The sequence below is a fragment of the Haloferax sulfurifontis ATCC BAA-897 genome, assembly GCF_000337835.1.
GTDB classification, from domain to species: domain Archaea; phylum Halobacteriota; class Halobacteria; order Halobacteriales; family Haloferacaceae; genus Haloferax; species Haloferax denitrificans.
In genome coordinates this window covers 1-230686 of record NZ_AOLM01000008.1, presented here as the reverse complement: position 1 = coordinate 230686, position 230686 = coordinate 1, and the positions used below count along the sequence as shown (strand labels likewise).

The 230686-nt window shown below is 66.0% G+C and carries 202 protein-coding genes and 2 pseudogenes (1 of these 204 cut by a window edge); 107 read left to right on the top strand and 97 right to left on the bottom strand.

Going from position 1 to position 230686, the window contains the following annotated elements:
- A protein-coding gene (locus tag C441_RS05595; RefSeq protein ID WP_083874900.1) for a sulfatase family protein crosses the window boundary here: on the bottom strand, positions 1-728 show its 5' portion. 700 nt of this gene lie to the left of the window's left edge; only the first 728 of its 1428 coding nucleotides appear in the window; it begins with the start codon at positions 726-728; its stop codon lies off the left edge, out of view.
- 56 nt (positions 729-784) lie between these two features.
- On the opposite strand from C441_RS05595, the gene C441_RS05590 reads away from it, so the two are divergent.
- Positions 785-2401, top strand: coding sequence for a glycosyl hydrolase family 28 protein (locus C441_RS05590; RefSeq protein WP_007274232.1), 1617 nt, complete (start codon positions 785-787; stop codon positions 2399-2401).
- Positions 2402-2570: 169 nt separating this feature from the next.
- Positions 2571-2987, top strand: a complete 417-nt coding sequence (locus C441_RS05585; RefSeq protein WP_004972082.1) for a GlcG/HbpS family heme-binding protein — start codon at positions 2571-2573, stop codon at positions 2985-2987.
- Positions 2988-3071: 84 nt separating this feature from the next.
- On the opposite strand, the gene C441_RS05580 is transcribed toward C441_RS05585, so the two are convergent.
- Entirely contained in the window at positions 3072-3935 is an 864-nt protein-coding gene (locus C441_RS05580; protein WP_007274231.1) for an SMP-30/gluconolactonase/LRE family protein, read from the bottom strand.
- A gap of 760 nt (positions 3936-4695) precedes the next feature.
- Here C441_RS05580 and C441_RS05575 point away from each other — a divergent pair.
- The 10 genes from C441_RS05575 to C441_RS05530 all read left to right on the top strand — a co-directional run bounded on the left by C441_RS05575 (position 4696) and on the right by C441_RS05530 (position 16101).
- Positions 4696-6441, top strand: a complete 1746-nt coding sequence (locus tag C441_RS05575) for an ABC transporter substrate-binding protein (RefSeq protein WP_007274230.1) — start codon at positions 4696-4698, stop codon at positions 6439-6441.
- Positions 6438-7469, top strand: a complete 1032-nt coding sequence (locus C441_RS05570; protein WP_007274229.1) for an ABC transporter permease — start codon at positions 6438-6440, stop codon at positions 7467-7469. The genes C441_RS05575 and C441_RS05570 overlap by 4 nt, the downstream gene beginning before the upstream one ends.
- Positions 7466-8365: an ABC transporter permease gene (locus C441_RS05565; protein WP_007274228.1), complete on the top strand. Its 900-nt coding sequence runs from the start codon at positions 7466-7468 to the stop codon at positions 8363-8365. The genes C441_RS05570 and C441_RS05565 overlap by 4 nt, the downstream gene beginning before the upstream one ends.
- Complete coding sequence (locus tag C441_RS05560; protein WP_007274227.1) at positions 8362-9474, top strand: ABC transporter ATP-binding protein; 1113 nt, start codon at positions 8362-8364, stop codon at positions 9472-9474. Before C441_RS05565 ends, C441_RS05560 begins: the two co-directional genes overlap by 4 nt.
- Positions 9467-10540, top strand: coding sequence for an ABC transporter ATP-binding protein (locus C441_RS05555; protein WP_007274226.1), 1074 nt, complete (start codon positions 9467-9469; stop codon positions 10538-10540). Before C441_RS05560 ends, C441_RS05555 begins: the two co-directional genes overlap by 8 nt.
- A complete protein-coding gene (locus tag C441_RS05550) occupies positions 10537-11628 on the top strand; it encodes a DUF917 domain-containing protein (RefSeq protein ID WP_004972097.1) in 1092 nt (363 codons plus the stop codon). Before C441_RS05555 ends, C441_RS05550 begins: the two co-directional genes overlap by 4 nt.
- Positions 11621-13165: a hydantoinase/oxoprolinase N-terminal domain-containing protein gene (locus tag C441_RS05545; RefSeq protein WP_007274225.1), complete on the top strand. Its 1545-nt coding sequence runs from the start codon at positions 11621-11623 to the stop codon at positions 13163-13165. The genes C441_RS05550 and C441_RS05545 overlap by 8 nt, the downstream gene beginning before the upstream one ends.
- Complete coding sequence (locus C441_RS05540; protein WP_007274224.1) at positions 13165-14253, top strand: DUF917 domain-containing protein; 1089 nt, start codon at positions 13165-13167, stop codon at positions 14251-14253. Before C441_RS05545 ends, C441_RS05540 begins: the two co-directional genes overlap by 1 nt.
- A complete protein-coding gene (locus C441_RS05535) occupies positions 14250-15365 on the top strand; it encodes a DUF917 domain-containing protein (protein ID WP_007274223.1) in 1116 nt (371 codons plus the stop codon). Before C441_RS05540 ends, C441_RS05535 begins: the two co-directional genes overlap by 4 nt.
- 205 nt (positions 15366-15570) lie before the next feature.
- Positions 15571-16101 carry an Lrp/AsnC family transcriptional regulator gene (locus C441_RS05530; protein ID WP_007274222.1) on the top strand — a complete coding sequence of 177 codons (531 nt, stop codon included), beginning with the start codon at positions 15571-15573 and terminating at the stop codon, positions 16099-16101.
- 33 nt (positions 16102-16134) lie between these two features.
- Here C441_RS05530 and C441_RS05525 read toward each other — a convergent pair whose 3' ends face one another.
- A complete protein-coding gene (locus tag C441_RS05525) occupies positions 16135-17445 on the bottom strand; it encodes an aspartate aminotransferase family protein (RefSeq protein ID WP_049920460.1) in 1311 nt (436 codons plus the stop codon).
- A gap of 259 nt (positions 17446-17704) precedes the next feature.
- Here C441_RS05525 and C441_RS05520 point away from each other — a divergent pair, with 259 nt between their 5' ends.
- Both C441_RS05520 and C441_RS05515 read left to right on the top strand, forming a co-directional pair.
- Complete coding sequence (locus C441_RS05520; protein WP_007274220.1) at positions 17705-19084, top strand: NAD-dependent succinate-semialdehyde dehydrogenase; 1380 nt, start codon at positions 17705-17707, stop codon at positions 19082-19084.
- A gap of 250 nt (positions 19085-19334) precedes the next feature.
- Complete coding sequence (locus C441_RS05515) at positions 19335-20747, top strand: APC family permease (RefSeq protein ID WP_049920459.1); 1413 nt, start codon at positions 19335-19337, stop codon at positions 20745-20747.
- Positions 20748-20775: 28 nt separating this feature from the next.
- Here the strand turns inward: C441_RS05515 and C441_RS05510 are convergent, their stop codons facing one another.
- The 4 genes from C441_RS05510 to C441_RS05495 form a co-directional block, all read right to left on the bottom strand.
- The gene (locus tag C441_RS05510) at positions 20776-21270 is read right to left on the bottom strand and encodes an Lrp/AsnC family transcriptional regulator (RefSeq protein ID WP_007274218.1); all 495 of its coding nucleotides are present in this window, start codon (positions 21268-21270) and stop codon (positions 20776-20778) included.
- A gap of 125 nt (positions 21271-21395) precedes the next feature.
- Positions 21396-21737, bottom strand: coding sequence for a (2Fe-2S) ferredoxin domain-containing protein (locus tag C441_RS05505; protein WP_007274217.1), 342 nt, complete (start codon positions 21735-21737; stop codon positions 21396-21398).
- Positions 21737-22591, bottom strand: coding sequence for a CbtA family protein (locus C441_RS05500; RefSeq protein WP_007274216.1), 855 nt, complete (start codon positions 22589-22591; stop codon positions 21737-21739). The genes C441_RS05505 and C441_RS05500 overlap by 1 nt, the downstream gene beginning before the upstream one ends.
- A gap of 2 nt (positions 22592-22593) precedes the next feature.
- Complete coding sequence (locus C441_RS05495) at positions 22594-22779, bottom strand: CbtB domain-containing protein (protein WP_004972120.1); 186 nt, start codon at positions 22777-22779, stop codon at positions 22594-22596.
- A 170-nt stretch (positions 22780-22949) separates the two neighbouring features.
- Between C441_RS05495 and cbiT the strand changes: the two genes are divergently transcribed.
- Genes cbiT through C441_RS05440 form a run of 11 tightly spaced genes read left to right on the top strand, consistent with a single transcriptional unit; the run spans position 22950 to position 31664 of the window.
- On the top strand, positions 22950-23504 hold the full coding sequence (gene cbiT, locus C441_RS05490) for a precorrin-6Y C5,15-methyltransferase (decarboxylating) subunit CbiT (RefSeq protein ID WP_007274215.1): 555 nt from the start codon (positions 22950-22952) through the stop codon (positions 23502-23504).
- Positions 23501-24208, top strand: coding sequence for a cobalt-factor II C(20)-methyltransferase (locus tag C441_RS05485; RefSeq protein WP_004972123.1), 708 nt, complete (start codon positions 23501-23503; stop codon positions 24206-24208). The genes cbiT and C441_RS05485 overlap by 4 nt, the downstream gene beginning before the upstream one ends.
- Positions 24205-25041: a precorrin-4 C(11)-methyltransferase gene (gene cobM, locus C441_RS05480; RefSeq protein ID WP_007274214.1), complete on the top strand. Its 837-nt coding sequence runs from the start codon at positions 24205-24207 to the stop codon at positions 25039-25041. The genes C441_RS05485 and cobM overlap by 4 nt, the downstream gene beginning before the upstream one ends.
- Complete coding sequence (gene cbiG / locus C441_RS05475) at positions 25038-26006, top strand: cobalt-precorrin 5A hydrolase (protein WP_007274213.1); 969 nt, start codon at positions 25038-25040, stop codon at positions 26004-26006. The genes cobM and cbiG overlap by 4 nt, the downstream gene beginning before the upstream one ends.
- Positions 26003-26869, top strand: a complete 867-nt coding sequence (locus C441_RS05470) for a precorrin-3B C(17)-methyltransferase (RefSeq protein WP_007274212.1) — start codon at positions 26003-26005, stop codon at positions 26867-26869. Before cbiG ends, C441_RS05470 begins: the two co-directional genes overlap by 4 nt.
- Before the next feature lie 3 nt (positions 26870-26872).
- Positions 26873-27874, top strand: coding sequence for a precorrin-3B C(17)-methyltransferase (gene cobJ / locus C441_RS05465; RefSeq protein ID WP_007274211.1), 1002 nt, complete (start codon positions 26873-26875; stop codon positions 27872-27874).
- A gap of 1 nt (position 27875) precedes the next feature.
- Positions 27876-28130: a ferredoxin gene (locus C441_RS05460; protein ID WP_007274210.1), complete on the top strand. Its 255-nt coding sequence runs from the start codon at positions 27876-27878 to the stop codon at positions 28128-28130.
- The gene (locus C441_RS05455; RefSeq protein WP_007274209.1) at positions 28127-28798 is read left to right on the top strand and encodes a hypothetical protein; all 672 of its coding nucleotides are present in this window, start codon (positions 28127-28129) and stop codon (positions 28796-28798) included. The genes C441_RS05460 and C441_RS05455 overlap by 4 nt, the downstream gene beginning before the upstream one ends.
- Positions 28795-30015, top strand: a complete 1221-nt coding sequence (locus C441_RS05450) for a CbiX/SirB N-terminal domain-containing protein (RefSeq protein WP_007274208.1) — start codon at positions 28795-28797, stop codon at positions 30013-30015. The genes C441_RS05455 and C441_RS05450 overlap by 4 nt, the downstream gene beginning before the upstream one ends.
- Before the next feature lie 2 nt (positions 30016-30017).
- Positions 30018-30401 (top strand): DUF3209 family protein, encoded by a 384-nt coding sequence (locus tag C441_RS05445; protein WP_007274207.1) that lies wholly within the window; start codon positions 30018-30020, stop codon positions 30399-30401.
- A gap of 6 nt (positions 30402-30407) precedes the next feature.
- Positions 30408-31664 carry a PQQ-binding-like beta-propeller repeat protein gene (locus C441_RS05440; RefSeq protein ID WP_007274206.1) on the top strand — a complete coding sequence of 419 codons (1257 nt, stop codon included), beginning with the start codon at positions 30408-30410 and terminating at the stop codon, positions 31662-31664.
- A gap of 36 nt (positions 31665-31700) precedes the next feature.
- Here the strand turns inward: C441_RS05440 and C441_RS05435 are convergent, their stop codons facing one another.
- The gene (locus C441_RS05435; RefSeq protein ID WP_007274205.1) at positions 31701-33890 is read right to left on the bottom strand and encodes an ATP-binding protein; all 2190 of its coding nucleotides are present in this window, start codon (positions 33888-33890) and stop codon (positions 31701-31703) included.
- A 44-nt stretch (positions 33891-33934) separates the two neighbouring features.
- On the opposite strand from C441_RS05435, the gene cobN reads away from it, so the two are divergent.
- The 11 genes from cobN (at position 33935) to xacR (ending at position 50894) form a co-directional block, all read left to right on the top strand.
- On the top strand, positions 33935-37801 hold the full coding sequence (cobN, locus tag C441_RS05430; protein WP_007274204.1) for a cobaltochelatase subunit CobN: 3867 nt from the start codon (positions 33935-33937) through the stop codon (positions 37799-37801).
- Positions 37794-38474: a precorrin-8X methylmutase gene (locus C441_RS05425; protein WP_007274203.1), complete on the top strand. Its 681-nt coding sequence runs from the start codon at positions 37794-37796 to the stop codon at positions 38472-38474. The genes cobN and C441_RS05425 overlap by 8 nt, the downstream gene beginning before the upstream one ends.
- Positions 38467-39297, top strand: a complete 831-nt coding sequence (locus tag C441_RS05420) for a cobalt-precorrin-7 (C(5))-methyltransferase (protein WP_007274202.1) — start codon at positions 38467-38469, stop codon at positions 39295-39297. Before C441_RS05425 ends, C441_RS05420 begins: the two co-directional genes overlap by 8 nt.
- An 86-nt stretch (positions 39298-39383) precedes the next feature.
- The gene (locus C441_RS05415; RefSeq protein WP_007274201.1) at positions 39384-40595 is read left to right on the top strand and encodes an ABC transporter substrate-binding protein; all 1212 of its coding nucleotides are present in this window, start codon (positions 39384-39386) and stop codon (positions 40593-40595) included.
- Positions 40596-40996: 401 nt separating this feature from the next.
- Positions 40997-42427 carry a diaminobutyrate--2-oxoglutarate transaminase gene (locus C441_RS05410; RefSeq protein WP_083874899.1) on the top strand — a complete coding sequence of 477 codons (1431 nt, stop codon included), beginning with the start codon at positions 40997-40999 and terminating at the stop codon, positions 42425-42427.
- The gene (locus C441_RS05405) at positions 42424-43980 is read left to right on the top strand and encodes a pyridoxal phosphate-dependent decarboxylase family protein (RefSeq protein WP_007274199.1); all 1557 of its coding nucleotides are present in this window, start codon (positions 42424-42426) and stop codon (positions 43978-43980) included. Before C441_RS05410 ends, C441_RS05405 begins: the two co-directional genes overlap by 4 nt.
- On the top strand, positions 43977-45758 hold the full coding sequence (locus tag C441_RS05400) for an IucA/IucC family protein (protein WP_007274198.1): 1782 nt from the start codon (positions 43977-43979) through the stop codon (positions 45756-45758). Before C441_RS05405 ends, C441_RS05400 begins: the two co-directional genes overlap by 4 nt.
- Complete coding sequence (locus tag C441_RS05395; protein WP_007274197.1) at positions 45755-46396, top strand: GNAT family N-acetyltransferase; 642 nt, start codon at positions 45755-45757, stop codon at positions 46394-46396. Before C441_RS05400 ends, C441_RS05395 begins: the two co-directional genes overlap by 4 nt.
- Complete coding sequence (locus C441_RS05390) at positions 46393-47760, top strand: lysine N(6)-hydroxylase/L-ornithine N(5)-oxygenase family protein (protein ID WP_007274196.1); 1368 nt, start codon at positions 46393-46395, stop codon at positions 47758-47760. Before C441_RS05395 ends, C441_RS05390 begins: the two co-directional genes overlap by 4 nt.
- Positions 47761-47768: 8 nt before the next feature.
- Positions 47769-49607, top strand: a complete 1839-nt coding sequence (locus C441_RS05385; protein WP_007274195.1) for an IucA/IucC family protein — start codon at positions 47769-47771, stop codon at positions 49605-49607.
- 531 nt (positions 49608-50138) lie between these two features.
- Complete coding sequence (xacR, locus tag C441_RS05380; protein ID WP_004968482.1) at positions 50139-50894, top strand: HTH-type transcriptional regulator XacR; 756 nt, start codon at positions 50139-50141, stop codon at positions 50892-50894.
- 311 nt (positions 50895-51205) lie between these two features.
- Here xacR and xacF read toward each other — a convergent pair whose 3' ends face one another.
- The gene (gene xacF / locus C441_RS05375) at positions 51206-52654 is read right to left on the bottom strand and encodes a 2,5-dioxovalerate dehydrogenase (RefSeq protein ID WP_007274194.1); all 1449 of its coding nucleotides are present in this window, start codon (positions 52652-52654) and stop codon (positions 51206-51208) included.
- A gap of 155 nt (positions 52655-52809) precedes the next feature.
- Here xacF and C441_RS05370 point away from each other — a divergent pair, with 155 nt between their 5' ends.
- Positions 52810-54048, top strand: a complete 1239-nt coding sequence (locus C441_RS05370; protein WP_007274193.1) for a xylonate dehydratase — start codon at positions 52810-52812, stop codon at positions 54046-54048.
- 257 nt (positions 54049-54305) lie between these two features.
- Here C441_RS05370 and xacK read toward each other — a convergent pair whose 3' ends face one another.
- From xacK to C441_RS05340, 7 genes are read right to left on the bottom strand one after another with little or no spacing between them, the layout of a single operon-like run.
- The gene (gene xacK / locus C441_RS05365) at positions 54306-55457 is read right to left on the bottom strand and encodes a xylose/arabinose ABC transporter ATP-binding protein XacK (protein WP_049920458.1); all 1152 of its coding nucleotides are present in this window, start codon (positions 55455-55457) and stop codon (positions 54306-54308) included.
- 2 nt (positions 55458-55459) lie between these two features.
- Complete coding sequence (gene xacJ, locus C441_RS05360) at positions 55460-56623, bottom strand: xylose/arabinose ABC transporter ATP-binding protein XacJ (protein ID WP_007274191.1); 1164 nt, start codon at positions 56621-56623, stop codon at positions 55460-55462.
- A gap of 3 nt (positions 56624-56626) precedes the next feature.
- Positions 56627-57556: a xylose/arabinose ABC transporter permease XacI gene (xacI, locus tag C441_RS05355; RefSeq protein ID WP_049920457.1), complete on the bottom strand. Its 930-nt coding sequence runs from the start codon at positions 57554-57556 to the stop codon at positions 56627-56629.
- A gap of 2 nt (positions 57557-57558) precedes the next feature.
- Positions 57559-58512, bottom strand: a complete 954-nt coding sequence (gene xacH, locus C441_RS05350; protein WP_007274189.1) for a xylose/arabinose ABC transporter permease XacH — start codon at positions 58510-58512, stop codon at positions 57559-57561.
- Positions 58513-58566: 54 nt separating this feature from the next.
- Entirely contained in the window at positions 58567-59883 is a 1317-nt protein-coding gene (locus tag C441_RS05345; protein WP_004968475.1) for an ABC transporter substrate-binding protein, read from the bottom strand.
- A 29-nt stretch (positions 59884-59912) separates the two neighbouring features.
- Complete coding sequence (locus C441_RS19495) at positions 59913-60164, bottom strand: hypothetical protein (protein WP_152420711.1); 252 nt, start codon at positions 60162-60164, stop codon at positions 59913-59915.
- 44 nt (positions 60165-60208) lie between these two features.
- Complete coding sequence (locus C441_RS05340) at positions 60209-60973, bottom strand: NAD-dependent epimerase/dehydratase family protein (RefSeq protein ID WP_007274188.1); 765 nt, start codon at positions 60971-60973, stop codon at positions 60209-60211.
- Positions 60974-61094: 121 nt separating this feature from the next.
- On the opposite strand from C441_RS05340, the gene C441_RS05335 reads away from it, so the two are divergent.
- Together C441_RS05335 and xacC are read left to right on the top strand one after the other, a co-directional pair.
- A complete protein-coding gene (locus tag C441_RS05335) occupies positions 61095-61835 on the top strand; it encodes an SDR family oxidoreductase (protein ID WP_007274187.1) in 741 nt (246 codons plus the stop codon).
- A gap of 73 nt (positions 61836-61908) precedes the next feature.
- A complete protein-coding gene (xacC, locus tag C441_RS05330; RefSeq protein WP_007274186.1) occupies positions 61909-62763 on the top strand; it encodes a pentonolactonase XacC in 855 nt (284 codons plus the stop codon).
- 25 nt (positions 62764-62788) lie between these two features.
- On the opposite strand, the gene C441_RS05325 is transcribed toward xacC, so the two are convergent.
- The 4 genes from C441_RS05325 to C441_RS05310 form a co-directional block, all read right to left on the bottom strand.
- A complete protein-coding gene (locus tag C441_RS05325) occupies positions 62789-63766 on the bottom strand; it encodes a D-xylose 1-dehydrogenase (protein WP_007274185.1) in 978 nt (325 codons plus the stop codon).
- Positions 63767-63826: 60 nt separating this feature from the next.
- Positions 63827-64945 carry a D-xylose 1-dehydrogenase Gfo6 gene (gene gfo6, locus C441_RS05320; RefSeq protein ID WP_007274184.1) on the bottom strand — a complete coding sequence of 373 codons (1119 nt, stop codon included), beginning with the start codon at positions 64943-64945 and terminating at the stop codon, positions 63827-63829.
- On the bottom strand, positions 64942-65811 hold the full coding sequence (locus tag C441_RS05315) for a fumarylacetoacetate hydrolase family protein (RefSeq protein WP_049920456.1): 870 nt from the start codon (positions 65809-65811) through the stop codon (positions 64942-64944). Before C441_RS05315 ends, gfo6 begins: the two co-directional genes overlap by 4 nt.
- A gap of 694 nt (positions 65812-66505) precedes the next feature.
- Positions 66506-67279 (bottom strand): SDR family NAD(P)-dependent oxidoreductase, encoded by a 774-nt coding sequence (locus tag C441_RS05310; protein WP_007274182.1) that lies wholly within the window; start codon positions 67277-67279, stop codon positions 66506-66508.
- A 98-nt stretch (positions 67280-67377) separates the two neighbouring features.
- Here C441_RS05310 and C441_RS05305 point away from each other — a divergent pair, with 98 nt between their 5' ends.
- The gene (locus C441_RS05305; protein ID WP_007274181.1) at positions 67378-68418 is read left to right on the top strand and encodes a zinc-dependent alcohol dehydrogenase; all 1041 of its coding nucleotides are present in this window, start codon (positions 67378-67380) and stop codon (positions 68416-68418) included.
- Positions 68419-68801: 383 nt separating this feature from the next.
- Here the strand turns inward: C441_RS05305 and C441_RS05300 are convergent, their stop codons facing one another.
- The 6 genes from C441_RS05300 to C441_RS05275 all read right to left on the bottom strand — a co-directional run bounded on the left by C441_RS05300 (position 68802) and on the right by C441_RS05275 (position 77101).
- Complete coding sequence (locus C441_RS05300) at positions 68802-70919, bottom strand: dipeptide ABC transporter ATP-binding protein (protein WP_007274180.1); 2118 nt, start codon at positions 70917-70919, stop codon at positions 68802-68804.
- Positions 70916-71836, bottom strand: coding sequence for an ABC transporter permease (locus tag C441_RS05295; protein ID WP_007274179.1), 921 nt, complete (start codon positions 71834-71836; stop codon positions 70916-70918). The genes C441_RS05300 and C441_RS05295 overlap by 4 nt, the downstream gene beginning before the upstream one ends.
- A complete protein-coding gene (locus C441_RS05290; RefSeq protein WP_007274178.1) occupies positions 71833-72828 on the bottom strand; it encodes an ABC transporter permease in 996 nt (331 codons plus the stop codon). Before C441_RS05290 ends, C441_RS05295 begins: the two co-directional genes overlap by 4 nt.
- 51 nt (positions 72829-72879) lie before the next feature.
- On the bottom strand, positions 72880-74748 hold the full coding sequence (locus C441_RS05285; protein WP_007274177.1) for an ABC transporter substrate-binding protein: 1869 nt from the start codon (positions 74746-74748) through the stop codon (positions 72880-72882).
- Between the two features lie 183 nt (positions 74749-74931).
- Positions 74932-75585 carry a helix-turn-helix domain-containing protein gene (locus C441_RS05280; RefSeq protein ID WP_004972231.1) on the bottom strand — a complete coding sequence of 218 codons (654 nt, stop codon included), beginning with the start codon at positions 75583-75585 and terminating at the stop codon, positions 74932-74934.
- Between the two features lie 145 nt (positions 75586-75730).
- Entirely contained in the window at positions 75731-77101 is a 1371-nt protein-coding gene (locus C441_RS05275; RefSeq protein WP_007274176.1) for an SLC13 family permease, read from the bottom strand.
- Positions 77102-77363: 262 nt separating this feature from the next.
- Here C441_RS05275 and C441_RS05270 point away from each other — a divergent pair, with 262 nt between their 5' ends.
- Both C441_RS05270 and C441_RS05265 read left to right on the top strand, forming a co-directional pair.
- Positions 77364-78227: a ParA family protein gene (locus tag C441_RS05270; protein ID WP_007274175.1), complete on the top strand. Its 864-nt coding sequence runs from the start codon at positions 77364-77366 to the stop codon at positions 78225-78227.
- Positions 78224-78634, top strand: a complete 411-nt coding sequence (locus tag C441_RS05265) for a hypothetical protein (protein WP_004972237.1) — start codon at positions 78224-78226, stop codon at positions 78632-78634. Before C441_RS05270 ends, C441_RS05265 begins: the two co-directional genes overlap by 4 nt.
- 152 nt (positions 78635-78786) lie before the next feature.
- Here C441_RS05265 and C441_RS05260 read toward each other — a convergent pair whose 3' ends face one another.
- From C441_RS05260 to solA, 4 genes are all read right to left on the bottom strand, one after another.
- Positions 78787-81300: a GcvT family protein gene (locus tag C441_RS05260; protein WP_007274174.1), complete on the bottom strand. Its 2514-nt coding sequence runs from the start codon at positions 81298-81300 to the stop codon at positions 78787-78789.
- Positions 81301-81491: 191 nt separating this feature from the next.
- The gene (locus C441_RS19845) at positions 81492-81650 is read right to left on the bottom strand and encodes a hypothetical protein (protein ID WP_004968455.1); all 159 of its coding nucleotides are present in this window, start codon (positions 81648-81650) and stop codon (positions 81492-81494) included.
- A gap of 35 nt (positions 81651-81685) precedes the next feature.
- Positions 81686-83440 carry a BCCT family transporter gene (locus tag C441_RS05255; RefSeq protein ID WP_007274172.1) on the bottom strand — a complete coding sequence of 585 codons (1755 nt, stop codon included), beginning with the start codon at positions 83438-83440 and terminating at the stop codon, positions 81686-81688.
- Positions 83441-83729: 289 nt separating this feature from the next.
- On the bottom strand, positions 83730-84872 hold the full coding sequence (gene solA / locus C441_RS05250; RefSeq protein ID WP_007274171.1) for an N-methyl-L-tryptophan oxidase: 1143 nt from the start codon (positions 84870-84872) through the stop codon (positions 83730-83732).
- A 199-nt stretch (positions 84873-85071) separates the two neighbouring features.
- Here solA and C441_RS05245 point away from each other — a divergent pair, with 199 nt between their 5' ends.
- A complete protein-coding gene (locus C441_RS05245; protein ID WP_049920454.1) occupies positions 85072-86214 on the top strand; it encodes an aromatic ring-hydroxylating oxygenase subunit alpha in 1143 nt (380 codons plus the stop codon).
- Positions 86207-86581 (top strand): hypothetical protein, encoded by a 375-nt coding sequence (locus C441_RS05240; RefSeq protein ID WP_007274169.1) that lies wholly within the window; start codon positions 86207-86209, stop codon positions 86579-86581. The genes C441_RS05245 and C441_RS05240 overlap by 8 nt, the downstream gene beginning before the upstream one ends.
- A gap of 22 nt (positions 86582-86603) precedes the next feature.
- Here C441_RS05240 and C441_RS05235 read toward each other — a convergent pair whose 3' ends face one another.
- The gene (locus C441_RS05235) at positions 86604-87254 is read right to left on the bottom strand and encodes a helix-turn-helix domain-containing protein (RefSeq protein WP_007274168.1); all 651 of its coding nucleotides are present in this window, start codon (positions 87252-87254) and stop codon (positions 86604-86606) included.
- A gap of 242 nt (positions 87255-87496) precedes the next feature.
- On the opposite strand from C441_RS05235, the gene C441_RS05230 reads away from it, so the two are divergent.
- On the top strand, positions 87497-88366 hold the full coding sequence (locus C441_RS05230; protein ID WP_007274167.1) for a hypothetical protein: 870 nt from the start codon (positions 87497-87499) through the stop codon (positions 88364-88366).
- A gap of 176 nt (positions 88367-88542) precedes the next feature.
- On the opposite strand, the gene ilvA (C441_RS05225) is transcribed toward C441_RS05230, so the two are convergent.
- The gene (gene ilvA, locus C441_RS05225; RefSeq protein WP_007274166.1) at positions 88543-89784 is read right to left on the bottom strand and encodes a threonine ammonia-lyase; all 1242 of its coding nucleotides are present in this window, start codon (positions 89782-89784) and stop codon (positions 88543-88545) included.
- A 369-nt stretch (positions 89785-90153) separates the two neighbouring features.
- Here ilvA (C441_RS05225) and glyA point away from each other — a divergent pair, with 369 nt between their 5' ends.
- Together glyA and C441_RS05215 are read left to right on the top strand one after the other, a co-directional pair.
- The gene (glyA, locus tag C441_RS05220; protein ID WP_007274165.1) at positions 90154-91401 is read left to right on the top strand and encodes a serine hydroxymethyltransferase; all 1248 of its coding nucleotides are present in this window, start codon (positions 90154-90156) and stop codon (positions 91399-91401) included.
- A gap of 221 nt (positions 91402-91622) precedes the next feature.
- Positions 91623-92042, top strand: a complete 420-nt coding sequence (locus C441_RS05215; RefSeq protein WP_007274164.1) for a GlcG/HbpS family heme-binding protein — start codon at positions 91623-91625, stop codon at positions 92040-92042.
- 60 nt (positions 92043-92102) lie between these two features.
- Here C441_RS05215 and C441_RS05210 read toward each other — a convergent pair whose 3' ends face one another.
- From C441_RS05210 to C441_RS05200, 3 genes are all read right to left on the bottom strand, one after another.
- A complete protein-coding gene (locus tag C441_RS05210; protein WP_007274163.1) occupies positions 92103-93260 on the bottom strand; it encodes a M20 family metallopeptidase in 1158 nt (385 codons plus the stop codon).
- A 122-nt stretch (positions 93261-93382) separates the two neighbouring features.
- Positions 93383-94615, bottom strand: a complete 1233-nt coding sequence (locus C441_RS05205; RefSeq protein WP_007274162.1) for a Cdc6/Cdc18 family protein — start codon at positions 94613-94615, stop codon at positions 93383-93385.
- A gap of 853 nt (positions 94616-95468) precedes the next feature.
- Positions 95469-96035, bottom strand: a complete 567-nt coding sequence (locus C441_RS05200; protein ID WP_007274161.1) for a TATA-box-binding protein — start codon at positions 96033-96035, stop codon at positions 95469-95471.
- A 212-nt stretch (positions 96036-96247) separates the two neighbouring features.
- Between C441_RS05200 and tenA the strand changes: the two genes are divergently transcribed.
- Genes tenA through C441_RS05185 form a run of 3 tightly spaced genes read left to right on the top strand, consistent with a single transcriptional unit; the run spans position 96248 to position 99257 of the window.
- On the top strand, positions 96248-96913 hold the full coding sequence (gene tenA, locus C441_RS05195) for a thiaminase II (protein WP_007274160.1): 666 nt from the start codon (positions 96248-96250) through the stop codon (positions 96911-96913).
- Positions 96910-97734, top strand: coding sequence for a TenA family protein (locus tag C441_RS05190; RefSeq protein WP_007274159.1), 825 nt, complete (start codon positions 96910-96912; stop codon positions 97732-97734). Before tenA ends, C441_RS05190 begins: the two co-directional genes overlap by 4 nt.
- Positions 97728-99257, top strand: coding sequence for a sodium:solute symporter family transporter (locus tag C441_RS05185; RefSeq protein WP_007274158.1), 1530 nt, complete (start codon positions 97728-97730; stop codon positions 99255-99257). Before C441_RS05190 ends, C441_RS05185 begins: the two co-directional genes overlap by 7 nt.
- Before the next feature lie 43 nt (positions 99258-99300).
- Here C441_RS05185 and C441_RS05180 read toward each other — a convergent pair whose 3' ends face one another.
- Positions 99301-99693, bottom strand: a complete 393-nt coding sequence (locus tag C441_RS05180) for a pyridoxamine 5'-phosphate oxidase family protein (protein WP_007274157.1) — start codon at positions 99691-99693, stop codon at positions 99301-99303.
- A 260-nt stretch (positions 99694-99953) separates the two neighbouring features.
- Here C441_RS05180 and C441_RS05175 point away from each other — a divergent pair, with 260 nt between their 5' ends.
- The gene (locus C441_RS05175) at positions 99954-100973 is read left to right on the top strand and encodes a lipid II:glycine glycyltransferase FemX (RefSeq protein ID WP_007274156.1); all 1020 of its coding nucleotides are present in this window, start codon (positions 99954-99956) and stop codon (positions 100971-100973) included.
- Between the two features lie 18 nt (positions 100974-100991).
- Here C441_RS05175 and C441_RS05170 read toward each other — a convergent pair whose 3' ends face one another.
- Together C441_RS05170 and C441_RS19840 are read right to left on the bottom strand one after the other, a co-directional pair.
- Entirely contained in the window at positions 100992-102002 is a 1011-nt protein-coding gene (locus C441_RS05170) for an aldo/keto reductase (protein WP_007274155.1), read from the bottom strand.
- Between the two features lie 368 nt (positions 102003-102370).
- On the bottom strand, positions 102371-102586 hold the full coding sequence (locus tag C441_RS19840) for a hypothetical protein (RefSeq protein WP_049920453.1): 216 nt from the start codon (positions 102584-102586) through the stop codon (positions 102371-102373).
- A 296-nt stretch (positions 102587-102882) separates the two neighbouring features.
- On the opposite strand from C441_RS19840, the gene C441_RS05160 reads away from it, so the two are divergent.
- From C441_RS05160 to C441_RS05145, 4 genes are all read left to right on the top strand, one after another.
- A complete protein-coding gene (locus C441_RS05160; RefSeq protein WP_007274153.1) occupies positions 102883-103137 on the top strand; it encodes a hypothetical protein in 255 nt (84 codons plus the stop codon).
- A gap of 183 nt (positions 103138-103320) precedes the next feature.
- Positions 103321-104811 (top strand): aldehyde dehydrogenase family protein, encoded by a 1491-nt coding sequence (locus tag C441_RS05155; RefSeq protein WP_007274152.1) that lies wholly within the window; start codon positions 103321-103323, stop codon positions 104809-104811.
- A 189-nt stretch (positions 104812-105000) separates the two neighbouring features.
- Positions 105001-105366 carry a hypothetical protein gene (locus C441_RS05150; RefSeq protein WP_007274151.1) on the top strand — a complete coding sequence of 122 codons (366 nt, stop codon included), beginning with the start codon at positions 105001-105003 and terminating at the stop codon, positions 105364-105366.
- On the top strand, positions 105366-105938 hold the full coding sequence (locus C441_RS05145; RefSeq protein ID WP_007274150.1) for a hypothetical protein: 573 nt from the start codon (positions 105366-105368) through the stop codon (positions 105936-105938). The genes C441_RS05150 and C441_RS05145 overlap by 1 nt, the downstream gene beginning before the upstream one ends.
- On the opposite strand, the gene C441_RS05140 is transcribed toward C441_RS05145, so the two are convergent.
- The 11 genes from C441_RS05140 to C441_RS05090 all read right to left on the bottom strand — a co-directional run bounded on the left by C441_RS05140 (position 105939) and on the right by C441_RS05090 (position 115804).
- Positions 105939-106364, bottom strand: coding sequence for a MaoC family dehydratase (locus tag C441_RS05140; RefSeq protein WP_007274149.1), 426 nt, complete (start codon positions 106362-106364; stop codon positions 105939-105941).
- 75 nt (positions 106365-106439) lie between these two features.
- A complete protein-coding gene (locus tag C441_RS05135; protein WP_007274148.1) occupies positions 106440-107249 on the bottom strand; it encodes a molybdate ABC transporter permease subunit in 810 nt (269 codons plus the stop codon).
- Positions 107230-108144, bottom strand: a complete 915-nt coding sequence (locus tag C441_RS05130) for an extracellular solute-binding protein (RefSeq protein ID WP_007274147.1) — start codon at positions 108142-108144, stop codon at positions 107230-107232. The genes C441_RS05135 and C441_RS05130 overlap by 20 nt, the downstream gene beginning before the upstream one ends.
- The gene (gene mobA / locus C441_RS05125; RefSeq protein WP_007274146.1) at positions 108141-108938 is read right to left on the bottom strand and encodes a molybdenum cofactor guanylyltransferase; all 798 of its coding nucleotides are present in this window, start codon (positions 108936-108938) and stop codon (positions 108141-108143) included. Before mobA ends, C441_RS05130 begins: the two co-directional genes overlap by 4 nt.
- A gap of 4 nt (positions 108939-108942) precedes the next feature.
- A complete protein-coding gene (locus C441_RS05120) occupies positions 108943-109416 on the bottom strand; it encodes a molybdopterin-dependent oxidoreductase (protein ID WP_007274145.1) in 474 nt (157 codons plus the stop codon).
- A gap of 152 nt (positions 109417-109568) precedes the next feature.
- The gene (locus C441_RS05115; protein WP_007274144.1) at positions 109569-110144 is read right to left on the bottom strand and encodes a TorD/DmsD family molecular chaperone; all 576 of its coding nucleotides are present in this window, start codon (positions 110142-110144) and stop codon (positions 109569-109571) included.
- Positions 110141-111454 (bottom strand): NrfD/PsrC family molybdoenzyme membrane anchor subunit, encoded by a 1314-nt coding sequence (nrfD, locus tag C441_RS05110; protein ID WP_007274143.1) that lies wholly within the window; start codon positions 111452-111454, stop codon positions 110141-110143. Before nrfD ends, C441_RS05115 begins: the two co-directional genes overlap by 4 nt.
- On the bottom strand, positions 111454-112275 hold the full coding sequence (gene dsrO / locus C441_RS05105) for a sulfate reduction electron transfer complex DsrMKJOP subunit DsrO (RefSeq protein WP_007274142.1): 822 nt from the start codon (positions 112273-112275) through the stop codon (positions 111454-111456). The genes nrfD and dsrO overlap by 1 nt, the downstream gene beginning before the upstream one ends.
- Before the next feature lie 2 nt (positions 112276-112277).
- A complete protein-coding gene (locus tag C441_RS05100) occupies positions 112278-114797 on the bottom strand; it encodes a molybdopterin-containing oxidoreductase family protein (protein WP_007274141.1) in 2520 nt (839 codons plus the stop codon).
- A complete protein-coding gene (locus C441_RS05095) occupies positions 114790-115029 on the bottom strand; it encodes a 4Fe-4S ferredoxin N-terminal domain-containing protein (protein ID WP_007274140.1) in 240 nt (79 codons plus the stop codon). The genes C441_RS05100 and C441_RS05095 overlap by 8 nt, the downstream gene beginning before the upstream one ends.
- Before the next feature lie 133 nt (positions 115030-115162).
- Positions 115163-115804 (bottom strand): helix-turn-helix domain-containing protein, encoded by a 642-nt coding sequence (locus C441_RS05090; RefSeq protein WP_007274139.1) that lies wholly within the window; start codon positions 115802-115804, stop codon positions 115163-115165.
- A 160-nt stretch (positions 115805-115964) separates the two neighbouring features.
- On the opposite strand from C441_RS05090, the gene C441_RS05085 reads away from it, so the two are divergent.
- From C441_RS05085 to C441_RS05045, 9 genes are all read left to right on the top strand, one after another.
- Positions 115965-117227, top strand: a complete 1263-nt coding sequence (locus C441_RS05085; protein ID WP_007274138.1) for a glycosyltransferase family 2 protein — start codon at positions 115965-115967, stop codon at positions 117225-117227.
- Between the two features lie 250 nt (positions 117228-117477).
- Entirely contained in the window at positions 117478-118641 is a 1164-nt protein-coding gene (locus C441_RS05080) for an aspartate-alanine antiporter-like transporter (RefSeq protein ID WP_007274137.1), read from the top strand.
- A gap of 187 nt (positions 118642-118828) precedes the next feature.
- Positions 118829-119419, top strand: a complete 591-nt coding sequence (locus tag C441_RS05075; protein ID WP_239640811.1) for a hypothetical protein — start codon at positions 118829-118831, stop codon at positions 119417-119419.
- Between the two features lie 94 nt (positions 119420-119513).
- Entirely contained in the window at positions 119514-120239 is a 726-nt protein-coding gene (locus tag C441_RS05070; protein WP_007274135.1) for a hypothetical protein, read from the top strand.
- 57 nt (positions 120240-120296) lie between these two features.
- Positions 120297-122114, top strand: a complete 1818-nt coding sequence (locus C441_RS05065; RefSeq protein ID WP_007274134.1) for a spermidine synthase — start codon at positions 120297-120299, stop codon at positions 122112-122114.
- Positions 122115-122120: 6 nt separating this feature from the next.
- Entirely contained in the window at positions 122121-122669 is a 549-nt protein-coding gene (locus C441_RS05060) for a DUF2617 family protein (protein WP_007274133.1), read from the top strand.
- Between the two features lie 22 nt (positions 122670-122691).
- On the top strand, positions 122692-123645 hold the full coding sequence (locus tag C441_RS05055) for a hypothetical protein (RefSeq protein WP_007274132.1): 954 nt from the start codon (positions 122692-122694) through the stop codon (positions 123643-123645).
- A gap of 219 nt (positions 123646-123864) precedes the next feature.
- Positions 123865-126168, top strand: coding sequence for a pentapeptide repeat-containing protein (locus tag C441_RS05050; protein ID WP_049920452.1), 2304 nt, complete (start codon positions 123865-123867; stop codon positions 126166-126168).
- A gap of 325 nt (positions 126169-126493) precedes the next feature.
- Positions 126494-126886 (top strand): putative toxin-antitoxin system toxin component, PIN family, encoded by a 393-nt coding sequence (locus C441_RS05045; protein ID WP_007274130.1) that lies wholly within the window; start codon positions 126494-126496, stop codon positions 126884-126886.
- A gap of 322 nt (positions 126887-127208) precedes the next feature.
- Here C441_RS05045 and C441_RS05040 read toward each other — a convergent pair whose 3' ends face one another.
- From C441_RS05040 to C441_RS19485, 5 genes are all read right to left on the bottom strand, one after another.
- Positions 127209-127484, bottom strand: a complete 276-nt coding sequence (locus C441_RS05040) for a hypothetical protein (protein WP_007274129.1) — start codon at positions 127482-127484, stop codon at positions 127209-127211.
- The gene (locus C441_RS19490) at positions 127481-127663 is read right to left on the bottom strand and encodes a hypothetical protein (RefSeq protein WP_007274128.1); all 183 of its coding nucleotides are present in this window, start codon (positions 127661-127663) and stop codon (positions 127481-127483) included. Before C441_RS19490 ends, C441_RS05040 begins: the two co-directional genes overlap by 4 nt.
- Positions 127664-127888: 225 nt before the next feature.
- On the bottom strand, positions 127889-128059 hold the full coding sequence (locus C441_RS19710; RefSeq protein ID WP_161618819.1) for a hypothetical protein: 171 nt from the start codon (positions 128057-128059) through the stop codon (positions 127889-127891).
- Complete coding sequence (locus C441_RS05035; protein ID WP_007274127.1) at positions 128056-128481, bottom strand: hypothetical protein; 426 nt, start codon at positions 128479-128481, stop codon at positions 128056-128058. Before C441_RS05035 ends, C441_RS19710 begins: the two co-directional genes overlap by 4 nt.
- Positions 128478-128771 (bottom strand): hypothetical protein, encoded by a 294-nt coding sequence (locus C441_RS19485; protein ID WP_152420710.1) that lies wholly within the window; start codon positions 128769-128771, stop codon positions 128478-128480. Before C441_RS19485 ends, C441_RS05035 begins: the two co-directional genes overlap by 4 nt.
- A gap of 95 nt (positions 128772-128866) precedes the next feature.
- On the opposite strand from C441_RS19485, the gene C441_RS05030 reads away from it, so the two are divergent.
- Both C441_RS05030 and C441_RS05025 read left to right on the top strand, forming a co-directional pair.
- Entirely contained in the window at positions 128867-129112 is a 246-nt protein-coding gene (locus C441_RS05030; RefSeq protein ID WP_161618818.1) for a hypothetical protein, read from the top strand.
- 63 nt (positions 129113-129175) lie between these two features.
- On the top strand, positions 129176-131005 hold the full coding sequence (locus C441_RS05025; protein ID WP_007274125.1) for a transposase: 1830 nt from the start codon (positions 129176-129178) through the stop codon (positions 131003-131005).
- Positions 131006-131276: 271 nt separating this feature from the next.
- Here C441_RS05025 and C441_RS05020 read toward each other — a convergent pair whose 3' ends face one another.
- Positions 131277-132692, bottom strand: a complete 1416-nt coding sequence (locus C441_RS05020; RefSeq protein ID WP_049920450.1) for an ABC transporter substrate-binding protein — start codon at positions 132690-132692, stop codon at positions 131277-131279.
- A gap of 313 nt (positions 132693-133005) precedes the next feature.
- On the opposite strand from C441_RS05020, the gene C441_RS05015 reads away from it, so the two are divergent.
- The 3 genes from C441_RS05015 to C441_RS05005 all read left to right on the top strand — a co-directional run bounded on the left by C441_RS05015 (position 133006) and on the right by C441_RS05005 (position 136509).
- Positions 133006-135150, top strand: a complete 2145-nt coding sequence (locus C441_RS05015; protein ID WP_007274123.1) for a beta-glucosidase family protein — start codon at positions 133006-133008, stop codon at positions 135148-135150.
- Positions 135151-135355: 205 nt separating this feature from the next.
- The gene (locus tag C441_RS05010; protein WP_007274122.1) at positions 135356-135988 is read left to right on the top strand and encodes a phage tail protein; all 633 of its coding nucleotides are present in this window, start codon (positions 135356-135358) and stop codon (positions 135986-135988) included.
- Positions 135985-136509 (top strand): phage tail protein, encoded by a 525-nt coding sequence (locus C441_RS05005; protein ID WP_007274121.1) that lies wholly within the window; start codon positions 135985-135987, stop codon positions 136507-136509. Before C441_RS05010 ends, C441_RS05005 begins: the two co-directional genes overlap by 4 nt.
- Before the next feature lie 47 nt (positions 136510-136556).
- Here C441_RS05005 and C441_RS19835 read toward each other — a convergent pair whose 3' ends face one another.
- Positions 136557-136730: a hypothetical protein gene (locus C441_RS19835; protein WP_007274120.1), complete on the bottom strand. Its 174-nt coding sequence runs from the start codon at positions 136728-136730 to the stop codon at positions 136557-136559.
- A gap of 150 nt (positions 136731-136880) precedes the next feature.
- On the opposite strand from C441_RS19835, the gene C441_RS05000 reads away from it, so the two are divergent.
- Together C441_RS05000 and C441_RS04995 are read left to right on the top strand one after the other, a co-directional pair.
- Positions 136881-137378 carry a TRAM domain-containing protein gene (locus tag C441_RS05000; protein ID WP_007274119.1) on the top strand — a complete coding sequence of 166 codons (498 nt, stop codon included), beginning with the start codon at positions 136881-136883 and terminating at the stop codon, positions 137376-137378.
- 96 nt (positions 137379-137474) lie between these two features.
- Positions 137475-137927: a hypothetical protein gene (locus C441_RS04995; RefSeq protein WP_007274118.1), complete on the top strand. Its 453-nt coding sequence runs from the start codon at positions 137475-137477 to the stop codon at positions 137925-137927.
- A 102-nt stretch (positions 137928-138029) separates the two neighbouring features.
- On the opposite strand, the gene C441_RS04990 is transcribed toward C441_RS04995, so the two are convergent.
- From C441_RS04990 to C441_RS04975, 4 genes are all read right to left on the bottom strand, one after another.
- Positions 138030-139064 carry a transcription initiation factor IIB gene (locus C441_RS04990; RefSeq protein ID WP_007274117.1) on the bottom strand — a complete coding sequence of 345 codons (1035 nt, stop codon included), beginning with the start codon at positions 139062-139064 and terminating at the stop codon, positions 138030-138032.
- A gap of 172 nt (positions 139065-139236) precedes the next feature.
- A complete protein-coding gene (gene yciH / locus C441_RS04985) occupies positions 139237-139539 on the bottom strand; it encodes a stress response translation initiation inhibitor YciH (protein WP_007274116.1) in 303 nt (100 codons plus the stop codon).
- 99 nt (positions 139540-139638) lie between these two features.
- A complete protein-coding gene (locus C441_RS04980) occupies positions 139639-140412 on the bottom strand; it encodes a helix-turn-helix domain-containing protein (RefSeq protein WP_007274115.1) in 774 nt (257 codons plus the stop codon).
- A 108-nt stretch (positions 140413-140520) separates the two neighbouring features.
- Complete coding sequence (locus C441_RS04975; protein ID WP_007274114.1) at positions 140521-142092, bottom strand: helix-turn-helix transcriptional regulator; 1572 nt, start codon at positions 142090-142092, stop codon at positions 140521-140523.
- 442 nt (positions 142093-142534) lie between these two features.
- On the opposite strand from C441_RS04975, the gene C441_RS04970 reads away from it, so the two are divergent.
- The 3 genes from C441_RS04970 to C441_RS19830 all read left to right on the top strand — a co-directional run bounded on the left by C441_RS04970 (position 142535) and on the right by C441_RS19830 (position 144138).
- The gene (locus C441_RS04970; protein ID WP_007274113.1) at positions 142535-142951 is read left to right on the top strand and encodes a hypothetical protein; all 417 of its coding nucleotides are present in this window, start codon (positions 142535-142537) and stop codon (positions 142949-142951) included.
- A gap of 340 nt (positions 142952-143291) precedes the next feature.
- Positions 143292-143909 carry a class I SAM-dependent methyltransferase gene (locus tag C441_RS04965; protein WP_007274112.1) on the top strand — a complete coding sequence of 206 codons (618 nt, stop codon included), beginning with the start codon at positions 143292-143294 and terminating at the stop codon, positions 143907-143909.
- A 67-nt stretch (positions 143910-143976) separates the two neighbouring features.
- Positions 143977-144138, top strand: coding sequence for a hypothetical protein (locus C441_RS19830; RefSeq protein WP_004968349.1), 162 nt, complete (start codon positions 143977-143979; stop codon positions 144136-144138).
- A gap of 103 nt (positions 144139-144241) precedes the next feature.
- On the opposite strand, the gene C441_RS04960 is transcribed toward C441_RS19830, so the two are convergent.
- Together C441_RS04960 and C441_RS04955 are read right to left on the bottom strand one after the other, a co-directional pair.
- The gene (locus C441_RS04960; protein WP_007274111.1) at positions 144242-145243 is read right to left on the bottom strand and encodes an outer membrane protein assembly factor BamB family protein; all 1002 of its coding nucleotides are present in this window, start codon (positions 145241-145243) and stop codon (positions 144242-144244) included.
- Positions 145244-145493: 250 nt separating this feature from the next.
- Positions 145494-146282, bottom strand: coding sequence for a helix-turn-helix transcriptional regulator (locus C441_RS04955; protein WP_007274110.1), 789 nt, complete (start codon positions 146280-146282; stop codon positions 145494-145496).
- Between the two features lie 196 nt (positions 146283-146478).
- Here C441_RS04955 and C441_RS04950 point away from each other — a divergent pair, with 196 nt between their 5' ends.
- Positions 146479-147453 carry a DMT family transporter gene (locus C441_RS04950; RefSeq protein WP_007274109.1) on the top strand — a complete coding sequence of 325 codons (975 nt, stop codon included), beginning with the start codon at positions 146479-146481 and terminating at the stop codon, positions 147451-147453.
- A gap of 258 nt (positions 147454-147711) precedes the next feature.
- Here C441_RS04950 and C441_RS04945 read toward each other — a convergent pair whose 3' ends face one another.
- From C441_RS04945 to C441_RS04935, 3 genes are read right to left on the bottom strand one after another with little or no spacing between them, the layout of a single operon-like run.
- Positions 147712-148110, bottom strand: coding sequence for a hypothetical protein (locus C441_RS04945; protein WP_007274108.1), 399 nt, complete (start codon positions 148108-148110; stop codon positions 147712-147714).
- Positions 148107-148472 (bottom strand): hypothetical protein, encoded by a 366-nt coding sequence (locus C441_RS04940; RefSeq protein ID WP_007274107.1) that lies wholly within the window; start codon positions 148470-148472, stop codon positions 148107-148109. Before C441_RS04940 ends, C441_RS04945 begins: the two co-directional genes overlap by 4 nt.
- A gap of 58 nt (positions 148473-148530) precedes the next feature.
- Positions 148531-150237, bottom strand: coding sequence for a sensor histidine kinase (locus C441_RS04935; RefSeq protein WP_007274106.1), 1707 nt, complete (start codon positions 150235-150237; stop codon positions 148531-148533).
- A 199-nt stretch (positions 150238-150436) separates the two neighbouring features.
- Between C441_RS04935 and C441_RS04930 the strand changes: the two genes are divergently transcribed.
- The 5 genes from C441_RS04930 (at position 150437) to C441_RS04910 (ending at position 157823) form a co-directional block, all read left to right on the top strand.
- Positions 150437-152431, top strand: coding sequence for a helix-turn-helix domain-containing protein (locus tag C441_RS04930; protein ID WP_007274105.1), 1995 nt, complete (start codon positions 150437-150439; stop codon positions 152429-152431).
- Positions 152432-152639: 208 nt separating this feature from the next.
- Positions 152640-153263, top strand: a complete 624-nt coding sequence (locus C441_RS04925) for a TasA family protein (RefSeq protein WP_007274104.1) — start codon at positions 152640-152642, stop codon at positions 153261-153263.
- Positions 153264-153415: 152 nt separating this feature from the next.
- Positions 153416-155116 (top strand): TasA family protein, encoded by a 1701-nt coding sequence (locus C441_RS04920; RefSeq protein WP_007274103.1) that lies wholly within the window; start codon positions 153416-153418, stop codon positions 155114-155116.
- A gap of 3 nt (positions 155117-155119) precedes the next feature.
- The gene (locus tag C441_RS04915) at positions 155120-155947 is read left to right on the top strand and encodes a signal peptidase I (protein WP_007274102.1); all 828 of its coding nucleotides are present in this window, start codon (positions 155120-155122) and stop codon (positions 155945-155947) included.
- Between the two features lie 7 nt (positions 155948-155954).
- The gene (locus C441_RS04910) at positions 155955-157823 is read left to right on the top strand and encodes a hypothetical protein (RefSeq protein WP_007274101.1); all 1869 of its coding nucleotides are present in this window, start codon (positions 155955-155957) and stop codon (positions 157821-157823) included.
- Positions 157824-157850: 27 nt separating this feature from the next.
- On the opposite strand, the gene C441_RS04905 is transcribed toward C441_RS04910, so the two are convergent.
- On the bottom strand, positions 157851-158207 hold the full coding sequence (locus tag C441_RS04905) for a hypothetical protein (protein WP_007274100.1): 357 nt from the start codon (positions 158205-158207) through the stop codon (positions 157851-157853).
- Between the two features lie 67 nt (positions 158208-158274).
- The gene (locus C441_RS04900; protein ID WP_007274099.1) at positions 158275-159297 is read right to left on the bottom strand and encodes an LLM class flavin-dependent oxidoreductase; all 1023 of its coding nucleotides are present in this window, start codon (positions 159295-159297) and stop codon (positions 158275-158277) included.
- 344 nt (positions 159298-159641) lie between these two features.
- Between C441_RS04900 and C441_RS04895 the strand changes: the two genes are divergently transcribed.
- Together C441_RS04895 and gdhB are read left to right on the top strand one after the other, a co-directional pair.
- Complete coding sequence (locus C441_RS04895) at positions 159642-160820, top strand: M24 family metallopeptidase (protein ID WP_049920449.1); 1179 nt, start codon at positions 159642-159644, stop codon at positions 160818-160820.
- Positions 160821-160849: 29 nt separating this feature from the next.
- Positions 160850-162154: a glutamate dehydrogenase GdhB gene (gene gdhB / locus C441_RS04890; RefSeq protein ID WP_007274097.1), complete on the top strand. Its 1305-nt coding sequence runs from the start codon at positions 160850-160852 to the stop codon at positions 162152-162154.
- A gap of 57 nt (positions 162155-162211) precedes the next feature.
- Here gdhB and C441_RS04885 read toward each other — a convergent pair whose 3' ends face one another.
- On the bottom strand, positions 162212-165358 hold the full coding sequence (locus C441_RS04885) for an FAD-binding and (Fe-S)-binding domain-containing protein (RefSeq protein ID WP_007274096.1): 3147 nt from the start codon (positions 165356-165358) through the stop codon (positions 162212-162214).
- Between the two features lie 6 nt (positions 165359-165364).
- A complete protein-coding gene (locus tag C441_RS04880) occupies positions 165365-166333 on the bottom strand; it encodes a D-2-hydroxyacid dehydrogenase (RefSeq protein ID WP_007274095.1) in 969 nt (322 codons plus the stop codon).
- 129 nt (positions 166334-166462) lie between these two features.
- On the opposite strand from C441_RS04880, the gene C441_RS04875 reads away from it, so the two are divergent.
- Both C441_RS04875 and ilvA (C441_RS04870) read left to right on the top strand, forming a co-directional pair.
- A complete protein-coding gene (locus tag C441_RS04875; protein ID WP_007274094.1) occupies positions 166463-167770 on the top strand; it encodes an amidohydrolase in 1308 nt (435 codons plus the stop codon).
- A complete protein-coding gene (gene ilvA / locus C441_RS04870) occupies positions 167767-169065 on the top strand; it encodes a threonine ammonia-lyase (protein ID WP_007274093.1) in 1299 nt (432 codons plus the stop codon). The genes C441_RS04875 and ilvA (C441_RS04870) overlap by 4 nt, the downstream gene beginning before the upstream one ends.
- 75 nt (positions 169066-169140) lie before the next feature.
- Here the strand turns inward: ilvA (C441_RS04870) and C441_RS04865 are convergent, their stop codons facing one another.
- Together C441_RS04865 and C441_RS04860 are read right to left on the bottom strand one after the other, a co-directional pair.
- A complete protein-coding gene (locus C441_RS04865) occupies positions 169141-170499 on the bottom strand; it encodes an aminotransferase class III-fold pyridoxal phosphate-dependent enzyme (protein WP_007274092.1) in 1359 nt (452 codons plus the stop codon).
- Positions 170500-170697: 198 nt separating this feature from the next.
- Positions 170698-172332 carry a BCCT family transporter gene (locus C441_RS04860; RefSeq protein ID WP_007274091.1) on the bottom strand — a complete coding sequence of 545 codons (1635 nt, stop codon included), beginning with the start codon at positions 172330-172332 and terminating at the stop codon, positions 170698-170700.
- A 457-nt stretch (positions 172333-172789) separates the two neighbouring features.
- On the opposite strand from C441_RS04860, the gene C441_RS04855 reads away from it, so the two are divergent.
- Positions 172790-173443, top strand: coding sequence for a hypothetical protein (locus C441_RS04855; RefSeq protein WP_007274090.1), 654 nt, complete (start codon positions 172790-172792; stop codon positions 173441-173443).
- Positions 173444-173506: 63 nt separating this feature from the next.
- Here the strand turns inward: C441_RS04855 and C441_RS04850 are convergent, their stop codons facing one another.
- Complete coding sequence (locus C441_RS04850) at positions 173507-173893, bottom strand: Rid family detoxifying hydrolase (RefSeq protein ID WP_007274089.1); 387 nt, start codon at positions 173891-173893, stop codon at positions 173507-173509.
- Positions 173894-173938: 45 nt separating this feature from the next.
- On the bottom strand, positions 173939-175318 hold the full coding sequence (locus tag C441_RS04845; protein WP_007274088.1) for an aspartate aminotransferase family protein: 1380 nt from the start codon (positions 175316-175318) through the stop codon (positions 173939-173941).
- Between the two features lie 158 nt (positions 175319-175476).
- Here C441_RS04845 and C441_RS04840 point away from each other — a divergent pair, with 158 nt between their 5' ends.
- Entirely contained in the window at positions 175477-177144 is a 1668-nt protein-coding gene (locus C441_RS04840; RefSeq protein WP_007274087.1) for an aldehyde ferredoxin oxidoreductase family protein, read from the top strand.
- Between the two features lie 55 nt (positions 177145-177199).
- Here the strand turns inward: C441_RS04840 and C441_RS04835 are convergent, their stop codons facing one another.
- The 8 genes from C441_RS04835 to C441_RS04800 all read right to left on the bottom strand — a co-directional run bounded on the left by C441_RS04835 (position 177200) and on the right by C441_RS04800 (position 187783).
- Positions 177200-177997, bottom strand: coding sequence for an IclR family transcriptional regulator (locus tag C441_RS04835; RefSeq protein WP_049920448.1), 798 nt, complete (start codon positions 177995-177997; stop codon positions 177200-177202).
- A gap of 683 nt (positions 177998-178680) precedes the next feature.
- Entirely contained in the window at positions 178681-179484 is an 804-nt protein-coding gene (locus C441_RS04830) for an inositol monophosphatase family protein (RefSeq protein WP_007274085.1), read from the bottom strand.
- 238 nt (positions 179485-179722) lie between these two features.
- Complete coding sequence (locus C441_RS04825; RefSeq protein WP_007274084.1) at positions 179723-180028, bottom strand: hypothetical protein; 306 nt, start codon at positions 180026-180028, stop codon at positions 179723-179725.
- Positions 180029-180446: 418 nt separating this feature from the next.
- Positions 180447-181799 (bottom strand): sulfatase, encoded by a 1353-nt coding sequence (locus C441_RS04820; protein ID WP_007274083.1) that lies wholly within the window; start codon positions 181797-181799, stop codon positions 180447-180449.
- Positions 181796-184498 carry a GtrA family protein gene (locus tag C441_RS04815; RefSeq protein ID WP_007274082.1) on the bottom strand — a complete coding sequence of 901 codons (2703 nt, stop codon included), beginning with the start codon at positions 184496-184498 and terminating at the stop codon, positions 181796-181798. Before C441_RS04815 ends, C441_RS04820 begins: the two co-directional genes overlap by 4 nt.
- The gene (locus tag C441_RS04810; protein WP_007274081.1) at positions 184495-185616 is read right to left on the bottom strand and encodes a glycosyltransferase family 4 protein; all 1122 of its coding nucleotides are present in this window, start codon (positions 185614-185616) and stop codon (positions 184495-184497) included. Before C441_RS04810 ends, C441_RS04815 begins: the two co-directional genes overlap by 4 nt.
- Entirely contained in the window at positions 185613-186314 is a 702-nt protein-coding gene (locus C441_RS04805) for a polyprenol monophosphomannose synthase (protein WP_007274080.1), read from the bottom strand. The genes C441_RS04810 and C441_RS04805 overlap by 4 nt, the downstream gene beginning before the upstream one ends.
- Before the next feature lie 455 nt (positions 186315-186769).
- Positions 186770-187783: a sensor histidine kinase gene (locus C441_RS04800; protein WP_007274079.1), complete on the bottom strand. Its 1014-nt coding sequence runs from the start codon at positions 187781-187783 to the stop codon at positions 186770-186772.
- Between the two features lie 179 nt (positions 187784-187962).
- On the opposite strand from C441_RS04800, the gene C441_RS04795 reads away from it, so the two are divergent.
- Positions 187963-188223, top strand: coding sequence for a ubiquitin-like small modifier protein 1 (locus tag C441_RS04795; protein WP_007274078.1), 261 nt, complete (start codon positions 187963-187965; stop codon positions 188221-188223).
- Here C441_RS04795 and C441_RS04790 read toward each other — a convergent pair whose 3' ends face one another.
- The 3 genes from C441_RS04790 to C441_RS04780 all read right to left on the bottom strand — a co-directional run bounded on the left by C441_RS04790 (position 188224) and on the right by C441_RS04780 (position 194845).
- A complete protein-coding gene (locus C441_RS04790; RefSeq protein WP_007274077.1) occupies positions 188224-189528 on the bottom strand; it encodes an acetamidase/formamidase family protein in 1305 nt (434 codons plus the stop codon).
- Positions 189529-190426: 898 nt separating this feature from the next.
- Complete coding sequence (locus C441_RS20240) at positions 190427-192124, bottom strand: hypothetical protein (protein WP_239640809.1); 1698 nt, start codon at positions 192122-192124, stop codon at positions 190427-190429.
- Between the two features lie 1305 nt (positions 192125-193429).
- Positions 193430-194845 carry an SLC13 family permease gene (locus C441_RS04780; protein WP_007274075.1) on the bottom strand — a complete coding sequence of 472 codons (1416 nt, stop codon included), beginning with the start codon at positions 194843-194845 and terminating at the stop codon, positions 193430-193432.
- Positions 194846-194960: 115 nt separating this feature from the next.
- On the opposite strand from C441_RS04780, the gene C441_RS04775 reads away from it, so the two are divergent.
- The 5 genes from C441_RS04775 to C441_RS04755 all read left to right on the top strand — a co-directional run bounded on the left by C441_RS04775 (position 194961) and on the right by C441_RS04755 (position 201037).
- Entirely contained in the window at positions 194961-196034 is a 1074-nt protein-coding gene (locus tag C441_RS04775) for a cupin domain-containing protein (protein WP_049920446.1), read from the top strand.
- 118 nt (positions 196035-196152) lie between these two features.
- Positions 196153-196332 (top strand): hypothetical protein, encoded by a 180-nt coding sequence (locus C441_RS04770; protein WP_007274073.1) that lies wholly within the window; start codon positions 196153-196155, stop codon positions 196330-196332.
- Positions 196325-199399 (top strand): FAD-binding and (Fe-S)-binding domain-containing protein, encoded by a 3075-nt coding sequence (locus tag C441_RS04765; RefSeq protein ID WP_007274072.1) that lies wholly within the window; start codon positions 196325-196327, stop codon positions 199397-199399. The genes C441_RS04770 and C441_RS04765 overlap by 8 nt, the downstream gene beginning before the upstream one ends.
- Positions 199400-199516: 117 nt before the next feature.
- Positions 199517-200386, top strand: coding sequence for a fumarylacetoacetate hydrolase family protein (locus C441_RS04760; RefSeq protein ID WP_007274071.1), 870 nt, complete (start codon positions 199517-199519; stop codon positions 200384-200386).
- 258 nt (positions 200387-200644) lie between these two features.
- Entirely contained in the window at positions 200645-201037 is a 393-nt protein-coding gene (locus C441_RS04755; RefSeq protein WP_007274070.1) for a universal stress protein, read from the top strand.
- A 68-nt stretch (positions 201038-201105) separates the two neighbouring features.
- On the opposite strand, the gene C441_RS04750 is transcribed toward C441_RS04755, so the two are convergent.
- On the bottom strand, positions 201106-202566 hold the full coding sequence (locus C441_RS04750) for a YjiH family protein (RefSeq protein ID WP_007274069.1): 1461 nt from the start codon (positions 202564-202566) through the stop codon (positions 201106-201108).
- A 408-nt stretch (positions 202567-202974) separates the two neighbouring features.
- On the opposite strand from C441_RS04750, the gene C441_RS04745 reads away from it, so the two are divergent.
- From C441_RS04745 to C441_RS04735, 3 genes are all read left to right on the top strand, one after another.
- The gene (locus tag C441_RS04745) at positions 202975-203988 is read left to right on the top strand and encodes an amidohydrolase family protein (RefSeq protein WP_239640808.1); all 1014 of its coding nucleotides are present in this window, start codon (positions 202975-202977) and stop codon (positions 203986-203988) included.
- Positions 203989-203994: 6 nt separating this feature from the next.
- Positions 203995-204372: a Rieske (2Fe-2S) protein gene (locus C441_RS04740; protein ID WP_007274067.1), complete on the top strand. Its 378-nt coding sequence runs from the start codon at positions 203995-203997 to the stop codon at positions 204370-204372.
- Between the two features lie 394 nt (positions 204373-204766).
- Positions 204767-205534 carry an IclR family transcriptional regulator gene (locus C441_RS04735; RefSeq protein ID WP_007274066.1) on the top strand — a complete coding sequence of 256 codons (768 nt, stop codon included), beginning with the start codon at positions 204767-204769 and terminating at the stop codon, positions 205532-205534.
- A gap of 60 nt (positions 205535-205594) precedes the next feature.
- Here the strand turns inward: C441_RS04735 and C441_RS18970 are convergent, their stop codons facing one another.
- Positions 205595-206086, bottom strand: coding sequence for a DoxX family protein (locus C441_RS18970; protein ID WP_007274065.1), 492 nt, complete (start codon positions 206084-206086; stop codon positions 205595-205597).
- Positions 206083-206724: an SDR family NAD(P)-dependent oxidoreductase gene (locus C441_RS04730; protein WP_204365678.1), complete on the bottom strand. Its 642-nt coding sequence runs from the start codon at positions 206722-206724 to the stop codon at positions 206083-206085. The genes C441_RS18970 and C441_RS04730 overlap by 4 nt, the downstream gene beginning before the upstream one ends.
- A gap of 121 nt (positions 206725-206845) precedes the next feature.
- Between C441_RS04730 and C441_RS04725 the strand changes: the two genes are divergently transcribed.
- Together C441_RS04725 and C441_RS04720 are read left to right on the top strand one after the other, a co-directional pair.
- Entirely contained in the window at positions 206846-207199 is a 354-nt protein-coding gene (locus C441_RS04725; protein WP_007274063.1) for a winged helix-turn-helix transcriptional regulator, read from the top strand.
- Between the two features lie 961 nt (positions 207200-208160).
- Positions 208161-208774: pseudogene (locus C441_RS04720) on the top strand (bifunctional 4-hydroxy-2-oxoglutarate aldolase/2-dehydro-3-deoxy-phosphogluconate aldolase).
- A gap of 411 nt (positions 208775-209185) precedes the next feature.
- On the opposite strand, the pseudogene C441_RS04715 reads toward C441_RS04720, so the two are convergent.
- The 3 genes and pseudogenes from C441_RS04715 to C441_RS19705 all read right to left on the bottom strand — a co-directional run.
- Positions 209186-209338, bottom strand: a pseudogene (locus C441_RS04715) (nucleoside deaminase); the annotation flags it as partial.
- Positions 209339-210100: 762 nt separating this feature from the next.
- Positions 210101-211666 (bottom strand): PAS domain-containing sensor histidine kinase, encoded by a 1566-nt coding sequence (locus C441_RS04710; protein WP_049920444.1) that lies wholly within the window; start codon positions 211664-211666, stop codon positions 210101-210103.
- A gap of 87 nt (positions 211667-211753) precedes the next feature.
- On the bottom strand, positions 211754-211954 hold the full coding sequence (locus C441_RS19705; RefSeq protein ID WP_161618817.1) for a hypothetical protein: 201 nt from the start codon (positions 211952-211954) through the stop codon (positions 211754-211756).
- Between the two features lie 449 nt (positions 211955-212403).
- Here C441_RS19705 and C441_RS04705 point away from each other — a divergent pair, with 449 nt between their 5' ends.
- The 3 genes from C441_RS04705 to C441_RS04695 all read left to right on the top strand — a co-directional run bounded on the left by C441_RS04705 (position 212404) and on the right by C441_RS04695 (position 214625).
- Positions 212404-213600, top strand: coding sequence for a LolA family protein (locus C441_RS04705; protein ID WP_049920443.1), 1197 nt, complete (start codon positions 212404-212406; stop codon positions 213598-213600).
- Between the two features lie 340 nt (positions 213601-213940).
- The gene (locus C441_RS04700; RefSeq protein ID WP_007274057.1) at positions 213941-214312 is read left to right on the top strand and encodes an ArsR/SmtB family transcription factor; all 372 of its coding nucleotides are present in this window, start codon (positions 213941-213943) and stop codon (positions 214310-214312) included.
- 1 nt (position 214313) lies between these two features.
- A complete protein-coding gene (locus C441_RS04695; protein WP_007274056.1) occupies positions 214314-214625 on the top strand; it encodes a DUF7521 family protein in 312 nt (103 codons plus the stop codon).
- 113 nt (positions 214626-214738) lie between these two features.
- Here the strand turns inward: C441_RS04695 and C441_RS04690 are convergent, their stop codons facing one another.
- On the bottom strand, positions 214739-216169 hold the full coding sequence (locus C441_RS04690) for a DUF6498-containing protein (protein WP_007274055.1): 1431 nt from the start codon (positions 216167-216169) through the stop codon (positions 214739-214741).
- 361 nt (positions 216170-216530) lie between these two features.
- Between C441_RS04690 and C441_RS04685 the strand changes: the two genes are divergently transcribed.
- Entirely contained in the window at positions 216531-217775 is a 1245-nt protein-coding gene (locus C441_RS04685) for a DUF6498-containing protein (protein ID WP_239640807.1), read from the top strand.
- Between the two features lie 49 nt (positions 217776-217824).
- On the opposite strand, the gene C441_RS04680 is transcribed toward C441_RS04685, so the two are convergent.
- The 6 genes from C441_RS04680 to C441_RS04655 all read right to left on the bottom strand — a co-directional run bounded on the left by C441_RS04680 (position 217825) and on the right by C441_RS04655 (position 223159).
- Positions 217825-218565 (bottom strand): ABC transporter ATP-binding protein, encoded by a 741-nt coding sequence (locus C441_RS04680; protein WP_007274053.1) that lies wholly within the window; start codon positions 218563-218565, stop codon positions 217825-217827.
- On the bottom strand, positions 218565-219446 hold the full coding sequence (locus C441_RS04675) for an ABC transporter permease (protein WP_007274052.1): 882 nt from the start codon (positions 219444-219446) through the stop codon (positions 218565-218567). The genes C441_RS04680 and C441_RS04675 overlap by 1 nt, the downstream gene beginning before the upstream one ends.
- On the bottom strand, positions 219443-220378 hold the full coding sequence (locus C441_RS04670; RefSeq protein WP_007274051.1) for an ABC transporter permease: 936 nt from the start codon (positions 220376-220378) through the stop codon (positions 219443-219445). The genes C441_RS04675 and C441_RS04670 overlap by 4 nt, the downstream gene beginning before the upstream one ends.
- Positions 220379-220380: 2 nt before the next feature.
- The gene (locus C441_RS04665; protein ID WP_007274050.1) at positions 220381-221484 is read right to left on the bottom strand and encodes an extracellular solute-binding protein; all 1104 of its coding nucleotides are present in this window, start codon (positions 221482-221484) and stop codon (positions 220381-220383) included.
- A gap of 161 nt (positions 221485-221645) precedes the next feature.
- Entirely contained in the window at positions 221646-222620 is a 975-nt protein-coding gene (locus tag C441_RS04660; RefSeq protein ID WP_004971841.1) for a deoxyhypusine synthase, read from the bottom strand.
- A 95-nt stretch (positions 222621-222715) separates the two neighbouring features.
- Positions 222716-223159: a DoxX family protein gene (locus tag C441_RS04655; protein ID WP_007274049.1), complete on the bottom strand. Its 444-nt coding sequence runs from the start codon at positions 223157-223159 to the stop codon at positions 222716-222718.
- An 812-nt stretch (positions 223160-223971) separates the two neighbouring features.
- On the opposite strand from C441_RS04655, the gene C441_RS04650 reads away from it, so the two are divergent.
- From C441_RS04650 to C441_RS04625, 6 genes are all read left to right on the top strand, one after another.
- On the top strand, positions 223972-224709 hold the full coding sequence (locus C441_RS04650; RefSeq protein WP_049920441.1) for a 2-phosphosulfolactate phosphatase: 738 nt from the start codon (positions 223972-223974) through the stop codon (positions 224707-224709).
- Positions 224702-225499 carry a sugar phosphate isomerase/epimerase family protein gene (locus tag C441_RS04645; protein WP_007274047.1) on the top strand — a complete coding sequence of 266 codons (798 nt, stop codon included), beginning with the start codon at positions 224702-224704 and terminating at the stop codon, positions 225497-225499. Before C441_RS04650 ends, C441_RS04645 begins: the two co-directional genes overlap by 8 nt.
- Before the next feature lie 231 nt (positions 225500-225730).
- Positions 225731-226594: a hypothetical protein gene (locus C441_RS04640; protein ID WP_229722641.1), complete on the top strand. Its 864-nt coding sequence runs from the start codon at positions 225731-225733 to the stop codon at positions 226592-226594.
- 19 nt (positions 226595-226613) lie between these two features.
- On the top strand, positions 226614-228437 hold the full coding sequence (locus tag C441_RS04635) for an ABC transporter ATP-binding protein (RefSeq protein WP_007274045.1): 1824 nt from the start codon (positions 226614-226616) through the stop codon (positions 228435-228437).
- Entirely contained in the window at positions 228434-229393 is a 960-nt protein-coding gene (locus C441_RS04630; RefSeq protein WP_007274044.1) for an energy-coupling factor transporter transmembrane component T family protein, read from the top strand. Before C441_RS04635 ends, C441_RS04630 begins: the two co-directional genes overlap by 4 nt.
- A gap of 194 nt (positions 229394-229587) precedes the next feature.
- The coding region (locus C441_RS04625; RefSeq protein WP_007274043.1) for a sensor histidine kinase at positions 229588-230686 on the top strand (1099 nt) is incomplete at its 3' end.

The window sequence follows — 230686 nt, the reverse complement described above, 5'->3', positions numbered from 1 at the left end:
GTGTCGTCGATGCCGCCCTCGCGGGTCGTCCAGAAGTGGTGGTTCTGGGCGGGTATCTTCTCGTCCATGTGGTCGGTTTCGATGCCGCCTTTCACCGGGTTTCCGAGCCGCTCGGGGTCGTACATCCGGTCGAAGGGCGGCGACGGCGCGAACGGCGGGTGCGGCGGTTCGTACGAGACGAGGCCGAAGAACGGCTCGTCGGTGTCGCGGCCGACGAGGTCGACCGCGCGGTCGGTCATCCACGCCTCGTAGTTGTCGTCCGGCGGGAGTCGGTTCTGTTGGGGGAGGTGGACCATCGCGCCCTGCCGGGCGGTCGTCTTGACCTCGTGGCCGGTCTCCTCGCGGAACGCCTCGAAGCTCAGGTGGTGGTCGTAGCCGAGGTCGATGTCGCGGGGGTGGGCGTGGTACTTCCCGACGAGGAACGTCCGGTAGCCACGCTCGCGCATGCTCCGAGCGAGGAAGGGGCCGCACCGGTCTTCGAGATGTCGCGCGTCGCGCTTTTCGTTCCCGAGGTAGCCCGTCGAGACGGCCTCACAGCCGGTTCGAATCGTGTGTCGCGCCGGGATACAGATGGGGTCGGGCGAGTAGGCGTTGGTGAAGGAGACGCCGCGGTCGACCAGTCGGTCGATGTTCGGGGTGTGGATTCGACTGTTTCCGAGCGCCCGAATCGTGTCCGACCGTTGCTGGTCAGTCATCACGAACAGGACGTTTGGGCGAGCATCACTCACGGCCGAACTCCGACCACCAGTAGTATAAAGATAGGCCACCGCGACGGTACGCGTACATGCCGCCCACAGCGAGTGCCTTCGACGTGACAGCCTACGCCGACGAGACGGACGACCTCCAGACCGAGGCGTTCCAGACCGCCATCGACGACTGCACGGAGTCCGACGGCGGAACCGTTACCGTCCCCAGCGGGACGTACACCGTCGGAACCGTCCATCTCCGAAGTAACGTGACGCTCTATCTGGAAGCCGGCGCGGTCGTCAGCCCCGCGAAAGACGAAGCCGAGTACACGGACAAGTTCATCGGCCCCGACAACGAGCGCATCTTCTTCCTCGCCGAGGACGTAGAGAACGTCACCATCGCCGGCGAGGGCGAGTTCGACGGCCTCGGAACCGAGTTCATGCGGATGGACACGCCCATTCAGGGCCACTCCAACGAGAGCGCGTCGCACCCGCTCATCTCGAACGGCCCCCACGAGGCTCGACAGGGCGACGCCTACCTCTCGCGGACGAAGGGGACCGAGGGCTGGCCCGTCGCGAAGCCCGACTTCCGCCCCGGTCCGATGTTCCGGTTCAACAACTGTACGAACGTCCGCATCCGCGACGTGACCATCCGCGACATGCCCGCGTGGACGCTGTCGTTCCACGGGACCGAGGAGGTCGACATCCGCGGGGTCGACATCCTCAACCACCTGCTCATCCCGAACTGCGACGGCATCGCGCTCGGCGACACGAAGAACGTCCACATCTCCGACTGCACCATCCAGTCGTGCGACGACAGCATCACCTTCGGCGCGCGACCCGACGAGCCGGTGACCTGCGAGGGCATCGTCGTGACGAACTGCACGCTCCGGTCGAGCGCCTGCGCAATCAAGTTCGGCTCGGGCACCGACGACACGATTCGCGACTGCCTGTTCCAGAACATCGTCGTCCAGGAGTCGAACCGCGGCCTCGGCATCCAGCACCGCGACTCGGGCGTCGTCGAGAACGTGCTTTTCACCGACATCGTCGTCAACTCCAACATGCTCCCCGGCCCGTGGTGGGGCAAGGGCGAACCCATCTACGTCACGTCGGTCCCGCGGGACGACGACACCGACCTCGGCGGGATTCGGAACGTGCGCTTTTCGAACATCGTCGCGCGCAGCGAGAACGGGGCGCTCGTCTACGGCTCCGAGGACTCCGACATCGAGACCGTGGAGTTCGACAACGTCCGCATCGAACTCACCGGGAGCGAGCACGCCGACGAGGTGGGCGGCAACTTCGACCTCCAGCCGAGTTCGGTCGTCACGCCCATCTTCGCCAACGACATCGCCGGCGTCCACGTCGAGAACGCCCGTGACGTGACAATGCGCGACGTGACCGTCGAGTGGGACGACAGCGACGACCTGCCAGACTACTACCGGAGCGGGCTGGCCTGCGAGGACGTTGACGGCCTGCTCGTCGACGGCTTCGTCGGTAGACAGGCCCACCGCGACGACGACGCGGCGGCGATTTCGCTCGTCGACACGACGGACATCACGGTTCGGAACTCCCGGGCGGCAGAGGGGACGGGGACGTTCCTCTCGCTTTCGAACACGGACGGCGAACGCCTGTTCGTGAACAACGACCTCATCGACGCCGCCGACGCCGGCGACGTGGAGTCGTTCGAGCGGTCGGGGAACGCCCTCCCGCGGTAACCCGTACGTTCAAGCCGACGCGACAACGACGGACGAACGCGAAAACGCGCAGTCGAGCGCGCGGCGTTCGATTCGGTTCGGATAGCCGTATCGCCGGCTATGTCCGCTAAGACGGCCGTTCTCCCCGTGAACGGTGGTTTTTTCTCCCGAGCGGTCGACGGTCGAGTCGATGGTTCAAGAGCTAACGCTAGCCGAAGCCAAGACGATTCTCGACGCGGCGGAGGAGAAAGCCGAAGAACTCGGCGTCCCGCTGAACCTCGCGGTGACGAACAGCGAGGGGAACCTCCTCGGGTTCCGCCGGATGGACGGCGCGAAGCTCGTCGCGAGCAACATCGCACAGAACAAGGCCTACACCGCGGCCGCGGTCAAGAAGCCGACCCACGAACTGAAGGAAGGAGCCGAACCCGGCGGCGACGTGTACGGCCTCCACACCACCGACAACGGTCGCGTCGTCGTCTTCGGCGGCGGGTTCCCGGTCGAACACGACGGCGTCGTCGTCGGCGCGGTCGGCGCGAGCGGCGGCGCGGTGTCCGAGGACATGGAAGCGTCCCAGGCGGGGCTCGAGGCGTTCGAACCGCTCCGCTGAGACGCCCGCGTCGGAGTCGCCGAGTTCGGGTTCGGTTCCGACGACACCCAATCCAGCGTATCTGTCCTCACGGTCCCTTTTCGGTCAGAAGCGGACGTACGCCGAGCGGTCGGTCTCGGCCGCGTAGAGGCACCCCGTCATGTCCGCGACGTAGAGCGTCGAGCCGTCCGGCCCGCCGAGCGTGCAGTTCGTCGGGCGGTTCTCGGGGAACGGGTGGCGTTCCAGCACCTCGCCCGACGGGGAGAAGACGTAAATCGACGGCCCCGGTCCGCCCTTTTCCCACCCGGCGCAGGCGACGATTTCGCCCGACTCCGTGAGCGTCATGCCGTCGATGCCGCGGTGGTCGCCGAAGTCGTGCAGTATCTCGCGGGGGCCGAGCGACCCGTCGTCCCGAATCGGGTAGGCTCGCAAATCGGTGTCTTGGTCCGGGCCGTAGGTGCACTCGGCGACGTAGAGCCGCGATTCGTCCGGCGAGAGGAGGATGCCGTTCGGCCGGTCCATCTCGTCGGTGAGCTGGACGAGTCGCCAGTCGTCTCTCGGGTCCGCTCGCTCGGCCCGGAAGACGGAGGTGTGGCCGAGCAGTCCCCGGTCCTTGTCGTCCGGGTCGGTGAACCAGATATCCCCGTCGCGGTCGATTTCGAGGTCGTTCGGCCCGTTGAGCGCCGTCCCCTCGAACTCGTCGACGACGACCGTCGCGGGTTCGTCCGGGGTGAGCGCGGCGATGCGGTGGCCCTCGGCCTCACAGGCGTACAGCTCGCCGTCGAGGCCCTCGTGAAGCCCGACCGCGCCGGCGGTCGAGTCGATGTAGACGCCGGTCTCCCCCGTCTCGGGGTCGTATTCGAGGACCCGATGCTCCGTTATCTCCGTGAATCGAACCGCGTCGCCGGTCCAAATCGGGCCCTCAGTCGCCCGGAACGGACCCGCGACTCGCTCGAACTCCCATGCCATCGAGTGGTCGTTCTTTCCACGGGGACTTAAACGTCGTCCGACGGGCTCGGAGTCGGTCGCTCGGTCGTGAGATTCCGTTTTGTCAATCATAATTCCGATTTTAGAAACAAGATAGAGAGGGATGTTGTCCAACGGAAGCGACACAGCACTGTCCGAATTACGGACTCGGCACAGAACAGAATCCGAGAAGAAGTATAAAATTATTTTGATAGTTTGAGTAAGCAACGTTAGAAATGACATATTGAGTTTCCGAGAAGAATATATTTTAGAATACTTTGCTCAAATATATATATATATATATACCCTAATTGAACAATTTTGTCTACATTAAGGCAGACTTAGATTCTAAATGTACTGTTTTTCGGAGAATTGTTCTAGTTCAGGTATATCTCGTTTAGAAATATCAACTAGGATTTTTATATACTATTTTGGTAAATCTTCGTGAGAAACCAACCGATAACGGTATCCCCGGGAATCGCGACTCGTCGCGGAGACAAACGATGAGTCGCGGATGCGCGCGTGAGAGAGCAGTCGACGGCGGAGAAACCGGCCCCGGTCGTTACCCGCGACAGGACGTGGTTCCGTAGAGGAGGGCGGTGTCGGTCGATTACCACCGCAAACCGAGTGGTGTGCTAGAAGACACACAACCACGTTGTTCCATATTGTTCATACAGCATTCCACTTTGAACCGAGAATATTGTTTTAGGTTACTATACGGTATCTTTATGTGCCATTGCAACTCTGTGAGAATGAGTAACGTATGTCGAGAAAAGACATCACACAGACGCGGTCGCAGGTGGGGTCGAAATCGGAGTCAATCCGCGCTCGGTTCGGAGACGCGGCGAGTCGTCGGAACTTCCTCAAGGTCCTCGGGACGGCCGGCATCGCCGGTCTCGCCGGCTGTTCCGGCGGCGGTGAGAGCTACAACGGTGAAGAGCAGACGACGGCCTCGGGCGGCGACGGCGAGGGGACGGAGACGGAGACGTCGTCCGGCGGCGACTCCGGGAGTTCGACGCTCCGCATGAGCGCGACCCAGCGCTTCGGGACGGTCGACCCCGCGAAGGGGACGGACTACACGCAGGTGCTCGCGCTGGTCAACCTCTACGACCCGCTCGTGTTCCCCGACACGGAGGGGAACCTACAGGGACACCTCGCCGAGGACTGGACCGTCTCGGACGACAACCAGACCTACACGTTCACGCTCCGCGAGGGCGCGACGTTCCACAGCGGCAACCCCGTCACGGCGGAGGACGTGCAGTTCTCGGCCGAGCGCTTCCTCGATATCAATCAGGGCTACTCGTCGCTACTCGGGAACGTGCTCTCGAAGGAGAACGTGACCGTCGAGGACGAGCGGACGGTGTCGTTCACGCTCGACCGCGTCCACTCGCCGTTCCTCGCGACGCTCGTGTTACTGTTCGTCGTCGACAAACAGCAGGTCCTCGACAACGCCGAGGACGGCGACTTCGGCGACCGCGGCGACTACGGCCAGTCGTTCCTCAACGACAACGACGCCGGCTCCGGGCCGTACGAACTCGCGGGCTTCGAGCGGCAGGCGCAGATTTCGTTCAGCCGCTACGCCGACTACTGGGGCTCGTTCAAAGACGGCGCGTACGACAACGTCACCGTCCAAATCATCACCAACGACCCGACGGTTCGCTCGCTGATGAAGACGGGCGAACTCGACATGTCGAGCCAGTACCAAAGCGAGGAGACCTACGAGGCGCTCGCGGCCGAAGACGACATCCGCGTCGAGTCGGTCCCGACGGTGACGACGTTCTACTTCAAAATCAACACCCAGAAGGCCCCGACCGACGACCCCGCCGTCCGCGAGGCGATGGCCTACGGCTTCGACTACGAGACGGCGCGCAACGAAATCGCGCCGGGGTCGCTCCCCGCGCAGGGGCCGCTCCCGACCTCGTTCGGCGTCCACAACGACGACATCGTCCAGCCGACCTACGACCCCGAGAAGGCGCGGCAGATTCTCGCCGACGCCGGCTACGAGGAGGGCGACATCACCGTCCAGAACACCTACGTGAAAGATTACGGCCTCGAAGAGAAGATGGGGCTTCTGTTCCAGCAGAACATGGACGAAATCGGCATCGACGTCGAGTTGAACCCCCAGACGTGGGGGACGATGACCGAACTCGCCACGAGCGTCGAGGACACGCCGCACATCAATCAGGTGTTCTACGGCCCGGTGTACCCCTCGCCCGACACGGTGTTCTACAACCAGTACCACTCTGAAGCCGCCTCGACGTGGATGAGCATGGAACACCTCGAAGACGAGGCGGTCGACTCCCTCATCGACGAGGCGCGCTCGACGGTCGACGCCGACGCTCGCGCCGAACTGTACGCCGAGGTGCAGGAACGCATCGCGAACCAGTACCCCGACCTGTTCATCTTCGTCCAGTCGAAGAAACACGCCTTCGCCGACGACGTGCGGGGCTACACCTTCCGCCCGTCGATGAGTTTCGACTACTGGTTCCCCGACTTCTACCAAGAATGAAGTACTGGCAGTACCTCGTGCGCCGGCTCGCGGGCATCCTCGTGAGTCTCATCGGCCTGTCGATAATCATCTTCACCACGTCACGAGTGCTCCCCGGGAACCCCGCGCGGATGGCCCTCGGCGCGCTCGCGTCGGAAGAACAGGTGCAGGCGCTCGCGGCCGAGATGGGCCTGAACGAGCCGATTCCCCTGCAGTACCTCGACTACATGCGGGGCCTGCTCGTCGGCGACCTCGGCACGAGCCTCGAGACGAAGCGCGCGGTCAGCACCGACATCGTCTACTACCTGCCGGCGACGCTCGAACTCATCACGGTGTCGATGTTCCTCACCGTCGTCATCGGAATTCCGCTCGGCGTCGTCGCCGCGCAGAACAAAGACGGCCTCGCCGACAACGCGACCCGGCTCGTCGCGTTCTTCAGCGTGAGCGTGCCCGGCTTCTTCATCGCAATCATGTTCCAGCTGATATTCGGCTACCTGCTCGAATGGCTCCCCATCACGGGGCGACTCGGCTCGGAGTTCGGCTCGGGCGTCTCGCGGTTCACGGGCTTCCTGCTCGTGGACACCCTGCTGTCGGGGAACCTCGCGGCCCACGTCGACGCGTGGGCGCACATCATCCTCCCGGCGCTCGCGCTCTCGCTCGCCGGCATCGGACAGGTGATGCGCATCACCCGGTCGAGCATGATCGACGTGAAAGACCAGGACTACGTCGAGGCCGAACGCGGCTTCGGCCTCCCCTCGTGGCTCGTCACGTACAAGTACACGCTCAAGAACGCGTTCATCCCGACGCTCACGATTCTGGGGCTGTTGTACGCCTCGCTTCTGGGCAACGCGTTCCTCATCGAACTCGTCTACTCGTGGCCCGGCCTCGCGTCCTACGGCGTCACCGCGGTGCTGAACAACGACTTCAACGCCGTCGTCGGCGTCACGATGACCATCGGGGTCGCGTTCGTGAGCATCAACTTCCTCGTCGACGTGCTGTTGGGTCGCGTCGACCCGCGCATCAGACTGGCGATGGAGGAGGCGACATGAGCGCCGAACCGGCGAGCGTCCTCGACCGGGTCGTCTCGGCCGAGCGCCGCGAACTCTGGCAACGGTCGTGGAAGCGCTTTACCAGCAGGCCGATGAGCGTCATCGGTCTCGGCATCATCGTCGCCATCGTCCTGCTCGCCGTCTTCGCGCCCGTCGTCGCGCCGTACCCCGAACACGCCGGGAAGTTCACCGACTTCTCGAACACGCTCCAGCCGCCGAGCGTCGACCACCCGCTGGGGACCGACCACGTCGGCCGCGACGTGCTCTCGCGCATCCTCTTCGGCTACCGGCTGTCGCTCATGCTCGTGGGCGTCGTCCTCGGCTTCGGCGTCCCCGTGGGCGTGCTCCTCGGCCTCGTCGCCGGCTACTACGGCGGCTGGACCGAGACGATTATCATGCGGGCGACCGACACGGCGCTCGCCTTACCGCCGCTCGTGATGGCGTTGGCAATCACGTCGGCCCTAGAGCCGACGCTGACGAACGCGATGATAGCCATCGCGGCGCTGTGGTGGACGTGGCACGCCCGCCTCGTCCAGAGCATCGTCGCCAGCGAGCGAAGCGAGGAGTACGTGCAGGCCGCGAAGCTCGCCGGCGCGAGCACGCCGCACATCCTCTTCCGGGAGATTCTCCCGAACACGCTGTCGCCGATTCTGGTCAAGGTGACCCTCGACGCGGGCTTCGTCATCCTCATCGGCGCGGGCCTGTCGTTCATCGGCGTCGGCGTCCAGCCGCCCCAGCCCGGCCTCGGCACGATGGTCAGCCAAGGAACGTCCTACCTGCCCGACTCGTGGTGGGTGAGCGTCTTCGCCGGGCTCGCAATCTTCGTCCTCGTGATGGGGTTCAACATGCTCGGCGACGGCCTGCGTGACCTCTTCGACGTGGAGGTGAACCGATGAGACTCGACGAGCCGGTCGCCGAGAACCCGCTTTTGACCGTCGAAGACCTCGAAGTCGGCTTCGAGTCGTTCGACGGCCTCGCGGAGGTCATCGACGGCGTCAACCTCTCTATCGGTAAAGGCGAGGTCGTCACCATCGCCGGCGAGACCGGCTGTGGCAAGTCGGTGACGATGAAGTCCATCCTCCGCTTGCTCAATCAGCCGCCGGCCCGCGTCAGCGGCGAAATCACGTTCGACGGGACGGAACTGCTGTCGCTTTCGGACCGCGAGTTCGAGCGCGTCAAGGGCCAGCGGATGAGCCTCGTCTTCCAGGACCCGATGTCGAGTCTGAACCCGACGTTCACCATCGGCGAACAGCTCACCGACACCGCGCAGTTCGGCGGCGACAGCGACACGGGCGTCGTGGAGTTCTTCCGCCGCCGCTTCAGCGGCGAGCGCGACGAGGCCCGCCAGCGCGTCTTGGAGATGCTCCGCGAGGTCCAGATGCCGGACCCCGAGAACATCATGGACTCGTACCCGTCGCAACTGTCCGGCGGGATGCGCCAGCGCGCGCTCATCGCGCAGGCCCTGCTGAACGAGCCGGACCTGCTCATCGCCGACGAGATCGGCACCGCGCTGGACGTGACGATTCACGACCAGATTCTCGACCTGCTGAAGGACCTCATCGAGAACCACGACCTGAGCGTCCTGATGATCACCCACAACCTCGGCGTCGCCCGACAGGTGAGCGACCGCGTGTACGTCATGTACGGCGGCCGCATCGTCGAGACCGCGCCGACAGACGAGCTGTTCGAGAACCCGAAACACCCCTACACGCAGGGGCTCATCGCGTCCATTCCGCGCCTGACGGGCGACGAGATGGCGACCGGCATCGACGGCTCGATTCCCGAGTACCTCGACCCGCCGCCGGGCTGTCGGTTCGCGCCGCGGTGTCCCTACGCCACCGCCGAGTGCGAGCAGGCCCGCCCGGAGATGTACGAGCGCGGCCCGCAGACCGGCGTCGAGTGCGTCCTCTACGACGAGGCCGTCCCGGCGTCCGAGCGGCCGACCGTCGAGGAGACCCGGAGCCACATGACCCGGCGGCCGGGCAAGCAGACGGGGGGTGACTGACGTGTCCGAACCCCTGCTCGAAGTCGACGACCTGAAGAAGTACTTCCCCGTCAAAAGCGGCATCATCAAGCGCACGTCCGACCACGTGAAAGCGGTCGACGGCGTCTCGTTCGACATCGACCGCGGCGAGACCCTCGCGCTCATCGGCGAGTCCGGCAGTGGGAAAAGCACCGTCGCGCGGACGATTATCGGCCTGACCGGCGCGACCGGCGGGACCGTCAGGTTCGACGGCGAGGACATCACGAACGCGACCGACGAGCAACTGGCTCGCCTCCGGTCGCGCGTCCAGATGGTGTTTCAGGACCCCACGTCGAGTCTGAACCCACGGCGGACCATCGGCAAGTCGCTCGCGGTCCCGCTGAAGGCCCGCGGCGTGCCGAAGTCCGACCTCCGGGAGCGCGTGGTCGACCTGCTCGAACGCGTCGAGTTGAACGACGAGTACTGGAACAAGTACCCCCACGAGCTCTCCGGCGGGCAGAAACAGCGGGTGAACATCGCCCGCGCGCTCGCCGTCGAGCCGGAACTGCTGTTGCTCGACGAGCCGACGAGCGCCCTCGACGTGAGCGTGCAGGCGAAGATTATCGCGCTCCTCGAGGACTTACAGGCGGAGTTCGGCCTCACCTACCTGTTTATCACCCACGACCTCTCTCTGGTCCGCAACTTCGCCGACGAGACGGCCGTGATGTACCTCGGCGAGATTCAGGAACGCGGCCCCACGCAGGAGGTCTTCCAGCGGCCGCGACACCCCTACTCGCGGGCGCTTCTCTCCGCGATTCCCGTCACGACCGACGAGGAAGAGGCGTACAAGCCGCGGCACGAACCGCTCCGGGGCGAAATTCCGAGCCCGCGGGACGTGCCCGCGGGCTGTCGGTTCCACACGCGGTGTCCCTACGCGACGGACGCGTGTTCGACCGACGAACCGCAGTTCGTCGCGGTCGACGCCGGCCCCAGCGTCCGGTGTCACATCTACGACGAGGCGTACGCCGACGCGTTCGACGACGTGCCCGAGGTGGCCGTCGCGGCGGTCGCCGACGAGACAGTCGCACCGAACACCCACGAACCATGAAGATAACCACAGACAACATCGACGACTTCGCCACCGGCGCGACCGTCCTCGGGACCGGCGGCGGGGGCGACCCCTACATCGGGAAGCTGATGGCACAGCAGGCAATCGAAGAGCACGGTCCCGTCGACCTCATCGACCCGCGCGACGTGCCCGACGACGCGCTCGTCATCCCGAGCGCGATGCTCGGCGCGCCGACCGTGATGGTCGAGAAGATGCCGAAGGGAACCGAGGCGCTTTCCGCCTTCGAGGCGCTCGAAACGCACCTCGGACAGGAGGCCTACGCGACGATGAGCATCGAGGCGGGCGGGCTGAACAGCACCGTCCCCATCGCCGTCGCCGCCGCGCTCGGACTCCCTCTCGTGGACGCCGACGGCATGGGCCGGGCGTTCCCCGAGGTGCAGATGGTGACGCTCACGATGGGCGGCGTCAGCGCCACCCCGATGAGCATCGCCGACGAGAAGGGCAACTCGCTTCTCGTGAACACCGTCAGCAACGAGTACGCCGAGGCGTTCGCCCGCGTGACGAGCATCGAGATGGGCGGCGCGTGCATGATAGGCACCTACGCGCTCTCCGGCTCGGAGGTCCGCGAGCACGCGATTCTCGACTCGATGTCCCTCGCCCACGACATCGGCGAGTCGATTCGCACCGCCAAGCACCGCTCGCAGGACCCCGTCGAGGCGGTTCTCGACCTCACCGACGGCTACGAGCTGTTCGCGGGGAAGATAACCGACGTGGAGCGCCGAACCGAAGGCGGCTTCGCGGTCGGCGAGGCGACCCTCGACGGCATCGACGACTGCGAGGGCCGGACGTTCACCCTCGACTTCCAGAACGAGAACCTCGTCGCCCGCGACTCGGAGCGCGGCGTCGTGGCGAGCACCCCCGACCTGATTACCGTCCTGGACGCCGAGACGGGCGACCCCGTCACCACCGAGCGACTCGCCTACGGCCACCGGGTGCGGGTCATCGGGATGCCGTGTTCGCCGAAGTGGCGAACCGACGAGGGACTCGACCTCGTCGGGCCGGGGTACTTCGACTACAGCATCGACTACGAACCAATCGAAACTCTCCAGCAACCCAAACATGACTGACTACCGAATCGGAATCGACGTCGGCGGCACCAACACGGACGCCGTCGTCATGGACGGCGACGACAACCTCCTCGCGAAGACGAAGACCCCCACCACGGAAGACATCACGTCGGGCATCCTCAACGCCCTCGACGTGGTCCTCGACGACAGCGGCGTCTCCGAGGACGAACTCGACTACGTGATGCTCGGCACCACCCACGCGACGAACGCCATCACGGAGCGCCGCGGCCTCAACGAGGTCGGCGTCATCCGAATCGGCGCGCCCGCGACCCAGAGCATCCGCCCGCTTCTCGAGTGGCCCGACGACCTCGCCGAGGCGATCGGCAACAACGTCGCCATCCTCGACGGCGGCCACGAGTTCGACGGCCGGCTCCTCAACGACCTCGACGAGGAGCAGGTCAGAGCGCAGGTTCGCGAGTTCGCCGACGTGGACGCCTTCGCCGTGACGAGCGTCTTCTCGCCCGTCCGCGACGACCACGAGACGCGGGTCGCCGAACTCATCCGCGAGGAGGTCGGCGACGACGTGCCCATCTCCGTCTCGAACGAAATCGGGAGCGTCGGCCTGCTCGAACGCGAGAACGCGACGGCGCTCAACGCCGCGCTCACGAGCGTCGCCTCGGAGGCCGCGAACGCCTTCGTCGAGGCGATGGACGAACGCGGCATCGACGCGAACCTCTACTTCGGCCAGAACGACGGGACGCTGATGAGCGTCGACTACGCCATCCGCTACCCCATCTTCACGGTCGCCAGCGGCCCCTCGAACTCGGTCCGCGGCGCGGCGTACCTCTCGGCGGTCGAAAACGGTATCATCGTCGACGTCGGCGGCACGACGACCGACGTGGGCGCGGTCACCGAGGGCTTCCCCCGCGAGAGCAGTGTCGCCGTCGAAATCGGCGAGGTGAAGACCAACTTCCGCATGCCCGACATCATCGCCATCGGCATCGGCGGCGGCTCCATCGTCTCGACCGACGGCGGCGTCACCGTCGGCCCCCAGAGCGTCGGCTACAAGCTGACCGAGGAGGCGAAGTGTTTCGGCGGGGAGACGCTGACCGCGACCGACCTCGAAGTCGCCGCGGGCACCATCGACATCGGCTCCGAGACGCCGGACGTCGACGGTGAAATCGTCGAGGCCGCCCGCGAGTACGTCAGAGAGCGCGTCGAGCGCGAGGTCGACCGAATGAAGACGAGCGCCGAGCCGGTCCCCGTGGTCATCGTCGGCGGCGGGAGCATCCTCGTCCCCGACGACATCGCGGGCGCGAGCGAGGTCCACAAGCCCGACCACTACGAGGTCGCGAACGCCGTCGGCGTCGCCATCGCGCAGGTCTCCGGCGAGGTCGACCGCATCTACAGCCTCGACGAGATGGACCGCGAGGAGGCCATCCAGCACGCGAAAGACGAGGCCACCGACAACGCGCTTGCGGCCGGCGCGGACCCCGAAAGCGTTGACATCGTCGACGTCGAGGAGGTCCCGCTTTCGTACCTGCCCGGCAACGCGGTGCGAATCAAGGTGAAGGCCGCCGGGGCGCTCGACCACTGATGACGGTCGAAATCGGCGTCGAGGAGATAGAGGACATCGCGCTCGGCGCGACCGTCCTCGGGACCGGCGGCGGGGGCGACCCCCACGTCGGCAAGCTCGTGGCGAAACAGGCCATCGAGGAGTTCGGCCCCGTCGAACTTCTCCCCCCGGACGAACTGGACGCGGACGACTTCGTCATCCCGACCGCCCAGATGGGCGCACCGACCGTCTCGGTCGAGAAGCTCCCCAGCGGGCGGGAAGCCGTCACTTCGATGGAGCGAATCGAGCGCGAACTCGGGAAGACCGCCGACGCGACGATGCCGATCGAGTGCGGCGGCATCAACTCGACGTTCCCCTTCGCCGTCGCGGCCCGCCGCGGGCTTCCCGTGGTGGACGCCGACGGCATGGGCCGAGCGTTCCCCGAACTCCAACACGAGACGTTCAACATCTACGGCGTCAGCGGGACGCCCGCGGCCGTCAGCGACGAGCAGGGGAGCACCTGCCTCATCGAGACCGAGGACAACGACCAGTTGGAGTGGCTGGCCCGCGGCGTCACCGTCAGAATGGGCGGCGTCGCCTACGTCTCGGACTACCCGATGACCGGGACGCAGGTCAAAGAGACCGCCATCCCCGGCACGATGTCGCTCGCGAAGAACCTCGGCCGCGCGCTCCGACTCGCCGAGGACGACGCGATGAGCGCCATCCGCGAGGTGACCCGCGAGTCGATTTACGGCGAGGCGCGGTCGCTGTTCGAGGGGAAAATCGTGGACGTCCAGCGCCGCACCGAGCGCGGGTTCGTCTTCGGCCACGTCGATATCGACGGCCTCGACGGCGACGAGGGCTCGACGATGCGCATCGAGTTCCAAAACGAGAACCTCGGCGCGGCGGTCGACGGGAGCTACGTGGCGACCGTCCCCGACCTCATCACCGTCCTCGACCGCGAGACGGGCGGTCCGATTCCGACCGAGAGCCTCCGGTACGGGGCGCGGGTCCGCGTGCTTGGCATCCGGACGCCCGAGATAATGCGGACGCCCGCCGCGCTCGACGTGTGGGGGCCGGCGTCGTTCGGCCTCGAAGCGACCTACGAACCACTCGCGGACCACCCATGAGTTTCGACATCCCACACCTGACGGAGATAACGCTCGACGACCTCGAGGCGCTCGGCACCGGCGCGGGCATCCTCGGCACCGGCGGGGGCGGCAACCCCCGCCTCGGCCGCCTGCGACTCCAGACGCTCCTCGAAGACGACGCCTACCCCGACTCGGTCGAACTGGTCGACCCGCGGGACCTGTCGGCGGACGCCACCGTGGCGAGCGTCGGCGGGATGGGCGCGCCCACCATCAGCGTCGAGAAGTTCGCCGGCGGCGACGAGGAAGTGCAGTCGCTTCGGGCCATCGAGGACCTCTCCGGCGAGACGGTCGACGCGCTCATCCCCGGCGAAATCGGCGGCGCGAACAGCATGGCCCCGCTGTGCGTGGGGGCGATGACCGACCTCCCCGTGGTCGACGCCGACGGCATGGGCCGGGCGTTCCCCGAACTCCAGATGGACACGTTCTTCATCTACGGGACGCCCGTGAACTACGCGGCGACGACCGACGAGCGCGGCAATCAGGTCGTCTACCGGGACATCGACTCGGCCAAGCGCCTCGAAGACCTCGCGCGGGCCATCACCGTTCAGATGGGCGGCCGCTCGGGCTACGCCTTCCCGCTCATGACCGGCGAGTTCGTCTCGGAGTACGCGGTCCCCCACACCGTCTCGCTCGCCACCGAACTCGGGCGGGCGGTCGAACGCGCCCGCGACGCCGGCACCGACCCCGTCGACGCCGGCCGCGAACTCCTCGGCGGCGAGGAGCTGTTCGCCGGCAAAATCGTGGACGTACACCGGCGCAACCGAGACGGCTTCGCCCTCGGGAGCGTCACGCTCGCCGGGTTGGACGAGGACGCGACTCTCGAAATCGAGTTCCAAAACGAGTTCCTCGTCGCGCGGGACGACGACGGCGAGCTTCTCACGACCGTCCCCGACCTCATCTGCCTCGTCGACACCGACACCGGCGCGCCGGTCATGACCGACGCGCTACGGTACGGCCAGCGCGTCCGCGTCCTCGGCGTTCCCGCGCCCGAACTGCTCACGACGCCCGAGGCGCTCGACGTCATCGGCCCCGAAGCGTTCGGCTACGACATCCCCTACGACCCGCTTTCGCGGGACGAGACGGGATGGTGACGCCGCGGTCGCCGCGGTCCCACCGCCGTCCTAACCGCTGAATCGCCCTCGACGCCGCGTTTCGCGCGGCGTCCCGCGACCGAACCAACTCGTACCACCACCCCGCCCCGACGCGTTGACTAGCCAATTCGGCACAACTCACGTGTCGTTTTGATTCGTTTACGCCACCAGCAGTTTCAAATCGAACCCCCGAATACATCCGACCATGGAAAACCCCGACCTCACGTCCGCCGACGCCCCGTCCGACCCGAACACGCCGGAGGCGGTCCTCGAAAACTACCTCGACGAGCACGACTACGAGATATTCCGCGCGCTCAACGAGAACGGCCGCATCTCAGACACGGAGCTCGCCGAGCGCGTCGGTCTCTCCCGGACCGCGGTTCGTCGCCGCCGCGAGAAGCTTCAGGAGAGCGACGTGCTCGAAATCCTCGCGGTCATCGTCCTCCAGGAGGCCGACCTCGCCGACGCGCAGGTGCTCGTCTCGTTCAATCAGCACGTCTCTTCCGACGTGCGGACCGAGTTCATCACGATGCTCATCGACGAGGGACTCGTCTACAACACGAGTTCCTGTCTCGGCGAGTACGACCTCGTCTTCAGCGCGTGGCACACCGACCTGAACGCGCTGAAGGAGTACGTCTGGGACCTCTTCGACGGCGAGGAAATCGTCGACGACTACACCATCATCCCGCTTCTGAAGACGTGGAAGGCGTGGGACAAAGAGCTGGACCGCCCCTGAATCGGTCGAGTGCGCGGTAAGGAGGACTCCTGTTCAGGCCAGGTCGTCCAGCGCGGCGCGGAGCGCGTCGACGGCCTCGCCGAGTTGCGCCTGCGAAATCGTCAGCGGCGGCTGGAAGCGCATGACGTTCTTGTAGTAGCCGCCGACGCCCATGACGACGTTGGACTCCTCGCGGAGGTGCTCGCCGACCGCGGCCGCGAGGTCCTTGTCCGGGGCGGGCGCGACGTGTTGCGGGCCGGTCGTCTCCGGGTCGACGAGTTCGATGCCCTGCATCAGCCCGAGGCCGCGGGCCTCGCCGACCACGTCGTAGTCGGATTCGAGCGTGGCGAGTTCGGCCGAGAGCCACTCGCCGTTCTCGCGGGCGTTGTCGATGATGCCGTTCTGGAGTTCCTCGATGGTCGCCAGCGCGGCGGCGCAGGCGACGGGGTTGCCGCCGAACGTCGAGAGGTGGTCGCCGGAGCCGAACGCGTCGGCGATTTCCGCGGGGGCCGTGAACGCGCCGAGGGGCAGGCCGTTTGCGATGCCCTTCGCCTGCGTCAGGATGTCCGGTTCGACGCCGAAGTGCTCTGTGGCGAACAGTTCGCCGGTGCGGCCGTAGCCGGTCTGGACCTCGTCGGCGATGAGGAGCGCGCCGTGGTCGTGGGCGATGTCCCGCACGCGCTTGAGCCACGCCTCCGAGGGGACGACGATGCCGGCCTCGCCCATGACGGGTTCGACGACGACCGCCGCGAGGTCGCCGCTGGTGTGCGAGCCGATGACCCGTTCGAGCGCGTCGGCGCAGTCCGCGCCGCAGGTGTCGCCATCACAGCGGGGACACCGGTAGGCGTACGGCGGCGCTGTGTGAGCCACGTCGTTAATCGTCGGGGCCATGTCCTGCTTGTAGGCCCTGTTGCCGGTGAGCGCGAGGCTTCCGAGGGTGCGGCCGTGGAAGCCCATCTCCAGCGAGATGACCTCCTTGGAGCCGGTGTACTTCCGGGCGAGCTTGATGGCCCCCTCGACCGCCTCGGTGCCGGAGTTACAGAAGAAGGACTTCTGGAGGACGCCCGGCGTCACCTCGGCGATGGTCTCCGCGAGGTCGGCCACCGGCCGGTTGGGGTGGACGTACGAACAGCCGTGGACGAACTCCTCTAACTGCTCGGTCGCGGCCTCGACGACGGCCTCGTTGTTGTGTCCGACGTTCGTCACCGAGATGCCGGAGAACACGTCGAGGTACTCGTTGCCGTCGAAGTCTTCGAGGGTACAGCCGGACGCCCGCTCGACCGGGACGTTCAGCGATTTCCAAATCGGCATGAGGTAGTCGTCGTACGCCGCCTCGACCGACGAGTTCGTCGTCCGTTCTCTCATGAACACAAGTTCTAAACTGAATCCTAATAAATTATACTGTGTAGGACAAAGTTCGAATTCAGCCATCATCTTCGGTCGCAAGACGGTCGCACGGAACTCGAACGTGGCTGGATACCTCGTACTCGACTCCGTTCGCCACCGATGGCTCGTTGAACACAGTCCAAATAATCTCACTCTACTGGAACATTTATCAACATCTGGGACGACAGTCGGGGCAAGCGGGAGTCGCGAGCGACCGCCGCGCTCCCGAGAGCCGACCATGAAATCCATCAACCCCGCAACCGAGGAAGTCATCGAGACGCACGAGGAACACGACGAGGCGACGGTCGACGCGCGCTTGGACGCCGCGTGGGACCGGTTCGAATCGTGGCGCGAGACCCCGATTTCGCGGCGCGAGAAGTTGCTCGCGTCCGCGGCCGACGTGCTGCGCGAGCACAGCGAGGAGTACGCGAGCCTGATGACAGAAGAGATGGGCAAGCCCATAGAGCAGGCGGTCTCCGAGGTCGAAAAGTGCGCGTGGGTCTGCGACTACTACGCCGAACACGCCGCCGAGTTCCTGCAGGACGAGCACATCGGCACCGTGCCGGGGTCGAAGACGTACGTCTCCTACGAGCCCATCGGCCCGGTGCTCGCGGTGATGCCGTGGAACTTCCCGTTCTGGCAGGTGTTCCGGTTCGCGGCCCCGCACATCACCGCCGGCAACGTCGCCGTGCTCAAGCACGCGCCGAACGTCTTCGGCTGTGCCGACGCCATCGCCTCCGTCTTCGAGCGGGCGGGCTATCCCGACGACGTGTTCACCTCGCTGCAGATTCCCGCCGAGCGCGTCGCCGGCGTCATCGAAGACGACCGGGTTCGGGGCGTGAGTCTGACCGGAAGCACCCGCGCTGGACGGGCCGTCGCGGAGACGAGCGGCCGCGAACTCAAGCCGACGGTGCTCGAACTCGGCGGGAGCGACCCGTTCATCGTCCTCGACGACGCGCCGCTCGAAGCGACCGCGAAGCAGGCCGCGCGGGCGCGAACGCAGAACAACGGCCAGTCCTGCATCGCCGCGAAGCGCTTTCTCGTCCACGAGGGAGTCTACGACGAGTTCGTCGAACGCTTCACCGAGGAGATGCGCGCGCTGACCGTCGGCGACCCGACGGACCCCGGAACTGACGTGGGGCCACAGGCGCGGGCGGACCTCATGGAGACGCTCCACGAGCAGGTCACGGCGTCCGTCGAGGCCGGCGCGACGCTCCGACTCGGCGGCGAACCGCTCGACCGACCCGGCCACTACTACCCGCCGACGGTGCTGACCGACGTGCCCGACGACGCGCCCGCGAGGACCGAGGAACTGTTCGGTCCCGTCGCTACCGTCATCGAAGTCGAAGACGAGACGGAGGCGATTCGCGTGGCGAACGACACGCCCTACGGCCTCGGCGCGAGCGTCTGGACCGCCGACTCGGAACGCGGCGAGGCGCTCACGACGAAGCTCACCGCGGGTAACGTCGCCGTCAACCACATCGTCGCGTCGGACCCGCGAGTCCCCTTCAGCGGGACGAAAGACTCGGGCTACGGGACCGAACTCTCCCGACACGGGATTCGAGAGTTCGTCAACACGAAGACGGTCTGGGTCGAGGACGCGCCCGCCGACGAGTAACCGAACCGGAACCCGGCGCGACGGCCGCGACGGCACCCGCGGCGACGCCCGGAAGGCGAATCGAACGCGGACGCTTTTTTTCGGTTCTGCGAGTTGACTACCGTTCGAACCGCCGGCCGTTTGGCGATTTTCCGGTGAATCGTCGGCCAGTTTGTCGTCCCAGACCATGATTCTCTATTGAACTGTATTCCTTATTTCCTCTAAAAATTGAACACAGTAAGATATATAGTGGGTAAGTTAGAATGTGGTGATGTCAATCATAACCATGACAGGAGAACTCTCACGCGTCCTCTCGAAGCGCGACGTGTTCGTGCTCGCGCTCGGCGCGATGATCGGATGGGGTTGGATCGTACAGACGGGGTACTTCATCGACCAGAGCGGGGTCACCGGCGCGATTTCGGCGTTCATCCTCGGCGGGTTCATGGTGTCCGTCGTCTCGCTCATCTACGGCGAACTCGCCTCGGCGATGCCCTTCGTCGGCGGCGAACACGTCTACAGCATGCGGGCGTTGGGGCCGGCCGGCTCGTTCGTCTGCACGTGGGCGATAATCTTCGGCTACATCAGCGTCGTCGCGTTCGAGGCGGTTGCGCTCCCGAGCGCCCTCGCGTACATCGTCCCCGGCTTCAACGTGTTCGAACTCTGGACGGTCGCCGGCCAGCCGGTCTACGGCACGTGGGTGGCGACGGGCGTCATCGGCTCCGTGGTCATCACGTACCTCAATTACCGGGGGGTCCGCCCGGCCGCGCAGTTCCAGGCGATTCTCGCGCTCGTCATCACGCTGTCCGGCCTGACGCTCCTCCTCGGCGCGCTGTTCAACGGCACCTCGCCGTCGTCGCCGCCGCTCGCGGGAGCCGGCATCGGCGGCGTGTTCACGGTCGCCATCATGACGCCGTTCATGTTCGTGGGCTTCGACGTGATTCCGCAGGCCGCGGGCGAGGCCGACGTGTCGCCGAAGGTCCTCGGCGGACTCATCGGGCTCTCGGTCGCCTGCGCCGCCGCGTTCTACATCGCCGTCATCTGGGCGGCCGGACAGGTCGCCACGGGCGCGACGCTCGTCGAGAGCTCGCTCCCCGCGGCGACGGCGATGGAAATCGCGTTCGACAGCGTGACCATCGGCCGCATCATGGCGCTGGCCGGCCTCGCGGGCATCCTCACGAGTTGGAACGGCTTCGTCCTCGGAGCCAGCCGCGCCATCTACGCCATGGCCGACTCGAACATGCTCCCCGAGACGCTCGCGACGATCCACGACGACCACGACACGCCGTCGACCGCAATCGTGCTCGTCGGCGGGCTGGCGGCGCTCGCCCCCCTGTTCGGCGAGCAGATGCTCGTGTGGGTCGTCAACGCCGGCGGCCTCGGCATGGTGACGGCGTGGCTCCTCGTCGTCGTCTCGTTCCTCGTGCTCCGGTACCGCGACCCCGACTTCGACCGGCCGTTCAAGCTCCCCGCGGGCTACGCTGTCGGCGCGCTCGGCCTGCTGTTGACGGTGTTCTTCGTCGGGCTCTACCTCCCCGGCTCGCCCTCGGCGCTGGCGTGGCCCTACGAGTGGGCGATGGTCGGCGGCTGGTGTCTGCTCGGCGTCGTCCTGCTCGCCGTCGCCGGCGGGCTTCCGACCCGGACGGAGGCCAAGGCGCACCTGAGCGCCCAGCGACTCGAAGACTAATCCGTTCGCGGACCCGACGAGAACCGCGTTACGACACGTCGGGAAGCAGCGCGTCTTTCAGTTCTTCGAGTTCGTAGTCGTTCAGCGGGTTCGGCTCGTCTTTGATGGTCGTGATGACGAACGTCGAACTCGTCCGCGAAATCTCGTCTATCTCCTCGAACTCCGAGATGAGGTCTTCGACCATCGCTCGCGAGGCGAGGTGCGAAATCAGGACGAAGTCGGTGTCGCCGAGCGTGAAGTACACCTCGTTGACGCCGGGCACCTCGCCGAGTTTGTCGCCGACCTCCTTGTGGTACTCCGAGCCGTACTCCGCCCAGACCTCGGTGATGAGCGTGAGGTTCAGCCCGGCCTTCTCGAAGTCGATGTCGAAGATGTCGTTCTTGATGATGCCCTGTTCTTGGAGCCGTTCGAGGCGGTAGTGAACGGTCGACTTCGGGATGCCCGTCTCCTCGGTTATCCGGTCGGGGCTCCCCGATTCGAGCGTCCCGATGGCCTTGAGGATTCGAAGGTCCTTCTCGTCCATGAACCGTAATCAGAAGTGCAACGATATTATTGTTCTGCGTCCAATCCCCGCTTCGTCACGGAGATAGCGGCAAGACGGCGGTGAGAAGGGCGCGGCGCAGACGCCGGAGGTCGTCGCCGAGGCGGTCAGCGGTCGGGTCGAACGCCGAGGTTCGACGCGTCGGGACCGAACTCGTCGGCCAACAGCGCCGGTACGTCGTCCGGACGAACGTCCGAGTACCACCGGTTTCGCGGGTGGATGGCGACCGCGGCCCCCTCGGCGCTACAGAGTCCGAGACAGCTCGTTTCGGCGACGTGGACCCGCGACCAGAAGACGCCACGGTCGCGCAACCACGAGGTCACCGCGTCGTACACCGCCGGGCCGTCGGCCTCGGCGCAGTCGGCGTAGTCGGACTCTCGGCTGTTCGTACAGACCAACACGTGGTCGGTAAAGCCGTGCTCGCGGACCTCGTCGGTTCGGTCGCGCATCAGTCGGCCGCGGGAGCCGAGTCCCGGCCCGCAATCGGGGTCGCCGACTCGGACTCACTCGACGACCGGAGCCGCGCGTGCGCCGCCGCGAGAACCAGCCACAGGAGGACCTGTCCGAACGCGAACAGGCCGGTGAGCCCGGTTTCGAGCGTCGGCGACAGCGCCCCGTGAACCGCGTTTTCGGGGGCGACGACGGCGACGGCCGCGAGCAGACCGAACGGAACGGCCGCACCGACGACGGCCGCGACGAGGCCGCTCGACTCGCGCAGGCGGGCGTAGGCGTAGCCGGCCGAGAGACAGGCGAGCGCCCCGGCGAGCATCATCCCGGCGTAGAGCGGGAGCCGCGTCGCCACCGAAAGCGACTGCTCCGCGCCCGGCGCGGCCGGCGGGAGGACCAGCCACGGCGCGCCCGAGACGGTGACGAATCCCGCGAGCCCCATCAGGTAGCTCTTCGCGGCGTCGGGACCGGGAATCGCCGGTTCGAGGAAGAAGAACGCGACCCCGAAGAACGCGCCGCCGAGCACGACGCCCCACAGCCCGCCGGCCGCGACGCTCACGGCCTTCGTGACCGCCATCGACACCGCGGTGTCGTGATGGCCGTCGCCTTCGCCGGCGTGCGAGTCACCGGAGTCGTGGCTGTGAGCGCCGTCGGTCTCGTGGCTGTGAGCCCCCTCCGAATCGTGGCTGTGGGCGCTCTCCGCCTCGTGGCCGTGACCGCTCTCCTCGACGGCGGCGTGGTTCAGTTCGTCCGCGTAGGCGACGAGGGGGTTGGCGACGACGGCCATGAACAGGCCGAACACCAGTCCGGCGACCAGCCCCGCCTTCACTCCCCGCGTCAGGTACTCGGCGAACATCGTCAGTGGCAGGCGATGCCGGCCGCGTGGCGGAAGTTATGGAGCGAGTCGTGGACGAGCGGGTCCTGCACGAACAGGAGCGTAAAGCCCAGCGCGGCGATGAAGAGGGCTCCCGCGGCCATCTGCGTGGGAGCCAGTTCGGTTCGGGCGCGTTCGATTCGACCGTTGACGGTGTTCGCCGTAGCCATGGTAAACTCAGATTGAGGAAAACCAAGCAAGATTGTAAAACTTTCGAGAACAAGCGAGATTGTGTTTCGACAATTTCGATTTAATAACTCGATGGGGCTATTTTATGAAAGTTGAGTTGCTATACTCCAAGCAAAATTGTTTTCAAACAGCGCCGGGATTGTCAGGTCGAATGTCACAGGTAACGCTCCCGCACGACGCCAAGGCGGGACCCACGAAACCGGAGGTGAGAGCGGTCACGCTCGACAAACTCGGCTTGCGGTCGACGGACCACTTCGTCGACGTCGGCTCCTGTACCGGCTCGGTCACCATCGAGGCGGCCCGGCGGGTCGAGCGCGTGACCGCCGTCGAACGGAAACCGAAGCGGCTGGACGTGACGCGGAAGAACCTCGGGGCGAACGACTACGACGCCGACGTGACGCTCCGCGAGGCGGAGGCCCCCGAGGGGCTTCCGGCCGACGCCGACGCGATGTTCGTCGGCGGGAGCCGGAACTTCGAGGCCGTCCTCGACCACGCCGTCGAGACCGGCGTGGACCGAGTCGTGATGAACGTCTCGCGGGTCGAACCAGCCGGCGACGCCATCGAGGCGTTCCGCGAGCGCGACCTGCTCTCGGAGGTCGTCCAGTTGCAGGTGAGCCACGGCTACGAACTCGCCGGCGCGACGAGTTTCCGGTCGAACAACCCGGTCTACGTCGTCGTCGGTCGGCGGGGCGCGGAGGGGCTATGACCGTCTACGGCATCGGCCTCGGCCCCGGCGACGCCGACCTCGTGACCGTCAAGGGGAAACGCCTGCTCGAATCGGCGGCGGTGGTCTACTCGCCCGGCCGACTCTCGCGGACGGTCGCGCTGAACCACGTCCCCGAGGAGCGCATCGGCGACCTCGACTTCCCGATGACGCGCGACCCCGACGAACTCCGCCGCGCGTGGAAGGAAGCCGCCGCCGAGGTGGCCGCCCGCGCCGACACGGAGGACGTTGCGTTCGTGACCCTCGGCGACCCCAACGTCTACTCGACGTTCGGACACCTCCGCCGCACCCTCGACGCGTTCCACCCCGAGGTCGACCTCGAAGTCGTCCCCGGCGTGAGCGCGATGACGGCCTTCACGACCGCGCTCGGCGTCGAAATCGAATCCGGAACCGGGCTCGCGCTCCGCGAGGCCGCGAACGGCTCCGCGCCGACCGGCCCCGACCGCATGGTGCTGTTCAAGGTCACCGACGCGCCGGCGACCCACGAGAAACTGACCGAGGCGGGCTACGACGTTCGGTTCGGCCGCCGCCTGTTCATGGAGCAGGGCGAGACGGTCGTCACCGACGACCCCGACGAACTCGCGGAGCGCGACTACTACACGCTGGCCTACGCGGAACGCGAGGGCGTCGAGCGCGACGTGGCGACCGCCGCGTTCGACGGCGTCGAATCGGGGGGGTCGGCGTGAGCGTCGACGGCGACGCGGACACCGGCTTCACCGACGAGGATGGAATCCCCTTCGTCGGCGCGGGGCCGGGCGACCCGGACCTGCTCACCGTCGCCGGAAGAAAGCTCGTCGAGGACGCCGAGCTCGTGGTTCACGCGGGGTCGCTCGTCAACAGCGAGCTCTTAGACGAGTTCTGCGCCGACGCCGAGCGAGTCAACAGCGTCGGCAAGGACCTCGAAGAGCTGATTCCGCTGATGGCCGACGCCTACGAGTCGGGCCGAACCGTCGTCCGACTCCACAGCGGCGACCCGGCGATTTACGGGGCCGCCTTGGAGCAGATGGACGCGCTGGCCGAGGCGGGCGTTCCGACGTATCTCGTCCCCGGCGTCACCTCGGCGTTCGCCGCGAGCGCGACGCTCCGAACCCAGTTGACGCTGAACGAGGTCTCGAACCACGTCGTCTTCACTCGACCGCAGGGTCGGACGCTCTCGCCCGAGGAGGACCACATCGGCGACTTCGTGGGCTTCGGCGACACCACGGTCTGCATCTACCTCGGGACCCACGCCGTCGCCGAGACGATGGACCGACTACTGGACGAGGGTCACGACCCCGACACGCCCGTCGCGGTCGTCTACCACGCCTCGTGGCCTGACGAAGACGTCATCGAGGGAACCATCGAGACCATCGGCCAGCGGGTCGAAGACGCGGGCTACCGCGCCTCCGCGCTCGTCATCATCGGCGAGGCGGTGACCGGCTCGGACTACGAGCGGTCGTTCCTCTACGGCGACTGGGCCCGCGGCGGCGACGCGCCGAACGACGAACCGGATTCTGAAACAGAGGGGCAGACACAATGAGCGACAACTCGGCAGACTCCGGAAGCGGCCACTGTAGCACTCCCGACAGCGACGGCGAGGTCGCCGACGAAATCGCCATCGTCAGCTTCGAGCGAAAGCTCGACACGGCGGAGGAAATCAAGCGGGACCTCGCGGACGACTACGACCGGATAGACGTCCTCACGTACCACGGCGACGTGTTCGCCGACCACTGGGGCGAGTACGACTGCTTCGTCGGCCTGATGGCCAGCGGCATCGCCATGCGGAAGACCGCGGGCCTCCTCGACGACAAGTGGGAAGACCCGGCGGTCGTCGTCGTCGACGAGGAACTGACGTGGGCGATTCCGCTCACCGGCGGCCACCACGGCGCGAATCAGGTCGCCCACGACCTCTCGAAACTCGGGGCCGTCCCGGCGATGACGACCGCCTCGGAGGCCGCGGGCAAGCAGGGCGTCGAGAGCAAGGCGAAGGCGCTCGACTCCCACGTCGTCAACGGCGATTCGACCGTGGCGACGAACCTCGCCGTCCTCAACGACGAACTCGGTCCCGTCGCTCGCCTCGACGGTCCGAAGGCGGTGCTCGTCGGCGACGACGTGACGGTCCTGAAGCGAAACGGCGACGACGGCGTCGTCCTCGGGACCGGGAGCGTCTCCGGCGCGAAGAAAGCGCAGTTCCTGACGGCGTGGGAACGGGCGCTCGACGACGCCGACCGCGACTGGGACGACGTGGAGTTCGTCGCCACCGGCACGCGAAAGGCGGACGAACCCGGCATGCTCGACGCCGCCGAGGAAATCGGCGCGGGCGTCGTCTACTTCGAAAAGGAGACGCTTTCGGAGTTCGAGGGACCGACGCCCTCGCGGTCGAAGGAACTCATCGGCTGGCCCGGTATCGCCGAGGCGAGCGCCATCGCCGGCGGCCGCGACCACGAACTGGTCGTCGAAAAGCGGCGCTACGACGACGCCGTGACCGTGGCGGTGGGACGATGAGTGACGGCGACGAGCCGACCGAACCGGCGGTCGGCTCCGGCGACCGCGACGAGGTGCCCGACGACTACGGGACGCTCTACGTCGTCGGCATCGGCCCCGGTCTCCCGGACCACATGACGAAGCGGGCGAAGGAACTCGTCTCGACGTCGGACTGCGTCGTCGCGTCGAACCTCTATCAGGAGTTCCTCCGCGACGACGGAACGCTCCCGCCCGAAGAAAGCGACGACGGACCGGAGGTCGTCCGCTCGTCGATGGGAAAGCAGGTCGAACTGACCCGCGAGGCGTTCGAGCGCGTCCGAAACGGCGAGGACGTGGTCCACGTCTCGGGCGGCGACCCGAACGTCTACGGGAAGTCCGACCTCGTGTTCACGATGGCGAAAGGCGACGAGGCGACCGACGTGCCGATCGAAATCGTCCCCGGCGTCACCGCGGCGCTCGGCGGCGCGGCCATGATGGGCGCGCCGCTGTCGAACGACTTCTGTACGGTCTCGCTGTCCGACAAGTGGCGCGGCTGGGACGAGATCGAGGAGAAACTGCGCGCGGCCGCCATCAGCGGCTTCGTCATCGTCCTGTACAACTGCTGGCGGAACTACGAACGCGCCATCGACGTGGTCCGCGAGGAGCGGGCCGACGACGTGCCGGTCGGCATCTTCAACGACGCCGGCCGCGGCGAGGCCGGCCGGAATCTGGACGACGAGACGTTCTCGGTGACGACCCTCGGCGACGCGAAAGCCCACGACGACGACGTGGGTGGGATGGGAACCTCGATTCTCATCGGCACCCACGAGACCGAACCCTGGAGCAACGACTACGAAACGTACCTGGTCACGCCCCGCGGCGGGCGCGACGTCGACGACTTCTAACGCATGAGCAAATCAGACACGGAATCCGAATCGAACTGCGGCGGAGCGAAGACCGAGACCGAGACGACGACAAAAGCGGACACGAAGGCCGAGGACACGCCCTCGAAGTGCGGCGCGTCGTCCTCGAAGGCCGACGGCGAGTCATCCTCGAAGTGCGGCGGCGGGTCGGGCGGGTCGAAGAGGGAACAGACCGCGGAGAAGGTCGAAGCCACCATCGAGGACTTCGACGGCGAACCGGGCCAACTCGTCGCCGTCGGCCTCGGACCCGGTCGCGCGAGCGAGATGACCACGCTGGCGAAAGACACCCTCCGCGAGGCCGACCACATCGTGGGCTACACGACCTACATCGAACTCCTCCCCGACGACGTCGTCGAGGGCGCGGACGACATCTACTCGACGCCGATGTGCGGCGAGGTCTCCCGGACCGAGGAGGCGGTCGACCGAACGCTCGCCGGCAACGACGTGGCAATCGTCGGAAGCGGCGACCCCAACGTGTACGCGCTGGCCGGCCTCGCGCTCGAAATCCTCGAATCGAAGGGCGCGACCGCGAGCGTGGTCGACTTCGACGTGGTCGCGGGCGTCCCGGCGGCGCAGTCCTGCGCGGCCCGGCTGGGCGCGCCGCTCGTCAACGACACCGTGACCATCAGCCTCTCGGACCACCTGACCTCGATGCCGACCATCGAGTCGCGCCTCCACGCGGCCGCCAAGGAGGGGTTCACCATCGCCATCTACAACCCGTGGAGCCGCAAGCGCCGGTCGAACTACGAGAAGTGTTGCGAGATTCTCCTCGAACACCGCGCGCCCGACACGCCGGTCGGCATCGTCCACGGCGCGGGCCGCGACGACGAGGAAGTCGAAATCGTCGAACTCCGCGAACTCCCCGACCTCGGCGAGACCGACCTCGTGGACATGACGACGACGCTACTGGTCGGCAACGAGGAGACGTACGTCTGGGACGACCGGATGGTGACGCCGCGGGGCTACGAGCAGAAATACGAGTACTGAGATGTTCGAAATCGCAATCGACCGAGACGCCTGCGACGGCATCTTCGCCTGTCTCGCCCGCGACGGGCGGTTCGTCGAGGACGACGACGGCCTCGCCACAATCGACCCCGACGCGGCCGGCGTCGTGAGCGTCGAGCGCACCGACGAGCGCGTCATCGCCCTCCTCGAAGGCGACGCGGAGGCGGACGACGACGCGACGCTCGCGGCCCGAGCCTGTCCGCCCGGCGCGATTTCGGTCCGGGAGGTGGACGCGTGAGCGACGTCGGCGTCGACCCCGCGGACGACCTCCTGAAGAGCGCGCCCGAGACGGCCTACCTGTGGGGCCACGTCGCCGGCGGCGGCCGCGTCGAGCCGGGGCAGTTCACGGCGCTGACGAACGACGAGACCTGCGCGAACCGCCTCGCGGCCATCGCCGGCGGCGGCGAAATCGACCGCCGGGAGACGGAACGAGAATACGCGCACAACACCGCCGTCACCCGCGTCAAAGACGAGTACCACGTCATGGTCGAAGGCGACGTGGTCAGAAGCGCGAGCGCCGCGTTCGGCCTCCCCGTCGGCGACGACGCCGGCGGCTACCGCTTCGACGTGTTCGAAGACCGGCGAAAACAGCTCCTTCGGGGGCTCCTCGAATCCTGCGGGACGGTCTGTTTCAAGTCCTCGGCGGGGACGGTCGGCATCTCGTTCGTCCACGACGACCGGGCGCTCCTCGACACCGTGAACCGACTGCTCGACGCCTGCCCCGCTGACGCGCCGACCGGCCCGATTCAGGAGACCTCGTCGGGCGGCCACTGGTTCGGTATCGACGACGACGCGGCCGCCGGCTTCGGCGAGTGGGTCTACGAGGGAAGCGACGGGACGAGCCTGTTCGCGCCGACGCGGCGGCGAAAGCTCGTCCGCAGTCTCGAAGAGGCCGAGAACGCATGAGCCTCGAACGGCCCGACCCGGCGCTCGACGACGACGCGGTGCTCCTCGTCGGCCACGGCTCGCGCCGCGAGGCGTCCAACGAGCAGGTGCGGACGCTCGCCGCGAAGTTGGAGTCGCGGCTGTCGGTTCCGGTCGACGCGGCGTACATCGAACTCGCCGAGCCGTCGATAGACGACGCAATCGAGTCGCTGGCACCGACCTGCCGGACGATGACCGTCGTCCCCCTCTCGCTTTTCGCCGCGAGCCACGTGAAAAACGACGTGCCGCTGGCGGTCCAGCGGGCCCGCGCGACCCACGACGACACCGAGTTCCGGTTCGGGTCGCACCTCGGCATCCACCCCTCGCTCGTGGACCTGCTGGACGAGCGGGCGCGGGCGGTCGAGTCCGACCTCGGCGTCGACCGCGAGGACGACGACGTGGCGGTCGTGCTCTGCGCCCGCGGGTCGAGCGACCCCGACTCGAACGGCGACGTGCACAAACTGGCGCGCCTGCTGTACGAGGGCCGCGGGTTCACCCGCGTCGAATCGGCGTTCATCGGCGTCACCACGCCCCGGTTGGAGGAGACGCTTCACACCGTCGCCAAGGACCGCCCGGACGCGGTCGTCGTCCTCCCGTACATGCTCGGCGACGGCGTGCTGACGGGGCGAATCGTGGACACGGCCGAGACGTTCGACGAGGAGTACCCCTACGTCGACGCCGGCGCGTCGGGACCGCTCGGCGCGGACGACCGGGTGGTCGAGACGCTCGCCGACCGGTATCGAGAGGCCCGCACCGGGAGCGTCGAGATGTCCTGCGACACCTGCAAGTACAAGGTCGAACTCGCCGGCTACGAGGACGACGAGGGCGGCGCGCGCGCGATGCTCCGCTCGCTCGTCCATCAGGCCGAACACGCCGACCGAACCGACGTGGACGACGACCCGCACGTCCACGACGCCCCCGAGAAACACGTCGCGGTCTGCACGAACCAGACCTGCGCCGCCAGCGGCGCGGCGACCGTCCTCGAAGAGCTCAGACAGGGCGTGCGCGACGCCGATGACTGCGACGTGCACGTCTCTCGTAGCTCGTGTCTCGGCCAGTGCGGTGACGGCCCGATCGTCGCCGTCTACCCCGACAGCGTCTGGTACGGCGGCGTGACGCCCGACGACACCGACCGCATCGTCTCGTCCCACCTCGAACGGGACCGCATCGTCTCGAACCTCGTCCACCAATCACTCTAACCATGGCCTGCGCAGAACTCGAAGCGCTCCGACTGGCGCTGTTGAACATCACCGGAACGACCGACGAACACGCGAAGCGACACGCCGAAGCCGAACTCGAAGACTACCTCGGCGACGCCGACCCCGGCCCGATTCAGGCGCTCGCGAACGCGACCACCCTCGACGAGGCCCAGCGGCATCTCGACGCCGCGCTCGTCGACCTCGAAGAGGAGGCGACGCGAATCGACGAGGACGACCCGCAATCGGGCTACCTTCGGGGACGGCTCGTCGCCGTCCGCGACGCCGAGCGGTCGCTTCGCCGCATCCGCGAGGGAGCCGATGCGTTCCTCGACGACCTCGGAGAGACGCACCACACGCTCCACGACGCCTTCCCCGTCGAGGACTGAGTCCCGATGGCACCGTCCCCACTCACGGCCCGCCGCGACCTCGGCGAAGTCGACCCCGCGAGCAGTCGCCACAACTGGGCGCGCTCCGCGGTCGAAGCGACCGCCGACGCCGTCTTCGTCGGGACCGCGGACGGCCGCGTCGTCGCGCTGGAGACTGCTACCGACGCGACCAGTGCCTCCGACGCCGCGCCCGACGCCGGCGAGCGCTGGCGGGCGCGCGGTGAGCACTCCGTCGTGTCGATGACCGCGACAGACGGCGCCCTCGTCGTCGGCGAGCGCGGCGGCGACGGGCTGGTTCGCGTCCTCGACGCCGAAACGGGCGTCGCCCGCTGGACGTACGCGACGGCCGACGACGTGGGCACGGCGACGAAGGACTCGCTTTTCTTCCGCCCCTACGTCGTCGACCTCGCGGTGACGGGCGACAGGGTCGTCGTCGCCGCCCGGCGCTACGAGCGGGACGGCGAGGACAGGGCCTGGCGGAGCGTCGTCCTCGGGTTCGACCGAGACGGGCGGCTCGCGTGGCGCAGACACGTCCACGCGTCGCCCATCGCGGTCGCCGCCGAGGGGGACCGCGTCGCCGTCGCGTACAACCGCTGTCCGAACCCCGAACAGGACGGTCTCGTTCTCCTCGACGCACACTCCGGGGCGCGGGTCGCGTCGTGGGACCCCGACACCGACGGGGACCGACGCGTCGGCGACGTGGCCTTCGCGGGCGACGCCGTCGCCGTCGCCAGCCACGGCGACAAACGCGGCTACCTCATCGATTTCGACGGGGAGACGCGGTGGCGACTCGACCTCGCGACCGAGCGCCGCGTCGGCGACGAGACCGTCTACGCATACCCGACCCACGTCTGCGTCGCCGACGGAACCGCCGTCTTCGTCACGGGGAACACGTTCGCCGAGTCGACCCGCGACCCGGACGCGCGACACCCCGACGAACACACCGCAGTCGGCGTCTCGGTCGACGAGGGCGAGCGCCTGTGGACCCGCGACACCGGCGGGTTCGCACGGGCGGCCGTCGCCACCGGCTCGCGGGCGTTCGTGCCGTCCGCCCAGCACTTCAGGGAGCGAGAGGCCGAGCGCCACGGCGTCCACGTTTTCGCCCCCGACGCGGGGCACGTCGAAACGGAGGGACTCCCCGGTATTCCGACCGCCGTCGCCGCGGGCGGGGGCGTCCTCGCGGTGGTCGAAGAGCCGGTCGAGTACCACGACGAGGGCGTCACTCGCGGGGCGTACCGGCTCCGCACGCGACCGGTTCGATAGGGTCACACCATGCCAAAAGAGACGACCGAGTCCCGGCTACTGCCCGTCCGCCGAGCGCGCGGCCTCGGCGACCCGCTCGGCCGACAGGTCGGACAGGGGAATGCGCCGCGCGCCCGTCTCGGAGACGAGGATGTCGGTCACGCCGATACCGTCGTCGCCGGCGTCGACGACGACGACCGAGGCGTCGGCGGTGGCGAGGTGCCGCGCCGCCGACCGGGTCTGTCCGGTGGGACTGCCGTCCGCGACGTTGGCCCGGCCGTCGGTGACGACGACCACGAGCGCGGCGTCGGCGTCCGAGCGGTCGATGACCCGACGGGCGGCGTCCAGCCCGGACGGAAGCGGCGTCCTGTCGCCCGTCGGGAGCACCTTCAGGTGCCGCGCCGCCAGCGTCACGCTGTCGGTCGGCGGGAGCAACACCTCGGCGTCGTCGCCGGCGACGGCGACGAACGCGACCTCGTCGCGCTGTTCGTAGGCGTCTTCGAGGAGCGACAGCACGGTGCCTTTCGCCCGCCGCATCGCGGCGCGCATCGACGCGCTCGCGTCCACGACGAACACGACGAGCGTCTCGGCGGACCCGCGGGCGACCGCGGTTCTGAGGTCCGACCGGGTGACGCGGGACCGACCGGCCGAGGCGGCGGCCCGGACCGACGCCGGCACGTCGATGTCGTCGGTCTCGGTCGCCGGTTCGGTCCGCACCCGCGAGCCTCGGCCCTGCCGCGACTCCCGAACTGCGGCGCGGCTCCCGTCACCGGGCGTCTCCGCGTCGAGGGTCGCCTCTTCGACCGGCGGGCGCTCGGCGTCGCCGACGGCGGCCCGGCGCTGGCCGGGGAGAAGCGGCGTCGCCTCGTCGGGGTCGTCGTCTTCGAGGCCGTCATCTCCGGAGTCGTCGGTATCGCCGTCTCCGGGACTTCCGTCTTCCGAATCGCCGTCTTCGGGTCCGCTCTCGTCGGCTCCGCCGACCGCTCCACCTCGGTCGTCGCCGCCGGCATCGTCCCCGTCAGCGTCGTCCCCGGCATCGGAATCAGAAGAATCTCCCGCGGCGTCGGAACCGGCTTCCTCGCCACCGTCGTCGTTGCGGCCGTCGCCTCCACCGTCGTCGTCTCTATCGCCACCATCGCCGTCGTCTCCCCCGTCACTATCGCCGTCGCCACCGGCACCTTCGCTCCCGTCACCGCTACCATCCTCCTCGGCGTCACCGTCGTCCCGGTCGTCTTCCCCGTCGAAGTGGTCGTCGAGCACGTCGTCGACGTCCGGGTCGTCGTCGAACGGGCGGCTCCGAAGTCGGTGCGGGAGCGCGAGCGCGGCCGCCTCGCGCACGTCGCCTTCGAGCACCTTCGTCCGGCCGTCGAGCGCCGCGAGGGTGCGGGCCGCCCGGGCGATGGCGATGTCGGCGCGGTGGCCCTCGACGCCGGCGTCGACGCAGAGTTCGGCGATGTCGCGCTTGAACTCGGCCGGGAGCGCGACCGAGTCGAGGCGGTCCGTCGCCTCGCGGAGCGCGGCTTCGAGCGCCGCGGTCGCCTCGCGGCGGTCGTCGCCGGCCGCTTCGGTGTCGTCGCCGTCCCCCAGCGCCCGGTCGATAATCTCCACGCGGTCGTCGATGTCGCGGCTCCCGACGACGGTCGCTTGGAGTGCGAAGCGGTCCCGGAGCTGGGGCCGGAGGTCGCCCTCCTCGGGGTTCATCGTCCCGACGAGGGTGAACTCGGCGGGGTGTTCGACGCTCACGCCGTCGCGCTCGACGCGGTTGACGCCGCTCGCGGCCGCGTCCAAAAGCAGGTCGACGAGGTGGTCGTCGAGGAGGTTCACCTCGTCCACGTAGAGGATGCCGCGGTTCGCGCGGGCCAAGAGCCCGGGGTCGAACGACGCCTCGCCGTCGAGGGCGTCGGCGACGGAGAGCGTGCCCGCGACCCGGTCGCGGGTCGCGCCGAGCGGGAGCGTCACGAGCGGGACCGACCGGCGCTCGACCGCGGGGTCGTCGCGGGCGCGACACGAGTCGCACTGGCGGGCCGGGTCGTCCGGGTCCGGCGGACAGCCGTACGGACAGTCCGCGACGACCTTCTGTTCGGGCAGGAGGCCGGCGAGCGCGCGGACCGCGGTCGACTTCGCGGTGCCCTTCTCGCCGCGGACGAGGAGGCCGTCGAGGTCGCCGTTGGCCCCGACGGCCAACAGCGCCCGTTTCAGTTCGTCTTGCCCGACGATAGCGGAGAACGGAAGCGTCTGAGTCGTCATCGAATACGAAATTGTAGTTGCAGTAAGACAATAACACTTTATCAATGACACCGACAATCGGACTGTACACAGCGACCGAAAACGAGTTGGGCGCGGTCCAGCGGGCCGCGCGCCGACTCGACGGAATCGACCTCGTCGTCCGCTCCGCGAGCGATTTGGACGACGTGACCGACGCGGACGCCTTCGTCGACGAGTTGGAGTCGGCGACGGCGGCCGTCTTCTGGCTCCACGGGGCCGAAGACAGCATGCCCGGCTACGACCACGCGGTCGAACGGCTCGAAGCCGCGGGCGTGCCGCTCGTCGTCAAGGCCACCGGCGACGCCTTCGCGCGGCGGGACACGACCGTCGCCGACGCGGACCGCGGGCGCGTCTGCGACTACCTCGACCGCGGCGGCGCGGTGAACGTCGAGAACCTCTGTCGGTTCCTCGCCGCCGAGTACGCCGGCATCGAGACCGAAGTCGACGACCCGGTCGAACTCCCGACCGAGGGCGTCTACCACCCGGACTACCCCGGCGTCGAGTACGACGAACTGCTCGACACTCACGATCCCGACAAGCCGACCATCGGCGTCTGGTTCTACGAGTCCCACTGGACGCACGCGAACACCCGGTACGTGGACGCGCTCGTGGAGCGGCTCGAATCGCTCGGCGCGAACGTCCTGCCGGCGTTCTGCAACCCCGCGACCGACGAGGAGAGACAGGAGAACGCCGAGTGGGTCGCCCGGAACTGGTTTTCGGACGACGACGGCCCCGTCGTGGACGCCGTCGTCAGCTCCTTCATGTTCTCGCTGTCGATGAGCGAGCGCGGCCGCGACGCCGACGACGAGGGCGCTGACGCCGAGGACGTGTTCCTCGCCGAACTCGGCGTTCCCGTCTTACAGGCCGTCACGACCATGCGCTCCCGAAGCCGGTACGAGTCGAGCGACACGGGCGTGATGGGCTTCGAACTCGCGCTGTCGGTCGCGCTCCCCGAGTTCGACGGCAACGTCATCACCCACCCGATAAGCGGGAAAGAGCGGATGGAAGACGAGGCCGGCGTCGGGAGCGCGCCGAAACAGCACTTCCCCATCGAGGACCGCGTGGACCACGTCGCCCGACTCGCGGTCAACTGGGCGCGGCTCCGCCACCTGCCGAACGACGAGAAGCGCGTCGCGGTCGTCCTCCACAACTACCCGCCGAGCGACGACGGCATCGGAACGGCCTTCGGGATGGACAGCCCCGAGAGCACGGTCAATCTCCTGTCGGAACTCCGAGAGCGAGGCTACGCCGTCGGCGACCTCCCCGCGGACGGGCAGGCGCTCATCGACGACCTCACCTCGCAGTTGACCCTCGACGACCGCTGGGTCGCCCCCGAAGACGTGCGGGACCTGAGCGTCGACGTGGTGTCTCCGAACCAGTACGCCGACTGGTTCGCCGACGCCGACGACCGCTTCCGCGACAACGTCGTCGAGGAGTGGGGCGACCCGCCCGAGCGACCATTCGCGATTCCGGGCGTCGAGTTCGAGAACGTTCTCGTGACCGTCCAGCCCCCCCGCGGCTTCGGGATGGACCCCTCGAAGGTGTACCACGATTCGGACCTCCAGCCGCCGCACGACTACGTGGCGTTCTACGCGTGGCTCCGCGAGGAGTTCGACGCCGACGCCGTGGTCCACCTCGGCACCCACGGGAGCCTCGAATGGCTCCCCGGCAAGACCGTCGGCCTGAACGGCGAGAGCGCGCCGGACCAGTTGGTCGGCGACCTCCCGAACGTCTACCCGTACATCATCAACAACCCCGGCGAGGGGACGCAGGCCAAGCGCCGGTCGTACGCGGCCATCGTGGACTACCTCACGCCGGTCATGCGCACGGCGGGAACCTACGACGACCTCGCGGACCTCGAAGAACTCGCCCGCGAGTACCGCGAGGCGGGCATGGACGAGGCCCGCCCCGAGCGCGGCGACCAACTCCGCGAACTCCTCGTTGCGGCGGTCGACGACCTCGACCTCGCGGTCGAACTCGGGTTCGACGACGCCGACGCGGTCGGTGACGCCATCGGCGGCGCGGATTCCGGTTCCGGCGTCGATGCCGACGCCGTCGACTTCGACGAACTGGTCGAGCGCGTCCACGAGTACCTGACCGACGTGAAGACGACGCAGATTCGGATGGGCCTCCACACGATGGGCGAACCGCCCGAGCGCGACCGGCTCGTGGAGTACCTCGTCGCGCTCACTCGGCTCCCGAACGCCGACACGCCGAGTCTCCGCGAGAGCGTCGCGGGCGTCATGGGCGTCGACTACGACCGGATGCGGGACGAACCGGGGACGTACGACGACGACCTCGGGATGTACCTCTCGGAGGCCGCGGACCGCGTCTACGACCAGTGCGTCGAACTGGTCTCCGCACTCGCCGACCGCGGCTTCGACGTGCCCGAGTCGGAGGTCGACGCCGGCCCCGACGACGAGGTGAACATGAACCTGCTCGTGGTCGATATCGACCAACTCGGCGACGCGAAAGCCAAGCGGGGCGCGCACGACGACCTGCGCGAGGTGCTGGCGTTCATCTGCGACGAGGCGGCCCCGCGAGTCGCGGCCGCGGAAGCCGAGATTCCTCAGACTGCGGACGCGCTGGCCGGCGAGTACGTCCGGCCCGGCGGTTCCGGTGCGCCGACCCGCGGCGGCGTGGACCTGCTCCCGACCGGGCGGAACTTCTACACGCTCGACCCGCGGAAAGTCCCGGCCAAGCCGGCGTGGAGCGTCGGCGAGCGCGTCGCCGAGGGCGTTCTGGACCGCCACTACGACGGCCACGGCGAGTACCCCGAGGAGTTCGGGGTCGTCGCGTGGGGGACGCCGACGGTCCGGACCCGCGGCGAGACCATCGCGCAGGTGCTCGCGTTCATGGGCGTCGAACCGGTGTGGACCGACGCGGGCCGCGTCGACGACGTGGAGCCGATTCCGCTGGACGAACTCGACCGCCCGCGAATCGACGTGACCACCCGCGTCTCGGGGCTGTTCCGCGACGCGTTCCCGCAGGCCGCGAGCGTCGTCAACGACGCCGTCGACGCGGTGGTCGAACTCGACGAACCCCACGAGCTGAACTACGTGAAAAAGCACGTCGAGGAGGACGCCGCCGAGTTCGAATCGGAGGGCGTCGACGCCGACGAGGCCGAGACACTGGCCAAACACCGCGTGTTCACGACGACGCCCGGCGGTTACGGCGCGGGGACGAACAAGGCCGTCGACGAGGGCGAGTGGGACGACCGGAGCGACCTCGCGGACGTGTTCGTCCAGTGGGGCGGCTACGCCCTCGGGAGTCGCGGCAAGGTGACCGAGGCCCACGAAGCCTTCGAGCGCCGCCTGAGCGGCGTCGAGGCCACGGTGAAAATCGAGGACACCGCAGAGCAGGACGAGTTCGACTCCTCGGACTGGTACGCCTTCCACGGTGGGTTCGTCTCCGCCGTCGGCGAGATTTCGGGGAGCGACCCGGCCTCGTACGTCGGCGACTCCAGCGACCCCGACAACGTCAGCGTCTACACGAACGAGGAGAAAGTCCGCAAGGCGATGCGGGCGCGCGTCCTCAACCCCGACTGGCTCGACAGCATGGAGGACCACGGCTACAAGGGCGCGGGCGACCTCTCGACCACGGTCGACGTCGCGCTCGGCTGGGACGCGACCACGGGCGTCGTCAGCGACACGCTCTGGGAGAGTCTCGCCGACGCCTACGCCTTCGACGAGGACCGACAGGAGTGGATGCGCGACGTGAACCCGTGGGCGCTCGAAAGCATCACCGCGACGTTCCTCGAAGCCATCGACCGCGACCTGTGGGACGCCGACGACGACGTGCGAGAGCGGTTGCAGGACATCAACCTCTCCGTGGAGGGCGACCTCGAAGCGAGCACGACGAACGCCATGACGCAGACCCAATCCGATGACTGAACGAGACGTCTACGCCGACCTCGGCGCGACGACGCAGGAAGCGATGGACATCGCGGAGACGAGCATGGACATCGTCCGGACGTTCGTCCCCGACGAGACGCTGACCGACCGACTGCGGCAGAAGGCGGTCCACTCGACCGGCGACATCGAGTTCCAGCACCTCATCCGGTGCCAGAACGAACCGGTCGTCGCGGGCGCGAGAGCCGTCCTCGACGAGCGACCCATCGTGACCGACATCACGATGGCGAAAGCCGGCGTCACGGGCCGCGGCCACGACTGCCCGGTGCGGAAGGCAATCGGCAACGGAGCCGAACTCGCCGCCGAGACGGGCATGACCCGGACCGCGGCCGCGGTGCTCGAACTCGACAAGGAAGGCGTCTACGACGGCGCAATCGCGGTCGTCGGCAACGCGCCGACCGCCGCGTTAGCGCTGTGCGACTGCATCGAGAACGGGACCCGACCGGCGGCCGTCGTGGCGACGCCCGTCGGCTTCGTGAAGGCCGAAGAGAGCCGGAAGCGCGTCCGCGAAATCGCCGACGAGTACGACGTGCCCGCGGTGACGAACGTCGGGAAACGCGGCGGGAGCGGTCTCGCGGCCGCGCTCACGAACGAACTGATTCACGTCGCGAGCGACGTTCGCAACGGCGACGTAGACCTCGCAGATCATGAGTGAGGACGAGAACGACCCGTACGACCTCGATTCGGGGCCGGACCCGGCGGCGTTCGCCGCGGCCGCGCCCGAACCGAGCATCGACGGAATCGACGGGAGCGGTGAGGACGCCGAGGGCTCCGCGGTCGCCGACGCGCCGGTCTACGCGGTCGGAATCGGCCCCGGCAACCCGGAGTATCTGACGCCTCGCGGGCGGCGAGCGATTCGGGAGGCAGACGTGGTCGTCGGCTTCGAGACGGTCGTCGACTTCGTGGCCGACGAGACCGACGCCGACCTGCTCACCTGCGGCTACGCCGACGAAGCAGAGGCGCTGTCCGAGTTCGGGAGGCGCGTCGCGGCCGGCGAGCGCGGGACGGCGGTCCTCATGGGCGACCCGAACCACTCGGGCTACCAGTTCCTCGGGAAAGTCCAGCGGGCCGTCGAGCGACCGGTGCGGGTGATTCCGGGCATCTCGTCGCTCCAGATAGCCGCGAGTCGCGCCCGGACGCCGATGGAGGACACGCGGTTCGTCACGCTCCACAAAAGCGGGTCGCTCGACGCCGATCTCGACCGACTGGCCGAGGCGGTCGGCGAGCGCCACCTGCTCGTCCTGCCGCGGCCGTTCGACTGGATGCCGGGCGACATCGCGGAGTTCCTCGTCGATTCGGGCGCTGACCCCTCGCTGGACGCGCTCGTGCTCGAACGGCTGACCCACGACGACGAGCGAATCACTCGGACCACGCTCGGCGACCTGCGCGAGTCGGCCGGCGGGAGCGGTCCCGACTCGACGCCGTACTCGGATCTCTCGGTCCTCGCCGTCAGAGCGCCCGTCGACGCGACGGACTGAGCCGCCCCCTTTCCCCGTCCCCGCAGGGTGATTAGGCTCGCCTAAATTCCGAAGACGTTTTAACCATTTAGGTAAGCCTAAAAGACATGGCAAACGACGGACGCGGCGGTCGAGAATCGACGCGGCGCGAGTATCTGCAGTACGGCGGGGCGGTCGTCGCGGGCGGCCTGCTCGCCGGCTGTACCGGCGGCGGCGGGTCGGAAACGACGACAGAGTCTGAGGATGAGACGACCGCGGCCGCGACGACAGAGGCGGCGGCGGAGACCGAGACCGCGAACGAGACCGAGTCGACGACCGAGGCGTCGGAGTCCTACTCGGTGTCGATAGAGCCGGTCGGCGAGGTCACGTTCGACTCGGTCCCGGAGACGTGGGTCGCGAACAACGGCAGTTGGGCGGACATGGGCGTCGCGCTCGGCCTCGACGCGCCGATGGGCGTCTGGCTCCCCGGCCGGTACCACACGCAGTACTACGACGAGATTCCGGACGTGAGCGTCGACAAGTCGTCCATCCGCCAGCTGTGGGGCGACAGCGGCGTCGGCAAAGAGCAGTTCTACGAGCTGAACGCTGACGTGCACGTCGCCGACCCGAACTTCCTCCTGAACCGCGGCCAGTGGTCGGAAGCCGACATCGAGGAGATCAGCACGCAGGTCGGTCCGTTCTTCGGCAACAGCATCTTCTCGCGCGGCTACGCGTGGCACGATGACTACCGTTACTACGACCTCTACGAGGCGTTCGAGAAGCTCGCGCAGGTGTTTCAGCGCGAGGACCGCTTCGAGGCGTTCGAACAGGTCCACGAGGGGTTCCAAGCGAACCTCGCGCCGGTCGTCCCCGCGCAGGGCGAGCGGCCCTCGGCCGCCGTCGTCTGGGGCGGCGGCGACGAACCCGAGGAGTTCTACCCCTACATCATCGACGAGGGAACGAGCTTCAAGCATCTCAACGACCTGAAAGTCAACGACGCGCTCGCGGCGACCGACGTGCGGGACTTCTACAGCAACCGCGGCGCAGTCGACTTCGAGACGCTTCTGGAGGTCGACCCCGAAGTGCTCCTCGTGCGCGGACAGGAAGCGAAGACCCGCGAGGAGTTCCGGAACACGGTCGTCTCGTTCATGGAGAGTCACGAGGTGGCGAGCGAGCTCACCGCCGTCCAGAACGGCGACGTCTACCGCGCCGGCGGGCTCTATCAGGGTCCCATCACGAACCTCGTCGTGACGGACCGACTCGCGCGGACGCTGTACGACGCCGACGAGCGCCTGTTCGACGCCCAGCGCGTCGCGGACATCGTCAACGGCGACCTGTAGTTCGGTCCCGCTTCGCGGCCCCGCTTTTCCCGTTTCGCTCCGCCGTCGAGCGGCGCGTTCCGCCAGAACGCTTATGAAGTTTTAGGCCAGCCTAAAAATATGGCAGTGGGACGAGGTATGGGCGGGCCTCCGGCGGCCACCGCGCCGCGGTCCGGCGAGGGTGAACCCCCGCTCATGGAGGTGTTCGGCCGAGCGGAAGCGGGGTAAGTCCGCGGCGGATCGGAGCGGACCTCGGCACGCGTCCGACTGGAGGCCGCGCCCGCGAGAGAGCGCCCCGCTGGACCGTGGGACCGGTCGCCGCGAACCGGTCGCGGCGGCCAATGAGCGGCCGCGCTGTCCTAATATTTTCACTAAAATATTGATTGCAGTAAACCTTTTGTGTTTTTAGGCTCGCCTAAACAATGCATGCTCGACAGCGACAGACCGACGACGAACCGACGGAGGAAAGGGCGATGACCGACCCGACGGCCGGCAACGAGGCGTTACTCGAACAGCAGGCCGCCCGCGAGTCGAGCGCGCGGACCTACCCCCGGCACCTCCCGCACGCGATACGGGAGGCCTCGGGCGTCACCGTCACCGACATGGACGGCGAGGAGTACTACGACTGCCTCGCGGGGGCCGGCACGCTCGCCCTCGGGCACAACCACCCGAGGGTGGTCGAGTCGATGGAGCGCGTCCTCGCGGAGGACCGCCCGCTCCACACCCTCGACATCACGACGCCCGTCAAGGAGCGGTTCGTCGACACGCTGTTCGACAGCCTCCCCGACGAGTTCGCCGACAACGCGCGGGTGCAGTTCTGTAGCCCCGCCGGGACCGACGCCGTCGAGGCCGCGCTCAAGCTCGTCAAGACCGCGACGGGCAACCGGAGCGTCCTCGGGTTTCAGGGCGGCTACCACGGCATGACCAACGGCGCGCTGAGCCTGATGGGCGACACGGACCCGAAGGAGGACGTGCCGGGACTGATGCCCGACGTACACCACCTGCCGTATCCGTACGAGTATCGGTGTCCGTTCGGCGTCGGCGGCGAGGAGTGTCACGAACTCGCCGCCCGGTACGTCGAACGCACCCTCGACGACCCCGAAAGCGGCATCACCGAGCCCGCGGGGATGGTGGTCGAACTCGTGCAGGGCGAGGGCGGCGCGATTCCCGCGCCCGACGACTGGACCCGAGAGATGCGGCGGGTGACCCGCGAGCGCGACATCCCGCTCGTCGTCGACGAGATTCAGACCGGCCTCGGCCGGACCGGCGAGCTGTACGCCTTCGAGCACGCCGACATCGTCCCCGACGCGGTCACGCTCTCGAAGGCGATCGGCGGGTCGCTCCCGCTTTCGGTCGTCGTCTACGACGAGTCGCTCGACGTCTGGGAACCGGGCGCGCACGCCGGGACCTTCCGGGGGAACCAACTCGCGATGGCCGCCGGCATCGCCACCATCGAACACGTGCTCGAACACGACCTCGACGACCACGCCGCGCGCATGGGCGACCGACTCCGCGGCCACCTCGACGCGACGAAACGCGCCCACGACGCCGTCGGCGACGTTCGCGGTCGCGGGCTGATGCTCGGCGTCGAGCTCGTCGACCCCGCGGGAGAACCCGACGCCTGCGGGCGCTTCCCGGCGCATCCGGACCTCGCCGACGCCGTCCGCGCGGCGTGTTTCGACCGCGGGCTCATCGTCGAACTCGGCGGCCGCCACGGGAGCGTCGTCCGGTTCCTCCCGCCGCTCGTCGTCACCCCGAACGACGTGGACGCCATCGGGAGCATCTTCGCGGACGCCGTCGAGGCCGCAATCGAGGCGGTCGACGCCGACGGCCGCCGGGAGGTCGCCGCATGAACGACGTCGGCGGCGTCGACGGCGTCGGCGAGCGGCGCGACCCGCGGCCGGACGCCGCGAAGTGGTTCCTGAGCGGCGGCGACGACGACCGAGCGCGCTACCGAGACGCGATTGGCCGGGCGTGCGACCTCGTCCTCGACGAGTTCGCCGACGAGGCGACGCCGTACTCGGGGGCGACGCCCGAGGAGCTCGACGACGCGCTCGCCCGGTTCGAGATGTTGCCCCACGAGGGCGACGGCGTGGCCGCGGCGCTCGACCGCACCGAGCCGGTTCTGCGAAACTCCGTCGGCGTCTCGGACCCGGCCTGCGTCGCGCACCTCCAGTGCCCGCCGACGATTCCGGCGCTCGCGGCCGAGGTGCTCCTGACGGCGACGAACCAGTCGATGGACTCGTGGGACCAGAGCCCCGCCGCGACGCAACTCGAACGGCGGTTCGTCGGGGAACTGTGCGACCTGTTCGGCTACGAAAACGGCGACGGCGTGTTCACGAGCGGCGGCACGCAGTCGAACTTCGTCGGCCTGCTCCTCGCGCGCAACAGGGTCGTCCTTGAGGAGTACGGCGTCGATGTCCAACAGGCGGGCCTCCCGCCGGAAGCGCGGGACCTGCGAATCCTCTGTTCGGCCGACGCCCATTTCACCGCCACGCAGGCCGCCTCGCACCTCGGCCTCGGCGAGAACGCCGTCGTCACCGTCCCGACCGACGACGACCGCCGCCTGTCGATGGCGGCGTTCGACGAGGCGGTGGCGGACCTCCGCGAGCGCGGGAAACGCCCGTTCGCAATCGTCGCGACCGCCGGGACGACCGACTTCGGGAGCATCGACCCGTTAGGCCCGCTGGCCGACCGTGCGGCCGAACTCGACTGCTGGTACCACGTCGACGCCGCGTGGGGCGGCGCGCTCGCCCTGAGCGGCGACCACGCCGACAAGCTCGCCGGCATCGAGGCCGCGGACTCAGTCGCGGTCGACTTCCACAAGCTGTTCTACCAGCCGATTAGCTGCGGCGCGGTCCTCGTCCGCGACGAGTCGGCGTACGACCTCATCGACCGCAACGCGGCCTACCTGAACCCCGAGCGCGACGACGACGCGGGCGTGCCGAACCTCGTCTCGAAGTCGGTCCAGACGACCCGGCGGTTCGACGCGCTCAAGCCCTTCGTCACGATGCAGGCGCTCGGCCGCGAGGGGCTGGCGTCGATGGTCGAATACACCATCGACCTCGCCGACGACGCCGCGAGGCTCGTCGAGGCCGACCCCGACCTCCGGCTCGTCCACGACTCCGAGCTGAACGTCGTCGTCTTCCGGTACGTCTCCGACCGGGAGAAGGAAGACGACCCGGCCGACGGCCCGAGCGCCGCCGACCTGAACGAGGCCATCCGCGACTCGCTCCTCGACGACGGCGAGGCCGTGGTGGCCCGGACCACCGTCGACGGCGAGACGTGCCTGAAGCTGACGCTCCTGAACCCCCGAACGACGCGCGAGGACCTCCGAGAACTCCTGCGCGAGGTTTCGACCCGCGGCACCGCACTCGAAACGACGACCGACGACCGACACGCATGAATCCGAACGACACGGCCGAGTCAGCGACGATACACAGCTTCCTGAACTGCTACCTCCGGGAGACCGGCGACTACGCCGTCGTCCCAGCCGGGGACGCGCCGGTCGAGACGGACGCCGACGAAGTCGTCCACGCACCGCTTTCCCGGCAGGGCGTGGACCTCTACGTCCCGCTTTCGTACCGGTCGCCGACGGACCGCCACCTGTTCGACCTGCCCGGGGTCTACCGGCTCCCCCACGGCGAGACGCTCCCGCTGGAGTACACGACGCTCGTGACGCTCGTCACGACCGAACTCAGACTCGACCGCGACGACACCGGCGCGGCCGACGAACTCCTCTTGCGAGTCGTCAAGAGCTGTCGGAACATCGATCGGTTCGTCGAGGCCCGCCGCGGCGACGAGGAGCGACTGTACGGCTTCGACACCACCTTCCGCGACGCCGAACAGTCGCTCGTCTTCGGCCACCCGCTTCACCCGACGCCGAAGAGCAGACAGGGCATCCCGGCCCACGAGTCGCGGACCTACGCGCCCGAACTCCGCGGGTCGTTCCCGCTGGCGTACTTCAGCGCCGACCCCTCGCTCGTCTCGCAGGACTCCGCGCGCGACGACTCGGCGGCCGAGTGGGTCGCGTCGGCGCTCCGAGCGGACGAGTCGGTCCCCGAGTCGTTCGTCGCCGAACGCGTCGACGCCGACGAGGTGCTGGTTCCCGTCCACCCGTGGCAGGCCGACTACCTCCGCGCGCAACCCGAAGTGCAGGCGCACCTCGGCGACGGCCTCGAATACGTCGGCCAAGTCGGTCGGGATTTCTATCCGACCTCGTCGGTGCGGACCCTGTACGCCCCCGACTCGCCGTTCATGGTCAAGGCGTCGCTGAACGTCAAAATCACCAACTCCGAGCGGACGAACAAACTCCCAGAACTGGAGCGCGGCGTCGCCGTCACCGAACTGCTGGACACCGAACTCGGCGACGACCTCGAAGAGCGGTTCCCGGCGTTCGACGTCGTCCGCGACCCGGCGTACCTGACGGTCGACCTCGGAAACGGCGAATCCGGCTTCGAGACCGTCCTCCGCGAGAACCCCTTCCGCGGCAACGCGGCGGCGAACGCGACGCCCGTGGTCGGCCTCTGTCAGGACCACCTCGGCGACGGGTCGTCGCGGCTGGCGACGCTCGTCGAGGGAATCGCCGAGCACGAGGGCAGACCGACCGACGCGGTGGCTGAAGACTGGTTCCGCCAGTACCTCGAACTGTCGGTTCGGCCGGTGCTGTGGCTCTATCTCGAACGCGGACTGGGCGTCGAAGCCCACCAGCAAAACAGCGTGCTGACGCTCGACGGCGGCTATCCCGAGACGTTCCGCTACCGCGACAATCAGGGCTACTACCTCCCCGAGTCGATGTACGACGAGGTGGACGCGCTCCTGCCGGGCATCGGCGAGCGCGCCGACACCGTCTGCCCGGACGCCGTCGCCGACGAACGCATCCGGTACTACGTCGTCATCAACAACGCCCTCGGCCTCGTCAACGCCTTCGGCACGGCCGGACTGGTCGACGAGCGACGCCTCTTGGGCGTCCTCCGCGAGGAGCTCGAATCGCTCCGCCGGTACGACCGGCCGTCGTCGTCGCTTCTCGACGACCTCCTCACGAAAGCGACGATTCCCTGCAAGGCGAACCTGCTCACGCGGTTCCACGACATGGACGAACTGGAGGGGTCGCTGGCGAACCAGTCGGTGTACGCCGACATCGACAACCCGCTCGTCACGGAACTGGAGGTGCCCGCGTCGTGACCGACGCGTCGGCAAACGCCGCGGCGGGCTCGGCGACCGACGACGCGGGCCGCGAGTACGCCTACCGCGTCCGCGACGAGCCCATCGACCGGACCATCGCCTTCGCGGAAGTCGACCCGGCGCTGGACTTCGACCGGCTTCACGCGTGGCTCGGCTCCGACCACGTGAAGCCGTACTGGCAACTCGACCTCCCGGAACCGGCGTTTCGAGAACGGCTCGACGAGAAACTGTCCGACGACCATCTCACGCCGTACGTCGGCCTGCTCGACCACACGCCGATGAGCTACTGGGAGGCGTACCGCGCGGCCGACGACGTCGTCGCCGAGTGCTACGACGCCGCCCCCGAAGACCGGGGCGTCCACCTGCTCATCGGGCCGCCGGAGTATCTCGGGCACGGCTACTCGATACCGCTCTTGCGGGCGATGACGGCGTTTCAGTTCCGCGCGACCGACGCGACCCGCGTCGTCAGCGAACCGGACGTGCGAAACGAGCGGGTCATCCACGTTTTCGAGCGGTGCGGCTACGAGGCGCAGAAACGTATCGATCTCCCCGACAAGGAGGCCGTGTTGATGCACTGCGAGCGCGACAGATTCTTCGACACGGTGGCCGAGAACGCGGAGGCGGAGGTGAGCCGATGAGCGAGTCGCACGTCCGCGACGTGGTCGGAATCGGTCTCGGCCCGTTCAACCTCGGACTGGCCGCCCTGCTCGACGGCGCGCCCGAGGACGTGGACGCGGCGTTCCTCGAACGGGACGCCGAGTTCGCGTGGCACGAGGGGATGCTCATCGAGGGGACGACGCTGGAGGTCCCGTTCCTCGCGGACCTCGTGACGCTCGCCGACCCGACGAGTCCCCACAGCTACCTCAACTACCTGCGGGAGACGGGCCGCATCTACGAGTTCTACTTCTACGAGACGTTCCAGATTCCCCGGCGGGAGTACAACGACTACCTCCGATGGGTGGTCGGCCGACTCGACGCCTGCCGGTTCAGCCGCGAGGTCACCGACGTTCGCTGGGACGAACGCGAGGAGTGCTACGCGGTCACCGCGCGGAACCCGGAGACCGGCGAGCGCTCCGAGTACCGCGCCGAGAACCTCGCGCTCGGAATCGGCTCTCGGCCGCACATCCCCGAACACCTCCGCGGACACCCGACCGAAGACGTGTTCCACACGGCGCGGTATCGGCACAACCGCGAGCGCGTCGTGGACGCGGACACAGTCACCGTCGTCGGGTCCGGACAGAGCGCCGCCGAGGTGTTCCAAGACCTCTTGGACCGCCAGCCCGACCACGGCTACCGACTGGATTGGCTGACTCGCTCGGACGGCTTTTTCCCCATGGAGTACTCGAAGCTCGGCCTCCAGCACTTCACGCCCGAGTACGAGCGGTACGTCTACGACCTCCCGCAGGCGGTGAAAGACGACCTCATCCCGAATCAGGACCTGCTGGGCATCGACCCGGAGACGAGCGCCGAGATATACGACCTGCTCTACCGGCGCTCCATCGGTGGCAACGACCCGGACGTCGGCCTCTTCGCGATGACGGAGGTCCGAGACATCGCGGCCGCCGGCGACGCGTACGCCCTCGACTGTCACCAGTGGCAGGCCGAGGAGTCGTTCGTCCACGAAAGCGAGGTCGTGATTCTCGGCACGGGCTACGAGCGGCCGATTCCCGAGTTCCTCGAACCGATGGAAGACGCCATCGAGTGGGACGAGAAGGGTCGGTTCGAAGTGACCGAGGACCACCGACTCGCGGTCGGCGTGCCGGGAGACGTGTTTCTCCAGAACGCCGAGGTCCACACCCACGGCGTCGGGGTTCCGGACCTCGGCCTCGGGTGCTACCGGAACGCGAAGTTCGTCAACCGACTCGTCGGGCGCGAGGTCTACCCCGACGACGGCGACACGGTCTTTCAGGACTTCTCGGTGGCGCAGTTCCTCGAACGCGCACCGAACGCGACCCGCGCGGGCGGAAGCGAAACGCGACTCACGCCGACGCAGAACGACTGACGATACCCATGAATCCGAACGACACCACGCTACGGGACGCACTGGACGCAGACGTCTGGGAGACGGTCGAACGCCGCCTCCTGACGAAGATGCTCGAAGAGTTCGCCTACGAGGAAATCGTCGAGCCGCGGAAGATAGACGCCGGCGACGACCGCCACGGCTACCGGTTCGACCTCGGCGAGACGAGCTACCGGTTCGAGGCCGCCGACCGACTGATGGACAGCCTTCACGTCTACGGCGACACGGTCGAGCGCCGAACCGACGGGGCGTGGAAGCCGCTCGGCGACCCGCTTCGACTACTGCGCGACCTCGGCGAGACGACCGACCTCGACGGGCTCACCGAGGGGAACCTCGTCCGCGAGTACAAGCGAACGCTACTCGCGGACGCCCACATCGAGTCGCGAAAGCGGGGCCGGGAGGGGTTCGACCCGACGGCGCTCGATTACGCCCGTCTCGAAGGCGAGATGGAGGGCCACCCCTGGATTACGTACAACAAGGGACGGCTCGGCTGGGGGTACGACGATTACAAGCAGTACGCACCGGAGCGCAAAGAGCCGGTGACGCTCTCGTGGGCGGCCGTCCGCAAGGAACACGCGACGTTCGTCGGGACCGGGGAGGTCGACCACGACTCGCTCGTCCGCGGCGAACTCGGCGACTACTACGAACGCTTCCGAAGTCGCCTCGACGCGAAGGGATACGACCCGGACGCCTACTTCTTCATGCCGGTCCACGACTGGCAGTGGGAACACAGCGTCGTCCCGCTGTTTCCCGACCACATCGCGGCCGGCGACATCGTCCCGCTCGGCGAGGGACCGGACGAGTACCTCCCGCAACAGTCGGTCCGGACCTTCGTCAACGTCGACGACGCGGAGAAACACCACGTGAAGGTTCCGATGCGGATTCTCAACACGCTGGTCTGGCGGGGGCTTCCCGGCGAGCGGACCGAACTCGCGCCGACGGTCACCGACTACATCAAAGGCATCTACGAGCGGGACGACTTCCTGCAGGAACAGGGGTTGATTCTCCCCGGCGAGATTGCGGGTCTCAACTACGACCACGCGGACTTCACCGACATCGACGGCTCGCCGTACCAGTACCACGAACTGCTTGGCGCGGTCTGGCGGGAGTCCATCTACACGTTCCTCGAAGACGACGAGCGAGCGATTACGCTCTCGTCGCTGATGCACGTCGACGGCGCGGGCGAACCCTTCGTCTCGCGGCTGGTCGAACAGTCGGGACTCGCGCTCGACGAGTGGCTGGCCGAGTTCTTCGACACCGTCCTGCCGCCGCTGTTGCACTTCCTCTACCGCTACGGAACCGTGTTCTCCCCGCACGGCCAGAACACCATCCTCGTCGTCGAAGACGGCGTTCCCACCCGACTCGCGGTCAAGGACTTCGCGGACGACGTGAACGTGAGCGACCAGTCGCTCCCGGAGTTGGAGGCGCTTCCCGACGAGGTGCACGACGTGCTCCGAAAGGAACCGCCTGAAGGCCTCTGTCAGTTCATCTTCTCCGGGCTGTTCGTCTGCGTCCTCCGGTACGTCGCCGACGTGCTCGAAGAACACGAAGACTACTCCGAACGGGAGTTCTGGGCGCACGCACGACGCGCGGTGCTCGACTATCAGGCGCAGTTCCCCGAACTCCAAGCGCGGTTCGACCTGTTCGACATGCTCCGACCGGAGTTCACGAAGCTCAGTCTCAACCGGAACCGCATCTTCGACTACGGCTACGACGACTCCCCCGGTCGTCCGCACGCCGCCGAACACGGAACGGTGTCGAACGCCCTCGCCGAAGTCGCGGGCGACAGAGCTGACGACGCGAGTCAGGTGGGGACGGCGGACGACTGAACCGAGAGACGGGAGGCCGGACCGTGGGCTCCGCCGGCGGTTCGTCACCGACGCCGGCCGCTGTGGACCTCCCCGTTCGTCCCACGCCGTGAGACACGACGAGTGCGAACCGTGGGACTGAGCCGCGAGGAAACGGGATCCATATTGTACACATCGAACAACTATCCGAAGAAGACGGGGGCGTCGGCGTCCGCCAGTCACGACCGGTCGTCGAGACGAAAACAGCGGCCACAGAGACGAGCGAGATTGACGAGTTTCTGGACGCCTCGGAAGCGTTAACAAAAAATCCCAAGTTAGAGAAACCGAACACAACGTCGTTTCGGGCGAGAGGTAGAGAACGGACGACGAGTACGTAAGATAGGGAAAACCGAAGGACCACCGCACATAGTATTGCTCGATAGCAGAACAGCAGCCGGAAAGCAGAACAGTCGCTTGACAGACGGGGGAGTCCCGCGGAAACGACGTTCCACGTTCACGGCCCACCGTTCTCCCGACCAGAACACTTATTCAGATACTTGATAACGAATAATCATGGACGCCAAACATCCGGTCCGGACCACGGAAAAGACGCTGGCGCTCGTCGAGGAACTGATGGAGAAAGGACCCTGTGGGGTCACGGAGTTAGCCAGCGACCTCCAGATGGGAAAGAGCGCGGTGCACAACCACCTGACGACGCTCCAGAAACACGGGTACGTCCTCAAGGACGGCGACGACTACCGGGTCGGCTTGAAGTTCCTCGAAGTCGGCGGCCACAGTCGGAAGTCGATGGAGGTGTATCAAATCGCCGAACCCGAGGTCAAGTCGCTCGCCGCCGACACGGGCGAACTCGCCAACCTCCTCGTCGAAGAACAGGGGATGGGCGTCTACCTGATGCGGGCGAAAGGCGACGACGCCGTGGACCTCGACACCTACGCGGGTCTGCGGACGAACCTGCACACGACGGCGCTCGGGAAGGCGATTCTCGCGAACCTCCCGGAGTCTCGGGTCGACGAGATAATCGAGCGCCACGGGCTCGAACAGAAGACGCCGAAGAGCATCGGCACGCGGCAGGAGCTGTTCGAGGTGCTCGAAGCGGTCCGCGAGCGCGGCTACGCCATCGACGACGGCGAGCGTCTCGAAGGCCTGCGCTGTATCGCCGCACCCATCAAATCGTCGTCCGGTGAGGTGCTCGGGGCCATCAGCGTCTCCGCGCCCGCCAGCCGAGTCAGTGACGAAGACCTCCACGGAGCGCTCCCCGAGCGCGTCCTGAGCGCGGCGAACGTCGTCGAACTGAACATCAACTACTGACCCTCTCGTTCGCTATCTCGGAACAGGGCGCGAGCCCCTCGAATTCTCGATGCGGGGCCGTGTTAACATAGCTCTCGTCATGTGACTACGGCCGTAAGTTACACAGCTATGGGTGTAATCTTGATTGCAGTCGTCTACGGAATGTCGTTCTGGTATAGAGAATTATACGCGAGGTAGCTGAGACGACAGTGTCGGCAGGGTGAGAGCGCGGGTGACGGGGGATAGGTGATGGTGACGGGAGACAGATGAGGAGAGGAAAGAAAAGAACGAGACGATGGCAGACGGTCGCCGTCGGCGACCGGGTGGGAGGCTCAGTAGTTGTCGTAGACGGTCTTCTCGATGGTGTAGAAGTCGAGGCCGGCGTCGCCCTGCTCGCGCCACGTCTCCGACGAGGAACGCTTGAACCCGCCGAAGGGGACGTGGAGTTCGAGGCCGGTCGTCTTGTCGTTGACCTTCACCACGCCGGCTTCGACCTCGTCGACGAAGCGGTTCGCCTCGGTGTGGTCGTCGGTGACGACGCTGGCCGACAGGCCGTAGTCGACGTCGTTCGCGACCGCAAGCCCCTCGTCGAAGTCGCTCACTTCGATGACGGCGATGACCGGCCCGAAGACCTCCTCCTGTGCGATGCGCATGTCGGGGTCGACGTCGGTGAACACCGTCGGCTCCACGAAGTGACCCGTCTCGACTTCCTCGCCCTCGGGGACGCCGCCGCCCGCGACGAGAGTCGCGCCCTCGCCCTCGGCGATGTCGATGTATTCGAGCGTCGAGGAGAGCTCGGACTCGCTGACCTGCGGGCCCATCTCGTGGTCGGTGCCGGGACCGACGTCGAGGGACTTCGCGCGGTCGACGAGCTCGGCGACGAAGTCGTCGTACACGTCCTCGTGGACGATGGCGCGGGAGCAGGCCGTACACGACTGGCCGGTGGTTCCGAACCCGCCGTTAGCGACGATGTCGGCGGCTTCGGCGGGGTCCGCGGAGTCGGCGACGAGCGTCGGGTTCTTCCCGCCGAGTTCGGTCTGGACGCGCTTGCCGGCGTCTGTGGCCTGCTCGTACACCATCTCGCCGACCTGACTGCTCCCGGTGAAGGAGACGAGGTCCGTGCCCTCGTTGGCGATGAACTCGCTACCGACCGAGCTACCGGGGCCGGTGACGACGTTGAGGACGCCGTCCGGGAGGCCGGCCTCGTCGAGCGCGCGGGCGATTTCGACGACGACGCCGGGCGCGATGGAGGCGGGCTTGAGGACGACGGTGTTGCCGGCGGCGAGCGCCGGAGCGAGCTTCCACGCCGGGATGGCGATGGGGTAGTTCCACGGCGTGATGAGCGCCGCGACGCCCACCGGCTCCTGCCGCGTGTAGAGGTTCGTGTTCGGCCCGCTCGCACCCTTCCTCGCGCCGCCGAGGTCGGCGGCCTTCGTCGAGAAGTAGTGGAAGATGTCGATTGCGCGCTGTACCTCGCCCGCCGCCTCGGGGCGCGCCTTCCCCTCCTCGGCGATGAGGATGTCGGTCAGTTCGTCCTTGCGCTGGGCGAGGAGCGTCCCCGCTTCGCGGAGGATGCGTCCGCGCTCGGGACCGGGCGTGTTTCGCCACTCGTCTTCGGCCGCGACGGCGGCGTCGACGGCCGCGGCGGCGTCGTTCTCGTTGGATTTCTGATATGTCGCGACCACTTCGCTCGGGTTCGCGGGGTTCGTCACCTCGGCCGTCTCGCCGGTCTCCGAGGTCACCCACTCACCGTTGACGTAGTTTTTACTGGGGTCCGTCATCGAGTGCATGTTTCGTCTTCCGACATACAATTCTTCCGAAGCTGTCACTATTTGTTGGCTGTCGTCGACGGGGGAGTTCGGGAGCGTGCATCGGGGTGAGCGACGAACTACCAACCCACACACTTTTGTAGTGGCTTTCGAGATATACGTGCGCAATGGTTGAGCAAGCGAAGCTTAGCGACCCGAACGCGGAGTACACGATGCGCGACCTGTCCGCGGAGACGATGGATATCACGAATCCGCGAGGCGGCGTCCGCGACGCCGAAATCACGGACGTACAGACGACGATGGTCGACGGGAACTACCCGTGGATTCTCGTCCGCGTCTACACCGACGCGGGCGTCGTCGGCACCGGCGAGGCCTACTGGGGCGGCGGCGACACCGCCATCATCGAGCGGATGAAACCGTTCCTCGTCGGCGAGAACCCCCTCGACATCGACCGCCTGTACGAGCACCTCGTCCAGAAGATGTCCGGCGAGGGCTCGGTCTCGGGCAAGGTCATCTCCGCCATCTCGGGCATCGAAATCGCGCTTCACGACGTCGCCGGGAAGCTCCTCGACGTGCCCGCCTACCAGCTCGTCGGCGGGAAGTACCGCGACGAGGTGCGCGTCTACTGCGACCTCCACACCGAAGACGAGGCCAACCCGCAGGCCTGCGCCGAGGAGGGCGTCCGCGTGGTCGAGGAGCTCGGCTACGACGCCATCAAGTTCGACCTCGACGTGCCCTCGGGCCACGAGAAGGACCGCGCGAACCGCCACCTCCGCAACCCCGAAATCGACCACAAGGTCGAAATCGTCGAGGCCGTCACCGAGGCCGTCGGCGACCGCGCCGACGTCGCGTTCGACTGCCACTGGTCCTTTACCGGCGGGAGCGCAAAGCGCCTCGCCGCCGAGCTGGAAGACTACGACGTGTGGTGGCTCGAAGACCCCGTCCCGCCGGAGAACCACGACGTACAGAAGCTCGTGACCCAGTCCACGACGACGCCCATCGCGGTCGGCGAGAACGTCTACCGGAAGTTCGGCCAGCGGACACTGCTCGAACCGCAGGCGGTGGACATCATCGCGCCGGACCTGCCCCGCGTCGGCGGCATGCGCGAGACGCGGAAGATAGCCGACCTCGCGGACATGTACTACATCCCCGTGGCGATGCACAACGTCTCGTCGCCCATCGGGACGATGGCCTCCGCGCAGGTCGCCGCGGCCATCCCGAACTCGCTTGCCCTCGAATACCACTCCTACCAGCTCGGCTGGTGGGAGGACCTCGTCGAGGAGGACGACCTGATTCAGAACGGTCGCATGGAGATTCCCGAAAAGCCCGGCCTCGGGCTGACGCTCGACCTCGACGCCGTCGGAGAACACATGGTCGAAGGGGAGACGCTCTTCGACGAGGAGTAAGCCGCCACCGAGAGCGAGACTGTCCCACAGCGGCCGCGACCGCCTGACATGCACCCATAACCCGGACGCACCACCGCGAGCGAGAAACGCGAACGTCTCTCGGCACGCGGCGCGTCCCCCGCGGCCGCTTTTTCACTCGCTGAAGTTCGATACCGGAGCGACGCGACTCGCGGTTGCAGTCGCTACGCTGACGCAGATAGCTCGACGGCTGAGCGCGGCACGCAAACCGCGAACGAGAAGCAGAAAGCAGTGACCGGTCAGTTCGAGACGAACGCGTCGATGGCGCGGTTCGACGGGAGTTCTCGGTTCTTCAGCGCGTCGCCGGTCTCCCCGTCGAACAGGTGAATCGCGTCTTCGGAGAACGAGACGGTCGTTCGGTCGCCCGCTTCGACTCTCGACCGCCCGGTGGTGGTCGCGGTGAACTGGGGCCCCTCGTCCCCGTCGGCGAACCGCAGGTGGACGGTGTTCTCGTTCCCCTGCGGCTCGACGACGACGACTTCGGCGTCGAAGGTCCGCTCGCCGGAGCGCCGCTCGCCGACCGCGACGTCCTCGGGTCGGATGCCGAGCGTGAGGGCGCTCGCGTCGCCGAGCTGGTCTCTGGTCGCGTCCGAAAGCGGGTAGTCGAAGCCGTCGCCGCTGAAGGTGTCGCCCGAAAGCGACCCGGGGAAGAAGTTCATCGACGGCTCGCCGATGAAGCCGGCGACGAACAGGTTGCTCGGCCGGTGGTAGCAGTCCAGCGGCGTCCCGACCTGCTGGAGTTCGCCGTCGTCGAGGACGGCGACGCGGTCGCCCATCGTCATCGCTTCCGTCTGGTCGTGGGTGACGTAGACGGTCGTGACGCCGAGTTCCTCCTGCAGTCGCTGGAGTTCGGTGCGCATCTCCGCCCGGAGCTTGGCGTCCAGGTTGGACAGCGGCTCGTCCATCAGGAACACCTCGGGGTCGCGCACGATTGCGCGCCCGAGGGCGACCCGCTGTTGCTGACCGCCCGAAAGCTGTCCGGGCTTGCGGTCGAGTAGGTCGGAGATACCGAGCATGTCGGTCGTCTCTTCGACCTGCTGGCGTATCTCGTCGTCCGGGAGGTCGGTCGACTCTTCGAGGCCGAACGACATGTTCCCGCGGACGCTCTTGTGCGGGTACAGCGCGTACGACTGGAACACCATCGCGATGTCCCGGTCCTGCGCGGACACGTCGTTGAGAACGCGCTCTTCGAGTCGGAGTTCGCCCTCCGTGACGGTTTCGAGCCCCGCCATCATCCGGAGCGTCGTCGATTTGCCACACCCCGAGGGACCGACGAGCACGAGGAACTCCCCGTCGTCGATGTCGAGCGATATCTCTTCGACGGCGACGATGTCGTCGCCGCCGTCGTCGGTGTACACCTTCGTTACGTCGTCGAGTGTCAATCGTGCCATGGCTACTGTTCGAGTTGCGTGCGGTCGGCTTCCTGGTCGTGGCGGCGGTTGTGCACCGCGGTTCCGGTCTCCGCGTCGAACACGTGAATCTTGTCCGGCGGAATCGTCACCGTGACGCGGTCGCCCCGCGTGACGAGGTGCATCCCCTCCGTGACAGCCTGTAAGGCGTCGTCGGCGGAGGGTTGGTCCGGGTGCGAGAGGTGGAGGACGTTCTGGTCGCCGTGGGGCTCCACGACGGTCACGTCCATCCGGAGTTCGTGGTCGCCGAGCGCGGCGTCGGCGGCGGTGTCGTCGGTCGTCGCGTCGACGACCTCGATGTCTTCGGGGCGAATCCCCAAGACGAGGTCCTCGCGGTCGCCGACGGACTCCATCACGTCCGCGTCGAGCGGGTACGAGAAGTGCTCGCCGACGAACGTCGTCTCCGAGCGCGTCCCGCGGACGAGGTTTATCATCGGCTCGCCGATGAACTCCGCGACGAACAGGTTGTTCGGCTCGTGGTAGCACTCGAAGGGAGAGGCGACCTGCTGGAGTTCGCCGTCGTCCATGACGGCGATACGGTCGGCCATCGTCATCGCCTCCGTCTGGTTGTGGGTGACGTAGACGGTCGTGACGGCGAGTTGGTCCTGCAGGTTCTGGAGTTCGGTGCGCATCTCCGCCCGGAGCTTGGCGTCCAGGTTGGACAGCGGCTCGTCCATCAGGAACACTTCGGGGTCACGCACGATGGCGCGACCGAGGGCGACACGCTGTTGCTGGCCGCCGGAGAGTTCGTCGGGTTTCCGGTCGAGCAGGTCCGAGATGCCGAGCGTCTCGGCGACCTCGACGACGCGTTCGTCGCGCTCTTCAGACGTGTATCCTTCCTCTTCTTCCAGCCCGAACCGGATGTTCTGCCGGACGGTCATGTGAGGGTACAGCGCGTAGTCCTGGAACACCATCGCGATGTCGCGGTTCTGCGGGACGCGGTAGTTCATGTGGTCCCCGCCGATGTAGATGTCCCCGCTGGTCGGGGTCTCCAGGCCGGCGAGCATCCGGAGCGTCGTCGACTTCCCACAGCCCGACGGGCCGACGAGCACGAGGAACTCCTCGTCGGCGATGTCGAGCGAGAGGTCGTCGACGGCGACCGTGTCGCCGAAGCGCTTCGTCAGGTCGGTGAGTTGAATCTGTCCCATAGCTTAGGCCTCCGTGCGAAGTCCCTTGGCGAACTGCTCGGCGAACGCGACGTACAGGATGAGCGTCGGAACCGCGGCGAGGAACGCCGCGGACATCCTGATACCGAAGTCGATACCGGAGGTCGACGCCCCGATTGCGGGCAGCACCAGCGTGACCGGCGCCGCGGGCGCGTCGGACCCGGTGACGAGCGTGAACGCGAAGAGGAACTCGTTGTAAATCTGCGTGAACTGGTAGATGAACACGACGCCGAACATCGGCTTCGAGATGGGCAGGATGATGCGCCGGTAAATCTTCGTGATGCTCGCGCCGTCGATTTTCCCGGCCTCGACGAGCGAGTTCGGGAGGCTCTGGTAGTACGACCGGAACAGTATCGTACAGATGGGAATCCCGTAGGCGATGTGGGTGATGACGAGCGGCACGAGTTCGGCGTGGTACCCCTGGAAGAAGGGTATCGACGCCACCATCGGCTCTAGCATCCGCGCGAGCGGGAAGATGTTGTTCCAGAAGCGCGCGAGCGGGACCAACACGGCCTGATAGGGGACGAAGACGCCGACGACGAACAGCATCAGCATGCCCATCTGCGCCCGCCAGTTGACCATCGTGAGGCCGTAGGCGGCCATACTCCCGAACAGGACGCTCCCGACGGTCGCCGGAATCGACATGATGAGCGAGTTGAAGAACGACCCCGAGAGCTGTTCGAGGGCGAACTGGATGTTCCCGAGGGTGAAGCCCTCGCCGACCGGCGGCGCGAAGGGGAGCGAGCGCGCGACCGACTCGTTCGTCTTGATGGCGGTCATGATTCCCGTCTCTAGCGGGACGAGGAAGAAGCCGAGGAAGAACACGACGAGCGCGTACTGGGCGACGCGCCGGAGGTTCACGTCCTCGACGAGCGATGCGACGTCGAAACTGCCTGTGGATGACGACTGTGACATGGTCAGAGACTCCCCTGTTTGTACTGGTAGTAGAGGTACGGTCCGATGACGCCGAGCGCCATGATGAGGAGCATGGTCGCGATGGCGGCCGAGTAGGCCCACTCACCGAACTTGAACGCGCGGCGCACCATGAGCGTCGCCAGGATGTCCGTCCCGTTCGGCGGGCGGTAGCGGCCGACGAGAGCGTACAGGAAGGTGAAGGCCTTCAGCGCGAACACCATCAGCACGACGGCCGCGCTGACGGACGCTTCCTTCAGTTGCGGGACGATGATGCGGAGGTAGGTCCGAGTGATGCTCGCGCCGTCGACGCGGGCCGCCTCGAACTGGTCGTCGGGAATCGACTGGAGCCCCGCGAGGTAGACGACCATCGTGTACCCGCTGAACTGCCAGATGAGGGCGAATATCACCGCGCCGAGCGCGATTGATGGGTTCCCCAGCCAGTCCACGGGATTGAACCCGAGGGTCGTCACGACGAGGTTGAGGATGCCGCTTTCGACGTTGAACATCCAGAGCCACAGTTGCGCGGTGACGACGAACGAGAGGCTCATCGGAAGGAGATAGACCGTCTGGAACTTCTCGGAAAACCTGATGCCGTGGTCCAACAGGACCGCGAGGAACAGGCCGAGTACCAGACAGATAGTCGTGAAGCCGACGAGGAGAACCAGATTGTTCTGCGCGGCGGAGATGAACGCGTCGCTCGACAGCGCCTGTGTGTACATCTCCAAGTCGAGCGTGGAGTAATCGGGGGTCCCGAGGCCCTCGTAGTCCGTAAACGAGATGGCGAAGTTGTAGCCGATGCCACCGTAGACGGCGATGCTCATGAGGACGAACGGGATTCCCCAGTACGGCGCGGAGCGAACGAAGTCGCTGTTGAGGAAATACCGGAGCTTCGACTCCCACCCGACCGCCTCGTCGGTCGTGTCGGCGACCTGCTCCGTGTTATCGTGTGTAGCCATCGATATACCTATATTTTATTTGTGTATGATAAAGGTGTAGTTTCGACCGAAGCGTTACTCGGAGACCGCTTCGACGAGCGCGTCGGCGGTGGCTTCGACCTTGAACGGCCCCATGAAGTTATCGCCGAAGGCGGTCTTACACGCGCCCATCGTCTTGGGCGTGACGGCGAGACCGTGGGCGATGGTCGGCGGGTACGCCTCCGAGTCGGTGAGGTCCTCGTAGGTCATCGCGAGGAAGTCGGTCAGTTCGCTCGGATCGATGTCCGTACGAAGCGGGACCGACCCCTTGGGATTGTTGAAGGCGATTTGGGCCTTCTTCGTGCCGACGAACTTCTGCCACGCGATAGTCTCCTCGCGGCTTGGGTTGTTGCTCGGCGCGACGATGGAGTCCACGTGGTAGAAGTAGATGCCTTCCGTGCCCGGGAACGGTATCCAGTCCCACTGCTCTTTGTAGTTGAAGCTGTCGTCGGCGCGGAACATCCCGTACACCCAGTTCCCCTGATGGATGGTCGCCGCGTTGCCCGAGATGACCTTCTGCCCCGCCGTCGTGAAGCTGATGGACGAGGCGTCGGCGGTGATGTAGTTCTCGTTGATGGTCTTCAGCGCTTCGAGCGCCTCGACGACGGCCGCCCTGTCGGGGTTGCCCTCGATGAAGTTCGTGTACGCCTCGACGCCGCTCTGGCTCGTCAGAATCTGCGCCCAGAGTTGGAGGTTCGTCCACGGCGCGACCATCGCCTGCGCCATCGGCGTCACGTCCGTGTTCTGGTCGATGGCTTCGAGCGCGTCGAGGAGCGCGTCGACGCTGTCGAGGCTCGACGCGTCGATGCCGGCCTCCTCGAACACGGCGGTGTTGTAAAACAGGTTGTTCATCCGGTGGGAGCCGATCGGGACCGCCGGCATCTTGTCGTTGAACTTACACAGTTCGACCGCGCGGGACTGCATGGTGTCTTTGAATCCTTCGGCGTCCCACACGTCGGCTTCGAGGTCCATCAGCGCGCCCGAGTACCGTTCGAGGTTCTTCCCCGGCCAGTTGGCGAACGAACTCATCGGGTTGTTGTTCGCCAGTCGTCGGAGAATCGTCGCGTTGAGGTTCACGTTCGCGCTCGCGCCGACCGCTTGGAAGTTCGTATCCATCTCTGGATACTCCTCCTCGAACGCCTCGATGAGCGCGGTGACCGCCGCCTCGCCGTCGCCGCCGGCCCAGCCGTGAAGCACTTCGAGTTGCGAGTCCCACGTACTGCCCGAACTGCTTCCGCCGGTCTCGGTGTCGTCGCCGGAACTGCCAGAACTGTCCCCGCTTCCGCTCTCGGTGCCCTCCGTCTCGGCTCCGCCACCGCCGGTACACCCCGCGATGCCAGCGGCCGCACCCACGGTCAGGGCCTTCAGATACTTTCGACGGTTCACACTTTCATCGCTACTATCATGCTCGACCATGCAGTATCTATGTTAGCCACCCACATATATAGGTTGTGAATGACAGATGGTGATATAAAAGCGGCGGGGGTCTCGTCAACGCGCTTTGCGATGGTTTCGCCCCGGAGTCCACCGAGCGAGAATCTGACTACGCTTTCGAGAGACGAACTAGACACCGTTCGGAGTCGCTCGTCGCCGCCCGCGACACCGTCCGTCTCGCAGTCGCAGTACGTCGGCATCGACGGACGTCACCCCGCGGTCGCTCAGCCGACGCCCCTGTCGCTCACTCCACGGCGGTCGCCGAGTTGTCTCGCGGGCGATAGTCGATGGTTCGCATCGTCTCTGTGAGCGAGAGATACCGGTCGTCGTTCGCCGAGACGAGGTTGACAGCGAGCGGTGAGTCGGGAAGCGGAGCCTCGACGGCCCGCCGCATCCCCTGCTCGCAGTCGCGGGGACTAAGCCACATCGCGCGGACGTAGCGCGCGACGGACTCCTCTTCGTCCACCTTCTCGCGGAGTTCGTCGACCGTCAGGAGCCACCCGATGCGGAGATTGAGCACTTCCAACCCGTGTCGGTCCGCGTAGTAGTTGCCCAGCGCCTCGCCGAACACCTTGCTCACACCGTAGTACGAGTCGGGGCGCGGCGGGTCAGACACCCGAACCGCCTCGGCGTCGGCGGCCAGCGTCTCCGGCCGGGTCGCGTCCGCGATGTTGTACATCTGGTGGACGTGGTTCGTGCTGGCGAAGACGAGTCGGTCGATATCGGCCCCCAGCGCCGCCTCGTAGACGTTGTACGTGCCGCCGATGTTGACCTCGTAGACGCTGTCCCACGCCGCGTCGGGGTTCGGGTTGGCCGCGAGATGGACGACGATGTCGTGGCCCTCGAACGCCTCCGTCAGCGCGTCTTCGTCGCGCACGTCGAGGATGACGCTGTCGAGCCCCTCGCGCTCGCGGTGCGTGATGGGCGTCACGTCGTGGTCCGAAGCCAGCGCTTCGACCGTGACTCTCCCGACGTTGCCAGCCGCTCCGGTGACCGCAATGCGTGCCATACGATGACAATCGACGGGAGTCTAATAAACGTGTTCCAAGCTCCCGCCGCCGGATTGCCACGGGGAAAACACGTATGAAACAGGGTCACAATCACGGCGTATGGTCGACCGACCAACCGCCATGGAAGACCCACTCGACGGACGGACGGCGCTCGTCACGGGTGCGAGTTCGGGAATCGGCGCGGCGACGGCGCGCGTGCTCGCCGAGGACGGCGCGGACGTCTGTCTCGCCGCCCGCAGAGTCGAACAACTGGAATCGCTCGCGGACGAGATTCGCGAGGCAACGGACGCCGCCGTGAGCGTCGTGCCGACGGACGTGACCGACCCCGACGCGGTCCGGGCGCTCGTCGACGCGACCGTCGAGCGGTTCGGCTCGCTCGACATCGTCGTCTGCAACGCCGGCCTCGGCATCGACAAGTCGGTCGCGGAGTTGACCGACGAGGAGTACCGTCTGATGACGGGCGTCAACGTCGACGGGATGTTCTACACGGCCAGAGAGTCGATTCCACATCTCGTGGAGTCCGAGGGGAACCTCGTCTTCCTCGGGAGCATGTCCGGGAACCACCCGCGACCGCACAACCCGGTGTACGCCGCGACGAAGTGGTGGGTCCGCGGGTTCGCGTCGAGCCTGCAGGGGTCCATCGGCGAGGAGAACGTCGGCGTGACCTGCGTCAACCCGACCGAGGTTCGGACCGAGTTCGGCTCCGAGAGCGGCGAGACGCTCGAAGAGTCGTTCGAGGAGGGCGAAGTGACGGAGGCGATAGAGGTCGCCGACGCCATCGCCTACGCGGTCCGCCAGCGGTCGCCGAACACGGTGCTGTCGCTCGACCTCTACCGGCGCGACAAGCTCTCGCACTTCTGAGCGGCCGCGGGCGCGACGGTACTCCCAACAATCGAGGGAAGCGTATTTTGCGGTCGGTTCCGAACGGACGCCCATGACCGTCACGAGAGTGGTCCACACGTCGTGCCGACTCGGCGAGGGGCCGGTCTGGCACCCCGACGAAAAGCGGCTGTACTGGGTAGACATCGAATCCGGGCGACTCCATCGCTACGACCCCGAGACGGGGGCGCACGACTGTCCGGTCGAAACGTCGGTCATCGCCGGGGTGACGATTCAGCGCGACGGGTCGCTCCTGGCGTTTATGGACCGCGGCCGCGTCGGGCGCGTCGTCGACGGCGAACTCGGGGAAGTCACGCGAATCGTCGACTCGCCGACCCGGTTCAACGACGTCATCGCCGACCCCGCCGGGCGGGTGTTCTGCGGGACGATGCCCGCCGAGTCCGCGGGCGGGCGGCTGTTCCGCCTCGACACGGACGGGACGGTGACGACGGTCGAGACCGGCGTCGGAATCCCGAACGGGATGGGGTTCACCCGCGACCGCGAGCGGTTCTACTTCACGGAGACCGAGGCGCACACCATCTATCGGTACGACTACGACGAGGAGACGGGAGCCGTCTCGGACCGCGAGCGGTTCGTCGAATCGCCGGAGACGCCTGGACTGCCGGACGGGATGACGGTCGATTCGGCGGGTCACATCTGGTCGGCCCGCTGGGAGGGGGGCCGCGTGGTCAAGTACGACGCCGACGGAACCGAACTCGACCGGTTCGAGGTGCCGACGGAGAAGGTGACGAGCGTCGCCTTCGGCGGGCCCGACCTCGATTCGCTCTACGTGACGACCGCCGGCGGCGACGGGGACGGCGGAGCAGACGACGATGCGGGCGCGCTGTTCCGCCTCGACGTGGCGGCGACCGGGCGGCCCGAGTTCCGCTCGGACGTTCGGCTGGGGTGAGTCGAAACGGACAGCGACCGAGCGGTCAGTTCAACTCGACCGCGCGCCCGGTGTCGGCGCTCTCGTAAATCGCGTCGATAGTCCGCATGACTTCCACGGATTCCTCGCGGTCGACGCGCGGCGTCTCGCCGGTCTCGACGGCGCGGGCGAACGCCTCGACCTCGCGGCGGTAGCTGTCGGTCGGGTCGAACGTCTCCGTGACGACGCGGCCGTCGGTGGCGTAGGTGAGTTCGGCCGAGGCCGTCGACCCGACGTTGAACGCGGGCGTCGCCTCCAGCCAGCCGTCGGTGGTCTGGACGCGGTAGTACTGGGTCTCGGGCGTGTCGAACGACGACTCGACGCGGGCGGTCGCGCCGTCGTCGTACTCCAAGACGCCCGACATCCGCGTGTCGACGCCGCAGTCGCGCGTGTCGGTCGTGGTCGCGTACACCCGGTCGGGCGTCCCGAGGAAGAGCCGCGCCGCGCTGACGGCGTAACAGCCCACGTCCATGACGCTCCCGCCGGCGAGGTCGGGGTCGATGCGGATGTCCTCGGCCCCGTCGGGCAGACGGAACGAGAAGTTCGACGTGACCGAGACGACCTCGCCGAGCTCCGACGCGACGAGCTCCGCGGCCCGCTCGGTCCGCGGGTGGAACCGGTACATGAACGCCTCCATCAGCGTGACGCCAGCGTCCTCGCAGTAGTCGAAGAGGGCGGCGGTCTCGTCGGCGCTGGCGGTCAGCGGCTTCTCGCAGAGCACGTGGAGACCGCGGTCGGCGGCCGCCCGGACCCAGTCGGCGTGGAGGCCGTTGGGGAGCGGGACGTACACCGCGTCGAGGGAGTCGTCGGCCAGAAGCGCCTCGTAACTGCCGTAGGCGGTGGGGATGCCGAGCTCGTCGGCGACCGCGCTCGCCCGCGCCTCGTCGCGGGACGCGATGGCGGCCGCCGTGTGCTCGCTCGCCTGCACCGCGGGGATGACCGATTTGACGCCGATGCCTGCCGTACTGAGGATGCCGAACTGCATGCGGGGAACTGCGGCGACCCGGCAGATAAAACTGCGGGCGACGGTGCGCCGAATCGGTTCCTACGTCCCGTCGGCATCGGCGTCGGCGTCGACGTCAACAGCGACGTCGGTGCCGCGCTCCGCCGCGGCGTAAATCGCGTCCATCGCGCGCATGTCCACGAGCGCGTGCTGGCCGTCGGGCGCGGGGTCGGTCCCCGTCAGGAGCCGGGACGCGAAGTAGTCGAACTCCTCTGTCATCTGGTTCACCTGCTCGAAGTCGTAGTCGGCGGACTGGTCTCCCCACGACAGCCGGAAGCCGCGTTTCTGGCGGTTGTAGAATGCGGGCTCGATTTCGAGTTCCCCCTCGGTGCCGGTCACCCGGAGGTGGCTCGACTGGTAGGCCGACTGGCTGGCGGTGCAGACCGCGAGCGTGCCGTCGTCGAAATCGACGCCGAAACTGACGTGCTCGTCGCCGACGGCCTCGAACGCCTCGTCGTCGACGCGGGCGGTCGCCCTGACGCGGACGGGGTCGGCGTCGAGGACGAACCGCGCGGTGTTCAGCGGGTAGAGTCCGATGTCCATGACGGTCGCGCCGCCGGAGAGTTCGGGGTCGAGCCGCCACTGGTCGGGGTCGGGGACGACCTCGTCGAGCAGGCGCTGGGACATGTGGCCGTGGACGAACACCGGGTCGCCGATGACGCCGGCTTCGACGAGTTCGCGGGCGCGTCGGACGGCCGGCTCGGTCTGCATCCGATAGGCGACCATCAGGGGCACGTCGGCGCGGTCGCAGGCGGCGACGAGCTTCTCGGCCCGCTCGACCGACGCTTCGAGCGGTTTCTCGCAGAGAACCGCCTTCCCCAACTCGGCGGCGGTCTCGACGTACGGGAGGTGTAACCCGTTCGGCGTGACGACGTACACCGCGTCGTAGGCGTCGGCGGCGACCCCCTCGTGGAACTCGTCGTAGGTGAGCCCGTGGGTTATCGAGTCGGCCAACGCCGTCGCGCCCTCGGCTTTCTCCTTCGAACTGCTGACGACGACCGTGGTCTCGCAGAACTCGGACGCCTCGACGGCGGGAATCGCCTCGTCGCGGGTCCACCAGCCGAGGCCGATCATGGCGACCCTGACGGTGCCCGCCACGTCCTCGCCCTGCCAGTCGCGGCGCGTGAAGTCTTCGACGACGTCGGTGGGTGTGGAACTCATACGGTGGTGACGGAGTTCGAGAGGGTGCCGATTCCCTCGATGGTGATATCGACGCGGTCGCCCTCTTGAAGGTCGAAGGGGTGGTCAGGCACGAGCGAGGTGCCCGTGAGGATGACTGCCAGTTCGGGCACTGTGTTATGGCGCGTGAAGTACGACACGAGTTCGTCACAACTGCGAACCATCTCGCTGGTGTTCGTGGCGTCGTCGTAGACGACCTCGCCGTCGCGTTCGATGGTCATGCTCATCTCTAACTCGTGGGGGTCATCGACGTCTTCGGGCGTGACCACGCACGGGCCGATAGAACAACAGCGGTCGTACACTTTCGCCTGCGGGAGGTACAGCGGGTTTTCGCCCTCTATCGACCGACTGCTCACGTCGTTGCCGACGGTGTAGCCGACGATTTCGCCGCGACGGAGAACGATACCGAGTTCGGGTTCGGGCACGTCCCACTCGGAATCGTCTCTGACGCCGATGGCGTCGCCCGGTTCGACGGTCCGAGACGGCGTGGCCTTGAAGAAGATTTCCGGCCGGTCGGCGTCGTAGACGTCGAAATACATGTCCGGCATCGAACTCTCCTCTTCGCGGGCCTGCTCGCTGATTTGGTAGGTGACGCCGGCGGCCCAGACCTCCTCGGCGTCGACGGGGACGGTCGCGTGCTGGTCGACGAGGGCGTCGTCGACCACGTCGGCGTCTTCGGTGAGTTCGGAGGCGAGTCGGTCGACGGAGGTCCGGGCGATACTGGCCACCCGGGCCAAATCGCCGAAGGTCCGAAGGTCCGCGTCGGCGCTCGTCAGGTCGTAGGTCGTGGAGTCGTGCCTCACCGTGAGGCGGCGCTCTCCCGACACCTCAAGCTGGTGGTAATGCATTCAGTATTCTCATTACCATCGATTGTTATAAAAGTACGTCCCGACCCGAACGAGGTGCCGCGGGGTGAGACACAAAACCGCGAGACTGCGGCGGGGCCGGCCTCAAACCGCCGAGCGGGGGAAGTCAGCCGTCGACCGGCGACGAACCCCGATGGTCGCGAGACGGCGGTGCCGGACCGCAAGCGCGGCACGGACGGGGCGTGGACGGTGCCGCCGACGTAACACGGAACCACCGTGCTGGAGGGCGACATAGACATTCTGAGTAACAGAACACTCCGAGTCGGCGAGTCGAATCGAACGAGCGAGGGAGATGCGGTCGCTTCAGCGTATTTCAACGAGAACGGACGCCCGAGTTCGTCGATATCGACCCGCCAAGTAGAAGCAGTTCGACAGCTTTGACGCGCCTCCGGCGACGTTCGGGAACAGCCGAGTTCAGACGTTTATCAACCGATTATGTTTCCTATTACAGAACGGAGTCGGACAGATATCGAAGGACGAGCACGGCGACGGCTCGCTCGATTCGTGGCGATTCGACGCTGTATTACACGCGTACGCTTGTAATTTAGAACGCCCGACACCGAGGGATAGAGGCGAGACTGCCGAGTTCTCGGGACGAAGAACGGAGACAGGTGGTCGAGAGTTCGGTCCCGGAGTTTCGTTCCCTATTACAGAATCGTCGCTCGGTGGTGCCGGGTTAGAACGCGCTGTCCGCGAACCCTCCGTCGACGGTGACGACCTCGCCCGTCACGAACGAGGCGGCGTCGCTCGCGAGGAAGACCGCCGCGCCGACGATTTCCTCTCGCTCCGCGACCCGGCCGAGCGGCGTTCTCTCGTCGATTCGCTCGCGCTTTTCGGTCCCCTCGGCGTAGGTGTCGGCGTTCTGTGGCGTGATGACGAAGCCCGGAGCGATGGCGTTGACGCGTATCTCGGGCGCGAGTTCCTTCGCGGACGCGCGGGTGAACGCCTCGACGCCGCCCTTCGCCGCCGAGTAGGCGGGGAGGTTCGCCATCGAGAGCCGCGCGGCCAGAGAGGAGATGTTGATAATCGACCCGCCGTCGGCGACGGCCGGTGCCAACTCCTGCGTCACGCGCCGGACGCCCCCGAGCGCGATGTCGGTGACGTGGTTCCACGCGTCGTCGTCGATGCCGAGGACCGACTCGCGGGAAATCGCACCCTGCGAGGCGACGACCACGTCGATGCCGCCGAACTCCTCGACGGCGCGCTCGCGGACGCGTTCGAGCGAGGCCGGGTCGGTCACGTCGCAGGTCACCCGAACCGCGTTCGCTCCCAGTTCCTCGATTTCGTCGGCCGTCTCGTCGACCGCCGACTCGCGTCGGCTGGTTGCGAGGACGTCCGCGCCCTCGCTGGCGAATCCGAGGGCGATTGCCTGTCCGATACCGCTCGTCCCGCCGACGACGACGACGCGCTTGTCACTGACGGAGACTGGCGTGTGCTCGTATGCGACCATGGTTGGAGTCCACACGGTACCGACATGATAGTTGCGGAACGCGCGATGGAAGTGCCGCATGCAGTACGTTTTTACGGGCACGTCTCACATGTGCTGTCATGCGAGGACTTGCCAAAGTGGAGCGTAGCTCCGGCGCTATGGAGTTCGTCGAGCGACCGAAACCGGAGCCGGGCGCGGGAGAGGTGCTGGTGGAGGTCGACTACGCCGGTCTCTGCGGGAGCGACGCGGGAATCTACGAGTTCGAATCCGCCTTCGAGCGGATGGAACTCCCGACGGTCATCGGCCACGAGTACGCCGGTCGGGTGGTCGAAGTCGGCGACGGCGTGACCGAGTTCGGCGTCGGCGACCGCGTGGTCGAACGGCCGATTCGGGGCTGCGGCGAGTGCTATCAGTGTCGCATCGGCGAGGAGAACGTCTGTCAGGACGCGGTCATCACCGGCGTCGACCACGACGGCGCTTACGAGCGGTTCATCGCCGTCCCGGAACGCGCCCTCCATCCGATTCCGGACGACGTGGAACAGCGGCACGCCGCGGTCGCGGAGCCGACGAGCATCGCCGCGCGCGCCGTCATCGAGAACTCCCGGGTCGGCGCGGGCGACCGCGTGCTGGTCGAAGGACCCGGCCCCATCGGTCTGCTCACGGCCCAAATCGCGGCCGCGCAGGGCGGCACCGTCGTCGTCTCCGGCGTGGGACAGGACGCCGACTATCGGCTCCCGCTCGCGGAGGAACTCGGCTTCGAGACCGTCAACGTCGCCGACGACGACACCGAGGCGCGCCGCGAGCGCCACACCGGCGGCGTCGGCTACGACGTGGTGTTCGACACGACCGGCCACCCCTCGGGGCTCACGACGGCCGTCGACGAGGTCCGCAAGGGCGGCCAAATCGTCCTCGTCGGTCAGACCGGCGAGACCTCGATGCCCTACTCCCCGCTCGTCCGGGCCGAAATCGACCTGCAGTGCTCGTACGCCTCGATGTACGAGGACTTCGAGCGCTCGTTCCGGCTGATTCGCGACGGCGACGTGGACTGCGAGACGTTCGTCGACACCCGGTTTTCGCTGTTCGAGGCCGACGAGGCCTTCGAGACGTTCATCGAGGGCGGGACGTGCAAGCCGGTGTTCGATATCTCGGAGTTGGCGTAAGGGGAGTTTCGGACGAGAGCAGTTCAACCCGGCAGTAGTAAATCAAATTTGAAGCAATACTGTGGACAGGAAAAGACGTCGATTCAACCAGTAAACAACGTCTACGTCACAGAATACGCATTTAAATTCATTCTTAGAGAGTAGAAAGCATATATTCCTCATATTCTACGAATAAATGACAGTTGTCCGGGTTTGAAAGCTCATAATAAGAGTTTATATAGGATATTAACCCAATAATTCAAAACTGTTCGGGAATTTTACTCAGCAGAAGTTCCTATTTTAGACAATACTAATGCGTCGGGTCGAACCTCGAATCCGAATCGGGACGCGGCGCTACCGAGAGGTCGCCGAAGAGACGAAGCGAGGAGAGTCGAAGGGCGGCGTCAGTCGCTGGCCGAATCGCCGCTGGCCGGCGACGAGAACTCGGAGTCTCCGTACGTAGAGTCCGAGCGGTCGTCGGCGAGGCCGTCCGCGCCGGGAGTTTCGCCGTCCGGGAAGTAGCAAGCGGCGCGGTGTTCGCCGTCACGGACGGTGTCGAGTCCGGGTTCGCTCTCCCGGCACTCGTCTTCGGCTTTCGGGCACCGGGGGGCGAAGACGCACCCGGACGGGAGATTCACCGGGTTCGGTGGCTCGCCGTCGAGCAGGACGCGGTCGCGGTCGACCGTCGGGTCCTTCTCGGGGGCGGCCGCGAGGAGCGAGGTGGTGTACGGGTGTTTCGGCTCGGCCGCGATGGACTCGACGTCCCCCTCCTCGATGACCCGCCCGAGGTACATAATCGCGAGACGGTCCGACACCTGCACCAGACTGGCGAGGTCGTGAGAGATGTAGACGATGCCGATGTCCTCGGTGTCCGCGAGCTCTCGCAGGAGGTTCAGCAGGTTCACCTTCAGCGACACGTCGAGCATCGACGCCGGCTCGTCGCAGATGAGGAAGTCGGGATCGAGGACGAGCGCCTTCGCCACCGCGACGCGCTGGCGTTGGCCCCCCGAGAGCTGGTGCGGGTACTGGTCGAGGAACTTCCGCGCGGGCGTGAGCCCGACTTTCTCCAGCGTCTCGACGACGGCCCGTTCGCGCTCGTCGGTCCGGTAGTCGTGGATGGTGAGCGGTTCGCCGACCAACTGCCGAACCGTCTGTCTCGGGTTGAGCGAGTCGAAGGGGTCCTGGAATATTATCTGAACCTTCCGGCGGAACTCGCGCATGTTCCCGTCCGCGTAGTGCTCGTAGGGCTCGCCGTCGAAGACGAACTCGCCGCCGGTCGGCTGTTTCAGGAGTGCGATGGTCTCGCCGAGCGTCGACTTTCCACAGCCGGACTCGCCGGCGATGCCGAGGATTTCGGACCGCCGGACGCGCAGGGAGACGCCGTCGACGGCGCGGACGTAGTTCGGGTCGTTCCCCCTGAGTTGCTCCAAGAGCGGCTGGCTCTGCTCGTAGTACTTCTCGAGACCGTCGGTTTCGAGGAGCACCTCGCCGCGGTCCGATTCGTCGTGGCTGTCGGGGATGCCCCACGTCTCCGGGTCGGTGGCGTCGCGCCGCATCTGGGCGGCTTTGGTGACGTGGTGGCACGCCGAGCGGTGGTTTCGGTTCGGCAGGTCGACGAGGTCCGGATGGGACGCCTCGCACTCCTCGGTCGCGAAGGGACACCGGTCCTTGAAGACGCACGCGCCGGGTGCCTCGCTCAGGTTCGGCGGCGACCCCGGAATCGAGACGGGGTCCTGGTCGCCCTCCTCTATCTCCGGGAAGGAGTTCTTCAACCCCATCGTGTACGGGTTCGTGGGGTTCACGAGGACGTTGTCGACGCTCCCCTGTTCCATGGCTTTCCCGCCGTAGAGTATCGAAAGCTCGTCGCACGTCTCGGCGATGACGCCGATTTCGTGAGTGATGAGAAGCAACGAGCTGTCCATCCGGTCCTGTATCTCCAGAATCTTGTCGATAATCTTGTCCTGAACGATGACGTCGAGCCCCGTGGTCGGCTCGTCGGCGATGATGAGGTCGGGTTCGAGCGCGAGCGCCATGGCGATGGTCACGCGCTGGCGCATCCCCCCGGAAAACTCGTGGGGGTAGTCGTCGATGCGGTCGGGGTCGAGCCCGACGATTTCGAACAGCTCTCGGACCCGCGAACGCGCCTTGTCGTCGGTGACGTTCCGGTGGGTCTGAATCGCCTGCCGAATCTGCGCGCCGGTGGACATCACCGGGTCGAGCGAGTCCATCGCGCTCTGGGGGATGTACGCGATGTCCTCCCAGAGCACGTCGCGGCGCTCGCGCTCGCTGAGGGCCGTCAGGTCGCGGCCGTTGAATTCGATGCTACCGGATTCGACGGAGCCGTTGCCCGGAAGGAGACCGAGAACGGCCTCGGCCAGCGTCGATTTCCCCGAGCCGGACTCGCCGGCGAGGCCGTAGTTGACGCCCTCGTCGATGCTGAACGACACGTCGTTGACGGCGTGGACGGTTCCGCTGTCGGTCGAGTACGTGACCGTGAGGTCTGTGATATCGAGGAGGCTCATTGTTCGGTCTGAATCTCCGGGTTGATGACTTCTTCGTAGGCGCGGCCGATGAGGAACACCGAGGTGGTGATGGCCGCGATGCCGAGCGCGGGCGGGAGCACCCACCACCAAGCGACGCGCATGTTGCCCGATTCGAACACCTGTCGGAGCATCCGGCCCCAACTCGTGACGGTCGGGTCGCCGAACCCGAGGAACGCCAGGCTGGCCTGCGCGGCGATGGCCCACGCGATGCCGTAGGCCGTGTAGAGAAAGCCGATGGGGAGCACGTTCGGCGCGACGTGGTAGAGCATCGTCCGCAGGTCGCTCGCGCCGCTGGCGCGCGCCGACTTCACGAAGGTGCGCTCCCTGACGGAGAGGACTTCGGAACGGACGACGCGCGCGGGCATCTTCCAGAGGAACGCGACGATGATGCCCGTCATGAGCCAGACGCTCGGCGTCACGAACGTCAGGAGTAACAGCGCCATCGGCGTGAACGGCAGGGAGAACGTGAGGTCCGTGATACGCATGAGAACCTCGTCGACCCAGCCGCCGTAGTACCCGCTGACGAGTCCCACGAGAAAGCCGAGCGCACCGGTCCCGATGCCGCCGAACAGTCCGACGATGAACGTCGGTTGCGCGCCGGCGAGGAACTGGCTCAGTACGTCTTTGCCGTAGGCGGTCGTCCCGAACGGAGCCGCGCCGGTCGGTTCGGACAGCCGCAGCATCGAGCCGGCGTCGTCGCGGACGGTGTGCTCGATGGGGTCGTGCGGGGCGAGCGCGGGGCCGAGGAGACCGAGGAAGACGAACGCGGCGACGATGAGGACGCCGGCGAACGCGAGGCGGTCGCGGCGCAGGAACGTGAACTGGTCGCGGAGCGTCTCCGCGATCCCCTCGACGCGCTTTTTCAGTTCGGCTTCGGGCTTCGTCTCGGTGCTCACGCGGCACCACCTCCGCTGGTCGAGACGGTCGGGTCGAAGTAGGCGTACAGCACGTCGGCGACGAGGTTCGCCACGATGACCGCGAGCGCCATGATGAACACGGCCGCCTGCACCAGCGGGTAGTCCTGCTGTTGGATGGCGAGCACGAGTTCGCGGCCGATGCCGGGCCAGCCGAAGACGACTTCGAGCAGGATGAGCCCCTGGAATATCATCCCGAGACGGAGCGCGAAGTAGGTCAGAATCGGAAGCATGGAGTTCCGACCCGCCCGCGCGAGCTGTTGCATCTCGGAGAGCCCCTTGGCGCGGTGGAGCTTGAGGAACTCAGAGCCCCGCTTTTCGACGACGCCGTTGCGCGCCAAAAGCAGGAAGTCGCCGCTGTAGTACAGCACCGACACGGTAAACGGCAGGACGTAGTGGTGCAGGAAGTCGAGCGAGGCGAACGTCTCGACGTAGCCCTCCGGCGAGGCGCTGATAGAGCGCATCCCGAAGGCGGGCACCAGTTCGAGGTTGTACGCGAAGACGATGACGAACAGGATGCCCGTGATGAACACCGGCGTCGACCGGAGGAAGGTCGTGGTGATGATGCTGAGCTTCTCCAGTTTGCTTCCGCGGTTCCAGCCGACGTACATCCCGAGGAGGGAACTCAGGACCGCCGTCGTCACTAACGCGGGGACGAGCAGGATGAGCGTGTTGACGAGCCGCGGGGCCAGTACCCCCCAGACGGGCTGGCTCCGCAGGATGGAGTAGCCGAACTGGAACAGCAGGATGCTCTGGAGGTAGCTGAGGTACTGCCGCCACATCGGCTGGTCGAGGCCGTACATCGCTCGAATCTCGGTGATTTGCTGCTGGCTCAGGTTGCCCGCGGTGACGAGAGATTCGAACGGACTCCCCGGAAGCAGCCGCAGGACGACGAAGATGACCGAGACGGCCACGAGGGTGAGCACGATGGAGATGGCGAGCCGCTTTGCGAGAAACCGCTGGAACTCGCTCATGGCCGGACCCCCCAACGCCACGAGTGGATAGTGTTCGACATGCGTGTCACCTCACGAGAAGTCCGCCTGTCCGAGTTCGTCGCGGCGCTTGTGCATGTTCCCGGGCTGGATGCGCTCGACGAAGGCGGCCCACGCGTCCCCGTTGGGGAACCGGAGGTTGCCGTCGCCGTCCCGCGTGTAGCCGGCCTGTTCGAGGAGCGATTTCGCCCCGTCGATGTCGAACTCGTAGTGAGTCGTGTCCGACGTGTGCCACGGCGTGAGGTCCGAAATCGGGTTCTCCCCGCTCGGAACGGTCGCGCGGTCCTGCAGCACGTCGGCGGCGAAGCCCTCGGTGTCGACCGACTTGGCGAGGGCGACGCGGAACTCCTTGTCGCGGACGAGCGGACAGGAGAACATCAGCTTCGTGTCGAGCGGCGCGAAGTTGCCCGAGGTCATCTTTTCGACGCCGGCGGTGCTCGCGGCGCGGTCGGCCTGCGAGTTCGAGAGCGTCGTGCCGATGGCGTCGATTTCGCCGCCCTGCAGCGAGCCGATCATGGAGTCGATGTTGCCGACGTTTATCCAGATGACGCGGTCGACGCCCTCGCCGGTCGTGGCCTGGTCGCCGAGCACGTCTGCCCGCCAGTCGTCGTCGAACATCCAGTGGCCCTCGTTTTTCGAGACCTCGAAGCGGGTTCCCTGCTCCCAGTTCTCGTACGTGAACGGCCCCGTGCCAACGGGCGACTCGGGGTTGTGCTGGGACGGGTTCTCCACGTCCTCCCACTTGTGCTTGGGGATGATGACGCTGCGAACGACGCGCTGGGTCATGAACGCCGCGTCGGGGCCCTTCAGATTGAACCGAACCTCGTGGTCGCCGAGCACCTCGACCGACTCGACCGGCTCGTAGAACGGCGTCTGACTGGTCGAGGAGTGTTCCTTGTACAGTTCGACGGTGAACTTCACGTCCTCCGCGGTGAACGGCTCGCCGTCGTGCCACTCGACGCCCTCGCGAAGAGTGAGTTCGACGGTGGTGTCGTCGACGAACCCGCCGCCGGTCGCCAGCGCGGGGACGACTTCGAGGTCCGGCGTGGCGTCGAAGAGGCCGTCGTAGATGAACGTCAGCCGCTTCGCCTCCGCGCCGCCGGCGGCCCACGGGAGGTTCAGCGAGTTCATAGAGGTGGTCACGCCCTTGATGTAGGTCCGGTCGTCGGTCTGGGGTTGCAGGTTCACCTCCGACCAGACGAACGAGTCCTTCGTCGGCCCGTTGCCCGGCGTCTGGACGTAGCCGCTCCAGCGCTCCGTGTTGACCGCGGTGATGATATCGGGGAACAGCGTGATGAGCGCGCCCACGTCCTCGCTGAAGATGCGCTGGGCCTCGGCGACGAGCTCCTCGCGCTCGGTGCGGTCGGTCGTCTGACTCTGTTCCGTCAGCACCTCCTGCAGGTCGGGGTGGTAGTAGTTGTCGTAGTTCGAGAGACTCGTCTCGCTCCGCCGCATCAAAAGCGGGTTCGGGTCCAGCCCGCGTTGCGGGTCCGGACCGTGGGTGCTCATCGAGATGATTGCTTCGAGCCCCTTCGTGTCCCAACTCTGGGCGTACAGTTGGTTCAGCGGTCGGTCGTTGAGTTGCGTCCCGACGCCGAGGGCGTCAAGCCCGCGCTGGACCATGAGCGCGTGTTCCCGCATCCACGGGTCGTCCTCGCTCGAAAATTCGACCGGGACGGGGTCCAACACCGCGCCGGCGGTCGCGCTGTAGTCGAGCGGCGGTTCGTCGGCGTCGATGGTCTCCCACTCGCGCCAGTACTTCGTCTCGACCGTCTCCGGGGTTCCGGACGGGACCTCGGGGGTGAGACTCGACCCGCCGTCGCTCCCGCCGCTCCCGTTGCCGCCGCCACCGGAACACCCCGCGAGTCCGGTCACGCCGAGGGCGGTCGCCGTCGCCGCCACGTAGTCGCGTCGCGTAAGGCCAGTTCCACGTTCGACACCCGAACTATCACGATTTTTCTCCGACATTGCGACAGCCTGTTATGGAGTATCTTCCATGGTGCTGTTCCCGATACGGCCCGATATCTATCGTTCTTTATATACTCGGTCGGCGGGATGCGGCAATATTCTCCAACAAGCAGTGAGCTACTCCTGTCGCGGACCGTAGATGAGTTCGAGCAGATTTCGCTCCGCGGTCCGGAGTCGTTCGCTCAGCGTGGACTGCGCGATACCCAGTTCCTCGGCGAGTTCGGTCTCAGAGGTCTCCCGCGGAATGTGGAAGTAGCCGTGGTTGAATGCCGTCTCCAGAACCGCGAGTTGGTCGTCGGTCAGCTTGGAGATTAACACCTCCTTTAATCGGCCGCTGTCGAGCGGTTCACCCGGGGCTTCGTCCTGCGTGACGGAGCGGAGTTCGAACTCCCCGAGCGTCTCCTGAATCTCGTCGGCGAGTTCCCTGAAGTGGTCCCAGTCCTGGGCGGTGGCGACGACCTCGAAGACGCCGTCTTGGAGGACGATGCGGTTCGGAATCGTCTCCTGTCTGAGAACCAGTCCGAGGATGAACGGGTACGACTCGTTGGCGAGAATCGTCACTCGACGTATCTGCACGTCGGTCGAGGCGGTCGGAATCTCCTCGTCGTAGAAGACGGTCACGCCCGAGATGTCGGCGAGGAGGGACTCCACGTCGAAGGGGCCGTTCGAGGCGATGGTGAGCGACTCGATCCACGTCCCGTCCTCGACGTAAAACGCGTTGTCCAACTCGATGCTCCGGGCGTCTCGCAGGCGGCGATCTATCTTCGACATGACGCCGGTCGGAGCCGTCGTAAACTCAACACGTAAGATGCGAACTCACCCGTACCGGGCAGATACCGTTCACCTACAAATAGACCGGTGGTTACCGCAACGGGCGATGACACCGGCCCGAGTTCGCGACGCCCTCGTCAACGTTTCAGGCGACGAGCGGCCAGTAGAAGAGCCACGAGAGGGTCACGACGACGAAAGACAGGCCCATCGTCACGAACCCGAACAGCGTCACGTCCCGGTTCGTCAGCGGTCCGCGGTCTAGCGAGACGAGGACGGCGGTCGTGTTGAACGGGAGAATCGTGGTCGACCCCACCACGAGCAGGACCGCGAGTCCGAGATAGAGTTGCGTCACGCCGAACGTCTCCGCGAATCGCAGCACGATGGGGAGAATCACCACGATGGCGGCCGACCCGGTCGAAAACAGCACGCGAACGACGACCGCGAACCCGAGGAGCAGTCCGACGAGTTGCCAGTGGCTGAACGCCGCAAACGGGACGAACCGCGCGAGGAGGTCGACGACGAGCGTGATGGTCCGAGTCGCCTCCAACGCGTCTAGAATCGACAGCGTCGCGCCGATGAGAAAGAGGACGCCCCAACTGAGTCCCTTGACGTCGTCGGCGTCGATAACGTCGACTCCCGGAAGCGCGAGGACGGTGACCGCGACGACCGCCGGGAGAATCTCGGGGAGTCCGACGAACGACCCGACGACCCACGCGAGGACGGTACCGGCCATCACCGCCGCGACGAGTCCCTGTTCGCGGGTCAACTCGCCGTCGGGGGGCGCGTCCGCAATCCCCGGCTCGCCGGGGTCGACAGTCGAGTCGGCGTCGACGGCGTTGAGGAGACCGGCGGCCGCGGCGGCGAGCGCGTAGAGAACCACTGTCGGCGGAATCATCAAGACCGCCCACTCGACCCACGAGAGCGGTCGAACGCTCGTCGCGAGGATGCCCGAGGTGACGAGCGCCATCCCGCCGCCGGTCATGAGCGCCATCGACGCGATGGGGTTGATGTGGCCCAAGAGGAGATACGTCGCGCGCTCGAACCCGCTTCCCGACGGGAGGTCGAACTCCGCCGTCACCTCCTCGACGATGGGGATGAACGCGACCGCACGGGCCATCGCCGACGGCATGAACAGCGCCAGCACGAGGACGTTCCGCGCGATGGAGCGAAACGTCCCGAGAGGCGTGCTGTCCGGGGACAGCAGTCGGTTCGCTAACCGGGTGTCCAACCCCACCGACCGGACCGCGTTGCCGAGGAGTAACAACACGAGGAGGAAGTACACGAGCGAGGAGGTGAAGCCACTGACCGCGGCCTCGAAGGAGTCCACGACGCCGAGGGCGTACAACAGCGAGACGCAGGCCAGACTCGAAATCGCGTACGGAACCGGCTTCGTCAGCCAGAGCAGGAGCGCGACGACGAAAACCGAAAGCGCGTACTGCGACCGGACCGGAAGAACGGAGACGGGGTGGAGGCCGACGACCGCGAGGAGCAAGGCGGCGGCGACCGCGAGCGTCACCGTCTGCGGCGAGAGTTCGGGGGCGCGTAGCCCTCGGTCGGGCAACCAATCTGTCACGAATTTACCTGCACACAACGGCCCCAAATAGCTACTGCCGGCGACAATTCGGGCCGCCAGTCGAAGGAGAGAGCGCGAATCGAGTTGACACGACCCGAATAGAAACTATTAGAATTACTTGGATTATTTGAGTTTCCCAAAGAGCGGAGGTAACCATAATTATTTCAACTACGGCGAGAATCTCGCTAGCACGGATATCCCCATCATGTCACGTGCAGTCAGCGTCTGTCTCCTCAAAGGCGGTATCGGCAAGTCGACGACCTCCATCAACCTCGCCCGCGAACTCGCACACCGGGGAAGCGACGTCCTGCTCGTGGACCTCGACCCGAACGGCCACACCACGACGGGCCTCGGGTTCGGCGAGGAGTTCTACTCGGAAGCGCACCTCGGCGACGTGCTCCTCGACGACGCCGAGTTGGAGCCGCGGGAGCTCATTCTGGAGACCGGGTTCGAAATCGACCTCCTCCCGTCGAACGACCGCATCGAACAGGTCGAGTCGGACCTCGGCGGCGTGATGATGGGGTCGGCGCGGCTCAAACAGCGCGTCATCGACCCGCTTCTCGGCGACGACTACGACTACGTCGTCGTGGACTGCCCCGCGGCGCGCGGGAAACTCAACGACAACGCGCTGTACGCCACGCAGAACCTCGTCTTGCCGATGCGCCCCGAGTCGGGCGCGCTCTCGGGGCTCGAAAAGACGGTCAAGCGGCTTATCACGCCCGCGCGGGAGCACTTCGACCTCGAAATCCTCGCCGTCGTACCGACCGACCTCCGGGACCGAATCGACCACGACCGCCCGACGAGACGGCTCGTGGAGGCGCTCGTCTCGAAGCCGAACATCGCCTCGAAGCTCCCGAACTTCGCGTACACCGACCCGGAGGTGTTCGAGGCCATCGACGACGGCGAGTGGGACGGCGACCTGCCGAAGCCGGGGATTCGGCACCGCTCGGCCATCGACGCGTCGATTCGCGAGCACATGCCCCTGCGGGACTACGACAGCACCTGCGACCAGTTGGCGTGCTACGACGAACTCGCGCAAATCGTCGAAGAGGGCGAGGTGGCCCGATGAGCGAAGACCCCTTCGGCGACCTCGACGCCGCGATGGGAGGCGGGGAGTCCGCGTCGGAACCCGAATCCGAACCGGAGCCCGAGGGCGCTGACGCCACCGACGCGGCCGAATCCGAACCGGAGCCAGAACCGGAACCGCTCGACGAAATCGACCCCCGAGAGCGCCCCGCGTTCGAGTTCGACGAGACCGTTCACAAGGCGCTCTACGTGCTCGAATCGGTCGCCGACGAGTTCGACGACATCATCACCTACGACGTGGAGCGCGAACTGACCCGCGACCACGGGCTCAAGGGCGTCACGAAGAGCGAACTCCACAACGCCGCGCTCGACGTGGCCACCGAACACCCCGAAGAAATCGTCGAGCGCGTCCTCGAACAGCGCGGCGTCGACGACGAGAACTCTGAATAATTCGGATAATCCGACTCTGCTGAACTCCGTAGAGCCGGACGGGATTTCGCGAGACGGACAGCGAGTGAAGTCAGCAACGGAGACGGCCCTACCGAGTGGGTAGGAAGCGGGATGTGGGAGACCGGAGGCGGTGACGCACCGGCAATCGTCCCTCACCGGATTAGCTTGTCGCGGCCGGGGTCGAAGAGCGGCCCTGACCGGACCGTTGCGGGGTAGGCGTCACCTTCGTACCGGATTTCGACTTCCTGTCCCGCGCTGGCGTACTGTTCGGGGAGGTAGGCGTACGCGATGCCGGCGTCGATAGTGTAGCCGTAATCCGCCCGACAGCAGTAACCGACGACGTCGCCGTCGGCGAACACCGGATGGCCCGCGTCGACGACGGTGCCCTCCTCGTCGAGGGTTATCGGGACGATTCGGTCGCTCGGGCTGTCGTCGGCTTTGGCTTCCACGAGCGCTTCCTTCCCGACGAAGTCGGTGTCGAGGTCGACCGCGAAGCCGATGCCGGCCTCGTACGGGTTGTATTCGGGCGTGAGGTCCGTTCCCCAGAGGCGGAAGCCCTTCTCCATGCTCGTCGAGTCGAGCGCGGCCCAGCCGACGGGCGCGATGTCGTACTCCTCGCCGGCCTCCCGAATCGCGTCCCAGAGCTGGCTCCCGTACTCGGTCGGAGCGTAGATTTCCCAGCCGAGTTCGCCAGCGTACGAGAGTCGGAGCATCGTCACGGGGATGCTTCCGAGGTAGGTCTCCTGTGCGGAGTAGAACGGGAACTCGTCGTTCGAGAGGTCGGCCTCGACGAGGTCCGAAAGCACCTTCCGTGAGTCGGGTCCGAAGACGCCGATGCCGGTCCGACTGGAGACGTGCGCGGTCACGTCGACGGAGCCGTCGTCGGGCGCGTGCTCTGTGACCCACCGCGAGTGGAGCGTCGCCGAGCTTCCGCCCCCGGTGAACAGCACGAACCGTTCGTCTCCGAGGCGAGCGACCGTCAGGTCGGCGAGCACGCCGCCGTCTTCGTTGAGCATCGCGGAGTAGCGCATCCGGCCCGGCGTGACGTCCACGTCGTTCGTCAGGAGACCCTGCAGGAACTCCAACGCACCCGGTCCCGTCACTTCGATGGGGGTGAACGTCGTCATATCGACCATGCCGACCTTCTCGCGGAGGTGCTGGTGCTCCGCGCCGTGGACCTTCGACCAGTTCTGCGAGAGCCAGTCCGGCCGGTCGGGAACGTCGTACGTTTCGAGGAGCGTCTCGTTGGACTCGTACCACTGTGGGACCTCCCAGCCGTCGCTGTCGTAGAACTCCGCGCCGAGGTCGGCCTGCCGGTCGTAAAACGGGCTCCGGCGGAGGGCCCGCTGTCCGTCCGGCTGTTCGCGCGGGTGGATGAGCTGGTACACCTCGCGGTACTGCTGTGCGCCGCGCCCGTAGGTGTACTCTCGACTGCCCGTGTGCGATTGGAACCGGGAGACGTGCGCGCCGGAGGCATCGACGCGGGAGCCGTCGAGCCGCGGCGTCCCGTCTTCCATCCAGCTGGCGACGATGTCGCCCGCGCCGCCGGACTGCGTGACCCAAATGGCGAGCGCCCACCAGAGTCCCTCGGTGTCCTCGTCCGGCCCGAGGATGGGCATGCCGTCGGGCGTGAACGAGAACATGCCGTTGATGGCGGAAGTCCACTCGCAGTCCTCGAAGCTGGGGACGAGTTCGCTCGCGGCGTCGAACGCCGACCGGTCGTGGTCCGGGTGGGTGTTCTCGTAGAAGTGCTCTTCCGTGAACTCGCGGAGCGACGGGTATTCGAGTCCGAGGTCGTCGAGCTTGTCGGGACCGTAGATATCCGCCGGGTCGACGAGAAGCGACTCGTGGTTGTACGAGCCGATACCGTAGCGCTCGCCGTGCTGGCGGTAGTACAGCGAGTGGTCCTGATGCCGGAGGAGCGGCTGTTCGATTTCGCGCTCTGCGCCGTCGAGTTCGTCCAGTTCGTCGGAGACGAGATACTGGTGCGCGCAGGGAACGAGCGGGATGTCCGTGCCGACCATCTCGCCGAACAGCGGCCCCCAGATGTTCGTGGCGACGAGCACCTCGTCGGCCTCGATGCGGCCGTGTTCGGTGTCGACGGCGTCGATACTGCCGCCAGAGATGTCGATGTCCGTGACCTCGGTGTGGCCGTAGAACTCGACGCCGGCCTCGCGCGCCTCCTCCGCCATCGACTCGGCGGCGCTGACGGCGTCAGCCTTCCCGTCCGACGGGACGTAGTACCCGCCGTAGATGACGTCGGAGTTTATCTGCGGGACGCGCGCTTCGACCTCCTCGGGCGTGAGGAGTTCGCCCTCGTCGATGCCGTAGGACTGTCCCCACTCGCGCTTGCGCTTGAGGAAGTCCCAGCGCGCTTCGGAGTAGGCGACTTCGATGCCGCCGCACGTCCGGAAGTCGCCGAACCCGTCGTAGAGGTCGCGCGTGTACGACGCCATCTCCGTCATCAGCTTGTTCCCGGCCGTCTGGAACACGAGTCCGGGAGCGTGAGACGTCGACCCCCCGGTCTCGAACAGCGGTCCGCGGTCGAGGACGACGACGTCTTCGCGGCCCGACTCGGCGAGGTGATACGCCGCGCTACAGCCGACACAGCCGGCCCCGACGACGACCGTTCCGGCGCGTTCGGGAAACGTAGACCATGTGTTCATGTACCAAACAGTAGTGACTGCGGCCCCCGGATATCTCTCCGGGTCCATTATCTGAGGTGTATACGTACTGGGGGGTGACGAGAGCCGGGTCTCGTCGGGGACGAACGTCGGTCTCGGCAAGAGTTGTGCGCCAGCGAGAATTGCGCGCCGATGAGAATCGCGTGACGGCGAGTCGCGTTCGCCGGCGCACGTCAGTCGCCGACGAGGTACTTCTCTCTGAGGTAGATGACGAGGCTGGCGCTCAGGAACGCGAGCCCCGCGCCCCGTAGCTCACCGACGGTCATCGCAAACAGCGCAACGACGAAAAGAGAGACCGCGAACGCCGCCGAACCGACAGCGAGCGCGTTCATCGAGAGCGTCGAGTCATCGTTCGGTGATTCGGTCGTCAATCGTCCGTCGTACCGGGATTTTCCCGGACGTTTGTCACGACCGACGTCCGAGACCGACCGACGTCGATGTCGATGTCCTCGTCCGCCAAGTCCTCGATTCGCTCGGCGAACTCCTCGGACTGCAGGAGTTCGTACTCCTTGTCGAGACCGAGATACACCGTGTAGCACATGACGACGAGGACGACGGCGAACGGGAACCCCGTGGCGATGGCCGCCGTCTGGAGCGCGCCGAGGCCGCCGCCGTAGAGGAGAAGCGACGCGACGAGGCCCTCGGTGACCGCCCAGAAGATGCGTTGGGTCCGCGGCACGTTGTGCTTGCCGCCGGACGTGAGGTGGTCGACGACGAGCGACCCCGAATCGGAGGAGGTCACGAAGAACGTCACCACGAGCGTCACGGCGAGCAGTCCCGAGACGGCGCTGAACGGGAACTGTTGGAGAAGCGCGAACATCGCCACCGTCTGTCCGGCCTCGCCGTAGGTGGCGAGGACCGCGCCGTTACCCTGAAGCGAGTTGAACAGCGCGCTCCCGCCGAACGCCGAGAGCCAGAGCGTCGAGAACAGCGACGGAAGGACGAACACGCCGAGGACGAACTCGCGGACCGTCCGCCCCTTCGAGATGCGCGCGACGAACATACCGACGAACGGCGACCAGGCGATCCACCACGCCCAGTAGAACACCGTCCAGCCGTTGACCGTGGACGCGCCGTCGCCGAGCGTTCCGGTGAAGAACGCGAGCGAGAGGAAGTCGCTGAAGTAGTTCCCGAGGCCCTGCACCCACGCGCCGAAGATGCTCATCGTCGAGCCGGCGACGAGCACGAACGCCAACAGGAGGAACATCAAACTGACGTTCACCGTGCTCAGACGCCGGATACCGTCTTCGAGGCCGGCCGCGACGGAGGCGGTGGCGATGAGGGTAATCGCGGCGATGAGCGCGATTTGCACCCCGGTGTTGTTCGGAACGCTCACGAGACCGAGCATGCTCTCGCCGAGGATGTACGACAGGCCCGTGTTTATCTGTGCGACGCCGAGGCCGAGCGACGTGGCGAGGCCGAACAGCGTCGCGAACACCGACACGAGGTCGATGAGGTGGCCCGGCCAGCCGTAGATTCGCTCGCCGAGGAGCGGCCAGAAAATCGACCGGAACGTGAGCGGGAGCCCCCTGTTGAACGAGAAGAACGCGAGCCCCAGTCCGACGAGGCCGTAGATGGCCCACGGGTGGAACCCCCAGTGGAAGAACGTCTGCGTCATCGCGGCGATGCCCGCGCCACCGGTCCCGGCCTCGGCGTCGAAGAAGCCGGGGACGTTAGTGAAGTAGTACAGCGGCTCCGAGACGCTGTAGAACATGAGGCCGATGCCCATGCCCGCGCTGAACAGCATCGCCATCCACGAGAAGTCGCTGAACTCCGTTTCGGCCTCGACGCCGCCGAGGGTTATCTCGCCGTACTTACTCAGCGCGAAGTACGCCAAGACGACGATAAAGAGATTCACCGACAGGAGATAGAACCACCCGAAGTTGCCCTCGAAAAAGCCCCTGACGGCCGAGTAGACGCTCGCCGCCTGCTCGCCGAGAACGAGCGTCGCCGCGACGAAGACGCCGATTATCAAGAGCGCGACCGGGAAGACGACGGGATGGATGTCGAACCCCCACCGCTGGATGTTCCCGTCACCGGGTTCGCGCTCCGTCTCGGGGTAGAACACGTCCGCCTGTAGGTCGCTCGTCGATTGGTCGGCCGAGTCGTTGCTATTCGCCATACGATACACCCTCCGTGGATGACCGCCACTGGAATTCGTGTACGTTCATGTCGTTGTCCCCGCTTCGGGGCCACCCGTCGTCACCGCCGAGGACGGCCGATATCGACTTCGACGCGGCCATCCGTCCCGTGACACGAGCCCACACCCCTCACGATTCAACCAACCCATTGGGATTACACATCTTAACGAGTGGTCTTCGATAATAGTGGCATTTATACGCAAATGAAGAGAACTTACGAAAGTTATATCGCCAAATCAGTTGACGAGCGACAAGCTCGACCGCCCGTCGTCACTCGAACCTGTCGAGCGAGAACATGTCGAGCGGCAGGTCGCTTTCGCCGTCGACGACGAGGTCGGCGAGGATTTCGCCGATGACGCTGGCGAACTTGAAGCCGTGTCCCGAAAAGCCGGCCCCGACGGCGACCTGCGGGTGGTCGGGGAGCGTGTCGAGGATGAAGTGTTCGTCCGGCGAGTTCGTGAACATGCACGTCGCGAGCGACATCGTCGGCCCCGCGGCCTCCGGGAAGTACTTCTCCGTGACGTCCCGGAGTATCGCCTCGTCGGCGCGGTTCGGCTCGCGGTCGAAGTCGTCGGGGTCGACCTCCTCGTCGCGGTGGTGGTACTTGCCGAGTTTGAATCCCGGCACGTCGTGGACCGGGAACCCGTAGAACCGCCCCTCGGGGACGCTGAGGTTCCAGACTGGGAACTCCTCGGGCGCGAACGTCGCCGGCGACTCGGGCTGGAACCACGCGAGCGCCTGTCGCTCGGGGACCGCGAGGCCGTCCAGCGCGTCGGCGAGTTTGTAGTTCCACGCGCCCGCGGCGAGCACGAGCGCGTCCGCGACGTACACGCCCCGGTCGGTGCGGACGCGCACGCCGCCGTCGTTCGTCTCCGCCCAGTCTTCGACTCGCTCGCGGGCGCGAATCTCGGCACCCCGAGCCTGTGCGGCCTCGGTGTGGGCGATAATCGCCTGCTCGGGGACGACGAAGCCGCCGTCTTCCTGGTAGACCGCGCGGTAATCCTCGGGGAGTTCGTAGCCGGGGAACCGCTCGTTGACCTCCGCGCCGGTCAGCACCTCGTGGGGGATGTCGTGTTCCTCACAGGAGCGTTTCGAGCCGGCGAACACGTCGTTATCCTCCGGGCCGGCGTCGATAGAGCCGGTTCGGTGGATGACCCCGCGGCCGGTCTCGTCGGCGAGGTCGTCCCAGAGGTCGTACGCCCGTTCGATGAGCGGGACGTACGAGGGGTGTTCGTAGTACGCGCGCCGGATAATGCGCGTGATACCGTGAGACGACCCCTGCGAGTGGGGGATATCGTATCGTTCGAGACCGACGACGTCGAGGCCGCGGTCGGCGAGGTGGTACGCGGTCGCGCTTCCCATCCCGCCGACCCCGACGACGGCGACGTCGTATCGGTTGTCACGGACACTCATGGTGTCCGGCGGTTCGGAACGTCCCCCCTTCACTCTTGACCTGTATCACGGAGCCCCTTTTTCAGGGAGACGGCTCCCGTTCGGCCGACGGCGGCGGTCACGGGCGGCCGTCGTCCTCGCGGCCGACTATCCACTGCCACTTATACGGGTCCACTATTTCCGACGAATCCTTTTCCTCGGATGTGTGTTTCTTTCTCCCATGACACGGTGGAACAACGGTCGTGACGAAATCGGTGCGGTAAGTGCCGACATCACCGCGGAAACGAACGCGTTACCGGCGAAGTACTTCACGGACCCCGAAGTCCACGAGATGGAAAAGGAGAAAGTGTTCGGTCAGTACTGGGTCTACGCGGGTCACGAGACCCACATCCCGGACGCGGGCGACTACTTCACGCGAACCATCGGCGGCAAGCAGATAATCGTCACCCGCGACGGCGACGGCGACGTGCGGGCGTTCTACAACGTCTGTGCCCACCGCGGGTCGAAGATGCTCGACGAGACGCCGATGACCGACCCCGGAAGCCTCAGTCGAATCACCTGCCCGTACCACCTCTGGGCGTACGAACTCGACGGGTCGCTCCAGAGCACTCCGAAGAGCTTCGAGGAGGCGAGTCTGAACCCCGACCTCGACGACGACGCCGTCAGCGAACTCGACCCCGAAGAGAACGGCCTCATGGAGGTCCACACGGACGCTATCGGGCCGCTCGTGTTCGTCAACTTCGAGGACAAACCGAGCCTCTCGCTGGCCGAACAGGCCGGGTCGATGAAGACGGAGCTCGAAGACCTGCCGCTCGGCGAGTACGAACACGCCCGCCGCTACGTCTCCGAAGTCGAGTGCAACTGGAAGACGTTCAGCGGGAACTACTCGGAGTGCGACCACTGTCAGGCGAACCACCAAGACTGGGTCCGGGGACTCGAACTCATGGACTCCGAACTCGAAGTCAACGACTACCACTGGGTGCTCCACTACAAGCACAGAGAGGACGTCGACGACGAGATGCGCATCCACCCCGAACACGAGGCCAAGTTCTACTACTTCTGGCCGAACTTCACGGTCAACATGTACGGCACCGCCGACGGCTACGGCACGTACATCATCGACCCCATCGACGAGGGGCGCTTCCAGCTCATCGCGGACTACTACTTCCGCGATGCCGACCTCTCCGAGGAAGAAGAGAAGTTCGTCCAGACGAGCCGACAGCTCCAAGAGGAGGACTTCGAACTCGTCGAACGGCAGTACGAGGGCCTCAAGTCCGGCGCGCTCGGACAGGCACAGCTCGGTCCGAACGAACACACCGTCCACAAGCTCCACCGGCTCGCGCAGGACGCCTACAATGCCTGACGACGGGGACGCCGAACTGGCCAAAAAGCCCCGCGCGGGGGTCGTCACCTGTCCGTCGTGCGACCTCCACGTCGCCGTCGCGGAGCCGAACGACGCCGTCGAACTGTACCGGCGACACGCGAACGTCACCGGCCACGACGTCGAGTGGGAACGCGTCGCGTTCGGCGCCGAGGCCGAGAGCGACGACGTGAAAGAGGCGCTCATCGAACTCGGCGAGGACCACCCCGACGGGGTCGAACTCGGGCGACTCGCCGCGGCGCTCACAGACAACGGCGTCGCCATCGGCGAAACGCTCGACGCCGTCCGAGACCTGCGGATGAGCGGCGAAATCTACGAACCGCGGGACGACCACGTGCTCGCGGTCTGACTCCCGTACCCCCTTTTGGCGGTCACTCCTCGACGAGAATCGATTCGACCAGCTCCGAGGTCCCTCTCCTGATACGCCCGCTGACCGCCGTCGGCGAGATTCCCAGCACGTCCGAGAGGTCGTCTAGCGCCGCCTCTCGCGGCTCCTCGAAGTAGCCGTGCTCGTAGGCGGCCACGAGCGCGTCGCGCTGTGCGTCAGTCAGCTTACTCGGCTCGCCGTTCATCCAGCCGTCCTGCTGGAACATCCGATTCAGGTCGAAGGAGATGTCGTTCGCCTCGCAGTACTCCCAGAGCTCCGAGAGCGCCTCGCGGTCCGACAGCTGGAGACGGACCCGCCACCCGGACATCTCGTTACTGCACGCGTCGAGCATGAGTCCGCCGAGTTCCGTGACCATCGGCGACAGCAGTATCGCGTCGTTCGTGTGGCCGATGCGATAAACCACGGAGTCCTCCCGCTCGGAGACGAGCCACCAGTCGCGGACCGTGTGGTCGGCTTCCAACGCCTCTTCGAACGCGGCGACGTCCGCGTTCTTCACGGCGAAGAAGAACTGGCCCGTCTCGGGGTCAGTTCCGGACTGAGAGACGACGTCTATCTCGCTCGCGGCTTCCGACTGAATCGTCGGCGTCAGCGCGAGGTCGTCGTGCGCGATGTCGGCGACAGTTATCAAACTCATTGTGACTTCACCTCGTGGTCCGGTGGATTCGACACCGGCCAAACCAGAGTGTCGAATCGGTTGAAGTACGCGAAGTCGTATCGACGTTCGCGGTAGAAACGTGACTCATGGGCACGTTATAGTAGTTTGAACAGCAGATTCTCGTTTATAGTTTTCGCCGCATATTCTGTGGGGCTATATAAACCGACTCAGTATTCCACACCACTCTTCAGGGAGTCTCGGCGCGTCCGCAGAACCGTACAATGAGCGTGGGCACATCGCTTCGGCGACTGGGGGAATTCCTCGAAGAGTGCGAACGGACGGGAGCCGCGACCGTCCGGGACTCGTCAGTGGCGGTCGCGGAGATGAGGGCGTCGGCGGACGTCGAGTTCGCACTCTCGCCGAGCGACGAAGCCGGGTCGCCCGTGCGGGCCCAGGAGACCGCAATCGAGTCCGACGGGACCATCGGGCTCACGGTCGAAATCGACGACGTCGTTCCGAGCGACCACGAACACGTCGACGTCGACGCGGCCGAAGTCTCGCTCGACGCCGAGCCGACGGTCGTCGTGACCGTCGCGGCCGACGCGTCCCCGGCGGGTAGTTCCGCCGAGAACGACGACGCCGAGTCGCTCGAAAGCGTGCGGAGTCCGAACGTGCCGGCGTTCGAGGACACGCCGTACCTCGAAGCGGTGTACGCCAAGTACGAGACGTTCGAACGGATGGCCGCGGCGTTCGAGATGGACGTGTCGGACGAGACGGTCCGCAGGTACATGATCGCACAGGGCGTCCACGAACCGGACTCATACGAGACGTCGCTCGCCGACGAGTCGCCGGTGGAAACTCCGGGACCGGCGGCCGCGGGCGACACAGGCGGGTCGCCCGAGGCGCTCGCCGACGGAATCGGCCTGCCCGAGTCCGTGACGATAGACCGCCTCGCCGACGCCGCCAACGACGCGAAGACGATTCGCGAGTTCGGGAAAGCCATCGACCTCGACCGAACCGAGGCGCTCGAACTGCTCCAGACCCTCGACTTGCTGGAGTTCGTGATGGGACGCCTCACGACCGACGACGACCCCGATGTGAGTCGTGACGACGTCGTCGCGCGAATCAGACAGTCGGCCAGCGAGAGCTAGCGGCGCTGGTTTCCCCCGCCGCGGCGACGACTTCGATGAGCCCGGCGCACGTCGGTCCTCTTCGATGGGCGCGGCACACGACTCCTATTAGAAGCATTAGAAGTGAGATAGTTCGTGGTTCGGCGACGACGACCGACGACGACCGACGACGACCCGAGACGCGAAAGCGGCCGGAATCAGCGCTCCGCGGAGACGTCGTCGACCGCGTAGCCCGCGTCTTCGATGGTGTCCACGATTGCCGCCGCGTGTTCGGCCCCCTTGGTCTCGATGCGGAACAGGAGGTGCGCCTCGCCGACGTCGAGGGCGTCGACGGCGCGGACGTGGCGAACGTCGTGGATGTTCGCGTCGCGGTCGGCGATGAGCCGGGAGAGCCGCGCCATCTCGCCGGGTTCGTCCCGGATTCGGACGCGCAGTCGGAGCGTCTGGCGACGGCCCGTGAGCGCGTGGACGAGCACCGTCTGGAGCATCGTCATGTCGAGGTTCCCCCCGCAGAGAAGCGGCATGACGGTCTCGCCCTCGACGTCGAGGTCGTCGCTCAGCACGGCGGCGACCGAGGCGGCACCGGCCCCTTCGACGACCTGCTTGGCGCGTTCGAGCAACAGGAGAATCGCCTCCGCGATTTCCCCGTCCGAGACCGTGACGACCTCGTCGACGTGTTCCTCGATGGTTCGGAGCGTCAGCTCGGAGATGCCGCCGGTCGCGATGCCGTCGGCGATGGTGTTCGTGTCGTCGAGCGTCACGGGAACGCCTTTGTCGAGGCTCTCGTGGACCGTCTCCGCGCCCTCGGCCTGCACGCCGACGACGCGAATGTCGGGGTCGTGGTGCTTGATGGCGGTGGCGATGCCCGAGATGAGCCCGCCGCCGCCGATGGGGACGACCACGGTGTCCATCTCGGGGAGGTCGCGGTACATCTCGACGCCGAGCGTTCCCTGTCCGGCGACGATGTCGCGGTCGTCGTAGGCGTGGACGAACTCGGCGTCCGACTCCTCGGCGAGCGACTGCGCGTACGCCATCGTCTCCTGGAAGTCCTCGCCGACGAGCTCGACCGCCGCGCCGTAGTCGCGCGTGGCGTCGATTTTCGTCTGCGGGGCGTTCTCCGGCATCGCAACCGTGGAGTCGGCCCCGCACTCGGTCGCGGCGAGCGCGACGCCCTGCGCGTGATTGCCGGCGCTCGCGGCCACGAACTCGTCGATTCCGCGGTCGGTGTCCTGTCGTATCTTGTTGTACGCGCCCCGCGTCTTGAACGACCCCGTCCACTGGAGGTGTTCCATCTTCAGGTAGACGTCCGCGCCGACGAGGTCGCCGAGCGAGGTGCTCCGCTCTATCGGCGTTCGCTTGACGACGCGGTCGTTTTCGAGGCGCTCGCGCGCGCGCTCGATGTCACTGTACTGTACCGGGAGGGACTCCGCCTCGCTCATCGGCGGATCACCTCGGCAGGCGGCCGAACGACGCGACGGGACGGCACGCGCGTGTCCCCTCGGTTCCGGGACGTTCCGTAGACTGTGATAGTTCTTCGCACGGTGTATGAGAAACGTGACGAAGTTCCAATATAGAGCTATCGCCGGTCGGCGCTCGTCTGGACGGTGACCGAACACGCTATACGCCGATTTTGGCCGTTAACGACTCCATCTCGAACGTTCTATCTGAGAATCCCAAGACACGCACCGCACTCATCGACCCGAACACATAATATAATAAATCTGATACGTTGTGATTTCGTTCCGTCGTTTCTCTCTCGACCCGAAGGTCGGCGAAGCGTTATACCGCAGAGTCGAGATGCACCCACGATGCCTTACGACACCGTTCGAGAGACCGACCCGGCCGTCGCCGACGCGCTGGAAGGCGAACGCGGGCGACAGAACGACACCCTCGCGATGATCGCGAGCGAGAACCACGTCAGCGAGGCGGTCATGGAGGCCCAGAGCTCGGAGCTGACGAACAACTACGCCGAGGGCTACCCGGGAAGCCGGTACTACGGCGGCTGTGAGTACGCCGACGAGGTCGAACAGCTCGCCATCGACCGCGCGAAGGAACTCTGGGGAGCCGACCACGTCAACGTCCAACCGCACTCCGGGTCGCAGGCGAACATGGGCGTGTTCCTCGCCGTGCTCGACCCCGGCGACAAGATTCTCTCGCTCGATTTGACCCACGGCGGCCACCTGAGCCACGGCCACCCGGTGAACGTCGCGGGGAAGACCTACGAGGTCGAGCAGTACGAGGTCGACGCCGAGACCGGCTACGTCGACTACGACCAACTCGCCGAGAAAGCCGAGGCGTTCGACCCGGACATCATCATCTCGGGGTACTCCGCGTACCCGCGGGAGGTCGAGTGGGAGCGCGTGCAGGCCGCGGCCGAGGCGGTCGACGCGTACCACCTCGCCGATATCGCCCACATCACGGGTCTCGTCGCCGCGGGCGAACACTCGTCTCCCGTCGGCATCGCGGACTTCGTCACCGGTTCGACCCACAAGACGATTCGGTCGGGTCGCGGCGGCATCATCATGTGCGACGAGGAACACGCCGACGACGTCGATTCGGCGGTGTTCCCGGGCCTCCAAGGTGGGCCGATACTGCACAACGTCGCCGGGAAGGCCGTCGGCTTCGGCGAGGCGCTTTCACCCGAGTTCGAGGAGTACGCCTCGCAGGTCGTCGATAACGCCGCCGCCCTCGGCGAGCGGCTACAGGAGCGCGGCCTCGAACTCGTCTCCGGCGGAACTGACACGCACTTAGTCCTTGTCGACCTCCGCCCGTCGCACCCGGACACGACCGGCAAGGACGTGGAAGCGGCGCTCGAAGAGGTCGGCATCGTCCTCAACGCCAACACGGTCCCCGGCGAGAGTCGCTCGGCGTTCAACCCGAGCGGGATTCGCGCCGGCACGCCCGCGCTGACGACCCGCGGCTTCGACGAGGAGGCCTGCCGGACCGTCGCGGACCTCATCTACGAGGTCGTCGAGGCGCCGCACGACGAGTCAGTCAAGGGATTCGTCGACCAGAAGGTCGACGAACTGACCGAGGAGTACCCGCTGTACGACTGAGTCGGTCCAAGCGACTCACCTCGACGCGACAGGTCTCCGGGTCGCTCCCGTCGTCGCCGACACGAAATGTCAGGATTTAGAACACTATTGTTTTGCCGGAGAGATTCGTTCGGGAAGTCTCAGACGCCCGAAATCGTCGGACAGAAGCGAATTCAATCGCCGAGGCCGGGCGGCGGCACACGTATAAGTAGGGTCGTCGAGACCCGTTTCGACGAAGCGATATGTCCGATGCAATCAATCTCGAGACTGCGAAGGTACTCATCGAGGCGGCGGAAGCGGAGGCCGAGTCGATGGGACTGCGAATGGTGATTACGGTCGCGAACCCGGAGGGTAACCTCATCGCACAGCACCGAATGGACGACGCGTGGCTCGCGAGCGTCGACATCTCTCGGAACAAGGCGTACACGGCGGCCGCGCTCCAGACGCCAACCCACGAACTCGCCGAGCCGACCACCCCCGGCGAGTCGCTCTGGGGCCTCCAGACGACCGACGAGAACCGACTCGTCGTCTTCGGCGGCGGCTATCCCCTCGAAGTCGACGGCGAAATCGTCGGAACCGTCGGCGTCAGCGGCGGCGAGGTGTCCGAAGACATGGCGGTCGCGAGCGCCGCGGTCGAGCGGTTCGAAGAACTCGTCGAATAATCGAAGTCGCCGTCAGCCGCTTTTTTCGAGTCGTTCGGCCGAGGGCCGACGTTCGGACCGTCAGTTCCCGCCGTCTTCGAACAGCCCGCGGAGCGCCGCGCGGAGGATGTCGTAGCCTGCCTCGACCTCCGACAGTTCGATGTACTCGTCGTAGGCGTGGGCCTGCGCCATCGACCCCGGCCCCCACGTAATCGCGTCCATCCCGGCGTCGTTGACGAGGTTCCGGACGTCGGTCGCCGCCCGAATACCCCACGGCTCGGGGTCGATGTCCGCCCGCTCGGCGGCCGCGTCCCGAAAGCGCGCCGCGATGTCGCCGTCGGTCGGAACCGCCGCGGATTCGTAGACCCGCGTTCGCGTCCACTCGACGCGCAGGTCGTGTTCGACCGCGACGTCGGAGAGTAGGGCGTCGATTTCGGCGTCGACCTCCTCGACGGACTCCGAAGGGACGAACCGTCTGTCGACCGTTATCGTCGCACTCTCCGGGACGACGTTCTCCTTCGTCCCCGCCTCGAACCGCGTGACCGTCGCGGTCGGGTGACCGACGAGCGAGTCGGAGCGCGCTCGAATCTCCTCGTCGTACGCTTCGAGTGCGTCGAGAACGAGTCGGGCGTTCTGTATCGCGTTGTTCCCCTCGTCGGGGCGGCTCGCGTGCGACGGGTCGCCGCCGACCGAGATTTCGTACCAGCCGAGACCCTTCGCGCTCGTCGCGGTCCGCAACGACGTGGGTTCGAGCACGACCCCGTAGGTGCCGTCGTAGCCGCGTTCGAGGAGCGTCTTCGTCCCCGGTTCGGCCGTCTCCTCGCCGACCGCGGCGTGGAACACGAGCGAGCCGTCGAGGTCACCTGCGTCGAGCGCGTCGGCGAACTCGACCGCCGCGAGCATCGCGAGGGCGACGCCGGCCTTCATGTCCGCGCTCCCGCGGCCGTACAGTCTGCCGTCTCTGACGGTCGGTTCGTACGGCGGGTGCGCCCACTGGTCTCGGTTGCCGGCCGGGACCACGTCGAGGTGGCCGTTGAGGACGACCGAGGGCTCGCCGTCGCCGACGCGGGCGGCGACCTGCGGTCGGTCGGGATACGGTTCCTCGACGAGCGTCGCCGAGACGCCCCGAGATTCGAGCCAGTCGTACACGAAGTTCGCCGCCGCCGCCTCGTCTCCCGGCGGGTTCTCGGTCTCGATTTCGACGAGACTCGTGAGCAACGAAAGTAACTCCTCGTCCATGATTTCGGTCGTCTATCGACAGAGACGGACGCGGGATAATGGTTCGTGCGGTAGCTTTTTTCCGACGCGGCCGACAGCGTTCGAGAGCCTGCGCGGACCTGCGGATCGCGCGTCGCGCGTCGCTATTCGAGCGTGGAGATACGGCTGTCCCGGAGGAGCACCCGCTTGACGATGTCCGGGTCTTCGAGGAGGCGGTGGGTCCCGTGGACGCCCTGCCCGCGGCCGCGGCCGCGGACCTCCGACTGGATGACGTTGAGGAAGTCGAGTTCCTGTAGGAGTTCCTGCACGCGACGCTCGGAGAGCTGGTCCATGTCGAGGTCGTCGGCGACGGTGAGATACTGCCGGTAAATCTTGTTCGTCGTGATTTCGGCGGTCTTTCGGCCGCCGGTCTGGAGGACCAGCGAGTAGAGGACGGCTTTCGACTGCGTGGCGGTCCCTTCGAGGAGTTCGCTGAAGCGGTCGGCCTCGCTTTTCTCCTTGGCCGCCCGCACGTGGTCGTCGGTGACGGTCTCGGCGCTCTCGTTTCGCGCGATGCGGCCGGCGTTCCGGAGGATGTCAATCGCCTTCCGGGCGTCGCCGTGTTCCTGGGCGGCGAGCGCGCTGGCGAGGGGAATCACGTCGTCGGTGAGCACGCTGGGTTTGAACGCGTCCTTCCGGTTTTCGAGGATTTCGCGGAGCTGGTTCGCGTCGTACGACGGGAAGACGAGTTCGTCGTGGGCGAAACTCGACTTGACGCGCTCCGTGAGTTCCTCGGGGTAGTCGATTTTGTTCGAGATGCCGATGATGCCGATGCGCGAGTCCACAATCTTTTGATTCTCGCCCGCGCGCGAGAGTTTCCGGAGCACCTCGTCGTCGCGGAGCATGTCGATTTCGTCGAGGATGACGATGGTCACGTCCGAACAGGTGTCGAGCACCTGCCACAGCCGGTTGTAGTAGTCGCCGGTCGACAGCCCGCGTTCGGGAATCGTCATTCCGCTTTTCGACGGGTCGTTGACCTGCGAGGCGAGCGTCTTGATGACCGACGCCTCGGTGTGCTGTTCGCCGCAGTCGATGACGGCGATGCGGACGTCGACGTCCTCGCGGACCGCCTCGTGTTGGAGCCGCTCGCTCACGAGGCGGGCGGTGAGCGTCTTGCCCGACCCCGTCTTCCCGAAGATGAACAGGTGGGTCGGTTCGCGTCCGAAGATGGCGGGGTTGAGCGCCTGTGCGACTTTCGACATGTGCTCGTCGCGGCCGACGATCTTGTCGGGACCGGGGAGATGAGAGATTTTGAGGATATCCTCGTTCGCGAAGATGGGTTGGTCGTAACGGAACAGCGGGTCGCGAGTCCCACCCTCGCTCTCGTCCGATGTCATGTGAGTTCGGTATTCATACTCACCCCTAATAAAGGTGAAGGGGTGGACTCGCGTTTGTAACAGCGACAAATACGGGCGTTTGAGCGGTATTTCGGTCCTGATTTTGTACTCGACGATCAACGAGTAGTATCGCGCAAGTAAGACCGTCAGACACCACCCTCGCGTTTGTAACGGGCGAGACAGCCACGAGGAACACACGGTGGGTGGGGGTACACTCGCGTTTGTAACTCGGTCTCCGAGAGACCACCCTCGCGTTTGTAATCGAACGGGGGAGTACCGTCGCGTTTGTAACGTCGAGCGACGGAAGCGGCCGTGCAGACACACCACCCTCGCGAATGTAACGCGAATCGGTGTGGGTGTGCGTCGGAGAGCGGGGGATTATCGGTGGTTTTTGCCCCTAGATTTACAAACGCGAGGGGGTGTGTCGAATTCCCCTAGGGACTGGCGTAGCCGTTACAAACGCGAGGGTGGTGTGTGTGTGCTCCCAAGCGCAGACGGGCAAATCGTGAACGACACCCACATCTCGAAGACCGGCCACGGCTTCTCGACACATATCGAACGGCGCGGTACTGCTCTCCTAACGTTCTGCAAATGTTCTCCTAATGCTGTTCTCCTAACTAGCACACCAAACTATCACTAGTAGCTAGACTACTAGTTCTACTACTCAACACAACAACACAGTAACACAATAATTGAATAATATGGTACTAGATAACATAATAACACAACAAACAACGAATCAGGGACTAGTCAACCGACTCCCAGTCCACACCCTCCCAGCCACGCCACCACGTCAGTACGGCACCCCGTCCCGCAACATCTCCCGAGTACCTGCCGAGTACCTGCCGAGCGCTCACCCGAGTAGTCCGAGTTCGCGGACGTCCTCGTCGACGGTTTCGAGGGCCGCTTCAGCGTCGGCGACCCGCTTCGCCCCCGTAATCACGATTTTCCCGCTTCCGAACATCAGGACGACGACGCTCGGTTCGTCGAGGCGGTAGACGAGTCCGGGGAACTGCTCGGGTTCGTACTCGACGGCTTCGAGACCGAGACCGATAGCTAACGCGTTCAGGTTGAGCGCCGCCCCGAGGTCGGCGCTCGACACGATGTTTTGAACCGTGATATCCGGCTCGTCGGGAATCGGAACACCGAGGTCGGCGAACTCGCCGAACAGCGTTTCGATGGCCGTGCTCACGTCGCCCACGCTGTTCGCGCCGGTACAGACGATTTTCCCCGACCGGAAGACGAGGCACGCCGACTTCGGGTCACGGGTTCGGTACACGAGTCCGGGGAAGTTCTCCGGGTCGTAGTCGGTTCCGTCCATATCGAGTGAGAGGCGTTCGAGGTCGAGTTCGAGCGGGACTTCCGTCGAAGCGACGACGTTCTGAATCTCGATTGACCCGACGGCGTTCACGTGCGACATATTGTGAACTCGTTGACACTCGGTCGTGTTAAACTACCAGGGTCGTTCACCCGCGTTACTCACCGGACAACTGCGAAACAATCGAAACACACGACGAAGTCGATGGCTGGCCCGCGATACGAAAACCGGGAATTCGGGTTTCTTGCGCACTGAACAACCAATGAATACCACCTCATCATAATTCTTTTCAGCGTCTTCTCCGATTACTCGCTATGGCGTTCACAGACACGATTCGCGACGAGGCCGACGAGTTCTGGTCGGCCATCCTCGACCACCCGATGGTCGCCCGACTCGGGGAGGGGATCCTCGACGAGGGGCCGTTCCGCTACTGGGTGCGGCAGGACTACGTCTACCTCGTCGAGTACAGTCGCCTCTTCGCGCTCGGTGCCGCGAAGGCCCCGACGTTCGACTCGATGGGGACGTTCGCGAGCCTCCTCGAATCGACCGTCAACGAGGAGATGGACCTCCACCGGAGCTACGCCGCCGAGTTCGGCATCGACACCACAGACCTCGAAGCGACGACGCCGTCGCCGACGACCCGCGCCTACACGGACTTCCTCGTTCGCACCGCGACCCTCGGCTCGTTCGGCGATATCGTCGCCGCCCTGCTCCCCTGTATGTGGGGGTTCAACGAGACGGGTCGCCGACTCGCCGACGCGGGCGTTTCGGACCACGACCAGTACGCCGCGTGGGTCGAGATGTACGCCGGCGACGAGTTCACCGAGCTCACCGACTGGTGTAAGTCGCTCATGGACGACGTGGCCGCGAGCGCCACCGAATCGGACCGCGAGCGCTTCCGCGACCTGTTCCGCACGTCGGCGCAGTACGAGTACCTGTTTTGGGACGCCGCGTGGCGGCAAGAGGAGTGGCCGCTATGACCGGCGCGGATTCGCCCGAATCGACTGGTTCGCCCGACTCGGCTGGCTCGTCCAATTCACCCGACACGGACTCGTCGGCCCCCGAGACGTACGACGAGTTCGCCGCGTCGCGGTCGGACCCGCGCTTTACCGACTGGCTCCGCGAGCGCGCGGGCGACTCGTGGGACGACGCGACCGCACACCGACTGACGCGCGAACTCGCCGCCGACGAACTCGCAGACGACGTGTTCAGGCAGTATCTCGTACAGGACTACGCCTTCGTGGAGACGCTCGTCGGCGTCTTCGGCCACGCCGTCGGCACCGCGCCGACCATGGAGTCGAAGTCGGAACTCGTCTCGTTCCTCGGCGTCCTCACCGACGACGAAGACGACTACTTCCTCCGGGCGTTCGACGCGCTCGACGTGCCCGAGTCGGTCTACGCGGACCCGAAAACCACGCCGACGACGCGCGCCTTCATCGACCTCCTCGAACGCGCCGGGGGGCAGGGCGGGTACGCCGAGACGCTGGCGGTGCTCGTCCCCGCCGAGTGGGTCTACCTGTCGTGGGCGACCGCCGCGGCCGACGCCGGCAGTCACCCCGACGAATCGCCCTCGCGGTTCTACCTCTCCGAGTGGGTCGACCTCCACGCGGTCGACGACTTCGCGGCGTTCGTCGAGTGGCTCCGGACCGAACTCGACCGCGAGGGGGCGGCCGCCTCGCCGCGCCGACAACGGCGGCTCGAACAGCTGTTCCGTCGCACGGTCGAACTGGAGGTCGCGTTCTTCGACGAGGCGTACGAACTGAGTCGCGGTTCCTCGCGACCGGGTGACGGCCGATGGTGAGTTCGACCGTCGCGCTCGGGCTGACCGTCGCCACGCTCGTCGCCTTTACGGGCGTCGGCGTGTGGTTCTCCCGCGGCCGCGTCGGTTCCGTCGAGGACCTCATCAGCGCCCGCGACTCCACCGGGAGTCGGCGAACGACGGCGACGCTCGTCGCGTCCGTCATGGGCGTCTGGGTGCTGTTTTCGGCTCCCGAAGCGGGCGCGAGTTTCGGTATCGCCGCCGTCGTCGGCTACGCGGTCGGCGAGGCCGTCCCGATGCTCGTCTACGCCCGCCTCGGCCCGCGAATCCGGGACCTCATCCCCGAGGGCCACTCGCTGACCGAGTACGCGCACGCCCGCTACGGCACCGCGATGTACGCCTTCGTCCTCCTCGTGAGCGCGCTCTACATGTTCATCTTCCTCGCCGCCGAACTGACCGGCATCGCGGGCGCGCTCTCGCTCGTCGCCGGCGTCCCGCAGTGGCAGACCGCGCTCCTCGTCGGCGGCTTCGTCCTGCTGTACACGAGTTACGGCGGCCTCCGGGCCAGCATCGCGACCGACGCGGTCCAAGCGGTCGTCGTCATCCCGCTCTTACTCCTCGCGTTCGCCGGCGCGCTCGTCGCGCTCGGCGGTCCCGCCGCGGCCATCGACGGCATCACGGCGACGAATCCCGCGCTCCTCGACCTCGGCGCGGTCGCCGGCCTCCAGTTCGGTCTCGCGCTCGCGTTCGCCATCCTCGGCGCGGAACTCATCAACCAGACGTGGTGGCAACGCATCTACGCGGCCGACTCGTCGGAGACGGTCGAGCGGAGCTTCCGGACCGCGGCGCTCGCCAACGGTGCCATCGTGTTCATCACCGCCTTCTTCGGCGTCGTCGCGGTCGGCAACGCCGCCGTCGTCACCGACCCCGCGAGCGCGGGCTACAACGCCGACGCCGCCTTCTTCGTCCTCCTCGGCGAGGCGTTCCCCGAGTGGCTCGTCCTCGCGGCGGTCCTCCTCGCGCTCCTGCTCGTGATGAGCTCCATCGACACGCTGTTCAACGCGCTTTCGAGCCTCGTGACCGCGGACCTCGCCCGCCTGCTCGCGGAACCGAGCGACCGCCGTCTCGCGCTCGGGTCGCGGGCGCTCACAATCGCCGTCGCAATCGCCGCGATTTACGTCAGCCTCCGGGCTCAGAGCGTCCTCCGGCTGTTCTTCTTCGCCGACCTGCTCGGCGCGGCCGTCGCCTTCCCGCTCGTCTACGGGCTGTACTCGACGCGAATCACCGGTCTCGGCGCGCTCGCGAGCAGTCTCACCGGGCTCGCCGTCGGCCTCGCGTTCTTCCCCGACCTCCGCGGCGTCATCACGTCGATTCCGGTCGTCGGCGGCCTGCTCCCCGCCGCCGACCCGCTGTATCTCACCTCCTTCGGCGGGGCGTTCGTGGTGTCGACGGCGGCGTCGCTCGTCGCCGCCCGACTCGCGGACGCCGGATTCGACCTCAATCGACTCTCGCGGGAGATTCGGCGGTTCGACGACGGCCGAAGCGACGCGCCGTCGTCCGACTGAGACACCGTCGTCCGACTGACGCGGGGCCTTCCGACCGCCCGCCTCAGTACTCGCTGACGGTCGCGGTCCCCACCGAGATTCGGACCAACTCGTTTTCGGGCCACGCCGACTCCTCGGCCCCGTACTTCCGGTTGATTCGCCGCGTGGCGTCTCGCAGGGCGTCCTCGTCGGTGACGATGGTGGCCGTCCCGAGAACCGTCACCTTCCATTGCGCCTGTCCCCGCTCGTCTTTCTGGATGGAGAGCGCGACGCGCGGGTTCTCGCGGACGTTTTCGAGCTTTCGACCCGACGTGAGCACCTCGAAGACCCCGCGGTCGGCCGCGTAGTCGAACCAGACGGGGGCGACGTGAGGGCGGTCGTCGACGCTGGTCGCGAGGTGCGCCATGAGCGGTTCGCTCGTGACGAGCGCCGCGGCGCGTTCGGAGAGGCCGGTCATGGTTAGAAATGGCTCTCTCGGAGTAAAACGGTGGCTCCGACCTATATTTACAAACGCGAGGGTAGTCCCCGATCCGACGGTTTCCTCCCGTCCCGCCGACTCTCGACTCGTGAACGCTCGCGCCCTCTTCGAATTCTTATCAGAAATATTCTATTAACGCCCGCCGTGACGCGGTTGTGACGCGTTCAAATCGGGTGCAATCACCCGTATAACGGGTGCATAACAAAGCGGTCAGACGCGACAGTTCAGGCACCTTACTCATGAGTATCGAGGTTCGGCGGGCGACTGGAGACGACGTCCACGGCTGGGACGCGTTCGTCGAACAGTCCCCGCATGGCAACGCGTTCCATCAGTACGACGCGCTGGAGATTCAGGCGGCACACGCCGGCGCGGAGTTGGTTCCGCTCGTCGGACGAAAAGGCGAGGAAGTCGTCGGGCTGTTCCCGCTGTTTCGCATCAACAAGGGACCGATAGCGACGGTGTTCTCACCGCCGCCGGAGCTCCGAGTCGCGTACCTCGGCCCGGTCCTCCTGAACATGGACCACATGAAACAGCGAAAGCGCGAGGGCCGACACCACGAGTTCATCGACGACTGCCTCGACTGGGTCCGCGAGGAGATTCGACCGCGCTACACTCACATTCGCCTCGACGGCCGGTACGACGACCTCAGAGCGTTCTCCTGGAACGACTACGCGATAACGCCGCAGTACACCTACCACGTCGACCTCTCGCCCGGCGTCGACGACGTGTTCATGAGCTTCAGCAGTGACGCCCGGTCGAACATCCGGAACGCGCCCGACGACGCGTACACCATCGAGGAGGGCGGACTCGAAGAAATCGAGCAAATCGTCGAACAGGTCGCCTCGCGCTACGAGTCTCAAGGTATCTCCTATCGGTCGACATCGGAGTTCGTCAGGGACCTTTACACCACTCTCCCGGAGGGGCAGGTTCGCCCCTACGTCCTCCGTATCGACGGCGAGTTCGCCGGTGGAATCCTCGTCATCGACTACAAGGAGACGGTCTCGCGGTGGCAAGGCGGCGTCCGGACGGACGTCGATTCCGACCTCGCCATCAACGACCTGCTGGACTGGCGCATCATGCGCGACGCGATGGACCGCGGGCGGACGACCTACGACCTCGTCGGCGCGAACAACCGCCGCATCAACCGATACAAGGCGAAATTCAACCCCGAGCTCCACCCCTTCTACAGCCTCGAACGGAACGCGGCGGGGATGAAGACGCTCGCGCACCTCTACAAGACGATTCGCGAGGGAGTGTAACACTCCCCGGAAAGACCCTTAGAGCCCCGCGTAGGGGTCGGGCTTCGCCTCGGTCAGGCGGTCGACCTGCTCGTCGCTGAGGTCGATGGCGGCGGCTTCGAGGTTCTCGGTCAGCTGTTCGACCGTGCGCGCGCCGACGATGGGGGCGGTCACGCCGTCGCGGTGCATGAGCCACGCGAGCGCCGTCTGTGCGGGCGTCGCGTCGACTTCCTCGGCGACCGCGTCGAGTTCGTCGTGCGCGTCGAAGTTCTCCTCGGTCAGGTAGGAGTCCTCGAACCGACTGGACTCCGCGGCGCGGGACTCGCCGGTGAGGCCCTCCTCGCGGGTGTACTTCCCGGTGAGGAAGCCCTGTCCGAGCGGGCTCCACGGGCACACCGCGATGCCGTACGAGCGGGTCATCTCCAAGTAGTCTCCCTCGATTTCGCGGTCGACGAGGTTGTACCGCGGCTGTGCGACGGTGAACGGTTCCCAGCCCTCGGCGCGGGCGATTTCGTTCGCCTTCGCCACCTTCCACGCGTTCGGTCGGAGCGTCGACGCGCCGAGGTAGTGGACCTTCCCGTCTTCGACGAGGCCGTTGAGCGTCTTCATCATCTCGCGCGTGGGCGTCTCGTCGTCCCAGCGGTGGATGTAGAGCACGTCCACGTAGTCGGTGTCGAGGCGGTCGAGCAGGGCGTCGATGCGATGGCGGACGTTCTTCCGGTTCGTCCCGAGGCTGTTCGGGTCGCCGCTTCGAATCTGCCAGTAGATCTTAGAGGCGATGGTGAACCGCTCTCGGTCTCGGTCTTCGAGCCAGTCGCCGATCCAGCGCTCGCTCGCGCCGCCGCCGTACACGTCGGCGGTGTCGATGAAGCGCCCGCCGGCCGCCTCGTAGGCGTCGAGGAGTTCGTGCGCGCGCTCCTCGTCGATTTCGACGTTCCCCTGTTCGGTCTCCTTGCCGAACCGCCACGTCCCGAACTGGAGTTCGCTCGTCTGGAGGCCCGTCTCCCCGAACGGGACGAAGTCTAGGTCGATGTCTTCGAGTGTCGTCATGCCCGCACAGATACGCCGAATCGACGCAAAAACGTTGGGTAGCCGGAAGGCGATTGGGGTGATTCGCCCCCCATTTCACCGTCAGCGTTCGCGCGAATCAGCGACGCCAGTTCGTCGTTCTTCACGATACACGCCGCGGGTCTCGCTCTCGGTGCGAGTCTCTCGTGGCACCCCGCGATTCTCGTGACGGATACGTGCGCCTCACGAGTCGAACGGGAGTTATATAGTCGAGAGGTTTCGCGTGTCACAGGGTGGTCGACCCCCGACCCAGCGAGCGGGTCACGAGTCGACGTGCGGCCTCGCGCCGCGTCGCGTCCGGGCCGGTTCGGTGGCTCGCCGCGGGGCCGGTCAGACCGCCGCGACGGCGCTTACGTCACGTACACGTCGCCTTCGACTTCGTAGAGATACCCCTTGTTCAGGAGTTCGTCGACGGCCTCGGGGTCTTCGCCCGCCGAGCGAACCCGGCGGCGCGCGTCCGCCACGGGCATCCCCGCGTCGCGGTCGGTGACGAGGGGCCGAAGATGCTCGAACGCTCGCGTCGCGCGAGGAGAAAGCGGCGTGTGTCCACCCTGTTTCGATGTCATCGAGTCCTCTGTTCGCGACCACGGAACGCTCCGTAAAGAAGGTGGGTGTCGATTCGGGTGTTGCGTGCAACGGCCGGGTTCCGCTGTGTTCTGCTCTTCTTTCCGTTTCCGCTTACGCCTTGCTCCGTCGTCCCGAATCCACGTCACCCCCGAGGCGGCGTGCGAACTGAACGCCCGAATCGGATGGGCAAGTGGGAAGAACGAGTCTCGTAACGAGCTATCTGCCTCTCACAATCGCGTCTGCCTCTCACTCGTGTAAGCACTTATGGCTCGTCTACGACATATTCCGACCAGCCATGTTCGACCTAGAGGGACTCACCTTCGAGGAAGACGAGCGCAACGATTTGACCGACGGCCGACGGCGAAACTTCAAACAGGGGTGGACCCGGGCCGTTCAGGGACGAGAATACGAGGGAGTGCTCGAGAAGCTCACGTGGAATAACCTTGGCTGGCGACTCGGACGCTTGTTCGGGCCGACACCGGACGAACTCCGTGAGGAGATTCTCGACTGGTGTGCCAGACAGCGGAAGTCGAACACGGGAGTCCAATAGCGCTCCTGTTTCGGCCATCGAGACCGGCAAGTCGAGCGCCTGACGCGCGCTGTCTGTTCAGCACGCGAACTGTGATTGTGCGCCGCGCGTCGCAGGGACAGAAGTTTTTGAGGCTGTCGCAACGCGAGGGCTTCTCCCCATTACGGCCCCATTTATCCCGCAGTCCCCAACTCCCGACTGCACATGGTCGACGACATCGCCACCGACGCCGACTGGAACGCGCTGTACATCGACGGCGAGTGGACCGGGAGTGAAAGCGGTGAGAGCATCGCGGTCGAGGACCCGTCGACCCGCGAGACGATTGCGAACGTCCCTCGCGGGACGGAGGCCGACGTCGACGCCGCCTACGAAGCGGCCGCCGAAGCACAGGAGTCGTGGGCCGAGGCGCCGCCCGCGCGACGTCAGGAGGTCGTCGAGCAGTTCCTCCAGAAACTGCGGGAGTACGAAGAGGAGATTATCGACCTCCTCGCACACGAGGTCGGCGGCTCGCGAATCATGGGCGAGACGTCCGTCCAAATCGCCACCGACCACGCGAGCGAGGCCGCGACGCTCCCCCGGCGGATGCGGGGCGAGCACGTCGATTCTAACATCCCCGGCAAGGAGAACATCGTCCAGAAGAATCCGAAAGGCGTGGTGACGGTCATCTCGCCGTGGAACTTCCCGCTGAACCTGTCGATGCGGGCGGTCGCGCCCGCGGTCGCCGCGGGGAACGCGGTCGTGCTGAAGCCGTCGACCAACTCGCCCATCACGGGCGGGTTGCTGTTCGCCAAGCTGTTCGAGGAGACCGACCTCCCCGAGGGCGTCGTCAACGTCGTCACCGGCCGCGGCTCCGAAATCGGCGACCGCGTCGCCGGCCACCCCGAGAGCGACGTGGTGGCGTTCACCGGGTCGACCGAGGTCGGCAAGCGCGTCTCCGGCATCGCCGGCGAGAACCTCGCCGTGCCCGCGATGGAGCTCGGCGGCAACAACGCCCACATCGTGACCGAGGCCGCGGACGTCGACCGCGCGGTCGACGCCGCGGTCTTCGGGAGCTTCGTCCACCAGGGGCAGGTCTGTATCTCCATCAACCGCCACATCGTCCACGAGTCGGTCTACGACGAGTACGTCGAGAAGCTGACCGAGCGGGCCGCGGAGCTACCCGTCGGCTCCGCCCACGAGGACGACACGGTCGTCGGTCCCATCATCGACGAGTCCCAGCGCGACGAGATGCTGGGCTACGTCGAGGAGACGGTCGACGCCGGCGCGACGCTGGAAACCGGCGGCTCGACGGCCGACCTCGACGGCGTCGACGACTCGCTGGTCGTCGAACCGACCGTCCTCTCGGGCGTGACGAACGACATGGCGGCGGCCTGCAACGAGCACTTCGGTCCCATCGCGCCCGTCATTCCGTTCTCGGACGTCGACGAGGCGGTCGAACTCGCCAACGCGACCGAGTACGGCCTCTCCGGGTCGGTCCACGCCGGCGACCTCGCCGCGGGCAAGGAAATCGCCCTCCGCATGGAGACCGGCAACGTCCACGTCAACGACCAGCCCATCAACGACGAGGCGCACGTCCCGTTCAGCGGCATCGGAGCCTCCGGCGTCGGCACCTACAACAGCGACGCCTTCCTCGACGAAATCACCGAGGACAAGTGGATTTCGCTCCAGCGCGAACCGCGCGACTACCCGCTGTAAGCCGGGTGACGCCGAACTGAGTGAGAACTGCGGTTAGTAACCCACGACTGAAGTCGTGGACCTTCTCTTGCGTCTCTCTGTTTGAACAGGACTGGGTTCCCTGAGTTCCCTCCGCGCCGAATCTCGTGTGCAAGCTGTGTGCAACGCGACGAAACCGTTATTCGTCTGTGTGCAGAACTTGCACACGAGATGAGCGCGAGCGACGACCCCCGTCGAGTCCACTTTCAGTCGCCCGAGTACCTCGTCGAGCGTCTCGACGCGCTCGCGGACCTCTTCGACAAGGACCGGACCGACCTCCTCGTAGAGGCCATCCGCGACTACATCGAGGACACCGCCCACAGCGAGACCGTCCAAGAACTGGTCGCGACGAAGTACTACGACGACCAGCTCGACTTCGAGACGGTCAAACAGCTCGTCGGAGCCGAGACGGCCCAGCGGCTCCGCCTGCTCAAAGCGGACCTCGAAGGCGAGCCACTGGACTTGGCCGCACCCGAGAACGTCGACATCTACGGCGGGGAGGCGACGACGGCCGATGCTCGTGACGCCGACGAGTGATGAGCGGTCCACGTCTCCGGACGGCGGTCGCCGACACGAGCGCGCTCGTGAGCCTCGCGGTTCCCCGTGCGGACCCCGACTACGACAGTTCCGCGGCTCCGGACCCGCTTCAGTACGTGCTCACGTCGTGTGACGTGTCCGCGCCGCCCGAAGTGGTCGCGGAACTGCGCGACATCGCACAGTACTCGGACATCCACGGTGCGGCGGCGACGAACGTGCTGGCCGCGAGAGACTACTACGCGGTCGAAGACCCGTACGGACGGGCGGACACGCCCGGCGAGCGCCCGACATTCGGCCTCGACGACGGAGAGACCGACGGTATCGTGCTCGCGAACGCGCTCGCCGTCGACGGCTTTCTCACCGACGAGTTCGGGGGAACGAACTTCGCGCTCGTTCACGCCGTCCTGCGCGGCCCGCGAATCGTCCCGACGCCGCGGCTCGTCTGCGACTACGCCCGCAACGGTCACATGACGCGCGCCGAGGCGAGAACGCTTCTCACGACGATTTCCCCGCACCGAAGCTGGGGGAACAGTCCCTACGTCGCGCAGTTGTTGCGGACCTCGGAGTCGTAACTACCGACCGCCGTCCTCCGTTTCTCCCGTCCCGTCGTGCGCCAGCGATAACACGACGGCCTCGCCGGAGACGACCGTCTCGTCGCCGACGCTCGCGGTCGTCTCGACGGCGAGTCGGTCGCCGCCGAGCGACTCGACCACGGCCACCTCGGCGACCGCCGTGTCACCGGGGCGGACCGGCCGCTCGAAGGAGAGGTCCTGCGAGAGGTAGACGATGTCGCCCGGAAGCCGCGCGAGCGCGGCGCTGACGACCGACGCGGCGAGCATCCCGTGGGCGATGCGCCCGCCGAACGTCGTCTCGGCGGCGTACTCCGCGTCGAGGTGAATCGGGTTCTCGTCGCCCGACACCTCGGCGAACCGGTCGATAGTCTCCTCGGTCACGGCGCGCTCCGATACCGCGCGGTCGCCGACGGTCGCGACTGGCATACGGTCGCTTCGACGGCCGCCGAACTCAATCCTCGGGTGCGACGCGGTTTTGTAATGCCGCGGTTTCGCTCGACCTCACTCCCACGGGTTCGTCCCCAGCGCGTGGACCAAGAGAATCGCGCCGACGGCGATGGAGACGAGGACGAGCGCGACGGGGAACGCGGCGTCGAGGCCGGTCGAGAGGTACGACACCCAGATTTGCACCGGGAGCGTCCGCGGGTAGTACGCCAGCATGAGCGTCGCGCCGAACTCGCCCATCGCCCGCGCGAACGTCAGGGTCACGCCGGCGAGGATGCCCTGTTTCGCCAGCGGGAGCGTCACGCGCCGGACGCTCCCGATTCGGTTCTCGCCGAGCGAGCGGGCCGCCGCTTCGAGTTGCCTGTCCACGCCGTCGAAGGCCGTCTTCGCGGTCACGACCAGAAACGGCGAGGCGACGTAGGTCTGCGCGAGGACGACCCCGACCAGCGAGCGCGTGAGGGGGACGCTCGTCAGTTGGCCGAGGCCCGCGGGACCGACCAGCTTGAGCAGTAACATCCCGCTGACGACCGGCGGGAGCACGAGCGGGAGCATCACCAGCGCCAGAATCACGTCCCGGCCGCGGAACGACGTGCGCGAGAGCCAGTAGGCCAAGGGGACGCCGAAGGCGACGGCGACAAGCGTGCTGAGCGCCGCCGCGACGACGGAGTTGGTCGCGGCGGTCAGGACGACCTCGCTCGTCACGTCGGCGGCCAGCGACGCCGGCGACTGCGCGAGGACGAGCGCGCCGATGGGAAGCAGGTAGTAGACGAGGAGCATCCCGGCGAGAACCAGCGTCAGGCCTCGCCACGTCTCGGGCAGGAGTCGCGTGACGCCGCGCTCGCGGCGGTTAGGCTGTCGGTGGGACATCTCCGAAGTAGTGTGGGTGGCTCTCGCGAACGGTGAACCCGGAGGGTTCGAGGAAGTCGCCGGCGGTTCCGACGAGCGCCTCGAACACCGACTTCGCCGCCGCCGTGTCGGTGCGGCGCGTCGCGGCGTACCGAATCGGGCCGCCGCGGACGGTGACGCCGTCCGGAAGCGTGTAGGAAGCCGTCTCGTATGCGGACGCGTGTTCGGGGTCGCTCAGGTCGATTGCGGCCGGGAGTTCGAGAGACGGGTAGCCGCGCTCGACGGCCATGCTCCGGTAGACGAACGCCGCGTCGACGCCGCCGGCGTCGAACTGCGCGAGCAGTTGCGTCTCGGGGTAAATCTGGTCGCGGCGGAGCAGGTCGTCGGCGAGCGCCGGCCGGTCGTAGTAGTCGGCCGCGAGCGCGAGCGCGAACCGCGTCCGGTAGCCCAGCGGGTCGAGGTCGGGGTCGGTTCGGCCGAGGCTGACCGCGTCGTCGAGGAGGGCGTCGGGCCACGACGCGGCTTCGGCGACCCGCGTTCCGCCGTCGGTCTGCGGGTTGTACGCGACGACGAGGGCGTTGTTGGCGAACGTGGCGTACCACGGGACCGAAAGCGGCGCGTCGAACAGCGTCGGGTCCGCGAGCGCGACGATATCTGGGTCGCGTTGGCCGTCGGCGACCATCCGAGCCACGCGCGCTGAGCCGTGGGCCTCGACCTCGAATCGGGTCCCCTCCGGCGCTTCGAACTCGGTGGTGAGCGCCCGCTGGAGGCTTCCGGCGGCGAGAACCGACACGGTCGGCGTCGACCCGCCCCGGCCGAGACAGCCCGCCGTCGCGGTGAGACCGGCCGCCGCGGTCCCGCCGACGGACGCGAGGAACGCCCGTCTGCTCGACGCACCCCGCGCGTCACGACTCATCGCCGCACCTCACATCCGGCGGCGACCCGCGCCAACTCCGTGCGCGTGTTCACGTTCGTCACCGACCGGCCGGCGCTCGCGGGAAGCGCGTCGAACCCGACGTACTCGACGCCGTCGAGTCGGTCCAAAAGCGCCCCGAGGCCGTCGTCGGGGGCGAGTTCGGAGACGTTGTCTCGGACCGCAGACCGACGGTACAGGGCGTGGAGCGGTTCGTGACCCCGCTCGGAGACGGGGACGATGGCCGGCGGGACGGAACGGTCGCCGCCGGTAGAGGCGGGGCGGTCACCGTCCGCGGAGATGAGGCGGTCGCCGTCGCCGTTTCGACTGGCGGCGCGCTCGAACAGCGCCGCGACCGCGTGCGGTTCGAGAAGCGGCATGTCACAGCCGGCGACGAACAGCCACGGGGTCTCGGCCGCCGAGGCGGCCGCGGTGACGCCGGCGAGCGGGCCGGACAGCCTCTCGGCGTCGCGGACGAACCGAACGTCCCACGCCGCCGGAAGCGCCGCGGTGAGACGCTCGCGCTGGTCGGCGGTCCGAACCGCGACTATCGGTGGGCGACCCGTCACGGTTCGGAGCGTCCCGACGACGCGCCGAATCAGCGACTCCCCGTCGAGCGTCGCGAGGGCCTTGTGTCCGTGTCCGAAGCGGGTGCTCTCGCCGCCGGCGAGGGCGACGGCCGTCGCGTCCGGCGTTGTCGGCGCTGTCGGCGCGGCCGTTGTGTCCGACACGGTCGACACATTCACCGCGGTCGGCACGTCCGTCCGGCTCGGTCGATTCTGTCTCTCTCGCGTCATCTGGTCAGGGCTTCTTGAAGATGTCTTCGAGCGATTCGGGGTCGGTCGCGGGGTCGAGCGCGCGCGCCTCGACGGCGCGGACGCCTTTCACCGTCCGCGACCCGTCGACGTCCGGCGCGATAAACCGCGTCTCGTAGTCGTGTTCCTCGCGGATGGGTGTCCCGTCGCGGGCGTAGGCGACGACGGCGTCGAACGCGGCGTACACGTCGATGCAGACCCGATAGCCGTCGGCGCTCTCGACCACGAGGTGCGTCGTCTCGTCGTCGAGGCCGGCGTCGGCAAAGAGGTCGAAGACCGGAATCCCGGTCCACGTCGCGGTGTGCCGGGTCCCCGACGCGCACGCGACCGTCACCGTCCGGTCCTCGGCGGGCAACCCGCGTAGCTCCGGCCCGGACAACGAGACCCCGCTGTCGCCGCAGACGAGAATCGACTCGGAGAGGGGGGTCGCCGGCCGCGACCGGTGGCGTTGTGCGTGCATGCGTACTCACTAGTTCGATATTGGTTGACTCTGACGGTGTATGTAACCTCTGATAATTAAGGCCTTTAAACAGGCCGGGAAAGTCGGGGCGACTCGGTTCGGGAGCGAACTGGCGGTTGTGTTCGGTTCGACGGTTTCAACTCGGCTGTGAGTCAGTCGGCGACCACCTCCCGCGTCGTCCGGGCGAGCGCCGCGTAGAACGGCGACCGCGTCTCGGCTTCGACCCGGTCACAGAGGTCGCCGACCCACCGCGTGAGGTGTTCGTCGCGGAACTGGTCGAGGCGGTCGTCGCGGCCGTGTTCGGCGAGGTACGCGCAGAACTCCAGTTCCGTCGCCACGTGGTCCGGCAGGTCGCGCTGTTCGGGTCGGTGCTCGACGCCGAACGCCTGATACCATCGCTCGACGGCCGCCGTCGCCGGCCCCAGTACCTCGCCGAACTCGTCGTCGCTCTTCTTGTCGCGGTAGACGCTCTCGTAGGGCGGACACGGCGGGCCGGCCGGGCCGATGAACAGCCGGGCGTACTCGCTCCGAAGCGCGTGGAGTTCGAGCGACTCCAGCGGGCCGAACAGCGCCGATAGCTCGCCGTCGTTTGCGACCTCGACCAGTCGCTCTGTCGGATCGCGCCAGCAGGCCGCGAGGACCGCATACGTCGCCGTCCGGGCCGACTCGAAGGCGTCGCCGGTCGCGTCGTTCCCCTCGGTCGGGGTTCGAGCGGCGGGTTCGCTCATCGGCCTTCCCCCCGCGTTTCGCCGCCGTCGGTCGCCACCGCGGTCGATTCGTTCTCGGCTTGAATCGGGACGTACCGGAGTCCGAAGGTGACGATGAGCGCGCCGATGGCGATGACGCCCGCGGTGACCGCAATCTCGACGAGCGTGGGCGTGTACGACCCCGCGCTCGCCCAGATGTCGGTCGTCACCCCGGCGTACTCGCCGCCGACGGAGATGCCGGGGGCGGCGTCGATGTTGGCCGCCTCGTAGCCCGTGAACACCAGTCGAACCCCCTCGAACGTCGTCCCGAACACCGCGAGGGCGCTGGCGGTGAAGATAACCGACACGCGCTCGCGGAACGACGGGAGCGCGAGCATCGCCAGCGGGACCGCCCCGCCGACGACCGTCCAGAGCCAGAAGTACGCCGACTCGCCGATGAGGAAGCTCCCCGTGATGGCCCAGAACCCGAAGTGGTCGGCCCACGCGTGCGGGAGGCGCTCGGCGGCGAGCAGGTAGACGACGTGGAACGCGAGGAAGATGCCGAGCACCTTCCCGAGGCTCGTCAGTTCCTCGCGGTCGACGGTAAAGCGGGTGAACCGCGAGGCGAGGACGGAGACGACCAACAGCAGGCCGAGCCCGGACACGAGCGCCTTGGCGATGAACACCGGCGCGACGAGCGGGCTGAACCAGTCGCCGCGGCCGATTTGCGTGGCGAAAATCCACCCGGTGACCGAGTGGAGCGCGACCGCGGTCGGCAGTGCGACGGCGGCGGTCCAGAACATGAGCGTCCGGTCGCGCTCGCGGCCGGCCTCCGTGTCCTCGACGCCGAGCGCCAGCCGCGACCCGCGAGCCGCGAGGTCGCGGCGGGTCAGGAGCCAGAGGTACCAGAGGTTCAGCGCGCCGTAGAGGACGACGATACCGAAGTCCCACACCATCGGCGACCGGAAGTCGGGCGAGGTGAAAAACTGGTAGAGGCGCTCGGGGCGACCGATGTCGGGCAGGATGAGGAGCCCGGCGACGGTGATGCACGCGAGGCTCACCAGCACCCCGAGGCGGGCGAACCCCTCGTAGCGGTGCGAGTGGAAGAACTTCGGCGCGCTGGAGATGATGAGCCCGCCGGCCGACAGCCCGACGAACAGGACGAACATCATGATGTACAGCCCCCACGAGAACACGTTGCGCATCCCCGTGACGACGAGGCCGGTGGTGAGCTGATAGGCCCACGCGGCGACGCCGACTACGACGAGCGCGGCGAGAAAGCCCACCCAGAGCTTCCCGGCGCTCCCGAACTCGGGGACGACGAACCGCGAGGAGGCGGTCTCTCTCGACATCAGTCGTCACCCCCCTCGAACGCGGGGACGTGCGGAAGCGCGTCGTTCGACAGCGAGCCGTGCGACCCGCCGCCGCCGCTTCCGCCGCTTTCCTCGACGGGACCGTTGTCCTTCGGCTCCGACCAGACCGACACGTCGTCGAGTTCGCTCTCCATCTTGTCGGAGGTCTGCGGGCGACCCGGACTCATCTCGCCGCGGATGTAGTACGTCTTCGGGTCGGTGCCGCGGTCTTCGAGCAGTCGCGTCGTCTGGTACTTCCTGATGTACTTCGAGACGGTGCTTTCCTCGTTGTCGAGGTCGCCGAAGATGCGGGCGTCCGCCGGGCAGTTCACGACGCAGGCGGGGTCGAGCCCCTCCTCGACGCGGTGGGAACAGAACGTACACTTCTCGACGACGCCCTGCGGGCGGGCCGGCACGTCGCCGGTCCCGTCTTCGGGGACCGTCTGCGGTTCGTCCCAGTTGAACACGCGGGCGTTGTACGGGCAGGCGGCCATGCAGTAGCGACAGCCGATACACTTGTCGTAGTCGATTTCGACGATGCCGTCCTCGCGGGTGTAGGTCGCGTTGACCGGACACACCTTCACGCACGGCGCGTTCTCGCAGTGCTGGCAGGCCGTCGGCTGGTAGGACATCTCCAGCGTGCCGTCCTCGCCGTTCTCCGGGTACGTCCCGGCCGGCGTGTCCATCTTGTCGCCGCCCTCGGTGAGCACGCGGTTCCAGTACTGGCCGAGGCCGACGTTGTTCTCCTGTTTACACGTCACGGCGCAGGCGTGACAGCCGATACACCGCTCTTGGTCGATTACTAAGCCGTAGTTAGTCATGTTCAGTCACCTCCCGCCCCGGCGCTGGTGGCACCCGAACCGGTCGGCTGATTGCTCGTGTACTTGCTCGTGTCAACGTCGCTCGGGGCCGGTTCGACCTCGACTCTGGTGTCGTAGAACGCGAAGTTCCCGGTCACCTCACACACGTCGGTGTGCGTCAGGTCGTTGTGGTGGCCGCGGACGTAGTCGCTTCCCCACCAGCCCTGGTCGGTGTTCACCAGCCCGGGTTGCATGCCGTCGTTCACCTTGGCCTTCACGACCATCTCGCCGCGGTCGTTGTGGACGCGGACGTAGTCGCCGTCTTCGATGCCGCGGGCGGCCGCGTCCTTCGGGTTGATGTCCAACTGCGGCTCGTTGTTTATCTCCCGGAGCCAGTTTTGGTACTCGTACTGCGAGTGGATGCGCCACTTCGAGTGCTTCTGGATGAACATCAGCGGATAGTCCTCCGCCGTGTCCCAGTCGTCGGCCGTCCGGCTCTCCATGTGCTTCGGCAGTTCCAGCGTGACGCCGCCTTCGGTCGGCGCGTCCTCGTCGTACAGTTCCAGCCGGCCCGACGGGGTGTTGAACGGCCCCGTGAACTTGACGACCGGCGTGCTCACCTTCACCGTCCCCTGTTCTTTCAGCGTCTCGTAGTCCACCTCGTCGTCGTGGGCGAGCAGTTCTCGAAGCGTCGCCGACTTGTCGCGGTCGAAGTAGTCGCCGAAGCCGAGGCGTTCGGCCAGCCTGACCAACATCCAGTGGTCGGACTTCGACTCCCACAGCGGGTCGTGGGCCGGCTGGCGGTACATGATGTGCGGGTGGCCGCCCCACGTGTCCACGACGTCCTCGCGTTCGAACCAGTGGGACGCGGGCAGGATGATGTCCGCGTGCTGGACCGACGGCGTGTGGTGCATGTCGGCGACGGCGATGAGGTCGAGGCTCTTCGACGCCTCCAGCCACCGCTGTCTGTCCGGCATCTGGTTGGCGATGAAGTTCGACTCCTGGGAGTACATCACCTTCAGCTGGTAGGGGTCGCCGGACTCCATCGCCGTGAGGATGTCCGTCTGCGGGAGCGACGTCGTTCCGGGTCCGTCCTCGGGGGAGTCGTAGCCGCCGTTGTCGTACGACCCGCCGAGCGGGTGGCTCCCCTGAATGCTCCCGTGGCGACCGAAGTCGCCGGTCAGCCCGAGGAGGATGGCGTACGCCTGCCCGAAGGTGTGACCGTACTTGTAGCGGTCGACGCCGTAACCGGAGGCGATGCCGCCGGGGCCGCGCGTCGCGAGCCAGCGCACCGCGGTTCGGATGTTGTCGGCGTTGATGCCGACCTCGGCCGCGACGGCGTCGGCGTCGTACTCGGCGACGTGTTCTTCGAGGAGCGAAAGCGCCGTGTGGCAGGCGACGCCGGCGACGGTGTACTCGCCGAACAGCGCGTACTCGCCGTACGTCTCGGGTTCGAGCGCGACCGGCTCGCCCGTCGACTCGTTGACCGCGACGGGCAGGTCCTCGGTCACGTCGTCGAACACGTCGCTCGCGTCGAGCAGTTCGCCCGTGTCGTCGCGGACGAGCGCCGGCCCGAGCGTCCGCCTTCTGAGGAACTCGGTGTCGTAGGTCTCGTCGTCGAGGACCGTCTTAATCATCGACAGGGTCAGGAGCGTGTCCTTGCCCGGTTTGATGGGGAGCCAGAGGTCGGCCTTCGCGGCGGTGTTCGTGTACACCGGGTCCACGCAGACGAGCTTCGCGCCGTTTTCGACCGCGTCGAGGAGCTTCGAGGCGTCCTGTTGGAGGTTGCTGGCGAAGATGTCCGACCCCCAGACGATGACCGTGTTCGCGTTCCGCCAGTCGACGACCTCGTTGGTCGGCACGTTGAAGAAGCCGGCCCCGGCGAGCCGGCTGAAGCCGAGCCCGACGTTGATGTCGATGGACCACGACTTCTGGGTCCCGCCGAACAGCGACGACAGCCGGCTCTGGATGGTGCCGCTGACGCCGTTGTTCCCCGACCCCGTCTCGAAGTAGACGCTCTCGGGGCCGTAGTCGTCGCGGACGCGCTCCATCTCGGCGGCGATGTAGTCGAGCGCCTCGTCCCACGTGACGCGCTCGAACTCGGCGTCGTCGCCGCGGCCCTCGGGGTTCGGACTCCCCGGCTCCCAGCCGACGCGCTTCATCGGGTACTTGAGCCGCGTGGCGTTGTAGATGCGCTGGGTGTGCGACAGCCCGAGGGTGCAGGCGCGCTTGTACCGCTCGTCTTCGGGAATCTGCGGCTCGATTTTCCTGACGCGCCCGCCGCGGACGTGCGCTTCGAGCGGGCATTTCCCGCGGCAGTTCGGCGCGCACGCCGTCCTGATAACCTCGTCCTGTCCGACGTAGCTCTCGATACCGGGGTTCTGCCTCGACGCCGGCTCGGTGTCGGTCTCGGCCAGCGAGGAGGCGTAGCCGCCGCCCCCGAGTCCGAGCGCGACGGCCGCGGCCCCGCTGGCTTTCAGCACGTCGCGTCTGAACACGCCGTCGTCGTCACCTCCTTTCGAGCCGCGTCCGTCGTCACTCATCGAACCCCTCCGGTTCGGTCGGGCGGGCGTCCTCGCCGAACTCCGCGACGACCGCCTCGTGATATTTCTCGTGGAACGCCGCGTCGGAGAGCTCGCCGTTCGAGACGCGAATCGCGTCGCGGGCCATCCGCAGTCCCAACTCGGCGTCGTAGTCGCCCCCGTCGAGGATGGTCGCCGCTTCCGACTCCCACTCGTCGAGCGGAGTCAGTCGCGGCTGTTGTGGGTCGGTCATAAGTACACACGTACTGTGGAGGTCTCCCCCGGTAGGCCGCCCGCTGGATAATGAAGCAGTTTATGTACTCGCCGACGCGCGGACCGGCTCGAACGTCAGCTGTCTACCGATTTTCGCTCGGCCGGCTCGGCGGTCACTCGGCGTCGAATACCGCCGTTGCGAGCTTCGCTTCCACCGCGTTCAGCCGCTGGGACAGCGCCGACTTCGAGATGCCGAGCGCCTCCGCGAGCGCCGCCAACTCCGTCCGCCGCGGCGTCTCGTAGTAGCCGTGGTGGACGGCGATGAGCGCCGCCTCGCGCTGTTTCGCCGTGAGCGACGAGAGGTCGATGGTCGCCGTCTTCGACTCGGCCGAATCGCCGCGTCCGTCGGAGGTGAGCCGCCTGAGACAGACGCGCTCGGCCACCTCGTCGAGCCGCCCCACGAGGGTCGAAATCGTCTCGCGGTCCGAGAGATACGTCTCGACGACGATGTGCCGCCCGTCGGCGCGGCGGATACGCGGCACGCATCCGAACTCCCCGAACGCCCGACAGAGACAGTCGTCGCCGACGCTCGTCGTCGTGTGAACCACCTTCGAGTCGGTCCCGTCGTCGACGGTCACCTCGGCGTGGCAGGTGTCGCCGTCGAGGTGCGTGTGGACGTCCTCGACCGCCGAGTCGGGGCTGGCTAACGGGCACGAACAGCGCTTCGCGGGCTCGATTTCCAGTCGGAGCTGGAGGTGTTGTTCCCGCGGTGTGTCGGCTCCCGCCTCCGCGACGCCGCTCGTGGAATCAGCCATCGGTAGTCAGTCGGTCAACACCGGGGAAGTGGGTTGTGCTGGTTCTCACATTTCGGCACTGCGTCGCCTCGTCGGGCACCCGACGGTCGTCCGCCCGCATCGAGGCGGCCGATTCCGCAGTCCGCACATTCATTACTCTCAAAATGTACGCTTCATCTACATGTTCGAGGTCCAGCCCGAACTGGCGGTGTTCGTCCTCCTGATGCTCGTCTGGACCGTCTTCGTCCTCTACTCGGCGTCGGTGTTCACGTGGTTCGTCGAGGTGCTCGTCCTCGCGTGGCGACGGGCTATCGCCGCCGGCGACGTCGTCTACGGCTACGACGACATCCAAGTGCGCGTCATCACCATCGACGCGGCGAACATCGTCCAATCGACGGTCAACGCGGTCCCCGACGACCTCGCGGACGTGCGGGTCGTCGCCGAGAAGCCGATTTCGGTGGACGGCGCGTCGGTCCACGTCGTCCCGGAGGAGTTCTCCTGCACGGCGACCCACAAGGGCCGGGCGCTCGAATGGGCGCGCCGCGAGATTCCCTGTGACAAGGAGTTCGTCCTCTACCTCGACGAGGACACGCTGATGGCGAACTTCGAGGGGTTGCCGGAGGGCGACATCGTCCAGATTACGGAGCTTCCGCTGTACACCGGGTCGTGGGTGACGTACCTCTCGGAGGTGTTCCGCATCGGCTACCAGCGCGAACAGCGGGCGTTCGGCCGATTCAGCTTCCCGCTGTACGCGTGGGGCGGCGGCATCGCGATTCGGACGCGCCTCGAAAACGAAATCACGTGGGACTCGAAGACCATCACTGAGGACACGGACTTCGCGTGGCGCGCCGCCAGCGCGTCGGACCTCGATTTCACCGTGCTGAACTGCAAGTTCCGCAATCAGGCTCCGCCGTCGGTGACGACGATGCTCAAACAGCGCCGCCGGTGGTTCTCGGGGACGCGGCAGGATTCTGACCTGTTGCCACTTCACTATCAGCTATTCCTGCAGTTCCGCCTCGTCGCGTGGGGATTTTCGCCGCTCATCCCGCTGATAACGCTCGTCACGTTTCTCGTCCCCGGCGCGCTCCCCGACTTGATGCTCTACCGAATCGGCTCGCTCGCCGAGTTCGGCACGCTGTTCGTCGTGACGGGCGTCGGCGTCGCGAGCTACTGGTCCGAGTCGAAGCTCACGCTCCTCGCGGTTCCGTGGACGCCGGTTCTCGTCGTCCTCAACACCGCGGGCGCGCTCTGGGGGTTCGTCTCGCCGGTCGAACACTTCACCGTCACGACCAAGGTCCCCCTGGAGACGGTCGAAGAGCGCAACCCCGCGTTCGAACCCGGTTCGCTCACGGACCACGACGGCCGGAACGACCTGCCGGAACAGTTGGACGTGAATCGATTTACGACCGAACTCCGCGAATCATTTCACATCGATTATGATTGATTGTGGGCCGCTCGACCCGTCTCGAAGTGGCGGCTGATAATATCCCGTAGAATACAGCGTGAACGTTGCCGTACATCGATTTTCCGGCGTCGCCATCCCGCGGGAATCGAATCAAGCCTTATCCGTCCCATCCGCGAATCCCAACTCGAATGTCACCGAGAAAACAAGCTTGTCATCATCGTTCACGCCGCTCGGCCGGGGGCGGTCCGACCCCTCGCGTGCACCGTCTCGGTACCGGGGGTGAACGCCCGTGGCGGTAGTCGAGTCGCTCGTCGGCAACGGGTTGTTCGTCCTGTTCCTCGCGGTGCTCATCGGGATGGGGCTCGGCAAAATCAGCGTCCGCGGCGTCAAGTTCGGCGTCGCCGGGCCGCTCTTTGCGGGACTGGTGCTCGGCCACTTCGGCTTCACCGTCCCCGACGCGTACAGCGGGCTCACGCTGGCGCTGTTCGTCGCCGCCGTCGGCCTCATCGCGGCCCACGAAATCGAGGGGACCGTCAAGGCGTACGGGCTCAACTTCGTCGCCGTCGCGGTGCTGATGCCGACCGTCGCGCTGGCGCTCACCTACGTCTGGACGCAGTTCGTCTTCCCCAACGCGTCGACGCCCCTCATCATGGGGTCGTTCTCGGGCGCGCTGACGAGCAGTCCGGGGCTGGGGTCGGCCATCGAAGCGCTCCCCGCGGCCGCCCGGCAGGACTACCAAATCGGCCACTCCGTCGGCTACGTCGTCGGCGTGCTCGTCATCGTCGTGTTCCAGCAGTTGTACCCCGTCGTCGCCCGGCTGGACCTCGATGAGGAAAAACGCCGCTTCGACGAGGCTATCGGCGGCACCGACGACGAATCGGGCTCGTCGGTCACCGAGGTGACGTTCAGCGTGATGGGCTACGCGCTCGTCATCGTCGCCGGCGCGGTCGTCGGGTCGATTCCGATTCCGATGGGACCGTTCGGCACGCCCTCGCTCGGGACGACCGGCGGCGTGCTCGTCGCGGCGCTCGTCTTCGGCTACTTCGGCCGGGTCGGCCCCGTGCCGACGCGGATGGACACCGGCATCCTCTCGGAGATTCGGGCGTTCACGCTCGCGATGTTCCTCGCGGTCGTCGGCATCGGTGCCGGCGGCGGCTTCCTCGCGACCATCGCGGAGTACGGCCTCCAAATCGTGGCGGCCTCGGCGCTGACGAGCTTTATCGCCATCATCGCCGGGCTCGCGCTCACGCGGTACGTCTGGGGTATGGACTGGATTAGCGCCGCCGGCGGCATCACCGGCGGTCACACCGACACGAAGGGACTCGCGGCCGCCGTCGACGCCACCGGGGCCGACGAAGTCGCGGCGGGCTACGGCAACACCTACCCCTTCGCGCTCCTGTTCATGGTCGTCTACGCGAAGCTCCTCGTCCTCGTCGTCCCGCTCGCCGCGTAGCGAACCGCTGAGGATGTCGCAGTACGGGGCGACCCGGCCGCAAACCCACCGCAGTCGGGCGCTCTCTCTCGCGGTCGCGTCCGCACTCGGCCCCCGGTCTGGGTCGCCGACGACCCGGCGGGGGCTGGCTCCCGCACGGTGACAATCGAACCGCCGATTGATGCGCTCACGGCGCGTCTTCACGCGCATGAGCGCGCACGCGGACACCGGTCCCGACCGCACCCGGCGACGCGAGCCCTTCCCGGCGTACGGGCCCGTGGACGCGGCGCTCGGGTTCGCCGTCTTCTTCCTGTTCGTCGAGCGCGCCACGCCGACCATCGTCGAAATCGCGACGAGCGTCTTCCCCGAGATCTCGGCGTCAGCGGTCGGATTCGGGCTCGCGGCGATGCTGTGGTTCCTCTTCGCGGTGACGACGCTCGACCAACTCCGCCGACAACTCGCGGCGCTCGGGGTCGTGGCGGGCGACAGCCGCCGAACCGACGGCTCGCGGTCGGGTCGGGCTGTCCCGTCCGTCCCGTGGCTCCTCGTCTCCGCTGTCGTCGCCGTCGTCGGCGGGTTCATCGCCTCGGTCACGTTCGACCGCGCCGTCGACGCGGGCATCGCGCTCATCCGACTCGTCGCGGGCCTCGGCGTCGGCGCGTTTCCGGCCGGCGCGTTCCCGCTCGTCGAGTTCCTCGCGATGGTCGTCTTCTTCGTCGCGTTCGGCGCGGCATCGCACTCGCTCGACAGGCTCGTCGTCGGGAGCGTCAGGGTCGCGTTCCGAGTGGTCCTCCCGTAGAACGCGTCGGGGGACGAGATTTTCTTTCCCGAGAGACGTATCGAACCACAAGACTGTTATCCTAGTTTTCTGATTGACAGAGACGAGAGTCCCCATGAAGCGTCGTACGTTCCTCCAACTGACCGGTCTCGGGGCCGTCGGCGGACTCGCCGGCTGTCTCGGCTCGAACTCCCCTCCCCCGCGAAAGTCGAGCGTCGTCTCCGACTTCGAGGCGTCCGACGGCTCGCTCGTCGTCGACCTCGCCGACCAGACGTGGGTGATGTCCCGCTACGAAGCCGCCGACCAGTCGTCGCTGTCAGGGTTCGACCCGCAGTCGCTCGCCGCGTTCAGCCCCGTCGGGGTCGCGAGCGCGAAAGGCAAGAGCGGCGGCGGCGGCGGCCGCGGCGCGACCGGCCGCGGCACGGGCGGCTACGCCTCCGCCCCGCGGACGGTCCACGGCCACGCGTGGTACCACGGCGGCGACTACGCCGACGACTGGTACGAGAACAACGCCAACCAGGTGAGTCGGTTCCCCGTCGGCGTCGCCGCGCTCGGCGTCGCCTACCTCGGGTCGACCGCGGCGATGCGGGACGACGCGCCCGACGCCGGCCCGGTGCCGTGGGACCGCGAGATTCAGGATCCGAACGACACCGTCGAGTACGACATCGACGACGACAGCCAGCTCGGACAGGACGGCTGGTACCGCGTCGGCGCGCACGTCGTCGGCGACGACGTGAACCACGACTTCCGCTGGGAGTGTTACGACCTCGAAGTCACCGACGGCATCGGCGACGCGGGGTACTCCATCGAAGAAGAGTGGAAAGTCTCCCCGCGCATCTGAGCGCGGCTGACGCGCGTCCCCTCCGCCCTCCATCACGCACCCACTCGCCCGCAATCGATGTCTCACGAACGAACTGACACGGCGACGCTCCTGACGCTCACCTTCGTGGTGTCCTTTTGTAGCTTCGCCTACGAGTTCGTCTACTCGGAGCTTCTGACGGTGATGTACGGCGGGACGGTCACCCAGTACGTCATCACGGTCGGCCTGTACTTCTTCAGCCTCGGCATCGGCGCGGCGCTCTCCGACGACCTCGACGGCGCGACCCTCGGCGGGAACTTCTTCCGCACCGAGGTGTTGCTCGCGGCCGCCGCACCCGCGGGCTTCCTGCTCATCGTCGGCCTCAACAGCGTCCGCATCCCGCAGGCGGTGCCCGCGGAACTCGTCTGGACCGTCGCCCGCCTGCCGGTCGTCGCCGTCGGGTTCCTCTCCGGGTTCGAACTCCCGCTTTTGACCCGCATGTTCGACGACCTCGACGACGACGGGTCGACGACGCCCTCGTGGCTCCGGGACGCCGGCGCGCGGGTTCACGACTCCGTCGTGGCCGCCGTCGGCACTCTCTGGACCGTCGAGCGGACCGAGGGCCGAAGAAGCGGGCTTTCGGTCATCCTCGCGATGGACTACGTCGGCGGCCTCGCCGGTGCCGTCGTCTACGCCCGCGTCCTCTATCCCGGCCTCGGCCTCATCCCGACGATATTCGTGTTGGCGCTCCTCAACGGAGTCGCCGCGCTCGTCTTCGTCGCCCACTTCGGCGAGTGGTCGTGGTGGCCCTTCAGCGACGCCGGAGCGAGCGACAGCGTTGCCACCGCCGGGAACGCGGCCGCCAGCGCGCGAGGCGACCGCTCGCTCTCGGCCGCTCGCGTCTCGAAGTCGCTCCTCGTCGTCTGTCTGCTCCTGACGGCGACCTACGCGGGCGTCGTCGCCAAACACGACGTCGCCGACGAGCGCCTGTCGCAACTCTACCTCGAACAGCAGATAGAAAACGAGTACTCGCCGGGCGCGATGCGCGCGACGGTCACCTCGCAGGAGACGACCGCCTACCAGCACGTCATCCGGTACGACCGCACGTGGACCGGCACCGGGCCGAACCCGTACTTCGACGGGCGAACCGAGCAGTGTCTCCGCCTCGGCGCGGCTGTCCAACTCTGCGAGAGTTGGGCCGACAGCTACCATCGGGGGCTGGTCGACGTGCCGATGTCGCTCGTCGACCCCGGTCCCGAGACGAAGGTGCTCGTCGTCGGCGGCGGCGACTGGATCGCCATCGACCACCTGCGGGAGTACGGCGTCACCGTCGACCACGTCGACCTCGACGGCGAGTTCATGCGCGACGCGAAGACGGACCCGTTCTTCCGCCGCTGGCACGACGACGCCTACGAGTACGACCGACTGAACACGACGGTCGCCGACGGCTACCGTTACCTCCAAGAGACGAACGAGACGTACGACCTCGTGTTGCTCGACATCCCCGGCGCGACCGACGACGACCTGCTCACGCTCTACTCGACGGAGTTCTACCGCTCCGTCCGGACGCACCTCTCCGAGGACGGCGTCGCGGTGACGTGGGGCTACTCGCCCGACGCCTACCCCGAACACCACAAGGCGTTCGTCAACACCGTCGGGGCCGCGGGCTTCACCCGAGAGCTTTCGTACTGGGTGCGCGAGGACCTCGACGACGACGGCGAGACCGAGCGCGTCGAGCAGTTCTACGTGCTCGCCGCCGGCGACCGCCCCCGACTCACCGGCGACGGCGCGACCCGGTACGTCCGCGCCCGTGAGGAGCACTACGGCGCAGTCGAGTGGCACGCGGTCCCGCACTACCGCGGCGTCCGCGAGAACTCCATCTTCCACCCGAACTACGACATCCTCGTCGATACCTGACCACCCATGCCCTCCCACCCGCCCTCTCCCACTGAACCGCCCGCCGGAACCGAACCGCCCGCCGGCACCGACTCGTCTCAGCCGGCCGAGACACCGACGGAACTGTACTTCGGCTACAGCGCCGACGCGCCGGACCTGACGGCCGTGGACGTGAAGACGGTCGCCCCGGCGACGCTCGCGGGCGAACCCGCGGTCCTCACCGTTATCGGCGAGTCCCACTACGTCGGCCTGCCGGCGCTCGGCTTCCACGAGCTGTGTTCGTGCAAGCCGTTGCCGAACGAGCGGACGCACCGGACGCCGCTGTCCGCCGGCGCGGAACGCGAGTTCAGCTTCGAGAGCGACCGGCTCGACGCCCGAACGGTCGTGGAGGGTCGACCGCTCGACGCCTTCCCCGGTCCGGAGGCGGCGACGGTCGCCTATCGGTTCGACCCGGAGGCGTGGACCACTATCCGCGTCGCAGACGGCGGCTACGAGACGTACCACACCTATCCGGAGCACGACCTCGCGCTGTACACCGAGACGACGATGACGCCCAGACGAGCGACTCAGCGATAACTCCCGAACGACAGACCCACCGATGACCCGAAACGCTTCCACCTACGACGGCGACGTGACGCTCAACGGCTCCGAACGACCCCCGGTCGAACTCCGCGACCCCGCGGACGTGTTCGTCGGCGGCGCGAGCGTCGCCGGCGACCTCACCGTGCAGAACGCCGAGTACGTCTTCACCCACGCCCCGGTGAGCGACGACGCGGCCGTCGGCGACGCGGCCGTCGAGACCGAGATTCGCGGCAGTCTCGAAGACGGCTACGTCCAGTCTGTCGACGGCGACGTGCGCCTCGACGACGCCGAAGACGTGTTCATCGCGGCCGACGCCGCCGACGGCGCGGTCTCTGCGCCGGGCGCGGAGAACGTCTACGCGGGCGACGCGACACCCGCCGCCCCCGAGGACTACGACGTGTCCACCTTCGGCTGGAAGCAGTCGGGGAGCGCGACCGACCCCGACACGGGCGTCTACGCGGTCGGTATGGCTCACGACATCGACCTCACGAAGGTCACCTCCGACGTGGAGCTCTACCTCGTCGGCCACGGCCACGAGGTGCGGGTCGAGGGCCGGGGGGCGGCGGTCTCGGTTCACTTCGTCGGCTACGACAACACCGTCAGCGTCGGGCCGTACCTCGCGTCGAGCGCCGAGACCGACACCGGCTTCGACAACGCCGTCGACGCCGACCCCTACCCGGCCGAAGACCTCGTCGAGATGTCCCGAAGCGAGGCCTACTCGAACGCCGGGTTCGGTCGTCGGAAGGTGACGTTCCAAGAGCCGGCCGACGGCGACGAGTGGTGCCCGAACTGCGGCAAGCCCGCCGAGGCCATCATCGAGCGCCACCAGATGGAGGCGTTTTTCCTCTTCGGGCGGCCGCTTTGGACCTTCGAGCGGAGCACTAATCCCGCCCGCGAGTGCGAACACTGCTCGCCCAACGCGATTCACGCCGAGCTCTCGGCGTCCGAGCGCCGCGAGATATTCGACTGACCTCGTCGGCGGTCGTCCGAAGATATATATCAACTCACCAGACACTGTTGCATACACGACTGTCCGCGCGGTCGAGCGTCGCCCCGGCGCCCGAGCGCGCTCGCCGACTCCGACCCCGACCCGCCCGCCTCGATCGCAGTTCCCGCCACACCCGCTGTCCACAGCGTACCCGACCGCCCCTCCCCAGCCATGTCGAGAAATGAGTCCACGCCGGCGCTGATGTCCTCTTCGTCGTGCCGGTACACGTTCGACCCGTCGGTGCAGACCGACGCCCACCTCCAGACGACGTGGGAGTGTCCGCACGAGTCCCACCCCGAAAGCGAGTTCTGCGTGTTCCACATGAGCCGCGACGAGCGCGCCTCGCTCGACGTGACGGGCGACGACATCGTCGACGAACTCCGGGCGAACCTCCAGTCGCCCGACACCCGCGTCAACGAGTACGTCGGCGCGGACCTCCCGCACCTCTCGCTCACCTACCAGGACGTCAACGGCGCGACGAACCACGTCCTCAACTTCCAGCACGCCGACATCGAGGGGCTGGACCTCACTCACGGCCACCTCGACCAGGGGCTGATTCTCCGCGAGGCGACGGTCGGTCGCCTCAAACTCGACGAGGCGGTCGTCACCGGCGACGTGGACGCCCGCGACGTGACGGTCACCGGCGCGGTGACGGCCGACGAGGCGACGTTCGAACAGGACGTTCGCTTTTCGGCGGCGACGTTCCGCGGCGAGGTCCGATGCGACGAGACGGCGTTCCAGGGCGACACGAGTTTCGCGGACGCGACGTTCCACGGCACGGCGCGCTTCCGCGACGCCGAGACCAGCGGGAGCAGTCACGTCCTCGACGACAACATCACGTTCGCGGACGCGACGTTCCGCGACGACGCGAGCTTCAGACAGGCCATCTTCAACTACGTGACGTTCGAGGGCGCGCGGTTCACCGCCGGCTCGGACTTCGAACACGTCGAATTCGAGGGCGACGCGCGGTTCGACGGCGTCCGCTTCGACGAGATGGCCGACTTCGACGAGGCGCGGTTCGGCGACGACGCGAGCTTCGCGGACGCCCGCTTCATGCAGTTGGCCGAGTTCCGCGGCGTCGAGTTCAACGGCGGGAGCCGGACGACTCACGACGACGTGACGTTCGAGGGCGCGACGTTCGAGGGCGAAGCCGACTACAAACTCGCGCGGTTCCGCTATTCGGACTTCAAGGACGCCGTGTTCAAGGGCGAACTCAACTTCGACCGCGCGACGTTCACCGCCCGCACCGACTGCTACCGTCTCCGCGTCGACGGGGCGTTCGACCTCTCTCTGGCGTCGTTCGGCGGGCAAGCGAACTTCGACGAAAGCGAGTTCCGCGACGCCGTCGTCGCCGAGGAAGCGACGTTCGGCTGTGACGCCTCCTTCGAGGCGGTCGAGTTCCAATCTAACGCCCGGTTCGGCGAGGCGCGGTTCGAAGAGGACGTGACGTTCAAGACCGCCACGTTCCACGGCCTCGCCTCCTTCCGCGGAACGTTCTTCGAGGGCGAACTACAGCACCTCGACGCCAACGCCTCGTTCAACGAGGCGACCTTCGAGGCCGGCGCGGAGTTCGAGGCGGCGAACTTCACGAGCGCGTCGTTCTGGGAGACGACGTTCCGCGACCGGGCGGACTTCCGGCAGTCGGACTTCGAGACGGCGCGCTTCCGCGTGCTCGTCGGCGACCGCGACACCTACCTCGACTTCACCGACGCGACGCTCGACGGCGGCACGATTTCGCAGGGCTCCGGCGAGCCGACGCCGTACGACCTCACCCGCGCGACCATCGGCGACCTGACGCTGGAGGGCGACGGCAACGAACACCAGCTTCTGGACCACTTCCGCTTCTGTCTCACCGAGTTCGACCGCTTCGACTTCAGCGACCACCACGGCTACCTCGAACGCAACGACTGGACCATCCACGACTTCGTCGGCAACGGCGCGACCGGCCAGTTCGCCGTCGAACTGACGCCCGAAATTATCGAGGAGACCTACCGGAAGGCGCAGGACAGCGCCAACGCCGTCGGCGACACCCCCGCGAGCCGCGAGTTCGAGTTCAAGCGCTACTACTACAACCGCCAGAAGAACTTCGACATCATCCTCAACGAGTACTCGCTGAACACGTGGGCCCGCGGCAAGAAGGTCGCCAGCGTGGGGCTGAACACGCTCATGCAGGTCACCTGCGGCTACGGCAACCGACTCCCGCGAATCGCGGCGTTCACGTTCCTCCTCCCGGCGCTGTTCGGACTGTGTTACGCTCTCGGCGGTCCGTTTCTGACGCAGGCGGGGAGCGTCTTCGACCCCGCCGCGGTCGACAAGACGACGATGGAAGTGCTCTTCGACAACGTCTACTACAGCTACATCAGCTTCAGCACGGTCGGCTACGGCGACGTCAACCCGCTCGGCCCGGCGGCGCGCGTGCTCGCGGCGAGTCAGGGGATGTTGAATGGCCTGTTCTTTACCCTGCTCACGTTCACGCTGTTCAAGCGCGTGCTCGGCGGGAGCTAATCGCGCCGGGCGGCCCGTATTCGGACCGGCGGCGCTGTTGAACTCATTAGGACCTGATAGAATTGTGCGACCCGGGCAGAGGGTGTTCAGCAAACCGACACCCGTCTTAGTGCATTTAGCGGAGTGAAATTCTGAATAGAGAAAGCGATTTACAGGCACGTCTGCAATCACCGGCAATGGGTAGCTACGCAACGCCGCCGAATTGGACCGACGAATCGTCCGAAGATGACGAGCCTCAGGCTCGACTCGGTGATCTACTTTCAGGTCGACTTGCAGATGTTGAAGTTGATTCCGTTGAAGCGGTACGTGACGAACGAAGCCGAGAATGAAGGTCTTCGTCGATACAAATGTCTTTATTGCTAGTTTGACTGATGAACCGGGTCGTGGTGAGATTGCGACACAGTTGCTCAACGAAAGCCACGAGTTCTGTACCTCCATTCTGAATCTCATGGAAATTCGGTCAGTAATGACGAAGAAGAAGCGCGTTGAGCAATCCCGCGTCGAGTCGGTGTTGTCGGATATCTACGGTCGCGTGGACATCTACGCGCCCGAAATCAGCGACCAGATTGCGGCGTATGAATTACAGCGAGACAATCTGCTCTATACAATAGATTGTGTGCTTCTCGCATTAGCGAACGACGTTGATGCGACCATGGTCACCTTCGACGGGGAATTGCTCGATCACGGCGCTGTTGCACCGGAAGATTTGATTGACTGACCTCACAGGAACGGTGTTCTCGATGGAGCTATCTCGACTGGTGTCACAAAACACGATCTGAGCGTAGAGGTGCCACCTCAACCGCTGTTAAAATTTCCCAAAAAATCGATAATAATTCGATCACTCATTATCACATGGTCCCTCCGTCCACCACACTCGCCGGGGTCGCGCTTACTGGTTCGTCATCTTGGCTGTTGTGGACTCGGAAGAACTCGCTGAACAAGACGTTTCAGACTCTCGTCACCGTCGCTCATTAGTAGATCCAACTCCGTTTTTTGGTGCGTTCATCAGTCATGCAATTATCTTCGTTCATGGTTTCGTTCTAAGCTGAGTTCTCTTGCCGCCCTTCAGCGAATGTCTCAAGAGTCTGGTTGTTTTCTCGGCGGCGGGTGAGCCGCTCGTGGCGTTCGTGACAGTCGTCGCACCGCCACGGTTCGTCAGTTCGAGGGTCTTCAACGCGGTCGCCCTCAACGACGCGCGGCTTCCAGTAGTCGCGCCACGCGAACGACTCGCCACAGTCGGCACAGTCGATACGCGGGTTCTCGTCGGGGACGTTGCCGAGCTCGCCGCGAGTCCAGTTCGAGCCTTTGTACGTCACGCTGTCTCAGCCCCCGGTTCGTCGTAGTAGAGGTAGCCGTCCTCCTCGTAGACGCCTTCAGCCCACGGCTTTTCGCCGCCACAGTCGCCACAGAGGAAGATGCCCGGGTGGTAGCCGTGGTAACGGACAGTCTTACCACACGCTGGACAGTCGCCCTCGAAGAAGTTGCCCTTAGGCACTGCCCTCACCCCGCAGGATCTTTCGGGCAGCTTCTCCCGCAGTCAGACCCGTTGGCCCGTCCGGGAGAGGCGATCCGTCCGGGCGTCTGCCCATCTCGCGGAGAATCCCCTCCCTCGATGGGGCCGACCCATCGAACAGCAACTCTTGCCGGGCCTCGTCAGCTGCGGCGATTGCTTCTGTCCACTCGATTGGCGGTGGCGTGTTGCTTGGGTCGTTTCCAAGGCTCATGCTGGCTCCATCCACCCCCCTGTGAGCCGGCGGTAACACTCGGGATGCAGGACGTACATTTCCTGGTCGTTCCGGTCGTCGATTCGGACGTGCTCGGCGTCCAGTTTGACGTGATCCTGATCCGGCTCGAAACGACCGGCACAGATGGCGCAGTACAGCGTGGTCATTCGACGACCACCACCTCAACCTCCACCTCGTCCGCGATCTCCTCTTTGAGTTCCTTGATCCGGTCGCTCTTACAGAAGCTACACGGGACGCCCTTCTCCAGGCGCTCGTTCATCTTCTGCTGGAGTTCGAACTGGTTCGGGTTTTGCGTTGAACCAGTCCACGCCCCGTCACGATTCTCGTGGTAGCAGGACGCGCAGAGCGAGTACACCTCCGCGGCGTCAATCCAGAGTAGCGTAGTTGCCTCCGGAAGCTCATCCTCGTCGAGGCGCTCCTCGGCGACCTCGCGGAGCGCCCGCGACCGCTCGATGTCCTTCGTCATGTTGACGAAGTCCTCGATGGCGTCCTCGTCCAGATTCGATTCCTCCCGCGTCTTGCCGTTCAGGCACTCTTGTATCGGAACTTCTCGTTGTATCGTGCTCATGCTGATTCGCCTCCCTGACGGATTTCGTAGTCTCGGCGACTAACGCGAACGCCGCACCAAGAGCAACACGGCGGGTCGGGGCCGTCCCACTCGGCTTTCTGCCACCCGCATTCGTCACACCGAACCCACTCGGCGTCGCTGACCTCGATGGCAGTCGTTACATCCGACGCACGTTTGTGGTGGCCGCAGAACTCGTTGCTCCCGTAGACACCGTTCGTGCATCGTTCTCCGTCGCTCGCTTTGATAGCGAGACACTGACCGTCGCCCGCCCCGTCGTAGTGTTCGCTCATGCTGTTGCCTCCATGTTGTTGCCCATGTGGCCAACAATACATAGTTCTTCCCCATGTGGACAAGAACTATGGTTCTTCACCGTATGGTCAACATTATGGTGTCCGAAGTTGCATCTCAGAGTGTGCCGCGACCGCGAGAGCCGCCTCTGCCGGACGAACTCCTCGATGAGATGGTTCCCAACCGCTGTTACGTGGTTGCCGATCTCGTCGTGGAGTTCGAAGACGAGTACGACCCGAGCAGAGGCACCGTCCGAAACCGGCTCGAATACCTCGTCGAAGACGGGGATGTTGAGCGCCGGAAGCACGAGAACGGTGCCGTCACCTACCGCCGCATCGAGTAGGTCTCCTTCTTGGCCGCGTGGACAAACCTTTAAACCCGGACTTGCTATTGTCGGGTCGAATACGTGTCCCGGCTCGATCACGCCCACCGACCCACGTTCTTCGGCCACGGAGTCGGTGAACCCTTCGGCCCCGTCACGAACCTGCCAACCGGGACAGTCATCGACGCCGGCGAGCCGCTCCACGACCAGCTCGGCTCTGACGAACCGGAGTACGACTCCGTCCGCGACTGGTTCGTTGAGACCACGCAGGAGCCGCTCGATGAAGTTCGCGGAACGCCGCTGGTCGGCCTCAGGAACGCCTACATCTACCGGTACGTCCATCCCGAGATTACCTCGCATCACCTGCTGACCGTCAAGGCGCACGGTGACGAGGAGCTCTGTCGCTGCTTCGGGATGGACTCCGACGACCCGCTCGATCAGAGCCAACTCTCGCGTGCGTTTTGGGAGCGCTTCGAGCGGGAGAACCGGAAGCATCTCCACCTGTCCGCAGCGAAGCGCGCGGTCGAAGCCGCGAGGGCCGGCCTCGAAGTCAACCCCGAGGCGTCCCTGCTGGTCGCGCACCATCTCCCCGAGGAGATGTGCCACTACCCGGAGATCGACCCCATCGTCGAAGAGGAGAAGGTCGATGTTCCCGAGGGACAGAAGGAACGCGCTGCGGAAGAGGTCAAGACGTTCCTGAACCGCCTCGATCTCTCCCGTCCCGACAAGGGAACGACCTTCGACGACCCGGAGCTCCTCGAAGTCTGGAAACGCGCCAGCACCGAGGGCCGGTTCGCTGAGGGTGCCGCCAATACCTACGACGAACACGACACGCGGTCGGGCTACAGCGCGCCGTGCGGTGAAACGCTCCGGAAGCCCATCAGAGGACTGGATGTCGAAGACGACGAGATCGTGGACGGCGACCTGGACAAGACGGTCATCGACTACGAGAGCGCCGTCAACCGCGTGCGCGGCAACAAGTGGTCGGAGCGACTCGATGAGATCAACTTCGACCTCATCGAGGAAGCGCAGTCGTACGGGATGTTCGACCGACCGGTCACGGTCTGCGTGGACGGGTCGGCCATCCCGCACCGCCCGCAGAGCGGTAACGGAGCGCCCGACTCCTGCGTGAAGAACCGTTCCAGCGAGGAATCGGTCTGGTGCTACGAGCACGTCACGATCTCCGCCGTGGACTGCCGGCGCTCCATCAAGCTCGGCTCGATGCTGATGCGCGACCACGGGAAGCAGGCCGACATCGTGATGGAGCTGCTCCAGCAGGCACAGGAGTACATCAACATCGGGTGGGTGATTTGGGACGCCGGCTTCGACAAAGGCGACCTCATCTCCTTCTGCAACCAGAACCGCATCCGGTTCTGCTCGCGGAAGAAGCGCGGCGGCAACGTCGTTGAGGAGATGGCCGAGAACCCCGCGAACGAGGACGAAACGACCGCTCTCCGCCGCGACTACGAGTACAGCAGCGGGGCGAAGTGCGACCTGTTCGCGGTGAAGCGCGGGGAGATCAACCTCGCCAACGTCTCCAGCGACCAGAGCGAACAGTCCTCGCTCGCCGACTTCGAGCCCGACGCCGACGACGATGACGACGAGAAGTGGATTCTGTGGGCCACGAACAGCGACTCGCTCGACGAGAACAACATCATGGCCCACGGGATGCTCTACCGGATTCGCTGGTCGATAGAGACCAGCTACCGGGTGATGAAGGAACACTTCAAGGCGAGCACCACCAGCATCTCGGACGCCATCCGCATCTTCGTCTGGAAGCTGGCGCTGCTGTTCTACAACGCCTGGCTCCTGCTTCGCATCCTCTTGCGGGACAAGGGGATGGTGGTGAAGCCCGGCGAGACCGCGCTGCGGACTCACTCGTTCCAGCGCTTCTTGGAGACCGACTACGGATAGGTCGGCTTTTGACTCCGTGATCGCCTGACTCGTGAGCGGCAGCGCTACCGAATGACCTCTTTTTTCGCCGGTTTCTATCAGGTAACAGTCACACCGGTTAGTTCCGGAGTGATTCCCGACTACTCGAAGGTCTGTTTCGAGGTTATTTTCGGATAATCTCGCTCCACACGAGACAGAGTTGCGTCTAATGCTCATTGTGAGTGGTGTGTGATGAGAGTTAATGGGCGGTGTTAGGGCGCAGTTTCGCGCAGGCGACGCCTCGCTTCGCCGCTCAGTTCACCTTCTGGTTGTAGCCCGCGAGGGCGTCTTCGACCTGCGCGTCGATGTCGCCGAGCACGTCGTCGACGCTCCGGTCGTCGTTCTGAATCATGCTGACGTAGCCCTCCTCGACGATGGTTCGGGCTTTCGTGAACGTCCCCATGAGCGCGCCGCGGGTCGCCGGCGAGTCCTCCGTCTCGCGGAGCTGGTCGATGGCCGTGCGGAAGTTCGGGTTCTCGTCGTAGAACCCCTCGTCTTCGAGCTGGGTAATCGCCTCCTCGCGGACGGGGAAGTAGCCCGTGTTGGTGTGCCAGCGCTTCTGCTGGGCGGGTTCCGTGAGCCACGCGAGGAACTCCCCGGCGGCGTCCTGCTTGGCAGAACCGAGGCTCTCTGGGGTCCACAGCGACGCCCCGCCGATGACGACGCCCTGTCGCTGTCCGCCGGGCGTCGGGAGTCGCATCGTCCCCAGTTCGAAGCCGTTGTTCCGCGCGCCCTCGGTCATGGGGGCGATGCTCGACGTGGAGTAGCCGAGGAGCCCCGTCTTCTGGGTGAGAAACGCCTGCTGGGCCTCTGACCACGCTTCGATGCCGGGGTTGAGGTACTGCCCCTCTCCGTGGAGGTTCGCCCACCAGTCGAAGACGGTCTTCGAGGCCTCACTCTCGAAATGTGCCTCGGTCGCGCGCCCTGCCCGACCGTTCTCGTTGTTCACGAGCGTTTGGTTCTGCTCTGCGAGCCACTGTTCGACGAACCACGAGTGGTTCGGCCACGTCGTTCCCGTGTCGACTGCGCCCGCGTCCGTGAGTTCCGTCGAGGCGTCCAACACGCCCTGGAAGGTCGTCGGTGGGGCCTCGGGGTCGAGGCCGGCGCTCTCGAAGGCGTCTTTGTTGTAGTAGAAGACGGCGTTCGAGGAGTTGAACGGCATCGAGTTGAGCGTGCCGTCGATGCGGTAGTAGTTCAGCACGGAGTCGAGGTAGTTGTCGAAGTTCACCCGGTCTTCCGGGATGATGTCCTCGACTGGCGCGAAGACGCCGCTGTCGATGGCGAGTTGCGTCCCGATTTCGAAAATCTGCGCGATGGCGGGCGGGTTCCCGGCCTGCACCGCGGACGTCGTGGCGTTCAGCGTCTCGCGGTAACTCCCCTTCTGGGTCGCTTCGACCCGGATGCCGTCCGCCTGCTGTTCGAACTCGCTCGCCAGCGAGTCGATGAGTTTGCCGATGTCGCCGCCCATCGCGTGCCAGAACTTGATGGTCGTCGTTTCCGTCCCGGACGACCCGGCTGTCTCACCGGCCGTCGTCGTCTCGGCCGAGTCACCTCCCGCGCCTTCGTCCGGTGACTGCCCTCCGTCCTGTCCACCCGTGCATCCTGCCAACCCGGCGATTCCGGCGGCACCGACGGTCTTGACGAACCTGCGTCGCGTGTTTCGTGTCATTCGACACCGGCCGGTTATCGGCTCTAAATTTAATTCTTTTGAACATATAACTAAATTGAATTTTTGTGTTCACAATAGTATCACGTAGCCGTTCATAGCGGGCGACAGTCCGGTCACAGCCGCGGATATCACCTCGGTCGACCCCCGGACTCGGCCGACCTCAGTCGTCTCTCGCTCCCCGGCGCTTGACGGCGTCCACGTCGAAGTCGTTGACCGCGCGGTTCGGTTCGAGGCCCGCCCGCTCCGAGAAGGTGCCTCCTCTGCTGGCATCACAACACTATTCGAGCTACTGGCGAAACCCGTAGCCAGTCCTATGGCTTCCCCGGACACCGACGTCTCCGACCTGGTCGACTCGCTTTCCCTCGACGAGAAGTGCTCGCTCGTGCGCGGGGCGGCCGACCCCGAGGGGACGGCGACGGGCTACGTCCCCGGCGTCCCCCGACTCGACATCCCCGAGTTCAGACTCGCCGACGGGCCGCTCGGGATTCGCATCCCCGGCCGGTCGTCGACCGCCTTTCCGGCCTCCATCGCCGTGGCGGCGACGTTCGACCCCGAACTCGCGCGGCGACAGGGCGTCGCGATGGCCCGCGAGGCCAAAGCCAGCGGTCAGCACGCCGTCCTCGGCCCCGGGCTGAACCTCGTTCGCGTCCCCAACTGCGGGCGCAACTTCGAGTACTACGCCGAGGACCCCGTCGTGACGGCCGATTTCGCCGCCGCGGTCGTGGAGGGTCTCCAGTCCGAAGACGTCATCGCCACACCGAAGCACTACGTCGCCAACAACCAGGAGACGAAGCGGCTCGTCGTCAGCGCCGAGGTCGGCGAGCGGGCGCTCCGAGAGCTCTATCTCCCCGGGTTCGAGGCGGCCGTCGAGGCGGGCGCGGGCTCGGTCATGACCGCGTACAACCGCGTCAACGGGACGCACATGAGCGACCACCGGCGGCTCGTCACCGAGGTACTGAAAGACGAGTGGAGCTTCGACGGCTACGTCGTCTCCGACTGGTTCGGCACCGAAAGCGCCGTCGGCGCGGCCACCGCCGGCCTCGACCTCGAAATGCCGGGCATCTCGCTCGAAGCGCTCCACGAGGCGTTCGGAATCGACCCCGACGCCGAGATGCTGGAGGAGGGCGACGACGAGAGCATCCCGGCCGGCGAGACGACGACGCCCCGGTTCGCGACCGAACTGAAAGCCGCGGTCGGCCGGGACCGCGCCGGACTCGACCGCCTCGACGACATGGTCGCGCGAATCCTCGGGCAGATGGCCCGAATCGGCCTCCTCGACGGCGACTGGGACGACGGCGGCGCGCTCGACGCGCCCGAACACCGCGACCTCGCCGAGACGCTCGCCGCCCGCGGCACCGTCCTCCTGAAGAACGACGACGGGGCGCTCCCGCTGTCTGACGACGCCGACGTCGCGCTCGTCGGCCCCGGCGTCGCGGAGGCGATGCTCGGCGGCGGCGGCTCCTCCGAAGTCACTCCCGCCCGCGAGGTCTCGGCGCTCGCGGGCATCCGCGCCCGAACCGACGGCTCGGTCGTGTTCGAGCCCGGCGTCGAACGCGTCGTCACGCCCTCGTTCTTCGACGACGAGAGCGCGGACGCCGCGGGCGACGACGAGGACGCTGGGGACGACTTCCCCGGCGGGAAGACGCCCGACATCGACGCGGCGGTCGACTGCGCCCGCGAGGCCGACGTCGCGGTCGTCGTCGTCAGGGACGCGACCACGGAGGGCGCGGACCGGGAGACGCTCCGCCTGCCCGGCGAACAGGACGAACTCGTCGAGGCCGTCGCCGACGCCGCCGACCGGACCGTCGTCGTCGTCCAGTCCGGCGGCCCGGTCGAACTGCCGTGGCGCGACTCGGTCGACGCCGTCGTCGAGTCGTGGTACCCCGGACAGGCCGACGGCGACGCGCTCGCGTCGGTCCTCTACGGCGACGCCGACCCCTCCGGCCGTCTCCCGGTCACGTTCGCGCCCGAGGAGTCGTATCCCACGGCGTCCGAGGAGCGATTCCCCGGCGTCGACGACGAGGCGCAGTACGACGAGGGCGTCTTCGTCGGCTACCGTCACTTCGACACCGCCGACGCGGACGACGAGCCGACCTACCCCTTCGGCCACGGCCTCTCGTATGCGACCTTCGAGTACGGCGAGGCGGAGGCGCGCGGCGACGACGCGGTCGCGGTCGAGGTGACGAACGCGTCCGACCGCGCCGGCAGAGAGGTCGTGCAGGCGTACGTCCGCCCGCCGGCCGTCGCGGGCGTCGAGCGCCCGACGCGGGAACTCGCCGGCTACGCGGCCGTCGAACTCGCCGCCGGCGAAACCGAGACGGTCGAACTCTCGCTGTCCGAACACGCGTTCCGCAGATACGACGACGCCGAGGGGTGGACCGTCGACGCCGGCGACTACGTCGTCGAGGTCGGTCGCTCGTCCCGCGACGTCCGAGTCGAGACGACGGTGTCGCGGTAGGCCGTCGGCACTCGGCGGCGAACTCCCGTGGAGCGTTCGTCCCCGTTGAGTGGCTCCTGTGCGCTGTCCCGCGCGCTTTCGCACGTAGGGTACACGTTCATTAGCCGCCGCCGCGACTCTCGACTGCTATGTTTTCACATGACGTGGTCTCGCGGACCGCCGCGCCCCGGTCGTCGGCGCTCGTTCCCCCCGGAGGTCGCTGACGATGGCCGCCCGAACGGACCCGTACCGACAGCTACGGTTCATCCTCGAAATCGAGGGCCTCGTGACCGCCGGCTTCAGCCGCTGTGACCTCCCGTCGGCGACCTCGGCGGTCGTCGAGTACCGCGAGGGGGCGGACCCGCCGACGCCGCGGAAGCTCCCCGGCCTGAACGAGTACGGGCCGCTCGAACTCGAAGTCGGCGTGACCGACCGCTCGCTCGAACTGTCCGAATGGCGGGCGCTCGTCGAACAGGGCAAGATGGCGGAAGCCCGGCGCGACGCCGCGGTCGTGTTGCTGGACGCGGCGGGCAATCCCGCCGCTCGCTGGGTCTTCCGCGAGGCGTGGCCCTCGCGGTACGACGCGCCCCGGTTGGACGCGATGGCCTCCGAAGTCGCCGTCGAGCGCCTCGTCGTCGTCCACGAGGGTTTCGCGAGAATCGCGGTCGAGACGGGCGACGACGAGGGCGAGGAAGGCGAGACTGACGACGCCGACGACCCCGAGAGCGAGAGCGACGGCGGTTCGACCCCGTCGCTTCCGGACCTCGACTTCCCGGTCGGCGAGGGACTGCCCCAGGGCATCGACGAATCGCGGCTGAATCCGACCCGCGCCGGCGACGAGGCGTCGGACGAGACGTGACCGCCGCCGGGTCGGACCCCTACGGGGCGCATCGCTTTCGAGTGCGGTGCGACGCGCTCCCGAAACTCGGGCTTTCCGAGGTTCGCGGGCTCTCCGTGGCGGTCGAGTCCCCGACCCGCGACGAGTCAGAGCCCGAACCGCGGCGTCCCGATGCCGGTGGACGCGGCCGTCGCCGGCGGAAGCGGTCGGGTCCGCGACCCCGCCCGCGGCCGCGCTCGCCGTCGCGCCGAGAAACCAGTTCGCCGCCGCTCGAACTCCGCCGGGGCGTCACCGACGACCGGTCGCTGTGGGCGTGGTTCCGCGCGTGGGTCGACGGCGAGACGACTCCGCAGGACGTTCGAATCTGCCTGCTCGACGCGACCGGCGAGCCGGTTCGCGGGTGGGTCTGCCGGGCGGCGACGCCGGTCAGGTGGACCGGGCCGCACCTCGTTGCCGACGCGGCCGCCGTGGCGACGGAGTCGCTCGAACTGACCCACGAGGGAATCGACGCCGTGACCGACCTCGACGAGTGCGCCGACTGAGGTTGCCCCCGCGTGTGCATCGCCTCACGGGGCGGGGTCGTTCGGCTTCACACACGTTTTTCGTCGTCGGACTCCAGTTCCGCCTCGTACTTGCCGCGGTAGTACAGCCACCCGAAGACGAGCAACGTCAGGGGAAACAACACGATGGCGACGAGCGCCGCCGGCGGAAACAGGATGAACAGCGCGAACGTCTGCCACGAGACGAGCGTGTCGCGTGCCATGCCGGAAAGAGCAACCGAGCTGTCATGTGTCTTCGGGTGCGCCCGCAGTCCGTCGAAACCGGTGTTCGGCGGGTTCTGTCGGTCGCTGTCGGCCGAGACGGGTGCGTTGGTTTCACCACCTTTTATTTGGTCCGAGACGAAGTAGCGGGAGTGACTGATATTTCAGATTCTCTTCGGCTCCTTTTCGAGACTTCGGTCGAGCGAGACGGCGACCGCTACGTGGTGTCGATTCCGAGCGAACTCGTCGAAAGCGGGTCGATTTCGGCGGGGGAGCTGTACCGCGTCGCACTGCTTTCGAGTCCGGGCACCGCGTCGGTGACAGAGCCGCCGGTCGAATCGACGGCGGCGACGGCGACTTCGGCGGACGACGGCGACTTCGGCTCCGACGACCGGGACTCCGACGACTCGCCGTCGAGCCCCCGCGACGCGCGCTCACAGCCGCGAGAACCCCCCGTCGCGGAGGGCGACGTTCGGACCGTCATCATCGACACCCTCGGCGACCAGGGCGACGGCATCGCGAAGGTCGAACGCGGCTTCGTCATCATCGTCCCCGGCACGGACCCCGGCGACCGCGTCGAGGTCGAAGTCACCGACGTGAAACAGACCGTCGCGTTCGCGGAACCGGTCGACGGCGCGAGCAGTAACTGAGTTCCCGCGGCCGACCGCCGCCCGCTGATTTCCTCGGTTGGCATATTCCAAGCGCGCCCCCATTAGGCTCGAAGCCGTAGCCGCCGACACCACGCTATGTCCGAACAAAGGTTCCGTCACGCCGCTTCTCCACGTGACGACACGCGGACCGAGTCCCGCCGAGCCGACCGCTCGGCGTCCGACTCGGGCGATGACGCCGACGCCGACACCGCCGACGTTGACCCCAGCCTCGACGTGCAGGCGCAGTCGGCGCGAACGAACCGATGGCGTCCGACTATCCGACAGGGAATCGCGCTGTGGGCGCTCATCGGGGTCGGGTGGGCGGTCGTTCCCGCCGACCACCCGGTGCAGATTGCCGTCGCCGTCAGCGGCGTGTACGCCTCGTTTCTCCTGCCGACGGCACTCTACCTCGACTTCCGAGCGCGTCGCCCCGAATCGAGCGCCCGACGCGCCGTTCGCGAGACCGCGAGCGAACTCGTCGACCGCGCCCGCGACGCTCACCCGGGACGCGACGGTGCGTCCCGCTCGACGTGTTCGTGCAACCGCTGACGACCGTGAGACCGTTGCCGCGTCGCTCGCGACACTGACGGCCCGGACTGAAAACGAACCGAATCGAAGAGAAAAACTGCTTCTTGCGCTCGAAACGCCGGCTTAGGCGGTCGACCCGACGGTCCGCTCGCCCGACTTCTGGGTCGCTTCGAGGAGCTCGCGGTAGCGGTTCCTGATAGTCACTTCGCTGATGTCGGTCACGTCGCTCACCTCGGACTGCGTCAGTTCCTCGTCGGCGAGGAGCGCGCCGGCGTAGATGGCCGCCGCCGCGAGCCCGACGGGGCTTTTCCCGCTGTGGATGCCCTGCCGCTTCGCGCTGTCGAGAAGCGACCGGGCGCGGCGCTCCACGTCGTCGGTCACGTCGAGTTCGGAGACGAACCGCGGGAGGTATTGCGCCGGGTCGGCCGGCTTCATGTCCAGCCCTAGCTCGCGGGAGACGTAGCGGTACGTCCGGGTGAGTTCCATCTTGTCGACGCGGGAGACGCGCCGCACCTCGTCGAGGGAACGGGGGACGCCGGCCTGTCGAGCGGCGGCGTAGATGGCGGCCGTGGCGACGCCCTCGATAGAGCGACCGGGCAGTAGGTCCTCGTCGAGCGCGCGGCGGTAGATGACCGAGGCTGTCTCGCGGACCGTGTCCGGCAGGCCGAGCGCCGAGCCCATCCGCTCGACTTCGCCGAGCGCCTGCTTGAGATTCCGCTCTTTGGAGTCGCGGGTGCGGAACCGCTCGTTCCACGTCCGGAGTCGTTGCATCTTCTGGCGCTGGCCCGTCGACAGGGAGTTGCCGTAGGCGTCTTTGTTCTGCCAGCCGATGTTGGTCGACAGCCCCTTGTCGTGCATCATGTTCGTCGTGGGCGCGCCGACGCGGGACTTCTGGTCGCGCTCCGCGGAGTCGAACGCGCGCCACTCGGGACCGTGGTCGATTTCGTCCTCGCGGAGAATCTCGCCCGTCTCGGGGTCGACCCACTCGCCGTGTTGCTCGTCGTAGACGAGGTCGGTCCGCTCCGCGACCGCCGCCTCAGACGCCTCGGCTCCGTCCTCGTCCGCGTCGCGCTCGTCGCCGGACTGTCGGGCCTCGGACCCCGCCGTCGGTGCCGACTCGTCTCGCATCGAACGCCAGTCGACGTGTTTCGTGTCCATTGAGTACCAGTGTATTCCGGACACAGGGTAATGGGACCTCGTTTGGAATATGCCAAACGCGTCCGCCACCGGGGCGCGCGACCGGGAGACACCGGCCGCTCGCTCGTCGGTCGCCGCGTCAGTTATCCGCCTCTTTCGGCCGCGAGAGCTATCGGGCGGACGAAAAACGAGGTCAGCGCTCGACGCCGAAGCCCTCGTCGCGGAGCGCGGCTTCGAGGCGCTCGCCGTGTTCGCCCTGCAGTTCGATGCGCCCGTCGGTCACGGTCCCGCCGACCGCGAGCCGTCGTTTCAGGGTCGACGCGAGGGCGTCCAGTTCGTCGGTCGGGAGGTCGAGGCCGCCGACCACCGTCACGGGCTTGCCGTACCGTCGGGTATCGACGCGAATCGACGCGCGCTGGTCCGCCCGCGCGAGGTCGTCGCCGATTCCGAGGTCGTCCGGGAGGCCGGTGATGTCGCTGAATGTGTCCTTTCCCACGTCGTTGCGTACGCTTCCACGGCGTATCAGAGTGTGGTTGGAATATTCCAACCGTTCTGTAACCGTCTCCTATCGAGGTTTCGGCCCGGGAGTCGCCGGTCAGGCGCTCGCTTCGAGCTTTTCGGGGTCGACGCGCTCTTCGACTTCGGTGCCGAGCGTATCGGTGACGAACTGCCGGGCCAGCCACGCCTCGGCGCGGGTCAGGCGGTACTGGAGCGTCGAGTTCGGGATGTCGAGTTCCTCCGAAATCTCTTGGACGGTGTGTTGCCGCGGCGTCTCGTAGTAGCCGAACTCGACGGCGGCTTCGAGCGCGGCCTGCTGTTCCGGCGGGAGCCCGTCGGCCGAAACGCCCTCTTCGAGCCAGCACTCGGGTTCGCTGATGCGCTGGACGCTCAGCGAGAGGCCGTCGCTGAGGCTGTCTTTGACTTCCTCGTAAATCTCGCTCACCGTGTCGTCGTCGGAGATGAGCAGTCGCCACTGGTTTTGGGCCCCTCGGCGCTCGGCCTGCATCAGGAGGCCGTCGCCGATGTGCTTCGCGGCGACGTGGGGAATCGACTGAATCCCGTCGCCCTCCTCGCGGCAGGAGTAAACGATGCGCCCGTTCGGCGTCTCCGAGAGCACCTCGTACTCCCACTCGACGACCGGCGCGCCGCACATCCCGAGGACGCCGTTGCACCGGGTGGCCTGCTCGATGACCTCGTCGAACGCTTCGAGCGCCTCCGTCGGTCCGGTGAGACGGTCGAGCCGCCACATCGACTCGCTCGTGGCGTGTATCGCCATCGTCTTGGAGTGCAGGTCCGGGTTCTCGATGAAGAGGTCCATCACCTCGTCGACGCCCCGCTCGTACTCGACCGTGAAGACGAACTCTCGCATGGCTCTCACCTAGTCGCCCGAGGCCTATAGCCTTGGTTGGTATGTTCCAACTCCGACCGCGGTTCGGGATTCCGACTCGCGGGCCGCGTCGGCCGCGACGCGACCCGCTCAGGACTCGTCGAACGGCGACCGGGCGTGTTCGGGCACGTCCTCGGGGCGGGCGATGAGGTTCTCCCGGCCGAGGTTTATCTTCGTGACGGTGCCCTCCTCGGCCATCCGCGAGAGGACGCGGCTCACCTTCGACTTCGACCACCCCGTGCCCTCGACGACCTTCGACTGCCGGAGTTGGCCGCCGTTGTCGTCGAGGAGCCTGAGGACGCGCGTCTCGTCGTCGAGGAGTTCTTCGGCGTCGGGGTAGCCGTCGGCGGCCGACTCCGGGCGCGCCGCGCCGCCGGTTCCGCCGGTCCGAACCGCGTCCGCCGACTCCCCGTTGGCGGCGGCCTCGTCGCCGCGGTCGGTCGCGAGCGAGCGAACGTCCGACAGTCGCGCTCTCGCGTCGGTTCTCCGGACTCGCGCGCCGACGACGAGCAGGGCGACCGCGACGGCCGCGACCGCGAGCACGAGCAACCAGCCGTCGCCGCCGAGTTCCAGCGACCCGACGACCGACCCCGGCGCGGCGCTCGGGTCGGTCCCCGCTTCGACCTCAGCGCCGTCCCCGCGCCCGTCGCCGTCGGTATCGCCGCGGTTCGGGTCGGTCCCGATGACGTTGACCTCGCGCCCGTCGTCGAGACCGTCGCCGTCGGTGTCGGCCTCGGTCGGGTTCGTCTCGTATCGGTTGACTTCCGCGCCGTCGTCGAGACCGTCGCCGTCGGTGTCGGCGGCGGTGGGATTCGTCTCGTGGACGTTGACCTCCGGCCCGTCGTCGAGACCGTCGCCGTCCGTGTCGGTGGCGGTCGGGTTGGTCTCGTAGTCGTTGACTTCCGCGCCGTCGTCGAGACCGTCGCCGTCGGTGTCGGCGGTCGTCGGGTCCGTGCCGTGGGTCGTCACCTCTGCACCGTCGTCGAGGCCGTCGCCGTCGGTGTCCGTCTCGGTCGGGTTGCTCCCCTGCTCGTTGATTTCGACGCCGTCGCTGAGGTCGTCGCCGTCGGTGTCGGTGCTCGTCGGGTCGGTCTCGTAGCGGTTCACCTCCTCGCCGTCGGGCACGCCGTCGGTGTCGGTGTCGGCGACGAGCACGTCCGTGCCGCGGTCGAGTTCGTCGCGGTTGCCGAGACCGTCGCCGTCGGCGTCCCCGGCCGGAGCGAGCACCGTGACGCCGTGACTCGCCTGCGCGACCGGCTCGCCGCCGCCGGGTCTGACGACGGCCGTTACGGTGCGGTCGCCGGTCGCGTTCGCCGGCCACGTTTCGAACTCGAAGTCGACGCGCTGGTCGCCGGTCGCGTTCGCCCCCGCGCTCCCGAGCGGCTCGCACCCCAACGACGTCGTCGAGCCGTCGTCGAGGTCGGTCCGGAGACAGACCTCGTAGTCGCCGTCCCCCGCGACGGCCACCGAAACCGTCGAGGGCCGCCACGAGGCGACGTACGTCCGGCCGTTCTCGGTGGCGACGACGCCCGCGCCGGTGTGGTCGACCGCACGCACCTCGACGCCGTCCGCGGCGACGACGACCGGCGAGACGCCGCCCGCGACGACGAGTAGCGTCGCGACGAGCGCCCACACGAACGGAGAGATGCGTTTGACAGGCATTGTTCGTTCTCTATTTGTCGACTCTGCTAGTGTATAATGTTTTGTTTATCTGTTTGTTAGACATTTTTACAACTCTTTTGACTGTCAATATGCGAAGAATGTTTCAAAATTAGAAATTTTATTCGTTCATCCGGCGCGCGCGAGCTCCACGTCACCTCCGGTCGTCGACGCCGCGATTCGCGGCGGGTACGCCGCGTCTCGACGTCTTCGAACGGCGCTCGTCGCGCTCGTGACTGCCCGCTGTTGCTTCTCGTCGGCTCCCGCCGTAGACGCGTGATAATCGCCGTACTGTGCCGTCTTCGCCGGCCCGCGAACGACCGACAAACGTTCCGTTAATCCGACTGAAACGGTCGAAACAGTCGGTCGAAACGGTTGTTCACGGGGAGAACGGTCGGGACGACTCTCCCCCATTATCATCCGCCGAGCGAGACTGCTGACTGCGATGCGCGAAACGCTCACTCGGCGGCAGTTCGGTGTCGGAGTCGCGGTGGCGACCGTCGCACTCGCCGGCTGTACGGACACGGGCGGTGGTGGTGGTCCCGTGAACGGCACGAACGGTACGGACGGCGAACCCGCGGTCGGCGACACCGAGACGACAGCCGAGACCGGTGGTGTCGGGACGACGACCGAGGACGAGACGACGACAGAAGAAACGACGGAAGACGAGACGACAGAAGAAACGACTGAAGAAGACGAGACGACGGCTGAGATGGAGACGATAGAAGACGAGACGTCGGAAGACGAGACGACGACTGAGATGGAGACGACAGAAGAAGAGACGACGAACGAGACGACCGAGAGCGAGACGACCGAGAACGAGACGACCGAGAACGAGACGACGACCGACGACTCGATGTGAGGCCGCGGTCGACGACCCGCTGACGCACGCGCCGCGAGCGAGGCACGGCACGCTCGACTGGTACACCCGACTGCTCGTGCCCGCGACGGCGCTCCCCCTCCAGCCCTCCAGGGCACATTCGCACCCTGTCCCCTCGCGGGACGCCGAATCCCCCTGACGCACCCTCCAAATTCGGTTCCCCTGACGCACACCTCCCCAACGTGCTCTCTAGCACGTCCCCATCGCGCCCTCCAGCGCACTCGACCCGGGCGCAGTCGCCGGGTGTTCCGACTCTCCTCGCGCGTCGCACCGGCGGCGCGCACTCCGCGGAACATTTACCCGCCCGTTCGCTACTCCGGGTATGGACGCAGACGACAACCACCGCGGGTGGGCCGAGCGCTCCGGCGACTTCTCGCCGGAGTACTACGCCCAAATCGGCCCGAACGAGGTCAGCGAGACGCTCGCGACCGTGTTCGAGCACTACGCGGCGGAAGACGCGTCGATTCTCGAACTCGGCTGTAGCTCCGGTCGCCACCTCGCGCACCTCCACGACCGCGGCTACGAGGACATCACCGGCATCGACATCAACGACGACTCCTTCGAGGTGATGGCCGAGTACTTCCCCGAACTCGTCGACACCGGCACGTTCCTCACCGGCGCAATCGAGGACCTGCTCCCCGACTTCCCCGACGACAAGTTCGACGTCATCTACTCCGTCGAGACGCTCCAGCACGTCCACCCCGACGACACGTGGGTGTTCGAAGAGATCGCGCGCGTCTCGTCGGACCTCGTGATAACCGCCGAAAACGAGGGTAACGGACCGACTCGCGGGCGCTCCGGCTCCGAGGTGAGCTACGTCAACGACGACTTCCCGCTGTATCACCGCAACTGGAAAGACGAGTTCTCCGACCTCGGTCTCGCGCAGTTGCTCTGCGAACCGGGCAAGCGCGACACGGTTCGCGTCTTCCGGGTTCTCTGACGCCCCGCGCTCGCTTGTCGCACTCACAAATTGTTTCAATGAAGCCGGCGAACAGCGTGTGCTGACCATGTACACGATGTCCAGCGACGACTTCAGCGTTCATCAGCGGGACTGCGACGAGGCCGGCTCCGGGATTCCAATCACGAGCCTCCCGGACGAAGTCACCTCTCTGGACGACCTGCCGTGTTCCTGCTGGGACGAGGTCGACTCGTTCGACGACCTCGAGTGACGGGCGGGGAGCGAGGACATCGCTCGGTCGCGGTTTCGGACGCCGGCGCACCGGGCGCACGACGCGGTTCGTTCTGACGGCTGTCTGACGGACAGCTCTGCTTCTACCGGTCCGGCGAGAGCGCCCAGAGCGTCCCCTCGCCCGTCTGTGCGAACGCCTGCGTCCCGGCCGCGCCGAGGAGATAGCCGTCGGTCGAGAGCGTCGTCTCGAACGGCTCGAAAAACGACGCGCCGCGGGACCACCGAATCCGGCCCGCGCGGGTCCCGACGACGAACGTCTCGTCGGTCGAGGCGGTCCGCTCGACCGGGCTGTCGAAGCGGACTTCGTAGCGCTCGGACCCGTCTCGAACCGCGAGTTCGTACAGCGTTCCGAAGGTGTCCGACGGCGACTCGTCGGTCCCCTCCGCGACCAGAACCGTCGAACCGCGTTCGTGGACGCCGACGACCTGCGCGTCGGCTCCGAACGAGGTCCGCCACCGGAGCGACCCGTCGGCCGCGTCGAGCATGGCGATGTCGCCTGCGCTCCCGGCGTAGACGCTATCGCCGGCCGGAACCGGTCCCACGTCGGCCCAGTCCCAGCGGTCCGGTCGCCACGCCCACCGGAGGCTCCCGTCGTCGGGCGACATGGCGAAGACGCCCCCGTCGTCGCCGTAGTAGACCGCCCGCTCGTCGGCGAACAGTTGGTCCTGCGGGGCGACGGCGATGGTAAACCCGACGCCATCGACCGCGGATTGCTCCCACCGAACCGCGCCGTCGTCGGCCGCGAGCGCCGCGAGCGTCCCGTTCGCCGCGTACAGCGTGTCGCCCGCGATGGCCATCGCAGAGCCGATGTTCCCGACGGTCTGGGACCACCGCTGGCTCCCGTCTGTGGCGTCGAACGCGTAGATCCGCCCGCGACCCGACCCGAGTTTCTCGCCCGCGTACACCGACCCGTCAGCGGCGAGCAAGCCCGTCGGCCGGCCGAAATCGATGTCCCACAGGCGCTCGCCGCTCTCCCGGTCGAACGCGACGACGCGTCCCTCGTCGATGTCGCCGTCCCGATGGCCGATGACGGCGACGACCCCCTCGGTGGTTGCCGGCGGCGAGAGAACGCTCGGGTCGGGCACGGATGCGGACCAGTCCGTCCCGTCGGGCGACCGGAACTGTCGGAGCGACGAACAGCCGGCGAGTCCACTTGCGAGGGCGGTGCCAGCGGCGGCGAGAAACGCGCGACGCGACGAGGAGCCGGAATCGGAGGGAACGCGCGATGGAGGGGACGAAGGCGAGGGCATACGTCGGCTTCTCACAGGTCGCCGATAGGTATTGTGGGTCGGTTGACGGGTCGGCGACGCGGATACTCTCGGAGACGCCCGCCCGTTACAGCCGGTCGAGGTCGAGCGGCTCCGCCGCCTCCCAGTAGCGCTCGAACAGTTCGTCGGCCCACGCGAGCACCTCCGGTTCGGTCACGTCGATGGAGGCCTGAAGGATACCGGTGTCGTCGCGGAGGAACAGGTGGACGGTCGAGTCGGCGATGGTCGCCGCCATCGGAATCGGCTCGTCGGTGATGCGGACGGCGGCCGCGTCGGCGTCGAGGAGGTCGCGGAGCTGTTCGCGCAGTTGGGAGTCGTGGGCGAGCGCGTCGATGGCGGCCGACGAGAAGACGCCCTCGAACCGCTGGTCGCCGGCGGCGGTCCGCTCCCTGACGATGTCGAGGTTCTGCTCGTTGAAGGCGTAGGAGAAGATTCGCACGTCTTCGGCCTCGCTCAGAAGGGCCACGGCGCGCTTGACCGGCGCGTTCGGCCGGACCTGACTCGGCGTGGTAATCGTCGCCTCGGTCAGGTGTTCGAGGTCGAACGTGATGGCGTCGGTCGGGAGCCACTCGACGACCGGCCGGAGCTTGGCGTCGGTGTCGAGGATGTCGACGAGGTCGTCGAAGCCCCGAGAAACGAGTTCGCCCGTCACCGTCGCCCGGTACGCGCCGTCCTCGCGGACGAGCCACGACCGGTCTTCGAAATCGCTGAGAATCCGGCCCATCGTCGGCTGTGACGCCCCGGTCCGTTCGACCAGTTCGCGTCTGGAGTGCGGCCGCTCGGCGAGGTATCTGAGCGCGTCGACGCGGTTCTGCGAGAGCGCGAGGAACTCGATTTCGTCTAATGCCGACTCCATGCATCGGGGTTGTGCGTGCCCCGATAAACGTCTTTCGCGTCGTGAAAGAATTTCACATAATGAATCACGCTCGCCGCACGCGACGTTTTCTTACTCTGAATTAATTTCTGAATCAAACTATACGTGGGGGAGTCGTACGTGTATCCAAGATGCGTTCACTTCACTCTGCGTTCGGTCTCTCGGTCGGAGGTGCGGAATGGTGACGGCGACGCGCCGGCGGTTCGTCCTGTTCGCGTTGACGGCGTTCTTCTTCGGCGGCACGTTCGTCGCCGCGAAAGCGGGCCTCGACTACCTGCCGCCGCTCCTGTTCGTCGCGCTCCGGTTCGACATCGCGGCGGTGTTGCTCGTCGGCTACGTCGTCGCGACTCGGCCGCGCGCCGAACTGCTCCCGCGGTCCGTCCGCGACGTGGTCGGCATCCTCGCCACCGGCGTGTTCGTCATCGGTCTCGCCAACGCCCTCCTGTTCGTGGGACAGGAGCACGTCTCCAGCGGCGTCGGGTCGATTATCTTCAGTCTCAACCCGATTCTGACGCCCGTGTTCGCCATGGCGCTCCTCGCCGACGAACGACTCTCCACTCGCGGCGCGCTCGGGATGCTCATCGGCCTTCTCGGCGTCGGTCTCGTCGTCGGCGTCGACCCCGCGAACCTGCTCGGCGGCGAGGCGCTCTGGAAGGGCGTCGTCTTCCTCGGCGCGGTCAGCGGCGCGCTCGGGACCGTCCTCATCCGCTGGGCCGACACCTCACTTTCGAGCACCGTCCGAACGGCGTGGGCGCTCCCCGTCAGCGCGGCGCTCACCCACGGGCTGAGCGTCGCTTCCGGCGAGTCGCTCGCCGCGGCCACGTGGTCGCCGACGGCGCTCGTCGCGCTCGCCTACGTCGGCGTCTTCGCCGGCGCGGTGGCCTACCTCACCTACTTCGGCTTCCTCGACGACGTGGGTCCGATTCGCGGCAACCTCGTCTTCTACGCCGTGCCCATCGTCGCCACGCTCGGGGGAACGGCGCTCCTCGGCGAGTCGATTTCGACGCTCACCGTCGTCGGCTTCGCGACTATCTTCACCGGCTTCGCCGTCCTCGCGACGGAGTCGCTTCGCGGCACGGTCGTCCGCGCCTACGGCAAAATCGAGTCCCGCGTGGCCGGCCTCGACGGGGCCGGCGCTCCGGGGCGCGACTGAGTCGCGGACCGGTCGCTCGCGGAACACGCGGTGAGAGGGTAGAAATGTAGGGGCGGACCATCGGGCGGCAGTCCGAGGGGGCAGGGTCGGAGTACCGGTGGCACGGGATGGGCCGCCTGCCTGCGATGTTATGTCACCAGTCCGCCGACCAGACAGTATCGAGCGGACACCTGGAGATTGTCAGCCTCCTAAGTAGTCTTTTTGGCCCGATTCTCAAAAAAACAGCGGACGGCGGCGCGGTCGTTCCGATTGTTCGCACTATCTCTCGGCGAGCGCGACCGCCCCGAGCGCGGCAATCAGACAGAGGTTCCCGACGCCGATGAGCAACACCGCGTTCGAGCCGGACGTGTCGCCGACGAGGAGCGCCGCGAACGCCGCGAGACCGAGGAGGAACAGGGCGACCCCGAGATAGCGGTCGTACCGCGGGTCGTAATCGAATTCGGCCAGACGCACGAGCGGCCCCGGTTCGGGCGGCTCGTCGCTCCGAGCCTCGCGGACCCATCCGCGAACCCGCAGGAGGACCATGCCGGTCGCGCCGGTCCAGGCGACGCCGGCCGCGAGGTCGACCTCCGGGCCGTCGACGGCGACGACGAGTCCCACGAGGACCGACGCGACGGCTATCGCTCCGGCGACGGCGGTGTCGCTCACCCTCGTCATCCGACACCGAACCGGAGATAGCTCGTTCCGTGCCGGTAGTTGTACGCCTCGACGACGACGCCGAGCGCCGAGGGGACGGCGAGGACGCCCCACAGGAGATTCGACAACGCGCCGCTGGCGTACCCGCCGGCGAACAGGAGCGTCGTGTACACCGCGGAGGCGAGCGGGAAGACTGGATGCTCGCGGACGGCGTCGACTGCGCCGGCGAACATGTAGACGAGCGTGAGCAGTCCCATGACCGCGAGCGCCGGACTGACCGACTCGTCGGTGAGAGACAGTAGAGCGACGAGCACGACGGCGACGACCGCGAAAACGGCCAGTCGCCACCGGCTGACGCCGGCGTGGAGAACGGCGGATGGCATTCCACTCATATCTCTCTGCTGACCTTTTGAGTGTTGGGACTGTGCGGTCGTCCCGCTCTCAGGCCCTCCGCAGGCGGACCACGAAGGCCGCGCCGCGGGGGTCGTTGTCCTCGACCCACACGTCGCCGCCGTAGCCGCTGACGATGGTGTCGACGAGGTAGAGCCCGAGGCCGGTCCCGGGGCTTTCGAGGCCCTTCTCGCCGCGGCCGAACACCTCCTCTTTGCGCTCGTCGGGAACGCCCGGTCCGTTGTCGGCGATGCGGACGAGCGCGTCGTCGTCTCGCACCCCGACCGACACGTCGATTTCGGCCCGGCCGGCGTCGTTGTGTCGCACCGCGTTCGTGAGGAGGTTGCGGAAGACGGTCCCCAGCATGTCGTCGGCGACGACGGTCACTTCCGGCGGCTCGTCGGGGAGCGAAACCGCGGCGTCGGACGCGCCGTCGCGGACCGCGCTCGCCTCCGCCCAGAGCGGCCCGGCGAGCGCCGTCGGCCGGGTCGTCTCCTCGTCGTCGAGCATCGTCGCCATGAGGTTCCGGACGTTCACCGTGAGTTCGGAGGCGTGTTCCCCGTTTCTGAGTATCGTGTTGAGACGATTGCGCACCACCTCGTCGTCGACCGACTCCTCGATAAGCCGGGCGTTGCCGAGGATGACGGCCACGTCGTTTCGGATGTCGTGGCGGATGATCTGGTTGAGGAGCGTGAGCTTCTCGTTTCGGGAGAGGATGGTCTGTTTTTGACGGTGCAACTCGGTCACGTCGCGGAGGACGATGACCCATCCGACGGTCTGGTCGCCCCGCTCGAGCCGCTGGGACCGGGCGCTGAGATACACCGTCTCGCCGTCCGCTCGCGTGGTTCTGACGCTGTCGTTGCTCTCGGTCGTCAGGTCGAGGTCCGACGAGACCACGGTGACCGGGTCGCCGACGGCCGCGCCGAAGCGCTCTAAGAGCGCCGCGCCGCGGGTGTTGACGTGGACGATTCGCTCGTCGGCGTCGAGGACGAACACGCCGTCGGGCGACTCCTCCATCGCGGTCGTGTAGGCGATGGGCGGTAGGTCGAGAAACCGGTAGCGAAAGAGCGCGACGCCGATGGCGGCCGACGTGATTGCGGCCGAGGTCGGCACGAGATTCACGCCGTCGCTCCCGAACGGCGGGATTCCGAGCGTGGTGCAGGCCGCGAAGACGAACGGGGCGACGAGCCCGACGCTCACCAAGACCGCCTGCGGAATGTACGGTCGGCCCAGTCGACCCGCCTCGGTGAGGATGAGCGCGACGGCCAGCGCGCAGAGCACCGCGTTGTAGAGCGACTCCAACACCACGTGGCCGAGGCCGACGTCGACCCGCATGACGACGAGTCCGCCCGTCTCGATGAGGCGCGTCGCCTCGATGGCGAGGCCGCTCGGGTTCGTAAACAGGAGCGCCAGAAAGGCGACCGGGACGGCCATGACCGCCGCGACCAGTCCGGGCGTGATTCGGCTGACTCGGTCGGTGTGGAGGAGCGTAAAGAGGAACGCGAGCGCGCCGAGCGGCGCGACGCCGAAGTAGAGAAACCGGTAGAACAGGAGCTTCAGCGACGGGTCCGTCTGCAGTAGCTTGAGGGACGAAAAGCCGGTCCAGAGGACGAGCCCGACGTTCACGGCGAAGAACGCCACGAGTTCGGACGACCGTCCGTGGGCCCGCATGTACCGCAGGCTGTACACGCCGAGGAGAGCCGCGGTAATCATCGCAAAGAGCGTCGGAAGCGCGAAGACGGTGTACTGCCAGCCCATCGCTCACTGCACCCGACCGCTTTTCGCGTCCATCGGTGCGTGTTCTGTGCTCACTCTTGTATTTAAACTATATGTTCGAGCGCTCTCACCGCCCCGCTGTCGGCGTAACCGGACCGGCGTCCCGGGTTCCTTGAGCGCTCTAGGTGTTCGCATCCGAACAGTTTATGCCGGTCGATGTGCCACGGACGGCCGAACTGCCGTGACCGAGACGACAGACCGAACGAGCGCGGACCCAGTCACCGTCCTCCTCGTCGACGACAACCGCGACTGGCTGACGCTCGTGGTGCATCGACTCCGCGAGGTGGCCCCCGACTTCGAGGTTCGCGAGGCCAACAGCCCCGAGGGTGCGCTCGCCCGCCTCACCGCCGACGTGGAGTGCGTCGTCAGCGATTACTACATGCCCGGCCGGACGGGAATCGAACTGCTGGCGGCGGTCCGAGACGCCCGACCCGACATCCCGTTTCTCCTCTTTACCGGTGCCGGAAGCGAGGGGCTCGCCAGTAGCGCGCTGTCGGCCGGCGCGGACGACTACATCGTCAAGACGAGCGTTGACGACAGCGCCGCGGCGCTCGCCACGCGCGTTCGGACGGCCGTCGACAAACACCGAACGGAGCGCGCGCTCGCCGAGAGCGAGGCGCGCTACCGGACGCTGGTCGAGAACGTCCGCGACGCCATCTTCGTCGCCCGCGACGGCGGCGTCGTCCTCGTCAACGAGGCGGCGACGACGCTCACCGGGTACGACCGCGCGGCGCTCACCGACGGCGACATCGTCGAGACGGTCGTCCACCCCGACGACCGAGGCCGCGTCCGCGACGCGCTCGACCGGAGGGTCCCGCAGTCGCTCGACATCCGCATCCGCAACCGCGGCGGCGAGACGCGCCACTGCATCCTCGATATCGACCACGTCGTCGACGACGGACTCCCCGGAACCATCGGCGTCATCCGGGACATCACGGCGCAGGTCAACCACCAGCGCCGACTCGAACGCGAGCGCGACACGAAGGAGGCGATTCGGGAGATCCTCGTCCGACAGTCGTCGCGCGTCGAGGTCGCGGAGTCGTTCTGTCGGTACATCGGGAGCGACCCCGACACCGTCGCGGCGTGGGTGGGCGAGCGCACCGCGGGCGGCGGACTCGACCCGCTCGCCGTCGTCGGCGACGAGTCGTACCTCCGGACGGCGGGCGTCTTCGACGCCGACGCGGCGGTCCGGCGCGACTCGACCGAACCGAGTCTGACCGCCTTCCGCGAGGGGACGACGGTCGTCCGCGCCGTCGACGACGGGCGCGGACTCGACGCCGACACTGACACTGACGCCGACGCGCCCGCGACCGCTCCCGACGCCGGGTGGACGGCCGCCGCGGCCGACGCCGATATCGAGACCGCGGTCGCCGTCGCGCTCCGGTACGGCGGCGTCGACTACGGCGTCCTCGGCGTGTACCGCCGCGGTGCCGACGACGACCGGGAGCGCCGCCGGTTCGAAGAACTGGCGGAGACGCTCGGCTACGCCCTCAGCACCGCCGAGAGCCGCGAGGCGCTGGTGGCAGACGAGGTGGTCCGCGTCCGCCTCCGCGTCCGCGACGCCGACGCGGGGCTTCTGGCGGTCGGCGACGCGCTCGGCCGCGACGCGGAGGTCGTCGTCCACACGGTGTTGCCCCGCGGCGACAGGGAGCGCTACTTCGTGACGGTCCGCGGCGCGTCCGAGGCGGCGGTGACCGACGCGCTGGCGAGTCTCGACGGCGTGACTCCCGGAGCCGTGACCGCCGGCGACGGGGTCGTCCGGGCGCAGTTCGACACGTCCGCGCCCTCGCTGGGGACGACCATCGCCGACGCGGGCGGCGTCCTCCACCGCGTCGTCGTGGCGGACGGCGAGGCGACCGTCGTCGTCGACCTCTCCCGGCGGCGACCGGCCGGCCCGTTCGTCGAGGCGCTCGCGGCGGCCTTCGACAGCGTCGTCATGACCGCGCGGAGCCACCGCACCGTCGAGTCCGATATCGGTGCCAGCGTGTTGGACGGACTGACCGACCGCCAGCGCGAGTCGCTCGAAGTCGCGTACCGGACGGGCTACTTCGAGCGGCCGAAGCGACGGAGCGCCGCCGAGGTGGCCGAGGCCATCGGCGTCTCGCGGTCGACGTTCACCCAACACCTCAGGGCGGCCCAGCGGAAGGTCTTCGCCGAACTGTTCGACGCCGAGTGAGACGACGCGTCGCCGACCCGAGGCGGTCCGGGTGCTCTCGTCCCACCGGGCTGTGCCGGGCGCTACCACGTCGCTCGGTTTTTGCCGGATACCGCATAATGGTGGTATCTGATTATTCCCGCGTAATCGAGTAGAGATCTCTGAAGGTCACCCCACCCAGAATGTCACGGAAGGGAGTGGGTGTACGGTGGGCCGCACGGAGAACTCAATGGCAGAAAAAGTATTCAAACTCACACGACGCCGCGCCCTCGGAGGCCTCCTCACGATCGGCGCGGGAAGCGCCGCCGCCGGGGTGGGCACGTTCGCCCTGTTCAACGACACCGAATCGAGCACCGAGAACACGCTTCAGGCGGGGACGCTGAGCCTCGCCGACGGGGCCAGTTCCGCGAGCTTCAGCGCCACGGGCCTCGCGCCCGGCGACGAGACCGACACCTTCGAGGTCGACCTCGAAAACGACGGCACGCTCGACGGGAGCCTCGATATCGACCTCACGCTGACCGAAAACGACAGCGACGCCACGGCCGGCGACGACGGCGACGCGGACGCCTCGGTGGCGGACCTCGCGGGCGTCCTCGACGTGACGACGTTCGAAGTCGGGAGCCTCGACGTGCTCGCCGACCGGTTCGGCGGCTCGGCCACGCTGGCCGACGTGGTCGACAACAACGACGGCGAGGACGACGATTCCAACGTCCGGGACATCGCTCTCGCGTCCGGCGAGACGAAGACGTTCTCCTTCGCGCTGGAGATGCAGGAGAGCGCCGGAAACGAGTTCCAAGCCGACGGGCTCGACATTCAGTTCGACTTCGAACTGAACCAGCGGGACAGCCAGTAGAATCAGCGGGACAGCCAGTAGAACCAGCTGGACAGCCAGTAATCACAGTTCGCGTTCGCGGGCGACGCAGACGACGCGACCCGGTCGAACCGACCGCGTCCATCTCTTTCGTTCCGGCCCTCCGAACGCGCACGACGACTTCACGCCTCTCGATGCCGAAACAGACACCAACGCTGACGCTCACCCGACGCCGATTCCTCGGCGGGCTCTTCACGATTAGCGCCGGAAGCGCCGCCGCGGGCGTCGGCACTTACTCGGCGTTTTCCGACACCGAGCGCGCCGACGCGTCGTTCGGCGTCGGCACGCTCGACCTGACGGTCGACGGCGACGACGAGCGACTCACGTTCCTCGAAGAGTCGGGCCTCGCGCCCGGCGACAGCGGCACCGCGTCGGTGACGCTCCGCAACCGCGGGTCGCTCGCGGGCTTCCTCGACATCGACGTGCTCGGCGTCACCGACGACGAGAACGGCCAGTCGGAGCCCCCGTCGCAGAACGACCCCCGCGTCGGGGACGGCGAACTCGCGCAGGTGCTCGAAGTCCGCGCGTGGCTCGAAGCCCCCGACGGGTCGAAGACGTACCTCTGCGGGAGTTCCGACTACGCGACCCTCGACTCGATTTTCGTCGCGGACGAGACGTTCGACCTCGATTACGAACTCGCGTCCGGCGAGTCGGTCGACTTCGTCATCGCGTGGCGGCTCCCGTCGAGCGCCGGCAACGAAGTCGCCTCGGATATCGCGGGCGTCGACCTCCGGTTCGCGCTCGACCAGCGGGCCGACGCCGACGACGGCGCGTCCTGCGAGGTCGGCGACGACGGCGACGACGGTTCAACGTCCGGCTCCGGCAACGCCCGCGACGCGATGGGCGGCTGGGACTGGGCGACGCTCGCCCGCTACGGCGAGCCCTACGACGGCTTCGTGTACGGCAACTCGGAGCCGGAGAACTACGAAGTCGCGGTGCTGAAGCGCTCCGGAAGCTCCGAGACCCGCCTCCACAGGCAGAACAACGACTGGCAACACGCGTGGTGGTCGGGCCGAACCGAGTCGTTCCGCGTCGACTTCGACGGCAGTAAGGTGACGATGACCGTCGGCGGCACCGAGTACCCGGACAAACACGGGCGGAAGGGACAGGGCGTCGGCGCGAACGACGTGGTCGCGCTCGGCGTCACGGTCTCCGCCTCGGCCGCCTGGACGTCGGTCGCGGTCTCGGACCTCGAACTCACCGCCGACGGCCGGACGAGCGCCCTCGCCGACGTCTCGGTCGACGCGACCGGCACGAACCACGTCCGAATCGCCCGCGAGATAGACGGGTCGTTCTCGCTCACCGGCAAGCTCCGGTTCTCGTGGCACCACCACGCCCACGTCGACCCCGACGACCTCGTGATGCGCGTCGACGTCAAGACGGGCGACGCAGTCAGAACAAACGAGGTCGAGACGACCGAGGAAGACGGCGAATCCGAGGACGGAGAAGACGACAGCATCGAGAAAGCGGATGTCGAGGACGAGGCCGGAGAGAACGACCAAGACGCCGAATCCGATTCCAAGCAAGACGACGAAGCCGAACCCGAGCAAGACGGCGGAGACGGTGGAGACGGTGAAGCCGAACCCGAGCAAGACGGCGGAGACGGTGGAGACGGTGAAGCCGGCCAAGACGACGGCGACGGTGAAGCCGGCCAAGACGATGACGTCGGGAAAAGCGACGAAACGACCGATTCCGACTCCGACTCTAAAACCGATGCGGCTGACCCCGGCTCCGAAACCGAATCGGTTGACTCCGACTCCGAAACCGAACCGGCCGCCCCCGAGAACGCCGGCGGTGACGACGGGACCGGAGACGACGCCGACGGGGGCGCCTGACCGATGAACTGGTCTCGTCTCGCCGCCGCGGCCCGCGTCCTCGGGGGCGTCGTGCTCCTCGTCGCCGTCGCGCTCGTCGTCGTGCTCGCCGCGCCGCAGGCCTTCGGTGCCGACGCCAGCTACACCGTCCTCTCGGGGAGTATGTCGCCGACGTTCGACGCCGGCGACGTGGTGGTCGTCCGCGACGTACCGCCAGCGGACATCTCGGAGGGCGACATCATCACCTACCGGGAAGCCGGAAGCGCCATCACCGACGAGCGGACCGACCGCGTGACCCACCGGGTCGTCGCGGTGGACCGAAGCGGCGACAGTCCGGTGTTCCGAACGAAAGGCGACGCCAATGAGGACGTCGACTCGGACCCCGTCACCGCCGACCGCGTCGTCGGTCGCGTCTGGTTCCACGTGCCGTATCTCGGGCTCGCCGCGCAGTTCGTCCAGTCGGGACTCGGATTGGTCCTGTTCGTCATCCTCCCCGGCGCGCTCCTCGTCGTGACCGAGCTCTACTCGCTGTACACCGACGCGCTCGTCGAGGTCGACCCCGACGAGTCCGACGGGTCCGACGAATCCGACGGGAGTACCGCAAGCGGCGGTTCCACGGGCGGAGCGGCCGGTATCGATGCCGGCTACGTCAGCGCCTCGGACGGCGGCGTCACGCTCTACCCGGAGCGAACTGGCGTCCGCCTCTCGGACCCCGTCGCCGTCGTCGACCCGTCTCCCTCGCCGTTCGACGCCGCGCCCTCCGGCTCGGCCGACGGCATGGAATGGGTGACCGACCCCGTCGACTGCCCTTCTGACGCGCCGACCGACGAGACCTCCGAGGACGGGCGGTGAATCCCTCGTGACCAGCCCGGACGACGCGAACGCGCCCGACTGGACGCCCGAGCAGTCGCCCGAACTGGCGCTCGCCGACGCGACCCGGTGTCGACGCCTCGTTGACGGCGACGCGGACGACAGCGACGCGGACGACAACAATGCAGACGACTTCGAGGAGGTCGACTTCGAGCGTCTCGAACGGGGCGACCGCGTCCTCTGTCTTCCCGGCGAGCGCCTTCCCGTCCACGGGGTCGTCCGGGCGGTCCGGCGTTGGGACGCGCATTCGGCGTCGTTCGTCGGCACCGGCACCGAAGCCGACGCCGAACCCGCGCTTGTCGAACGCGAGCGACCCTCGCCCGACGAGGACGGCGAACCCCGTACCGACGAGTACTCGGTCGCTGTCGGCGACGAGGTCGAACCCGGCGACCGGCCGACCGAGACGGCGCTGGTGGTCGAGTACCGCCCGCCGCGGGCGGGGCTGTTCCCGCTTCCGCTGTCGCTCGCCTCGCTCTTGTCGGCGAAGCTCCTCGGCACGCTCTCGCGGCGGCTCTCGCAGATTGCCGGTCGGGTGTTCATCGTCTTCGTGGTCGTCGGCATCGTGCTGGTCGGAACCGGTTTCGCCGCTCCCGGGAGCATCGACCGCTTCCTCGACGACAGCGGCATCAACGACGCGATTTCGGACCTCCGGGGCGGCGACGACCCAGAGCCGTCGCCGCCGGACGTCACCGTGACGCCGCCCTCGCCGACGCGGGACGCCCCGCCCGAGGAAACGAACCAGTTCGAGGACCCGGACACACCGACGCCCGCGTCGACGCCGACCGAGACCACGACGCCGAGCCCGAGCCCGTCGTCGACGCCCACGTCGACGCCCGCGCCGACGAGCAGTCCCGAGCCGACCACCACGGCGCGCTCGGGCACTGGTGTTGGCGGCGGCGGAGGCGGTGGAGGTGGTAGCGGCGGCAGTCAAACGACGACCACGGCCGCATCGTCGGCGTCGCCCGACCCGACGCTTTCGGTCGAGGCCGCCGACCCGCCGACGGTCCGAAGCGCCGACGGGACCGTCGGGTCGCTCAGCGGCCCCGTGACCGGGACGCTCTCGTGGACCGGCACGGTCGACAGCGTCGTGCTCGTGGTGAACACGTGGGTCCCCGACGACGGCTGGCAGGAGGAGCGCCGCGTCACTCTCCGGGAGCCGAGCCCCGTGGATATCGCCGCCGCGCTCGGCTCCGACGTGACCTACGCCGACGGTGACCGCACCGACGGCTTCGCCGCCACCGACGACGGAGAGACGACTGTCACGACGGGTTACGTCTCCGTGACCGCGGTGTTGTTCCGCGACTCGACCGAGGTCGCCCGAACCGAGGAGACCGCGTCGTTCGACGTGACCGTCGAGAACACCGCCGGGAGCGCTCCGGAGGGCGTCGACCTCGAACTCGGCTCCGGCGGGGCGGGCGTCTCGCTTCTCGACACGCAGTCGGTCGCGCCCGGCTCCGCGGGCAACTCGACGGGGACGCTCGCCAACCGCGGCCGCGACCCCGGCGTGTTGACGCTGGAGTCGATGCCGTTCGAGTCCGCCGAGAACGGCCGATTCGGTCCCGAACTGTCGGTCGATTCGACCGGCGGAGCCGACGAGGGCGAACTCCACGAGGCGCTCGCCGTCCGGCTCCGCGTCGAGCGGGCGAACGGGACGAGCACCTACGTCCTCGGCGACGAGACGACGTATCTCGACTTCGCCGACGTGTGGAACGAGTCCGTCTCGCTCGGCCGACTCGACGGCGGGGAGTCGCTGTCGCTCGTCGTCGAGTGGCAGATTCGGGAGTCGGCCGGCAACGAGATACAGACCGACAGCGTCGACGTGGAGTTCGTCTTCACGCTCGAACAGGTGACCGACTGAGCGCGCTCCGCCCCGATTTTCAGCCGCTCACCCGACGAAGAGCCGGAGGTTGAACGCCGTGGCGAACGCTCCGATGACGGCGAGCGCGACCGGCGGCAGGTAGTACAATACTTTGTCGCCCACGCGAGCGCCGTAGACGCAGATGCCGAGACAGAGGAGGAAGACGGCGAGCTTCGGGAGGACGAGCCCCCACCGTCCGAGGGCGTCCGTGCTCGCCACGAGGAGGGCGTTCGCCTCGTCGAACCGGCGCTCGTAGTAGAGGAGGGTGAGCGTCGTGACGATGTCGCCGACGCCGTAGGTCGCGAGCGCGATGAGCCAGAGCAGTGAGAACTCTCTGGCCTCGAAGGGCGTGTCTTCGAGCCGGAGATGCCGAAGTCGTGACACACTCCTTATTCCGGGGGACTGCAATATGAATTATCCGGGCAGGCAGACTGTCGCGGACGCCGACGCGTCAGACGAGGCCGACGCCCTCGGCGAGCAGTTCGTGCGAGCGAAGTCCGTCTTCGTGGTCGCCGACGACGTGCTGAATCATCATCTCGTCGGCCCCGACGCGCTCCGCGAGCTGGTCCAACAGCCCCGAAATCGTCTCGGGACTGCCGGAGATGGCTCGCGGCCACTCGTTGGCTCCGAGCGTCGCGGGCGTGGGCTCGGGGACGCCGCCGAGTTCGTCTATCGCCTCCTCGACGGTCGGCCTCGTGCCGACTTCGCCGCGGCGCATCCGCTTGTACGTCGCCTCGGCCACCGCGCGGAGCCGAGCCGCCTCCTCGTCGGTCTCGGCGCAGACGGCGTTCACCGCGACCATCCCGTGGGGTTCGTCGATGCCGCCGGCGAGCGGGGACGCCCGGAAGCTCTCTCGGTACTCCTCGAAGGAGTGGACGGCGAACTGCGGTCTGATGAAGCCCGCGAAGCAGTAGGGAAGCCCGAGTTCGCCCGCGATAGTCGCGCTCGACGGACTCGACCCGAGCACCCACGGGACCGGCGGGTCGCCGCTCCCCCGCGGGATTTCGAGGTCGGCGTAGGGGTGCTCGTCGGGGTAGTCGTCGTAGAGGTGGTTGACGACGGCCTCGACCTTCTCGGCGTGGTCGCCGTCGGGGTCCTCGACGTGCCGGTCCGTCCCGAGCGCCTGGTCCGAGGCGGGCGACCCGTTCGCCCGGCCGAGCCCAGCGTCGATGCGGCCGGGGGCGAGTCCGTCGAGCGCGCCGAACTGTTCGGCGACCTTGAACGGGCTGTAGTGGTTGAGCAACACCGCGCCGGAGCCGAGCCGAATCGAGTCGGTCTCCGCGGCGAGGTGGCCGAGCAACACCTCGGGCGTCGTTCCCGCGAGGGTGCTCGCCATGCCGTGGTGCTCGGCGACCCAGAAGCGCGAGTAACCCAGTCGCTCGGCTTGCGCGGCGGCCTCGACGGTGTTCGCGTAGGCGTCGGTCGCGGTCCCGCCTCGCGGAACCGGGGAGAGGTCGACGATAGAGAGGTCCATACCCCGCCTCCGAGACTGCGAGGAATAACGATTGGGCTCCCAGCAGACGCGTACTGTTCTCGGTGAGTCGGAAGCAAATCAATATTGCTTGTCTGGTACCCTACTGACGTTTGAATATTCTGGAAATTTTGAATAATCTAGATTATCTAAGAAATTGAATACTCTAGCGCGTCCTAATTAGTATATATGTGAAAATGGTGTCTGCGGTCATTTGAGCCGACCACCAATCTTGTTTTATCTATACATTATTCTCGTCTCCCGCGCCGTCGGCGTACACAGAATCCGTGACCATTGTCCACAAAAAATTTTTACGGGCCCTATCCGATGGTTCGATAGAGGTTCCCATGCCAAGAGCCGTATTCGACAGCGCCGAGTACGACAGACGCATCGCCCGGACCAAAGAGCGGATGGCCGAACGCGGGCTGGACGCGCTCTTCGTGAGCGACCCCGCGAACATGAACTACCTCACCGGCTACGACGGCTGGTCCTTTTACGTCCATCAGGGGGTCGTGGTCACGCGGGACCGCGACGAACCCGTGTGGGTCGGTCGCGACATGGACGCCAACGGCGCTCGCGCGACGACCACGTTGAGCGAGGAGAGCATCCGACCGTACAGCGACGACCACGTGCAGTCGCCCCACGACCTCCACCCGATGGACTTCGTCGCGGCCGTGCTGGAGGACCTCGGCGTCGACGACGCGCGCGTCGGCCTCGAGATGGACGCCTACTACTTCACCGCGAAGTCCTACACGCGCCTGCAGAAGAACCTCCCCGAGGCGATTTTCGAGGACACGACGCTCCTCGTGAACCGCGTGCGCATCAAGAAGTCCGACACCGAACTCGACTACATGCGCGAGGCGGCCCGCATCTCCGAGAACGCGATGCAGGCCGGCCTCGACGTCATCGAGGAGGGCGTCCCCGAGTACGAGGCCGCCGAGGCCATCTACTCGGCGCTCATCGAGGGCACCGACGACTACGGCGGCGACTACCCGTCTATCGTCCCGCTGATGCCCTCGGGCGACCACACCGGCACGCCGCACCTCACGTGGACCGACCGCGAGTTCGAGGACGGCGACCCGGTCATCATCGAACTCTCCGGCTGTCGGCACCGCTACCACTCGCCGCTCGCCCGGACGACGTTCGTCGGCGACCCCCCGGAGGAGCTGTCCCGGCGGGCCGACATCGTCGTCGAGGGGATGGAAGCCGCCCTCGACGCGGTCGAACCCGGCGTCACCTGCGAGGCCGTCGAGAAGGCGTGGCGCGACACCATCGCCGAGTACGGCATCGAGAAGAAAGACCGCATCGGCTACTCGATGGGGCTCGGCTACCCGCCGGACTGGGGCGAACACACGGCGAGCCTCCGCCCCGGCGACGAGACCGTCCTCGAAGAGAACATGACGTTCCACACCATCCCCGGCCTCTGGTTCGACGACTTCGGCGTCGAACTCAGCGAGACGTTCGTCGTCACGGCCGACGGGGCGGAGCCGCTGGCCGACTTCCCCCGGCGACTATTCACAACCTAATTATGACTCCGGGTCACAGCCCTAATAGAATGAACGAAGATGGCAAAAATCGAAACGGCGAAGCGGTCGCCGACGGCGGCTCGGAGTCAGAACCCGAATCGGCGCTGGCGACGGCGCGCAGACAGCTCGAACGCGCGGCGAGCCACGCCGACGTCGACGACGGCGTCGTCGCGCGCCTGAAGCACCCGACGCGGGTCCAGCAGGTGTCGGTCCCGCTCCGCCGCGACGACGGCTCGCTCGACGTGTTCACCGGCTTCCGCGCTCAGCACGACGACGTGCGCGGGCCGTACAAGGGCGGCCTCCGCTACCACCCGGAAGTGACCGCCGACGAGTGCATCGGGCTCTCGATGTGGATGACCTGGAAGTGCGCCGTGATGGACCTTCCCTTCGGCGGCGGCAAGGGTGGCGTCGCGGTCGACCCCAAGACGCTCTCTGACGAGGAGCGCGAGCGACTCACGCGACGGTTCGCCGAGGAGATTCGCAACGTCGTCGGGCCGAAGAAGGACGTTCCCGCGCCCGACATGGGCACCGGCCCGCAGGAGATGGCGTGGTTCATGGACGCCTACTCGATGCAACAGGGCGAGACGACGCCCGGCGTCGTGACGGGTAAGCCGCCGGTCATCGGCGGGTCGTACGGCCGCGAGGAGGCCCCCGGTCGCTCCGTCGCCATCGTCACCCGCGAAGCCATCGACTTCTACGACTGGGACATCGAAGACACCACCGTCGCGGTCCAAGGGTTCGGGTCCGTCGGCGCGAACGCCGCCCGCCTCCTCGACGAGTGGGGCGCGAAGGTGGTCGCCGTCTCCGACGTGGACGGGGCCATCTACGACCCCGACGGCCTCGACACGCAGGACGTCGAGGGCCACGACGAGCGCCCCGGCATGGTGTCGGGCTACGACGCCCCCGAGTCGCTCACGAACGAGGACCTGCTCGAACTCGACGTGGACGTGCTCATCCCGGCGGCCATCGGGAACGTCATCACGACCGAGAACGTCGACGCCATCTCGGCGGACATGGTCGTCGAGGGCGCGAACGGGCCGACGACGTTCGCGGCCGACGCCGTCCTCGAAGAGCGCGGGATTCCGGTCCTCCCCGACATCCTCGCCAACGCCGGCGGCGTGACGGTCTCGTACTTCGAGTGGCTCCAGGACATCAACCGCCGTCAGTGGTCGCTCGAACGCGTCCACGAGGAACTCGAAGCCGAGATGCTCAAGGCGTGGAACGCGGTCCGCGAACACGTCGAAGAGCGCGACCTGACGTGGCGCGACGCGGCGTACGTCGTCGCGCTCTCCCGCATCGGCGGCGCGAAGGAGACGCGGGGCCTCTGGCCCTGAGCGCCCGCGCGGCGAGCGAAACCTGAAGCGACTCGCGGTTCTTTTTCGGCGCGCTTCTCAGTCAGCGACCGCGTCGGCGACCTTCTCTATCGGGTGCGGCGGGTCGTCGTCCGCGCCGTCCATGTCCTCCAGTTGCGTCCGACAGGACGCGCCGGGCGCGACGACCGTGTCGCCGCGGCTCTCGCCGATTTGGTCCGAGAGGATGTCGCCGATGGCCTTCGACAGCGAGTGGTGTTCGGCCTCGTAACCGAAGCTCCCGGCCATGCCGCAACAGCCGGAGTCGAGCGGGTCCACGTCGTAGCCGGCGCGGCGGAGGACGCCCACCGCGTGGTGGTCCTTGCGCGTCGCCTTCTGGTGACAGTGGCCGTGGTACGTCAGCGTCTCGGCCGACGCTGAGGCGTCGATGTTTTCCACGAGGCGCTTCGCGTCGAGGTACTCCATGATGCCGTAGGTCTCGGCGGCGACGGTCTCGGCCGCGTCGCTCGAAAGCAGGTCGAGGTAGTCCGACTGGAACATCACCGCGTCCGAGGGCTCGACGAGCACGACGCTCCAGCCGGCTTCGACGCGGGGCGCGAGCGCGTCGACGTTCGTCTCGGCGCGCGCCCGCGACCGGTCGAGAAAGCCCTTCGAGTGGGCCGGGCGGCCGGTCGCGGTCACGTCGTCCGGAATCGAGACGTGGACGCCGGCGGCTTCGAGCACGCGAACCGCGGCCTTCCCCGCGTCGGGGTGGTTGTAGTTGGTGTAGCTGTCCGGGAACAGAAGTACCCTGTCGGTCGCCTCGGCCTCGGGGACGCGAGCGCCGCCCCGCGCCTCGAACCAGTCTTCCAGCGATTCGCGGTGGAACGTCGGGAGCGACCGCTCTCTGGCGATGCCGACGGTCTTCTCCATGACCGTCCGCGCGCCCGGCACCTTCGCCGCCCAGTTCGAAAGCGGGGCGAGCCGCGAGCCCAGCGCGTTCAGCCGGTCCACCTCGGCGAACAGGCGGTCTCGGAGGCCCGCACCGTGAGACTCGTGGTGGGCGTGTTCGACCTCGGCTTTGAGCTTCGCCATGTCGACCTCGCTCGGGCAGTCGCGGGCACAGCCCTTACAGCCGACACAGAGGTCCAGCACCTCGCGCATGAACTCGGTGTCCGTCGCGTCGGCGTCGAGGTCGCCGCTCATCGCCTGCCGGAGCATGTTCGCCCGGCCGCGGGTCGATAGTCCTTCCTCTTGCGTGGCGCGGTAGGTCGGACACATCACGCCGCCGGTGGTCGATTGGTCGCCCCGACAGCCGCCACAGCCGTGGCAGAGCTCCGCCATCCCCTGAAAGCCGTTTTCGGTGTCCCAGTCGAGTGCCGGGTCGAAGCCGGCGTCGAACTCGTAGTCGGGGTCGAACCGGAGGTTCTCGGTCATCGACACGTCGCCGCAGACCTGCCCCGGATTCAGGAGCCAGTCGGGGTCGAACGCGGTCTTGAGGTCGCGGAAGGCGTTCCAGAGGCGGTCGCCGTACAGTTTGCGGTTCCACTGGGTCCGCGCGCGGCCGTCGCCGTGTTCGCCCGACACCGACCCGCCGGCCTCGACGACGAAGTCGGTCACCTCGTCGGCGATGGTCTCGAACGAGTCGAGGCCGTCGAGCGTCTTCGTGTTGACGAGCGGGCGGACGTGCAACACGCCCGGGCCCGCGTGGGCGTAGAAACTCGTGTTGGCGTCGTGGTCGTCGATGACCTCGCGGAACCGCTCGACGTAGCCCGGCAGTTCGTCGGCCGGCACGGCGCAGTCCTCGATGAAGGAGATGTGTTTCTCGTCGGTCGTCCGGGAGAGCAAGATGGGCGCGGCGGCCTTGCGCATCTCCCAGAGCCCCGCGCGGGCCGCCTCGTCGTGGGCTTCCAGCGCGTCGAACGCGCGGGCGTTGTCGGCGACTTCGACGCCGTCGGATGGGGCCGCCTCCGGCGTCACCGAGGGCGCGCGGGCCGTCAGCAAGTCGGCGACTTTCCGCCGGCCCTCGGCGTCGGAGTCAGCGTAGAACTCGACCAGCAGGGCCGCGCGGGTCCCGTCGGGGAGCGACGCGGCCACGTCGTGGAACTCCGCGGTGTCGAGCGCGAGGTCGATGAGCACGTCGTCGATGAGTTCGACCGCCGCCGGGTCGTGGTCGAGGATGGGGGCCACGTCGGCGGCGGCGTCGAACACGTCCTCGTAGGTGAGGAGCGCGACGGCCTTCGTCTCCGGGAGCGGTTCGAGCGAGACGGTCGCTTCGGTCACGACGGCGAGGGTCCCCTCGCTCCCGGCGAGCAGACGCGCGAGGTTCACGGTCCCCGACTCGCAGTCCGGGTCGGTTCCGGTCCCGTCGGCCAGCGGGCGCTCCCCGCGGGCCTCATCGACCAGCGCGTCGAGGTTGTAGCCGGAGACGTTTCGCTTGAGGTCCGGGTAGCGGGCGTCTATCTCCTCGCGCTCCTCGTCGAGCACGCGGACGACCTCGGCGTAGATTCGGGGGAGAAGCGGACTCGCCGGGCCGTCGGCCCCCCACGCGTCGCTCTCGGGGTCGGCCTTCTCCCGGAGGTCGTCCACGCGCACCTCGCCGAAGCGGTGGACGCTCCCGTCGGCGAGGACGACCTCGCACTCCTCGACGTAGTAGTCGGTCTTGCCGTACTTCAGGGAGTGCGCGCCGGTGGAGTTGTTACCGATAGCGCCTCCGAGGACGCTCCGGTCGCCCGCGGCGGGGTCCGGGCCGAACGTGAGACCATGGTCGGCCGCGGAGTTATTGAGGTCCGCGAGCGTGACCCCGGCCTGCGCGGTCGCCGTCGCCGCCTCGGGGTCAACCGACTCGACTCCGTCCATGTGCCGCGAGAGGTCGAGGACGACCGCCTCGTTGACGGCCTGTCCGGCGAGGCTCGTGCCGCCGCCGCGGGGGAGGACGGGAATCTCGCGGTCGGCGCAGTACTCCACGACGGCCGCCACGTCGGCGTTCGAGGTCGGCATGACGACGCCGACGGGGAGCACTTCGTACGCCGAGGCGTCGGTCGCGTACAGCTGTCGGGTGTACTCGTCGAACCGCACGTCGCCGTCGACGAGGCGTTCGAGGTCGGAGACGAGCGCCTCGCGGTCGGTGTCGCCGCCGACGTAGTCGTAGTCGGCGCGCGGGTCGTTACTGGGGTCGCCCCGCGAGTCAGCGGGCGGGTCGGCCTGCCGGTCGCCGCGAGGGTCGTCGGGTCGTTCCTGCGTCGCCATCGGGAGTCAGTTCGACTCGGCGGCCAGCACTTGGTTCTCCAACTCCTCGCCCTCGTCGAGCCGCCCGAGGTTCCCGGCGACGATGTCGGCGAGGCGGTCCCAGTGTTTGGGCGTGTGGCCGCCCGTGTGGGGCGTGATGAGGCAGTTTTCCAGCCCCCACAGCGGGTGGTCGGCGGGGAGCGGCTCGGGGTCGGTCACGTCGAGGGCGGCCCCGCGAATCTTGTTCGACCGGAGGGCAGACACGAGCGCGTCGGTGTCGACGATGCCGCCGCGGGCGGCGTTGACGACCACCGCGTCGGTCGGCATCGTGGCGAACTCCGCCTCGCCGATGAGCCCGCGGGTCAGGTCGTTCAGCGGACACGCGACCACGACGTACTCGCTCCGGGAGAGCGCGTCGTGAATCGCGTCGGGTTCGAAGCCGGCGACCTCGTCGGTCGGGCCGCCCTTCGACGGGGTGTAGCGGATGCCGATAGTCTCGACTTCGAAGCCCTGCAACCGCTGGGCGACGGCCTGCCCGATGGAGCCGAGGCCGATAATCGTCACCGTGCTGTCGGTGAACTCGCCGGACTGGAAGTGTCGCCACTCGGCGCGCTCTTTGCGCCGCCAGCCCTCGTGGAGGCGGCGGGCGAACACGAGCATGTTGCCGATGGCCTGCTCGGCGATTCCGGGCGCGTGGATGCCGCCGGCGTTGGTGACGGCGACGCCGTGTTCCGCGAGCGCGTCCATCGGGACGTGGTCGGTCCCGGCGAACGTGCAGGCGAACAGTTCGAGGCGGTCGGCGCGGTCCAGCAGGTCCTCGTCTATCGTGATGCCCGTGACCACGCGGGCGTCGGCGACGAGTTCGCGTTCCTGTTTCGGCGTCCGGGCGAGCGTCACGGTCCGGTCCGGGAGGCGCTCGCGGAGCGCGTCGGCGTACGATTCCATCGAAAGGCCCTCGGTCCCCTCGCGGAGGACGACGATGTCTGTCTCGGTCATGGTGTGAGTCGCGCGCGTCGCGGGCGCGGTTGCTACATCGATTGGGTGACGTTCCCTTAGTCTTTTTGTGTAGCCGGTGTCCACGGATACCGTTTATGCTTAAGTGGGTGGCGAGTGGTACGTGTACGCATGGCCGACGCCGTTCGAGCGCGACTAGCGGAGCTTCGCAGAGACCTCCACCGCCACCCCGAACCCGGCTGGTGCGAGTTCCGGACGACCGCGCGGCTCGTCGAGGAACTGCGCGCCATCGGCGTGGACGAACTCGCCGTCGGCGCGGACGCCTACGACCCCGCAGACCGGATGGCCGTCCCGAGCGACGACCGACTCGACGAGTGGTACGAGCGGGCGCTCGACAGCGGGACCGACCCGGACCTCCTCGAACCGCTCCGCGGCGGGACGACCGGCTGTGTCGCGGTCCTCGACCGCGGCGAGGGGCCGACGGTCGGCCTCCGGGTCGACATCGACGGGCTGTTCATCGAGGAGTCGGACGACGCGGCCCACGACCCCGCGGCCGAGGGCTTCCGCTCGGAGACGGGCGAGACGATGCACGCCTGCGGCCACGACACCCACATGACGTGGGGGCTGGCGACGCTCGAAGCCGTCAAGGACAGCGACTTCTCGGGCCGACTCGTCGTGTTCTTCCAGCCCGCGGAGGAGGTTTCGGGCGGCGGCGCGCCCATGGCGAAAAGCGAGTACGCCGCCGGCATCGACTACTTCTTCGCGGTCCACGTCGGCCTCGACCACCCGACGGGCGAGGTCGTCGCCGGCATCGAGAAACCGCTCGCCATGTGCCACATCGACGCGGAAATCGAGGGCACGACGGCCCACGCGGGGAAAGCGCCGGAGGCCGGCGCGAACGCCATCCACGCGCTCGGCACCGCCATCGAGAGCGTCTACGGCATCCCGCGGCACTCCGACGGGATGACTCGCGTCAACGTCGGCCGGGTCGAAGGCGGCACCGCGAGCAACGTCATCGCCGACGAGGTCGAGGCCGTCGCCGAGGCGCGCGGCGAGACGACCGAACTCATGGAGTACGCCAAGTCCGAACTCCGCCGGCGGTTCGAGAAGGCCGCCGAACTGCACGACTGCGAGGCGACGGTCGACGTGGTCAGCGAGAGCCCGCGGGCCGACAGCGACCCCGAGCTCGTGGAGGCGGTCGCCGACGCCGCCGAGGGCGTGCGCGGCGTCGACCGCGTCGTGCCGACCGCCGACTTCGGCGCGAGCGAGGACGCGACGTTCCTCATGGAGCGCGTCCAGCGCGACGGCGGCCTCGCGTGCTACTCCATCGTCGGCACCGACCACCCGACGAGCCACCACACCGCGACGTTCGACGTGGACGAGCGCAGTCTCGAAACCGGCGTCGAGGTGCTCACGCGGTCGATTCTCTCGGTCGCGGGCGTCGAGTCGGCACCGGAACTCGCGGGAGAGAACCGATGAGCGACGGCCGCGTCACCGGCGAGTCGGCTCCCCCGGCGTCGGAAGTCGTCACCGCCGACGACGTGGCGGACGCCCACGAGCGACTCGACGGCGTGGTCCACCGGACGCCGCTCGATAGCTCGCGGACCATCGCCGACCGTTGCGGGGCCGAGCGGGTCGACCTCAAACTGGAGAACGTCCAGCGGACGGGGTCGTTCAAGATTCGCGGCGCGTACAACGCGATGGCGCGACTCCCCGAGTCGGTGCGCGAGCGGGGCGTCGTCGCCTCCAGCGCCGGCAACCACGCGCAGGGCGTCGCGCTCGCCGGCGACCTGCTCGGCATCGACACGACCATCGTCGTCCCCGAAATCACGCCGGCGGTCAAAATCGACGCCACCCGCGGCTACGGCGCGGACGTCGTCGTCGAGGGCGACATCTACGAGGAGTCGTACGAACACGCCCTGCGACTCGCCGACGAGGAGGGGCTGGAGTTCGTCCACCCCTTCGACGACGCGGCCGTCATCGCCGGACAGGGAACCGTCGGGCGGGAAATCGCGGCGGACGCGCCCGACGTGGACACGGTTCTCGTCTCTATCGGCGGCGGCGGCCTCATCTCCGGCATCGCCACCGCGATGAAGGCGCGGGACCCCGACGTGCGCGTCGTCGGCGTCCAACCCGAGGGCGCGGCCCACGCAAAGCCCTCGCTGGAGGCCGACGAGATTCGCATGCTCTCGGAGGTCGATACCGTCGCCGAGGGCATCGCCGACGCGCGGCTGTTAGAGCGGACGTTCGCTGTCGTCCGCGACCGCGTCGACGACGTGGTCTCGGTCGACGACGCGGACCTCGCGGTCGCCGTGACGGTCCTCGCCGAGCGGGCGAAGACGGTCGCCGAACCGGCCGGCGCGGCCCCGGTCGCCGCGCTCCTCTCCGGCGCGGTCGACGTCGAGGGCGAGCGCGTCGCGGCCGTCGTCTCCGGCGGCAACGTCGGCCTCTCGGAACACGCCGAACTGACTCGCGTCGGGATGGAGGCGCTCGGCCGCGCCGCCGAAGCGCGCCTCGAACTCGACGACTGGCCGGCGGCGCTGGGCGACCTCTCCGAGGCCGTCGCCGCGTCGGGGGCCGAACTCGATAGCGTCGAGCGCGCCGCCCGAACCGCCGCCGACGAACCGAACCGGGTTCCGGTCGAGGTTCGCCTCGACGGGAGCGGTCCGGACCACCTCGCGGACGCGCTCGACTCGCTGGCCGCGCTCGACGGCGTCGAAGTCGTCTCACACTCGCTGGACGAGCGCGTCGGCGAGTCCGGTGACTCGGCCTGAGTAGTCCGGAAAAACGGGACAGACCGCGTCTCGGGTCCGTTCTTTCTCACGCTGTCCGTCCGGCGAAGCCCACGCTCACGCGACCGCTTCGGTCGCCACGGCGTCCATCGCCTCGCAGAAAATGCCCACGCCCAGCTCGATTTCGCGCTCGGTGGAGTCGAGCGGGGGCAGGAGGCGAATCGTCTTCTTCCCACAGCCGAGGGTGAGCAGGCCGCGGTCGAGCGCCGCCTCGACGACGGCGTCGCGGCGCTGTTTGGTGTCGAACTCGACGGCGAGCATGAGGCCCTTGCCGCGCACGTCGACCACGTGGTCGGGCGCGTCGTCGGCGAGGAGCTCCTTCGCCTGCCGGCCGCGCTCGGTCGCGTTGTCGAGCAGGTCGTACTCCTCGATGGCGTCGAGGGTGAGCGCGCCCTGCATCGACGCGAGCAGGTCGCCGCCGCCGAACGTCGACCCGAGGCGGTTCTTCTCGGTCGGGAAGACCTCGGACCGCGAGACGGTCGCGCCGACGCGGAGTCCCTTCGCGCTGGCGATGACGTCGGGTTCGATGGGGTAGTGGTCGGCGGCCCACATCTCGCCGGTGCGGCCGACGCCCGACTGAATCTCGTCCACGACGAGCGGGATGTCGTAGGTGTCGCAGACGTCGCCCACCTCGGCCATGAACTCCTCGCTCGGGAAGCGGTAGCCGCCGACGCCCTGAATCGGTTCGAGAATCGCGAACGCGACCTCGTCGGGGTTGACGTGACCGCCTTCCGGCGACAGCGAGTTCCGCAACCGCGAGCCGCCGCCCGCGAAGAAGCCGCAGTCGCAAGAGTCCGCCGAACAGCCCGAATCCGCGCAGAACGGCACCGTCTCGATGCCCGCGACCTCCGGGTAGTGGCGGGTGTAGACCTCCTTCGACTTCGTGAGCGAGAGCGTCCCGAGCGTCCGCCCGTGGAAGCTCCCCTCGAAGGCGTAGCCGTACTTCGCGGGAGCCTTGCGGTCGTGGGTTATCTTCATCGCGTTCTCGACGGCCTCCGCCCCGGAGTTCGACAGGAACACCGTGTCCATCCCGTAGTGAGACGACACGTCGGTGAGCTTGTCCATCAGGTGGCTCGACCCGGGGAACTCGGCCGTCTCGGGGTCTGGACCGGCTCCGAAGTACATGTCCTGACCGGCGATTTTCATCGGCTCGACGAGGTCGAACTCGCGGAGCTTCGACAGCACTTTCTCGTTGTTGTAGCCGAGCGGGGCGGCTCCGATGTGACAGGTGAAGTCCAAGAGGACGTTGCCGTCCACGTCGGTGACGAACGGGCCGTCGGCCTCGGCGGTCACGTCCCAGACGAACTCGTGGGAGTACTCGCTGGGCGCGGCGTGCTCGTGGTGGAACTCGACCCACTTCTCGGCGTTTGGCCCGGGAAGCGCTGCTGCGTCCGGCTCTGCGGTATCCCTATCCATACACAGGATTTGTTAATGGTGTACATTAAAACTTGGTATCTCAGGAACGACCGTGTGGGTCCGTTCGAAACGGTCACGTCGGCCGCATCGGCCGCGACGGCGACGCTCGCGGTCGGACGGAACCGGGACGCAGAGAACGGAGACGGACGGCGACGGGGACAGAGACGGGGGCGGAACGACGTTCGGTTGGGCTCGGCGTCAGTCGTCGTCGTGGCTGGAGACGTTCGCGGCCGGCGACTGCCCGCCGGTCGACTCCGACTTCCCCCAGAGACTCGTCTCGTCTTGGAGGAGGAGGCTCCCGTAGTCGTCTTGGAAGGTCCGGATGAGTCCGAGCGTCGCTATCACGCAGATAACGGCGAACGGCGCGCCCGTGATAATCGCCGCGGACTGCAGGGCGTTTACGCCGCCGACGACCATCAGGATGGACGCCACCGCGCCCTGGAGGACGGCCCAGAAGACGCGGTTGAGCGCGGACGGCTCTTCTTTACCGCCGGTCGTCATCATCGACACCGCGAGGGTGGATGAGTCGGCGGAGGTGACGAAGAACGTCGTCACGAGCACGAGGAACGCGAACAGGAGGAGCGGCCCGGCGATGGGGAGGTTGCCGAAGAGGACGTACCCCGAGACCGCCTCGCCGTACTCCGAGACCGGCCCGAGCACGTTCGCCGCGCCGCTGTGTTGCATGATGACGCCCGCGCCGCCGACGATGGCGAACCACGGGACCGTCGCCAGCGAGGTCGCGCCGATACCGGCGAACGCGACTTCGCGGACGCTCCGACCGCGCGAGATGCGGGCGATGAACAGCCCCGCGAAGGGCGACCACGCGAGCGGCCAGAGCCAGTAGAAGACGGTCCACGCGTTGACCCACTTGCTGGCGCTGGTCGTGGTCGCCTGCGTGAACAGGCTCATCTGGAAGAAGTCGCCGATGAAGCCGCCGGTCGCCTGCGTGCCGAGTTCGAGGATGCGGAAGGTCGGCCCGAATATCAGCGTCGCGAGCATCAGCAGGCCGAACACGACCATGTTGAAGTTCGAGAGCCGGCGAATCCCCTTGTCGACGCCCAACACCAGCGAGATGGTGAAGATGACGACCATGCCCGTGATGACGAGGATGGTTCCCACGTCGCCGAGTTGAATGCCCCACTGGAAGTTCAGGCCGGTGATGAACTGACTCCCGATGAAGCCCAGCGAGGTGGCGACGCCGCCGAGAGTCGCGAACACGGCGAGGATGTCGACGACCTTCCCGATTGCGCCGTCGACGTTGTCCGCGCCGAGAATCGGCGTCAGGACCGCCGACACGCGAAGCGGCGCGTCGTAGTTGTAGACGAAGTAGCCGATGGCGAGGCCCATCACGGTGAAACACGACCACTGGGTCAGACTCCAGTGGAAGATGGAGTACTGGACCGCCAGCGGCATCGCCGCCGCGGACTGCGCCTCGGCCCCGTACAGCGGCGGGACCGTCGAGTAGTGGAACAGCGCCTCGGCGGGCCCCCAGAAGACGATGCCCGCCGCGAGTCCGGCGGAGTACATCATCGCGAAGTACGAGAGGAAGCTGTACTCGGGGTCCTCGTCGCCGAGCTTCAGGTTCCCCCACGGCCCGAAGATGACGAAGCCCAAGAACAGGACGAACCCGAGCATCGCTATTAGGAAGAACCAGTTGAACGTGGCGAGAATCCACCGGCGAATGCCGAGGACGAACTCGTAGGAGGCATCGGGGTTGAGGCTGAACGCGCCGACGAAGAGCAGGGTTATCGCCGCGCCGAACGCGAATATCACCGGCTCGATCTCGTCGAGGAACTCGCTGACCGCGCCGTTCGAGGAACTCACCGCCGACACCCCCCGTGCGTAATCGCCCCGTTCGACTCCGTCCGAACGGGACCGCCACCTCCCGACTGACTGGTCGAGGCCCGCGCCCCGAACTGTGCGCCACGATGACCGTTGCACCCGCGTGCTGTAATGTGGTCTGTCATGCTATCGCTCCGACGGACACCATGCTACGTGATGTCTCACATCACGACAAGTGCAAACATTACCATAAAATTTGTGGTTATCGGTGACGCCGAGAACGAAATCCGTTTACAAACGGTCGAAAAATCTGCCGGCTTCGCCTTCGGCGGATTGTCACGTCGTAGTCGGGTGCTTCGCTCCTCACGTGGCCTCCTCGCTTGCGTTCTCCCGGCGCGCTCATACGAACTGTAGACAGACACCGGGAATTTCCGTATTCACGGCCCGTATCGGCCGGATTTTCGGTCCGTTCGTAACGCTTAATCGAATTCGTACACGCGTTCTGTATATGGCAAACGACGCCGACGGAACGGACGGCACCGACGACCTCGCCTACGCCGCCGACCGCGGCCGCGGCATCCTCACGCCGAGCGACCGCGAGTTCCTGCTCGGCCGGAAGACCGACTACACCGACCACTCGAAGAAACAGAAGCGAAACCGGATTCGACGCCGCCTCCGCAACGCCATCCTCGATTTCACCATCCTGTTCGAGTCGCTCGAAGACCGCGACCGCGAGACGGTGTTCAACCCCGACGCCGCCGACCGCGAGGCGTACACGCGGGGCATCACCGACATGCTCGCGTTCCTCCACCTCGGGACGATGGGTTACTACACGCCGTTCAAGGACATGCTCGCCGAGGGCGTCAACAAGGCCGAACAGGAACTCGCCGGCTCCGACTACCGGATGGTCACGGTCGACTTCAACGTCGAACCGGTCGGCCAAATCGACGTCGACGCCGTCATCGACAAACTCGAACGCGGCGCGTTCGACCAGCTCACGGACGAGGAGCTACAGGCGTTCGTCAGGCTCCTCGCGGAGTCCGACGACTTCTCTGCGACCGACCTGCGCGCCGACATGAAAGCGCAGATGTCGGCGTTCCTCGAGCGAATCGACGCCGCGAACGAGCGGCGCGACCGCCGGGTCGACGAACTGAACGACTGAACCTCGGTCCGCCACCCCTGAATAAACCCGCGGTCGCGCGGTTGCGCCCCCGCGAGCCGCGGCCTATCCGAGATACGCTATCGCGTCCATCTCGACGCGAACGTCGCCGGGCAGGCGCGCGACCTCGACGCAGACGCGGGCCGGCGGCACCTCGTCGAACCGCGCGCCGTACGCCTCGTTGACCCGCTCGTAGTCGTCGAGGTCGGCGACGTACACCGTCAGTTTCACCGCGTCGTCGAGGCCGTCGCCGCCGGCCTCGGAGACGACGGCCGCGATGTTGTCGAGCACGCGGTCGGTCTGTTCCTCGATGTCGCCGTCGACCTCCTCGCCCGTCTCGGGGTCGACCGGGCCGTAGCCCGAGACGTAGAGCGTGTCGCCGGCGACGACGCCCTGCGAGTAGGGGTTGTCCGTGCGCGGGGCGTCGTCCGTGATGACTCGTTCCGGTGGCATCGTTGGTGAGCGTGAATCGTGTGGTGTGCGCTCGGCGCGGGCGACTCAGAGCCGCTGTTTCTCGGCCGTGACCGCCTCGATACCGTCGGTGATGACGTCGAGCGCCGTCTCCGCGAGGTCGCGGGTGAGCACGAGCGGCGGGAGCAGTCGCAGGACGTTCCCGTGCCGGCCGGCCTTCCAGACTAACACGCCGCGCTCGAAGCAGTACTGCTGGAGCGCGTCGGCCGCGTCGCCGTCGGGCTTGCCCTCGGCGTCGACGAACTCCGCGGCGATGAACAGCCCCTTCCCGCGAACGTCCACGACTCGGGGGTTGTCCTCTGCGACCTCGGAGAGCCGATCGCGGATGTACTGGCCGAGGTCGCGGGCGTGCGCGAGGAGGTCGTGTTCCTGGATGTACTCGATGGCGCGGGTGCCGGCGCGCATCCCGACGACGTGGCCGCGGTACGTGCCCGCGTGGTCGCCCGACCCCCACGTGTCGAGGTCCTCGTGATAGATGGTCGCCGACAGCGGGAAGCCGGTCCCGCCGAGCGCCTTCGCCGAGGTCATCACGTCCGGCGTGACGCCGTACCACTCGTTGGCCCACCACTCGCCGGTGCGCCCGAGGCCGCTCTGAATCTCGTCGAACACGAGCGGCACGCCGTTGTCGTCGGCGATGTCGCGGAGGCCCTTCAGGAACCCCTTCGGCGGGGTGACGACGCCGCCTTCGCCCTGAATCGGTTCGACGAAGATACCCGCCGGGTTGGCGAGGCCGCCGTAGGGGTCCTCGAAGATGGCCTTGACCTCTTCGAGACAGTGGTCGACCGCCTCCTGCGGTCCCTTGCCCATCTCGATGGTGTTCGGATAGGGCGCGTGGACCACGTCGGGGAGGAGCGGCGAGTAGTCGCCCTTGAACTTCTTGTTGCCGGTGAGACTCATCGCGCCGCTCGTCGCGCCGTGGTACGCGCCGCGGAAGGCGACGAGACCGGTCCCCCCGGTGTTGTACTTGGCGAGTTTGATGGAGGCCTCGATGGCGTCGCTCCCCGTCGGGCCGCCGAAGACGACGCGGTTGTTCCCGCGCAGTCCCTCGGGCGCGATTTCGTCCAACTTCTCGATGAGGTCGAGTCGGGCCTCCGTCGGGAAGTCGACCGTGTGGACGAACTTGTCGGTCTGTTCGTGAACCGCGTCGAGGACGTACGGGTTCGAGTGACCCACGTTGAGCACGCCGATGCCGGCGAACATGTCGATGAAGGTGTTGCCGTCGGCGTCGCGCACCGTCGCGCCCTTCCCGCTTTCGAACGCGATGGGGATGTCCTCGGGGTACGAGACGGCGCTACTGTCGATCCGCTGTTGCTTTTCGAGGAGTCGCGTCGACTTCGGCCCCGGAACGTCGCCCACGCTCGGCGCGTCGTCGAAGTGCAACTCGTGAATCGGTGGACCTGCGACCATGCCTCAACCCATGCAGAACAGTCATAAATAATTTGTCCACGCTTCCTATTGATGACGTACACAGTATCCGGTTTCGGAACCGGTCTCCCGCGGTGATTTGGTTAGCGACGTAACAGTAACCACAATGGATTAGTGCGAGGCACCGCCTCTTTTCCTTCATGTTACACGCACAAGGTCCGCTTCTCACGGTCGACTTAGGGGACAAGACCAGCCGGACGGAAGACATCGACGAGATTCTCGAATCCTACGTCGGCGGCCGCGGGGTGGCCACCCGCCTCGCCCACGAGCGCGTCTCATTCGACGTTGACCCCTTCAGCCCGGAGAACCGGGTTTACTTCAGCACCGGTCCCATGCAGTCCTCGAACATGAGTTTCACCGGCCGCACGAACTGCACCAGCGTCTCGCCTTTGACCGGCGGCCTCTGCTCGTCGAACGCGGGCGGGTTCGTCTCGCGGAACTTCGCGGACGCGGGCTACTCGGCGGTCGAACTCACAGGCGCGAGCGACGAGTTGGTCGTCCTCCACGTCACAGACGAGGGCGTCGAGTTCGAGTCCGTCCCGGACCTCGCCGGCGCGACGGTCCCCGAGACGGTCGCGTACCTCGACGACGAACACGGCATCGAAGCCGACCGGACGATGGTCGTCGGTCCCGCCGGCGAGAACCTCGTGCGCTTCGCCTCCATCATGACGAGCGAGGAGCGCGCGTTCGGTCGCGGCGGCCTCGGCGCGGTCCTCGGGTCGAAGAACGTGAAGGCGCTCACCTTCGGCGGCGACTCCGCGCCCGACATCGAGATTCCGGCGTCGCAGATGGAGATTCACCGCGAGGCCGCCACCGACGACCACATCATGAAACGACAGGGGACGGTCGCCGTGCTGGACCTCGCCAACGAGATGGACGGCCTCCCGTCGTACTACTTCTCCGAGCGCCACTTCGAGGGCGCGGAGGGCATCAACGGCGACGCCGTCGAGAAGAAGAAGTACAAGAAGGGCACCTGCTCCGCCTGCGCGTTCGCGTGCAAACTCCCCACGAGGGACGAGGAGGCGGGCGTGGAAACCGAGGGCCCCGAGTTCGAAGTCACTATGGCGTTCGGGTCGAACTCCGGCGTCGACGACATCGTCGAGGTGATGAAGTCGAACGAACTGTGCGACCGCTACGGCCTCGACGCCATCTCGGCCGGCAACACCGTCGCGGCCTACCTCGCCAGCGAAGACGAGTTCGGCAACACCGACCTCATCCACGACCTCGTGGAGAAAATCGCGCACCGAGAGGGCGTCGGCGACGACCTCGCCGAGGGCATCGCCCGCGTCCACGACGACCTCGGCGTCGAGAACTGGACGGTCAAGGGGATGGACTTCGCCGCCCACGAGGGGCGCGTCCTCCACGGACAGGGCCTGTCGTACGCCGTCGCCAACCGCGGCGCGGACCACATGTACGCGGTGTTCTACTCGCAGGAGTACCCGCTGGTCGGCAAGGACGACGCCTATCCGCCGGAGGGCTTCGAGGGCAAGCCCAAGCGCCTCATCGAGAAGGAAAACCAGATGGCGCTCAACGACAGCGGCATCGTCTGCAAGTTCTCGCGGGACTTCATGACCCCCGAGCGCTACGAGATGCTGTTCGGCGCCGACTTCGAGGACCTGCTGGCCGTCGGCGACCGCATCGTCACGCTCGAACGGCACTTCAACAACCAGCGCGGCTTCGACCGCGGCGACGACACGCTCCCGTACGCCGACGAGTTAGACGGGTTCGAGGCGGCGCTCGAAGCGTACTACGAGCGTCGCGGCTGGACCGACGACGGCGTCGTCCCGTCCGGAAACGTCCCGGCGTAACGCGTCTGGCTACCCCTCCGCCCGACGGATTCTCCGCGTTCCTCTCTTCCCGCGTTCACTCTTCGTTCGGCTCGCTCGCTTGGGTCTGATACAGTTCCGCGACGCCCTGTTCGAACCGCTCGGCGGCGCGTTCGAGCAGTTCGGCCTGCGTCGCCCGCGTCTCCTCGTCGATGGCGTAGGCGGGACCGCTCAGGTTCAGCGACCCGTACACCTCGCCCCGCGGCGACTTCACGGCCTTCCCGATGGCCCAAAAGCCCTCGACCGCCTCGCCGCTGTTCTCGGCGTACCCTTGCTCGCGGACCGTCGCCAGCTCCGCGAACAGTTCCTCTTCGGTCGTGATGGAGTCGTCCGTCGCCGCCGGCAGTCCCCAGCGGTCGATGATTTCCCGCACTCGCGTCTCCGGGTACTCGGCGATAATCGCCTTGCCGGAACACGTCGTGTGGACGTGGAACGGACTGCCGTCGATGAGAAACCGCGGCGAGTTCGCGAATTCGAGGTCGCCGTACAGCGAGACGATTCGACCGTGTTCTTCGACCGCGAAGTCCGCGTCCATCGACGACTCGCTGTCGAGCCACGAGACGGTCTCCTGGGCGACGCGGTAGTAGTCCTTGCGCGTCCTGACGTAGTCGCCGAGATGGCAGAACTTCGCCCCGAGGTGGTACTCGTTGTCGACGTTCACGACGTAGCCGTACTCCGCGAGCGTCTTGAGGTGAGCGTAGACCGTGCTCTTCGCGAGGTCCGTCGCCTCGACCAGCTCGCTCATCGTCGCCCCCTCCAGTTCGAGGATGTGGTCGACGAGCGCCAACGAGGCGGCGGTCGTCTTGAGCACGCCGGACGGGTCGTGTCTATTCATGGAGAGGAATCCACGGTCCGGGGTTAAAGATGTACCTCCGTTTATCGGGGCGGCCGTGCCGGCCGGCGACCGCAACTGCGACGCCGGTCGCTCGACTGGAAGCGACCACCCGACGAACGGGCGTTCCAACCGTTCCGCAGAGTCGAACCTTTATTTTAAATCCCAGTGTTTGTCAATAGTTAACATTCCTCTACACGCTGGTTACGGAGGGCCCTCGTTGGAATTATCCGTTCTTCGGCGGGGTGACCGCCGCATCGGTTTATACGTATTCGGAAGGGAGGAACGCCGGTTCTCTCCGAGGCACGTGAGGTTCGGTCTCACGGGCGAACGAGGGGCTGAAACGTCCGCTTTCGACTCGATTTTCGGAGGCGCGAACGTTTAAATAGGCCCGTCGGAGCGGGGGTAGCGACCGGTTCGCTCGCCGTACCGTCCGGTGGCGTGCCGGAGTCGTGATACCCGTTTGTCGTCGGTCCACCGTGTGGTCCCAACGCTCTACATATCTATAAATTGATATAAATCCGTGGTCGCCGACTGTCTTCCGCTGTCGCTGTCCTCTCGTCTCCGTGGTCTCGCTATCGTCGGTGTCGCACGCGCCGATCCATTACAGGCATAACCGTGTAATTCGATGGATTACAGTCACGCCACCGCGAGTCGTTTCGGCAGACGAAGGGGCGGCGACGCCGCTATCGCGTCGCCTCGAACGCCGCCTGCGCCGCTTCGAGTACCTCGTCGTGTGCGCGCCCGTTGGACGCGACGAGACCCGGTTGTCCCGGCCCCCACCTGTTTCCGTCGAGGTCGGTTACCGTTCCGCCCGCGCGTTCGACGAGGTAGACCCCGGCCACGGTGTCCCACGCGTTCGGCTGTTCGTCGAGCCCGACGACCGCGTCTATCGACCCGTCGGCGAGCCGCGAGAGCGTCAGTTGCGTCGTCCCGAGCTTCCGCATCTCGCCGAACGTGCCGAAGATGTCTCCAGCGAGTCGCTCGATTCCCGGTCGGTCACCGTCCTGATACCGGAGCGTCGAGGAGACGAGAAACGCGCTGGTGTTCGATTCGTCGCTGACCGTCATGGGCCGGCCGTTCCGCTCGACTCTCTCCTCCGTGGCGATGTAGGTGTCTCCCGTCTCGGGGGAGACGTTCACCGCCGCAATCGGCGTCTGGTCTCTGACGACGGCGACGCTCGTCACCCACTCGCGGGCCCCCCGCGTGTAGTTCTGCGTCCCGTCTATCGGGTCGATAATCCACGCGTAGCCCGACTCGGGGACGGTCTTCAGCTCGTCTTCCTCCTCGCCGACGACCGCGTCGTCGGGGAACCGCTCTCGAATCTCCGCGATGACCCGCCGTTGCGTCTCGCGGTCGACCTCGGTCACGAGGTCGATTTCGTCGTCCTTCTGTTCGATGTCAAGTTCGGTCCTGAACCGCGCCGACGCGTGCTCTGCTCCCACTTCCGCGGCGGCGACTGCGACTGCTTCGCGGGGGTCTGCGTCCATGACGGCTATGCATTACACGGCGAGAAAAAGCCTCGGACAGCGGACAGCGCTTCTGTCTCTCCGCCGTCGGCGACCGTCGCGCCAGCCGAGTTCGGGTCGGCTCTCGCGCCGACCATCGCCGCGTCGCCGCGTCACGGAATCTTGCTCCTATCGCGGTTCACTAACGCGGTCCGACGCTGACGGTCGGGCGCGGATTCCGCGTGCAGGTGACAGCTCACTTCACTGCCGGCATCCGTCGTCAGTGACGTCGGTTCCTCGCTCTCACAGAATGTCTCCATACCCGCCTGTTTGACGTGGATACGGCGGCGTCACGATTCCCATCGACCAGCTTCCCGAAGGCGTCTCGGGCGACTGACGCGGGACGGTCTGGGACGTCATCGCCGGTCACCGATTGTATCCGTTCGCGGACGTGACCCTTGTAGAGAACGTCCACAACCGACGCGTCGTCAGTCGCGTCGCCGCGGTCCGACAGCGCGTCGCGTATCACCCCGAGGTCGATTTCGTCGTTCGCGATGTGCGTGTCGCCGGTCTGCAACTGCGTCATCCGAGAGGAGTCTCCGGGCACGATTTCGAATCGAACGGCGTCGAGATACGGGAGGGACTCGCCTTGACGGATTCGGCGATTTCCGGCACGACATCTCCGTCCGGAGTGAGTGCGACGAGCGAACTGGCGTACGCTCTCGCGGGCATCACGCTAGTATTTTGATAAGATCTCGACGTTCGATATTCCTGTCAGACATCGTTTCTTAGGGTCCATCTAACGACTTAGTTCCCGTGGTGAAAACCATATTTACAGCATAAATTTAATGTTAATAATTTTAATGTTTTATCACTGCCGTATTTTGTGCAGTCCCGCGGGCCGTCGTCTTCGCCGGTATGGAGACGGTGAAGTCACACGGTACGGTGACGACGAACGTGGACTGCCACGCGCTCGCCGGGCGACGCCAGGGACACGGAGCGGCCTAGTCGAGATAGCCGAGTTCGCGGAGTCGCTCCTCGACGGTCGCGTCGCGCTCGGCGGCGACCGTCCCGGTGAAGTCGATGGCGTCGCGGCGCTCCCGTAGCTGACGGTATAGCGGCCGCCAGTCGGCACCCTCGGGGTTCGGAATCGGGGCGAGTTCACCCGGGTCGGCCTGCAAGTCGAACCCGTACAGCTCGTCTCCCCGCGAAACGAGTTTGTGCGTGGGCAGTCTGACGCCGATTTGTAACGCGGACTCGTCGATGCGACCCGGCGTCTGCCGGGTCGACGCGACTTCCGTCACGGCCGGCGGTTCCGGAATCGCTCTCCCCTCGATTGCGGGTCGGAGCGACTTCCCCCCGAACGACGGCGGGGCGTCGACGCCGGCGTAATCGAGGACGGTGGGCGCGATGTCGACGTGTCTGACCTGCGTGTCGACGACGAGCGGGCCGGCGAGTTCGCTCGCGGGCGGCCGAACCAAAAGCGGGACGTGAACCAACTCGTCGTACAGCGCGGGTTCGTGGCCGACCTGCCCGTGCTCGAAGAGCGCCTCGCCGTGGTCGGCCGTGACGACGACGAGCGCGTCGTCGCCGACCTCCGAGAGAATCGCTCCGACGCGCTCGTCCGCGTGCCGGACCGAGGCGTCGTAGAGTCTGTGTACCGACTCGCGTTCGCGTTCGCTGAGGCTGTCCGGGCTGTGTTGCGCCCGCGTCGTCAACTGGGTCGCCGACGACCGACCCAACCGGACGCCGACGGCCTCGCGGTGTCGCTTCGGCGGCGCGTAGGGTGCGTGCGGGTCGAGGAGATGGACCCAGACGAAACTGTCCGCCGGCGCATCGGCGAGCGCCCGCCGCGCCAGCGACACCTCGTCGGCCCCGCCGCGGAGGCGGTACAGCGGGGCACTGCCGAACCGGAACAGGTACTGTGCCGCCCGGTACACCGGGTGGTCGAGGCCGAATCGGTTGATAAGGAACTCCCGGGCGCTATCGAGCGTCGGGGAGCTGAACGCCCCGACATCGCGGTAGGTCTCGTAGCCGCGCGCGTAGCCGTATCTCTCGCCGAGCCACGGGTTCGCGTGAATCCCCGAACAGGAGTATCCGGCGTCGGCGAGCCGTTCGCTCAGGAGCGTCCGGTCCGCTCGAATCCGTTCGTACCCCCCGAAATCGAGCGGATACGTCGATGTCAACAGCGCCGGAAACGCGTACGGCGTCGCCGGGCCGTGGCTGACGGCCTGCGTGAAGACCGCGCCGCGTTCGGCGAGCGATTCCAACGCCGGCGTTCGTGACGCTGTGCTGTTCGGCATGAACGACGCGTGGCTGGCGCGCCACGCGTCGACGGTGATGAGTAGCGTTTTCATTCGGTGGTCACCTCGGCGGACGGTGCGTGGTCGCCGTCGATTCGTGACGGTCGAGCGGGAGCGGCGACCGGCGGACTGGTAGTCAGGCCCGCCGGAAACGCCGCCAGTCGAGCCACGCCGAACTCGCCTGTCTCGGCGGGGTCGGCATCGTCGGTCTCGGCGTCGCTTTCGTTCGAGCCGACAGCGGGGTCGTCCTCGGTCGGGACCGAGTTCAGTTCCATCCACAGTTCAGGGGGGACCGCGCCCCCTGCGGCGGTCGTTCCGTTCTCCGAGCCGCCGGCGTCGGCGTCGGCGTCGGCCGACTGATACACGACGCGGACGGCGTCGAACCGAACCGTCCCGTTGCCGCCCGCCCCCGCCCCGCGGAACTCGACGCCCGTGGTGGGTTGGTCGAGCGTGAACGGGAGGGTCACGTTCTCCCAGCCGTCGGTCGCGCCGACGGTCCGCTCGGCGACGACCCGGCTGTTGTGGCCCGCACCGACGTTCAGCCGCAACACGGGGTCGTCACCGGCGCTCTCGACGTTCACGCGGTACGTCGCGGTGTAGTTCCCCGGCGGGAGTTCGATATAGGGGCCGAACCAGAAGTTCCCCTCGCCGCCGCCCTCGCCGACGATGTCGTCGCCGACGACCCGCGCGTTCTCCTGACTGAGTTCGAACTCGCCGACGTCGAACCGCTCGTCGAACTCGTAGGCGTCGTCGATGATGGCGATACGACCGCTGTACCCCCGTTTGTAGACGTAGATGCCGTCTTGGTACTGATAGAGACCGTACTCGGTTCCGAGGCGGTCGCCGAACGCCGTTTGGACGGCCTGCGACCAGTCGTACGGCCGGCCGGTGAGGCGGGTGTCGTAGAGGACGTACTCCGGCGTGATAGCCCCGTACTCCCGTTGGTACTGGTGGAACATGTCCGGTCGAACGACGTAGGTCGCGTTCGGCCGCATCGCGATGTGGGGGTAGATGTCGTTCTGCGTGAGCAACGACGCGTCGGCGGGGATACCGTCGATGGCCCGTTCGAGCGTCTCCGTGTGTTCGTTCTGCGTCGGCACCGGGACGACGTTCAGGTCGAACCCGACGACGGCCCCCGTGACGATGTTGATGGCGATGACGGTCGCGAACAACCGAAACAGGAGTTCCTGAGACGGTATCGAAACCGCGCCCCGGCCGGCGACGCGGACGGCTCCGATGTAGAGAAACGGGAGGAGGTAAAGCGGGTAGTGCGCGCCGAACATGTAGTAAATCGACCGCCCCGCGAAGAACCACGAAAACAGGAGGTACGGGGCGAGCGCACCGAGCGACACCTCGTCGTTCAGCGAGAGGAAGACGACGGGGACGAGAAAGACGACGAAGTAGAGCAGTTTGTCGGAGAGGTTCACGCCGAACGCGCTGACGATGAGCGCCGGGTCGCTCACGCCGAGCGCGAGTAGCTCGCCGACGCCCACCCGCGGACCGACGTACGGCTTGAGCGGCCCGGCGATGGACGCCATCGGGATACCGCCGTAGAGGCTGAATCGGTCCATGACCGCCCCGGAGAGGACGTGCGCGAACAGGACGAACAGGAAGCCGGCGAGGAGCACCCAGCGCTCGTCGTCGAGTCGGCCGCCGCGGTACGCCGCGACAGCGAGGCCGGAGAGCGCGCCGATGACGATGAAGATGACGAACTCGTTCGTGAGGAGTACGAGCGCGAGAAGGCCCAAGAACGCGACGTATCGGCGGCGGACGTACGCGTAGTACGCGCCGAAGATGAGCACCGGGAGCAGTGACTGCTCCTGGAAGTCGAACAGCCACGCCGACCAGAGGAACGGGTTGAGCACGTACGAGAGGACGACCACCCCGGCGAGACGGTCGCTCTTGATATGCGTTCGAGCGACGAACCAGAGGGCCAGCACGCTGGACGCGAGGAGGAACGACTTCGCGACGAGGAGCGTCATCGGCGACCGAACGACCGCGAAAAGCGGGAGGAAAAACAGGAGCGTCAACGAGAAGTGCGCACCCCAGTAGGAGCCTCCCGGGTGACTCACGCGGTACTTCCCGTGGATGAGAAACCCCTGTCCGTCGAGGGTCGTCGAGAGCATGTGGACGTACGAGCCGAAGTCGGACCCCGTCGTCCAGTACCCTCGATAGAGCTGGACCGTGAGGAGGCTGAACACGACGAACACCCCGGCCGAGACGGCCACGACGGACCACGTCGGTCTGTCGACTCTCGCCAGTCGGTCCTGTAGCGCGGGCCAATCGAAGTCGCCCACGACCGCGCCGTCCCGACTCGCCTGCCAGACGAATCGGTCGCTGGCGGTGAAGCCCCAGAGCGCGCCGACACCGATAGCGGCGACGTTGGCCACGAGGTAGTGCAGTCCGAGGAGCTCGACAAACGCGACGAGCGCGACGACGCCGATGGCGATACCGACGAGTCGCGTCATCCCGTACTTCGTCGCCCGCCACGCCCACGGCCGGTGTCCGATGCTCCCGTAGGACCGCCACGTCCAGCGGTCGTTGATGACGAAGTTGGCGAACGTGCTCACGACCCGACCGACCGTGCCCCCAATCACGTACGAGAGGCCGCCGACACCGCTCACGAGGAACAGTAACCCCTCGTTGATACTGATGCCGACGAGACCGACGATGAGGTACTGAACGAACCGCCTGTTACGCCCGGTGAGCGGGAGCGACCGGAGTCGGTCGGCGACCGACTGGTCGCCGCTCATCCGACCACCTCCGGGCGAGACGCCGGGACCGACTCGCCGAGCAGTAACCGCTTGAGTTGCGGGTAGACGACGTCGAACCCGTGCGTCTCGCCCTCGCGGCGCGCGACGCGACACCGCTCGTCGTAGCCGTCGCCGAGTTTCCACTCGTCGTACAGCATCGCTATCGCGCCGAGCATCTCGTCCGGCGTGTCCCGGTGGAGAACCGCCTCGTTTTCGACGTCGTGGGTCGGCAGCGACGTGGTGACGACCGGCGTTCCGGTGGCGCACGCCTCGTTTATGACCATGCTATCGGTGTCGACGCGGGCCGCGTGGAGGACGACGTGTGCTCGGGCGTACGCGTCCGCGAGTTCGCCCTCCGTAAGGAACCCGAGGTCCGTGACGTACGGGTCACTCCCCGTTCCGGTCGCCAGTAACCGAACGTTCGCCGGGAGGCGACGGGCGACTGCTCGCACCGTGTCCCATCCCTTCTCGCGGATGCGCGCGGCGGTGACGAGCACGGTGAACTCGTCGTCGAGCGGGGCCCGCCCGGGAGAGAAGCGGTCGGTGTCGACGAAGTTGGGAATGTACACCGTGTTCGCGTGCGGCGACCTGAACGCGGGCGTCACGGTGTGAACGGCGGCGTACCGTCTGAGGTCGGTCGCACCGATGGTTCGGTAGAGCGCTTTCACGACCGTCGGCACCAGTCCGTAATGCGACTCGAACAGCCGCGGCGACACGTAAACCCACGAGTGAATGCCGGCGATGGCCCGACTCGCTCCGGTGAAGAACAGTTCGGAAAGCGGCGCGTAGAACACGTACGCGGTGTCGTACGCCGAGAGGTCGTGTCGCCACGCTTCGCGGTACGGCACGGCCGCGTCGAGAACGTCTCTGACGGCGACGCGACGCGTGTTCCCGGGCGCGTACGGGAGCGCGTGGACGGCGACGTTCACGCCGTCGGCGGCGAGTCGGTTCGCGAGGGTGGCGGTCCACTTCTCGCCGCCGCGGTAGTGTTCGAGCGAGAGGTGCGGACAGAGCGCAACGCGCTTCTCGGAGGGGTTCGCGTGGGCGGGGTGGGTGTGGGGTGCCGCGTGCGACGCACCGTGGGCGTCACCGAACGGGACGGGTCGGAAGTCAGTCATACGAGCGCTCGCCGGCGACTGTGGTACGAAAGCTTCGCGAGGTGCAACAGATATTCGAGGTACTCCCGAGACGAGAGCTTCGAGTCGCCGTTTCGCCGGTCCTCGAAGACGTACGGGACCTCTCGGACCTCCGCCCCGTCACAGCGCGTGAGCAGTTCTAAGAGGATTTTGTACCCGGTCGGGCTGAGCGTCGCCTCCCGGAGCAGGTCGCGGCGGACGACGAAGTAGCCGCTGAGCGGGTCTGCGACGCCCCTCGCCGACGGGATACAGAGCCGAGCGAGAACTGTCGCGCCGCGACTGACGACCCGGCGGTGCCACGGCCAGTAGGCGACGCCGCCGCGGGAGACGTACCGACTGGCGATGGCGATGTCGACGTCGTTGGCGACCGTATCGACGAGGTCGGGTAGCAACTCGGGTGGGTGCTGTAGGTCCGCGTCGATGACCGCACAGGAGTCGGCGGTGGCGTGAGCGAACCCGTAGGCGACAGCGGTCGCCAGCCCGCGCGCCCCCTCGCGCCGGATGACGCGAACGTTGTCAGTCGCGTCGTACCGCCGTTCGACGAGTCGCCACGTCCCGTCCGGGGAGTCGTCGTCGACGACGATAATCTCGGAGGAGTGGTCGGCGAGGGCGTCGTGACAGCGGTCGATTGCGTCCAGGATGTTCTCGGCTTCGTTGTACGTCGGAATAATGACAGACACCCGTGGGACGGCGGACGTCGCTTCCTCCCGCCCAACCGAGCGAGCGGCCGTATGGGCGCCGAGAGATGGCTCTCTGTAGTGTGGTTCGGGCTGGCTCATGATTGCTATGCGCTACCATGACAATATGAGTTGTGATGACATATACTCTCTCCACAACAGTTATATTCTAGTAGTTTATTCTAAAATTAGATACAATTTTACAAGTATTATTTAAATGCGTGACAGAATCTATCTCCTGAATCACACGAGAACGCGTAGGTGGGACCGGGCGAAACGTGCGACTCCCGTGAGTTTCGCGTCGGCGGGGCGCTCTGCGTCCCGTTCGCAGGTCAACAGAATCGTTCGTCTGGTACCCGCGGTCAAGACATCCGACCACCCGGTACAAAACACTTGGCGCCGCGTCCGGGGAGCTCAGCGGGCCCCGTCGCCGCCACAGACGTCCGTCGAGACGACCGTCACTCCGTGTGAATCTCGAACCTCGCCCCGCCGTCCTCGGCGTTCTCGATCGCCAGTTCCCACCCGTGGGCCGCCACGAACTCGCTGACGATAGTGAGACCGACCCCGGTCCCGCCGCGTGCAGTCGAATAGCCGTATTCGAGGACGTCGTCGGCTTTCTCGGGCGGGATTCCGTCCCCGTCGTCTGCCACGTAGAAGCCGGTCCGACCCTCAAGCGCCCCCACGGTCACCGTCACCGGGGTTTGGTTGTGGGCGACCGCGTTCCGAAACAGGTTCTCGAAGACGTGGTCGAGGAGGCCGATGTCCGCCTCGTACTCGACCGCCGGGTCTATCTCCACCCGTAGCTCGCTGTCCCCCGTCTCGGTCACCATCCACGACGTTTTCGCGTGCGACGCTATCGAGACCGGCATCGTCTTCGCGTCTCGGCGCCGGCCCATCGTGAGCGTCCGAAGTTCGGTTATCATCCGCGACATCCGATTGAGCGGCTCGACCATCGCGTCGAGCTCCTCGCTTTCTAACTCTCTACGCGCTCGTTTGAGCCGCCCGATCGCGACGCTGAGCGGGTTTCGGAGGTCGTGGGTGACGATGTCCGCGAACTCCTTGAGGCGCTCGTTGGCGCGTTCGAGCTCCTTCTGTTTCTGCTTTCGCTCGGAGATGTCGCGCGTGTTGATAACGTAGTGGCCACCGGAGGTCGGCTCCGAGGACGTGACAGACTCGACCCACGTGTAGGTGTCGTCGTCCTGTAGATGGCGGTACTCGATGGCCTCGACGACGTACTCGTCACGCGAGACGACGTTTTTGAACGCGTCGTACACTCTATCGCGGTCGTCCGGGTGGAAGCAGTCGGTGCACGAAACGCCCACCAGTTCGTCTCGGTCGAACCCGAGCAAGCGCTCGACTGAGGGGCTCTGATAGTGGATAACGCCGTCTTCGTCGAGTAGCGAGAGGAGGTTCGTCGAGTGAAGCGGAATATCTTCGAGTGAGACTACCCTGCCGTGTTCCCCGGGTTGCATTGATTTATCCACGTACGTTCGCCCATGACAGTACAGTATCCGTGAGAATAATATCTCTTCGCACGGACGTCGACCAGTACTCAGGACGCTCGCAACCGGCTTCTGCGAGTCGCTGTGGCGGATTCGTGCCGAGTTTCGTGCACCCGTAGTGATTTCTGTGTTGCCTCCCTGCACTCGGTATGCAGGTTACCGTTTACGGGCCGCTTCGGTCCGCGGCAGGTGGAAAGACCGTCGACGTAGCACCGAGCGGAGCGACGGTTCGCGACCTGCTCGACGCGTTCGTGGCACGCCATCCGAGCGCGGAAACACACCTCTACGACGAGAGCGGCGGCGTCCGCCCGAGCGTCCGAGTGATGGTCGGAGCGCGCAAGGCGGCGTTGGACGACGCGATACCGGACGGGGAGCCCGTGAAGCTCTTTCCGGCGATGCGGGGCGGCTGACTACGCCCCGTACTGCTCGCGAACGGTCTCGGTGAGGCCGACCTCGTCGAGCAGTTCGACCGGGACGAGCATCGACAACTGGACGACGCCCGGCAGGCGAGCGATTTCGACGCCGCCGGTGAACGTGCACCGAGACCGGACCTCTCCCTCGCTGATACCGAACAGCGAACTCGCCCTCGCGAACGCGTTCTCCGTCGCGTCGTTGATGGTCGCGCCCGACCCGATGACCTGAAGCGGCAGGGCGTCGTGAAGCGTCTCGACGTCGTACTCGTCCGCGAGTGTCGCCCCGGCGTCACGCTCGGCGTCGGTGTAGGGTTTCGCGATGTGCGGGAGGTCCGCTTCGTTCGGGAGCAACAACGGTCCCGGCAGGTCGAGGCCCTTGATGACCTCCACTTCGAGTTCGGTCCGCCCGCTCACGTCCGTCGTGTGGAGCGAGAGTTCGCCGTCTCCTTGGTTGGCGTGGAGGTCGCCGACGTACAGCCCGGCACCGTCGACCCGAACGGGGCAGATGAGCACCGCACCGGGTCGCACCTCGTTCGAGTCGAGGTGGCCGTCGGTCCGCGCTTCGAGCGCCGCTTCGTCCGGGAGCCCCCAGTCGTGTTCGGCACCGATGAGGAACTGCCCGAAGTCCCCCGCGTTATGCGAGTCGGGGAGTTCGACCGCCGGCGTCGTCCCGATGTTTCCGATAAACGGGCGCAGGCGACCGAGCGCTCCGGGCATCTCGTCGGGCTCGTACAGCAAAATCGGGTGTTGCCGCGAGTTCTCGGGGAGCGCCATCGCCTCGTCGGCGCGCTCGGCTAACTGGTGGGCACCGTCGGCGCCGACGGTGATGCCGACGGTTCGGTCGTCGTCGAAGACGACGGTGTAACCGTACTCGAACCCGAACGACGACGCGTTGGCGCCGCACTCCGCACAGCGAATCGACTCCGGTCCCGTCCCTTCGACGACGGTCTCGGGCCACGGCGTCCCGCACTCGGGACAGCGGTGGTCGACGAACGGGTCGTCGCCGAACGCGCCCTCCCGCTCCGCCATGCTCCCGGTGCTCGTCGCGACGCTCGTCACCTCGACGTCCTTGATTCGGACGACGAGCGCGTCGCCCGGCTCGGCGTTTTCGACGTAAATCGGCCGCGTGACCTCGTGTCCGCCGCGGAACGACGGAGTGATCATCGGTCCCCAGCACCCGGCGGGGGTGTGTGTCTTGACCGTCCCCCCGTCGCGGACCGTTCCCGCCCACTCCTGTTCGGGTCCGACGAGTCCGAGCGTGAACTCGTCTACTTCGAGTGTTTCAGCTGGTTTTTCAGACATGTGTCGTGACGTTCGACCTGTCGCATGTTATCTATTGTGTATGCGGAAGTCGGTCTCTCAGTACTCTTATCCGAAGCACCGCTCAGACACACCGACCCTGAACAGTCGCGTTTCTCACAACACCGTCGAGAACCGCAGCCGCCGGAGCGGTTCTATAACGCTTGCACAACGCGTCAATAATCATTTTTCGCACCTGAAGTATTGTAGTGTATAACCAAGGCTACTGGCCGTCAATTTTGACAGTTGACTCATCGACTCCGACCCACTTCGGCGTCGTTTTTGGTGAGGTCTGAGAATATATCAACTACGTTGTTAATCTGCTGGAGAGGAGCTTAAATAAGTATTATTCTCAGACGAATTGGAGAATTACATCTGTCCCTCTATATATAATACCGGCAGTAAAGAGTCAGAAACAGACGTTCATCAGGGCGTTTGTCGGACTTCGCGTGACTGAGTGTTCGATCAACGAGACAAAAGAGTTCTCTGAATTCTCGGCACAGAACGCTTGTGTCTAATTACTCACCAGTAGGCTCATCAACTCGCATATCGTAGCTGACGAGACCGCTGTCGAAATCGATGGCAAGTGATTTTGTCTGTATAACACAATACTCAACGGGAAAATCGTCTTCGGCGACCGGGACGGTTCTGGGGGGTCCGTAGATTGCCGCACTTGACGCAATCTACTTTCGGGTGTGTTGGATGAAACGGATCATCTATGGGTTCCTCTTTGGAGTCCCGAAAAGAAGGCACGCATCAAAACCATCCTCCGGAACTCTAGAATCTTCACAGTCTCGGAAGATGGATCTATTGCGTGTCTTCATTTCAGAATATTATTTTGAAATATAAAGCATATAGAGTGATCTGTTCGCCGAAGTTCTTCAGCCGTACAAATTAACAGTCACGCTCCGGCCAGTACCTGTTGGCCGAAGTCATGTACTTCTTCTTCGTCTAGTGATGTGTCAACATCATTTATGCTCATGCTGTACTCTGGATTGTCGCGGAGGAACTGATTGAAGTCATCATATTCTCCATCTGTATCTTCCCATACGTCTTCAATTATGGAGTCGTCTTCTACAACTGCGTACTGAGGATTCTCCGTAATACCATATATCACATGGTTGGTATCTTCCTCCATGACCATCTTTTCTAATACTTTCGACTGATTGTATAGAGTCTCGAATTTTATGTCGTTCTGGTTGAAATTTCTAAGTCTTTCTGTGAAGTCAACAACATATTCGGTTGTCGGAGCTACAGTACCTGGTTCTCCGGGATGCGGATCATCTTCATGATAAAGGGAATTGGACATTTCTCCTATTGTTCGTACAGCCCTAGCCTTCTTACTCGAGAAATCTAGTGGAGACGTGTCTTCGTCTTTTTCCCAGCCGAATCGGAGTGGGTGCCAGTATTCTTGGAATCCATCATTTTCTGGGTCTAGGTATCCTGAGTTCTCGATTAAGGGGTGTAGTTGTTGGTCATCTGCGGTGGCTGTGACAGGAGTTGCCACAGTCTCCATGAATCTGAGTTCTTCTGAGCCGTCAGCGTTTTCACCGTAAATAAGGCCGGTACCGTGGCCTAAGGTTTCAACGTCCCATGCATGAACTTCTAAGCCGTTTTTAGTGTTTTCTTCAATTGCTTGTTCTAGAGATGGTGCATAAAGAGCATCTTCTACAGAATAAGGGCCGTCTGGCGTCCTCTTGGCCTGCCAGTTGAATAGGTATGGATGAACCCAGCCCAGTGCTTCGCCTACTGTTTCTGCGTTTGAGAATTGTTCGAAGTCAAAGTTTCCTCCTCTTCTCTCCGCCATGCTTCCGTTGGGGTATATTGCAGCAGGTACTTCATCGCCACTCTTTATAGCTTCAATATCGGAATTGCCTGTGTCTACACCAATACTGTCCACAAAGTTCTTTACTTCTATAGGTTGAGCTTCTGCTAAGTCAGTATAGTCGTTATCGTGTCGCCATTCGTAGGCCACAAGGTCGATTCCGAACTTATCGAATGAGAGCTGTTCGTGGCTGCTGTAGGTATCTAGTACTGGATCTGATGTGACGAATCCGCCACGTTTCTCAAGATAGCTATCTTCTAGAGTGTTCTGGCTGATCTGGTTCCTCAGTTCTTCATTTCTCTGTGGAACTATGTCCAGCTTGTAGTTGCCTGGAGTTGATTTTACGCCTGGTGCAGTGTCCTGTACTTGCTGGGAACCTTTTGAAGCGGTTGCCGTAAACTGTTGTTCACCGCTCTGCATCTGGCCTGGCTGTACTGTAACATTACTTCCGTTCCACTGCTCTGAGTCTTTATTAATCTCTATTTTTCCGTTCGAGACTGTGGCCTGGGTTGGCCCTCCGGTGGTCTCAACCTTGAACTGGGCCTGAAAGTCCTCGATACTCTGATCTTCCCATATACTCGGTAGTTCGGATGGCTGAGTCTCCGTAGAGATACTGATAGATATGTCTCCGTCTCCGCTTCTGGTTTCTGTCTGCGCAGAACTATCCGGTGCGGGCTCTGGTTCTGTGGGGCTATTACAGCCGGCGAGACCGGTGGTCAGACCAATCCCGACAAGGGAGAGGATGTCTCGCCGGCTTGGAGGCGTATTGTCCATATTCGATACGTTTGCTGGAACTACATAAATGTCGAGTGACTACCAGGACGTATCTCAGACGCTGTCGACCCCGGATGTGAACTATTTGGTCCCGACGCGGCGGGGACCGACCGAGGAAGACGTGCGAGAGAAAATTCTTGATTATGAGCGAGTGAGGCGGCGAGCACCCGTCTTCTGATTGTGAGGAGTCGGGTTTCGCTGGTGTGAGTACGATCTTGCGATGTACAGTTCGGCCCGAGGTGGCCAGTTTCGAGCCCATCCTCCGAAACTGTGTGACGCTGTCCTCAGAATTGTATATCGCGAAATATGATTCATCACCGAAATCCGGTGGCTGGTCGATATTCTGCTAATCCTCATTGTCTCCAGTAGACAACGATATTTGCGGGAAAGTTAGATATATGATATATTTGATTATACTCGCCGAAATCGCGTATTCAGATTCGGGGTGGTCCGCAGAGCGCTACTTCGCTGGTTTCGGTCCCGGTTTCACGGGCCGAAGACTCACTGCCACGGTTCGACCCGTCGACTGTCGCGAACTCAGTCTAACTCGGGCGGTCGAACGATTTCTTTCGGTTCCACTCCGAGTTCGAGTGTTGCCTCGATGACCGGCGACGCCGATACTGCCGTTTTGGCTCATGCGACGATTTCAAGCACTCAGCTCGTCGGTTCGCGTTCGCTCTCTGTTTCGCTCACGGTCGAACGCGGGTCTGGAAACGCCGATAAACCATATACTGCGATATCCATTTTGTGTCGTCTTCCACGAGGTTCGGAGCCTGAAGAACCGCGGTCGATTCGCGGGTCATCAGCCGTACCATTACGATACTAAAGTTGTAATTATTGTGCGGCTCAATCGTGGTACCTCTCGAACAGTAGTCGCTGAGTGGTTGACTCTGAGCAGATTCGAAATAGCCGGACTACTCGAGGAACAGTACGTATTATCATTCGTCACTCTCAGTAGGAACCCCTGCCGAAGAGCGGCACCTCACTCGGATAGCGACACTGCCTCCCCGTCGATAGCTTCGATAAATCCGAAATCGGTCGACCGGAGATGGGCCAGTCCAACTGTGCGTGGGTGTGTGGTGCGGCTAGTGTCTGTCTCTTCCAGTCAGCCTGCGATACGGGCTCACGGCGAGGAAACTCGCGTATCACCATCGCGCGCTTCGGACCTGCACCGTGTCCTCAGGCGGTGGACGGAAATTCGGGTTCACCTACTCGGTTTCGGTATTTCTGAACTCCGGTAATCGAGACCGCTCATCTCCGGGGGACGTACAAACCGTCATTCGCGCCGAAGAGAACCAGCGCAGTTCAGAAGAACATCAAGAACACGCCGATTTGTATCGGAACGAGGAGTAAGAGCGTTGCCACGGCGATTGCGCTCGACATCCGCGTCAGTTCGACGCTGTCGACGGCGCCCATCCCGAGAATCGCCACGAGAACCGCCGACTGGTACGGGAAGAAGTAGGTGTTGAGCGCCACGGCCTCCATCATCGCGATAGGCACCAACGGGACGCCGACGGTATTCGAAAACGAAACGAGAATCGGCGTGAGAACGCTGGCAACGGCGAGCCCTTCCATCACCAGCGTGAGCAGTTGTGAGATGACGACGACAAACACGAGCACGAGCGGGAGAGACACGTCGGTAGGAAGCTGTGAGAGGAGCGTTTCGGCGGCCAGATTGGTGAACCCGGTCTGTTGGAGACCGGCCGCGATTGCGAAGATTGCTCCGAAAAAGAACAGGATCGAGAAATCCGCCTCTCCGACGGCATCGGGGTCGACGACGCCGATTTTCGGAGCAAACGCCAACAGCGCGACTACGAGCGCACCGAAAAGCGGGTGCAGTCCGTGTGCGAAGTCCGTCACCCAGATAGCCACGCCGACGAGGAGGAAGACGAGCATCCGCGCCTGTTCGGCCGTCACGTTCACGCCCACGCTCTCGGAGCGCTTCGGAGCGTCGAGCGCGTCGGCGTCGCGCGGACGGTAGAGCAGATAGGTGACACCGATGACCACCAGAACGCGACCGAGACCCATCACCGGGGCGAGCCAGCGAAGCCACTCCGTCCACGAGATGGACAGCCCGGCGGCCGATTCGACGAGGCCGGTCACGATGATGTTCGCGAGAGACCCGGTCAGGACCCCCGAAGAACCGTAAAACGTCGCGAATAGCGGCCCGAGAAAGAGTCCTATCTTCGCCCGACGCTCCGTGAAGAGGTCTCCGAGCGAAAGCAGTATCGGGCCGAGGATGAGCACCCGAACGAGCGAAGAGGGAATCAGAACGGCCAGCGCGAGGCTGGCGAGACAGGAGGTGACCAGAAGATATCGAAACGCTGTGGTGGCGTCGGACGACGCGGCGTCCGACATCCGAGTGCGTGCGAGTTCTTCGACCAACCCGGCGAGTCCGCTCTGACGGGAGGCCTCACCGACGAGAATACCGACGGCGACCAGCCACGTCGCCGGTGAGCGAAACCCCGAAAGCGCGAGCGCCGGTGAGAACGCGACGCCGATGAGTCCGATGCCGACGAGCGCGGTGAACCACGGCTCGACCGGGGACCGGACCCACAGCATGATACAAAAGACGGTGATTGCGAGCATCGTACTCGCGTCTCTCGCGAGCGGGGCGAACTGAAAGACTGCCACGGCGGCGAGCGCCCCGAAGAGCGGTGACAGCCACGTGGGGTCGACGCCGGAGACGCCGACGGCCGACCAACGCGAGTTATCCGACATTGTGTGTCGGTAGACAGAGCCGACATCAATGATTCTATCGGGAGTGTTTCGCGGTCGCCGGCCGACCCGGTCGGCTCCCCATAGACTTATTGCGAAACTGTCCCAACGGCGTGGTATGGCACGGCAAGAGCCAAAAGACCTCTTAGAGATGAGTGCTGGGACGCGAAGTATCCTCGAGGAACACGACCTCCGTCCGCTGTGGGAAGTCGAAGACGACATGGGTCACGTCCTCGACGACCCCGAGTCGGACGTCTGGAAGTGGGAAGACGTCCAGACCGCTATCGACGCCATCGAGGACGATGTTCCGATTGCCGACCTCCCGCCGGGGTTCCAGCGGCGCGTCGCCGTTCCAATCAACACGGCGAACGCCATCTCGAACACCATCTACGTCGGGATTCAAACGGTTTCGCCGGGTGAGACGGCACCTGCGCACCGACACGGGGCGAACGCGCTTCGATTCACTATCGACGGGCACGAGGACATGAAGACGGTGGTCGCGGGCGAGGAGTTCCCGATGAAGGACAACGACCTCATCACGACGCCGCAGTGGGAGTGGCACGACCACGTCAACGACGGCGACGAGACGGCGGCGTGGCTCGACGTGCTCGACCTCCCGCTCGTCCTCGATTCGCTCAACGCGAAAAACACCTTCGAGTATCACGAACTGACTCGTCAGCCGGTCACGAAGACGCCGGGGTACTGGGAATCCCAGTACGGTCGAGCCCGCGATTACGACGAGACGAAGCGAGACGGCATCCCCGGTCCGTTCGAGGGTAAATTCGAGGCGACGCCGCCCTACCGGTTCGGGTGGGACGACACCCTGGAAGCGCTCCGCCAGCGCGCCGACAACGACACCCCAGACCCGCACGACGGCTACAGTCTCTCGTACGTCAACCCGGCGTCGGGAGAGCCGCCGCTGTTCCCGACGATGTCGTTCCGCGCGCAGTTGCTCCAAGCGGAGACCGACCCGCACTTCCACAACGCGACCGAGGTGTACTTCGTCATCGAGGGTGAAGGCGCGACGCACGTCGGCGACGAGGCGCTGGAGTGGAGTCAGTGGGATGTGTTCGTCGTCGCCCCGGACGAGATTCACCACCACGAGCCTGACGGGGACGCCATCCTCCTCGGGATGACCGACCGTCCCGTGTTCGAGGCGTTCAACCTCTACGCCGAGGCGGCACCACAGTAATAGGGGCTTTCGGCGAGCGTTCAAGCACTACGGACGACAGCTGTACTGCTGAGCGATATTTCATACGTTGTTTTACTGCAGGTGGTAGGCTTATGTACTCCGCGCCACGAGAACGTGTATGGCGGAGTTCAAGAACCTCTACGCGCAGGCAAACCCATTTGTCCGAGCGCACTTCGACTGCCTGAACTGTGGCGGAAAACTGTGGGAGTACGCCATTCAAGACCGGATGGTGTGCGAGGACTGCCGCGAACTGTTCGACTCCTCAGAGATATTTGACGAGTCCATTGCCCATGAGTAACCGTCTAGACCAACGCGGCACGTCTGCCGATCACACCGACGAACGGCCGGACTACGACCACGCGTCGAACGACGTCAAGCGGCCGGCGCTCGTCTCCGACCTCCGAGAGCGAGTCGATGGCGACGTTCGGTTCGACACGTACACGCGGCAGTTGTATGCGACCGACGCGAGTGCGTACGAAGAGACGCCCATCGGCGTCGTATTCCCGACGTCGACCGAGGACACCGCCGCCGTCGTCTCTTACTGCTCCGGACGGGGAATCCCGGTCCTCCCCCGTGGTGCTGGAACGAGTCTGGCCGGACAGGCGGTCAACGAGGCCGTCGTCCTCGACTTCACCCGGCACATGGACACCATCGTGTCGGTCGATGCGGATGCCCGGCGCGCGCAGGTGCAATCCGGCGTCGTCCTCGCGGAACTCAACGAGGCGCTGTCCTCGCACGAACTGAAGTTCGCACCTGACCCCGCGGCCGGCGACAGGAGCGTCATCGGCGGTGCCATCGGAAACAACTCGACCGGCGCGCACTCGCTCGAGTACGGGAAGACCGACGCGTACGTCGAGGAGTGTGAGGTCGTCTTGGCCGACGGAACGGTCGCAACGCTCGGCGACACGGACCTCGATGAACTCCGAGAGCGCGCCGACAGCGACGGCACGCTTCTCCAACGCGTGTACGCCGAAGTCGTTCGCGTCGTCGACGACGAAGCCGACGAGGTCAGAGCGCGGTTCCCCGAGTTGAAACGCAACGTGTCCGGGTACAACCTCGACGCTCTCGTGGAAGAAGCCGAGGCGGGGACGGTCAACCTCGCGCGCCTCATGGCGGGGAGCGAAGGGACGTTAGCGGTCGTCACCGAAGCCACGGTCGCCTTAGAGCCGGTCCCCGAGACGAAGGCGGTCTCACTGCTGTTCTACGAGAGCGTGCTCGACGCCGTGACCGACGTGCAGTACGTCCTCGAACACGACCCCGCGGCCGTCGAACTCATCGACGACGTCCTCATCGGGTTGGCGCGGGGAACCGCCGATTTCGAGGAGATTGCCGCGCCCGTCCCGGACGACGCACAGGCGGGACTGCTCGTGGAGTTTTACGCCGAGGACGAGGCTCACGCACGGGCGCTGACCGCGGGGCTCCTCGCCGACCGCGTCTCCGAGGGAGCGGGGCACGCAGAACAGCTGGAGGACCGCCCCGACACCGAACAGCCGTTCTCGTTCGCCGGGGTGGAAGCGCACAGCGAGGCCGACAGAGAACAGTTCTGGAAGCTTCGGAAAGCCGGCCTCCCCATCCTGCTCTCTCGGACATCCGACGAGAAACACATCAGTTTCATCGAGGATTGTGCGATTCCACCGGAGCACCTCCCCGAGTTCGTCGAACGTTTCCAAACGTTGCTCGAAGCCAAGGACCGCGACGTCGACGCGGCATTTTACGCTCACGCCGGTCCGGGCGTCTTGCACGTCCGCCCGCTCGTGAACACGAAAGCCGCGGCGGACCGGCGGGACATGGTCGAGATTGCCGACGCTGTGACCGACTTCGTGGTCGAACTCGGCGGGAGCGTCTCCGGCGAACACGGGGACGGTCGCGCGCGGACGCAATGGAACCGCAAACTGTACGGTGACGCGCTCTGGAACGCCTTCCGTGACCTGAAGACCGCGTTCGACCCCGACTGGTTGCTCAACCCCGGCAACGTCTGTGGCGACCACGATATGACCGAGCATCTCCGATACGACGGCGAGTACAGCTACGACGCCGGATTCGAGCCATCGCTCAACTGGGAGAACGAAAACGGCATGCAGGGGATGGTCGAACTCTGCCACGGCTGTGGTGGGTGTCGTGGTGGCCAAGACACGTCCGGGGGCGTGATGTGTCCGACGTACCGCGCCGCCGACGAAGAGATTACGACGACGCGGGGGCGCGCGAATCTCCTTCGGCAGGCGATGAGTGGGGACCTGCCCGACGACCCGACGGACGACGAGTTCGCCGAGGAGGTGCTCGACCTCTGTATCGGCTGTAAGGGATGTGCCCGCGACTGTCCGAGCGAAGTCGACATGGCGAAACTGAAGACCGAGGTCATGCACGCGCGTCACCAAGAACACGGGTCGAGCCTCCGCGACAAGCTCTTTGCGAACTTCGACGCATTGGCTCCCCTCGGGAGCGCGCTCGCCCCGATTTCGAATCTCGCACAGTCGATTCCGAGAGCGAGAACGATTGCGGAGAAGACGCTCGGAATCGCACGCGAGCGGGCGCTTCCGGAGTTCCAACGTGAGACGGTACGTGATTGGTTCGAGAGCCGCGGCGGCGCGCGCGTCGCCGAGAGCGACGCCGAGCGGAAGGCGGTCTTCTTCGTGGACAGCTACACCAACTACAGTCACACGGAGGTCGGAAAAGCGACGGTTCGTGTCCTGGAGGCCGCCGGCGTCCACGTCAGGGTCGCCGAGCACACCGATAGCGGTCGCCCGGCGCTCTCGAAGGGGTTCGTCGAGAAGTCGCGCGACGCGGTCGAAAGCAACGTCGCGGAACTCGCACCGTACGTCAGAGACGGCTGGGACGTCGTCCTCGCCGAGCCGTCCGACGCGGTGATGTTCCAGTCTGACGCGCTCGACTTATGCGACGGCCCCGCCGTCGAATCCCTCGCGGCGAACGCCTACGGAGTTTGCGAATACCTCGACGCCTTCCGGCTCGGCGAGAACGTCGACTGGGAGCCGACGACTGAATCGGTCGCCTACCACGGTCACTGCCACCAGAAGGCGGTGAAGAAAGACCACCACGCCGTCGGTGTCCTCCGGCGCGCCGGCTACGAGGTCGACCCGTTGGATTCGGGCTGTTGCGGAATGGCCGGGAGCTTCGGCTACGAGGCCGAGCATTACTCACTCAGCAAGTCGATCGGTGAAATCTTGTTCGAGCAGATCGAGGCGAGTGAGGCGACTGCCGTCACGGCCCCCGGAACGTCCTGCCGGACGCAACTCAGCGACGACCGTATCGAAGCAGTCACCACCGAAAGCTCGTTGTCTGGAACTGAACTCGACCGCGAAGAGCCGCCGACCCCGGTCGAACTACTCGACTACTGTCTCTCCAACTAACAGGGCGCGTAGGGGTTTCGTACAGACCCGCTACTCGGCGTTGACTCGTCGAGACCTGCTCTTCGCAGATTTTCTCGAACAGCATGCTTTATAACCATACTGAGTAAATCAAGTAGTATGCGATTCGTCAGATTCGACCAGGGACACCTGGGACTGTTGACTAACGACGGCATCGTCGACCTCACCGACCGCCTCGGACTCGGAACCGATGACCCGCTCGTCGAGTACATCAACGGCGACTACGATGCCAGCGAATACGTCGACGCCGAACCGGACTACGATGGACGCGAAGTCGAGATCAAGTCGCCGGTAAAGCGCCCCGGCAAGGTCATCGCGGCACCCCTGAACTACGAGAACCACATCGAGGAAGCCATGGCGGACAAGGACATCACCACCGACGAGTGGTTCTCAATCGAGGACAAGGGGTACTTCCTCAAAGCGCCGTCGAGCGTCGTCGGGCCGGACCACGGCATCGAACTGCCGTTCGACGACCGTCGCGTCGACCACGAAATCGAACTCGCGTTCGTGATGGGCGAGGACACCAAGGACGTCGATTCCGACGAGGCCTGGGACAACATCTTCGGGTACACTATCCTGCTCGACATCTCGGTTCGCGGCGACCAGGACCGGTCGAACCGGAAGTCCTACGACACGTTCACCGTTGTCGGCCCAAACGTCGTCACCGCGGACGAGATTGACGACCCGCAGGACCTGGACATGCAACTCGACCTCAACGGGGAGACGCGCCAGGACGCGAACACCAACGACATGGTCTACACCTGTGCGGACATCGTTCAGTACGCGAGTATCGGCGCGACGCTCGAAGCCGGCGACATCGTCACGACGGGAACGCCAGAAGGCGTGAGCGAACTCAACGACGGCGATATCGTCGAGGCCGAGATTGAGCGTATCGGGTCGATGACCATCGACGTCACGCAACGGGACCTATCTTTCGCCGACGTGAACGTCCAGAAAGGCGGCCGGTAACGTCGCAGTACGGAGCGCCACGTTCTTTTTTGCGTCCGACGAGCGTCGCGAGACGTAGCGAAGCGTATCGGAGAGCACGAATACGGGCCAATACCGATAGGCGTACTCACCACTCTCGGGGTGACGTGAGTCTCAAGACGCTCTCGGGCTTCGAGAGCCGGCACAAAGAACTATGTCATAAGATACCATTCGTATGGTCGTGCGAGTGGCGGAAAGCGATTGCGAGCCAATCGCTCGACGTCACTCGACAGCGAAACCATGACAACGATTCTACTTGCAGTCGACACGGATGTCGAACGGGCGAAAAAACAAGCCAAAACCATAACCGGTCTCCCGCTCCAGAGCGAGGACACTCACCTCTCCGTGTTGCACGTCTTCCGTACGGACGACGACGGAGCCGACGCGAGGAATCTCAAGTCGGTCACGGCGGCCCTCGATGACCTCGAGGCGGCAGGGTTTGCGGTCGAAGTCGAACAGTCGAGCGGGGATGCGGTTCAAAGCATCCTCGAGATGTCAGAGCGTATCGACGCCGACATCATCAGTCTCGCCGGTCGGAAGAGGTCACCCGCTGGGAAAGCACTCTTCGGGAGCGTGTCACAGGACGTGCTCCTGAAGTCGGAGCGACCGGTCCTCATTGAGACGACCGATTGAGACGGGAGAAACCTCTGCACGATTTTTCACCGCGATTCGAGCGCGCCGACTATCAAGCGCCGGCCGGGCTATATCAGGCCGAGCGTGTCCGCCGCATGCGTCAGCGCCGCGGCAATCGGAACGAGGAGCGCGGTACGCATGACCAAGAGGAGAAAGAGGTCGCGAAAGCGCATCGGCACGTCGTCGAACATATCGACCATCATCGGTGCCGGTGCAGAAAAGAAGATGGCCTGCGCACTCGTGACGATGAGGACGAACACCTGCGTGACTAAGTCCGCCTCGACGACGAACGTGCTTCCGATGAAGAACTCCGCTCCGCCGAGGATGATACCGATAGTGGCCAGTTTCGGGTCCGGAATCCCGAACAGAGACAGTAGCGGAACGAACGGTTCGGCAATATATTGGAACGCCGGCGTGTAAGCCTCAAGCAGGAGCACGACCATCGACATCGTCAACACGGACCCGACGACCGTACCGGCAAGCTTCAGCCCATCGATGAAGCCAGTAAACGACGCGCGGGGTATCGAGTCGCCGTTCGCCGCCGTCGAGACGCCCTCGTTGAACGCGAACCGTAGATACTCCCCGACGGTTCCAGTAAACCGAGGCTCTGGGTCGGGCTCTGCGATGTACTCGTTCGGTACCATCGAGAGCGGTGGAATCCGGACGAGGATGGCCGCGACGACGAGGGTCGCAACGGTGTAGAGGAGCACGATGACCGGAAAGATGTGAAGCAGGCCGAGAATGGCCGCAACCGCGCCGACGGTCCCTAAGTTCGCCGTCGCGAAGCAGGTGTAGATGACGAACACCTCGCGCTTGTTGTATCCGCCCCGGTCGAAGACGTTCCGAGTGAGGTAGTAGCCGATACTGAACGACCCGAGCCACGATGCCGCGCTATCGAGCGCTGACTGCCCGGGGAGTTTGAACGCCGGCCGCATGACTGGCTGTGCCAGCGTACCGATGAACTGGAGTCCTCCGAGCTCCGCGAGCAGATTGACGAAGACGGCGCCGATCGGTATCACGAGCGCGACCGTGATGACGAGTGCGCCCCAGGCGATGTTGACAATGGGGTCCGCAAGCATCCACGCCGGTCCGACGTCGAACAGAATCGCGAACGCGAAGAAGACTGCCGCGAGCCTGAACAGTACGAACACGGACGCTGTACGCCAGTACTCCAACTCCAGCCGGTCGACCGTTCGCTGGCTAAACGTCGGCGTGCCACGATAGTGGACGTCGGCGACAGTCGTCAGCACACCCCCCACGATGATGATGCCGAGTGCGAACAGTTCGACGGCGGCTATCGATGCGTTCTGGATGAGCGTCAAGATGACGTCGAGCGGAATCGTCGTCTGTCCGTTCCACTGTACGGGAAACAGGAAGACGAACCCTCCAGTCAGAAACGCGACAACGAACCGGAGTATCGGTCTCCAGCCGTTTCGACTGAAGTCTACATCGGAAATCGACTTCTCCTCGGCCCTCACCGATGCGTCGGATACGTGGTCCTCGCTCTCCCATGCTTGGCTACCGAGCATAACTCGTGAGAGTTCTCCGTCCGTGATAAACCTACCTGAGAAAATAATTATAACCTATTTCAATAGCAGTCCACGTTCAGGCGTGATGCGCCTGCCCAGTTACGGTTCGTCCACAATAGCGGGTCCCATTCGTCGATTCGACTCGTTCGCGGTCCACCGTACAGTTCTCTATTGCTTCGGCGGTCACCGGAATCGCGAATCACTCGCCCGCGCGGTCCGACTTGGGAGCCAACAAATATTTGCGAATACACACAACTTATTTATGCGAGAGTATCACATTTGTTCATCATGGGTTCGCCAATTAGCCGAATAGATGCTCAAGCAGAGGTGCCCGACCAAGCGTTCGATGACCGAGTCATTGATCTCGACTTCCACGTTAACCCGCTGGAGGACGAGCTGTTATCGTACGTGGAAGACGACGTCGTCAGAGACAAGCTGACGACTGAGTTCGGTCCGACACCGATTATGGGCAAGTGGGACGCCGCCTACGGCATCAAAGAAGGCAACGAGGGTCTGTTCACGCAGGGACGCGCGGAGTACGCCGAAGACGTCCACGAGGCCTGCGAGAAGTTCGCCATCGACGACCCAATCGTCAATGCGGGCATCAACAACCTCCCACTTCAGCACCATCCGGTCCTGAAGAACGGGCTCGTGCAGGCGGGCAACGATTACATGCTCGACAACTTCGCGGACGAGGGTGTCTACACCTCGATGCTCGTCCCGAAGTGGGACACCGAATACGCGGTTGAAGAAATCGAGCGCGTCGCGTCGGAAGACAACATCGTCGCCGCGTACTCGTGGTTCGATCCAAAGACGCCGTGGGGTAGTGAACAGTTCGAGCCGGTGTTCGAAGCACTCGTCGAACACGACCTTCCACTACTCCTGCACGGGTCGCTCGCGTACTGGCCACAGCACTCCTACGTCGGCGACGAGATGCTGACGTGGACCGAAGTCCTCGGCTTCGACTGGCCCGTCCACACGATGGTGAACATCGTCAACATGATTATGCGAGGCGTGTTCGACCGGTATCCCGACCTCGATGTCGTGTTTCAGGAGGGCGGCCACTGGTGGCTCCCGTTCCTGCGCTACCGGATGGACGAGTTCTACGAGATGCACCCCGACGACGTCAGAATCACTCCCCGGAAGCACGAAGACGGCGAGGAGTACCTTGACCGGCGCCCGAGCGAATACCTCCGCGACAACATCTACGTGACGACCCAACCGCTCGCGCTTCCGCGAGGGTCCGGACAAGCGAGGAATCTACTGGAGCTGAGTATGGCGGCGGACACGTTCATCTACTCGAGCGACTGGCCGCACCAGACGCTCGACCCGCCGACGTGGTTCTACACGTCCCGCGCGTTCGACGAGGAGCTTCGCGACGCGGTCTTACACAAGAACGCCGAAGACATCCTCGGTATCTAACCAGCCATGAGCACAGATTCACAGGTCAAAGACGACTACGTCAAGGTCGCATCGGTCGAGGACATCCCCCGTGGCCGCGGGATTGCGGTGAACGCTAACGGAATCGAGATCGCGATCTTCAACGTCAAGGGCGAGTTTCACGCCCTGTCTAACCGCTGTCCACACCAAAACGCGCCGCTGTACAAGGCCGGTGAGGAGAAGATTAACGCGGAGCATACGTGGACGGAGTCCCGGGGCGGGGTCAACGAAGAGGAGCTCAGCGTGAGTTGTCCGTGGCATCTCTGGGAACTGGATATCGAGTCCGGTGAGCATGAGGTTTCAGGGAAGTGTATCGGTACGTTTGACGCGGAGGCCGTCGACGGCGACGTCTACGTCCGAATCTGAGCAACTCCGCACGGTTCGGTAACCGAGCGTGCCTCGTTTTCGTCGGTCCGAAGGGACACAACTCCGCGTTTGCTAAACCGATTAGCCTCGGTTCGATATCCTCGAACTCGATTTCGCCGGAGCGTCGGCTCCGACTCTATCCGCAGAGGCCGTCGTCCCGCCGAAGCCGGTCTTGACAGGTCGGACAGCGACTTCGATAGAGTCGAGGTCGACGCGTCATCCGGCGGTGTGATTTACAGAACTATGAGTGTAATTTTCCCGACGGAGTCACGAAACCGGAGTCGGTCACGAACCGGAAACCGTACGATAGTCCGGCGTGAGACTGTTGTCTCCGCGACGGAAGGTGTGGCATCACAGAACAAGTCTTATGTTATGATTAGCCATTCTATACACTATGGCACACACCGACTCGCCGAACCGGCCCATCAAAACGGCAGTTCGAGTGTTCGATTTGGTCCAGACCGTCCAGCAGTTGGAGTCTGCGACGTTCACCGAGATTGCGTCGAACGTCGAGATGGCAGAGAGTACGTTGCACGACTATCTGACGACTCTCACGCATCTCGGTTACTTCGTGAACGAAAATGGGCAGTACAGTCTCTCGCTTCGATTCCTGGACCACGGTATCGCCGCGCGGGACACGTTTTCGATATATTCGAAGTCGAGAGGGACCCTCAAACAGTTGGCCGAAGAAAGCGGTGCGGCCGTATGGCTGACGGTCGAACAGAGCGGGAAAGCGGTATACCTCGCACAGGAGTTGGGAGAGAACTCGATTGAGACCCACGAACGGCTGGGGAAACACGAGTTCATGAACTGCCTGGCGTCCGGAAAGGTGATGCTCGCCTTCTCGTCGGACGAACACGTTGCGGACGTTGTCGAGACGCACGGTCTCCCGCAGAAGACGCCCGAGTCGATTACGTCGATGGACGAACTCCAGAACGAACTCGCCGAAATCCGAGAACGTGGCTACGCGCTCAACCACAACGAAACCGCACAGGGCGTTTCCGCAGTCGCCGCACCCATCGTCGCCGAAGACCACGTACGAGGTGCAGTCGCCATCGCGGCGCCGCACGCACGCGTCGAGAACAGCGAGTACCGTCAGCGGCTCATCGAACTCGTCAGTACCGGGTCGAACGAAATCGAACTCCGGTTAGCCTACGAGTAGGCGACTGTCTTGTTGGGCCACAGACGCCGCCCTGCGACAGAATCCCCCAAACGGTGCGACTTATCTGTCCGTCCCCCTCGACTGAGACGCACCGGATGGCCGACGTTCCGTATCAGACAACGCACGTCTCACGGTGAACGCTCCGGGGCCGGTAATCGCGAGCGCGAGCGCGACTAAACACAGCGTAAGCGTCAGTTCGACACCGGCGCTCGCCGCTGGATATCCGTTTGGGAGATGATACATCACTGTCGCAACGAGCATATCGATTGCGATTAACGCGCTCGTGACTCGAACGGTCAGTCCAGCCAACAGGAGGGCTCCACCAACGAGCTCGAGGAGGCCGACCCCCCATGCCGCAACGGTCGGAAGCGGGACCCCGAGGCTAGCTAAGAAACCTGCGAAACCCGAGATTCCCATCGGTTTCGGGCCGATTGCGAGGACCTTTCCGACGCCAGAGATTAATATGGGTACTCCCAAGGCGAGCCGAACGACTAGCAGACTCCAATGGGTTGTGGTCTCCGTTGGGGAGTTTGCCGTTGATTGCGACGTCATTCCGCTAGCTCCGGTTGGCCGCCCGTCGTCCGGGCAGTCTGGCCCGTGATTCCATCGTTCGAAAGGAGGTGGATGACTCCACCGACAATTGCTTCCGGGGCCGTCCACTCTGAAACGTCTGCATCGGGCATCGCTTCGCGGTTGTCCGGTACGTCGATGAGGAAGGGTGCGACTGCATTGACTCGTGCTTCGAGTTCGGTATCGAGCGACTCGGTCAGCGTGCGGACTGCACTCTTGCCGACGTCGTACGCGAGCGTTCCGCCGACGGGGTCGATAGCACGGTCGGAGCTAAACAGAAAAACGCCGCTCTGGGCGGTGAGCTGGTCGGCGAAGGCCTTGACGGTCAGGAATGCCGTCGTGGCATGGCGGTTTAGTGCGGCCTGGAACGCGTCGATATCGGTGTCTTCGATGCCTCCCATCGAGAAACCGCCGGCGAGGCCGACGACGTGGTCGACCGTTCCATGCTCGCCGAGCACCGTCTCAGCGAAGGCTTCGACTGCTGTTTGGTCAGTCAGATCGACCTGGTAGTACGACACAGCGTCGGCGTGCTTTGCGCGCGTCTCGACGTCCTCTCTCGCTGTTTCATCGAAGCACGTCCCGACGACATCGACACCGAGGTCAGCGAGACGGTCCGTCACGCAGGGCCCCATGTACCGGTTGGCCCGGTTACAAGCACCGTCGAGTTTTGTAGTTTCATTACAGTATCTGGTTTGTCTCCAAACCCATTTATGTTCGTGGCAATAATACGATAACCAAGTAATGGTGACCAAACCACCCTCGGAAGAAACCGACGAACCGACGGAGGTCGAACGACGGAACGCGGACGTCTGCAACGTCGTCGGTTCGATCGAGATGATAGGGTCGAAATGGAAGCTCATCGTTCTCAACGACTTACGTGAGGGTGAAAAGCGGTTCAACGAACTCAAGCGCTCGACAGGCGCGAGTTCCTACACGCTCTCGCGTGTTCTTGGTGATCTGGAGGAAGCGGGGTTCATCGAGAACCGCAAAGAGTTCGAGGCACCGGTCGCGAGCTACTACACCCTAAGCGAGAGGGGAGACGCGCTCTGTCCCGTGTTCGAGTCGCTCGATGCGTGGGGTGACGACTGGCTCTGAGAGCCTCCCGTCGAACAGTATGGCGCGCATGGGGGGAACCGTACTCAGTACGTTCCGGGAGCTCGGTGGAATCTCGAAGCCTCGCGAGCGAGTATATAGCTGTGGTCGCTGTCAACGAGGCTGGATATTCAGATAGTACCGGCCATAAGTCGAACCAACTATCTCACGAGATAGTCCACCGGACTGTTCGATGTGATCGTCGACTGATTTTCGGATTGAATTCAATCGGCATAGAACCAACTGTAATCGTGATTCCGTCTATCTGAAGAAGTTACTATTTCTGACACTCCGAACGAGTACTACGATCCCGTCCACAATTAAAATTGTAGAAAGTACACAAGGAATGGTGGCGAAGTACTAGACTGGTATTAACTTTGTCGACCGTGTAATTCCGGCCGGGTAGCGACGCTACCGACTTCTTGACGTCACGTACCCTCGGACCGGTACTCTCGCCGTTCAACTGCTAAAACTGTCTGCACGGATTCGTGCTGAGACCTGTTTTCTGCCTTCTTGCTACCGGTGCCGTGATGTATACGCTTCCGTTCCGGACTGCCGTTTCCTGCGATTCCGATGGAGCTGTCATTAAGGATTAGTGTAATAAAGTAGCAATATTATGGACGGTAGTAGTCCATGATACTAGTAACACAAGCTGTTGGATATTCGTTAGTTGAACAGATGACAGCTGGTCGGCTCCATGAATCATCTCGAATTGAGGGTGGCGGTCTGGCGGTGGTTCCGCCAGGGGTTCCGGAGACTCTCCGCGGCATGGCGAGAGTTGATGCCGCTCCCCCCGCTTCTGTAAGGCGGTCGGATGCGTGCCGGGACGGTCGCGGGGCCCAAGTCCTCTCCCGAGTGGTTTGGATTCGATTGCGCGTCCAGTCGAGACGAACGGCGCCGCACACCTGCTTGTGTCGGGTGTCGCTACCCCGAAAGTCAAGTCGCGGGTCGGCCTGCTTCGAATATGGTCGCATCCACCGCCCAGCGAATCTCGGACTCGGGCATCGTCGCAATTATTCGGGCACAGACCCCGAGACGGCGGTTGAGACGGTCGACGCACTCCGCCGCGGCGGCGTCTCGACGGTCGAGATAACGGCGAACACCGACGGCGTTCTCGACATGATTCGAGACGTGTCGGCGTCGTTCGCGGCCGACGAGGTCTCCGTCGGCGCGGGGACCGTCCTCGGCGCGGAGTTCATCGTCACGCCCTCGTCGAACGAGGGCGTCGTCGAGACCGCAAACCGCTACGGCGCGCCTTCGCTCGTGGGTATCACCACGCCGACAGAGGCCGTGAACGCCTTCCATGCTGGTGCAGACATGGTGAAGGTCTTCCCGGGGGGTACGCTCGGACCGGGATTCGTCTCGGCGCTCGGCGGTCCCCTCGGCCACATTCCGTCCGTTCCGACCGGCGGGGTCGGACTGGACAACGTCGATGAGTTCTTCGAGGCGGGCGCGACGGCCGTCGGCGTCGGGAGTGCCATCGTCGACGCCGACGCCATCGCTCGCGGCGAGTTCGACACTGCCGAAGCGAACGCCCGCGCGTTCAGAACGGCCGCCGAGGCCGCACGGACCGAGTGACTTCGGCCGGCGTCGAGGTGCAGTCGACCGCCCGTGTCCGCGGTCGATACGCACTATATCTGAATAACTCAAGAGTTCCAAACTATCTGAATTATTTAAATAATACATTTGGTGCCATTGGAAATCGCTCTCGTCGGTATCGACGCCGTGTACTCCCCAAGCACGACTACCCCGAATCCGCGGCACTGACGGAGCCCTGACGCCAACCACATCCGACGGCCACGACAGCCCTCGTACGTACCGGTCTCCGAGATTATTTGTATCTGGACCAAGATGTGGGCGACGTGAGCCGTCTGCGTCAGCGTAGAGTGTTACTCGACCCCGTCCGGGCTACGAACTGACTCGCTTGGGCGGCCCAATCATGTCGTTGACAGGCGTTCGCGAACGCGTCGTCAGCTGTCTCCTGGCGCTCACCATCTCCGCCCGCTCGTCGGCGTCGTACTCCCGGCACGCTCGGTAGGCGAGGTGCAACTCGGGATGGCGTCGGATATCGGACTCCGTCACGATGCGGTTCGACTCGCGCATGTGTGTCTCGTGGTCGAAGTCATCGAAATGCGTCGTCATAGTCGTCTACGACTTCTCACGAGTCCGGGTTAAATCGGACGACATTCGGACAATGTGGATAATTTGGATTATCTAAGAAGCGTGGGTTTAGTAGATTTCTTCGATTGCTCGGGGTATCTGATCTCTCTGGAGAATCGACAGTCGTTGGATTCCTCGACTATGAGCAGTCTTTGAGTTACCCACTTACTTGCGATAATCTGAATAATCTACGACATCCAGATGTGACGCGTTATTCGAGTTCCGTGGGTCTCGTGACTGGTCATCGCTACAGGTTCCACCTGCCAAATCCAAGCAATCTAGATAATGTAGCTTGCCTAGATGGTGCTCATAATCCATCCCGGGCAGATTCTTCGGCGACGATGGACGAGTTACGCAACCCCGACGAGCGACAGTATCTGGATAATTCGAATACTCTGGAAAACTGAGCGATTCACCGCGATTCGACGCGACTGAACCGACCGGTGCTTTTGATAATCTCTATTTTTCAAATAATGTGGATTACTTGAAGTGTGTGGATAGTGTGCCTCTCCCGAGCCACGTTCCCGCTCAACGACAGGCACCGTATCCACAGTATCGACACTACTGAGATACTATAGAACACTCGGATAATCCGAATAATTAGACAATCCGGGCAATTCGAATAATCTAGGTTATCGGAACTACCCAAAGAATGTCTCGCCCCACCATACCACGCACTACCAAAACGTCGCCAGCGTTGAGCCGAGTTCTCCGGCCAAAGAGGATGTGACTTGAGCCGGTACGTCAGTTCTCCGGCGTGGGGAGTCTGACTTCGACCGTCGACCCGCCTTCGGCGCGGTCCTCGATGGAGACTTCGCCGTCGAACTGCGTGACGAACCAGTGGACGGTCCACAGCCCCATCCCGCTCCCGTGTGCCAGCGGGGTCTCTTTCCCGCGTTTCAGAATCTCGCGTTCGGTTCGCGGGATGCCGGGGCCGTTGTCCTCGACCGTGATGGCGACCCGCTCGCCGGAGAGGCGACGCGACGAGACAGCGACGATAGGACAGTCCTCGTCGTTGTGGACGATGGCGTTCTGTACGAGTTCGTCGAGCGCGAGGAACAGCGAGTGTTCGCCCGCGAGTACGGTCTGTTCGCCCGGTTCGAGTCGAATCTCTACCTCGGGGTATTTCTGCTCGTAGGTCTGTTTGAGGTCGGTGAACACGTCGTCGACGCGAACCGGGCGTCTGTCGGCGCCCTCCTTGACGACGCTCTCGAACCGACGAGCCTTCTCGCCGGTCGACATGAGCCCGTCGGCGTTCTCGATGATTCGGTTCGTCTTCGACACCATCGCCTCCGCCGAGAACCGGCTCGCCGCGTCGACCAACTTGTCGAGCGTCCGCAGTTCCGCGTCGATACCCCTTGTCGTCTCGCTGATGTTCTCCAGCGTCTCGTGTAACCGTTCGTGGTCACCGTCGCCCAGCGCCGGGATATCGACCCCGTCGAGGTCCCGACGAAGCTCCCGCGCGTAGCCGCTGACGATGTTGAGGTTGTTCCGGAGGTTGTGACGAAGCACGCGGTTCAGCACCATGAGCCGCTCTTCGCGCTCCTTCCTGTCCGAGATATCGCGCACCGCGCCGCGGACGTTCGTCCGGTTGCCCGTCGGCTCGCCGCGGACTTGGACCCACCGCGTTCGCCCCGTCGCCGTTATCACTCGCATCTCGATGTCGAACGGCTCGCCGTCGGTTCGCGCGCCCTCGATAGCCTCGTCGATAATCGCGCGGTCGTCCTCGTGAAAGTGGTCTCTGAGTTCGTCGAGCGTCAGTTCCGCGTCGGGCGGAATATCCGCCAGCCGTTTGGTTCCATCGGTCAGCTGGAGGTCGCCGGTCTCGTAGTCGACCTCCCACCCGCCGATATCGGCCAGTTGCTCGGTGCGTTCGAGTCGGTCTCGGCTTCGTTCCAGCTCTTGTCGGTACTCGTAGGTCTCCGTGACGTCCCGGACGATTTTCGTGAACCCCTTGAGTTCACCGGCGTCGTCGTTCAGCGCGCGGACGGTCACGTGCACGAGGATGTGCGACCCGTCTTTCCGGACGCGCCACCCCTTCTCCTCGTAACTCCCCTCGGATTCGGCGATTGAGAGCACCGCCTCGGGGGACGTACCGTCGCCGTCGTCTGGGTAGAACACGGATAGATGGCGACCGATAATCTCGTCGTGCTCGTAACCTTTGATGCGTCTCGCGCCCTCGTTCCACGTCGCCACGAGCCCGTCCGCGTCGAGGAGAAATATCGCGTACTCGGTGACTTCCTGAAAGAACTCCCGAAGAATGAGGTCGGCTTCGACGTGTTCGAACAACTCCATCCGCTCGCTGGACATTATTGGTTGAATACCATCCCCACGCGCATAAACTCCCCGGCGGTTCGAGGCGTGTACGGGTGGAAGCGTCGTCGACCAGTCGTCGAGTCACCCGTCAGCGATTCGAGAAACGAGCGTCGTCTCGGCGACGAACGCCAGATACCCCGAAATCGCGAGCGACCCGACGATGGGAACGGCGGGCACGACGACCGACGAGCCGACGAACACCGAGACGCCGACGAGGGCGAGCGCGAGCGTCACAAGTCCAACCGCGAGCGCCAACACCAGCGCGGACACCAGTAGCAACACGAGGAACTCCCGAGCTCGGCGCCGGAACGGTCGGTATCGGTGGAGGCGTAGCCGACCGCGGCACCGACAGACGCGGCCGCGACGATACCCGTCCCGCCGCCAAGGCGATAGCTGGTCTGCGTCGCCACGGTGTACCACGAGTAAACAACGAACCCGAGAACCGCGAGCAACACGCCGGTACAGTCGCCCGCGGCCCCGCCGATGAGTCGGTCCGAAGGAACCGACCCAACGTGTCGAGGACGAACGCCTGAACGAGACCCCACTGGAGGGCGCAGACCCACGCTCGCGTTCGCGTCGAGGGAGTCGTGGAGGCCGACATATCCGACCGGTCTCGGGCGTTGAGGGCGTAGCTGTCGGTTCGGTGGGCGCCCGGAACGACCGGCGTCCAGAAGTATTTAGCCGTCGGCTCCCAGACACGCAGTCGAACTCCCTGTCAGGGTGTACACAGCATGACTCGCCCTCCACTCCGACTCAACCGACGCACGCTCGCCGCATTCGTGCTCGTCGCCGTCGCGCTCTCCGCGGTCCTCTGGACGACGGGGGGCGCGATAGGCGACGCGAGCCCCGCGGTCGACGCGAACGTGACCGAGCGCTACCGCGGCATCGACACGCTCACCGGGAGGCAGACGGTCGAGATTCGAACCAACGACACCGTCAGGTCTCGGACAGTCGCCGACGTGACGCTCGTCCCGGAGACGGAACGGAAGCGCGTGAACTTCCGAAACGCGGTGAACCGACAGTACGACCGGCAGGTCTCGAACGGGTCGACGCTCTGGCTTCACGACACAGACGGAGGTGAGGTGACCGCCATCGACCTGACGGGGCCGCCGACCGAGTCGCGGACGGCCGAACGGCTCCAACTGCTCGTCGCGGCCGCGGGGCTGACCGACGGCGACGGTCGCCCGCAGTCCATCGGCGTGTCGCCGCTTCCCGTCGTGCCGCGACACGCCGGTGTCGCGCCGGGTGCCGCCCCCGGAGCCGACGCGAACCGTAGCTACGCGGTCGAGTTCGTCGAGACAGACACCGTCGGCGGGCGCGAGGCGTACGTCCTCGACATCGCCCCCGAGGCGAACCGGAGCGAGGCGGGCTACCGCCAGCGGCTGTGGCTCGACGCAGAGCGGTTCTACCCGCTCCGCAAACAGACGGCGTGGACGGCCGACGGGACCCGGCGGTCGGTGACGACGACGTACACGAACGTGACGTTCGACGCGGCCGTGTCGGCGGACGCGTTCCGCCCGGAAATCGGTGCGAACACGACCGTCGAGCGACCGAACACGCCGAACACGGAGTGGTTCCGTAGCAGGGCCGACTTGGAAGCGCGGAGCTCGATTTCGGTCCCCGAGCCGACGGTTCCGCCCGCGTACGAACTGGTCTACGCCACGCGGACCACCGGCCGCATCGACGGGGTCGGCCTCCGCTACGCCGCCGGCGGCCGCGAGCTCACGATGGCGAAGTTCAACTACACCCTCGACATCGACGCCGACGAGCGCGACGCGACGGTGGGTGGTCAGCCGGCGACTATCGACTACGGGCCGACCACGTCGCTGTCGTGGAACTGCGACGGCTACGGCCACACCGTCCGCGGGACCGGCGTCGAGACGGACCGCCTCGTCGAAGTCGGCCGCTCTGTCGGCTGTTCGGCCTGAAAACCCGCGAGTTTCTGGGTCAGAAACTGGCCCCCGTTTTATATACTGTCCCGGCGCGTCGGTCGAACTGCGATGGGCCCCGCCGCACTGACATCGGACTGCCCTCCCGAGCAGTACCGTACTGTGCCCTCTGACAGCACTTCGGCACCCATCGCGGCCATCGCTGACGCGACAGCCCCTCCACAGCATCGCCGTAGGCTCCCGCGGTATCGTCGCACTACCCCGAACTACCGTGCTATCTCGACACCCCCACCGAACCCCCGTCCCGAGTCGGTCGCCGCGACCAGCGGGGGTGGAAACCCGTGGGCCTATTAATCCGCCGAGCAGTCATCCGACCACCGTGAGTGAGGATCCGGCGCTGGGTGACGTTCTCGACCTCCTCAGCGACGAGTACGCCCGCGACATCCTCGAAGCGACGAGTACCAGACCAATGTCCGCACAAGAGCTTGCCGACGAGTGTGAGATGTCCAAACCGACGGTCTACCGCCGGGTGGAACGATTACAGGCGTACGGACTCCTCGACGAACAGACCGAGATTCGAACCAGTAACAATCACTACAGCGTCTACACCGCCACGCTCGCCGAGTTCTCCGTCGCACTGGACGACGGGTCGTTCGAGTCGTCCCTGACGCGCACCGACGACGAGTCGTTCCCCGGCGAGGGGGAACCCGACACCGCCGACCGCTTCAAACGGATGTGGGAGGACCTCTGAGATGGCGACCCTGTCGGCCGTCCTCGACTGGCTCATCGTCGCGCTCGCCCTCGGCTCGACGCTCGTCGGGAGCTACGTCGGCTATCAGGCCTATCGCGGCTACCGCCGTCACGACAGCCGGGCGATGCGGGCGCTCTCCGCGGGCCTGTTCCTGCTCACGGCCGTCGCGTTCGGCGTCGCCTTCGTCGGGTCGGTGCTCCTGCGCGAGGGCTACATCGGCCTCCAGTACCAACAGCCGCTCACGCTCGTCACGCGGCTGTTTCAGTTCTGTGGCGTCGTGCTCATCGCCTACTCGTTACATTCGCGAGGGTAGTCCGTCCGCGGGCCGTCGCGGGCGGTCCCATCGGGCACTCCCTCCTCACGTTTGCTCGCTCTCCTCGAATTCGCTCACACGCATTCACCAAATCGACAGTCCCGACTCTCGCCTCACGGGTGCGCGAGCTTCCAGAACCCCTTGGGGACGATGGCGAAAGCCGGGAACAGGAACAGCGCGAGAAGCCAACTCGTGGAGGGCCCGAGCGGAGTGAAAACCACGGTGACGACGCCGACCGCGGTGAGGACGACCGAAGCGATGGCGGCCCCGACGAACCGGCGGTCGAGCGGCGGGAGGTCGGTTGAGCCGACCGGGAGGTCGAACGAGTCGACGAACGCCTCGGCGTCCGCGACAGGTCCGAGCGTGTGTTCCGTCTCGTCGTCGCCCCAGCCGACCGTCGCCGCGATGGTCCGCGTTCCGAGGTAGCGGTCGGTGGGCCGAGTCGCCACGACTTCGGCGTCGCGCAGGTCGCCGACCGCCGCCGCCCACTGCGACTCGTTCGTCAGGCGGTCGTGAACGACGAGGCGGTCGCCGAAACGTCGGTAGGTCAGCCACCCGCTCGCGAGCACGCTCTCGACGATATCGCCGGCGAGCATGAACGCGAGGAGGCAGAGCCCGAAGAGACCGAACCCGACCCAGACCGCGAGCGAGGGGGTCCCCTCGACGACGAACGCGGTCCCGCCGATCCAGACCATCGCGGCCATGGTGACGTAGAACGGTCCCGTCGTGGTGGCCGCGCGCCAGACCGCGGCCGCGACCACCGCGCGACGGTCCGCGTCGATTGCGACCGAGGGTCGGCCGTCGGGAACGTCGATTTCGCCGCGGGTCGCGTCGCTGTCGGGGCCGGAGAGCCAACTCGTAAGCCGGCCGCCGCCGCCCTGCTCTGCGCGGAAGCCGGACCACTCGAAGAGCAGTTTCACGAACACGAACCCCGCGAGCGCGACCGTCGCGCCGCCGAGGACGACGACGAACAGGAAACACGCGAGAAACATCGCTTGCCGGGCGGGAATCTCGACGAGGGCGTACGGCGAGCGCTCGGTGTATCGGTCGCGCCGGAGGAACTCGGCGGCGGTCTCGCCGACCTGCCCGACGACGAGCGCGGCGACGCTGACGACCGCCTCCGGCCGGGCGAGCACGTCGAGAACCGAGACGACCTCCGAGAGCGGCGCGAGGAGGAAGACGCCGACCCACGCGCCGCCGCCGACGACGGCGGTCGCAAACGGGACGTTTCGCGGGTACACCGGCGGGAGTCGGTCGTGGATACTGACGCTTCCGCGCTTGTCGACGAGGTCGTTGTCGGACAGGCTGAAGACGCCGTCCTCGCGGAACGAGGTCGGCGGCCGGCCGGCGAACAGCGCCTTCACGCCCGAAAGCGGGAACAAAAACAGCAGTTCGAGGACGTAGACCGCGAGGAGCGTCCCCGGGTTCCAGCCGAACCACAGCACGCCGGCGAGCGGGAGGAGGTTCGCCGAGAGCACCGGGAGGAATCCGATGTCGGCGGGGAGAGACGAAGTCGGGACGTCGCCGTACCGTGGAGGGGCCATCGGATTGGTCGTTTCGCTCATCCGGTCATATATCTGATGAAACCCGCTCTCGAAGCGTCTCGGCGGCACGCGACTACTCGGGGAGCGACTCGTAGTCGGCGACCGCGAGCGGTCGTCGCCGCGTACAGCGGAGCGATTGCCACGGGAAGCAATCCCGGCGCGTCGGCGGCCGAGACGGCCACACCGGCGACGACGAGACCGACGACGAGGGAGGCGAGGTATCGAATGGAGGGACGCATACGTTCTATATGATTTGTTGACATCATCAACCTTGTTTACCGGTCGCGGGAAGTCGGCTCCAACCGCCCGACGCGAGCCAGACCACCTAACTATCTCGAGTCGGAACGCCTCGCCGTCTGCAATGCAGTTCACCCCCAGGGAGAAGCGGCGGGCGAAGGTGGCGGTGTTGATGGCGGTCAACGCCGTCCCGCTCGTCGGCGTGCTCGCGCTCGACTGGTCGCTCGTGGCGCTGTTGGCGGTCTACTGGGTCGAACTCGGCGCGTGTCTCGTCGGTGCCGCGGTGAAGGCGCTGTTCGCGGAGGGCAGACCGACCTACGACGCGAACGGCTTTTCGTGGCTCGTGTTCGGTGCCCTGTCGGAAAAGCGCGGCCGCGTCGGACTGCCCGTCCTGCCGCTGTCGATTCAGGTCGCGAACCTCCCGGCCATCCTGATGGCCCTCGCCATCGGAAGCGTGGGTTGGGCCCTCTTCGGTGCAATCGGGGTCGGCGGCGTCGGCGAGACAACGGGCGCGACGCTCACCGACGCCGAGTCGCTCTCCGTCGGGTTGGGCGTGCTCGCCGTCGTCGTCGGCCGGGCCGTGGACGTGGGCCGCTACCTCCTCGGCGGGACCTACGCGTCGGTCCCGCCACAGCAACCGCTTCAGTCGGCGCTCGTGTCGATGGCGGGAACCGGCTCGGCGCTCCTCATCGGCGGGGGGTTCGTCATCGCGGGTGCCCCGCCGCCGTTCGTGCTGGCGTTCGTCCTCGCGGTGAAACTGCTCGCCGATATCGTCGACGTCTACCGCGACCGACTGGAAGCGTACGACGAGCGCACGTCGGTCGACCTCGGATTCGCTCCTGACACCCCCGAGTGGGAGCGAATCGAGAGTTCGCGGGACGGGGCCGAAGTCGTCCGCCCGAAGCCATCGGCGGTCGTCGTGGGCGGGGTCGTCCGCGGGCTCCGGTCCCCGCTCGCGCTCCTGTTGGTGACCGGGTTGACGTTAGTTGGCCTGCTCAGCACCGCGACGACCGACGGGGTCGCGGTCGAACTGCTCGGGGGAGCCGTGATAGTCGCCGGGGTGTTCACCGCGCTGGGCGTCTTCGACCGGTCGTTCCGGTATCTGGCGATGGAGTACCGCGTCTGCGACGGGGCGTCCGGAGACGGGCGGCTCGTCGGCTACGACCGGCTGTTCGGGCCGCAATGGCGGCTCGCTCCCGAGTCGCGGACCGAACTAAAGCGCGTCCGGAGCGCCACCGACCGACTGTTCGGAAGCGAGACGCTCCGACTCGAACGCGATGACCGCGTCTATCGCCTTCCGCATCTCCCGCCGGACGCCGTCGAAGCCGGCGGTCGGTCGGCGGTCGCGGGCGGTCCCGCAAGCGCGTGAGTCGATTCCAGTTGACTCATCGGCGACCCACCCGCGACCCACCAGCGAATCACCACCTAACGAACGGGAGGTCGGGCGCGTCGAGCGCGACGAACTCCGAGACGAACTCGTTCGCCGGCGACTCGTATATCTCTCGGGGCGTGCCGACCTGCTCGACGCGACCCTCGTTCAGCACGGCGACGCGGTCGCACATCACCATCGCCTCCTCCTGGTCGTGGGTGACGTAGAGGCCGGTGACGTCCAACTCCGCCAGTAGCGCGCCGATTTCCGTCCGCAGGCGCGCCTTCAGTTGGGCGTCGAGCCCCGTCATCGGCTCGTCCAACAGGAGGACGTTCGGCTCGATGGCGAGCGCGCGCGCCAGCCCGACGCGCTGTTGTTGGCCGCCGGAGAGGGTCGTCGGGTCGCGGTCGCCCATCTCGCCGATGTCGAGCATTTCGAGCAGTTCCTCGGCCCGAGTCTGTCGCTCGGGCTTCCCGACGCCCCGCATCTTCAGCCCGAACGCGACGTTCTCGGTGACCGTCATGTTGTCAAATAGGGCGTACTCCTGGAAGACCAATCCGACGTTTCGGTTCTCCGGGGGGACGTTCGTCACGTCCTCGCCGTCGAACCTCACCGTTCCGTCGGTCGGCGTCTCGAAGCCGGCGACGGTTCGTAACGTCGTCGTCTTCCCGCACCCCGAGGGGCCGAGCACGCCCAGAATCTCGCCGTCCGAGACGGTGAGCGAAACGCCGTCCAGCGCCGTCGTGTCGTCGTAGTCTTTCCGAACCGCGTCTAGTGTCACGTCTGCCATTAGCTACCTCTGGTGTCGAATCCGCGGCGACCGACCCGCTGTAGGAGGAGGGTGACCGCGACGATGATGAAAAAGAACATCGACACGGCGGCCGCCGCCTTGGTGAACGTGCTGTTCGAGATGTGGCGTTGCAAGAAGAGCGCCAGCGGCTGAGTGCCTTTCGCCCAGACGATGTACGAGAAGTTGAACTCCGCGGCCGCGAGCGCCCAGCAGATGATGGCCCCCGAGACGATGCCCGAGCGGGCGTTCGGGACGATGACCGTCAGGAACGTCCGCGGCCACGACGCGCCCAGCGAGCGGGCGGACTCTTCCAGTTGTCGGAGCGGCATCGACTCGAACTCGCTTTGCACGGCCATCACCATGAACGGCGCTTTCAACAGCGAGTAGCCGACGATGAGCCCGAAGCTCGTCGCCGAGAGGTCCGGGTACGCTCGAAGGAACGCGACGCCCAAGATGACGCCCGGAACGAGCGGGAGCACCGAGACGGCGTTGACCCACTCTTTGCCCGGGAACTCGTAGCGGGAGACCGCGTACGCGATGGGAACGCCGACGACGAGGTTGATGAGGACGCCGCCGAGCGCCAGCCCGATGCTGAACGCCAACTCCGCCGGGACCAACACCGAAAGCGTCTCGCCGCCGAGCGGGAGGCTGAACAGGGGGTCCCACCCCATACTGCGCTGTGAGCCAATCGTATCAGCGAGCCCCAGCACCGCCCGCCAGTTCTCGAAGGTGACGAACCCCGATGGGAGGACACCGGTCCAACTCGTAGCGAACGAGGCGACGATCGTGAGCACGATGGGCGCGATGAGGAACGCGACCGTCGAAAACAGGGCCAGCGTCACGGCCGACCGTCCGAACCGACGCGAGAGGGACGGCGTCATATGCCGACCTCCGCGCTGGTGTACCGGAGTCCGAGGACGGTGAACAGGAAGGTGAACGCGAAGTAGACGGTCGCCATCGCGCCGGCGACCTGCACGTCGTAGCCGACGCCGAGTTCCCGCGAGAGCTGGAGCGTCCAGACGACGAGCGTCTGGATGACGACGAGCGTCCCGAAAATAGCCAGCCCCGTCCGGAACGTGAGAATCAGCGCGCCGGTGATGCCCGGTCGAATCTGCGGGAGCGTGACGTGCCGGAACGTCTCGAACGGCGTCGCGCCGAGGGCTTGGGCGGCCTCCTCGGCGGCCGAGTCGACCTCGGCGTACGTCCCGCGGAGGATGAGCGTCGCGCGCGGCACCATCGAGTACACGAAGGCGACGAACAGCCCCGGGACGCTGACCGCAAAGGCGAGGTCGGTGGGCCGGCTCCCGGTGAGGGCGGCCGCGACCGCGGTGACGACGCCGTTGTTCCCGAACAGCACCAGAATCATGAACGCGGCGACGATGCCGGGGAGGCTGATGGGGAACGAGACGAGCGTGACGAGGAGGTCCTCGCCGGGGAGGTCGTACTTCTCGAGTGCGTGCGCGATGGGGACGGCGAGTCCGACCGAGACGAGCGTCGTCCCGGTGGTCAGCCACAGGGAGTCGAACGCCACCCGGCGGTAGTAGGGGTCCCCGAACAGCGTCGCGTAGGCGTCGAGCGAGAACCCGACCGACTCGTACTGGGCCGTCGAGACGCTGATGCGAACGACCTCGGAGAGGGGGTACAGGCCCGCGACGAGCAACAGCACCGAAAACGGCGCGCACAGCGCGACGATGCGGCGGTACTCGCGCTCTCGTTCGGTGACGGGGTTCGCGACGGTCTCGAACGCGCCGACCGCCCGCGCCGTGAGCGCCCGGAGCGAGAGCGGACTGTTCTCGGCGTGTCGGTCGGACATCCTCAGATGTTCGCGCCGCGCGTTATCTCTCGGATGATGTCCTCCTGCCGGTCGACCAACTGACCGTAGTCGACTTGGAACTCCGTCCGGTCGTACTCGGTAGGGTCGATGAACTCGTCGGGAAGCTCCAGCTCCGAGGAGCGAATCGGCCTGACGTAGGCGTCGAGGAACTGCTGTTGGCCCTCCAGCGAGAGGACGTAGTCCATGAACAGCTTGCCCGCCGCCGGATTCGGCGCGCCCTCCAAGAGCGCGTAGCCGTACGGCATGTTGAGCGCTCCCTTATTGCCGTTTTCGCCGCCCAAGAGCGCGACGCCGACGTTCTCCTCTGCGACCTCGTCGTTGTTGTACTTGAGGTCGAGCCCGGAGTAGTCGTACCGGACGAACGTCGCGTACTCCCCGCGGGAGAACTGCGCGAGGAAGTTGTCGGTGAACTCCGCGCCGCCCTCCTGAATCCGCTCGTAGTAGTCGATGACGGGCTGAAGGTCGTCCATACTACCGCCGCGGGCGTTGTTGACCGACAGCGCCGCCGCGAGTCCGACCGCCGCCTGCGGGGTCTGGAGCGCGAGGTCCTGCATGATTTCGGGCTGGAGCAGGTCCTCCCACGTGGTCGGCTCGTCGAGGCCGCGTTCCTCGTAGATGTCCTTCCGGTAGGTCACGGCCGTCGTCACCCGGCGAGTCGCCGTGACGTGCCCGTCGTCGGTCTTGAGCGTGTCCGGCACTTTGTCCCACCCCTGCGGCTTGTACGCCTGTGTAAAGCCCTCGTTCCGGGCGACGATGCCGTAGGTATACCCGCCGTTGTACCCGGAGTGGGTCATGTTGTTCGAGTGCGAGCGCATGTGCTGGAGCGCCTCGCCCGACGAGCGGTCGTCGTCGTGGACCGCCACGCCGTAGGAATCCTCGAACGACTGCATCAGCGACGGCCAGTTCATCCACCCGGACTGCACGCAGTAGAAGTACAGCGTATCGGGGAACGCGGTGGCCTCGATGTTCGTCTGGAAGTCCTGATACCCGACCTCGTACGTCTCCGCGTCGCCGCCACCGGAACCCGTCGCGTCGGCGTCACTCTCGGAACTACTCGTCGTCAGACAGCCGGCGAGACCCGCCAACGCCGCGGCAGAACCCCCGATGAAATTTCTCCTGGTTGATACCATCATTCGGGCAACACGACCGGCCGCTAAAGGAAATTGCTATGAGTCTAACGTAGCCGTTTCGACGGCTGAGACTCCAACATAGCGCTACAAAGGGAACAATAGGATACGGAGTCCCGCTAGTTCTTGAACGCGCCGGCGACGAGAAGCGGGAAGACGAGCGTCGCCTCGGCTTCGATTTGCGTGTAGTTCGTGTCGTGGTCCTTGATTTTCCCCCACGACACGGCCTCGTTCGGGGGCGCGCCCGACAGCGAGCCGTCGCCCTCCATCCCCGTCGAGATGTAGACGACGTAGTCCGCGCCGCCGCGGAAGAGGTTCGTCATGATGGCGTGGTGCTTGGGGACGCCCCCGCCGACGGCGATGAGACCGGTTTCGTCGGCGAGCAGCCCGTTCTGGATGAGCGAGTCGTAGTCGTCGAGAATCTCGATGCCGACGTCCTTGTCGTAGCCCTGCCGGTAGTAGTACAGGAAGTTGCCCACCTCGGCGTCGGTGAGCGCCGGGCAGTAGACCGGCACGTCGTTGTCGGCCGCCTGCTTCAACACCGAGTGCTCGTCGTCGAGCGTCTCGCCCAGCTCGCGGGCGAACGCCGTCGGCGTCCGCACCTTCTCTTCGGCGAAGAAGTCCTCAAAGAAGTCATAGAGGTACTGTTCGAGCCAGACGTACCGGTCGGAGGGGACGTAGATGTTGCCGAGGCGGTTGATGCCGCGCTCGCGGAGTTCGCCCTCGTCGGCGTCCCACGAGCCCATCTTGAACGGTTTCGCGGTCTTGATGACGTCCTCGGTCAGCGAGCCGGAGGTGGTGATGAGCACGTCCACGAAGCCCTCGCGGACGAGGTAGGCGACGGCCTCGCGCAGCCCCGACGAGATGATGTTCGAGGTGAACGTCAGGTAGACGGTCGCGTCCGCCTCCTGCATCTCCTCGGCGATGTCGATGGCTTCGGCGAGCTGCGTCGCCTGAAAGCCGGTCGTCGCGTACGCGTCGAGGAACTCGTCGAAGTCGAACGCGCCGTCGAAGTCGTAGCCCCGAACGTCGGCCGAATCGATGGCCTCGTCGCTTCCGGGGACGACGTGGTCGTGAGTGTCGTCTTCGGTCATCGGCTACGGGTCGCATCGGCGCGCTTGAATCAGTTCCGTTCGGTTCCGAAAACAGCGGACTGCGTGGGGGTGGACACCAATTCGCTCGGCGACGGTCACCGGTTCGACGACGAGTCGACGCCGCCGTCGGACTCCGGGCGAGTGTACCACCACGCCCACGCGACGAGCACGCCCTGAAGCGGCAGTCGGAGCCACAGCGCGGCGTCGGAGGGCTCCCGAAGTGCCGCCGGAACACCTTCGAGGACGATGTCGCTCGTCGCCATGTAGACGTTCGCGGGGAAGACCGCGACCAGTAGCGCGATGAGTCCCCACGCGGCGATGCGTTGGGTGCGGCGGAAGACGACGCCGACGCCGAGGGCGATTTCGGCGACGCCCGAGATGTACACGAGCGCGAGCGCCGCCGGGAAGACCGGCGGGACGACCTGCGCGTACGCGTTCGGCACGACGAAGTGCATCACTCCCGCGAGGACGTAGAGCGCGCCCATCACGTAGCGGAGCGGCGTCTTGAATCGGCGGAGTCGTTCGGCGGCGAGAGCCATTTCGAATCGACGTTGGACCGGCGGTCAAAGACGCTGTCGGCGTCGGCGACCCGGCGTCGATACCGAACCGGAGACCGAAACCGAAGCTTTCGAAAATCAATAGTCGTATAGTAATAATGTATGGAATATGAAATATTCGACACTAAACTTGAAGACTGCCGTTGTGAGATTGCGACCCCACTCGAACGTTCTTTCCGACCCGCCGTGACGGACGCGAGACGTTCGTAATCGAACTCGTCCCATTCGTCGTATCCGGTATTTTCAGCAGTTTCACACGTTTAACCGAGAGAATGTGTGCGACGCTCGCCCCGAAAAACCGCGCTACCGGGTGCGAGTAACCTACCGACGACGCTTGCACTTGAAAACGGATTCTTGAGCCGTAGTTAAGCCGTTTTCCGCGGATACTGTCGAGCGAGCCGAACTCGCAGTCGTGGTGCGAGAACGCAGTCGAAGCGGCTCGGGTATCCCGCGATCGACGGCGCGGTCGGTGCCTGATTTCGAGAGAGAACTCGGTGGGTGGATATATAAAATTTCATACTTGTTTTAGTATAACTTTCTGACTATTCTCTCGTCGAAGGCGATAGTCGAGCGCCCGATAGCCATTGAGCCGAACACGTTTCTACAGATGAATCGAGACGAGTGTCTCGGGGCTTGACCCCGAGGTGGTTCACACGACCGGACGACGCGGTACGCGCGAGTGACGAGTCGTACCGCCGGGGACCTGCCGGCGGGCGAGGATAACTACGGACAGTACGGTTCGATATATATCGCTACTAGCAATTGACTTGTAGGTGTTGTAGAGAACGTGGGCTATGTCCGCAGATGGACGACAGACAGCGGTGTTCGCAGAGACATTGATAGAGGGCTGTGAGAACATCCCGGCAGAACCGGCTCCGGGCGACTACGTCGTGGTCGACGTGACCCACTTCTCGGCGACCGTGGCGGAACTGCTCGCGCTCGGTGCGGAGTACGTCCACGTGACCGACGAGCGCGGCGACGAACCGGCGTATCGGGAGGACCACCCCGAGTGTCTCATCGGCGGCGGCAAGACCGACGACTACGAGCCGAACCCCGGCTACGACTTCTTCAACTCGCCGAGCTACGTCCAGCGACTGGACCTCGACGGGCGGCCGACCGCGATGACCTCCACGAACGGCGGGCGGGCGGTCTCGACGCTCCGCGAGCGCGGGGGTCCCGGTGTCGAGGTGTTCGTCGGCGGCTACACGAACGCCGCGGCGGTCGCGGACCTCTTGGAAGACCGCGGGCGACCGATAACGATCGTCGCCAGCGGGTCGAGCGGTCAGCCGACGCCCGACGACACGCTCGGCGCGGCGCTCATCGACGAGTGCCTCCACGGCGACGGCCTCACCGACCGCGACCGCGAGCGGTACGCGCGCCTCCTCGTGACGGCGAAAGGGCCGCGATACGAACAGAAACACGAGATTCGGCGGCGCGACCTCCACGAGTTCGAGACGGCCATCGACTCTCGCTCGGTCGTGCCCGTCCTCCGCGGCGACCGCCTCGTCCCCGCGAGCCAAGTCGATGTCTGAGGCGACGCCCGTCCAGCGACCGCGGTTCGGCGCGTCGATGGACATCCGCTACGCGGCCGACGTCGCGTCGTTCGCCGAGTTCCTCCGCGGGTTCGACCTGAACCACGTCGAACTCCGCGCGGGCTATCTGGACGTTCGGGCGGACGAGCGAGACGCCGAGCGCCTGCGGACAGTCGCAGACGAACTCGACGTGAGCTACACGGTCCACGGCCCGCACCTCGACGTCGCGCCCGGTAACGTCAACGAGCACCTTCGAGAGGCCGCGGTCGCGGCGACCGAAGAGGCAATCGAACTCGCCGCGGCAATCGACGCCGGTGGCGTCATCGTCCACGGGGGCTCGGTTCGGACTCGGTACCCCGAACACGTCCGCGAACACACCCGTGCGCAGGCGGTCCAGACGCTCCGCGAGTGCGCCGAGTTCGCCGCCGAGGCGGGGATTCCGGTCTGTCTCGAAAACCAGCGCGACAAACCGGGAACGCGTCGGCACACGGCGACGCCGGACCGCCTCGCCTCGTTTCTCGATGACGTCGGCGTCGACGACGAGTTCCTGAAGCTGACGCTCGACGTGGGCCACGCGAAGGCGACTGGCGTCGACTACCGGCGGTTCGTCGAGCGATTCGGCGACCGTATTCAGGTCGCACACCTCCACGACAACGACGGCACCGAAGACGCGCACGAACCGCTTCCATCGTTCCGGTCGGTCGCCGCGGACATCGATGCCCCGTACAACGTCTTGGAGATGAAGTCCCGAGCGGACGTCGAGCGTTGCGTCGGCGCGACCGACGCCTGACGGTCGACGTCGCCGCCACTCGGTTCTTTTTCGACGCGAACAGACACAGCCACTTCGGTAGCATCCGAACCGGCCTGCGAGCGCAGGGACCGAAGGGAGTCCGGGCGAACGACATACTGACGAGGTTGCTATGTACTGCCACCGATTACTCCACAGAGTACAGTCCGATATACAGTCGTACGCTGTACTCATACCAACGATTAAACACGTTGCTCGACCACCACCACCCGGATGGTGACAACGTCCAACAACTCGAGTAGTGCGTTCAGTTTCGACCATAGGGACATGATGGCGTTCATCCTCGTCATGTCGCTACACGGTCTGCAGAGCATGATTACGGAACTCCTGCCGGAGTTCTCGATAGGCGGGTTAGGCCTCTCTATCGGACCGTTCTGGTTCGTTGCGATGTCGGTCGTCCTTCTGTTCCGCTCGTTTTGGGCCTGTCTCGCGATTCCGGTCGGCGGCATCGTCTTCGGAGAGATTCTCATCGGTGACTTCAGCGCGCTCGGAGCGGTCGAGGGGCTAATCGTCGTCACGCTGTCGTGGTTCTTCGTGATGTCGCTCATCACGGACCCGAAAGACGTCAAGCAGATCGCGGCGCTGGGCTTCCTCGCGAAGGCGATGGAAGAGACCGCGGCGTGGTTCATCGACGTCGGGAAGTTCTACGTCGGCGTCGAAGAACTCGAAGCGATTTCGTGGCTCCCCGAGACCGTGTGGGCAACCGAGGGAATCGGTGCCCTGCTTCAGATTATCATCGCCGGCGTCGTCTTCGGGGCGATTCCGACCCTGTTCCTCTACCCGCGGCTCCGCGGGAAGATCGAACCGTTACTCGGCATGAGTCCCGTCGAGGGGCGCGACGGCCCGATGTTCACGCGCACGTCCCTGAAGCGACTGATAGCGTGGGTGGCGCTGATACCCGTCGCGTTCGCGTTCGAGACGCTGAGCGAGACCAGCGGTGGGCTCATCACGTTCACGCCGGAGTTCGTCGAAACGTACGGCCAAGCGTTCCTGTTCGTGCCGATCGCCATCGCGGCGGTCGTCTCGTTCGGGCTCGTCGCCTACCGCCAGCGCAAGGTCGACGGCCTGCAGGACTGAACCCCACCTCTTTGCTTTTATGAGTCGCAACAACATCGTCGTGGAGAACCTGACGTTTCAGTACCCCGGCGGCGACGAGGCGGTATTGCGCGACGCGAGCGTGACGATAGAGCCGGGCGAGTTCACGGCCGTCGTCGGTGGCAACGGAAGCGGAAAGACGACCCTGTGTAAGACGTTCAACGGGCTCATCCCCCACTTCTTCGAGGGGACGTTCGACGGGCGCGTCACCGTCGCCGGCACCGACACCCGCGAGTCGGACGTCGCCGAACTCTCGAAGACGGTCGGCTACGTCTTCCAGGACTTCGAGAACCAACTCGTTCAGGAGACGGTTCGCGACGACGTGGAGTTCGCACCCCTCAACCACGGGCTCGACGACTACGCCGAGCGGGCGACCCGCGCGCTCGAAACGCTCGGTCTCGACCATCTCGAAGACCGATTCATCTGGGAACTGAGCGGCGGCCAGCAACACCTCGTCGCGCTCGCGGGGGTGCTCGCGATGGACCCCGAGTTCATCTTCGTCGACGAGCCGGCCGCACAGCTCGACCCCCGAAACGCCCGCGAGACGTACGAACAGCTCCGACGACTCAACGAGGAGCGCGACAAGACGATAATCGTCATCGAACACCACTCCGAGTTCATCGCCGACTACTGCGACGAGATGGTGCTCGTCTCCGACGGCGGAGTCGCCTGGAAGGAACCGGTCGAGGTCGGACTCAACAGGCTCGACGACTTACTCGCCCACGACATCCACCCGCCGCAAGTCACGCAAATTGCCGACGGGCTCCCGACCGAGGTGGGAACCCTGCCCAGCGGTCGGTATCCCGTGACCGTCGACGAGGCGGCGACGGCGTTTCAGCCCGCCACGACGCGCGAGTCGCGGGCCGCGGTCGACGGCGGCGCGGTAGCGACACCCGGCGCAGGCACCGACGACGCGCCGACCGGCCGCCAGCAGGACGGGGACGCGCTGGTGACGATGCGCGGTGTCGGCCACGGCTACCCCACGCTTCGAGAGGGGTACAACCGCGTCCTCGATGGGCTGGACCTCGAACTGCACGCGGGCGACCGGGTCGCGCTCGTCGGTGCCAACGGCTCCGGCAAGTCGACGCTGTTGCGGTTGATGACGGGATTGGAGTCCCCGGACGAAGGGAGGGTGACGGTCCTCGGCCGCGACACGAGCGAGACGCTCCCCGAGCAACTGGCCGACGACACCGTCTACATCCACCAGAACCCCGAGGAGATGTTCGTCGAGGACACCGTCCGCAAGGACGTCGCCTACTACCTCGAGAACCGCGACGCCCCGAACGTTGACGAACGCGTCGACGAGATTCTCGCGTATCTGGACCTCGAACACCTCGCCGACCGCGACGGCCGCCTGATGAGCCTCGGCCAACAGCGCCGCGCGTCGCTCGGCATCGGCCTCGCGACCGACCCGACGGTCGTCCTCCTGGACGAACCCACGGGCAGTCTCGACCTCCAGAGCCGTCGCGAAGTGACCGGAATGCTCCGGAAGGCCGAGAGCCGAGTCGAGACCGTCGTCGTCGCCTCGCACGACCTGCAACTGGTCGCGGCGTGGGCCAACCGCGTCCTCGTCATGGGCGGGGGCGAGGTGCTCGCGGACGCGCCGCCGGCGGCCGTGTTCTCCGACCCGGACCTCCTCGCGGAGACCGGTTTGCGACAGCCGCAGGTGGTCGAACTGAGCCGGCGACTCGGGCTGGAATCCCCCGCGCTCAGCACCGACGCGATGTGCGAGACGCTGGCTCGTTCGCTCGACGGTGACGGGCTCGCAGACGGCGGTGTCGGCGACGTGGGTGGCGACGCCGAGTCGGACGGAGGGACGCGATGAAGTACGTCGACGCGTTCACCGACATCTCGGTCGCCGACATCAAGGTCGACTTGATGCGGACCGCCTACGACAACGAGGACGCGCTGTTGAACAGCTTCGACCCGCGGGTAGTCCTGCTGTGGACCGTGCTGTTCATGATTATCCCGTGGCTGTTCTACGACACGCTTCCGCTGGCCATCCTGCTCGCGGCGGCCTTCGCGCTCGCCGCGCTCTCGCAGGTCAGCAAGTACCTGCTCGCGTTGCTCCTGTTCGGCCAAGTCACCAACGTCGGCTTTTTCGTGGTGTTGGTCCCGATCATCGGCGGGACGATTCGGGCGGTCGGTCACTTGGGCGAGAACGCCGGTCGGGTCGTCGCGGGCGTCATGGCGGGCGACGCGAGCGTGTTCGCCGAAACCGGAAGCATCGTCGCGGCCGCGGTCGGCCGGGGTATTCACACCGCCACGACCAGCCAGGAAGTCGGCATCGACGCCGTCGGGGCGCTCGTCCCGTTCTTCCTCAAGCTCACGATTATCTCGGTCATCAGCCTCGCCGTCTTCTCGGCGATGAGCCCGCAGAAACTCAGCAAGGGGATGTTGCGCTTGGGCGTCCCCCGACAGCTCACGTTCGCAATCGCGTACGGCTACCGGATGATGCCGCTTCTCGTCGAGGAGTACCACGCGCTCATCAACTCCTTCCGCCTTCGAAGTAAGGTCCCCGAAAAACAGGGGCTGTTCAGGTGGCGCTACTTCTACTACCTGCTGACGCTCTCGGTCAAGGCGTTCTACCCGCTGATTTTCAACGTGGCGAAGCGCTCGCGGGTCACCGTCGAGGCGATGGAGACGAAGGGCTTCTCGCGCTCGCTGGGCGACGAACGGAGCCAAGCGCTCCGGACCGAAGGCATGATGATTCGGACGCGAGACGTCACGTTCGTCTTCGGGTCGTTGCTGTTCGTCGCCGCGGTCTGGGTGTTCACCTGACGGGCGCCCCCAACCGCCGGACTATTTTCGACTCTATACGACTATCGAACACCTCGTTCCGCTCCCGAGCACAAAGTGAGGCAGACAATCCACATAGCAACCACTTCATCGGTCATCGCCGTCAACGAGAGTATGCAAGCGAGACAGAAGCCGCCGGTCGGACGCGGGAGACGCTCGGGGCGTGGTGAACCGAAATGAAACCCGAAACCCGGACGCGAGGAGTCGATGACGACGAATCGGAAGCAACGGGAGAGGAACCCGCGGGAGCCGCACATCGATACCTCCCGTGGGCAGTCGCCGCCGGGTCGGCAGTCTCGGTCGTCGTCCAGGTCGTCGCGCTCCCGCCGGACCCGGAGACGACGGCGCTCGACCTCGTCGGCGAAGGCGTCGTCGTCGCCGTTCTCTTCGCGTGTCTGTTCGTGGTCCGACGAGTGCGCGACCCGTCGGTATTCTACCCGCTGGCGGGCGGCGTCGCGGCCTCGTCCCTGTTCGCGCTGACCGACTTCCTCGACGAGTTCGTCGAACAGCCCGCCTGGTTCAGCTACCTGTTCGAAGACGGCGCGCAGGCGGTCGGCGCGGTCCTCCTCGCGTTCGGCCTCTATCGGTGGACCATCGCGCGCCAGCGACGAGAGACCGAACTCCACCAACAGCGCGAACAGCTCGCCGTCCTCAACCGCGTCCTCCGACACGACATCCGCAACGACACGCTGGTCATCCGCGGGTGGGCATCGGTCATGCGGAAGGAGGCGGGGTCGGCGGCCGACGACCGACTGGAGAACATCGTCGCCGCGAGCAACGGCATCATCGACCTCACCGAGAGCACGGCGCAGTTCACCGACGTGCTCACCTCGGACCGAGCCGCCGACCTCGAACCGAAGCCGCTGGCCGAGACCGAGCTTCAGAAGCTCCGGGCCGGGCACGACGCCGACGTGGTCGTCGTCGGTGACCTCCCCGAGGTGAACGTCCTCGCTCACAGCATGCTCTCTGCGGTCTTTCGAAACCTCCTCGTCACGGCCGTCGAGCGGGCGGACGCCGAGCGCCCGCGCGTTCGCCTGCACGCCGAACGCGGAGATAGCACGGTGACCGTCCGCATCTCCGACGACGGAACGTCGTTCCCCGAGGACGCCCTCCTCGACGCGGGCGAGACCGTCGCGGAACCGTCCGACTCCCGGACCGGTCTCTCGCTCGTCGCCGCGCTCGTCGAGCAGTTCGACGGGAGCATCGCGGTTGAGAGCGACCCCGACGGCGGTACGACCGTCGCAGTCACGCTCAGAACCGCCGCAGACGCGACGA

What these genes read in the sequence shown, in the direction of transcription:
- C441_RS04840 (WP_007274087.1), top strand. Translation starts at nt 175,477, where the DNA reads ATGTTACACGCACAAGGTCCGCTTCTCACGGTCGACTTAGGGGACAAG.
- C441_RS05245 (WP_049920454.1), top strand. Translation starts at nt 85,072, where the DNA reads ATGACACGGTGGAACAACGGTCGTGACGAAATCGGTGCGGTAAGTGCC.
- C441_RS05075 (WP_239640811.1), top strand. Translation starts at nt 118,829, where the DNA reads ATGAGCGCGCACGCGGACACCGGTCCCGACCGCACCCGGCGACGCGAG.
- glyA (WP_007274165.1), top strand. Translation starts at nt 90,154, where the DNA reads ATGCCTTACGACACCGTTCGAGAGACCGACCCGGCCGTCGCCGACGCG.
- C441_RS20240 (WP_239640809.1), bottom strand. Translation starts at nt 192,124, where the DNA reads ATGGACAATACGCCTCCAAGCCGGCGAGACATCCTCTCCCTTGTCGGG.
- C441_RS05130 (WP_007274147.1), bottom strand. Translation starts at nt 108,144, where the DNA reads ATGAGTCGTGACGCGCGGGGTGCGTCGAGCAGACGGGCGTTCCTCGCG.
- C441_RS05435 (WP_007274205.1), bottom strand. Translation starts at nt 33,890, where the DNA reads ATGACGACTCAGACGCTTCCGTTCTCCGCTATCGTCGGGCAAGACGAA.
- C441_RS04980 (WP_007274115.1), bottom strand. Translation starts at nt 140,412, where the DNA reads ATGCGAGAGTTCGTCTTCACGGTCGAGTACGAGCGGGGCGTCGACGAG.
- C441_RS04920 (WP_007274103.1), top strand. Translation starts at nt 153,416, where the DNA reads ATGCCGAAACAGACACCAACGCTGACGCTCACCCGACGCCGATTCCTC.
- xacF (WP_007274194.1), bottom strand. Translation starts at nt 52,654, where the DNA reads ATGACGGACCCCAGTAAAAACTACGTCAACGGTGAGTGGGTGACCTCG.
- C441_RS04850 (WP_007274089.1), bottom strand. Translation starts at nt 173,893, where the DNA reads ATGCCACCGGAACGAGTCATCACGGACGACGCCCCGCGCACGGACAAC.
- C441_RS05540 (WP_007274224.1), top strand. Translation starts at nt 13,165, where the DNA reads ATGACGGTCGAAATCGGCGTCGAGGAGATAGAGGACATCGCGCTCGGC.
- C441_RS04660 (WP_004971841.1), bottom strand. Translation starts at nt 222,620, where the DNA reads ATGACCGAAGACGACACTCACGACCACGTCGTCCCCGGAAGCGACGAG.
- C441_RS04650 (WP_049920441.1), top strand. Translation starts at nt 223,972, where the DNA reads ATGTCCGCAGATGGACGACAGACAGCGGTGTTCGCAGAGACATTGATA.
- C441_RS05385 (WP_007274195.1), top strand. Translation starts at nt 47,769, where the DNA reads ATGAATCCGAACGACACCACGCTACGGGACGCACTGGACGCAGACGTC.
- C441_RS04835 (WP_049920448.1), bottom strand. Translation starts at nt 177,997, where the DNA reads ATGAATAGACACGACCCGTCCGGCGTGCTCAAGACGACCGCCGCCTCG.
- xacI (WP_049920457.1), bottom strand. Translation starts at nt 57,556, where the DNA reads ATGTCACAGTCGTCATCCACAGGCAGTTTCGACGTCGCATCGCTCGTC.
- C441_RS05230 (WP_007274167.1), top strand. Translation starts at nt 87,497, where the DNA reads ATGAGCGTGGGCACATCGCTTCGGCGACTGGGGGAATTCCTCGAAGAG.
- C441_RS05525 (WP_049920460.1), bottom strand. Translation starts at nt 17,445, where the DNA reads ATGAGAGAACGGACGACGAACTCGTCGGTCGAGGCGGCGTACGACGAC.
- C441_RS19835 (WP_007274120.1), bottom strand. Translation starts at nt 136,730, where the DNA reads ATGGCACGCGACACGCTCGTCTCGTGGCAGACGTTCGCGCTGTTCATC.
- C441_RS05085 (WP_007274138.1), top strand. Translation starts at nt 115,965, where the DNA reads ATGTTCGAGGTCCAGCCCGAACTGGCGGTGTTCGTCCTCCTGATGCTC.
- xacJ (WP_007274191.1), bottom strand. Translation starts at nt 56,623, where the DNA reads ATGGGACAGATTCAACTCACCGACCTGACGAAGCGCTTCGGCGACACG.
- C441_RS04950 (WP_007274109.1), top strand. Translation starts at nt 146,479, where the DNA reads ATGGTGACGGCGACGCGCCGGCGGTTCGTCCTGTTCGCGTTGACGGCG.
- C441_RS04710 (WP_049920444.1), bottom strand. Translation starts at nt 211,666, where the DNA reads ATGTCCAGCGAGCGGATGGAGTTGTTCGAACACGTCGAAGCCGACCTC.
- C441_RS05175 (WP_007274156.1), top strand. Translation starts at nt 99,954, where the DNA reads ATGAGTATCGAGGTTCGGCGGGCGACTGGAGACGACGTCCACGGCTGG.
- nrfD (WP_007274143.1), bottom strand. Translation starts at nt 111,454, where the DNA reads ATGTCGAGAGAGACCGCCTCCTCGCGGTTCGTCGTCCCCGAGTTCGGG.
- C441_RS18970 (WP_007274065.1), bottom strand. Translation starts at nt 206,086, where the DNA reads ATGACGTCGCAATCAACGGCAAACTCCCCAACGGAGACCACAACCCAT.
- C441_RS05060 (WP_007274133.1), top strand. Translation starts at nt 122,121, where the DNA reads ATGCCCTCCCACCCGCCCTCTCCCACTGAACCGCCCGCCGGAACCGAA.
- C441_RS05300 (WP_007274180.1), bottom strand. Translation starts at nt 70,919, where the DNA reads ATGAGCCTCCTCGATATCACAGACCTCACGGTCACGTACTCGACCGAC.
- C441_RS19485 (WP_152420710.1), bottom strand. Translation starts at nt 128,771, where the DNA reads ATGAGCGAACACTACGACGGGGCGGGCGACGGTCAGTGTCTCGCTATC.
- C441_RS05500 (WP_007274216.1), bottom strand. Translation starts at nt 22,591, where the DNA reads ATGTTCGCCGAGTACCTGACGCGGGGAGTGAAGGCGGGGCTGGTCGCC.
- C441_RS05495 (WP_004972120.1), bottom strand. Translation starts at nt 22,779, where the DNA reads ATGGCTACGGCGAACACCGTCAACGGTCGAATCGAACGCGCCCGAACC.
- C441_RS04790 (WP_007274077.1), bottom strand. Translation starts at nt 189,528, where the DNA reads ATGTCTGAAAAACCAGCTGAAACACTCGAAGTAGACGAGTTCACGCTC.
- C441_RS19845 (WP_004968455.1), bottom strand. Translation starts at nt 81,650, where the DNA reads ATGAACGCGCTCGCTGTCGGTTCGGCGGCGTTCGCGGTCTCTCTTTTC.
- C441_RS05585 (WP_004972082.1), top strand. Translation starts at nt 2,571, where the DNA reads ATGGTTCAAGAGCTAACGCTAGCCGAAGCCAAGACGATTCTCGACGCG.
- cobN (WP_007274204.1), top strand. Translation starts at nt 33,935, where the DNA reads ATGACACCGACAATCGGACTGTACACAGCGACCGAAAACGAGTTGGGC.
- C441_RS05570 (WP_007274229.1), top strand. Translation starts at nt 6,438, where the DNA reads ATGAAGTACTGGCAGTACCTCGTGCGCCGGCTCGCGGGCATCCTCGTG.
- C441_RS19840 (WP_049920453.1), bottom strand. Translation starts at nt 102,586, where the DNA reads ATGACATCGAAACAGGGTGGACACACGCCGCTTTCTCCTCGCGCGACG.
- C441_RS04845 (WP_007274088.1), bottom strand. Translation starts at nt 175,318, where the DNA reads ATGGTCGCAGGTCCACCGATTCACGAGTTGCACTTCGACGACGCGCCG.
- C441_RS05090 (WP_007274139.1), bottom strand. Translation starts at nt 115,804, where the DNA reads ATGGCTGATTCCACGAGCGGCGTCGCGGAGGCGGGAGCCGACACACCG.
- C441_RS05240 (WP_007274169.1), top strand. Translation starts at nt 86,207, where the DNA reads ATGCCTGACGACGGGGACGCCGAACTGGCCAAAAAGCCCCGCGCGGGG.
- ilvA (WP_007274166.1), bottom strand. Translation starts at nt 89,784, where the DNA reads ATGAGCGAGGCGGAGTCCCTCCCGGTACAGTACAGTGACATCGAGCGC.
- C441_RS05050 (WP_049920452.1), top strand. Translation starts at nt 123,865, where the DNA reads ATGTCCTCTTCGTCGTGCCGGTACACGTTCGACCCGTCGGTGCAGACC.
- C441_RS05255 (WP_007274172.1), bottom strand. Translation starts at nt 83,440, where the DNA reads ATGGCGAATAGCAACGACTCGGCCGACCAATCGACGAGCGACCTACAG.
- C441_RS05565 (WP_007274228.1), top strand. Translation starts at nt 7,466, where the DNA reads ATGAGCGCCGAACCGGCGAGCGTCCTCGACCGGGTCGTCTCGGCCGAG.
- C441_RS04655 (WP_007274049.1), bottom strand. Translation starts at nt 223,159, where the DNA reads ATGGCTCTCGCCGCCGAACGACTCCGCCGATTCAAGACGCCGCTCCGC.
- tenA (WP_007274160.1), top strand. Translation starts at nt 96,248, where the DNA reads ATGGCGTTCACAGACACGATTCGCGACGAGGCCGACGAGTTCTGGTCG.
- C441_RS04865 (WP_007274092.1), bottom strand. Translation starts at nt 170,499, where the DNA reads ATGGATAGGGATACCGCAGAGCCGGACGCAGCAGCGCTTCCCGGGCCA.
- C441_RS05590 (WP_007274232.1), top strand. Translation starts at nt 785, where the DNA reads ATGCCGCCCACAGCGAGTGCCTTCGACGTGACAGCCTACGCCGACGAG.
- C441_RS05545 (WP_007274225.1), top strand. Translation starts at nt 11,621, where the DNA reads ATGACTGACTACCGAATCGGAATCGACGTCGGCGGCACCAACACGGAC.
- C441_RS05145 (WP_007274150.1), top strand. Translation starts at nt 105,366, where the DNA reads ATGAGCGGTCCACGTCTCCGGACGGCGGTCGCCGACACGAGCGCGCTC.
- cbiG (WP_007274213.1), top strand. Translation starts at nt 25,038, where the DNA reads ATGAGCGACAACTCGGCAGACTCCGGAAGCGGCCACTGTAGCACTCCC.
- C441_RS05035 (WP_007274127.1), bottom strand. Translation starts at nt 128,481, where the DNA reads ATGAGCACGATACAACGAGAAGTTCCGATACAAGAGTGCCTGAACGGC.
- C441_RS05420 (WP_007274202.1), top strand. Translation starts at nt 38,467, where the DNA reads ATGAGTGAGGACGAGAACGACCCGTACGACCTCGATTCGGGGCCGGAC.
- C441_RS05280 (WP_004972231.1), bottom strand. Translation starts at nt 75,585, where the DNA reads ATGTCGAAGATAGATCGCCGCCTGCGAGACGCCCGGAGCATCGAGTTG.
- C441_RS04810 (WP_007274081.1), bottom strand. Translation starts at nt 185,616, where the DNA reads ATGACTGACTTCCGACCCGTCCCGTTCGGTGACGCCCACGGTGCGTCG.
- C441_RS05200 (WP_007274161.1), bottom strand. Translation starts at nt 96,035, where the DNA reads ATGTCGCACGTGAACGCCGTCGGGTCAATCGAGATTCAGAACGTCGTC.
- C441_RS05485 (WP_004972123.1), top strand. Translation starts at nt 23,501, where the DNA reads ATGACCGTCTACGGCATCGGCCTCGGCCCCGGCGACGCCGACCTCGTG.
- C441_RS04880 (WP_007274095.1), bottom strand. Translation starts at nt 166,333, where the DNA reads ATGACCGAGACAGACATCGTCGTCCTCCGCGAGGGGACCGAGGGCCTT.
- C441_RS05515 (WP_049920459.1), top strand. Translation starts at nt 19,335, where the DNA reads ATGTCAATCATAACCATGACAGGAGAACTCTCACGCGTCCTCTCGAAG.
- C441_RS05510 (WP_007274218.1), bottom strand. Translation starts at nt 21,270, where the DNA reads ATGGACGAGAAGGACCTTCGAATCCTCAAGGCCATCGGGACGCTCGAA.
- gfo6 (WP_007274184.1), bottom strand. Translation starts at nt 64,945, where the DNA reads ATGAGTTCCACACCCACCGACGTCGTCGAAGACTTCACGCGCCGCGAC.
- C441_RS04695 (WP_007274056.1), top strand. Translation starts at nt 214,314, where the DNA reads ATGGCGACCCTGTCGGCCGTCCTCGACTGGCTCATCGTCGCGCTCGCC.
- C441_RS05020 (WP_049920450.1), bottom strand. Translation starts at nt 132,692, where the DNA reads ATGACACGAAACACGCGACGCAGGTTCGTCAAGACCGTCGGTGCCGCC.
- C441_RS05340 (WP_007274188.1), bottom strand. Translation starts at nt 60,973, where the DNA reads ATGGCACGCATTGCGGTCACCGGAGCGGCTGGCAACGTCGGGAGAGTC.
- C441_RS05135 (WP_007274148.1), bottom strand. Translation starts at nt 107,249, where the DNA reads ATGTCCCACCGACAGCCTAACCGCCGCGAGCGCGGCGTCACGCGACTC.
- C441_RS04945 (WP_007274108.1), bottom strand. Translation starts at nt 148,110, where the DNA reads ATGACGAGGGTGAGCGACACCGCCGTCGCCGGAGCGATAGCCGTCGCG.
- C441_RS05095 (WP_007274140.1), bottom strand. Translation starts at nt 115,029, where the DNA reads ATGACCGACCCACAACAGCCGCGACTGACTCCGCTCGACGAGTGGGAG.
- C441_RS05100 (WP_007274141.1), bottom strand. Translation starts at nt 114,797, where the DNA reads ATGAGTGACGACGGACGCGGCTCGAAAGGAGGTGACGACGACGGCGTG.
- C441_RS04765 (WP_007274072.1), top strand. Translation starts at nt 196,325, where the DNA reads ATGAGTAACCGTCTAGACCAACGCGGCACGTCTGCCGATCACACCGAC.
- C441_RS05045 (WP_007274130.1), top strand. Translation starts at nt 126,494, where the DNA reads ATGAAGGTCTTCGTCGATACAAATGTCTTTATTGCTAGTTTGACTGAT.
- C441_RS05290 (WP_007274178.1), bottom strand. Translation starts at nt 72,828, where the DNA reads ATGAGCGAGTTCCAGCGGTTTCTCGCAAAGCGGCTCGCCATCTCCATC.
- C441_RS05070 (WP_007274135.1), top strand. Translation starts at nt 119,514, where the DNA reads ATGAAGCGTCGTACGTTCCTCCAACTGACCGGTCTCGGGGCCGTCGGC.
- C441_RS05265 (WP_004972237.1), top strand. Translation starts at nt 78,224, where the DNA reads ATGAGCGAAGACCCCTTCGGCGACCTCGACGCCGCGATGGGAGGCGGG.
- C441_RS04825 (WP_007274084.1), bottom strand. Translation starts at nt 180,028, where the DNA reads ATGACGCAGTTGCAGACCGGCGACACGCACATCGCGAACGACGAAATC.
- C441_RS04955 (WP_007274110.1), bottom strand. Translation starts at nt 146,282, where the DNA reads ATGGAGTCGGCATTAGACGAAATCGAGTTCCTCGCGCTCTCGCAGAAC.
- C441_RS05150 (WP_007274151.1), top strand. Translation starts at nt 105,001, where the DNA reads ATGAGCGCGAGCGACGACCCCCGTCGAGTCCACTTTCAGTCGCCCGAG.
- C441_RS04925 (WP_007274104.1), top strand. Translation starts at nt 152,640, where the DNA reads ATGGCAGAAAAAGTATTCAAACTCACACGACGCCGCGCCCTCGGAGGC.
- C441_RS04645 (WP_007274047.1), top strand. Translation starts at nt 224,702, where the DNA reads ATGTCTGAGGCGACGCCCGTCCAGCGACCGCGGTTCGGCGCGTCGATG.
- C441_RS05010 (WP_007274122.1), top strand. Translation starts at nt 135,356, where the DNA reads ATGGCCGCCCGAACGGACCCGTACCGACAGCTACGGTTCATCCTCGAA.
- C441_RS05535 (WP_007274223.1), top strand. Translation starts at nt 14,250, where the DNA reads ATGAGTTTCGACATCCCACACCTGACGGAGATAACGCTCGACGACCTC.
- C441_RS05415 (WP_007274201.1), top strand. Translation starts at nt 39,384, where the DNA reads ATGGCAAACGACGGACGCGGCGGTCGAGAATCGACGCGGCGCGAGTAT.
- C441_RS04915 (WP_007274102.1), top strand. Translation starts at nt 155,120, where the DNA reads ATGAACTGGTCTCGTCTCGCCGCCGCGGCCCGCGTCCTCGGGGGCGTC.
- C441_RS05270 (WP_007274175.1), top strand. Translation starts at nt 77,364, where the DNA reads ATGTCACGTGCAGTCAGCGTCTGTCTCCTCAAAGGCGGTATCGGCAAG.
- C441_RS04995 (WP_007274118.1), top strand. Translation starts at nt 137,475, where the DNA reads ATGTCCGAACAAAGGTTCCGTCACGCCGCTTCTCCACGTGACGACACG.
- C441_RS04965 (WP_007274112.1), top strand. Translation starts at nt 143,292, where the DNA reads ATGGACGCAGACGACAACCACCGCGGGTGGGCCGAGCGCTCCGGCGAC.
- C441_RS04830 (WP_007274085.1), bottom strand. Translation starts at nt 179,484, where the DNA reads ATGGACGCAGACCCCCGCGAAGCAGTCGCAGTCGCCGCCGCGGAAGTG.
- C441_RS04990 (WP_007274117.1), bottom strand. Translation starts at nt 139,064, where the DNA reads ATGGACACGAAACACGTCGACTGGCGTTCGATGCGAGACGAGTCGGCA.
- C441_RS05400 (WP_007274198.1), top strand. Translation starts at nt 43,977, where the DNA reads ATGAATCCGAACGACACGGCCGAGTCAGCGACGATACACAGCTTCCTG.
- C441_RS04680 (WP_007274053.1), bottom strand. Translation starts at nt 218,565, where the DNA reads ATGGCAGACGTGACACTAGACGCGGTTCGGAAAGACTACGACGACACG.
- C441_RS05015 (WP_007274123.1), top strand. Translation starts at nt 133,006, where the DNA reads ATGGCTTCCCCGGACACCGACGTCTCCGACCTGGTCGACTCGCTTTCC.
- C441_RS05180 (WP_007274157.1), bottom strand. Translation starts at nt 99,693, where the DNA reads ATGACCGGCCTCTCCGAACGCGCCGCGGCGCTCGTCACGAGCGAACCG.
- C441_RS05440 (WP_007274206.1), top strand. Translation starts at nt 30,408, where the DNA reads ATGGCACCGTCCCCACTCACGGCCCGCCGCGACCTCGGCGAAGTCGAC.
- C441_RS05160 (WP_007274153.1), top strand. Translation starts at nt 102,883, where the DNA reads ATGTTCGACCTAGAGGGACTCACCTTCGAGGAAGACGAGCGCAACGAT.
- C441_RS05260 (WP_007274174.1), bottom strand. Translation starts at nt 81,300, where the DNA reads ATGAACACATGGTCTACGTTTCCCGAACGCGCCGGAACGGTCGTCGTC.
- C441_RS05575 (WP_007274230.1), top strand. Translation starts at nt 4,696, where the DNA reads ATGTCGAGAAAAGACATCACACAGACGCGGTCGCAGGTGGGGTCGAAA.
- C441_RS05335 (WP_007274187.1), top strand. Translation starts at nt 61,095, where the DNA reads ATGGAAGACCCACTCGACGGACGGACGGCGCTCGTCACGGGTGCGAGT.
- C441_RS04800 (WP_007274079.1), bottom strand. Translation starts at nt 187,783, where the DNA reads ATGCAACCCGGGGAACACGGCAGGGTAGTCTCACTCGAAGATATTCCG.
- mobA (WP_007274146.1), bottom strand. Translation starts at nt 108,938, where the DNA reads ATGACGCGAGAGAGACAGAATCGACCGAGCCGGACGGACGTGCCGACC.
- C441_RS05055 (WP_007274132.1), top strand. Translation starts at nt 122,692, where the DNA reads ATGACCCGAAACGCTTCCACCTACGACGGCGACGTGACGCTCAACGGC.
- C441_RS05520 (WP_007274220.1), top strand. Translation starts at nt 17,705, where the DNA reads ATGAAATCCATCAACCCCGCAACCGAGGAAGTCATCGAGACGCACGAG.
- xacR (WP_004968482.1), top strand. Translation starts at nt 50,139, where the DNA reads ATGGACGCCAAACATCCGGTCCGGACCACGGAAAAGACGCTGGCGCTC.
- C441_RS05450 (WP_007274208.1), top strand. Translation starts at nt 28,795, where the DNA reads ATGAGCCTCGAACGGCCCGACCCGGCGCTCGACGACGACGCGGTGCTC.
- C441_RS19710 (WP_161618819.1), bottom strand. Translation starts at nt 128,059, where the DNA reads ATGACCACGCTGTACTGCGCCATCTGTGCCGGTCGTTTCGAGCCGGAT.
- C441_RS05315 (WP_049920456.1), bottom strand. Translation starts at nt 65,811, where the DNA reads ATGCATTACCACCAGCTTGAGGTGTCGGGAGAGCGCCGCCTCACGGTG.
- xacC (WP_007274186.1), top strand. Translation starts at nt 61,909, where the DNA reads ATGACCGTCACGAGAGTGGTCCACACGTCGTGCCGACTCGGCGAGGGG.
- C441_RS04900 (WP_007274099.1), bottom strand. Translation starts at nt 159,297, where the DNA reads ATGGACCTCTCTATCGTCGACCTCTCCCCGGTTCCGCGAGGCGGGACC.
- C441_RS04770 (WP_007274073.1), top strand. Translation starts at nt 196,153, where the DNA reads ATGGCGGAGTTCAAGAACCTCTACGCGCAGGCAAACCCATTTGTCCGA.
- ilvA (WP_007274093.1), top strand. Translation starts at nt 167,767, where the DNA reads ATGAGCGACGGCCGCGTCACCGGCGAGTCGGCTCCCCCGGCGTCGGAA.
- C441_RS04820 (WP_007274083.1), bottom strand. Translation starts at nt 181,799, where the DNA reads ATGAAAACGCTACTCATCACCGTCGACGCGTGGCGCGCCAGCCACGCG.
- C441_RS05580 (WP_007274231.1), bottom strand. Translation starts at nt 3,935, where the DNA reads ATGGCATGGGAGTTCGAGCGAGTCGCGGGTCCGTTCCGGGCGACTGAG.
- C441_RS05305 (WP_007274181.1), top strand. Translation starts at nt 67,378, where the DNA reads ATGCGAGGACTTGCCAAAGTGGAGCGTAGCTCCGGCGCTATGGAGTTC.
- C441_RS04705 (WP_049920443.1), top strand. Translation starts at nt 212,404, where the DNA reads ATGACTCGCCCTCCACTCCGACTCAACCGACGCACGCTCGCCGCATTC.
- C441_RS05460 (WP_007274210.1), top strand. Translation starts at nt 27,876, where the DNA reads ATGTTCGAAATCGCAATCGACCGAGACGCCTGCGACGGCATCTTCGCC.
- solA (WP_007274171.1), bottom strand. Translation starts at nt 84,872, where the DNA reads ATGAGTGTCCGTGACAACCGATACGACGTCGCCGTCGTCGGGGTCGGC.
- C441_RS05470 (WP_007274212.1), top strand. Translation starts at nt 26,003, where the DNA reads ATGAGTGACGGCGACGAGCCGACCGAACCGGCGGTCGGCTCCGGCGAC.
- C441_RS05560 (WP_007274227.1), top strand. Translation starts at nt 8,362, where the DNA reads ATGAGACTCGACGAGCCGGTCGCCGAGAACCCGCTTTTGACCGTCGAA.
- C441_RS05115 (WP_007274144.1), bottom strand. Translation starts at nt 110,144, where the DNA reads ATGAGCGAACCCGCCGCTCGAACCCCGACCGAGGGGAACGACGCGACC.
- C441_RS04875 (WP_007274094.1), top strand. Translation starts at nt 166,463, where the DNA reads ATGGCCGACGCCGTTCGAGCGCGACTAGCGGAGCTTCGCAGAGACCTC.
- C441_RS04780 (WP_007274075.1), bottom strand. Translation starts at nt 194,845, where the DNA reads ATGTCGGATAACTCGCGTTGGTCGGCCGTCGGCGTCTCCGGCGTCGAC.
- C441_RS05210 (WP_007274163.1), bottom strand. Translation starts at nt 93,260, where the DNA reads ATGGACGAGGAGTTACTTTCGTTGCTCACGAGTCTCGTCGAAATCGAG.
- C441_RS04640 (WP_229722641.1), top strand. Translation starts at nt 225,731, where the DNA reads ATGGTGACAACGTCCAACAACTCGAGTAGTGCGTTCAGTTTCGACCAT.
- C441_RS05155 (WP_007274152.1), top strand. Translation starts at nt 103,321, where the DNA reads ATGGTCGACGACATCGCCACCGACGCCGACTGGAACGCGCTGTACATC.
- C441_RS04685 (WP_239640807.1), top strand. Translation starts at nt 216,531, where the DNA reads ATGCAGTTCACCCCCAGGGAGAAGCGGCGGGCGAAGGTGGCGGTGTTG.
- C441_RS05410 (WP_083874899.1), top strand. Translation starts at nt 40,997, where the DNA reads ATGCATGCTCGACAGCGACAGACCGACGACGAACCGACGGAGGAAAGG.
- C441_RS05170 (WP_007274155.1), bottom strand. Translation starts at nt 102,002, where the DNA reads ATGACGACACTCGAAGACATCGACCTAGACTTCGTCCCGTTCGGGGAG.
- C441_RS05425 (WP_007274203.1), top strand. Translation starts at nt 37,794, where the DNA reads ATGACTGAACGAGACGTCTACGCCGACCTCGGCGCGACGACGCAGGAA.
- C441_RS04795 (WP_007274078.1), top strand. Translation starts at nt 187,963, where the DNA reads ATGCAGGTTACCGTTTACGGGCCGCTTCGGTCCGCGGCAGGTGGAAAG.
- C441_RS05065 (WP_007274134.1), top strand. Translation starts at nt 120,297, where the DNA reads ATGTCTCACGAACGAACTGACACGGCGACGCTCCTGACGCTCACCTTC.
- C441_RS05530 (WP_007274222.1), top strand. Translation starts at nt 15,571, where the DNA reads ATGGAAAACCCCGACCTCACGTCCGCCGACGCCCCGTCCGACCCGAAC.
- xacH (WP_007274189.1), bottom strand. Translation starts at nt 58,512, where the DNA reads ATGGCTACACACGATAACACGGAGCAGGTCGCCGACACGACCGACGAG.
- C441_RS05120 (WP_007274145.1), bottom strand. Translation starts at nt 109,416, where the DNA reads ATGCACGCACAACGCCACCGGTCGCGGCCGGCGACCCCCCTCTCCGAG.
- C441_RS05390 (WP_007274196.1), top strand. Translation starts at nt 46,393, where the DNA reads ATGAGCGAGTCGCACGTCCGCGACGTGGTCGGAATCGGTCTCGGCCCG.
- C441_RS04940 (WP_007274107.1), bottom strand. Translation starts at nt 148,472, where the DNA reads ATGCCATCCGCCGTTCTCCACGCCGGCGTCAGCCGGTGGCGACTGGCC.
- C441_RS05370 (WP_007274193.1), top strand. Translation starts at nt 52,810, where the DNA reads ATGGTTGAGCAAGCGAAGCTTAGCGACCCGAACGCGGAGTACACGATG.
- C441_RS04885 (WP_007274096.1), bottom strand. Translation starts at nt 165,358, where the DNA reads ATGGCGACGCAGGAACGACCCGACGACCCTCGCGGCGACCGGCAGGCC.
- cobJ (WP_007274211.1), top strand. Translation starts at nt 26,873, where the DNA reads ATGAGCAAATCAGACACGGAATCCGAATCGAACTGCGGCGGAGCGAAG.
- C441_RS04895 (WP_049920449.1), top strand. Translation starts at nt 159,642, where the DNA reads ATGCCAAGAGCCGTATTCGACAGCGCCGAGTACGACAGACGCATCGCC.
- dsrO (WP_007274142.1), bottom strand. Translation starts at nt 112,275, where the DNA reads ATGACTAACTACGGCTTAGTAATCGACCAAGAGCGGTGTATCGGCTGT.
- C441_RS04635 (WP_007274045.1), top strand. Translation starts at nt 226,614, where the DNA reads ATGAGTCGCAACAACATCGTCGTGGAGAACCTGACGTTTCAGTACCCC.
- C441_RS04775 (WP_049920446.1), top strand. Translation starts at nt 194,961, where the DNA reads ATGGCACGGCAAGAGCCAAAAGACCTCTTAGAGATGAGTGCTGGGACG.
- C441_RS04970 (WP_007274113.1), top strand. Translation starts at nt 142,535, where the DNA reads ATGCGCGAAACGCTCACTCGGCGGCAGTTCGGTGTCGGAGTCGCGGTG.
- C441_RS05215 (WP_007274164.1), top strand. Translation starts at nt 91,623, where the DNA reads ATGTCCGATGCAATCAATCTCGAGACTGCGAAGGTACTCATCGAGGCG.
- C441_RS05185 (WP_007274158.1), top strand. Translation starts at nt 97,728, where the DNA reads ATGGTGAGTTCGACCGTCGCGCTCGGGCTGACCGTCGCCACGCTCGTC.
- C441_RS04975 (WP_007274114.1), bottom strand. Translation starts at nt 142,092, where the DNA reads ATGCCTGTCAAACGCATCTCTCCGTTCGTGTGGGCGCTCGTCGCGACG.
- C441_RS04690 (WP_007274055.1), bottom strand. Translation starts at nt 216,169, where the DNA reads ATGGCCCCTCCACGGTACGGCGACGTCCCGACTTCGTCTCTCCCCGCC.
- C441_RS04755 (WP_007274070.1), top strand. Translation starts at nt 200,645, where the DNA reads ATGACAACGATTCTACTTGCAGTCGACACGGATGTCGAACGGGCGAAA.
- C441_RS04630 (WP_007274044.1), top strand. Translation starts at nt 228,434, where the DNA reads ATGAAGTACGTCGACGCGTTCACCGACATCTCGGTCGCCGACATCAAG.
- C441_RS04670 (WP_007274051.1), bottom strand. Translation starts at nt 220,378, where the DNA reads ATGTCCGACCGACACGCCGAGAACAGTCCGCTCTCGCTCCGGGCGCTC.
- C441_RS05325 (WP_007274185.1), bottom strand. Translation starts at nt 63,766, where the DNA reads ATGCAGTTCGGCATCCTCAGTACGGCAGGCATCGGCGTCAAATCGGTC.
- C441_RS19495 (WP_152420711.1), bottom strand. Translation starts at nt 60,164, where the DNA reads ATGCCGACGTACTGCGACTGCGAGACGGACGGTGTCGCGGGCGGCGAC.
- C441_RS05140 (WP_007274149.1), bottom strand. Translation starts at nt 106,364, where the DNA reads ATGCCAGTCGCGACCGTCGGCGACCGCGCGGTATCGGAGCGCGCCGTG.
- C441_RS05505 (WP_007274217.1), bottom strand. Translation starts at nt 21,737, where the DNA reads ATGCGCGACCGAACCGACGAGGTCCGCGAGCACGGCTTTACCGACCAC.
- C441_RS05405 (WP_007274199.1), top strand. Translation starts at nt 42,424, where the DNA reads ATGAACGACGTCGGCGGCGTCGACGGCGTCGGCGAGCGGCGCGACCCG.
- C441_RS04735 (WP_007274066.1), top strand. Translation starts at nt 204,767, where the DNA reads ATGGCACACACCGACTCGCCGAACCGGCCCATCAAAACGGCAGTTCGA.
- C441_RS05205 (WP_007274162.1), bottom strand. Translation starts at nt 94,615, where the DNA reads ATGACATCGGACGAGAGCGAGGGTGGGACTCGCGACCCGCTGTTCCGT.
- cbiT (WP_007274215.1), top strand. Translation starts at nt 22,950, where the DNA reads ATGTCACAGGTAACGCTCCCGCACGACGCCAAGGCGGGACCCACGAAA.
- xacK (WP_049920458.1), bottom strand. Translation starts at nt 55,457, where the DNA reads ATGGCACGATTGACACTCGACGACGTAACGAAGGTGTACACCGACGAC.
- C441_RS04815 (WP_007274082.1), bottom strand. Translation starts at nt 184,498, where the DNA reads ATGAGCGGCGACCAGTCGGTCGCCGACCGACTCCGGTCGCTCCCGCTC.
- C441_RS04760 (WP_007274071.1), top strand. Translation starts at nt 199,517, where the DNA reads ATGCGATTCGTCAGATTCGACCAGGGACACCTGGGACTGTTGACTAAC.
- C441_RS04855 (WP_007274090.1), top strand. Translation starts at nt 172,790, where the DNA reads ATGGCAAACGACGCCGACGGAACGGACGGCACCGACGACCTCGCCTAC.
- C441_RS04750 (WP_007274069.1), bottom strand. Translation starts at nt 202,566, where the DNA reads ATGCTCGGTAGCCAAGCATGGGAGAGCGAGGACCACGTATCCGACGCA.
- C441_RS19830 (WP_004968349.1), top strand. Translation starts at nt 143,977, where the DNA reads ATGTACACGATGTCCAGCGACGACTTCAGCGTTCATCAGCGGGACTGC.
- C441_RS05030 (WP_161618818.1), top strand. Translation starts at nt 128,867, where the DNA reads ATGGTGTCCGAAGTTGCATCTCAGAGTGTGCCGCGACCGCGAGAGCCG.
- C441_RS05445 (WP_007274207.1), top strand. Translation starts at nt 30,018, where the DNA reads ATGGCCTGCGCAGAACTCGAAGCGCTCCGACTGGCGCTGTTGAACATC.
- C441_RS05190 (WP_007274159.1), top strand. Translation starts at nt 96,910, where the DNA reads ATGACCGGCGCGGATTCGCCCGAATCGACTGGTTCGCCCGACTCGGCT.
- C441_RS05550 (WP_004972097.1), top strand. Translation starts at nt 10,537, where the DNA reads ATGAAGATAACCACAGACAACATCGACGACTTCGCCACCGGCGCGACC.
- C441_RS04725 (WP_007274063.1), top strand. Translation starts at nt 206,846, where the DNA reads ATGGTGACCAAACCACCCTCGGAAGAAACCGACGAACCGACGGAGGTC.
- C441_RS04740 (WP_007274067.1), top strand. Translation starts at nt 203,995, where the DNA reads ATGAGCACAGATTCACAGGTCAAAGACGACTACGTCAAGGTCGCATCG.
- C441_RS05310 (WP_007274182.1), bottom strand. Translation starts at nt 67,279, where the DNA reads ATGGTCGCATACGAGCACACGCCAGTCTCCGTCAGTGACAAGCGCGTC.
- C441_RS05235 (WP_007274168.1), bottom strand. Translation starts at nt 87,254, where the DNA reads ATGAGTTTGATAACTGTCGCCGACATCGCGCACGACGACCTCGCGCTG.
- C441_RS04935 (WP_007274106.1), bottom strand. Translation starts at nt 150,237, where the DNA reads ATGGGCTGGCAGTACACCGTCTTCGCGCTTCCGACGCTCTTTGCGATG.
- gdhB (WP_007274097.1), top strand. Translation starts at nt 160,850, where the DNA reads ATGAACGAAGATGGCAAAAATCGAAACGGCGAAGCGGTCGCCGACGGC.
- C441_RS04675 (WP_007274052.1), bottom strand. Translation starts at nt 219,446, where the DNA reads ATGACGCCGTCCCTCTCGCGTCGGTTCGGACGGTCGGCCGTGACGCTG.